This is a genomic window from Paenibacillus sp. JT31N7 (assembly GCF_059692095.1).
Genome location: NZ_JCAUAT010000008.1, coordinates 1 through 190,354, shown reverse-complemented (window position 1 = coordinate 190,354; position 190,354 = coordinate 1). Strand labels below are relative to the sequence as shown.

The window sequence follows — 190,354 nt, the reverse complement described above, 5'->3', positions numbered from 1 at the left end:
GTTAAGCCTTCCAGCGCCGATGGTACTTGGACCGAAGGGTCCTGGGAGAGTAGGACGTTGCCAAGCACAAATAAAACCTTTTCGAACCCCAATTCGAAAAGGTTTTTTGTTATAGAAAATAGACATGCTAGCAGAGAGCACCAAGATTGTCATGGTCTGCTTCTTGACATGAAAAAACGCCTTATGTATGATTGCAATAATATCTAAAGACAGAAGAGGAGGGCAAACCCTGTGTGGGATGCTAAATTCGCAAAAGAAGGATTGACGTTTGACGATGTACTTCTGGTGCCTCGTAAATCAAATGTGTTCGGTAAAGAGATTGATGTTTCCACCCAGCTTGCACCGAAGGTGAAATTAACTATTCCTTTTCTCAGTTCAGCGATGGATACGGTGACAGAGGCCGCTCTGGCAATTGCAATCGCCCGCGAAGGCGGAATCGGAATTGTTCATAAGAATATGTCCATTGAGCAGCAAGCCGGCGAGGTAGACCGGGTTAAACGTTCGGAGTCCGGTGTTATTACGAACCCGTTCCACCTTACACCGCAGCATCACGTATACGATGCCGAAGCACTCATGGCCAAGTTCAGAATCTCAGGTGTGCCGATCGTCGATGAGAATAAGAAGCTGGTTGGGATTTTGACCAACCGTGATTTGCGTTTTGTTCATGATTACTCCATTAAAATCGAGGAAGTCATGACAAAAGAAAATCTGGTGACGGCTCCCGTTGGGACAACCCTGGAGCAGGCGGAAGGGATTCTCCAGCAGCATAAGATTGAAAAGCTGCCGCTGGTGGATGATTCTTTTGTTCTGAAAGGACTTATCACGATTAAGGATATCGAAAAAGCTATTCAGTTCCCTAATGCGGGCAAAGACGAATTCGGTCGTCTGCTGTGCGGAGCTGCTGTAGGAGTAGCTAAAGATGTAATGGAACGCGCCGCGGCGCTTGTAGAAGCCGGAGTGGACGTACTGGTTGTTGACTCCGCTCATGGTCATCATATCAACATCCTGGAGACGGTCAGAAAGCTTCGTAACCAATATCCGGAGCTGCCACTTATCGCCGGTAACGTGGCTACTGGAGACGGAACACGTGATTTGATCGAAGCAGGCGCTTCTATCGTTAAAGTTGGAATTGGCCCTGGGTCAATTTGTACAACCCGTGTTATCGCCGGTATCGGTGTTCCTCAAATCACCGCTATCTACGATTGTGCATCCGTAGCACGTGAGTACAACGTACCGATTATTGCAGACGGCGGTATTAAGTATTCGGGTGACGTAGTAAAAGCGATCGCCGCTGGTGCAAGCGCCGTTATGCTGGGAAGCCTTTTTGCAGGTACGGAAGAAAGCCCTGGAGAGTCCGAGATCTATCAAGGCAGACGCTTTAAGGTTTACCGGGGTATGGGTTCGCTCGGTGCAATGAAAGAAGGCAGCAAGGATCGTTATTTCCAGGAAAACGAAACCAAGCTGGTGCCGGAAGGCATTGAAGGTCGCGTAGCTTACAAAGGGCCGTTGGCCGATACCATCTATCAACTGGTTGGAGGTCTTCGTTCCGGTATGGGGTACTGTGGTGCTCCCGATATTCACACTTTGATCAATGACACCTCGTTTGTCCGTATTTCGGGTGCAGGTCTTCGTGAAAGCCATCCGCATGATGTGCAGATTACGAAGGAAGCACCGAACTACTCGCTGTAAGTTATTCTGTTCCGCCATATAGGGGGCCCCGGTTTCAGGACCGGGGTCGCCTTTTTTTTATGCTCCGGGGATGTTACAATAAGACACATCATGAATTTACAAATAGGAGTGTGTGAGTTGAAAAAATTTGGTTTTTGGAAAAGAAAAGTATCTTTGGCCCTCGTTTTTGCAATGCTACAAGTATCCTTCCTTCACATATTTGCGGTTACCGCGTTGGCGGCTGACGGCGAACCCGAACTGGATGTTAGATCCGCGATCTTGATGGAAGCGAGCACAGGACAAATTTTATTCGAGAAAAATGCAGATGAAGTCTTGCCTCCGGCAAGTATGTCCAAAATGATGACAGAATACCTCGTTATGGAAGCGATTCACAATGGCAAGCTGAAGTGGGAAGATACCGCCACGGCAAGCAAGTACGCGGCCAGCGTAATCGGATCCGGCCAGCTAATCGCGGAAGGCGAAACACTGACCATCAAAGATTTGTTTTATGCGATGTCGATTTATTCTTCCAACGATGCTTCCATTGTTCTTGCGGAAAAGCTTGGCGGGTCGGAAGAAGGCTTTGCCAAGATGATGAACGACAAAGCAAAAGAGCTCGGCATGTCGGATAAAGCCCAATTTATAAATGCGACGGGTCTATCCAGAGCGGATATTAAGGAGAATGCCCCTAAAAGTATTCAAGGCGAGACGGTGATGTCAGCGAAGGATGTAGCCATACTTGCAAGACATCTGGTTACAGAACATAAAGAAGTACTGGATTATACAAAGGTTACTTCAAAAAAACTACGCGAATCGGATAAAAGTCCGATGATTAATTACAACTGGATGCTTGAAGGCAACAGCAACAATGTGAATTTCAAGAAATATGCCTATCAAGGTCTGGACGGTCTTAAAACGGGACACACCGATGAAGCTCTGTATTGCTTTACAGGTACTGCTGAACGCAACGGCATGCGCTTAATCAGCGTTGTGATGGGTGCGAAGACGGAGCCGGAACGTTTTAACCAGACACGCAAAGTGCTGGACTACGGATTTACCAACTTTGAATTCAAAACGTTGGCTAAAGCCGGAACTGCTCTCGACGCACAGAAAACCGTGCCGATTACAAAAGGCGTAGAACTGGAAGCGCCTGCTGTTCTGAAAAACGATGTAGCTTTTGCCATGAAGAAGGGAAGCGCGGATACGAAGCTGGAAACGAAGGTTGATCTGCTGGCAGCGGACAAACTGGTCGCGCCTCTCAAAAAGGGAGACAAGCTGGGTACCGCTACCTTGACCTTCGGTAAAAACTCCGAAACGGTTGATTTAGTGGCCGAGAACGATATGGAAAAAGCAAGCTGGTTCCGAATGATGATGCGGGCGATCAAAAATTTGTTCGCAGATCTGTTCAACGGGGTTAAAGGCTTATTCTAAGCGGGTTCTCTCAGGAAAAGTTATTGTTTTCACGAACAGGTTCATGTAAAATGTTAGCTTAGAAGTTCATGAACGAAAAATCTAGCTAGGGATATAAATTCCAGGAGGATTTAAGATGGAGACGGGTACTTCGCGCGTAAAAAGAGGCATGGCTGAAATGCAAAAAGGCGGCGTCATCATGGACGTCATGAATGCGGAACAAGCTAAGGTTGCAGAAGCTGCGGGTGCTTCCGCGGTTATGGCACTGGAACGGGTACCATCCGATATCCGTGCGGCAGGCGGCGTAGCCCGCATGGCGGATCCGACTGTTCTGGAAGAGGTTATGAAGGTTGTTTCCATTCCGGTAATGGCGAAAGCACGTATCGGTCATATTGTAGAAGCACGCGTGCTGGAAGCACTGGGTGCGGACTATATTGACGAGAGCGAAGTACTGACACCGGCAGACGAAGTGTTCCATATCGACAAGAAGGATTTCACGGTTCCGTTTGTATGTGGAGCAAAAGATATCGGCGAAGCTTTGCGTCGTATCAACGAAGGGGCTTCCATGCTTCGTACGAAAGGTGAACCGGGAACAGGCAACATTGTGGAAGCGGTTCGTCATATGCGTCTCATTCAATCTCAAATCCGGAAAATCCAAAGCCTGGCGAAGGACGAGCTGTATGCCGAAGCCAAAAACCTGGGTGCTCCATACGATCTGGTTCTATATATTCACGAGAACGGCAAACTGCCGGTCGTTAATTTCGCCGCTGGCGGTGTAGCGACTCCTTCCGATGCGGCTCTTATGATGGAGCTTGGCGCGGACGGTGTATTCGTAGGCTCCGGTATTTTCAAATCGGACAGCCCTGAGAAGTTCGCGCGTGCGATCGTAGAAGCTACTACGCATTACAAAGACTACAAGCTGATTGCGGAGGTTTCCAAAAACCTGGGAGCCCCGATGAAAGGCATCGAAATCTCCAAGCTGCATGCTTCCGAGCGGATGCAGGATCGCGGCTGGTAATCAGCCAAGGCAGGAAGCGGGGAAGAACGATGAAAGTTGGCGTATTGGCTCTGCAGGGAGCCGTAGCGGAGCATATCCGTCTGATCGGGGCGGCCGGCGGAGAAGGCGTTGTTGTAAAACATTCGGAACAGCTTGCCGAACTGGACGGTCTGATCATTCCCGGAGGCGAAAGCACCACGATTGGCAAATTGATGAGACGCTACGGTTTTATCGAGGCGATTCGAAATTTTTCCAATCAGGGAAAAGCGGTCTTCGGCACGTGTGCCGGACTGATTGTGATCGCGGATAAGATTGCGGGTCAGGAAGAAGCCCATCTGGGACTGATGGATATGACCGTGCAGCGCAATGCCTTTGGCCGGCAGCGTGAAAGTTTTGAAACCGATCTGCCCATTAAGGGCATTGACGAGCCTGTAAGGGCCGTGTTCATCCGTGCGCCGCTTATCGAGCATGTCGGAAACGGCGTAGACGTGTTAAGCGAATACAACGGCCAAATCGTGGCCGCCAGACAGGGTCATCTGCTTGCGGCTTCATTCCATCCCGAACTGACGGATGATTCAAGCATGCATGCTTATTTTCTGGATATGATCCGGGAAACCCGTTAATCGATCCAAAAGCAGAAGCACCTCTTTTGCTCCATATGAGAGAAGGGTGCTTTTGTTCCATTTTTACAACTTTAGAAGGAGGAGTCTCCTTGTTTGATATTAAACTAATCCGTACCGACATAGAAACGGTTCAAACCGCTATGAAAAACCGCGGAGGCAAGCAGCTCGACGAAGTTACGCGTATAGCGGAACTCGATGTGAAACGCAGAGAGCTGCTGCAGGAAGTGGAGCAGTTGAAGAACCGCCGGAACACGGTATCGCAGGAAGTGGCGATGCGTAAAAAGGCAAAAGAGGATGCAGAAGATCTAATCGCCGAAATGAAGGGCGTAGGTGACCGCATCAAAGAACTGGATGAGGAGCTCCGGACACTGGAAGTCGAGCTGAATCATCTGCTTCTTTCTATACCGAATGTTCCCCATGAAAGCGTTCCGGTGGGGGCCTCGGAAGAGGATAACATTGAAATCCGCCGCGATGGGGACGTACCGGAATTCGGATTCGAGGCGAAAGCTCACTGGGATCTGGCCACGGATTTGGGAATCCTGGACTTTGAAGCGGCCGGTAAAGTAACGGGTTCGCGTTTTGTGTTCTATAAGGGTCTGGGTGCCCGCCTGGAGCGCGCTCTGATGAACTTTATGATGGATCTGCACAGTACGGAACACGGATACGAAGAAATGCTTCCTCCGTATATCGTAAACCGGGACAGCCTTACGGGAACCGGACAGCTGCCGAAGTTCGAGGAAGACGTGTTCCATATCGAGAATTCGGAATATTTCCTGATTCCGACGGCGGAAGTGCCGGTGACCAATTACCACCGGGATGATATTCTTGCCGCGGAGCAGCTTCCACGTAAATTCGTCGCGTTCAGCGCATGCTTCCGTTCCGAAGCGGGAGCTGCCGGAAGAGATACCCGCGGCCTGATCCGCCAGCACCAGTTTAACAAAGTGGAGCTGGTCAAGCTGGTCAAGCCCGAGGAATCGTACGAGGAGCTCGAGAAGCTCACTCAGAACGCGGAGCGCGTGCTTCAGCTTCTGAAGCTGCCTTATCGCGTTCTGACGCTCTGTACGGGCGATCTCGGCTTTACCTCGGCTAAGACGTACGATCTTGAGGTATGGCTGCCAAGCTCGGAAGCCTACCGGGAGATCTCCTCGTGCAGCAACTTCGAGGATTTCCAGGCGCGCCGCGCCAATATCCGTTTCCGCAGAGATGCTAAAGCGAAGCCGGAATTCGTACATACGCTGAACGGCTCGGGACTTGCCATCGGACGGACGCTAGCGGCTATCCTTGAAAATTACCAGCAGGAAGACGGTTCGGTTACGGTTCCGGAAGTGCTGGTACCTTATATGAATGGCGTTACGGTACTGCGTAAAAATTAACACTTGTAAATAGAACTTTGATTGTGATAAAATTTCTCTGTTACAGTTACTGTCTTCTGTGATCGGAAGTCGGTAGCTTTCTGGAGAGGTGGTCGAGTGGTTTAAGGCAGCGGTCTTGAAAACCGCCGTGTCTGTGAGGGCACCGTGGGTTCGAATCCCACCCTCTCCGCCATTCAACTTTTATAAAATAAGATCTTACGAACTGCGGGCTCAAGCGCCGCAGTTTTTTGCGTTTATGGATTTTTTAAACGGATGAGCGCTTTGACTGCTATAAGGAGGCTGGAGGTTCAGCACGAAAATCACCCAGCTTTTGCTGCAAGGGAAGAAGAATAGGCGGCCTACGCCTTGACGCATGTTAACGGTAGGGGGTGGTGTAGGATGATCAAGACGGAAAAGCCGTCTGTGGAAAGAGAGCAGTTGGCCAAAGCTTGGATGGAGGAACTGCCCAATACGCTTCCCGAGTCCGATCATGCGCGCGTATGGCCCGATGAGGCCGATCCGCAGGCAATCCGGATTCATATCACGAACGCGGGCAGAACGCATTACACGTTCGATTTTAAATGTACTTACGTGGATTCGCGCGAAGTGAAAGTGGAACTGGTGGATGTGGAGCGTGACGACGTGCACGCGGACGAAACCAGTGAAATTATTCAGGGCTTGGTCAAGGACTATGTGCGGCATATTCACGAGTGTGCTCAAGTTTTACAAGAACTCACTCACGCGTAACTGCTTTTAGCCGAAATGGGGGTGGAACGATCATGACCCGACAAAGAACCCGGGATAAGAATCTGCAAAACGTGGCCAAGGATTTGAATAAATCGGCGGTAAACAGTCATGATGCCCAGCAAATTCAGCAGCAGACCAACGACCGCCGACATCAGGATGCCTTGAATCACGAAGAATAGAAGAGAAAGAATTCCGAAAACGGAGCGTAAGGGGTGAAAAAAGATGTCCAAGCCGAAGACGCAGCCCGTCGGGGACAGCGTGACGCAGGAGGAGCGGGAAAGATATAACACTCCTGCCAATGAGCCTCTGTCGGGATCGAAAAAAGTGAAGAATCGGAATCATTCCCGTCAGAATCAGGGAGAGGGAAGCTAAGAAGAGACGAAAAAAATTTTTCCCGCAAGTGCATAGCAGCTTTAAACCGGGACATACTAGGATTGTCGGTGAACACAGAGAGGTGTGGTTCCGTTGGAAAAGTCAGCAGAACAATCATCTGAAGGTCATTCGAGCTTGTAAAGCCAAACTGGAGGAGATGTGCCAAAGACACCGGGACGTGTTCTAAAAGCCGTTTCACTGTGAAGGTTTGTGAACAGCAAGATGAAGAAGATCATCTAAGTAATCACCGACAGGAAGGAACCCTTAGGGGTTCCTTTTTCATTTTGATATGCATGAAATTTCTTACAATTTGGTAACAACCGATTCTAACTTCGTCATAAGAGGTACTGATAAGGTATAGTTTATAGTCAAGGAGGGATGAATCATGGGATTTACGTTAGCGATTGGAGACCGGGCTAGGGATTTTCGTTTACAGGGTACGGACGGCAACATTTACACATTGGATAGTTTCCGGCATGCCAAGGCATTGGTTGTTTTCTTTGCGTGCAATCACTGTCCGTATGTCCTGGGTTCAGAGGAGATCACGCGGCGCACGGCGGAGCAATTTACCGAACAAGGCGTCGCTTTCGTTGCGATTAACAGCAACAGCTCCCAGACTAACCCGGAGGATTCTTTTGAGAAGATGGTCGAACGCATGGAGGAGAAGAAATTCCCCTGGGTGTATCTCCACGACAAGGCCCAGGAAGTTGCGCTTGCTTACGGCGCTCTCCGTACGCCTCATTTCTTTGTGTTTAACGACAAACGTAAGCTGGTCTACACAGGGCGTGGAGTCGATAACCCGAGGGAAACCGCTAACATCACCGTAAACAACCTTCAGGAGGCCCTAGAGGCGATTGCAGAGGGCAAACCTGTTCCTACCCCTGTCACCAATCCTATCGGCTGCAACGTCAAATGGGAGGGTCGTGACAAGCACTGGATGCCGGAGGAAGCCTGCGACTTGGTCTGAATATGGCTAACCGAGGAGATAAGTGCGCTTTTCCTGTCTAAATTCAAGAAAAAGAAAAATCCGCAGGGCAATATGCTCTGCGGAGTTTGGCGTTGGAATTTTTAAGATTTCCGGTTCGGGGAATTGAAGAGCAGGGTTAATCCGCCTCCGATCAGAACCAAGGCGACGATAAACGTCTGGAAGTACGAGGAGATCGAATATGGCCAGTGCCAATCCGGATAATATCTCCGCAATACGTCGAGCAGTACTTCATTCGTCAGATAGTACAGGCCGACCAGAATGATGAGAAAGCCGATCTTACGCTGATGGCGCTTGATTCCTTTAAAAATCGGCTTGTCTTCGACATATCCGAATTCTTGCCGGGAAATCAGCTGCAGGGCATCGAAAAAGCTGTAAAACCAGAAGATCGGAATAAGGAACAAAAAGAGCGAGAGGCGGAGGACATCCATAATATAGATGGAAAACAGGAAGCCTGCCATGATTTGAAGCCCTCTCATTTGAAGTCCGAGATACAAGTGGGCGGCGCCGGGAAATACGGCCAGAACGGTAGCGATCGTCTTGCTCCGTCTGCCTTCCTGACGGCTTTCGCTGAAGTCGTCGAAGAACGTCCGGTCCGTCAGCTCCATGCCGGCCTGTTTCTTTTCCAACTGCCGGATGGCATCAAAAAGAATATAGATCCAAAGCACGGGCAGCGCGAGCAGGAAGAAGAGAAATTCTGCCGTATGGGTGAGCGATGCCCCGAAGAAAATCACAATCGCTCCTCCGATAAATAATGTCATAGCGGAAAGCCCGCGGTACATCATGCCCAGCATATAATGGCCCAGGCCGGGAATGAAGGAAGCCAGGATAATCTTCCGGCGTTCCTCCCTGCGCTGCCATTCGTAGACGTCCGGATTGAATTCCGGAACGGAGCCGGGACCTGGACCGTGACCATGACCACGGCCTAGATCGTGGCCCGGGATTCCGTAGTCATGATAGCCGGGAGGCGGATACGAAGGCCTGCTGCCGAGTGTAATAAACATGTCGACCATGTTAACGACCCAACATGCGGCCGCAAAGAGCAGGAGGAGGACGGCAAAGTCTTTAGGGCCGTGCATCTCCACAACAATGAGAAAGGCCAAAGCGACCGGACCGAAGAAACCGGCTCCGTACAGGAAGGCCCTGAAAATGCGTTTTAAGTACAAATGCCCGAGTCCCGGTATAAACGAGAGCAGCAGCGCGACTGTGTTGGATCTAGGGTTCAAGGGGATGTCCTCCTTTTGGTTTCTGGGCATGCAGAGAATCGAAGAAAGCGAAGGTTTGTTCCATAAGCTTGTCGGACACCGGTGTAGCGAGCGGTTTCTTCTGTTCGGTACGGACCAGGGAGAACTGGTCCGTCATGCGTCCGAACACGCCGGTGGTCATAAGCAGGAACGTCGCCGCGGCTGCTATAGCGTAATGGGTCAGGGCCGTCCGTCTCGGGGAGCGGGCTTTACGGTGTTTTTTCGCTTCCGTCCGGTAAAGACTTCCTTCGGGTTCTTCCTGCTTCTGTGCAGCTATCGGAGCCGCTTCCTGTACAACCGGCAGGCTGCCGCTTCGGGCTAGAATTTGATCGATCATGCGTTCAGTATCGGCCTCGTCCGGAAGGGGAAGAGTCGGTGACAAGAATTCCAGGCATTCCGTATATAGCTCCAGGCAAAGATCACATTCATACAAGTGATCCTCCCAAAGGCCTCTCTGACGATCATCCGAAAGTTCTCCGGCCATGTAAAGCATCCATTCTTCCCGGCTTCTATGACTCATTCGAACTCTTCCTCCTTCCAGTGCTGCTTAATCCACTGTTTTGCCCGGTATAGTTTGGATTTGATGGTTTGCACGGTGACTTCCTGCTCGTCGGCAATTTGCTGGTACGATTTATCTTCGTAGTAGAAGGCAATAATGACATCTCTATAGTTTTCGGGAAGCTCCTCCAATTTGCGCATAACAAGCGCCTGAAGCTCTTTGCTTAACAGCGGATCTTCGGTATCGGACCCACTCAGGGAGGGAGGGGGCATTGCTTCTTCCATACCGTCGGTCGCTGTTTCCCGCTGGCGGTAGGCTTTGCGTTTGTAATCGATCGCTTTGTTGACGGCCACGCGGGAGATCCAAGCTTTCAAGCCTTTTACCTCGGTCTGGGGGAGGGAGGTATACATCTTGAGAAAGACTTCCTGCATGACGTCTTCCGCATCTTTAGGATGCCGGACGACCGAAAACACAATTTGGAACACATAATTCCGGTAAGTCTGGACAACCTCACGAAAGGCTTCCTCATCTCCGGCAAGCATGCCTTGGACAAGCAGTTCCTCTTGCTGCGTTATAATGTCTTTCTCCCTCCCCTCTCCATCACTATAGACGAAACGATTCCATTCGAGTTCTGCACTTTCGGTAAAAATATTTTTTCCAGGTACAAAAAAACCGCCATCCGGTCGAGCCAAGGGCGGAATTTTGTGTAAAATTTACAATAAGCGCCGGGAGCGGATAAAGTACGCGTCCTCGGTTGTCAGCGGGACTTGGACAAATCCCGGTGCGGGGCATTCCCGGCTGAACACCCGCCACTCGATATGGTCTCCAACCAGCTTGCGGATCATTACGCAAGCCTCGTCGAAGGGGCAGGCATCAGCACGGGGAAGAATCCCCTGCCAAACATCGAGAGGAACTTGCCTCCAGGCTCCCGGCGTTCCGTAAAATTCCGGCTTGCCGGCGTTCAGCCATAGGAGCTGGTCGGCTTCCTGCCACTCGTTCAGCTCATGGGCCGCGATAAGTACGACACTGCCGCGGGCATGCCGGTACAAGAGGCGGATAACCGTTTTGCGCTCAATGGAATCCAGGTAGTTGAGAGGTTCATCCAGCAGCAGATAACGGGGAGAGCCGAGTAGAGCCTGCCCGATTGCCAGCCGCTGCTTCATACCTTGGGAAAGAGACCCGATCCGCTTCCGTTTCACATCCTCCAGATGCAGCTCGCGCAGCAGCTGTTCTCCTTGAGAAGGATCGGCTCCTTTAAGAAGACACATGTAGTTCATCAGCCGGACGGGTGTCATGTCTTCATGAAGCTCCACATCGGTCGGCACATAACCGATCCGGCTCCGTATCTGGGGAAGCTGCTCCTTAACGGTTCCTTCCAGATAGCTGATTTCCCCTCCGTCGGGAAAATCAGCGGTAGCCAGCAGGCGGAGCAGAGTGGACTTGCCTGCTCCGTTCTTTCCGACGAGCAGAATCAGGCCGGGAGCTAGCGTCAGTTGATCTACATGCAGCCGGATATAGCCCTCGTAGAGACGGACGAGCTGATTAAGCCGGATCATGCCGACCGCCATCCCTGCACGCCTGTCAGCCGCAGACTTTTCCGATAGGCGGATAGAAGGAAAAGAACACCCGCCGCGATAAGCACCGCCTGAAGAATCAGTGCCCGGTTCCAGACCGGTCCGGTTAGTTCCCGGCGAAGCCACTCCTCCATGAACAGTTCTGCCCCCCAGCCTGTCAGAGCGGCCATTATAGCGGAAAGCATGCCGCGCCTCATCATAAAATAAGCGGTTAACCCCGTGACGAGCAGAAGCGGAGCAATCCAGTCGAACAGAAAAGGAAGCGTCATCCAGGACCTTGAATAGCTCATGGTTGCAAACGTGTAGAGAGAGCCGATAAGGCCGAGCACCGCATTCGTAACGAGCAGAACGATTAAGCGGCTGAACATGAGAAGCGCCGGGGGATAGGGCGTGACACTCTCGATCATGCGCATCCCTTCATTCCAGCTTCGGTACTGGTACAGAAAGCCGCAAACGAGCAGAAGCGGGAAAGCCAGTGAATAAGACGAGCGGCCCGGCAGAGAGCCGGCTATGGTGTAAGGCGAGTTCAGCAGCAGCAGCATGGCAAAGAGCAGCAGGCTAAGCAGCCAGAACCACTTGTTGTACATAAAAAGCTGGTGGCGGCAAAGCTTCCACAGGGACGGCCGCAGGTCCGCCGATTGTTCAGGCTGGGTTGTACCCGGATTGTTCTCGCGTATGGCATCGAAGTGGCTTTGAAGCCTGCCGAGCAGGTTCGCAGTATCTAGGCGGTCAGGCGTTTTAACCAGGTATCCGTTCAGCAGGACAGCCGTATTTTTCTCCAGTTGGTCCAGCTCTTTATCGTCAGGTTCATACATAAGGGGTCCCCTCCTTGGTCGGTTTGCCGCGATTTTCTTTCCGTCCGCCGCCGGTATCGGTTAAGCTCCCGGTTTTGGGGCCGAGGAGAGCTTTGAGTTTACGAAGGCCGCTGTAAAGGTGAGTCTTCGTCGTGCTTAGCGGGATTTGCAGAACTTCCGTAATTTCTTGAAGCTTCAGATCGTGAAAGAAACGGAGAATGACAATTTCCTTCTGAACTTCAGGAAGAGAACGGAGGGCTCCGATAATTTCTTTGCGTGCCTCCTGCCTCTCGTAGATTTCAACAACGGAAGGCTGGGTATCCTGCGCCTCGGGCGGTTCAGCCGTCAATTGCTGCTCGTTTCTGTAAGCTAGGCTCTTCCAGTAATCCCGGCATAGATTTAAGGCTACCCGGTACATCCAGGGTCGGATGTGATCGGGGATTTTCTGTTGCTGCAGCTGCTTGAGCAGACGCACAAATACTTCCTGGACCAGATCCTCCGCCTTGCGGGGATCGTGCAGGGTCCGCTCGAGATAATGCTGAAGCGGCACGTGGTAGCGGTGCACAAAGGCCTCGAAAGCGGCCTGATCGCCGCGGGCCATGGCTTGGACCAGCTCTTCATCCGTAAGCATTTGTCTTCTCCTTTCTCCGGCCCCGCTTATGAGGGCGGCTGTATTATTCTTCTTCGGAGACAATCCAGCGGCTGCGGACATGGACCGTATAGTTCAAGATCACGGTTAAAACGAGTACAGCAGACAGCAGAGCAAGCCGGTTCGGAAGAAAAAGATCCGGGATATCCTTAGACTGCTCCTGAATATGGACCGTATAAATGGTGAAGTAAGGAAGCCAGCTCCCGTGTGAAAGAATATCGAGCATCCAGAAGGCAAGCCCTGCGAAAAGCCCGGCATAGATTTTCTTGACCGCAAGCATGACTGTAATGGTAAGAACAGCGATAAACAGCAGAGCCGGCAGCATCTGCAGCAGAAGCGGCGTAATGCTGTGTAAGGTAAGCATAGAAGGTTGACCGGCAGGGCCGTAGGAATACACCAGCGTTGTTACGGCACCGAATTTCGCCTGATAGGCCGTAAACCAGGCAGCCTGATAGCCCGCGCAGACGGCAAGCAGGATCAGCCCTTTACGGGCCGCCATCCCTGTCAAGGACAGGGGAAAGGTCGCGTAAATTTCCAGGGGCCCTCCGAGCTCCCGATGAAACAGCGCGGCACATAGCATGACAACCAGCGGATAGAAGGCAAGCTCCCCGTAAAACAAAGCATTGCCCGGCTGCTCCGGATCGGAGCCCCAGATAGCACATCCGAGCATAAGCACATAAAGGAGCGGGAACAAGCCCCATAAGCTTTTAAATCCTCTGAGGTCCTGCAGCCAAAGGCTCACGATCCGAACACCTTTGTCCATTCCCGGTTCCAATCATCGAGAGTGACTACCGGATAGCGGAAAGGGGCGTCGGGAGCGCTAAGACCTTTTTTATAAAAAGAGGCCAGAACTTGTTTCACTTCTTCGGTTTTTCCCGCATCCAACGCCTCACGGACTTGAAGGAGAATATGGTTCTTGATCTGTTGGCCGAGACCCCGGTCGCCGGTCGTTCGATCCTTCGGAAGAAACTGGTCCGAGAACTGAACGCTCCTGATTTGCTCCTCCGTAAGCTGAAGTCCGTCCCGGTAATACAGATATAAAAACGCGGCACGGATTTCCATGAAAATGGAAGGCTTGACGGTCTCGTCCGTATTACCGTTCGCATCTCTGGAAACTTCAGCGTAGCTGCTCTGGTAGGAATCATCTCCGAACAGGAGAGCATAAGTGGTCCGAATACGCTGATAATCGTCCAGGTTGTGATTTTTGGACTCGTTGATATAGTAGCTGCTTCCCGCAACCGCAGATTGACGGCTGTCCGGAGAAATCATATTCCCGTAAGACAGGTACACGATGTTACGTACGGCGCTTAGATTTGTCTGCAGAAGAGCTTCATAATAAGCTTTCATCCTCAAGATATCTTTCCAGAAAAGGTCGGCTTCCAGCCGGTTGCCCGGAGTTGTTTGCAGTTTGATGCTGCCCTTGGCGTCACTGAACTGGATAAGGTTTCCCGCTATGAACGTCAGATGTTTCACACCCTTCTGCTCAAAGTGCTGGATGCCTGTAGCACCTTCCTTTTCCGTAATAGAACCATAAATGAGGTTGGAAAAACCTTTAAAGGTCACATCGAAATCGGCCGGCTGCGCCAAGAGAGGCGGTCCGCCGTAAAACAGCCCTTTTTTGCGCTCGTCGGTAAGGTAGAGCGGTCCGTTGTTAGGTAAAGGATACCACGCTGCCGAATTGGGCAGGTAAAGATAAGGGTCCATCGCGAAAGAAATGATTTGCTCACCCTGCTGCGGTCCGTATGTCCAGTTGATTCCTTTGCTTTCATAGTTGAAGGTAAGCGTCTGGCTGCTTTTGGAGGAGTCAAAACGACCACTTCCAACGGAAATCAAATTGCCGCGACGTGTGAACGATACAGGCTGATTATCGAGCAGCAATTGTTCCACGTGAAAATAATCGTGCAGGGTAAATGAAACGTCGCCTTGCGATAAATCCGCAGGCCGGAGCGATACTTCTACAGAGGCCTTGAGTCCATCCGAAGAAATAGGGATCAGCTCCATTTTGTAAGAAGAGACGGTAAACTGGGTAATCGTACGCTGATTATAGGCCGATTCTGTCGGTGCATTCCGGAGCTGTTCCCGGTACGCCGTAAAATGCGGAGTCCAGAATTCCATATAGGTGTAATAAGAGCCCGCGGACAAGACGGTAAAAAGAATCAGGGCGCCCGCCCATCGCGCGCGTGTTCCGCTCGGACGGACCCATTTCAGTATCGTAACGCAAACGGTAAGCAGGACCAGGGTGAAACTGAGTACAAACCATCTGGCGAGCCAAGTCTCCCGTTCTTTAATCCACGGTCCCCATGCTTCATTGGCGTAGAAGGAATCGAGCGTTATCCCGCTGAGATGGAAGGGTTTCAGTACCCGCAGCTCCGGAATGCCGAGACGTTCGATAATGAATTGATCGATAAAAAACGTGCCGAAGACCCATGCGCAAAAGCCGATCAGATACACGATCCGGTTGCGGATGGCGATGGCCAGAAGCATAGCCAGGGCCAGAGTAACCATATAAGACCATTCATACTGGAGCGCAAAAAAGGAAAGTTCCCGAAGCATGATAGGCCTGTCGATGCCATAGTGAAGAGCAAAGTACACATACACGACTGCCATGGCCGCCGTAAACAAGGAAAGATACAAAAGCCCGGCCGCATATTTCACGCTGAAAAGGACCGCAGGAGAGACGGGAAGGCCCGCCGTCCATTCGTAAGCCGTTTTGGCGGTATCCCTGCGGATAAGCAGAATGCCCAGCAGCATGGCCGCGCCCAAAGTCAGCGTGTGCTTAACTTTATGAAAGTCATACACATACAAATAAAGGTCCTGCGATACGGGAGGAGCGATGCCTGCGAGAGAGTAGACCATCCAGGCTCCGAACAGGACCGGGAGGACCAGAAGAACGGGATTGCCGCGCAGCAGCCGCAGTTCCAGCGAGAAAGCGCGCAGCCATCTATTCATGCCGGTTACCTCCGATCAGCGCGAGGTAGCCGTCCTCCAGCGTGGGCTTCACGGATGCGGCACTCCCCGCCGGGGGAGTCGCCGACACGATGCGGCAGAGCATGCCGTGATCGGTCCTGCGGGCGGTTACGACTTCATGCGGCTCATATGCCGCAAATTCCCGCTCGCTGAGCTCCGCTTCCCAGACGAGACCCTCGGCGCACTCCTGCAGGCCGGCGAGACTTCCCGCGAAGGCGACGCGTCCCCGGTGCAGCACCGCTACACGGCTGCAGCTGCTCTCGATGTCCGCGACGATATGCGTGGACAGCAGTACCGTCCGGCTCAGGCTGGAGCGGTTCAGGAGATTGCGGAAGCGGACCCTCTCCTCGGGATCCAGCCCCGCCGTGGGCTCATCGACGATGAGCACCCTGGGGTCCCCGAGGAGAGCCTGCGCAATCCCCAGACGCTGTTTCATGCCGCCGGAAAAGGTTTTGATCTTGGCGCCCGCCTTTTCGTTCAGATTGACCTGCTGCAGAATCTCGTCGATCTGGGATTTGCGCTCGCGGGCGCTTTTGATGCCTTTCATGACGGCCACATAGTCCAGAAATTCGTAGGCTGTGAGCTGCGGGTAGAGATGAAAATACTGAGGGAGGTAGCCCGTAATTTTGCGGATATGCTCGGCATCCGACAGCAGGTTCAAACCTCCCACGCGAACGGTTCCTTCCGAAGGCTCGAGCAGAGTGGACAAAATGCGCATGAGCGTCGTTTTGCCGGCTCCGTTCGGTCCGAGCAGGCCGAACATCTCTTGCCCGATCTCCAGGTTCACCCCGGCGAGAGCGGGGTGATTTTTATATTTTTTAGATAAATTGCGGATCTCGATCATGAGGATCTTCCTTTGTGAAGGTTTACTTTACGCGTATGTACTCTTTCAACGATAAGGGATGTAAAATAGTTTGGAAAGCTGGGTGATTGCTAGCTTTTTACGGAGCATTTTGCGGAAGAGAAGGATTGAACTGTTTTGACGCTGTGCTATACTATTTAGTATCGAATTGGACTATTTCCGAGTAATCGAGACGTGGCTCAGCTTGGTAGAGCGCTTGCTTCGGGTGCAAGAGGTCGCAGGTTCAAATCCTGTCGTCTCGACCATCATTTTTCCCCGCGAATAGGCTCGTTTTCTAATACATGTACATAACAGACCGCCGACAGGCGGTCTTTTTAGTATGCCGGGAAAGAGTATTCCGCCCCGCATGGCGAAGAAAAAACTTCTTCAATCCCCAAAATCTATCAAATTATCAATTTACCCCGTCCCCATCATTCGCTAGAATAGAAGAGCGGCATCATAATTCCGATCAAGGAGTGAGGGTATGAGAACTAGAACAGGCAAAATGTTGATCGGCGGTTTTTTAACGGCAGCTCTGCTGGCTTCAGGACTGGGCGGGAATGGCTATAAGGTCGCTGCGGCGTCCCAGACGTCCCCTTCCTATAAACCCGCGTTTAAGGATACCAAGGGCCACTGGGCTGAAGAAACGATCCGCTGGGCATATGAGCACAAGATGACGGACGGTTATGCCGACGGCACGTTCCGGCCGGATAAGGCCGTTACCGAACCGGAGTTTCTGGCACTGCTGCTGCGTGCCTATAACAAAGTGGGGTCCGGAACGACGGCAGGCTCCCAATGGTTCGATCCCTATTATACCAAAGCGGCTATCTATTCCTGGCCGGTGCTTAAAAATACAACCTCGCCTTATTTGCGGGGAGATGCAGCCAGACTGATTGCGGCTACGCAGGGCAATCTGCTTTCGACCAAGGAAGCGGTGCAGCGTTTGCTGGATCAAGGCTTGTCTCAAGGCAAAACGGACGGGAGCGAAAACGGGTTCCGCCCCGATGACGCATTAACCCGCGCGGAAGCGCTCAAGTTCCTGCAAAATCTGCTCGGCGTACAGAGTGATCTCGTCGCTGTCGCTTATTCGGAAGTTCCGAATAATTCCGGCAGCGCCGGCGGGGCCGCGCCCGGCGGAACGGTCGCAGTGCTGGACAATGCTGGCAGCGCAAAGACGGAAGGCCTGGAAACCCGGCATTTTGTAATAGAGGGTGCGGCCGTAGGCGATACGGAAGCGGACCTGATCAAGCGGCTGGGTCAACCCGTACGCAAAGATGCGGGAGGCAGCGGACTGACCTGGTACATTTACAACAATAAGGACTATCAGCATTACGTACAGGCGGGTATCAAGAACGGCCAAATCGCCGCGCTGTATACGGTCACGGGAAATTGGACGGAAGCGAACGGAGTTACGCCGGCTATGGACGAGGAGGCGGTCCGTCAGAAAATGGCGGGCGCCAAAGCCGTTAGCAGCACGGGCAAGGGCGCGGCTTCTTTCGAATCGGGCGGGTTGAACGTCAGCTTCTATTTCGACGCTAACGATAGCGGGAAGCTGATCGGACTGCTCGTCCAGGATACGTCCATGTCCGCCGCAAAAAGCAGCTCGGGCACCTTATCCACGCACAGTGCGGATCAGCGGATCGCCTACGAGAAGCAAACGTTCGATCTTACGAATGCGGTTCGTGTCCGTCACGGCAAGGCGCCGTTCGAATGGGACGAGCCCATTGCCTCGACGGCCCGCAAGCACAGCGAAGATATGGCCGTGAACGGATATTTCGAGCATACAAACAAGCAGGGACTCTCTCCTTTCGACCGGATGGAGAAGGATGGGCTGAAGTTCTGGAGTGCGGCTGAGAACATCGCGTCCGGTTATTCGGGACCGATTGAAGTGGTGAACGGCTGGATGAATTCCTCGGGACACCGCAAAAACATAATGGGCGATACAACCCGCTTGGGCGTCGGCGTTTACTTCGGCGGCTCCATGAACGTATATTACACACAAAACTTTTATACACCGAGATAAGGTAATGTGCATCTCATCTCCTGCGGGAAGACCCGTGGAGTGACGGGTTCCTGAGAAGGAACCCTTTTTTTTCGGTTTAGGAACGGAACGCGGCGGAAAGCCTCCCTGGGGGTTCGCTTGCGAACAGTCAAAATGAAACCTATCCCCGCCAAGCTTCGTCTAAATAAGAGATTTATCGACGGATTATTTACCAGGAAATAGAGGGGAACCTATTTCGCAGAAGGATGAGGTTGAAGATGACGCAAACGACGGATTCGAGAAAAAAAGAGAGCCAATCAAGCACTTATCCCCGTAAGGGAATGGGTTTAATAAGCGCCTTTGCTTTTCTGCTGCTGATCAGCTTAAGCTGGTGGGCCTGGTCGGCCTGGAAAGGGACGGATATGGCCAAGCCCGGTCAGTCCCAATCCGTCAAGAAAGTGGCCTCGATTAAAGCGCCGGACACCGAATACGACGTTATTGTCGCGGGTACGGACCCGGAAGGCATTGCCGCGGCCGTATCGGCGGCCCGTAACGGACAGAAGACGCTTCTCGTGGAGAACCGCGATCGGAATGTGCTGGGCGGCTTATTCACCGAGGGCTGGCTCAACAGCTTGGACAACAGCTTCGCGCCCAACGAAGAAGGGAAATCCGACGCCGGCAAGTTTCTGAATGAGGGGATTTTCCTGGAATGGCGCAAGGGGATCGAAGGCACTTCGTTTGACGTGACAACGGCAGCCAACGCGTTCTACGACCTGGTGCGGAAAGAGAAGAAAATCGACCTGCTGATGCATGCCAAAAGCTTTACGCCGCTGGCGAACGAATCGCAGACCGTAACCGGGCTGAACATCACGACGGCCGACGGCAAAGAACACAAAGTGAGCGCCGGGGCCGTCATCGACGCCACACAAGACGCAGACGTGGCTGCGGCCGCCGGCGTGCCTTTTACAATAGGACGTCAGGACCTTGGGGATGACAAATCGCTCATGGCCGTTACGCTTGTATTCCGTTTAAAAGGAATGACCGAAGAAATCTGGCAGCAGATGAAAAAGAACGGCGAGAACGATCCGCATCTGCTCAGAGGCATGGGCGCCGACGCCATGAGCGGCTGGGGGTACTCGGCCATGTGGGATTACAAATCGACGAACCCCGAGCGGGTTCGCATGCGCGGCTTGAATATCGGACGCCAGAACGACGGTTCGATTCTGATCAATGCGCTGCAAATCTTCGGTGTTAATCCGTTAGAACCGGCTTCCGTCAAGGAAGGAATGGAAATCGGCCGTGCCGAGCTTCCGCATGTTCTGGAGTATATGAAGAAAGAATTTCCGGAATTGGGGCCTCTCGAACTGGACGGCTCGGCTCCCGAGCTGTATGTCCGGGAAACGCGCCATATGATCGGCGAATACCGGTTAACCATGGTAGACGCGCTCGACAACCGCGACCAGTGGGACAAGATAGCCTACGGCTCCTACAACCTCGATATCCAGAGTACGGACGCCAAGTATCGCGGGGATATCGTTTTGAAGCCGAGTCAGTATGCCGTCCCGTTCCGGGCTTTGGTCCCGCAGAAAATAAACGGGCTGCTGGTGGTCGGACGTTCGGCGAGCTTTGATTCGCTGCCCCACGGGTCGGCGCGGACCGTTCCGGTCGGGATGGCCTCGGGCCAAGCGGCAGGTGCCGCGGCTGCGGTTGCGGCCAAAAACAAGGTCAGCTTCCGGGAGCTGTCCTTGTCGAAGCCGCTGGTTACCGAACTGCAGGAAACCTTGGTGAAGCAGGGCGTACGCCTGGAGCCTTATAAATTTGCTGCACCTCCGTATACCAAACATAAGGCTTACGAAGGTTTGAAGGCGGCTGCAAGTCTCGGTATCGCCGCGGGAGGCGAGAAGAACGAGTTTCAGCTGGACGAGCCCTCCAACCCGCGGCGGTTTGCCAACCATTTTAACACGATGAAGACGGTTCTCGGTCGGACCTACCCCAAAGCCGTAAGCGGCAGTTCGGATGCGGCGGTCAAAGGATTGACCAAACCCGGTGATATTGCACTGACGTGGGATCAGGCGGCCTGGACCATTTCTCAAGCGGTGGGAGCCAAAGTAAGACGGAGCGAATCGGCCGCTTATGTGCTGGAACAGAAACTGGTCGAACCGGCGACTTTCGAAGCGATCGAGAACAAATCGAAGCTGACCAACGGAGACACTTATATGCTGCTGCGCGATGTGCTTAAAGCCCAAGCCGGGGTCGTTTACCGGTAGTAGAAAGTACAGCGAAAACGAAATGAGCCTTATTCGGAACCGGTCGTCTTGTGCGGCCGGTTTTATTTCTTTTACAAAAATAAATTTATACTAAAACAAGAGAAATGTATCCCTTTAGGTTAGTAGATATCTGCTATAATGATAATAATTGGTAAATGTATGTAGGTTATAATTCCCTAAGAAAGTGAGCACTTGAATGAGGCAGCTGCGGTCTAGTCCCGTATATCGGCACATTATGCGAAATGGCAAGGCTTATTTATTAACGCTTCTCGTACTCACTATCGTGAACAATTTGTTCTCGGTCGGACAGGACCATATGATTAAAGTGTTTGTGTTCCTGACGACCATTTTATCTGCCGTATTCCTGAGAAAATCAGTTGTGCTGCAACATATCCTCGCTTCGATAGCCTATATTACCTTGTTTACTCTGCTTCACAACATCGATTATTTCAAACTTCCTTCCATCATGTACACACTTCTGCTGCTGTATGCTTTCCTGCTTCCCGGTTTGTGGGTGCCGACGATTGTCGGAGCGGGCTTTCTGCTTTTTCTGCTTACTTATTCAAGCACGGTTCAGTTCGATTATCTCCGGGCCAATCTTGTCGGCGTCGTTTTTAACACGGTCGTTTATGCCGCTTTAAGCTATTTCTTCAGGCAAATGATCATAGAACGCGACCGGCTTAAAGAAAGTGAGAACCGCTACCGGAGTCTGATCGAAATATGCCCGGAGCCGATTGTGGTCCAGCAGAAGGGCAAGCTCGTTTATGCCAATCCCGCTGCCGTTCAATCACTGGGTGCGGAAGACGTGAACAAGCTTTTGGGGCGTTCGGCCCTGAGGTTTCTCCATCCGGAATCCCGCAAGAATGCCCTGGAGCATGTGAACGAAGTTTTGGAAAAAGGGGCTTCCGCCCGCATGGAGCAAAGGTATGTCCGTTTGGACGGACAGGTAAGAAGCTGCGAACTGGTACTCGTTGCAACCAATTACGGGGGCAAGCCCGCGTGTATGAGTATCGGCAAGGACATTACGGAACGCAAGAAGGCCGAGGAAAAGATTAATCACATGGCTTACCATGACACCTTGACGGGGCTGCCTAACCGCAGTTACCTGAACGAGTGTCTATACATGGCTATCGAGAGAGCGGGGCAGACGGGATCTCAATTGGCGGTGCTTTTTCTGGATCTGGACCGGTTTAAAAATATTAACGATACCGTCGGCCATATATACGGCGATCTGCTGCTGAGACAGGTTGCCGAAAGGCTGCAGGCGTGTCTCGGTCCGTCCGATACCGTATTCAGGCACAGCGGGGACGAATTCGTCATTTTGCTGGAAGGGGTGACGGAAGACGGCGTCCGTGTCCAGGCCCAGACGGTACTGGATCAGTTCAAGCAGCCATTCCAGCTGCACGGGCACGAGGTCTATACGACGACAAGCATCGGCATCAGTATTTACCCGCAGGACGGCATGGACCGTGATGTATTAATCAAACATGCGGACATGGCCATGTATCTGTCCAAAGAAAACGGGAAAAACAATTACCAGTTTTACCGGGTACACAACAACCGGCTCGCCCGAAAGCTAAAGCTGGAGAACGGGCTGCGCAGAGCCCTGGAGAAGCAACTGTTTACTCTTCACTACCAGCCGCAAATTAACCTGGCCAGCGGAGAGATCGTAGGGATGGAAGCCCTGCTCCGCTGGATGGATCCGGAGCTCGGGGTTGTTACGCCTGGAGAGTTCATCCCGATCGCCGAAGAGACGGGACTTATCGTGCCTATCGGCAAATGGGTGCTTCACACGGCCTGTCACCAGTACAAACAGTGGAGGGAAGCGGGGCTGCCGGAAATCCGTCTTGCCGTCAATATCTCCGTAAGGCAATTCCAGGATAAGCAGCTCGTCTCAACCATTCAAAGCGTCCTCGACGAATTCGACATGAATCCGAGCCATCTGGAGCTTGAAATTACCGAGAGCATCATGCAGAATCTGGATCAGTCTCTTGTGATCTTGACCGCCTTGAAGAAGATCGGGGTTAAGATTTCGATCGATGATTTCGGAACCGGCTATTCCTCCCTTTTCTTGTTGGATAAACTGCCCATCGACCATATTAAAATCGACCGGACCTTCATTGAAGAAATTACGTTCAATGCCAACACGGAAGCCATCGTCCGTACCATCATCGATATGGGCCGGCATTTAAAATTCCAGCTTATCGGAGAAGGAATCGAGCATGAGAGGCAGATTCATTTTCTTCAGGAGCATCAATGCACGATCGGACAAGGCTTTTTCATCAGTCCTCCGCTATCCAGCGAGAAGGCTGGAGAGCTTTTAAGCAGGAAGCAGCCGTTCGTTCAAGTCTGAAGGCTTTTCGCTGACAGACAAATAAAATCCCCCGGCCAAGTAAGGCGCGGGGGATTTTGCTGTATTCGATCTTATCGGGATAAACGCCGAACGTTACGACGGTTTAAAGCATAACCTCTGCCTGCTTTACGATGTAAAGCGGCTTGGTGCTGACCTGGCGCTCAAGAAGCAGGCGGCGGTCGAACAGAGATCCCGGCTCGCCCGGCTCAACGACAACCGGCAGGTGCAGCTTTTCGGCGAGTATCGCCGCAAGTCGTGTGAGCGCCCCGGTGTCTTTGTCCGGCCATTCGAATGTAAAGTGAAGCCCGTCTTGCACGGGCGTTACTTTCCAGGCATCGGGCAGGGCCGGCAGCGAATACACGGCGTCATGAATGTCCGCCGGTTCCAAGATCCGGCCGGAAACCTCCAGCCTGTCATGCTGCCGTCCGTAATGGGTCAGCTTGCGTCCGCTTCTTCCGCACGGACAGCTGACTTCTTCGAGGGAGATCACGTCCCCGTTCAAATAACGGAGAAGGGGGGATCCCTCGTGGGTCAGCGTTGTCACCACGGCAAGCCCCTTGCCGCCGGACTCAACCGCCGCTGACAGGTCTTCTTGCAACACTTCGATGAAGAAATCTTCTTCGGCCACATGCAGTACGCCATGTTCGCACATCGCCGCCATGTTGGCCGTCTCCGTGGAGCCGTACAAGTTGTAAACCGGCACACCCCAAAGCTCTTCTATCTTCTTGCGGCGCGACTCGGCAAGAAGTTCTCCCGCGACGCCGATGGCCCGGAGATGAGGGAAGTCTTCCCGGCAGCCGAATCCATGCAGCCGTGCGGTTTCCGCCAGTATTTCCATCTCGCGGGGAAGGCCCGTCATCACCGTTACATTCAACTTGCGGAGCAGTTCAATGATGCGCGGATAAGGCGTCATCGTATTCCGGCTGCTGGCCGGAAGCACGCATGCGCCCGCCTGCCGCGCGGCCTGTTGAACCAGGTGAGCCGGCAGAGACAGCGCGTAAGGGAACCGGTTAAGCAGCCGGTCCCCGGGTTTAAGGCGCAGGCCGGAATCGCCGATCTGGCGGCCTCCCGCCTCCAGGTCCCGGACTGTGTACCAGGCCGAGGCGGGGAGGCCGGTCGTTCCGAATGTTTCGAAGTATTGGCAGACTTCCTCGGGCGGCACCGCCAGCAGATTCCAGGGACCCGCTTCACGGAGATGGTCTTTGGTCGTCAGCGGCAGTTCCCCGATTCGGGAAATATCTCTTATTTCCCGTTCCTTTGCCGAAAGGTGCTGCCTATAGAAAGGTGATTGTTCCAATCGCTCCATAAGGGCGGTAAATTTCTCGGACACAGGATGTTCCCCCTTAGATGGGTATGGGATCTTGCAGGTTCAAAGGGTCTGGATCTAGATGTAAAGAATGGCGTTACTGTTCGATAATCAGCTCGTCGACTTTCACACCGACATGCCTGCCGGGGTCCATCGTATAGCCCAGCACCCGATCACCCGGCTTTAATGTCGTAATGTTGATCGGCTGTCCCTCCGTGCCGAATACGCGCACGTGCCAGTCCTCCTGCATAATGACATTAAGAGTCGTCCCGTCCTCCGCCTGGGCTTCGATATAGAGCAGAGGACGCCGCTCGATTTTCACGCGTCCGACCGAGACGCGTCTCGCTTTGCCTGATGTGCTGACGACGAGTACTTCCATTCCCGATCTCAGGTCGGACAAGTACCAGGTCCGGTTATCCGGTGCCAGCACGTAGGTGTGCAGGCTGCCCGCATTGATGCGGAAAGGTCTCGTCGGCATATACGGAAGCGGATGTGTCTCGCTGCAGGCAAGAATGCCCCCACAGGAAAAGGAGCCGAGCAGCACGCCTTCGTCGAGGCCGAGATAGCTCGTCAGATCGATGCAGGCGCGGTCGCCCATGCCGACATGCTCCGTTCGTGTAATGGTCAGCTTCTGGAGCGGCTGACCGCCTTTTTGACCCGTTGAAGTGATGACTTCGCCGACCGCATACACTTGGCCGAGATCGCCCGACGCGATCAGCACGCCATCCGCCCCGCATTCGAGTACGCCGAAGACGACTTTCGCTTCGACATCATCGCGTACTTTCATGACCACTTCGGTGCCGGAATTTTGGGCGTCCGCCAGAACGATTTCAAGCGGAATTTTTGTATCGTCGCGGAATTCGACAATGAGCAGAGACACTTCGTGGGTCATGGCGACGGCGAGCTGCAGGGACTCTGGGTCCGTTACATTCACGCTCGTGCCGATTTTACAGGTAATGATTTCTCGGTTGCGTCTGAACCAGTTGCCGCTGATCACCGACGGTTCCAATATGAGAATGTCGTAGGCTTCGTTTAAAGCCGTCAGCTTATCTGGAGAAGGGGTGCCTTCGACATAGGCGATTTTGTCCAAATTCGGAGAAAGCTGCTTCACCTGCTGTTCGTTGGCTACGACGCCGGTAAATTTCTGGTGAGGGAGAGCTTGTACGATAGCGCCCCATTGCTCCAGCGCGGTCAAAGAACTGATGTCGAACCACGCGTATTTGCTGCGTACGGGCGCGATAGGTTTATTTTTAGCCTGATTGAGGCTGGAAATCTGACCCGCTGTGCCGCTAGTTTTCGCTTCGGCTGGTTTTTCGGTTTGCTGGATGGAATCATTAGATGCTTTCGGATTGATTTCAGGCGTTTCTTTCAGCGCTTTACTCATTTCGCAGATCTCCTCTTGTTATAGTCGAATAACCCGGCGGGCTTTTCCCGCGTCTCGCTCCACGTAATCCACGACTTGAACGTCGCAGGATTGCTGGATACTCGCTTCGATTTGCCACTTTATTTCCGTTAAAAGCTCCGCCCGGTCTACGCTTGGGTCGGAAGCTTCAACGAGTACGGATAGCTCCCCGTTTTGAACGATCAATTGGTACCAGTTGCCTGTTCCGCCGATTTGCAGGAGCTGCTGTTCAAGATACAGGGGAGAAAAGTTCCCGCTGTTCAGAGCAAGTTGATCGCCCATACGTCCTCTCAGCTGCAAACGGCGAAGACGGCAGCCGCAAGGGCAGGGATCTTCCTCGATATAGCCGAGATCTCCCGTTTTGTACCGGATTACAGGCATGCCGTCGCGCATCAGTGTGGTCAGAACGACTTCGCCGACGATACCGGGAGCTTGCAGCTCCCCCGTAACAGGATGAACGATTTCGGTATAGGTATGGCCTTCGGCCATATGGTAGCCTTGGTGCTCCAGGCATTCGATCCCGATCAGACCTACCTCGAGCGAACCGTACCAGGTTGTCACGGGTGTATTCCAGATCCGTTCGATGCGTTCGCGAAGAGCGGGTGAAGCGCCTTCGCCGGTCAGAAACAAATGCTGCATGTTGAAATCGCGATGAAGGTCCATCCCTAATCTCTGCGCATGTTCCGCCAGGGTAACGGCGTAGGAAGGGGCAATAATCAGGGTCTGCATATTCCAGGCCAGCATGCACTCAAGAGCCTTGTCGGGATGAGAATAAGCCCCCCCTTTGCCGACGGGCAGGACGCAGCAGTCCTGCATGTATTGGAACACCCGGTGGAACGAAAGCCCGGATGAACTCATTTCATAGGGGAGGGCGTTGCCGACTACGGTATTTCGCGTGTTCTGCATAAGGGATGGGTAGCGGGGAGCCGTATCCAGCCGGTACAGATCGTTTAAAGTAAGGCCGATAAAGATCGGCTTGCCTCCGGTTGTACCGGTCGAAGTATGGATATGAGCCAGATCAGGCGAGCAAATGATGCAGCGCGGATCATTGCGCAAGTCTTCCTTTGTCAGAAAAGGCAGCCGGGCAAATAAAGCCGGATTGGAGGCTTCTTCGGGAGTTAGACCGGCGATATCCATACGCTGTTTGTAAAACTCATTGGTTTCATACACAAATTGAAGCAAACTGCGTAAGGCCCTCCGGTGATAAGCATCCACTTCCGCCTGGCTCAGGTTTTCTACCGACATTCCGCGTTCGGTCAGGCTGTTAAGCCACCGGACGTGCGGCTCGAACCGGTCTGCCGCCTTTTGTCCAGACATCAATTCCATTTGGCTTCTGGCTGTTACGGCCACATGTTTTCCCTCCTTATACGTCGAATGTTATAGTCCAAGCAAGCGTGAAATCGTATGATGCAAAATTTTTTCCTTATCCGCATCGGAGATAGAGAGACGGTCGATTTTGACCTTCTCTACGAATGGGTCCGACAAGGGAAACTCTGAACCGAACATAAGCTTGTCCGGACCCGCCATTTTTACAGCCGTCTGAATCGCCAGCGGATTGCCCGTAGACGTTTCCAGGTAGACATTTTTCCTTCGGGCCGCTAATTCTATGGCGTCTATGTCGAGCGGGCCGAAACCCATGTGGCCGATAATGAAATTAGTACCGGGAAAAGCTTCGACGAGCGAACCCAGTGCAGCCGTGTTTGCGCTTGCTTGGATAACTAGGTGCGTATAGAAGGGAATCCCATAATCCCCGCACAGAGCAGCAAGCTCTTTAACGACATCTCCCATAAGAGAGATCTGGTGGACAAGAGGCGACATTTTGAGGCCCTTGAAGCCGCTTCGGTAAGCCTTCTCCAGGGAAGCCAGAGACGCCGGAGCCCCGTCGTTAGGATTAATGCAGCAGATTCCGTAAAATTTGTCTGGGTATTCACGAATAATATCCAGCACGGTATCGTTGGGCGGATCCGCCAGGATCGGCTTCTCTTCCCCGGTGACGTACCGGGTCATGCGTCTAACGTCAAGCATGCCGCCCGGCACCAGGACGGCTTTGTCTATACCAGCCGCCTTCATATCGTCCAGCAACCGTTCAGGGCTGCTGTAATCCTGTCTCGATATGTGGGCGTGGCCATCAATGATCATGCGTATTCCTCCCAGGGATCGAGTTGTGTGGCGGCGCTTCCGGGGTCTGCCTGTTTCGTGATAAGAGGCATTGGGGAGGAAGAGGCTAAATAAGTCTCGTAAGCTTCCTCCGCGCTGGAGTCCTTATGAACAAGATCTCTGAGAGCACGGCACATATCATCGGGACGGGAATCCTCGAAAAGATTCCGGCCTATGCACAGGCCTTTGCCGCCTGCATCGAGCATTTCCCGGATTCCCCGGAAAAAAGCGAGCTTGTCGCCGACCGAGCCTCCTCCGGCCATCAGCACGGGGATGTTAAAAGCGGCTACGGCTTCAGCAGCTCGCTGCGGAGTAACCGGCGTCTGGACTTTAACGAGATCCGCGCCCAATTCTCCGGCAATACGGACCGCGTGGGCTATTTTATTGGTCGCCGCCGCTCCACCCGAAAGGTCTTCTTCAGGAACGTTCATCATAGCCAGGACAGGAAGGCCCCAAGCGTAAGCCTCATCACAGATAAGACCGAGGTCGCGCAGCATCTCATGTTCCTGGGGGGCACCCAGGTTAATATGTACGGAAAGGCCGATAGCTCCGATTTGCAGACCGTGACGGACAGTCGATACGATCTGCTTGCGGGATACATCCGGTGACATTTGGGTGGAAGCCGAGAGATGGAGAATAAATTCAGTTCCCCATGGCGATTCACTGCTTTCAAGGGCACGGCGGATGGCCCCCTTATGAGCAACGATAGCCTGCAGACGGAACCGGTTGGCCATACGGAGCAAAGCCGGCATGGAGGAGATTCCGTTGAGAGGTCCGTAGGTGGTACCGTGATCTACCGGAAGCATGAAAGAGCGGCCGGATCTCGGATGAAAAATCTTTGAAAGACGCAATAATTTACTCATATTAGATCTCCTTTCCGTTGGAAATGCAAAATAAGAAAGAACCCCATTTTCAGAACTGCGCGAAAATAGAAGTGATACCGGACAGGCTAAAAGCGCAAAACTAAATCCGATTGCCGCTAAATATTATGGATGGTTCTCGAAGTGAGGAGCTCAAAAAATCGTTCTTTCATCCCAGTACGAATAATTCGGAAGATAGGGGCAAAAAGAGGAAATAGGCCAATAGTTTCGAAATGGATGAAATGTAAATAGATACCTTAACATCCATAACCATCTCTTCAACTATGATTTTACTTTTTTAGACAAAAAAAGTAAATTAAAATTTGGTTAAATTGCTCAAAAATCTTTAAATTAAGCTTTAGTATTTAATTTGGGTCGAGCTGTCTTTAAGTGGTGGAGAGAAATGAGGCAGATGATACATGAGTTCGGAAACCCTGATTGGAGTAAGGGAGGAAAGAGAGAAAAAACGCTAACCAAGGGTCAATTCCGCTAAATATGAAGCCGCAGGGTGCAAAACGGGAGGGCGATATATTTTTAATCTCGGTTAAAATTTGTAATTAATTGTAAAAATAATTTGTCGGGTGGAGGAAACGAAGAAAGGTCGTCTCTTCAAAAGAGAAAGGTAACCCCGAATTAACCCCAAAAAAAGTTTGATCGAAGCAGCGTTTGAGTTGTGCTTTAAAAAAAGAAAAAACCCTTACAGCAGAAGGGTTTTTGAGCCAATATAAAACGCACCCGAGAGGATTCGAACCTCCGACCTGCAGTTTAGGAAACTGTCGCTCTATCCTGCTGAGCTACGGGCGCACATATAAATTCCGTTATTCAGTATACCACAGAATAGTTTGAGGGCGGAAGAACCTGCGGGGTAAAACCTTGGAGGAAGTGAGGTTACTCCTCCGCCGGGAGTGTCTTCTTCGCTTCCTTAGCCCGGCGGCGCAGTTCCCGGAAGAAATCAGTCAACTGGGAAGCGCACTCGGATTGCAGCACCCCGCTGATCACGTCAACGCAGTGGTTGAAGCGCTCTTCCTGCAGCAGGTTCATCAGCGTTCCGGCACAGCCCGCTTTGGGATCCGGCGTGCCGTAAATCACCTGGGGAACGCGTGACTGGACAATGGCGCCCGCGCACATAGGACATGGCTCCAGCGTGACGTAGAGCCTGCAGTCCAGCAGCCGCCAGGCTCCCAGCTTCTCGCTGGCTTCGCGTATCGCGATGATCTCCGCATGAGCGGTAGGGTCGAGCGAAGTTTCGCGCAGATTGTGGCCGCGCCCGATGATCTCCCCGCCGCGGACAATAACGGCTCCGATGGGAACTTCCATCAGCGCTTTTGCTTTGTCTGCTTCGAGAATGGCTTCCCGCATCCATTTTTCGTGTTCAGCTTGTATAGGATCATGAGGATCATGATGAAATTGTACGGTTTCCATAAAGTTGTTTCTGCTCCTTGTTCGGCGTATTACACGAAGTTATCAGTTAAAAAACGAGGTTATGCCCCGAACGTTTATTCCTTTGTTAACATGTTGTGGATAAAATTGTGGACAACTTCATTTATTGTACCTGTGAATCGTACATTAGTCTATCCAAAATGAGCGACGCAAGCAAACAACGCGGATTCTAAAAAATAAAAATAAGCACGGCGTGCTTAAGAATAGCGGATAAAATAAGAGAAAAGTACGGAGCGTAAACCCGCATGAATACTGAGGAAAATTCAGTTTAGTCATAAAATTCAGAAAATTTAAACACAAAGAAAAACAACAAAGTTCTACTATTCGGTAAACTTGAAAATTCTCTAACGTTACCCACAAGTGGATAACGTTCTTCGATAAATCTTTGTTAACAACTTGTGGATAACGATGTTAACAAGTAATAAAACTGTGGATATTGTGTGATTAACTTATTGAATATACCATGGCGTGAACATGAAAAAAAGAACCCGTTCCCAGCTTAAGGGAACGGGTTTTACGGAATTATAACCGGTCTCCGGAAAAACGGGGAAGGACCGGCTCCTATTTTCAAATCTATCGGGACGAAGAATCCTCATTGGAGAGTTCTCCGATCAAGTGGTTGACGGATGCCACAGGCTTCCCTTTAAGCAGGTATACTCTCGGGACCCGTTTTCCGATCAGGCAAACGACTTCGTAATTGATGGTGTCCATGAGTTCCGCGATTTCATCCACATGAAGAAACGTGTCCCCGGATTTGCCGAAGATCGTCACCAGATCGCCTTCCTTGGTATTCTCCACGTCCGTGATATCCAGCATCGTCTGATCCATGCAGACTCTGCCGGCGATTCTGACGCGGCTTCCGTGCAGAAGCATATCTCCGCGGTTGGAGAGCAGCCTTGAGAGACCGTCCGCATATCCAACGGGGATAGTGCCGATGCGGGTCGGCCGCTTGGCAACGAAGGTGCTCCCGTAGCTGACCGGCGTTCCGATCTCGACATCCTTCACCTGAACGAGCCGGGTCTTGAACTGCATCGCCGGCCTCAGAGGGTGAGTGTCCCGCGCGGCGGCCGCGGAGGGCAGCAGACCGTACAAGCTGATCCCGACACGGACCATGTCCAGGTGCATGTCGGGATACTGCATCGCAGCGGCGCTGTTGCAGCAGTGGCGCTGCGGAATGTCGATGCCTGCATCGGACAGGTGGCCGACGATGTTCATAAACCGCCGGAACTGTTCGCGGGTGAATGTATCGTCTTCGCTGTCGGCGGTTGCGAAGTGAGTAAAGATCCCTTCAAGCGCTACATTTGGCGTCTCAATCGCTTGGCTGGCAAAGCTGAGGGCCTCCGCCGCTGTTCTGACGCCGATCCGGGTCATGCCGGTGTCTACTTTGAGATGGATGCGTGCCGGCGTCCGGGATGAAACCGCGGCGGCGGCTCCGACGGCCTCCAGCACGTCGCTCGTAAACACCGTGAGGGTCACGTCGGCACGAACGGCTTTCTTGACGGAACGGGGCGGCGTATAGCCCAGTACAAGCACCGGCTCCGTGATGCCGGCCGCGCGCAGCTCCAGAGCCTCGTCCAACAGAGCGACGGCGAGGTATTCCGCGCCTGCGCGGAGAGCGGCACGTGCTGTTTCGTACGCTCCGTGGCCGTAACCGTCGGCTTTGACGACAGCCATCAGCTTGCAGCCGCGCCGCAGATTTTTTTTGAACGTACGTGCATTGTGTTCGATCGCGTCTAGCGAAATTTCCGCCCAAGTATCGCGGTAACTGGCAGGATGCATGCAGAATTCACCTCCAAAAACGTTTTGACGACATCTAAATCCGAAAAGAGGTAAATCCCCCCGAAGCAGCTTCGAGGGGATGAAAGCCGCGGAAACCGCGGTATTATATCTTTAAATGGGATGGGTACGGTAGTTTTGCTTTAAGGAAAGGATCGGATTAGGAAGAAACCGAGATTTTATCCAATGCTTTGCCTACCGGCACGTATTCGTAACCAAGATCGCGGGCAACCGCTTCATACGTAACGGAGCCGCCGGCAACATTGACGCCAAGCTGAAGGGCAGCGTTGTCTTTCACGGCTTGCAGGACGCCTTTGCCTGCGATTTGCAGGGCATAAGGGAGTGTAACGTTGGTCAGCGCAAGGGTAGACGTGCGCGGAACCGCACCAGGCATGTTGGCCACCGCGTAGTGGACGACTCCGTGCTTCACGTAAGTCGGGTTGTCGTGCGTCGTGATTTTGTCGACGGTTTCGATGATACCGCCTTGGTCGACGGCCACGTCAACGACTACGGAACCCGGTTTCATGGAAGCGATCATCGCCTCGGAAACCAGTTTAGGCGCTTTGGCACCCGGAATGAGAACGGCACCGATAACCAGATCCGAAGCCGCAACCGCTTCCGCAATGTTCAGCGGGTTGGACATCAGTGTATTCACCTGGTTGCCGAACAGGTCGTCCAGTTGGCGAAGGCGTTCAGGGCTAAGATCGATGATCGTTACGTCTGCGCCCAGACCGACAGCAAGCTTCGCCGCGTTCGTACCTACGACACCGCCGCCGATAACGGTTACTTTGCCGCGCTGTACGCCGGGTACGCCTGCAAGAAGAATCCCTTTGCCGCCATGCGGTTTCTCCAGGAACTGAGCGCCGATTTGGGCGGACATGCGCCCGGCCACTTCGCTCATTGGAGTCAGCAGCGGAAGCGTACGGTTCACTTCGACCGTTTCGTAAGCGATAGCCGTTACGCCTTTTGCCGTGAGTGCTTTAGCCAGTTCGGGTTCAGCCGCAAGGTGAAGGTAGGTGAAGAGAATCAGACCTTCGCGGAAGTACTCATACTCGGAAGCGAGCGGTTCTTTAACCTTCATGATCATATCCGCTCCGGCCCATACATCTGCTGCCTGTTCGATCAGGGAAGCCCCGGCCGTTAAGTATTCTTCGTTCGTAAAGCCGCTTCCGATACCGGCATTCTTTTCCACGAGGACTTCATGACCTGCTTTTACAAAAGCCACAACGCCCGAAGGAGTTACGGCGACACGATTTTCGTTATTTTTAATTTCTTTAGGTACACCTATCCGCATAAGAACTGCCTCCTTAGATTAGGAAATCTAAGGCTAGTATAGTTATGAAAACGCTTTTTTGCTTCGTGTACTTTCGAGAAAAAAGCGCCCGCTTTTTGTGTAAATCCACAAAGCTTGCCACAGGATGCCGAATGGCGCTACAATTTTTCGCTTTTCAAATCGAGATATAGGCTGACTTTCTGGTCCATATCCTTCAGGTCGATATCCCCGATTTCGGAAATCCGTTTCAGCCGGTAATTAAGTGTGTTGGTGTGAACGTGAAGAGCATCGGCCGCGTCTTTGACGTTGCTGTCCTGCAGCAGGAATATTTCCAGTGTATGCAGAAGATTGCCGTTATGCTCGCGGTCGTACTGCCGCAGTTTAAGCAGGGACGGATTGGTGTGGGCGTGAATGCGGTTTTCCTCGGCCATAAGAGGAAGAAAACGATAGAAGCCCAGATCCCGGTAATGGACGAACCGTTTCGTCTCCTGGGGAAACTGCCGCTTTACCTGAAGAACGGAGAGCGCCTCCCGGTAGCTTTTTTCGACAAGGCCGTAATCTTCATAGATATTGCCGATAGCGGTTTGCCCGGGCGAGACGCCGAAACGGTCTTTCATCTGCTGGGCAAAGAGCCGCAGGAACTCCGAGGAATCCGCCGCAAACTGATTACGGGAAGAAGAGGTCCCGAGCAGTACGAGCTGGGTGCGGTCGACAATATGAAGGGCGATGCGGATCCGCTGAGTCGTACTGATCAGATACCGGATCTGCTGAGCCCTCTGCTCGCTGATGTCCGAATCGAATTCGACGACCATGACCTGGAAGCAGTCCATGAGAGGAATGCCGAGCTTGTCGGATTTTTGCCGGACGGCGTCGCCCGAGGAGATATGACCGGTCAGCAGCTGCCAGAAGAAATCCTCGAATCCTTCCTGCTCCTTGCGCTTCTGCTGCTGCAGTTGCAATAGCTTGGTTTTGGCCGCGCGGGAGGCGTGCTTAAGCTGAAGGAAATCCGCTTCTTCCAATTGCCGGGCGTCTTCCAGCACCCAAATGTACCCCAGCACCTCGCGGTTGTTGCGGATGGAAATGGCAATGCGGCGTCCGAGCTTCACATCGTCCAGCGCTTTGATCGGCACGGGGTCCTCGCTGTTCATCAGCCGTTGAATAAACCCCTCGCGCCAGAGGCTGGCGATAACCTTCTCGGGCACGCGGCGGCCGACTATCGTGGCGATCCGTACCGGGTCGGTATGAGCCTCATGCGTGCTGTAGGCGATCAGCCGATGGTTGGCGTCTTCTATGGTGATGGCGCAGCCGAGCACCTCGCTGATGGTATCCGCCAATGCTTCCAAACTTTCAAAACTTCGGTCGAACGGATTTAATTCGTTGCTCATGCGGGTCTTGACTCCATTTCCTTTGGCTTGCGAAGCGGTTTGTTTTATATAAGTAAGGTTCATTCATAGTCGGTACTTTTATTATAAAACGATTGTGCGAAAAGCCATAGACAGAACACGAGGGTTTGTATATTTGCACAAATCGCGGGGGAAACATTCTCATAATCACACAAAAACAGATGCTGCACAAATATGCTACACTTCTTTTTGTAAATGAAGCGCTTTCAATAAACATTAAACGAATGATACCGCTTACTTTTACAAAAATTAGCTACTTTTGGAGGAAAGACTTCAAGCCCTCGGGAGGGTATAATCAGAACACGTTTAAGACGAATTTTCAGGAGGTACCTATGTCCAAAAAAACTCAGCCCAATGAACTGCAAAGAGGATTGGAACAACGACATATCACTTTGATGTCTCTTGGTGCCGCCATTGGTGTAGGCCTGTTTCTCGGCTCCGCATCCGCGATCAAACTTGCCGGTCCCGGCATTCTGCTGGCTTACGCCCTCGGAGGCCTCATCATTTTCTTCATCATGAGAGCGCTCGGGGAAATGGCCATTGAAAATCCCGTAGCCGGTTCGTTCAGCCGGTATGCGAGAAATCATATTTCACCGCTTTTCGGATATTTGACCGGCTGGAACTATTGGTTCCTCTGGATTATCACCTGTATGGCCGAAATTACGGCAGTCGGCATTTATATGGAGTACTGGTTCCCGGGAACTCCGCGCTGGCTCTGGGCCTTGGGTGCGCTTCTACTTATGAGCGCCATTAACCTGATCGCCGTTAAAGCTTACGGGGAATTTGAATTCTGGTTCGCCTTGATTAAAATTGTAACGATTATAGGCATGATTGTTATCGGAGCCGGGATGATCTTCTTCGGACTCGGTAACGACGGCATCGCAGTCGGATTCAGTAACCTATGGAGCCACGGAGGATTCCTCCCTAACGGGGTAACAGGCCTCTTGCTTTCCTTTCAGATGGTTATGTTCGCTTACCTGGGCGTTGAGATGATCGGGGTAACGGCAGGCGAAGCCCAGAACCCTGAGAAAACCCTGGCAAAAGCCATCGATACCGTCTTCTGGCGCATTCTTATTTTCTATATCGGCGCACTTGTTGTCATCATGTCCATCTATCCGTGGGATGAAATCGGCAAGGCCGGCAGCCCGTTCGTAATGACGTTCGAGAAAATCGGAATTCCGGGAGCCGCGGGAATTATCAACTTCGTAGTTCTGACGGCAGCCCTGTCTTCCTGCAACTCCGGTATTTTCAGTACGGGCCGTATGCTCTTCAACCTGGCTCAGCAGGGCGAGGCACCGGATTCCTTCCGTAAGATTTCCAAAAGCGGCGTTCCGGGCAAAGCCATTGTCGTTTCGGCTATCGCTCTTCTTATCGGCGTTATTCTGAACTATATCGTTCCGGAAAAAGTGTTTGCCTGGGTAACAAGTATCGCCACTTTCGGAGCCGTATGGACATGGGCGATGATTCTTATTTCTCAAATGAGATATCGCAAGAAGTTAAGCTCGGAACAAGTTCGTAATCTTAAATACAAGATGCCGCTGGCGCCTTATACTTCCTATATCTCCTTGGCATTCCTAGTACTTGTCATTGTTCTTCTAGGTTTCTCCGAGGATACGCGCGTCGCGCTGATTGTCGGTCCGATCTGGCTGATCGCTCTCGTTGTCGTTTACTACAGCAAGGGATATCACCGGAAGAACGCGCTTCCTGAAAAAAACTCCGACAGCGCCGGAATCAGCATTAATCCTCAATCTGAACTGTAAGTCCGGTTCTTGAACGAACGAAACGTTTAAAAAGGTAAGGACGGATTCTGAAAAGGAGTCCGGACTTGCCTTTTTTTTATTTCCAGTAAAATTTATGAAAAACTCTTGTTTTTGGAAGCGTGATCTGGAACTTTTAGGGACTCCCGGTCGTTATAAAACTAAGAGCATTTTCAGGAGGGGGTCAGGTTGTCAGCCAACCGTGAAGCAATGGGACAAAAGCAATTCACCAAAGGTCATTTCCTGTTCATACTTGGAACTTGTCTGCTCAGCTTGCTGCTGGGTATTTTATATACCCCGATTTGGGGAGGAGGAACGGCTTTCTCCATTCAATTTATAGCTCACGAAATCGTGGCCGAACCCCGCGGGCTGAAGCTATGGGCTTATCTTTCCATCGGTCTGGGAGCCATCCTGCTGGCGGGTTTGGTCGGATTGATCCGGCCCGGAAAAGCTTGCGGACTCAGCTGTATCGTATTGGCCGGAGTAGCGGTCGCTCTGGTGCTGATCCAGCTTCCGCCCGTTTTTCTGTGGGGCATGGTGCTTCCGGTAGATGCCGCTGCCTGGCTCCCCATCTTACTGCACGGGACGGCTCTGTTTGTCGGGCTATGTGCGGCAGGGCTGCTCAAAAGCTTGAAGAGTAAATAACGGAATGTAATTCATACATAAATGATAACTTTAAAATTCCAAGGTCACCGACAATGGCCTTGATAGACTTACCCGACGGCATGCAACACCGCAACCATTGCTCCGAACTAGGCAATTAAGGAGGCCGCTCGTTGAATATTAAAAAAACATGGATAGTCGGTGTCTGCTCGGTAACCGCTCTTGTCATAGTCGGCTTGGGTTGGAACAGTTCTGGTCAGGCAGATGGTTTTGATAAGAAAGAGAGGCTGGAAACTTTAAAGAAGGAAGAACAACGATTAAGAGCTATACTCGATTCCAGACAGCCGGGGGCTTCCGAAACGACCGTAGAAAAATTACAACGTGAGCAAGATGAGAGATTGGTCAAAAAAATCGGAATCGAAGCGGGGACTTTGCAGGATGAGTTATACCCGCCTGACCCTAAGGCAATCCTTGAAGAAAATATAAGATCGCTAAAGAATATATTAGAGATTAACGGTTACTACGAGACTAAGAAGAATGACCCCGTAAATGGGAAGGCGTATGAAAAAGCGGCTCGGATTTTGAATGAAAAGAAAAAGACGCTCGCAGAAATTGAGCATCAATTAAAAGACGGGAGCAAGCCCATCGAGCAATTAACTAAGGAATTCGAGGATTTAAGAGCTGTCCGGGAACTAACTATAAATGAATAAAAAACTCATATTTCCATCGAGTGTTTGTCTGCTCGCCGGTTTAACCGTATGGTGGTTCGGATGGGGCAAAGCTGCCCTTTACCATCAGCCGATAACCACGGACCAATTAGAGAGGGTCCAGGTTTATCATAATGCGGATGTATTTCAACTAGAGACGGATCAATTCCAGCGGGCTGCGGAGCTTTTCAACCACGCGTATTTCGAAAAGGACAACGACGAGAGTCTAGGAACGACTTTAGACGCAGGCATTCTTTTTCTGTATAAAGACGGAAAAGGAGCAAAAGCCTCGGAATACGGCAAAGCTCTGACGATCACCCGGGATGATCGCGTCAATTGGCTCAACCGAAACCATTATGGTGGGAATGAGACTCAATACTTCGCAACCTCATCCAAATGGATTGATTTCATTTATAAGGAAGTTGAAAAACACAAGCAAGCCAATTGAACACCCTGCCCTTTTTTTCTGATGATGGGGTTAGGGTGTTCAGCCGTCTATCGGGCAGAATCCTCCATCGGTTATGCCGAATCCGTGCTCAATTCCGCCCAAACAAGCAAATTGTAACCCCTTGACGAATGGTTTATAATAGAATATGGTGCAATTTTTTAATTTGAGAATCAAGGAGTGTCACATACATGGCTTTGAAAGCAGGAATCGTCGGGTTGCCGAACGTAGGAAAATCGACGCTATTTAACGCGATTACACAAGCGGGTGCCGAATCCGCAAACTATCCTTTCTGCACGATTGATCCGAACGTCGGTGTAGTTGAGGTGCCTGACGAAAGATTGCAGAAACTGGCCGATATTGTGAATCCGAACCGGATCGTGCCGACTGCGTTTGAATTCGTGGATATTGCAGGTCTGGTTAAAGGCGCGAGCAAGGGCGAAGGCCTTGGCAATAAATTTTTGGCAAACATTCGCGAAGTGGATGCAATTGTGCATGTAGTCCGCTGTTTTGTGGACGAGAACATTACCCACGTGTCCGGCAAAGTCGATCCGATCTCCGATATCGAGACGATTAACCTGGAGCTGATTCTGGCGGATCTGGATTCCGTGGAGAAGCGCATTGACCGTTCGCGCAAAAATATGAAAGGCGGCAACAAGCAGTATGCCGCTGAAGTGGAATGCTTCGAGAAGATCAAGGAAGCTTTGTACAACGACCAGCCGGCCCGCAGCGTAGAGCTGACGGACGAGGAACGTCTGCTTGTGCGCGACCTTCATCTGCTGACGATGAAGCCTGTGCTTTATGCCGCCAACGTGAGCGAAGAGGAAGTGGCGGACGGCGACAACAACCCTTACGTGCAGAAGGTCCGCGAGTTTGCGGCTCTAGAAGGCGCGGAGGTTGTGGCCATCAGCGCGAAAGTTGAATCCGAGATCGCCGAGCTCGAAGGCGAAGACAAAGAAATGTTCCTGGAAGAACTCGGTCTGCAAGAGTCTGGTCTTGACCGTCTAATCAAAGCGGCCTACAAGCTGCTCGGTCTTTACACCTACTTCACGGCCGGTGTTCAAGAAGTAAGAGCTTGGACCATCCGCAAAGGAACGAAAGCCCCGCAGGCGGCTGCCGTCATTCATACGGACTTCGAACGCGGTTTTATCCGGGCGGAAGTTGTATCTTATGAAGATTTGACCGCAACCGGCTCGATGAACGCGGCCAAAGAGAAAGGCCAGCTTCGTCTGGAAGGCAAAGAATATATCGTGCAGGACGGCGACGTTATGCACTTCCGTTTCAACGTTTAGGGTGCGAGTATAGCTGCGTCCTTAGCTTGACACGGTGTTATATAGAAAGTAAGAACGTACAACGCTCGGCGGTATAAAGGCCTTTGAACGGTTAACCGGTCACCTACGTAAACTATCCTGACTGCTGCCGAGAGGTGCGTTTAGTGTTTAAGCTGTTTGCAAAAACAGTGCAAGGCTCTGATTATTTTGACATTATGGTAAGGAGTGGTCCAAATGCTGGATCGTTTGCAGGCTCTGGCGGATCGCTATGAGAAACTGAGCGAACTGCTCTGTGACCCGGATGTAACGAGCGACACGAAGAAGCTCCGGGAATTCTCAAAAGAACAATCCGACCTACAAGAAGCCTACGATGCTTATGTAGAATACAAAGACGTGCTGGAACAGCTGGATGCGGCGAAAGCCATGCAGGCTGAGAAGCTCGATGACGAAATGCGCGACCTCGTGAAAATGGAGATCGAGGAACTGTCCGGCCGCAAAGACGAACTGGAAGAGCGACTGACGGTGCTCATGCTGCCTAAAGATCCTAACGATGACAAGAATGTGATCGTGGAAATTCGCGGCGCGGCCGGCGGTGACGAGGCAGCTCTGTTTGCTGGTGACCTGTACCGCATGTACTCCAAGTACGCGGACGCCCAAGGTTGGAAAACCGAAGTGCTGGAAGCGAACGTGAACGATCTTGGCGGGTTTAAAGAGATTATTTTCATGATTAACGGCAAGGGCGCTTATAGCAAAATGAAATACGAAAGCGGCGCACACCGTGTTCAGCGGATTCCGGTAACGGAATCGGGCGGCCGTATTCATACGTCTACTTCCACGGTCGGCGTTATGCCGGAAATGGAAGAGATCGATATCGAGATCAAGGATAATGATATTCGGGTCGATACCTTCTGCTCCAGCGGAGCAGGCGGTCAGTCCGTTAATACAACGAAGTCCGCTGTCCGGGTTCTGCACGTGCCGACAGGCATTATGGCGACCTGCCAGGACGGCAAATCCCAGAACGATAACAAAGCGAAGGCGCTGCAGGTTCTGCGCGCGCGCATTTACGATGTAAAACGGCAGGAAGAAGAAGCGAAGTATGCCGGCGAGCGTAAGAGCAAGGTCGGTACGGGTGACCGCAGCGAGCGTATCCGTACCTACAACTTCCCGCAAAGCCGCGTAACGGACCACCGCATCGGTCTTACGCTTCACAAGCTGGATACCATCTTAAACGGAGATATGGGCGAAATCGTCAATGCTCTGACTATGACGGCGCAGGCCGAGCTTCTTGAAAAAGGGGAGCAATAAAATCATCATGAACAGGCTTATTTATCAAGCCGGCATGTCAATCCGAGAAGCCTATTCCCAGGCTTCTTCTTTTTTCAAAGAGCGGCAAATCCAGGACGCGGCTATCTGTGCGGAGATTCTGCTTCAGCACGTGCTGGGTCTGAGCCGGACGGAATTCTTCTTCCGGATGGAAGAGCCCTTTCCCGCTGCGCATGCGGAGCAGTGGGGCGAGGTCGTGGAGCGTAAGGCCGCGGGAGAGCCGGTACAGTACATTACCGGCGAGCAGGAGTTCTACGGCCTGACGCTCCGGGTCACGGACGCGGTCCTGATCCCGCGTCCCGAAACCGAGCTCCTCGTGGAGGAAATCCTCCGCGAGGGCTCGCGCTTGTTCCCGCAAGGCGCCCCGCTCCTTGCGGATATCGGCACCGGGAGCGGAGCTATCCCGGTAAGCTTGCTGCACGCGCGCCCCGAATGGCGCGCGGCGGCATGCGACCTCTCGCCGGAGGCGCTGGAGGTCGCCAAGGGCAACGCCGGACGATGCGGCGTCGGGGAGCGGATCGCCTTCTACGAAGGCGATCTGCTCCTGCCCTGCGTCGAACGGGAGCTGCCCGTCGACATCCTGGTTTCGAACCCGCCGTACATTCCGGCGGGGGATTCGCCGTCGCTGCAGCCGGAGGTGCGCGACTATGAGCCGCACCTCGCGCTGTTCGGAGGCGAGGACGGGCTGGATCTGTACCGGCGCCTGGCCGGCCAGATTCTCCTGCTGCCGAAGCAGCCGAGGCTGGTTGGGCTGGAAGTCGGCATCCATCAGGCAGAGGCCGTGGCGGAGCTGCTGCGCGCAGCGGGGAAATGGAGCGAGATCCGCTTCGTGAAAGACTTAGCCGGCATCGACCGCCATGTCATAGCGATAAACGAATGACCGCCGGAAGGCTGACTCTAACGAGTGGTTCAGAAAAAAGCGGAAATGACTGCACGGCTGAGGGGGCTGCCGCTTCGACCGGAAAGTACAAGCCCTTATAGCAAGCCGGGGGCCTACGGAGAGAGCTGCCGCCATATGGAAGCGGCTGCAAGTATCCTTTTTTCGAAGTCTACCGCATTCAGTACTTGCAAAGTGACTGTTAATCCCCCTGTTTAGCTTTCGTCGGAACTAAGGCGGATAAACTAACAGGCCGGAAAGGATAAGCGTTCTTTGCCGACTCCGGCAAAACGGGTTTTGCTATTACCCTTCCCTGAACAGGCAATCTATAAACCTCGTATCTAGCGAGGATCATATTTTTAAGACCTATCAGCATGCATGTTCAGCAGCCACGCCAACTTCGGAAAATCTGAGACTGCCATGGTTGCAGCTTTGTTGGACAGCCTTTTTCCAGTCGGTTTATATGTTCCACACACGAAAATTGTTCCACGTGAAAAAATCATAGATTGCTAGTTTAAAAGAATTGCCTTTTGACCATACTAACCGTTACAGAGGAAGAAACAGAGAACGGCTTCGAAGCTGGCGCTGTTTTTCCGGTAAACGGGAGGGAATCATTATGGTCATCCGCAAATCATACAAGCACTTGTTTTATACGTTTTTCGCTCTTGCCATCATGATGATGAGCTGGGAAAGTACACGATCGAACGCAGCTCTGGCGGAAGGGGCTATTCCGGACCAGTCGATCCGTCTTCGTATACTGGCCAACTCCGATAAGCCGGAGGATCAGGCCATCAAGCGGCAGGTGCGGGACGCCATTGTCGCTCAGATGAACGAGTGGGTTACCGGGCCGCACTCTATTGACGAAGCGAGGCAAATTGTGCAGCAGAACCTTCCGGTTCTGGAAAAAGTCGTCCACGATACGCTCGTTTCCCGCGGTCTTGGAAGTATTTCTTATACAGTGGAGCTCGGGCAGGTACCGTTCCCGACCAAAATGTACGGCAGCCGGGTTTACCCGGCCGGAAATTACGAAGCTCTTCGTGTATCTCTGGGCGAAGGGAAGGGCCAGAACTGGTGGTGCGTGCTTTTTCCTCCTCTTTGCTTTGTAGACGGCGTGTCTGGCGAAGCGGTGGCCCAGGCGGCTCCTGCTGAAGACGAAGGAAAATCCTCCGGTGAAGCTAAGACGGCTGGCGTGCAGAAAAAAACGGCCGACGCTCCCGTCGAAGGATCGGCTGCGGCTGCAGCCGCCAACGAGGATACGGAAGTGAAGTTTTTTCTGTGGGAACTGCTCCAAGGTATCATCGGATTCTTCCTGAATCTGTTCAGATAAATTTCGGAAACAGTAAGGGTGAACAGCTTTGACAACGACTAAACTATGGCAGATTCACGATGAAGCGGGAACGGGGAAGGGAACAGAAGCCGCGGACAAAGCGATTGCCGAAGCGGCTGGACTTCTCGTCCATGGAGAGACCGTAGCGTTTCCGACCGAAACGGTATACGGCTTAGGAGCGGATGCGACCAATTCCGCTGCGGTCGAAGGCATTTACAGAGCCAAGGGGCGCCCATCGGACAACCCGCTGATCGTCCACATCGCGGACCGCTCCCAAATGGACGCGTTCGCGGAGGGTGCGCCGCCCGAGCCCCTGCGCAGGCTCATGGATGCCTTTTGGCCCGGACCCCTGACGGTCATCGTGCCGGTCCGCGCGGGCGCGGTATCCCCGCTGGTCACGGCGGGGCTGTCAACCGTCGGGGTCCGCATCCCCGACCATCCGGTCGCCCTGGCGCTGCTGCGCACCGCAGGCTGCCCGGTTGCGGCCCCGAGCGCGAACAGCTCGGGGCGGCCCAGCCCGACGATGGCGGAACACGTCGCCGAGGATCTCGGCGGACGAATCGGCGGCATCGTCGACGGCGGTCCGACGGGCGTCGGCGTAGAGTCGACCGTCGTGGAGTGGGCGTCGGGGGCAGTCTATATCCTGCGCCCGGGCGGGGTGACGGCCGAGCAGCTGCGCGAGGCGCTGCCGGACGTGCCGGTGCGCGAGCCTGCGCGCACCGAAGAACCGGCCGGGACGCCGCGGGCTCCCGGCATGAAGTACGCGCATTATGCCCCGAAGGGGAGCATGCGCGTGGTCCTGGGCGACGATCCGCAGGCCGTCGCCGAGTGGATGCGGCGTGACCTTGACGCCGCCAAGGCCCGCGGTGAGCGCACGGGCGTGCTCACCTATGACGAGCGCCGCAGCCTGCATCACGCGGACGCCGTAGTCTCCTCCGGCCGTCTGGCCGAGCCGGAGACGATCGCGCGCGGGCTGTATGCCGCGCTCCGGCAGTTCGACCGCGAGGGAGCGACGTATATTCTCGCGGAAGGCTGCCCGGATACAGGCATAGGCCGTGCCATCATGAACCGGCTGCTTAAAGCCGCCGGTCAAGAGGTGATCCGTATTTAAGTGGAATAGGCAGCTGCCGTGCACGCAGAACGGTTTTATCCTATTTTGTTCATAATTAGTTCGTGAATGCGGTTAACCGCTTGGATGCCATGCGTTTGAGTCCCCACAACGTCTTTATGCTTTTCGTTCCGTAGAGTAAACGGATTGTGCCGTTTATGCTGCAGAGAGGTACAAGTCCATAGCATGTTTCCCGGTTTGTCCGCATATCTTGAGAGAGAAAAAGCGGACAGGGGGAAATACCAATGGCGGCACTGGCGGGCGTGTCACCTTTCGTATGGGGCCAACTGCTGACGATCTTCATCATGGCCATCGCGCTGGGTTTTGACGCGTTTTCTTTAGGGATTGGAATCGGAATGAGGGGTATACGCCTGCTGCATATTCTTAAAATCAGCATCGTCATCGGTCTCTTCCATATCCTCATGCCGCTGCTCGGCATGTATGCGGGCCATTATCTCGGCTCTTTACTCGGACAGGTTGCCGTGGCGGCCGGGGGCGGCCTGCTCATTTTGTTAGGATCCCATATGATTTACAGTTCTTTCCGGGGGGAAGATTCCCCTGCATTCGATCATCGTACCTTCTGGGGAATGATCCTGTTTGCGTTAAGCGTGAGCGTGGATTCTTTTTCTGTCGGCGTTTCGCTGGGCATTTTCGCAACGGATGTGGTTTTGACGGTTCTGCTTTTCGGATTGCTGGGCGGAGGCATGTCGATTCTGGGGCTTATGCTCGGACGTCACGTGGGAAGCTGGATCGGAGAATACGGAGAAGCGCTGGGCGGTGTGATTCTGCTGCTGTTCGGCCTGAAATTTCTGTTGTAAAGTGTTCCTGATTTCAAAAAAGCGGTACAATAATAGAGAGCGGAATCAACCCGTTCGAATACTCTGTAGGGGAGGTAGACGGAACGTGAAACAGATCCTTTTTGTCTGTACCGGAAATACATGCCGCAGCCCGCTGGCTGAAGGGATTCTGCGCCATATGGCCCAGCAGGAGAGCTTGGAAGTCCATATCCGTTCTGCAGGGGTTTTTGCTTCCGACGGCAGTCCGATTTCCCGGCAATCTTCCTCCGTTTTGCGTGAAAAAGGCTGTGAAGCTTCCATCAGCTCCAGTCTTCTCAGATCCGCAGACGTGGATTGGGCCGATCTCATCTTAACGATGACACAAGATCATAAACGCGCCGTTATTCAGCGGTTCCCGCAGGCGGCGGATATAACACATACATTGAGAGAATTTGTAGAAGACGACCCCGAGGTTGTGGCGGCTGCCGCGGAATGGGAGAAGCTGATCGCCGAATTGCAGGTCAAGCATGCCCTTTCCGAAGAAATTACGATAGAAGAGCGGACACGGCTCATACACTTGGAAAAAAAACTCCCGGATTACGATATTTCCGATCCATACGGCGGTTCGCTGGAGATTTACCGCCATACGGCGGAGGAGATCGAAGAGGCGCTCGTTAAACTGGTTCAGAAGATAAAGGAAGGCCGATGAATGGAAAAAACGGCCGTGGTATTTTCTCGCCGGGCTAACAAAATCTTCATTTTTTAGCGGCTTTACAGTTTTGCGGGAATAGGGTAAGATAGGGGCATAAAAGAAGACCCGGTGTAACTGGCGACGAGTGGGTGTAACCACAGTGGAGCATCGGGGTATACGGCCGGTCGCCTGGGCAAAAGAGCACTACATGCGTATTTCACACGCATGTCATGCTCTTTTTTTCATTGTCTTCTAACGATTGCACAGGTGCAGGTAAAGTCGGAATTTGCCGGTTTTTTTCTCCGGCTGATCGGTTTGGGTTATAATAGAGCCAAACGAAGTTTATTCCCACCCGAGGAGGGCTTTTTCAATGAAAATTGCAATTGGCGCCGATCACGCCGGATACCGGCTTAAAGATGTTATCGTTCCTTACCTGGAATCGTTAGGTCATGAAGTGAAGGATGTCGGCTGCAACTGTGAACAATCGGTCGACTACCCGGATTACGCCGTTCCGGTTTGCGATATGGTGCTTAACGGGCAGGCGGACAAAGGCATTCTGATTTGCGGTACAGGCATAGGCATGACCATTGCCGCCAACAAAATGCCAGGCATCCGCTGCGCGCTTGTGCACGATATGTTCTCCGCGAAAGCAACCCGGGAGCATAACGACACGAATGTGCTTGCTATGGGAGAACGAATAATCGGACCCGGCGTTGCGCAGGAAATCGTCAAGATCTGGATTGAGACGGAGTTTTCGCACGGCGAACGTCATGAGAACCGCCTGAACAAAGTGAAGCTTCTGGAAGAGAAGAATACGATTCATCCGTAAGGAGCTCTATTTTAAATGGAGGTGATCGTATGAATGACGGTGAGGAAGCTTGGCTGAACGGAATCGGACCTGCAGTTGAGGCCAATTTCCGGGCGCTGATCGAAGCCGGCGGCTTGAGACGCGGCCAGATCGTCGTGTTTGGTACCTCGACCAGCGAGGTCCGGGGCCAGAGAATCGGCACGTCCGGTACGCCGGAAGCGGCCGAACACATTTTCGCCGCCGCTGTCCGGGTGGCGGAAGAACACGGGCTGCGGCTCGCCTTCCAGTGCTGCGAGCATTTAAACCGCGCGCTTGTCGTCGAAGAAGCGCTGCTGGAGCAAGACCCCCGGCTGGAGCCGGTGAATGTGGTGCCGGTGCCCAATGCCGGCGGCTCGATGGCCGCCCATGCTTACCGGCACCTGGAGCGTGCATGCGTCGTGGAAGAGATCGCCGCGCATGCGGGCATCGACATCGGCGACACGCTGATCGGCATGCACCTCCGCCGGGTAGCCGTCCCTGTGCGCCCCCCCGTGAAACAGGTGGGCGAGGCGCACGTGACGATGGCATACACGCGTCCGAAGCTGATTGGCGGACAACGGGCCGTGTACGAAGCTGTCCCGGAAAGCCCGGGCATTCCCGTATTCGCCGGTGCCCAAGCGCCTGTCCGGACGAATCCGGGAGGTGCGGCAGACAGCGGCACCTGCGAATAATGCATCCGGAGCCGTGATAAGCGGGGAGCCTTTCTCCCTGTTTATCCGGCTCGTACAAAGCGAAACTGATTGTGATTTTAAATCTATGGGAGGTTGTTATAGATGGTAGAATTTTTGCGTAAACAGGACCCGAAAATCGTTGAGGCTATGAACCTGGAGCTTGGCCGTCAACGCGACAAAATCGAGCTGATCGCTTCCGAAAACTTCGTAAGCCAGGCGGTTCTTGAAGCTATGGGCACCGTGCTGACGAACAAATATGCGGAAGGCTATCCGTCCAAGCGTTATTACGGCGGCTGCGAATACGTGGATATCGTCGAGGATATCGCGCGTGACCGTGCGAAGGAACTTTTCGGGGCCGAGCATGCCAATGTACAGCCTCACTCCGGCGCTCAAGCGAATATGGCCGTTTATCTGGCCGCGCTGAAACCGGGCGACACCGTTCTGGGTATGAACCTGGCGCATGGCGGACACTTGACTCACGGCAGCCCCGTCAACGCGTCCGGCATCCTCTATAATTTCGTAGCTTACGGTGTAAGCGAACAGGATTCCCGCATCGATTACGACGATGTCCGCAAAGCCGCTTTTAAACACAGACCTCGAATGATCGTTGCAGGGGCAAGTGCTTACCCGCGCATCATCGATTTCGAGAAACTGAGCCAAATCGCGGACGAAGTCGGCGCCCTGTTTATGGTCGACATGGCTCACATCGCGGGTCTTGTTGCGGCAGGCCTGCATCCGAACCCGGTTCCGCATGCCCACTTTGTCACGACAACGACTCACAAAACGCTTCGCGGCCCACGCGGCGGTCTGATTCTGTGCCGGAAGCCTTGGGCTGCCGCGATCGACAAAGCCGTCTTCCCGGGCTCCCAGGGCGGACCGTTGATGCACATCATCGCCGCTAAAGCCGTTGCGCTGGGCGAAGCTCTGCAAGCCGATTTCAAAACATACGGAAAGAACGTTATCGATAATGCCAAAGCGCTGGCTGAAGGCTTGACGGCCGAAGGCATCAACCTCGTTTCCGGCGGTACGGACAATCACCTGATCTTGATCGACCTGCGCAACCTGAACATCACGGGTAAAGACGCCGAGCATCTTCTTGACGAAGTGGGCGTAACCGTCAATAAGAACGCGATTCCGTTCGATCCGACCAGTCCGTTCGTAACCAGCGGTATCCGTATCGGTACGCCTGCCGCGACTTCCCGTGGAATGGATACGGAAGCCATGAAGCAAATCGCCAAAATTATTGCCCTGACGCTTAAAAATCCGAGCGATTCCGCCGTTCACGAGCAAGCCCGCGGACTCGTTAAAGAAGTTACTTCCAAATTCCCGCTGTACACGGGATTGGAATATTAATTCTTCCATATAAAATAGCCTGCTTTCCAGCAGGTGGTTAGTGAATCCGGGAACCCGTAATGGGTTCCTTTTTTATGAAAAAAAAGAGGGCGGAGTGTTCATACAAAAGCAGTTTCTTGTCATAAGAGAGTGTGCTTTTTGGGGAGGATATATAAACAGACATATGATATAATGGACGAGGTTTGTGGAAAGTTGGAAAGACATCCAGATCAGCCAGATCGATATTCGGGAGGAATACTATGAGTAAGGTGTTCATTTGCGACCACCCCTTGATTCAGCACAAACTCACATACATAAGAGACGTAAATACGAAAACCAAGGATTTCCGCGAATTGGTGGATGAAGTCGCCACTTTGATGGCGTACGAGATTACGCGTAATATCCAGTTGGAGAACATCCAGGTCAAAACGCCTGTAGCGACTGCGGACTGCCGGATTATTTCCGGACGCATGCTCGGTATTATCCCGATTCTCCGCGCAGGACTCGGCATGGTGGACGGGATTCTGAATCTGATTCCGGCTGCAAAAGTGGGTCATATCGGACTGTACCGTGACCCCGAGACGCTTCAACCTGTCGAGTATTATGTGAAATTACCCACAGATGTACAGGAGAGAGAATTGATCGTCGTGGACCCTATGCTGGCGACGGGCGGTTCCGCTAATCTGGCTATCACCGCTTTGAAAAACCGCGGGTGCGTGCAAATCAAGCTGATGTGCCTGATTGCCGCTCCGGAAGGGATAGAAGCCGTCCAGAAAGAGCATCCGGACATCGACATCTATGTGGCCGCTATCGACGATTATTTGAACGACCACGGTTACATCATTCCCGGTCTGGGAGACGCGGGCGACCGTTTATTCGGTACGAAATAAGTATTTTGGGGGACGTACGTTCATGAAAAGGTTGAAAGTCATTACGATTTTCGGTACAAGACCGGAAGCCATCAAGATGGCTCCGCTTATTTTGGAGCTTCAGAAGCATCCGGAGCAGATTGAATCGCTCGTGGCCGTGACGGCCCAGCATCGCCAAATGCTGGATCAGGTGCTTGAGCTGTTCAATATCCAGCCAGATTTCGACCTCAACGTCATGAAGGACCGTCAAACACTCAACGAAGTCACCATCCGGGTTCTTCAGGGCCTGGAGCCTGTTTTCCGCGAAGCGAAGCCGGACCTGATTCTGGTGCACGGCGATACGCTGACGACTTTCCTTGCCAGCTATTCGGCCTTCCTGCAGCAGATCAAAGTCGGCCATGTGGAAGCGGGCCTGCGGACCTGGAACAAGATGTCGCCGTATCCGGAAGAGATGAACCGTCAGCTGACGGGCGTCCTCGCGGATTTGCACTTTGCTCCAACCCGGTTGTCGGCAGACAACCTGCGCAGAGAGAATAAATCGGAAGACACGATTTATGTGACCGGCAACACCGTAACGGACGTATTCCAGTACACCGTGAAGAAGGACTTCCACCATCCGGTTCTGGACTGGGCGGAAGGCAAGCGTCTCATCCTGATGACGGCCCACCGCAGGGAAGCGCAGGGCGAGCCGCACCGCCAGATCTTTAACGCGGTCAAGCGCATTGCGGACGAGTTCGAGGATGTCGCGATCGTGTATCCGGTTCATCCGAGCCCGGCCGTTAAGGAACCGGCTTATGAAATTCTGGGCAATCACCCGAGAATTAAACTGATCGACCCTCTCGACGTGTTCGAGTTCCATAATATTTATCCTCATACTTACATGATTTTAACAGACTCTGGCGGTATGCAGGAAGAAGCTCCGTCTTTCGGGATTCCAACCTTGGTTCTTCGTGACACGACGGAACGTCCGGAAGGCGTACAAACCGGAAATTTGGAGATGGTCGGTACAGACGGGCAAAAAGTTTACGAGCGCGCACGCGCTTTGCTCACCGATCCGCAAACGTATGATCGCATGAAAGACGCTGCTAACCCTTATGGGGACGGACAAGCTTCCCGCAGAATCGTGCAGGGAATCCTTCACCATTTCGGCTATAAAACGGAAAAACCGGACTCTTTTTAACGCGACTCATTCGACATTGTGACGATGCAATGACAAAGGTCACACTGTACAGTTCCACTGTTTGGTTTTAAATGCTGAAATCCCTTGATATACAAGGGGTTTTGGCAATGCTGTTCACGAAATGTTTGATTTTATACGAATTGACAAAGTAGACTTTGCTCCGATACAATATATGAGGATTGATAGGGGTCAAAGCCATGAAAAACAAAGGGAACCGCGATAATCCTTGGAGGGCGGCCGGCCTTGTAGGCGCTCTCGGGCTCGATATCGCTATCTGTACACTACTCGGCTACTTTGCCGCGAACTTCGCAGTCCAGCGTTTTGGCGGTCCGAGAAGCTGGATAGTAGCAGGCGTGATGCTCGGTCTCTTCGCGGGGATCGCTTCGGTTATCGTGCTGCTTAAGAAGTTTCTGGAGGAACCCGATGAATGACCTGCTCAAGAAAGCTATGCGTATCGCGCTTCTGCTTCTCGCCGTATGTTTACTGGTCTGGGCGCTTGTCCCTGCCGTACGCACGGTAGCTGCAGGACTATTAGTAGGTGTGATTGCAAGCGGCATCAATGCTTTGCTCCTTCAGCGCAGAGTCGATTTGATCGGCAAAACCGTTGCGGAGCGGGGCGCACAGCGTATGAGTCTCGGATTTTTAAGCCGTCTGGCAACCGTACTCCTTGCCGTTATGATTGCGCTTAAATTTCCACAACACTTTGATATCGCCTCAACCATTATTGGTTGCTTTTTGGTTCCATTTATACTTTTGCTAGTCGGCATTTTGAGTCGTCCACACAAACCGTAATGCATGGAAAGGGGTGAAATTGGAAAATGCATGAGTTTCCCGTGCTACACTTCGAAAATGGTATCGATATTGACATTTCAACCTTTTTGGCGATTATCGTGTCCTGCGTGGTTGTGTTAGTCTTAGCTCTTCTGTCCGTACGGAACCTGTCCGTCGACAAGCCTTCCAAATTGCAAAACTTTATGGAATGGGTCGTTGAGTTCGTTCATAACACGATTGCAAGTACGATGCCGCTCAGCAAGGCAAAGTCCTACATTTCGTTAGGATTGACATTAATTATGTTTATTTTTGTCTCCAACCTTCTCGGTCTTCCATTCGGTATCGTAACCGACCATCACCATGGATTTACGCTATTCGGTCAGCAGGTCTTGACGGATGCCCGTATTCATGAGTTGGAGGAAGCAGGCAAACATGCTTCTGTGGCTTGGTGGAAATCACCGACAGCCGACCTTTCCGTAACGTCCGCACTCGCCCTGATGGTGTTTGTTATGACGAATACACTCGGTTTGACACAGAACACGAAACATTATCTGAAGCATTACTTTGAGCCGTTCTGGTTCTTCCTGCCGCTGAACATCATAAAAGAGCTTTCCAAGCCGTTGACGCTTGCTCTTCGTTTGTTCGCGAACATCTTTGCGGGTGAGGTTCTGATCTCCACCATTATGATGCTGGGTGTTGTAGGGATACCGCTGCTCGCCGTTTGGCAGGGCTTCAGTATCTTCGTAGGTGCCATCCAGGCATTCTTGTTCACCATCCTTACCATGGTTTACATTTCCCAAGCTACCGTTCATCATGAAGATCACTAAATGATCGGCTCAGCTGCGTCTAGCAGCTCTGCGCGGCTTCCGCAAGGCGTGGGATCCATATACACATTACAGTACAAAACCTATTTTCTGAGGAGGAAATTTTTCATGGAATTCCTGGCAGCAGCATTAGCAATCGGTTTGGGCGCACTTGGCGCTGGTATTGGTAACGGTCTGATCGTAAGCAAGACAGTAGAAGGTATCGCTCGTCAACCTGAGCTTCGCGGTACTCTGCAAACAACTATGTTTATCGGTGTTGGTATCGTCGAGGTTGTTCCGATTATCGGTGTCGTTCTGGGCTTCCTGATTTTCTTCAAATAATTCGCATAGCCTCGGTTGGGCGGGGAAGGCCTGAGCCATCCGCGCCTTCGCTATGAATTAGGTTCTTGAAGAATCGCCCTAGCACACAGTTACGGAAAGGAGTGACTCGAATGTCTTGGAATTGGGAATCGTTCGTATTCGCGCTTGTCGCGTTCGGAATTCTATACTGGCTGCTCAGCAAATACGCCTTCGGTCCGTTGCTCGCAACGATGGAAGAGCGCAGAAAGCTGATTGCCGACCAGATGAACTCTGCTGACGCAAGTCGTGTTCAAGCCGAGCAAATGCTCGAAGAACAGAAGCAGGTAATTCAAGAGGCACGTAAAGAAGCTTACCAAATGATCGAGCAAGCTAAATTGACGAGCTCCAAGCAAGCCGAAGAAATCGTCGATAAAGCGAAAGGCGAAGCTGACCGTGTGAAAGAAGAAGCGGTTCGCGAGATCGAAAGCGAGAAAAACAAAGCGGTTGCAGCACTGCGCGGTCAAGTTAGCGCTATGTCCGTTATGATCGCTTCTAAAATTATTGAAAAGCAAGTTGACGAAAAGTCACAGGAAGAATTGGTGAACCATTACCTGAATGAGGTAGGGGGATCTAAATGAGTGAAATCGTGGTAGCGAAAAGATATGCGAAAGCACTTTTTGAAGCTGCGAAGGAGCAGAACACGGTCGCTCAAGTTGAAACTGAACTGACCGAGATTGTTCAGACGATCCAGGATCATGCGGAACTGCGCAGTGTTCTGGATCATCCGAATATCGACGTGCCTGCGAAACGTCAGCTTTTGTCGAACATCTTTGCGGATCGGATTTCTCCGCTCGTTATGAATACGATTAAACTCCTGATCGATAGAAGACGGCAATCCCTGCTTCCTATTGTACTGTCCGACTTTGTTCAGATTTCCAACGAGTCGCTTGGCCAGGCAGACGCAACGATTTACACTGCCCTGCCGCTGTCTGAAGTACAAGTCAAGGAAATCGCAGACAACTTTAGCCGTATGACCGGCAAACAAATTCGTGTACAGACGGTAGTCGACCCGAGCTTGCTTGGCGGCATTACTGTTCGGATCGGTGACCGTCTATACGACGGCAGTTTGGCTGGCAAACTCGAACGTTTGGAAAAATCGCTGAAACAAGCTCAAGCAATGTAGATAGGGGTGAGGTTCGTTGAGTATCAGACCTGATGAAATCAGCACGCTGATTAAGCAGCAAATCGAAAATTATACAGCAGATCTGCAAGTCGTTGAAGTCGGTACGGTTATCACTATCGGTGACGGTATCGCTCGTGTGCACGGCTTGGAGAACGTCATGGCCGGTGAGCTTCTCGAGTTCGCCAACGGCGTTGTGGGCATGGCGCAGAACCTGGAAGAAAACAATGTAGGTATCATCATTCTCGGACCGTATTCCGACATCCGCGAAGGTGACCAAGTTAAGCGTACAGGCCGCATTATGCAGGTGCCTGTAGGCGAAGCGCTGCTCGGACGCGTTGTTAACGCTCTGGGTATGCCGATTGACGGCAAAGGACCGATCGAAGCTTCCGGCTACCGTCCGGTCGAATCCGCGGCTCCTGGCGTTATGGCACGTAAGTCCGTACACGAGCCTATGCAGACCGGTATCAAGGCGATTGACGCGCTTGTACCGATCGGCCGCGGCCAGCGTGAGCTGATCATCGGTGACCGTCAAACCGGTAAAACGGCGATTGCCATCGATACGATCATCAACCAAAAAGGCAACGGCGTGAAATGTATCTACGTGGCCATCGGTCAAAAGCAGTCGACCGTTTCCAACGTAGTGGATACACTCCGCCGCAACGGCGCTCTCGACTACACGATCGTCGTAACCGCGAGCGCATCCGAACCGGCTCCATTGCTCTTCCTGGCTCCTTATTCCGGTTGCGCAATGGGCGAATACTTCATGTACAAAGGCGAGCATGTCCTGATCGTTTATGACGATCTGTCCAAACAAGCCGCTGCTTATCGCGAGCTTTCCCTGCTCCTCCGTCGTCCACCGGGCCGCGAGGCTTATCCGGGTGACGTATTCTATCTTCACTCCCGTTTGCTTGAGCGTGCAGCTAAGCTGAACGACGAACTGGGCGGAGGCTCCATCACGGCGCTTCCATTCATCGAAACTCAAGCGAGTGACGTATCGGCGTACATTCCGACCAACGTTATTTCCATTACCGATGGTCAAATCTTCCTGGAATCCGACCTGTTCTATTCCGGTCAGCGTCCGGCGATCAACGTGGGTATCTCCGTATCCCGTGTAGGTAGCTCCGCTCAAGTGAAAGCCATGAAGAAAGTCGCCGGTACCCTGAAGACTGACCTTGCCCAATATCGTGAATTGGCTGCTTTCTCGCAGTTTGGTTCCGACCTTGATAAAGCAACGGTTTCCCGTCTGAACCGCGGTGAGCGTACACTGGAAATCCTGAAGCAGGGCATTAACGAGCCGATGCCGTTCGAAAAACAGGTTATCAGCATCTATGCCGCTACCAAAGGCTTCTTGGACGAATTGCCGGTTAAAGACATTACCCGTTACGAAAAAGAATTCCTTGCCTACCTCGATGCCAACAAACCGGAAATCGCCAGCTCCATCCGTGACACGAAGGATCTTACTTCCGACACGGAAAAAGCGCTGGTTGCAGCTATCGAGACATTCCTCAAAGGATTCTCGGTATCCGAATAATTATGAGAATTTGCGATTCCATAATCAAGCTGCAGGGGGTGAAACAGTATGGCTAAGGGTATACGCGAGATTAAGCGTCAGATTAAGAGCAAACAGAACACAAGGCAGATCACTAAAGCGATGGAGATGGTCGCGGCTTCCAAGCTGAAGCGCGCTCAGAACAGTGCGGAGGCATCCCGTCCTTATGCGGATAAGATCCGCGAAGTGGTGTTTAGTGTGGCTGCAGGCTCGAAGGGCGTTCAGCATCCGATGCTCCAGGTTCGTGAAGTCAAACGCACGGGATATCTGGTTTTGACTTCAGACCGCGGACTCGCTGGCGGTTTTAACGCCAACGTGCTTCGGAAGGCGCTAAATGCTATTCGTGAGCGGCATAAATCTACGGATGAATATGCGGTTTTCGTTGTTGGCCGCAAAGGCAAGGATTTCTTCAAGCGGAGAAACATCCCGGTCTTTGACGAAGTCACAGGTCTCAGCGATTCTCCGACGTTCGCCGATATTAAGCAGCTCGCTTCGTCCGCTGTACAGAACTTCATCGACGGCAATTACGACGAGCTGTACGTTTATTACAACCAGTTCCAAAACGCAATTACGCAAACGCCGGTTGAGAAAAAGCTGCTGCCGCTCGAGCAGCCGAAGTCCGGCAGCAGCGCTGTCTCTTCTTACGAATATGAGCCCTCCGCCGAAGGCGTTCTGGAAGTACTGCTTCCGAAGTATGCGGAAACGGTCATTTTCAGCGCCGTGCTGGAAAGCAAAGCGAGCGAATTCGGCGCGCGTATGACTGCTATGGGTAGCGCGACGAAGAATGCGACGAAGATGATTGCAGAGCTTACACTTTCCTATAACCGTGCACGTCAGGCGGCAATTACCCAGGAAATCTCGGAGATTGTTGCCGGTGCCAACGCATTGAACTAATGCGCAGTGCGGAACTAAGCATTTGAGTACAGGAGGGAAATACAATGAGCAAAGGACGTGTTGTTCAGGTCTTGGGACCGGTTGTCGACATCGAGTTCGAACGTGGACATCTTCCCGAGATTCTGAATGCCATTAAAATTCAAAAAACTGCTCAATCCGCTGATCAAGAAAACAGCGAAGTGACAGTTGAAGTTGCCGTACACCTTGGCGACAACCAAGTACGCTGTGTAGCTATGTCTTCCACGGACGGTCTCGTACGCGGAATGGCAGCTATCGATAGCGGTGCCGCTATCTCCGTACCGGTCGGTCCTGCTACACTGGGTCGTGTATACAACGTACTGGGCGATCCGATCGACGGCAAAGGCCCTGCGGACCGGACCCTGACATCCCCGATTCACAAGCAAGCTCCTGAGTATGTCAACCTGACGACTCAAGCTGAGATGCTGGAAACGGGTATCAAGGTTATCGACCTTCTTGCTCCTTACATGAAGGGCGGAAAGATCGGTCTCTTCGGTGGTGCGGGCGTAGGTAAAACCGTAACCATGCAAGAGCTTATTCATAACATCGCGCAGGAGCATGGCGGTATCTCCGTATTTGCCGGCGTAGGTGAAAGAACACGTGAAGGTAATGACCTCTATCACGAGATGAGTGATTCCGGCGTTATCGCCAAGACCGCAATGGTGTTCGGTCAGATGAACGAACCTCCTGGCGCGCGTCTGCGTGTTGCTCTATCCGGCCTGACTATGGCCGAGTATTTCCGTGATGTGGAAGGTCGTGACGTACTTCTGTTCATCGACAACATCTTCCGTTTCACACAAGCGGGTTCCGAAGTTTCCGCCCTCCTCGGACGTATGCCGTCCGCGGTAGGTTACCAGCCTACGCTGGCAACCGAAATGGGTCAGCTTCAAGAACGTATTACTTCCACGACCAAAGGTTCCGTAACGTCGATTCAAGCGATCTACGTACCGGCGGATGACTACACTGACCCGGCTCCGGCAACTGCGTTTGCCCACTTGGACGCAACGACTAACCTCGAGCGTGCCATTGCCGCGAAAGGTATCTTCCCGGCCGTTGACCCGCTTGCTTCCTCTTCCCGTATCCTGACTCCTCAGGTAGTAGGCGAAGAGCACTATGAAGTGGCACAAGGCGTTAAGCGTCTGCTTCAGCGTTACAAAGAACTTCAAGATATTATCGCGATCCTCGGTATGGACGAGTTGAGCGAAGAAGACAGGATCGCCGTTAACCGCGCAAGACGCGTAGAACGCTTCCTGTCCCAACCGCTCCACGTTGCCGAAGCGTTTAACGGTATGCCAGGTCTCTACTGCCCGGTTAAAGAAACCGTGCGCAGCTTTAGAGAACTGCTTGACGGCAAGCATGACGATCTGCCGGAAGCAGCTTTCGTTAACGTGGGTTCGATTGATGAGGCCGTTGAAAAGGCAAGAACGATGGTATAAGCAATCGGGTCATGCGGGCGTTTGCCTGCTTTCCCGGGTTTGATCCGAGTCGGAAAGAGGGTCTCTCGCAGAGTCCTTCTCTCGGACAAGGTGAAAGCTTACGAAGCGAACGAACTTTCTAGCGAAAGTTCTGGGGAGGAATGAGCGTGAGTACTTTCCTTTTGGAAATCGTAACTCCGGAGCGCATCGTATATACCCAGAATGTTCACATGGTAAGTGTCGACGGCATCGAAGGCCAACTTGGCATTCTTCCGAACCACATTCCGTTTGTGACACCATTGAAAATCGCACCCGCCACGATCAAACTTGAGAATGGCAAACAAGAAACCGTCGCTTTGAACGGCGGCTTCATGGAAGTGCGCAAAGATAAGGTTGTCATTCTGGCGGAAAGTGCGGAACTGCCTGGCGACATTGACATCGAACGTGCGAAGTCTGCGAAGGAACGCGCCGAGAAACGTTTAACGGGTAAGAAGGACGAAGCTGATTTCCAGCGCGCCGAGCTTTCTCTTAAACGGGCGTTGAACCGGATCGGGGTTTACGAGCATAAATAAGCAAGAAGAACAGAGGACGTTCATGCGTCTTCTGTTTTTTTATTTTCACTGATAATTATGCGCTTACATCTAAAATCATTTTCATTAGACACATTTTTTGAGCGTATGCTATAATTGGAAAGTCATTACATTACCAAAATTTATGAGATGATTCAAGATTTCTTATGAAAATGGAGGCGGTTTCAAGCAGATGTACGCGGTAAAGTATGTGATCGTAGCCATTTTCGTCGCACTCGGCATTTTGCTTCCGGTTGCAGCTCTTACGATCGGCAGATGGCTTAGACCCAACAAGCCGAACGAAGACAAGGCGACCACTTACGAAAGCGGAAATGAGCCAGTAGGGGAAGGTCAGGTCAGGTTCAATATCCGGTATTATCTTTTCGCCTTGATGTTTGTCATTTTCGATGTTGAAACTGTATTTTTATATCCGTGGGCCGTGGCGTATAACAAGCTGGGGCTGTTTGCACTGGTGGAAATGTGTATTTTCGTCCTGCTTCTCGGTGTCGGGTTACTCTATGCTTGGAAGAAGAAGGTGCTGCAATGGACTTCAATTTAGAGTCGATCACTCCGGAGGATCGTGCTGAACTGGATCGCAACGTGTTTATGACTACCCTGGAGCAGGTCAAAGCTTGGGCAAGAAGCAATTCCTTGTGGCCGCTCACTTTCGGTCTTGCCTGCTGTGCCATAGAGATGATGGGTACGGGCGCATCGCATTATGATCTGGACCGCTTTGGCGTCATTTTCAGGACATCTCCCCGCCAATCCGATGTGATGATTGTAGCAGGTACGGTGACGAAAAAAATGGCTCCGCTGCTGCGTCGTCTGTACGATCAGATGCCGGAACCGAAGTGGGTCATTGCTATGGGGTCATGCGCTACTGCTGGCGGTCCGTACGTAAAATCTTATGCGGTTGTAAAAGGTGTCGATCAAGTTGTTCCGGTTGATGTGTATATTCCGGGCTGTCCACCGAATCCGGCGGCTTTGATTTATGGAATCAACAAGCTTCAGGAGAAAATCCGTTATGAAGCGAAAACCGGAAAGCAGGTGACAAACCTGTGAGCGATAAGGAAAAGGAAAACCCGCAGGAAACCGAAATTCCATCAAAATCGACAAATTCAGACGAAGATTTGGAAGCGAATACAATTGAATATAAGGAAAAAGAAGGGATTTTGTCGAAAGAAGAAAATAGTGAGTTACATACTGTACCAGTGAGCACAGGATCGGCGGAGAACAGCACAACGCCTCAGGCCGGTTCGCCCGAGCAGAGCGCCTCGGCGGCGGGCAACGGCGAATCGGCGCCGGAGACCCCGGCGTCGGGTGCCGCGCAGCGCCCGGACGCAAACCGTGCGGCAGCGCGAAGCGCCGCTGCCGCTGAAGCCGGCGGCGCCGCTCCGGCGGCAAACGGCGCTGCCCCGACTGAGGGGGCAGCGGCCGAGGACGGCGGCGACAAAGCAAAAGCCGCCGCTGAGGCTCGCGCAGCCCGTGCGGCTGCCCGCGCCGCCAAAACCGCGGCTCCGGCGGAAGATGCCCCGCCGAAGCCGCCGTCCCCGAACCAGCCGCTGCTGGACCGGCTGGTCGAGATCCTGAAGGGAGAGGTGGCCGGAAATGCCGTTGATGAAGCGTTCATCAACGAGATCGACAGCCACCGTCCCTTCGTGGTTATCCGCGGCGAGCACTGGGTGCGTGCCGCGGAGGTCTTCCTGCAGCACGAGGAGCTGCAGTGCAGCTACCTGCGCAGCGTGAGCGGCGTAGACCTCGGAAACCAGCTGGAAGTGGTTTACCATCTGCTCTCTATCCCGCTGCGCAAAGAATACGGAGTCCGCGTGCGCACAGAGCGGGAAGCTCCGTCGGTTCCCTCCGTAGCTTCCGTATGGCCGACTGCGGACTGGAACGAGCGGGAAATTTATGACCTGCTGGGCATTGATTTTCCCGGTCATCCCAACCTGACGCGCATCATGATGCCGGACGAGTGGGTCGGGCACCCGCTGCGCAAAGATTACGAAGCGTACGACCCGGAGGTGTAGCGTTTTGTTACGGACAGAAGAACTGCTGCTTAACGTAGGGCCCCAGCATCCGAGTACCCACGGGGTATTCCGGATTATCGTCAAGCTGGACGGGGAAATTATCCGCGAGGCGATCCCGGTAATGGGTTACCTCCACCGCGGAACCGAGAAGCTTGCGGAAAATCTCAATTACACTCAAATTATCCCTTATACGGACCGGATGGACTACGTATCGGCGATGACAAACAATTATGTGCTGGTCAATGCGGTCGAACGGATGCTGGGCCTGCAGATTCCGGAAAGGGCCGAATATTTACGCATTCTGGTCATGGAACTGCAGCGCATTGCCAGTCATCTGGTCTGGTGGGGAACTTATTTGCTCGATATCGGGGCTATGAGCCCGTTTCTTTATGCGTTCCGCGACCGGGAAATGATTATCGACTTTTTCAATGAGCTGTGCGGTGCAAGGCTTACCTATAATTACATGCGTGTCGGCGGCGTCAAATGGGATGCCCCGGAAGGCTGGCTGGACAAAATCCGGGCATTTATCCCTTACATGAAGAGTAAGCTGGAAGAGTACGACCGTCTTGTCAGCGGCAACGAAATATTCCTGGCGCGGATCAAAGGCGTAGGCCGTTACGATGCCGATACGGCCATCGCTTACGGATTAAGCGGGGCGAACCTGCGGTGTACCGGGGTGAAATGGGACTTGCGTAAGGATCAGCCTTACTGCATTTATGACCGCTTCGATTTTGACGTTCCGGTTGGGAGCAACGGCGACTGCTATGATCGTTATCTCATTAGGCTCGAAGAAATCGTTCAATCCCTGCGTATCATCGAGCAGGCGCTGGATCAGATTCCCGAAGGCGAAACGATGGGAAAAGCTCCCCGGGTCATCAAGCCGCCCGAAGGCGATATTTATGCGCCGATCGAATCACCGAGGGGGGAAATCGGCTGCTTTATCATGTCCAAAGGGCGGCCCGAACCGTTCCGGCTAAAGTTCCGCCGTCCCTCCTTCGTTAATCTTCAAATTTTACCGAAACTGCTGGTCGGGGAAACCATGACGAACCTGATTACTATTCTCGGCGGGATCGATATTGTTGTAGGGGAGGTGGACGGCTGATGCTGGACCTGGTCGGACAACCGCTGACATGGACGCATACGCTTATTTTTGCAGCCTACGGCGTCGTGCTGCTTCTGATCATCCTGGGATTTGTGACTTATGCCATCTACTTCGAGCGAAAAGTCATCGGTTGGATGCAGGGAAGACACGGTCCGAACCGTGTAGGCCCTCTGGGACTGCTACAAACGGTCGCTGACGTGTTCAAACTGCTCATCAAGGAAGATACCATTCCGCGCAAAGCAGACCGGGAGCTGTTCATTCTCGCGCCTGTGCTTACGTTTATTCCGGCGTTCGTCGTTGTGGCGACGATTCCGTTCACGGCGAATCTCATTCATGCCGATCTGGATGTCGGCCTCCTTTATTACATAGCTCTGTCCGGAATTTCCACACTGGGAATGATTCTGGGCGGGTGGGCGTCCAATAACAAATACGCTCTGCTCGGCGGCATGCGGTCAGCCGCTCAAATGATCAGCTACGAGGTTCCTCTCGTTATTTCCGTGATCGGGGTCATCATGATGACCGGCACCTTGAACCTTCATAAAATTGTGGAAGCCCAGGGCGATAACTTCTGGAACTGGAACTTCCTCCCCCAGATCGTCGGTTTTATCGTCTTCGTCATTGCGGGCGTGTCTGAGCTGAACCGCACCCCGTTTGACCTGCCCGAAGCCGAATCGGAGCTTGTAGCCGGCTATCATGTCGAATACAGCGGATTTCGTTTCGCTTTTTTCATGCTTGCGGAATATGTGTATGTATTTGCGATCGCTTCCTTGACTACCGTCCTTTTTTTGGGCGGGTGGCACGCTCCGTTGGCCTTTCTCACTTTCATACCCGGTATTGTCTGGTTTTTGCTTAAATTCTCGTTCATTGTCTTCTTCTTTTTCTGGATCAGGGCGACTCTGCCCCGAATCCGGATTGATCAGCTGATGGGACTCGGCTGGAAGGTCCTTTTGCCTCTGGCGCTGCTCAATATTTTTATAACGGCTCTCTACATGGGTCTTAACGGATAACACGGCAACTGCCGTTCTATGAAGTCGTAAAAGGAGGAGAGGGCCAGTGAAAGGTCTTATCAAAGGATTAGGCGTTACACTCAAAACGATGACACAGAAAAAAGTGACCTACGCTTATCCCGATGTACCCCTGCAAATGCCGGACCGGTTCCGGGGAATCCAGCATTTCGAACCGGACAAATGTATTGTCTGCAATATGTGCGCGAAAGTGTGTCCCACGGAGTGTATTACCCTGACGGGGAAGCCCAATCCCGATCCCGATAAAAAGGGCAAAATTATCGATACCTACGACATCAATTTTGAAATCTGCATCCTTTGTGATCTCTGCACGGAAGTTTGTCCTACCGAAGCGATTGTGATGACCAATCACTTTGAATTGAGCGCCTACAGCCGTGACGAGCTGTTTAAAGATATGAAGTGGCTCACGGACAACAACACGCTGGTGCGTAAAGAAAACAATTCCGCCCTTCCCAAAGGAGGCGCGAAGAAAGATGTTTAGCGGTTTGGGAAGCTTTTTGTCGCAAGGGGAGAATTGGTGGTTTCTTCTGTTTGCCATCTGTGCAATAGGAGGCGCCATCTATATGATCACTTTCACGAAGGTCGTTCATATGGTGCTGTCCGTTGCCTTTACGTTCGTGAGTCTGGCCGGATTGTATGTGCTGCTGGAAGCGGAGTTTGTCGGATTTGTCCAGATTCTGATCTATGCCGGGGCCATTTCGATCCTGATGATTTTCGGCATTATGATGACCAACCACCGGGCGGAGGAGAAGGCCAAGAGCGGTCGGGTCCAGAAGATTCTGCTCGGTATCGGGTCGCTGGGACTCTTCGGCATCCTTTTCTATGCGATTCAAAATACGACCTTTCCGTCGGCCCCGGGTTCCCTTCAGACCGGGCAGGACAACACGCTTGAGATCGGAAAACTGCTGTACAACGAATACGTCATCCCGTTCGAAATTATGTCCGTGCTGCTGACGGTCGCCTTTATCGGAGCGATTGTCGTCGCCAAAAGAGAGGAGGATTAACGTGACAAGTGTCGTGACTCCTTATCTGACTCTGGCGGCCATTTTGTTCTGTATCGGTTTATACGGGGCTTTGTCCAAGAGGAACGGCGTCATCGTTCTCCTCTCCATCGAACTGATGCTCAACGCCGTGAACCTGAACCTGGTCGCATTCGCTAAAATGGGCGCACAGCCTGCGCTGACCGGGCAAATTTTTTCTTTGTTCACCATCACGGTAGCTGCAGCGGAAGCGGCTGTAGGCGTCGCCATCCTGATCGCCCTCTACCGCAATAAGGGAACGGGCAACGTGGACGAAATGGACTCCATGAAGCATTAGCGGCGTACGGTGCGGCTCTTATCCTCATCTTTGATTGGCAGAGCTGTCTAACGTCATGGCCTTGAAGGAGGAAAGGAAAAATATGATTTCCGTTTATTCGCAATATGCCTGGCTCATCCCGCTGTTTCCGCTTCTGGCCTATGTTCTGATAACCGCTTCGGGCAGGCCGGCAAGAAGAATAGGTCCGTATCTGAGCACGGCCGCCGTATTCGTTTCGTTTGTTGTGGCCCTCCTCATCCTCATTGAAAGACTTGGAAAAGGCGTGCAGGATTACACCTGGAACGGTTTCCAGTGGCTGCAGGTCGGTGATTTTGCGGTGAGCCTGGGCTACGAGGTCAATAATTTAAACGCGATCATGCTCATTATTGTCACTGCCGTATCGTTGCTGGTTCATATTTATTCGATCGGATACATGAAGAAAGACGAACGGGTCCATGTGTTTTTCAGCTACATAGCGCTCTTTTCTTTTGCGATGCTAGGGCTGGTGATTTCAGTCAACCTGGTGGAATTTTATCTGTTTTGGGAGCTTGTCGGAGTCTGTTCGTTCCTGTTGATCGGATTCTGGTATACGAAACCGGAAGCGAAGGCTGCCGCAAAAAAAGCCTTTATTGTGACAAGAATAGGCGATTTCGGCCTGTTTGTAGGAATTCTTCTTCTATTTTGGAGCATGCCGGGACATGCGCTGGATTTTAATTCGGTACAAAATGCGTTTACAAGCGGTCAGGTAGAAAGCTCCGCCGCCACTTGGATCGCGCTTCTTTTCTTTATGGGAGCCATGGGCAAATCGGGGCAGTTCCCCCTGCATACCTGGCTGCCCGATGCGATGGAAGGCCCTACTCCGATCAGTGCGCTGATTCATGCGGCGACTATGGTGGCTGCCGGGGTATATCTGGTTGCCCGCACGTTCGATGTTTTCCTCGCGTCGGATACGGCCATGCAGGTCGTCGCTTATGTAGGCGGTTTTACGGCGATTTTCGCGGCGACGATCGGAACGGCGCAGAACGATATCAAACGGATTCTCGCGTATTCGACCGTATCCCAGCTCGGGTATATGATGATGGCGCTTGGAGTGAGCGCCACGTATACGGCGGGAATGTTCCATTTGTTTACGCACGCGTTCTTTAAAGCTCTCCTGTTTCTGGGTGCGGGCAGCGTCATTCATGCCGTACATACGCAGGATATTACCAAGATGGGCGGAGTCGGCGGAAGGATGAAGATTACGGCGTGGACTTTCGCCATCGGAACGCTGGCTTTGTCCGGAATCCCTCCGTTCTCCGGATTCTGGTCCAAGGACGCGATTCTGTCCCAAGCTTACGAGACCGATTCTCTTCTGTTCTGGGTCGGCATCGCCGGGGCCTTCTTTACGGCCTTGTATATGGCCCGGCTCTTTTTCCTGGTATTCTGGGGCAAATCGCGCAGCGGTCAAGAGGTTCACGAATCTCCGGCCTCTATGACGATCCCGCTCCTTCTGCTGGCAGTTCCCGCCGCTCTTGCAGGCTTTCTGTACACCCCGTGGAGCGGGTGGTTCGGCGACTGGCTGACAGGCAGGACCGAAGAATCCGCCGTTCATGCGGGCGTGATGCTTCTCTCTACGGCAGCGGGCGTTCTGGGCCTCGTTCTGGGCTACCTGCTGTACGCAAGAAAGCCGGAAACCTTTATTTTCTCCGAAAAGTTTCCATGGCTTTACAATCTCGTGCATCGTAAATATTACATCGACGAAATTTACCGGACTGTCCTTGTCCTCCCGCTGCGGGGAATCGGGTACCTTCTGCAGGCCGTGGACACGTTTATCGTGGACGGTGCCGTCAGGCTCGCGGCCGCTGCCGCTGTCGGACTGGGCCGTACGGGCTCCCGGCTGCAGAACGGCCAGATCCAGACCTATGGCCTGATCACCCTGCTTGGCCTGCTTGTTCTCATCCTTGCTATAGCCGGAAGGAGGTTTATCCATGTCGGCTAGCCTGCTTAGTCTGATCGTGTTTTCTCCGCTGCTCGGCGTACTCGTCCTCCTTTTTCTGCCGAAAGAGAACAGAAAAGCGCTCCAGGCCGTATGCATGGCCGCGACCGGAATCCCGCTTCTGCTCAGCGTGTGGCTGTATGCGGCCTATTCCAACGGAGCGGCGGGGATGCAGTTCAAAGAGCAGCTGGACTGGATTCGCATCCCCCTTAACAAAGAAGGGGTCGAAGGTCTCGCCAACTTCTACTGGACCGTTCAATACCATCTGGCCGTTGACGGTTTGTCGATGCCGCTCGTTTTCCTCACCGCGTTAGTGTTTACAATGGCCGCTCTGGCCTCGATCTACATCAAAAAAAGATGGAAGGCTTATTCGATCTGGCTGCTGCTGCTGGAAGTTGGCGTCTTCGGCGTGTTTACGTCTCAGGATCTATTCCTGTTCTTCCTCTTTTTCGAAGTCACTCTTGTTCCGGTGTTTTTCCTGATCGGAATCTGGGGCGGCGTGGACCGTGAAAAGGCAGCCAGCCGTTTCCTGATTTACAACGGGCTCGGCTCCGCCATCATGCTCGTGGCGTTCGTTATTCTCGTGACGACGGCGGGAATTTCCCAGCAGGTCGCGGGCAATCAGCTGACCGTATTCTACAGCGGCGATATCCAGACGATTGTACATAATCTGCTGCAGGACCCGGCCGCCCTGGTGAATCAGGCATCGCCTAATCCTCAAGCGGAAAACCCGTTCTTCCTGAGCGAGGGCATGAAAACGGCCCTGCTGATCATGCTGCTCATCGCTTTCGGCATCAAGCTGCCGATCTTTCCGTTTCACACCTGGATGCTCAAGGTGCATACGGAAGCTCCGCCTCCCGTAGTGATGATTCACTCGGGTATTTTGCTGAAAATGGGTGCTTACGGCCTCATCCGCTTCGGCATTCTGCTATTTCCGGCACAAGCGCAGGATTGGGCATGGGTGCTCGCCCTGCTGGGTGTCGTCAACATTTTGTACGGGGCCCTGCTGGCTTTTGTCCAAAACGAGTTCAGGCTTGTGCTCGCTTATTCCAGTATCAGTCACATGGGCATTGTACTGCTGGGCCTGGCGGCCTTTAATCCGATCGGCATGCAGGGAGCGATTTTCCAGCTCGTTTCTCACGGGTTGATCTCCGCTCTCATGTTCCTGCTCGTCGGAAGTATTTACGAACGGACCTCCACGACGGAACTCGGCAAGCTGGGCGGGCTGGCGAAATCCATGCCTTTTCTTAGCGCTATTCTGCTTGTGGGAGGGCTTGCTTCCCTCGGTCTGCCGGGACTCTCGGGTTTTGTAAGCGAGCTGCTGGCATTTATCGGTTTGTTCGGTACGTCCCGGATTCTGGCGATTATAGGTGCAGTCGGCATTATCCTGACGGCCGCTTATGTACTGCGGGGGGTCATGAAGATGACTTACGGACCTCTGCCGGAACGGTTCAAGGGACTGCCGGATGCCCGTTTTATAGAGGCGTTGCCGATGATTGCGCTGGTGGCTTTCATTCTTCTGCTTGGCGTATACCCGGGTATACTGAGCGAGCCTCTGCAGCAGACGGTAAACGGATTTCATCAGACGATTCACAGCATAGCCGGGAAGGTGGGGGGGTAGAACGTGGAACCGATACGAATTCATGTACAGGATTTAACGCATCTGCTCCCGGAAATGACGCTCGTTATCACGGCTATCCTGCTGTCGGTGCTCGATCTGTTCTTGCCGAAGGCGGTCAACCGGAAATGGATCGGCTGGCTTTCCCTCGCCGGTATTGCGGTCTCTATCGCCTTTGTCATTGCCCAGCTTAATCCTAGTCAAGCGATCGTGCTCCTTAACGAAAGTTACCGCATTGACGATTTCGGCAGCCTGCTGAAACTGGCGTTCCTCGGCGGAACCGCGCTGATTATTCTGATGAGTCTGGGAAGCGTGGAAGACAGGGAGATACCGCATGTCGGGGAATATTATTATTTCCTGCTGCCGGCTGTGCTGGGGGCCATGGTGATGGCTTCCTCCGCCGATCTCATCACGCTATTCGTGGGATTGGAGCTTCTGAGCATAACTTCTTACGTGCTTGTCGCCATGAAAAAGAAAAACGCCCGGTCCAACGAGGGCGCGTTCAAGTATGTCATATTGGGCGGAATATCGTCCGCCATTATTTTGTACGGCATGTCCTTCCTCTACGGGATTGCGGGAACAACGAATCTGGGGGCGATACAGGCGGCCATCGTTTCGGGCTACGAGAGCTACAAACCGCTCCTGTATGTATCTTTCTTCCTGCTCCTGGCCGGATTCGGTTTCAAAATAGCGGCCGCGCCTTTCCACTCGTGGGCACCGGATGTTTATCAGGGAGCGCCGACACCGGTCACCGCTTTTCTCGCCGTTATATCCAAAGGAGCGGCTTTTGCCATCTTGTTCCGGGTCTTTTACGTGCTGCTGGCTTTGGGACAGTTCGGGGACGAGGGACTTCAGAAGGACATCTTCCTGGCCCTGTCGGTGGTAGCGGCAACAGCCATGATCTGGGGCAACACAGTCGCGCTGCGGCAAAAAAACGCCAAACGGCTGCTGGCTTACTCCGGAATCGCCAATGCCGGCTATCTGCTCGTTCCTCTGGCCGTCCATATCAATCTGGTGCAGGTGGATAACTTCTCCAAATTTTTCTTCTATCTAATCGCCTACATTCTGATGAATATCGGCGCTTTCACGGTCCTTCTGATTATAGAAAAATCGACCGGAGACGAGGAGATTAAAGGGTTTGCCGGTCTTTATTACCGTGCTCCCTGGACGTCAGCGGCCGCTGTCGTTCTGCTTCTGTCGCTAGCCGGGATTCCGATATCTGCGGGATTTTTTGGAAAGCTGTATCTGCTGTTCGGCACGATGCAGGCGCATTTGTACTGGCTCGGTGCCGTTATGATGATTACGAGTGTCATTTCGTTTTATTATTACTTCGGCATTATCCGGCAAATGTTCATGCGCGCCGACCTTGAAGACCGGCCCGTACGCGTTCCGGTCCCTCTGGGAATCACGCTTTGGCTGTGTGCGGGTCTGACGTTATTGCTTGGACTTGTTCCCGGATATCTGCTCGCTTATATCGACCGGATATTCAGTTTGACTAGGGACCTCCTAATCCTGTCATAAATTTGATATAATATAAGCTTCTCCGCTGTTCGGGCAGTGGAGGGGCTTATTTTTATTGTTTTTATGTGCAGACAGACAGTGCGAAACTATCCGGACTTATTATTTTTTTAAAATGACCGAAAGAGGACTCTCTAAATGAACCGAAAAATTCGATATAAATGGATGTATGGATGGCTCGGGATTGCACTGCTCGTATGGACCGTCGGTATATCGAATGTACAGGCGTATCCGGTTTCCAGCGATCCTTTGCGGGTGAAACAAACCTATCTGGACGACATACATATGGATGAAGCCTGGGCACAGGCGGGCGATAGCGGTGAACCTGTCGTCGTGGCGGTCGTGGATACGGGCGTTGACCTGACGCATCCCGATCTGGAAGGCAGACTCGTCCCGGGAGCGAACCTGCTTAATCCGCAGGAGAAGCCCCAGGACGACAACGGTCACGGTACGAACGTGGCCGGGATTATCGCCGCCAGGATGAACAACGACAAAGGCATCGCCGGCATCGCGCCCAACGCGAAAATCATGCCGATCAAGGCATTGGAAGCGGACGGTACGGGCGGAGAGACCAAGCTTGGCGAAGGCATCCGTTATGCCGTCGATCACGGAGCCAAGATCGTCGTGCTCTCGCTGGGCTTGAATAAATATTCAAGCTTCATGGCCGGCACGGTCCGCTACGCCGAGGAGCGCGGCGTGCTTCTCGTCGCGGCCTCCGGCAACGAAGGCGGCAGCGTGAAGTATCCCGCCGCATACCCTACGGTACTCGGGGTAGGCGGCATGACCTCCGCGCGCCTCGCGGACGACCGGTCGAACTACGGACCGGATCTTGATCTCGTGGCGCCTTGGCAGGTGTATACTACCGCCAAAGGCGGAGGCTACGAGAGCAAGGAAGGCACGTCGATGGCCGCTCCGCAGGTGGCGGGCGCTGCGGCGCTGTTATGGGGCCGCGCCCCGTACATGGAGCCATGGCAGCTCAGGGAGCTCATCAAGCAGACGGCGGAGGATCTGGAGTCGCCCGGCTGGGATGCGACAACAGGCTTCGGGCTCCTGCGGGTAGACCGCCTGCTGAAAGAGCCGCTTCTGAGCGACCGTTTCGAGCCGAACGACGATTCGGGTCATGCGCCCATGCTGCCCGTACACACCCTCATCCATGCGGATTTCAGCTCCGGCAAGGATACCGATTGGTTTACATTGGATAGTCCGTACGACGGTTTTGTGAAGCTTGTCTTAAAAACAAGTGACGCTAGTCCTGTTTCTATTCGGTACTTTCGGGATAATAAAGAGGCAGAAGAGGTTTTTACCACGGACCCTCAGAATCCGGTTGTAACTCTGCCTGTTCAGAAGGGAAAGAGCAGAATCGCGGCAAGTCTTCTGGATCCCGGCAGAGCAGGGGCGGTTATGTATACTCTGCAGACGGATTTCCAGATTTATCAGGACGCTTTTGAAAATAACGACCATCAGTATAAAGCGACTTCCCTGCCTGCGAGAAGCCAGATTGTGAAGGGCACGTTTCATCAGGAGAACGATCCGGATTGGTTTGTGATTTCTTTTAAGAAATCCGGTACTCTCCGCTTGAAAACTTCCGTGGATACCGCTAGAATAGACCCGGTAGTATTGATTCAGAAAAAGGGAGAAAAATCGACAACTTTCGACCAGTTTGGAGAAGGAGCGACCGAGGCGACCCCTCTGATGAATGTCACGCCAGGCGATTATTATATCCGGATCAGCAATGTGAAGGACAATACGCAGCCGGTGATGGGGGAGTATACGCTGTCGGTTGATTATACACCTAAGCTGATTGACCCGAATGAACCCAATAATAAGCCCTACCAGGCTACGACACTGACACTGCAAGAAGATCATCCCGGCGTTATAGAGAGTGCTTCGGATTTGGATTGGTTTCAATTCCGGCTGGAGCAGGAAAGTCTGACGCAGCTGAAGTTCGGCTCTCTTCAGCGGGGATGCGATATGGCGTTCACGCTGTACGATCAAACCCTGAAGAAGCTCGATAGCAAGAGCAGCGAAGGGTCTGCCGAGAATCTCGTTCTTGACAGGCGCTTGCCCGCGGGCTTGTATTACATCAAGCTGCAGAGTGACAGGGCTGCAACTCAGCAGATGTATCAGCTGAATGCGGCCGCACAGCCTCTCGTTGCCGGATTTTCCGATATTCACGGACATTGGGCCGAGAAGGCTGTTGCAGACCTGGCCAGTAGGCATGTTATCGACGGAGACGGGAGCTACAAATTTTACCCTGACCTGCCGATCACCCGCGCACAGGCCGCTGTAATGCTGGCGAACGGATTCCGCCTGGATAAGAACAGGCCGGTCGATTATCCGGATCTCAGCAGCAGCCATTGGGCCTATGATTCCATTGCAAGGACAATAATGGCCGGTTACATGGACGGATATGAGGATGGGCATTTCCGGCCGGATCAGCCTTTGACCCGGATGGAAATGACGCAAGTGATTGCGAATACGATGCGAATGGCAGGCAAATACCGCGGACGTTCTCCTTTTCTGGACGTTAACGACCGGTATTGGGGCGTTGGTATTCTGAAGCAAATGTCCGGGGACGGCTGGATCCGGGGATTCCCGGATGGGACTTACCACCCTGACGACCAGGCGACCCGGGCCGAATTTGCAGCCCTTTTGTCCCGGTTTTCGAACGTTTTCGGGAGGAAGAGGTAGAAACATGTCGAATATGGAAGAACTGACAACTGTTGTTCCGCAAATGCCCCTGATCAATATTGTTGTATATTTAACCGCCGTGGGACTCTCGTGGTGGGCGCTGCAGCAGTTTCGCTTCGACGTGCTGCTCAAGCAGCCGCGCAGTCCCGCAGCCAAGATGCTGCAAGTATTTATGTCCATCGGACTCGGCTACCTAGTAGCCAGTTTTTTCTTAAAGTATCTGGAATGGTCTGTAGGATTAAACGGAATTTTTTGACAATTTGTCGAATAACATCGCTTAGACTTGTAAACAATGGTAGTACAACGGTGCCAAACCCGGACCCCATTCCGAACTGTATGAATGGTGTGTTCATGACGACATAGACCGACAGTCACGTTTTACCCGATTAGAACGATAAATTAAGACGCGGAGGGACCGAGATGAGCAAAATTATCGTCCGCGGTGGCCGTAAATTAGCCGGCAAGATTAAAGTTAACGGCGCCAAAAACGCTGTACTACCTATCATTGCGGCATCAATTTTGGCTGCGGAAGGAGAAAGTGTCATACATGACGCTCCTCCGCTTGACGATGTACTTGTAATTAACAAGGTACTTAGAAGCCTGGGCCTACAGCTCAGCTATCATAATCACAGCGTGAAAGTAAACGCTCAAGCGATCGAGACGTGCGAGGCTTCTTACGAGCTCGTTCGTAAAATGCGGGCTTCTTTTCTCGTGATGGGACCACTTTTGGCCCGCCTGGGCAAAGCCCGTATCTCCCTTCCGGGGGGATGTGCTATCGGCACGCGCCCGATCGACCAGCACCTGAAAGGTTTTGAAGCCATGGGAGCGGAGATCGAGCTGGGTCAGGGCTACATCGAAGCCAGGGTGGATAAACGTCTCAAAGGCGCGAAGATCTATCTCGACGTCGCCAGTGTAGGAGCGACCGAGAACATCATGATGGCCGCTACTCTGGCCGAGGGCACGACGATTATTGAAAACGCGGCGAAAGAGCCCGAGATCGTCGACCTGGCCAACTACTTGAATGCGATGGGCGCAGTTGTCCGGGGTGCCGGTACGGGTGTCATCCGCATTGAAGGCGTGGAAAAAATGAAGGGCGCGGTACATAGCGTCATACCGGACCGTATCGAAGCGGGTACTTATATGATCGCCGCTGCGATTACACGCAGTGAACTGTACGTGGAAGGGGCCATCGGCGATCACCTGCGCCCTGTGATTTCGAAGCTGCAGGAAATGGGTGTGCACGTGGAGGAGGACGAGAACGGGATTCTCGTCCGGGCCGACAAACCTTTGCGGGCGGCCGACATCAAGACACTGCCGTATCCCGGCTTCCCGACGGATATGCAGTCTCAGATGATGGCGCTCCAACTGGTTGCGGACGGCACGAGCCTGGTTACCGAGACGGTATTCGAGAACCGGTTCATGCATGTGGACGAATTTATGCTCATGAACGCTTCGATTAAAGTCGACGGCCGTACGGCTGTCGTGAGCGGCAGCAATAAGCTTAAAGGCGCCAAAGTGTGTGCGACTGACCTCCGCGCGGGTGCCGCTTTGATTCTGGCCGCTCTTGTAGCCGAAGGAGAGACCGAGATTACCGGACTTCATCACATTGACCGAGGATACGTGGATATTACCTCCGCGCTTCGTGCAGTGGGTGCCGATATTCAACGGGTTGTTCCGCAGGAAGAAGAGCAGGAGATACCGCAAGAAATCGGACTGTTCGCCGTTCAGCCCACATGGGCTTAAGCACCGTACTTTCGTGATCCGCTAGCGGATTCAATCAGATATAAGGAAAACCGGCTCTCCTATCGGGGGGCCGGTTTTTCGTTCTAATCTAGTAAATACCTTCATAAGATGAGAGTAATCCCGTTCCGCAGAGAGAGGACGATTGGAGCATCCGCTGACAGCCGATTCGGAGCAGCCATCCCTTAAGGGTCTTAAGGGCGGATCTCCATTGTCATTCTCGGCATAAAAACGGAACGGAATATTTACGGAGGCCATCTATGAAGTTTAAGAGACATTCCAAGCTCAAACAGCCGGCACTGTTTTGGACGGGCGTTGCGGTTTCGGGTTTGCTGCTGGTCACCGTTTTGCTTCCCGCCGTGGTCGTCAAACAGCAAACCGGTACTTTTGCGGATCCTCATGATACCGGAGCAGTCGCTTCATCCGCCGGCATGGTTATGGTTCCGGTCTATCTGTCCAAGCAGAAGCAGATTCAGACGGTGAGCCTGGAGCAGTATGTGAAAGGGGTAGTGGCGGCGGAGATGCCCGCGGAATTTTCGGAAGAGGCTCTTAAAGCTCAGGCGATTGCGGCGCGCACTTATATCGTACGCCGGATTTTAACGGGAGATTTCAGCAACGTCCCCGTCAAGGAAGCATGGGTTACGGACACGATTCAGCATCAGGCCTACCTGACCGATGATCAGCTTCAGAAACAATGGACAGGCACCGACTACGAGTCGAACAGCAAAAAGATCGACGCCGCCGTAAAAGCTACGGCCGATCTCATTCTTACCTATGAGGGCAAGCCGATTCAGGCCACATTTTTCTCCACTTCCAACGGGTATACGGAGGATGTCCGCAATGTTTGGGGGTCCGAAGTTCCTTATTTAAAGTCGGTCGGCAGCCCGTGGGATCAGAAGCTTTCACCTAAATTCAAACAAACTTTAACCCTTTCCTATAAAGACATTCTTCAAAAGATGGGGCTTCCGGCTTCATCGTCCTTGAATTCAGGCAGCATAAAAGTTCTGGAACGGACGGAGTCCAAGCGGGTCAAGTCTGCTAGGATAGCGGGCAAGACATTTACGGGAAAAGAAATAAGAGAGAAGCTGGGGCTCAACTCTACTGATTTTGAAGCGGCTTTGAGCGGAGCGGATTGGACATTCACGGTAAAAGGGTACGGGCATGGAGTCGGAATGAGCCAGTGGGGGGCGAACGGAATGGCCAAAGAAGGGAAGAAAGCCGAAGAGATCACGGCTTATTATTATCCCGGCGCGAAGCTGACCTCCGCTTCCACTCTACTGAACAAGAAAACTCAAAAATAAGACCTGCTAGAATTTCTTTGGGGCAAATGTATAAAACTCTCAAACATGTCAACAATGGTTGTTGAGGTGATAACCATATGAGAGATGGTAAACAAGAGTTTCAGAACAAGGAAGAAGCTCCCCAAACTGTAACGGGAGCAGCAAATGTCCCTAACTCCGCATGGAAGAGATTTTTGGCCAAAAAGTGGGTTTTCCCGGCAACTTATGTAGCGGCAGCGGCAATTATCTTAACCTTAATGTGGGTCTATCAGGATGCGGTTAAGAAACCGGTCGCAACGAATACGCCGGCTGATTCCGTTCAATCCGATAAACCTGCTGGCGAAACGGCTAACAAAGACAATGCCGTTCCCGTAGGTGCCAAAGCCGAAAGCATTCAATGGCCGGTAAAAGACCGCAGCCAAGTAACGATTTCGCTTCCGTCCTACGACAGTAAAGGCAGCAATGAAGCCAAGCAAGCGGCGATGATCGAATACGGAGATACGATTACCCCTCACGTGGGCGTCGATCTTGTTCGTGCAGACAAGCAGGCGTTTGATGTAAGCGCGGCCCTCAGTGGTAAAGTAACCGCGGTTGACAAAAATCCGGTTGTAGGCAATCTGGTCGAGATTACGCACGACAACGGGCTTGTAACGGTTTATCAAAGCCTTGGGGAAGTGAAAGTAGCCAAAGGAGCCGCCGTTAAACAAGGCGACGTTATCGCACAGGCCGGCCGCAACGAGCTGGAGAAGGACCAGGGCGTCCACCTTCACTTCGAAGTGCGCAAGGCGGAAGACGGCACGGCCGAACTGCCGGAGCAGCTGCTTCCGGAATTCAAACCGCAATAAATCTTTACCATATCGGCGGATGGGGGAAAACCCCATCCGTTTTTTTGTCTGCATAACGGAAAGCGTCCAGGGGACAAGCTTTCACCTTGTCCGTCAAAATAAATGGACGGAAATAGCTTGTCAGCGGCGGAAACAAAGAATATTAGCCCCTACCCCTCATATAATGTACCAAACTATCCGAGTAGGGAGGCGAGGGGAGTGCACGATTACATCAAAGAGCGAACCATTAAGATCGGAACTTGCATCGTTGAGACGAGAAATACGGTTCGCACCATAGCGAAGGAGTTTGGCGTTTCCAAAAGCACGGTGCACAAGGATTTGACGGAGAGACTTCCGGAAATCAACCCGGAGCTGGCCAATCAGGTCAAAACGATCCTCGAATACCACAAATCGATCCGCCATCTTAGGGGAGGGGAAGCGACCAAAATCAAATATCGCAAGACGAAACCTGCCAAATCCGCTGAACCGCTTGTTACGGTTAAATCCTGACTCCCAGGCCCGCCCTTCCTTCCGGAAAATTGTCGAAATTATCCCGAAAAAAGAGGAATTTCTGTTTTTTTCTGCGAAATTAGCTTATAATGAAAAATATGTATACTATTCGAAGCACCGCTTCAGTTTATGGGGATGGACGGTTAGTTTAGGGAGGATTATTTTTCATGTTAAGTAAGGATATCGGAATCGATTTGGGCACTGCGAACGTCTTGATTCATGTGAAAGGACGCGGCGTAGTGCTCGATGAGCCCTCGGTTGTGGCGATCGAAAGCGATACAAAACGCGTTCTCGCGGTCGGTGAGGAAGCCAGGAGAATGGTGGGGCGTACGCCCGGCAACATCGTGGCAATTCGTCCGCTCCGCGAAGGTGTAATCGCCGATTTTGAAATTACTGAAGCGATGTTGAAACATTTTATTTCCAAAGTTGGGGGCAAAAGCTGGTACTCACATCCTCGAATCCTCATCTGTGCGCCTACCAACATTACCTCTGTGGAACAAAAAGCAATTCGGGAAGCGGCTGAACGCAGCGGCGCACGCGAAGTGTTTATGGAAGAAGAACCGAAAGCCGCCGCAATCGGCGCCGGAATGGACATTTACCAGCCGAGCGGCAATATGGTCGTTGATATCGGTGGAGGGACGACGGACGTGGCCGTGTTATCCATGGGTGATGTCGTCACCTCTTCCTCCATTAAGATCGCCGGTGATAAATTTGATACGGCGATTACCAAGTACATCAAGGACAAATACAAATTACTGATCGGCGAACGTACCTCCGAAGACATCAAGGTCAAAATCGGTACGGTACAAGCCGACAGCGCTCCGAATGAAATGGATATCCGCGGCCGGGATATGGTATCGGGTCTTCCTTTGACGATCACGATTCGCTCCGGCGAAGTGCAGGAAGCATTGTGGGATCCGATTTCTTCTATCGTAACTGCCGCAAAAAGTGTATTGGAACGTACACCTCCGGAACTTTCTGCCGATATAATAGATAGAGGGGTTATTTTGACAGGTGGCGGTGCCATGCTTCACGGTCTGGATCAGCTTCTGGCGGACGAGCTTAAAGTTCCCGTTCTGATTGCGGAAGACCCGATGCACTGCGTCGTCAAAGGTACGGGCATTATGCTCGACAACCTGGACAAAGTGACCAAACGAAAATTCGTATAGAGGTGACTCATGCTTAGGGGATTATACACGGCGGCATCCGGCTTGACCATGCAGCAGCGTAAACACGATACCGTGACGAACAACATTGCCAATCTCAATACACCGGGCTTCAAACAGGAAACCACTTCGGCACGTTCCTTTCCGGAGGTTCTTATCTCGCGTATTCGCGGGGGAGTAGCGGGAGACGGAACGGTAGTAAATGTGGGCAGAATGAATACGGGCGTATTTGCCGAGGAAACCGCCAGACTCATGGCACAGGGTCCGCTTCAGCAAACGGGAAATCCGCTTGATTATGCGCTTGTTTCCGATATTCAGGTCAATGGCTTGAAGTTCGATAACGGCGGTAAGGCTGTAGGACCGGACGGTACGGTCGTTTACCAGCCGGAAGCGTTGTTTGTGGTCGAGAATCCGCAAGTAGCGGGGGAACGTCACTATACGCGCAACGGTAAATTCACGGTTGATGCGGAAGGCTTCGTTGCGAATGCGGACGGTTATCGTCTCGTGGCGGCTAATGGCCAGACGGTCCGTTACGATCCGGCCAATCCGCCCGTTCCGCTCGTGATGAAAGTCCAGAATCCGAATGTGCTCCTTCCGGAAGGCAACGGGCTTTTCACGGTCGGTGCGAATGACGAGGGACAAATTGCAGCGCTGGCGGCAGGAGACCAGGTCGAGGTCCGCACAGGTTACGTGGAACGGTCTAACGTGGATCCGACCCAAGCGATGGTCGACATGACGACAGCAGCCCGTGCGTATGAAGCCAACCAGAAGATGGTCCAATTTTATGACCGCAGTATGGACAAGCTTGTAAATGACGTGGGCCGAGTATAAGCAGTAGGCATGATAAAATCCCTCTCAGGGAATGCTTTCGAAGCGGCTTTCTCCGGAAAGCTTGGAGGAGATCACAATGAACAACTCGATTATTAACGCATCGGTCACGATGCAGGGCCTGCAGCAGAAGCTGGATGTATTGGCGAACAACATGGCGAACGTCAATACCGTCGGATACAAGAAGAAGGAAGCTAGCTTCGAGAATGTACTGACGAACACGCTGAATCAGCCGCAAGGTTTTATGAAAACCGGACGGATGACTTCTCTCGGGCTGCCTCAGGGCTGGGGCGCCAAGCTGGTCGGCCTGCAGAATATTATGACGCAGGGAAGCCTGAAACCGACGGATGAGCCGTACGATCTGGCTATCGAAGGAGACGGTCTGTTCGAGGTGACCATCCCCGGTTCCAACACACCCGCTTGGACCCGCGACGGGGCACTGAAGCTCAGTGTGTACAACAAAGTGGACCCGGCTACGGGCGCTTTGACCAAAGCCATGGGGCTGGCCACCAAAGACGGCTACTTCGTGAAGGACACGGCCAGCAATCAACCGATTGAGATCGCGATTGATCCGGCCGATCCGACTCTCCAGAACAGCCGCGTTCGCGTGGACGAGCAGGGACGGGTAGTCGTATACAACGAAGCCGATCCGGCGAGTACGGGCAGACAAGTCGGCCAGATTAAGCTGGTGAAAGTGATTAATCCGCAGCTGCTCGGCGAGGCCGACGGCAACTATTTCCGTCTTCCGGCGAACGTGGCTCAGAATAACGTTTTCGCGGCCAATACGGACGGTGTGACCGTCAAGCAGGGTTTCCTGGAGCAGTCCAATGTGGATTTGCAGCAGGAAATGTCCGAACTTGTTATGATTCAGCGTGCCTTCCAACTAAATTCCAGAGCAATCTCTTCGGCGGATACGATGATGGGGCTCGCTAACAACCTGCGCGGCTAATGCGTGAAGGAGGGGCGATTCTCTTGTCCATGGAAGAAGAGAGCAAGGAGACGGAAGCAGCATCATCTACGCAGGCTAAAGAATCGGACAAAGGTAAGTCGGAAAAGACTTCCGGATCCGCCGGGACGCTTCGCGTTCTGAAGAAACTGCGCATTCCGCTCATTTTTTTGGGAGCCTTGATTGTCGGGCTTTGGATCGGGTATTCAGGAATCGGCGGTCAGCCGACTTTAGACATATTCAGAATCAGCACCTGGAAACATCTCTTCGATTTGGTGTTTGCAGACTGAGCGTGGGCTCCCGCAAGGGAGTTTTCTTTTTGCCCGGAGAAACGGTATAATGGAAACCAATGAAAATGAGAGGAATCGCGCCTGTTCCAGCCTTAGCCGTAGAAAGGGAGAGACGATTGAATTTACCGAATCTGCTTACCATAAGCCGTTTTTTTCTAATTCCCGTCTATCTGTACATTTTCTATGCAGGCTATACGAAACTGGCTTTTCTCGTTGTCGTCCTAGCGGGCATAACTGATATTGCAGACGGATATATCGCCCGCAAGCGGAATCTGGTTACCCAGATGGGGATTATGCTCGATCCGCTTGCGGATAAACTGATGATGATTGCGGTCATCATCTCCCTGCTCAGCTCCGGGATGATTCCCTGGCTGGCCGCAGTGGCTTTTTTCATCCGGGATATCGGCATGATCGCGGGGGCGGCTTTTTTTCATTTCCGCGGCAAACAAACGCTTCCGGCCAATGCCATGGGCAAGCTGACGACGGTTCTGTATTACCTGGCCGTCCTGCTTATTCTTTTTCACATTCCTTATGCAACGGAATACCTGGCGGCCGTCATCTTGTTTTCTTTCGTCACCTCCATTATTTACGTGGCCCAGTTCTATGCGGCCAACCGGAAAACCAGGCGATTAAGCACGGAGGAGACAAGTCAGGTAAAAAAAGGGCCATAAAGACCTTGTTCGAACCTTGAAAAATTGTTTATAAAGGATAGGGAAGCAAAAAAAGAGCATATTCCACGACCATTTCGGTGGCCGCACAATACGCTCCCTTATATCAACCTTCACTTCTGCAGCGGTGAAGGGATAAGTTTAGTGTGAGCTGTTTCAAACCAAAATATACAAACGGAAAGCGTCGGAAGGAGCAAGATTGCAATGTTGGACAACAAGCAGATTCAGGAGATTATCCCGCACCGCTACCCCTTTTTGCTGGTAGACCGCATTTTGGAGGTGGAGGACGGCGTCCGTGCCGTGGGCCTCAAAAACGTAACGGCGAACGAACCCTTTTTCCAGGGACATTTTCCGGGTTATCCGGTTATGCCGGGCGTTCTTATCTTAGAGGCACTCGCGCAAGTCGGAGCGTTTGCGATTTTGAATGTGGAAGCCAACCGCGGAAAAATCGGTCTGCTGGCCGGTGTGGATGGTTTCAGATTCCGCAGACAGGTAACTCCTGGTGACACGCTGACGCTGGAAGTGAAAATTACCCGTTTGAAGGGTACCATAGGCAAAGGCCAGGCGACCGCTAAAGTAGGAGAAGAGCTGGTAGCCGAAGGTGAAATCATGTTTGCGCTGGCAAACGCCTAATCGGATAAACAAAGATCCTATCATTTTAATAAGGGGACGATGAACGATGACTCGTGTACAGAATCTTTATGAAAAATGGTTGCAGGACCCGTCTATTGATGAAGAAACGAAAAAAGAGCTTCAATCCATTGCAGGACAGGACAAAGAGATCGAAGACCGTTTCTACAAGGATCTTGAATTCGGAACCGGCGGTCTCCGCGGCGTAATCGGCGCGGGCACGAACCGGATGAACCTATATACGGTAGGAAAAGCTACGCAAGCTCTTGCGGAATTTGCTCTGAAAAACGGTGGGGCGCAGCCCTCCGTTGTCATTGCGTATGACTCGCGTCACCAGTCGCCGGAATTTGCCTTGGAGGCTGCGCTTGTCCTTGCGGGCAACGGAGTGAAAGCTTATGTGTTCGAGGCGCTGCGTCCGACACCCGAGCTTTCTTTTGCCGTACGTGAACTGAAAGCTTCCGCGGGAATCGTTGTAACGGCGAGCCACAACCCTCCGGAGTATAACGGGTATAAAGTATATGGGGCCGACGGAGGACAACTGGTGCCGCATGATGCCGAACAGGTGCTTGCGAACATCCAGAAGATCGAGGGCTTCGACAGCGTCCGCAAAGTCTCCCGCGCCGAAGCCGAGGAGAAAGGTCTATTGGAATGGCTGGGCGGAGAAATGGACGAGAAATACTATGCGGCCGTTACATCCGTAAGCCAGCATCCGGACGTTATCAAGCAAACTAGCGGAGATTTCCGCGTTGTGTACACCCCGCTGCACGGGACGGGCAACAAACCGGTTCGCGAAGCCTTGAAGCGCATCGGTTTCGAGCAGGTGCGCGTCGTGAAAGAACAGGAGCAGCCGGACAGCAATTTTTCCACGGTCAAATCGCCTAACCCGGAAGAGCGGGAAGCTTTTACGCTGGCTCTGAGAGACGCCAAAGAGTGGGATGCCGATATCATCGTGGGAACGGACCCGGATGCCGACCGGATGGGCGCAGTTGTGAAAGATGACAAAGGCGAATATTTCGTACTGACGGGAAACCAATCGGGCGCCATAATCGTCAATTATTTGTTGGGTTCTTTAAAAGAACGCGGAGAGCTGCCTGCTAACGGCGTCGTGATCAAAACCATCGTAACGAGCGAGATGGGAGCCGTTATCGCGGAAAGCTACGGGGCGAAAGTCCTGAACACCCTGACGGGATTCAAGTACATCGGGGAGAAAATGACCGAGTTCGAATCGACCGGGGAGCACCAGTTCCTGTTCGGGTATGAAGAGAGCTACGGCTACCTGGCGGGGACCTATGCCCGGGATAAAGACGCGGTCGTAGCGGCCATGCTGATTTGTGAAGCGGCAGCTTACTACAAGAGTCAGGGTAAGACGCTTTACGATGTTCTGCAGGAGCTTTACCGCCAGCATGGCTTCTTCCTGGAGAAGCTGGAGTCCAAAACGCTTAAGGGGAAAGACGGTGTAGAGCAGATCGGACGGATGATGGAAGACTGGAGAAACAATCCGCCGGCTTCCATTGAGGGCGTAGAGGTTGCGGAAGTGGAAGACTACAGCCGTGGCATTAACGGGCTGCCTAAAGAAAATGTATTGAAATTCAAACTCAAAGACGGTTCCTGGTTCTGTCTCCGCCCTTCCGGAACGGAACCGAAGATCAAATTCTACTTTGCGGTAAAAGGAACGACAGGCGACGAGGCGGCGAAGCGGCTGGAAGGTCTTGTGCGCTTCGTTCTGGGCAGAGTAGAGCATTAACGGTAACAGTAACAGCCGAACCTCTCCAAGGCCCCTGCATCCATACGGTGCCGGGGCCGAGGGGTTTTCGGGTACAAATGATGCATGATTCAAGAAACGGAGTTGAACAGATTGGTACACAGGTATACTGCGGCAAACCGGATGCTGCGTAAGCTTTTATGGTGGCTTGTCATTATTGGCCTTCTGGCTTCCCTGCCGCTTGCCTTCTTCCGCGAACAGACGGAGAAGTCCGCGAATCAAGTGGAGTTTGTGTTTGATTATCGCGACTTATTGGAGATGGCCGACATGCGGCCGAATCCGCAAGGATTTGTATCGGAACAGCTTCAGGCGATGAAAAAAGCCGGCATCGGATCGCTTGCCGTGTACGAATCGACGCTTTCCGAATTGAGATTGAGCCGCCGTATCGAAGTGTTCTCCTCCAAGGATGCGACTTCTCTTACGCAAAAGCCGATCTCACCGAACGAAAATTTTACTTATATCCTCTTCACCGACCCGGCATCGGAGTCCCAAATCAAACCGATGATCGAGACGGCTTTTAACAAGCTAGGCGTCAAGACAAGCCCGTGGAGCTTCAAAAACCAATCGGGTATGATTATCGAAATGAACATGGAAGAAGCCAATATGAAGCCGATGGACCCGGATCCTATTACACTTCAAACGATGAAGGATGAAGGCTTCCGTATCGTTGTCCGTCTCGGCAACAAACGTGAATTCGTCACGAATGAGATGGATGCGCTGCTCGCGAAATTATACAAAATGGGTGCCCGTCGCATCATCATTGACGGAGATTACGCCCCAGGGTACTCGGATGACCCGGAACAGGTGACCCTCCACAAGATGGGGATTCTGCTCAAAAAGTACGATATGGGCCTGGCCAATATCGAAATGTTGAAACAACCGCAAAAAGGGTTTGGCTCTCTGGCCAAGGATACCGACTACAACGTCGTCCGGCTGCACTCTTTTACGGAGAAAGACGGCGAGAAACTGACGGAGAATCTGACCAAAGAGGATCAGGAAGCCCGTATTCAACAAACGGCCGACCGGTTTGTGCTGGCGGTTAAAGACCGGAATATCCGGATGATCTTCCTTAACGGACGTGCCGTCAAAAATCTGGACAAGGCAGCGATTCTCACTCCGCTGGACGGCCTGTACGAGAGCTTGAGCGGCAAAGACGGGGCGATCAAACGGATCGAAGACGCCGGTTTCAAAGTGGAGCCTGCCAAGCAGTTCGACTACACCTATAACGCTTACCAGAATGTTGCGCGGTTCTTTACACTGATCGGCGGCGTCAGCCTGATTGTTCTGTTGATCGGCTACTTCGTTCCCGAAGCCGTACTGGCACTGTTTATCATCGGCCTGTTAGGAGCGGCGGGACTATATTTTAAATCGCCGGATCTGTATGCGCAGGGACTTGCGCTCGCTTGTGCGATTTCGGCGCCGAGCATCGCAGTAATCGAGGCGATCCGCTCCATTCAATCGGGCCGGGCGGCTAAGGCGAAATCGGCAGTCCTGTATGCTTTGGGCCTGCTGATTAAAACGACACTGACCTCTTTAATCGGAGTTGTTTACCTGGTCGCTTTGCTTAACCACATTTCGTACTTCCTGGTACTCCAGCAGTTCCGCGGTGTCAGCCTTCTGCACCTGCTGCCGATCGCCATTGTCGGTCTCTACCTGCTGTTCTTCCGGGAAACCTTAAACTATCGGGAACGCGGAGAGCGGGTAAAGAAGCTTCTGTCCGCTAACATTAGCGTGCTTTGGATAATTGCTGCAGCCGCGGCGGCCGGAGTGATCTACTACTACCTGTCGCGTACGGGCAATGAAGGTCAAACTTCAGCGATTGAGCGTTATCTCCGCTCCTTCTTGGAAAATACGCTGGGTGTTCGCCCGCGGAATAAAGAATTTATGTTGGCGCACCCGCTCTTCCTGCTTGGAGCGTATCTGTCGGTCAAATACCGGAACGCCGTTTATCTGCTGCTGATCGGTGTGGTCGGACAGCTGTCCATCGTGGATACATTCGCGCATTTGCACACCCCGCTTGAAATCTCGGGCATCCGGATTACGTACGGAATCGTATTCGGCGCCATGATCGGACTTGTGCTGATCGCCGTCTGGGAAATTGCATCAAGGAGTTGGAAAGCATGGGCCGCGAAATCGCGCACAAGAGCAAACGGTTAGTTGTTTCGGGCTATTACGGTTTTGACAACAGCGGGGACGAGGCCGTTCTGCAATCGATTCTTTTTGCGCTAAAAGAACAGGGGGAGGCGGCAAGTGTCCGCATCGAGCCTGTCGTTTTATCCGCGAATCCCCAGCGTACACGGGAGATGTACGGAGTCGAGGCCTGCCACCGGATGAAGGTGCCGGATCTGTTCCGGGCGATCAAATCGTCCGACGGACTGATCAGCGGCGGCGGAAGTCTGCTGCAGGATGCGACCAGTTCCCGCACCATTCCTTATTATCTGCTGGTCCTCAAACTGGCCCAGTGGATGCGCAAACCGACCTTTATTTATTCGCAGGGGATCGGTCCGGTGAACAATCCGCGCTTCTTTTCCTGGATCCGATCGACTTTCAAAAAGTGCGCCATGATCACGGTCCGCGACCAGGAGTCCGCGGATCTGATCGGACGCATGGGCGTACCGGCCTCTTCTGTCAGCGTGGTGCCGGACCCGGTCATGGGGCTCCCGCTGCGCGGTGAGGCAGCCTCCGGCAAAGCCGGAACCGCCGATGCACGCGGCGAAACCGACCGCGTTCCCGTCGTCGGCGTATCCGTCCGCTTCTGGAACGCGGACCGCTCCGAGCTGGGCGCGCTCGCCGAGGCGCTGCGCGCCGTGATGGACAGACGCCGCGTCCAGGTGCGGCTTCTGCCGTTTCACCTCCCTTCGGACGAGGAAGCTTCCGCCTATGTGGCGGAGCGTCTCTCTCCCGCGGGAGAGAGCGGCGACGTCCGCATCGTGCGCGGCGTCACGCATCCGCAGGACATGCTCGCCGAGGTGAGCGCCTGCGATGTGCTCGTCGGCATGAGACTGCATTCGCTGATCTATGCCGCCTCGCAGTTTGTGCCCATGGTCGGCGTGTCCTACGACCCGAAGATCGACCAATTCCTCGCGCGGCTCGGAATGAAGGCCGCGGCATCGACGCAGAGTTTCGACGCCGCGGCGGTAGCCGCCGAAATCGGGCGGCTGCTGGACGGCCGCCGCGAGTGGGCGGACGGCAAGGAAGCCGCCATCGACCGGCTTAAAAAAGAGGCGCAGCTGCCGGCGCAACAAATCATGCAATTTTACCGTTAAGAGGGATGAAGACCAATGACTGCTAATGCAAACGCAAGCGTGCCGATTGTCCGGATCTACGGCGTTCCCGTTTCGAAAATGAACATGAAGGATACCGTCGCCTATTTGACGGGGGCGATCGAGTCCCGTATTCCGCATCAGATCATAACCGCCAATCCGATTATGGTCATGTCGGCTCTCGAGGACCCGGCCTATATGGAGATGATGCGCAGTGCGGAGCTGATTGTCCCGGACGGTGCCGGGCTGGTTTGGGCCGCCGGCTATGTCGGACAGCCTGTCGCCGAACGCGTTCCGGGCATCGACCTCATCCATGAGCTGATGAGAACCGGAGAGCCTCGCAGATGGAAAGTTTACCTGCTGGGGACGACTCAGGATACGATCCAGACGGCTGCGGCTAAACTGGCCCGTGAATATCCTCTCATTGATATCGTCGGTTACAGGGACGGATATTTCGGAGAAGCGGAAGACCGGCAGGTTGTGGACGGCATACGGCAGCTGCAGCCGGACATCCTTCTCGTCGGCCGTTCTTCCTCGACGCAGGAGCCTTGGATTTCGAAATACAAGCGGGACCTGGACGTTCCTGTTATAATGGGCGTAGGCGGAAGCTTTGATGTTTTGGCCGGCAAGCTGAAGCGTGCACCCAAGATTTTTCAAAAGCTTAAACTGGAGTGGTTTTACCGTCTGCTTCAGGAGCCGTCCCGTTTCGGACGCATGCTGGCCCTGCCCAAATTTGCGTGGAAAGTGATTCGCGACAAAGAAAATGTGTTAAAAACCGATGAAAACCATTGAAAATTAGCGTTGTCCGTCTGTTTAGGTGTAAAATAGGACTGGTAATGTTTATAAAGTAGCAGTATAATTTTGTCGGCAGTACAAGTTACTCGCGACAAGAGGGGTTGAAAAAACCGATTATGTATGGATTATATGTGCTGGGCTTTGTTGTATCCTGCCTGTTTGCACTGTTGTTGACCCCGCTGGTCAAACGCTTTGCCTTCTGGGTAGGCGCCATTGATAAACCGAATCACCGCAAGGTACATACGAGAATCATGGCGCGTATGGGCGGAGTTGCGATTTTCTTGGCTTTTGTCGGAGCTTACTTTGTCATTTCACCGGCCCTGTCCGATGTTAACGGAAACGCGGCGCTGGCATTGGTGCTCGGAGGATTTGTTATTGTGATCACCGGCGCTCTGGATGACCGTTTCGAGCTTTCTCCCAAATGGAAGCTTCTCGGACAATTCATTGCGGCCTGTATTGTAGTGGCATGCGGACTCAAGATTAATGAATTCAACGTCCCGTTCGGAGGACATTTCTCCCTGCCTGATTATGTGAGCATGCCTCTGACCGTTCTCTGGATCGTCGGGGTTTCCAACGCCGTGAACCTGATCGACGGTTTGGATGGTTTGTCTGCCGGTGTATCCGGAATCGGTACGGGCACCATTTTGGTTCTTGCGCTGCTGACACCGTTCAGCGATGCTTTTACCGTCATCTTGCTGTGTACCATTCTTCTTGGAAGCATTTCCGGATTTCTGTTCTACAACTTTCATCCGGCCAAGATCTTTATGGGAGATTCGGGAGCCTTGTTCCTCGGTTTTGCCTTGGCTACACTCTCGATACTCGGATTCAAAGTATCCGTCGTACTCTCCTTGCTGACGCCTATCATGATTCTGGGTGTTCCGTTGTCCGATACATTCTTTGCGATCATGAGACGTTTTCTCAACAAGAAACCGATCTCGGAAGCGGATAAGAATCATCTGCATCACTGCCTGCTTCAACTGGGATTCAGCCATCGCACCACGGTGCTGATTATTTACGGAATTGCGGCCATGTTTGGCGCGGTAGCTATTATTCTGAATAACTACACGGACTCTGCCTGGTTAACGGTTTTGATTGTCGTCATTCTGCTCTTTGTACTTGTAGTGGGTGCCGAAGCGATCGGGATCATCAGCAGCAGTCAGAAGCCGGTTATCCGTTTTCTCCAGAAGCTGCGCTTTAAACCTTCCGTGAACAGCCGTTTACCCAAATAAAGGCACGTGTTCCGGCAGCAGTTTTATTGAACTTATAAAATAAATACCTGACCATTCCACCTTGGAATGGTTTTTTTGTGCCTTTTTTATTCCAGAAAATGAGAAATGGCTAAACATTTCGGCGATACGGGCCGATATTTAAAATACAACTGTTTAAAGGACACCATGATTAGCTTCGCCTAACATCGGAAGGGGGCCCGCAGGCAGCAAGATTGTACATTCCATTGTAGATTTCATTCATTTATATAAGGAGGAGTTTTGTTTTGAAAAAGCATACCCGTAAATGGTTCAGCGTTCTCGTGCTCTTTTCGATGCTGATTAGCCTGCTTCCGCCTCTTACGGCTTACGCGGCTTCCACCATTTCCATCACAAACATGTACAACCAGACCGTAAACTTCGGTACGGACAAGGAAGCTCCAGAGGATTACAACAACGTAACACGCGTAACACGCAATCCGTTCACTCTGAAGGCGAGCATTTCTAACATCAGCGATTCGCAGATCAACTCGATCTACTATGAGATCATGAACGTGAATACAAAGCAGGTTACGGTGGAGAAATCCCACAAACCTACACAAACGGGCGCGAACGAGATTACATTCTCGAATATCACGCTATCCGAGGGACTAAACCGCATTATCGTTAAAATGGGAGACACCAACACGTTGTCTTCCGCACCGGGCTGGATTTACTACACACCGACGACCAACCTGACCGATTTTACGGTAAATAACGCTGGTCTTGTTGACGGCAAAATTTATCCGGTTGACCGCGGAAACATCAAGCTGGGTGTTACGGCTGTCGACATTAAAGCCAAAGCTTCCAATGCTAACGAAGTGAAGGCTTACGAAACAGGCAGTACGGTTCCTAAAATCGGTATTTTGAACCGGACCGAGGGAATGGTATATTTCCGTGGCGGAGATGCCGCTGCAGGCTGCGGTTCCACGGGAGAAATTTGTCTGAAAGCCGGGGATAACCGGATTGTTTTCGATTCCAGCAACGATTCCAACTCCTATCAAACGGAAAAACGGTTCGTGTACGACAACGGCCAGCCGTTTGCTTTCGGGGTACAGATGGGCGTTACGAGCGCAGGTACTACACAGTCTCTGCTGGACAAGCCTAACTTCGATGTAAAAGAACTGACGCTTAAAACAAGCCTGAAAGTTGACTATGATTCAACCGGCGCACTGCGTCAGAATCGTGTTGACGTTCTGATCAACGGACAGCAGGTGGCTGCGGGCCTTGATTTGAATACGCCAAGCAGCTCCGTAGGCGGCGCAGTCAAGAAGTTTGTTCCAAACTCCACATTCACGCGTGCCAATGAATATGCGGCTTATGATCTTGTTCTTGATTTGAACGTTGCCGGTCTGACCGAATGGACAGCGGCGCGTAATCCGCAAACGATCCAGTTTATTTTCAAGGATGCAACGGGTTCGGCAGGACAAGGTGAATCTTCGTATACCTTTAACTACACCAACCCGAACGAAGCCGGCATTCTCGATGTTTCGATGGTAACGGGCAAAGACGCCGCTACGAACACGAACATCTACACTTCCTTGACCGAGTCGGCAACGACCGAGGTTAACGAACTGCCGGTAGAAATGAAGATTAAAGCTAATGGACATACAGCTAAGATTAAAGTTTTCCTGGACGGCAAAGAGATCGCAGAGGTTGCCAATCCGTCTAACAATGAATTCATCTACAAACTGGAGAACATCACGGACGGCCAGAAAAACCTCAAGTTTGTTCCGGTTGATGCTTCAGGCACACTGGTCGATAACGGAAGCCGTCAGTATACGATCCAAATTAACAACGCACCGTATATTATCGCGAATCAAATCGCTAGCCCGGGCAACACGGGCATCACGCTGCGTGACGTTAAACAACTGACTTGCGGATCCGATGTCGCTTGTCTTTCGGGTAAAGCAGTTAACTACCTGCCTACAGGCGCCGGTAACAAAGTCGAGCTTTATGTCAACGACAAAATGATCGAGCTTCAAGCGAGCGACTTTGACGCCAACCGTCAATTTAAGTTTGATCTGGCCAGACTGGGTACGAAATACGGCATTACGCCTGCCCAACTGTTCAGCGAAGGCGCTAACCAGATCAAGTTCTTTATGTATGTAAACAACTCGTTGATCAGCAAGGCGATTTATAACGTAAACCTGATTACGGCAGAGGCGCCGGAAATCGTTCTTTTCGTACCGAATGAAGATTCGGTCGGCAAGAGCAAGTTTCCGAGAGCTCAAAAGCCGGACATGTATGCCACGAATGAACGTACCGTTCAATTGAACGGAAAATTCTTTAACACAACTAACGCGGGCAACGTTACCGTTTCCCTGAACGTGTACTCCAAAGATAAAGACGGCAATCCGCGCGCCGACTATCACGTGTGGAACAGCGCTTCCGGCTCCAGCACGAACGTAAGCGGAGGATTCTTCACCGGTATGCCTAGCTCCGGCGTTGAATTCAGAACGAATGCCATTAAGCTTCCTGAAAAAGGCGAAATGACGTTCCAGTTCACCGTTACAAACCAGGCTAACATGAGTGTTTCCAAAACGGTTACCATTGCACGCGAACCGCTTCCGTATGTCGTGAAAAAGCCGGTACTTATCGAGAACGAAAAACATGAGTACCAAGCGAACATCAACAGCAACTTCTACACGATTGTGATCGATGCCGAGAAAGCGGACAGCGTTACTTTCGGTAAAGAGACGGCAAGCAAGCAAACCTTGAACGAAAATGGCCTCGATGTCGATCGTTTCTCTTATGAAGTGAGAGATCTCAAGGCGGGCAAAAACACGATCAAGTTCACGGTCAACCGTGGAACCTCGAAAACAAACGGTACTATCGTGCTGTACAACACAAATACGCCGGTTGTCGGAGCGGAATATCTGGACGGTATGACCAGCAACTTCAACGTATTTAACGGCGACGTTAAACTGAAGTTCGATAAAGACACCAAACTTATGCGCTTTAAACCGACTTTCGATAACAATCAGTACATTACTGCCGACCGTAAAGTATACTTCGGTATTGCAGATACCGTTGACGGCCGTGTAGACAAGATCAGCAATCCGTTCAGCAGCGACTATGCCAAGTCTTTACTTGCCAGAAAAGGCAAGGGCGATAACTTTAGTGCAGCGAGCAAATTGTTCTACATCGATTCGGGTACAATTCCCGAGAAAGCAAGCGGACAATCCACAGAAGATTATCTGCAAAACGCTCTCCGGGGAAGAGGGGTAGAACCGTTTGATCTTAAAAACAACTTCTATACCCGTTCCGTTGATCAAACTGTAGTTCCTACCAAACGCGGTACGCTGACTCTTAAGTTCGACCAAGCTATCCGTGACGACGCAGGTAAGTATATCTCTGTCTTCTTCTTTGATACGTATGAGCAGTACAATACATTAACAGGACGTGGTTGGGTTAATCTTGGCGGTGTTGTGGATGTGAAGAGCAACACAGTCACGGTTCCGTTCGAGAAATTCGGCTACTATCAAGTTATGTACATGGATAAAGGCTTCGATGATGTAACGGGCCACCCGTGGGCAAGAAATGAACTGGAAACTTTGTTCTCCAAAGGAATTATGAACAGCAAAACGAACTATTCGTTCAGCCCGAATGAACCGATTTCCCGTGGCGAGTTCGCTACCATGCTCGTTCGCATTTTCGATCTTCCTTTAAATTACAGCGGTACGCCGACCTTTATCGACGTATTTAAGGTTGAAAATCTGTACGGATTGTATGACTTCAAGTACATCGAGACAGCGGCCAGAGCAGGTATCGTCAGGGGTACTGCAGGCAACCGCTTCAGTCCGGACAGCTCGCTTACTCGTCAGGATGCGTCCGTAATGATTGCTCGTGCGGCAGATTTGAAGCTGGGTACGGATAACAAAAAGATTCTCGCAGGACTGCAAAAGAAGTTTACCGATGCGAATACAATTGATTATTATGCCCAGCCGGCCGTTGAGGCCGTTGCGAGTGCCAAATTGATTGAAGGTAAGCCTAACGTGCTTATTGAAGGACAGAAGAAAGAAACCGTCCGTTTCGATCCGCTGGAGACCTTCACGAGAGCCGAGGCGGCTATTGTTGCGATTCGCGTAATGAAGCAGCAAGGCAAACTGAAGTAAAAGGATAAAAAGAAAAGACACGGCAGCGAATGGCTGTCGTGTCTTCTCTGTAAATGAAGCTATCCGATTTCAAAGTCCTCAAAATTGGACATACATAATTATCCCAGGCTATAATACATAAGGGTAATAAAAAAAGTTACAAAAAGATTTCAAAAAAAAATAAAAAAAATCGCAGCAGCCGCAACTTTTTTCGAAACCGCTCGTTTAATACATTGGAAGAGCAAGAGAGCTCCAAAAACACAGGGTTTTCTGGAATCATTTCTCAAAATTCTTCTTTACGTAGCAATAACGCCCATGTATAATGTTTAAAGTGGTGTTAGATGTCTACATATCTATTAGTTTCGTTACTAGATTCTATGTGGTCTTTTAGGCTGCAGATGAATTAGTTATACATTTAGGCTCAACCACTCTGGAAAGGGGGTGAATCATTCAATGAGTAATATGAGCTCTAGAATTTCTAATCACTCTCAAAACCCGAAAGATATTCAAGGAGGAGACAAAAAGGTTATGAAAAAAAGTTTATCCGTAATTCTTTCCACAGCTATGGCATTGTCCGTATTTTCTTCCGTAGCATTCGCAGCTAAGGCTGATGATTTCTCTGATCTTAAAGATCTGGACGCGGCTACAAAAGCTAAGTTCGATTCCATGATTCAAGCAGGCATCTTTGATGGTGTTGAAGAAGGCCGCTTTGGTCTGAACGACAAAATGAACCGCGCTCAATTCGCTAAAGTAGCAGCTCTGATTTTCGAACTGAAATCTTCCGCTACTACTTCCAGCTTCGAAGACGTAAAATCCAGCGACCCTGCTAACGGTTACGCTCTTCCTTACATCGAAGCTCTCCGTGTTGCCGGCATTACTGACGGTAAAGCAGAAGGCAAATACGTTCCAGCTGGCGATGTAACTAAAGAAGAACTCGCTACATTCCTGATCCGTGGTCTTGGTAAAGAGTCCGAAGCACTTGCTAAACCAGGTGTTTCCGATAAAACAGTTTCCGACTGGGCTAAAGGTTATGTTCAACTGGCACAAGAACTGAAATTGTTCGAAGCTCCAGCTGGCCAACCTTTCAACGGTACTGCAGCTGCTACGCGCGACCTGCTCGTAACTTCCGCTTACCAAGCACAACAACTTAACAACGCTAGCAAGAAGCTTTCCGTTTCCGAAGCTAAAGCTACTGGCGTTAAAACTGTAACGGTTAAATTCAACCGTGAAGTTGATACTGCTAAAGCATCCCTTGCTCTGAAAAAAGGTACTGCTTCTGTAGCAACTGACGTTAAATGGGCAGACGATAAGAAATCTGCTGTACTTACACTGACTAACAGCAAACTGAGCGCTGGTGCTTACTCCGTAACACTGAGCGGTCTGGCTGCTGAAACAGTTGACAAAGCCGTAGCAGAATTCTCCGCTGAAGACGAGAAGCTGACTAAAATCGAGTTCTTGAACCCTAGCGACACTATCGCTTACAGCAAGAACGTAATGATTAAACTGGCTGCTACGAACCAATACGGTGAAGCTGCTTCCCTGTCTGCTGGTGCATACACTGTATATGCCGGCAACAACAACGATGTACTGAAAAGAATCACTAAAGCAGAAGACGGTACTCTTCGTTTGATTCTCGATACAGCTACAGGTGATAACTACAAGCAAGGCTACGGCATTGTTTCCGTTAACATCATTGAGAACGATTCCCGTGTTAGCGTAAATAAAACGTTTAAAATTGGTACGCAGCCAATCATCACGAAGAGTGAACTGGGCACAGTGAAATACTCCACTGGTGATGCTCTTTCCGGCAAAGGTCAACAAGCAACGGTTGAATTGCTTCGTTACGACCAATACGGCAACCTGGTAGCTGCCGATGATTCCGAAGATTATGACAAAACAATTACTCGTTTCTTCTCTGAATATGAGAAAAACCTGAAAACTGAAGTTGTAAAATCCGGAAACGACGGAATTCTGACCGTTAAGGTATCTTTGCTTGATAACGTAGCAAAATCCGGCACTTATACACTGAACGTTCAAACTCAAGCTTCCTTCTCTACTGTTAAAATCAATGTTAAATCTTCGAAAGTAGCTACGAAGGTTAAACTGGGCGATGTTAAAAAAGAAATCTCCGCAGGTGACGACGAAGCAATTATCGATCTAGCTGCATTTGACAGTGAAGGCAACCAACTGAGTGCTGATGACATCGTTAACAGCCTGAAAACAAACCAAGGCAACGATAACACTGTGAACCTTTCGACTTCGAACGGTAAGATTGAAATCGTTCAAAGCGGTGAAAACAAAGGTAAACTGCGTATCACTGAAATGACTGCAACAGACAAGAGCATCATCAGCGTAAGCATTGTGTTGACTTCCCCAGGCCTTAACTCGTTCGACACAAAAACTTATAACGTTAAAGGTGCACGTATTCCTAGCACACTTAAGCTGACTAACGATCCAGCTAAGAAAGCACTGCCAGGCGCAACAGCTGATATCGAGCTGAACGTACTTGACCAATTTGATTCCAAGCTTGACAAAGCAGTTACTGGTGATGTGTATGTTCAAGTATCCTTCGCTTCCAATAACAATAGTGTTAAGCTTTGGGAAGATGGCCAATCCACTGTTGTGGGTGCGAATGCTATCGATGGTACTAAAAAATACGAAGAGGCAGACCTTAAAACCTTCAATAAAGGGTTTGATGTTGTAGTTGGCTCTGACGTTGATAACTCTAAGAACAATGTTCTAGGAACATTCAAAGCTGAGCTTGTCAACTCTAAAGGTAATGTCCTTGCAAGCATCACTAAAGAAGTTAAAGTAATTGATAAAACTGCAGATCTTTCTTACACTGTAACACCAGTTTCCGATCTTTATGCAGCTGCTGATAAACTGACTGTTAAAGAACAAAAAGAAATCGGAACTAGTGCTCTGCGTAAAAAAGTTAAAATCACTGCGAAAGACAATGCAGGTGATGTTGTAGCGCTTCCTTCCAACGTAATTACTTCCATTGCAACTTACAATGGTTCCGTGGTTATTGCTGACCTTGTAGGTGGAACTCCTTACGTACTGGGTAATAAAGTTGGATCCACTACAGTAGCTGTTGGTTACAACACTGCTAAAGGCGAGCAAAAAACTGCTTCTATCTCTATCAACGTTAAAGACGAAGCCGTTCAAGTTGCTAAAGTTGTAGCTGAAAACGACAAGGAAGTATTCTCTAAAGCTGGTAATAAATCCGCTCAAACTCTCCTTGATCTGACTGTGACTGATAACTACGGTGTTGAGTATGGTCCTGGTGTAATTGCTGATAACAACAACATCCTGGGTGTTATCTACACTGCAACAGATGTACAAGGTAGCGGTACTGTAACAATCTCCAGCAAAGGTGTAATCACAGTTACTGGAGATGTAACAAGCTTCACACTGCAAGCTATTGCTAACGGAAAATCCGATTCTGCTGTAATCACAGTTACGCCTTAATCAAATTTCCAATAGTAAAATTAAGGAGACCCTATTGGGTCTCCTTTTTTATTAAAGAAGGGGGAGGTATTTGTATGAAAAGGGTTGTAGGTTTAGGATTGATTGTACTAACCGTTCTTGCTTCTCCTATTCACGCCGCAGCTCCCACACCCGGCTCTGCAGATGATCCGGTCGTAACCAAGAGCTATCTGGAACAATACGTTCAAGGCCTTGGCGGATCTGTTGGTACAGGTGGAGGAAGCAATGGCTTAACAGAGAGCAAAATTAAAGAAATCATTGCGCAAGAAATCGCTAAGCTGCCAACGAACAACGGTGGAGGCGGAACGCCAGCCATCGGTCAAGGCAAAGCTATGAAAGTTGTTACGCTTAAAGCCGGACAAACTATTTTGGCGGACGCAGGGTCTGAGCTGATTGTACGTAATGGTAAGACACTTGCTGTGAGCAACGACGATAATGGCATTCCGGATGTCACGGCTGGTAAAGACCTAGCTGCCGGTACAGTGGTACAAAACAATCACCTGCTAATTTTCCCGAGAGACGGCCGCGGTGTTAAGCCTGATCTTAAAGAAACAGCCGACGTGTACGTAATGGTTCGTGGTGGTTATGTGGTTCAGAACGCTGATGGTTCTAAGGTTCCCCAATGACAGGGAGATCATAAAGAAAATCATAAAAATGCACTTTATTAAATTCAAAATTGGCATGGATTCCAGCTATGGAGTCCATGTTATTTTTGTTTTTGTAAATGATCTTTTTATTTTATCTAAAATGATCTATGACGAACGCAAACTCCTCCATAAATTAACCAAGCTGACAACAACTTATACGGGTCGAATGAAGTCGAAAGGTGATACTAATCGCACAACCAGTGAAGGAGTGTGAAAAAGATGTCGAAGAACAACAATAAGGTGGTACCGGAGTCGCATAAAGCTTTAGACCTACTTAAATACGAAATCGCTGCAGAGATGGGACTGCCTGTTGGAAAACAAGCTTTGGGAAGCTTGGATTTAAGTACGGAGTTTGCATCGGAGCTTGGTTCTATACCCGCAACTTCGATAAAAGAGGACTACTGGGGACACATCAGTTCACGGGATAGCGGGGCGGTTGGCGGGGCTATCACAAGCCGGTTAATCCGTAAGGCAGAAGAGGTTCTCTTCACTTTATAATTCATACCTGTTTCGTTGACATTCATCGACAAATGAAGTAACATAACTTCAAGAAGGTCCTGAAGCAACCTTTTCCACCGAGGAAAAGGTTCATTTTTTGTGTAAGTTCGCACTTGTTTCTACATACTAAATCAAGTAGGAGGTCGATGACATTGGCACTAGAACGCGGCAGACGTTTGTTTACATCCGAGTCCGTGACAGAAGGTCATCCCGATAAAATTTGCGATCAGATTTCCGATGCGGTGTTAGACGCATTTTTGGAGAACGATCCGAACGCACGTGTAGCTTGTGAGGTATCTGTGGCTACCGGTTTGGTTCTGGTCATCGGCGAAATCACGTCCCGTTCCGAATATGTGGACATTCAAGCCATCGCCAGAAAAACAATTAAGGATATTGGTTACACACGCGCGAAGTATGGTTTCGACTACCAGACGTGTGCTGTCCTTACATCCCTGAACGAACAATCCCCTGACATTGCACAAGGGGTAGACCAGGCTCTCGAAGCCCGTGAAGGCCAAATGAGCGACGCTGAAATCGAAGCGATCGGTGCAGGCGACCAAGGTCTTATGTTCGGATACGCAACGAACGAAACACCGGAACTGATGCCGCTGCCGATTTCGATGGCGCACCAGCTTTCCCGCAGACTGACTGAAGTCCGCAAAAACGGTACCTTGGAGTACCTCCGTCCGGACGGTAAGACTCAAGTGACGGTTGAGTACGATGGGGACAAGCCTGTACGTGTCGACGCGATCGTAGTATCTACACAGCACAGTGAAGAAGTCACTTTGGAGCAAATCCAAAGAGACATCAAAGAGCACGTTATCAAGCCAATCGTTCCGGAGCAATTCCTGGATGAGAATACCAACTACTTCATCAACCCGACAGGCCGTTTCGTTATCGGCGGACCTCAAGGTGACGCAGGTTTGACTGGCCGTAAAATTATCGTAGATACCTACGGTGGTTACGCTCGTCACGGCGGCGGCGCGTTCTCCGGTAAGGATCCGACAAAAGTCGACCGTTCTGGCGCTTACGCGGCTCGTTATGTCGCTAAAAACCTCGTTGCTGCAGGACTTGCGGAAAAATGCGAAGTACAGCTTGCTTACGCCATCGGCGTTGCTAAGCCGGTTTCCATCAGCATCGATACGTTCGGCACAGGCAAAGTGAGCGAAGAGAAGCTTGTTGAGCTGATCCGCAAACATTTTGATCTTCGTCCTGCCGGTATCATCAAGCAGCTCGACCTGCGTCGTCCGATCTACAAGCAAACGGCTGCTTACGGTCATTTTGGCCGTAACGATCTGGATGTTCCTTGGGAGCGCACAGACAAAGCTGAACTGCTTAAAGCGGAAGCTCTGTAAGATTAAGATTCATTTTAATACAACTTGTCTGACAAGACGTGAAGAACACGACTTTATCCTATGGGATCGGGTCGTGTTTTTTGTTCGCTAAATATTTGCGGAAGAATGGTTTAAGTTTAAGCGGCTATAAAGCTAGGAACATGAAGTTAGCGATATTCGGGAGCATCGGTCACTTATGTGAAATAGAATATGTGAAAAAACAATCGCAACAGAACAACGATGTTACGATCTTTCTTTCCTTAATAGTCGATGGAACACTGCCTCCTTTAAGAGCTTCTAATCTTCTCATACCCTCTATAAAGCATAAAAAGACTGATTTTAGACCCGATTATTCCAGATTGGACCAAATTCCGAGGCTTTCGCTCTCTTTTCTCAATTACTCTAGGAAAAATCACATAAATTTCGTAACTTTTTAGCTAGTTTAAGAGTCTATACTATTGTGTGTCCTAGTTGATTTTACCTATTTAGGAGAGAGGAAAGTGAAAGAAGAATGAGGTTTACCAACAAGCTGTGGAGATCGACACTCGCATTCGTCGTAGCTTTTCAGGTAGTCGTATCCCTGCCTGTTCCCACATTTGCCGCTGACCCTACGGTTACTTTGAAGTCGGAAAGCATTTTAACTTCAGGTGCCGTTATGAAGAAGTACGTTTGGAACTTTACCAGAAATAATAAGAAGGTCTCCGCGACTGCCAACGTAGTAGAAGTAGACCTGACGAACCCGTATGTGAAACTGGATGTAATCGCGGGGAAAAATAATCAGTTTACCGACAAGCAGACGGTGGCTACGATGGCCAAAGCGGCCGGCGCAGTCGCGGCGGTTAACGGGGACTTTTTTAATACGCAAGCGGAGGGCGTGCCCTTGGGCCCGCAAATCACCAACGGTCAAATCATGTCGACCCCATCCAACAAAATGTCCGGGTTGTACGCTTTTGGGATAACAAAGGATAACAAGCCGGTGATTGACCTGTTTGCTTTCCAAGGTGCGGTAAAAGCCAAGGACGGCACTTCCTTCGAACTCGGAGGCATCAACAAAACGTACTATTGGTATGATGACGGTACTCACAGCCATACGGACGGGTTGTTCATGTATACCGATGCTTGGGGACAGGTGGACCGTTCCAATGACGGAAAATCCGTGCCGACCGAGGTCTTGGTACAAGACGGGGTTATCAAACAAATCGCACCGGACACGGTTATTAAAGTCGAGCCGCCTAAGAACGGGTACATTTTAAGAGCCGCGGGCAAATCCGCTCAATTCGTTAAGGAACATTTAAAAGTAGGGGATCCTCTTACGGCGGATTACGCTTTTACTAACCAACGTACAGGAACGGCTTATGCGAACGATGCTTTTAAAACGATGATCGGCGGCCATTCCATTCTTGTAGACGGGGCTAAAGCTACCTCGTTCTCCCGCGATGTTTCTTCCCTGGGGGGCTACCGTTCCCGTACCGGCGTAGGATACTCCCAGGATATGAAGAAGGCTTATCTGGTTACAGCCGATAAGAACGACAACAGCGCAGGAATGAGCCTGCAGGAATTTCAGCGTTTTCTGATTCAGATCGGTGCTTACAAAGCGATGAATCTGGACGGCGGCGGTTCCACGCAAATGGTCGAACGTCCTCTTGGCACGAATAATATCCAACTGGCCCATGTAACGGAATATGGCACGCAGAGGGCTGTTGTGAATGCCCTGGGAGTCTTCTCAACGGCACCGAAAGGCCAGCCGAAGGGCTTCACTATGAAAGGCGACACAGAGCTGTTCCTGAACGAGAAAGCGACGTTCACCTTCAGTGGTTATGACGAATATTACAACCCGATTGTTTCGGACAGCGTTCAGCCAACTTGGAGCGTCTCCAACAATCTTGGGAAATTCGACGGAAATGCCTTCATTCCTACGAGCTTCGGAAGCGGTAAAATTACGGCAACAACCGGTGCAGGATCATCGAACCTGGACGTAAAAGTAATACGCCGCGCGGATATCAGCTCTATGAAGGTTTCGAAAGCGAGCGGACAAGGGCTTGTTGCGGGCGGGAGCTACAATCTGAGCGTAACCGCGACGACGAAGAGCGGCAAAACCAAGGAAATTTCCCCGGCATCGCTTGACTGGGAAGTATTGGGCGTGAAGGGTGAAGTCAAGAACGGCGTCCTGAAAGTAGACAGCCTGGAGGGCAGCAAGAATGCCCAAGTTATCGCCCGCTACGACGGGTACAGCAGTATGTTGAACATCCCGCTCGGCAATGAATCCATGTGGTATAACCTCGACGACAAGTCGGTACTTACGACTACGGAGAGTTTCCCGGCTGAAGTCGATACGAAGCTGAGCATCGTGAAGAACGAGTCCGGCAACAACAGCCTGCAGCTCGCTTACGATTTTACAAAAGGCAGCGGAAACAAGGCGTCTTACGCCGTTTTTAACAATACCGGTGCCCAGTTGTACGGCTACCCGCAGACGATCAATCTTAAGGTAAAAGGTGACGAAAGCCAGAACTGGCTACGCGCCGAAGTGATCGATGCAGATGGTAAAAAAGAACTGGTTGAGCTTGCCAAAAACATCAACTGGCAGGGCTGGAAGTCCATCTCGGCCAACTTGTCCGGCCTTAACCTGAAATACCCGCTTACTTTGCGCAGCATTTATGTGGTTAATCCGGAGCAAGGTCAAGATGAGCGCGCGCTGCAAGGCAAGATCGAGCTTGACGATATTTCCTTCAGCTATCCGAATTATGAGACTCCGTCCGGCAGTCTGAACAAAGTAACCCTGCAAATCGGGAATCAGATGGCAACCGTCAACGGAAAATCGTACTGGCTGGAGCAAGCCCCGATTAACGATCGCGGAAATACGCTCGTCCCGACCCGCTTTGTTTCGGAAGCTCTGGGAGCGAAAGTGCTGTGGGATCAGGAGGCACTCCGGGCAACGGTTGTTAAAGACGGGAACATCGTCGATATGTGGAACAATGAGCTCGATTTAATCACCAACGGCAAGCGGGTTACCGCCGAAGTTCCGCCGCGTATCATGAACAATTTAACGATGGTTCCGCTGCGTCTGCTGACTGAAACTTTAGGCTGGAAAGTCACGTGGAATCAGGCCGAACAGATCGTTAACCTGCAATAAATAGTTCTATTAGTTTACTCTCAAACAGCACAAAGTATGGTACTATAGAAGGCAGACCAATTTGTTTTGAAAAGGGGTTTGGAGCGATTTGCAGGTGGATGCATTAGACCGTGTCATCAAGAACGCCATCGAAGTCATGGAGAGCAGCAAGTACCAGGTATTCGAAATTTGCGAAAGCGCCCGGGGCGAACGAGAGTCGCTTATTAGGGAATCAAGTCAAGTTAAGGATGAAGTTACCCAGACGATCGAGCTGGTGGACAACCTGGAACGTGACTACAAACGTGCGCGTATCCGTCTTACGGAAGTAAGCCGTGACTTTGCCAGATACCGGGAAAATGACATCAAAACCGCCTATGAGGCGGCTATATCGCTCCAACTGCAGCTTACGGTATCCAGAGAAAAAGAGAATCACCTGAAAGAAAGACGCAACGACATCCAACAAAGAATCAAAAATGTAGACAAACAGCTCGAGCGGGCGGAAATGATCGTCTCCCAGATGAATGTCGTTCTCGAATATTTATCGGGTGATCTTAATCAGGTCACCCGCATTCTGGAGTCGGCCAAAAACCGCCAACTGCTCGGGCTGAAAATAATTTTGGCCCAGGAAGACGAGCGCAAGCGCATGGCCCGTGAGATTCATGACGGGGTAGCGCAGACCATGGCGAACGTCGTACTTCGCACGGAAATTGCGGAGCGAATGGTGACCAAGCAGGAATATGCGGCGGCAAAGGAAGAACTCATAGATCTTAAGTCCCAGCTGCGGTGCGGGCTGGAGGAAGTTCGCAAAATGATCTTCAATCTCAGGCCGATGGCGCTGGACGATCTTGGCTTGATTCCGACCGTACGTAAATTCGTACAGGATTTTGAAGATAAGACCCAGGTACATACGAAGCTTGAAATTTCGGGCAAAGAAACAAGACTTCCATCCGGGATGGAGGTCGCTATTTTCCGCCTGATTCAGGAAACCTTCTCCAATATTCTCAAGCATGCCCACGCAACGTTCGTTACACTTGAGCTGTCTTTCCAGGAGGATCTGGTTAGTATCTCCATTAATGACAACGGGATCGGTTTCAATGTGGACTTGACGGAGCATAAGATTGCCAAGGGCAACAATTTTGGCATCATCGGGATGCGGGAACGGTTGAAGCTACTCGAAGGGGACATGGCCATCTACTCAGAAAAGGACGTGGGAACGAAGATTACGATGTTGATTCCCATTCGCGCAGAGAACAAGGAGGAAATTGGTAATGGACAACCAGGGGAGTCCCAAGCGTAACGTAAGACTCATTCTTGCGGACGATCATCAACTGTTTCGCGAAGGCCTCAAACGAATCATTAATATGGAAGACGATATGGAAGTCATCGGGGAATGCGGCGACGGTATTCAGGTTATTGAGCTCTGCAACGAAATGCAGCCGGATGTAGTCCTGATGGATATTAATATGCCGCTGGAAAACGGCGTTGTCGCTACTGAGCGGCTTAAGCTTATTTTTCCCGACGTTAAGGTGATTATCCTTTCGATTCACGACGATGAAAGTTATGTGTTTGAGACGCTTCGCAAAGGTGCTTCCGGATATCTGCTGAAGGATATGGAGGCGGAGGCGCTGATCAATGCGATTCGCTCCGTTGTAGCCGGACATGCCTATATACACCCGAAAGTAACCGGTAAATTGATCAATCAGCTGCGTCGTATGACATATCTGGATGATAACGGTGTTATGGGATCGGGCAACGGCGTTCAGGAATCGGGCCTAAAATATATTCATGTTCCGACAAGCCCGCTGACCAAGCGTGAAGCGGAAGTTTTGCGGTTGATGGCAGAAGGCAAGAGCAACAAGCTGATCGGAGAATTCCTTTATATCAGTGAGAAAACGGTAAAGAATCATGTGAGCAGCATTCTGCAAAAGATGGAAGTGGACGACCGTACACAGGCCGTTATTATCGCCATCAAAAACGGCTGGGTGACTCTCTAGGAACCAACCCTCCCGCCAAGGCATATAGTATGCTAAGGGAGGGAGCCGTCATGTGGACCGGATTGATGTTATTTGTAGGGAGCTACATCTTCTGTGTATGTATGCTCCATGCGTTAAAACGCCCCAATGAAGCGGTACGTTCGTACCATCTGCTTTTAGTGACCAAGGATAACCAAATGCATATCGAATGGTATATCCGTTCTTTGTTTTTTATTGCGAGGTTTAGTGGAAAATCGCTGTCCGTATCCGTAATTGACGAAGGTTCTACGGACGATACGCTGCGGATTGCCGAGAAGCTTTCACGTTCCTACGAGCTTGAGATTAGAACGGTTTTGCCCGAATCTTCCTGGGAAGACTGGGCTTCATCATCTGAGCGCGATAACCTGGTGGTTATGCATGTGAGCAACCAGAAACAGCTGGTTAAACTTCCGTTGTTTGAGTAAACACCTGGGATTCTTCTTTGGCATTCTTCCGTCCGTAGTTTACGTAATCGTTTACAACCGAATAAGCGTTGAAGTAGGTGAGTCATGAAAGTTCAGGTTTACGCTGCTGCCGACGAGAATGGTTGGCAATGGCACATTTCCCTTGCAATGGCCGTCGACTTCACGTACTGGTTCGAGCGGCTCGGACGTTCTGTCCGGATTGTGCTGCTGGAGCCTCCTGTCTCAGTAGGACAAGCTCTAGCCTTGATTGATATGTTAAGCTCTCCCTCTTGCAAGAAACGATTGTCTCATGTTATCCCCGAAATGCATCCGCCTATTTGCGCGCCTCCTTTGTTAAGGGTAGACCCTAATCGGCTGGAGAATAACAATTTGGCTATCCACTATTCTTACTCTATTGGTAAAAGAAGTATCTCCGGAACCAATTCCGATCTTTTCAACCCCTCTAATGCCATTCATCCTACACCTTCTTCACCAGAGTCGTTAAATGACTTTTTACAAACATCAACCCTAACCGATTCAACAGCTTTAAACCATTCTCCGCCGCCTGACGGTAGAAAAAGCACGCTTCCTTTCCTCCCAGAAGAACTAATGCGTATCTCCCCGCCGCTTCCTTCAGAAATCATTCAATCTCTCACCTTCCATTCGATAGACTATGACAGATGGCTTACTTACGGCCCATCTGTGTTTCCTGACAATTCCACCACCTATGATCGGCTTATTAAAGCGCTGCACGGCAGAAGTCTTTTGAGCGAAGAAGTCATCCGGTTGCTGGAGGCATCTGGAATGGCGGAACTATTGGAAAATGGAGCCTGGAAAGCTTACATTCAATTGGCTTATTTAAACGGGGATATCACCTTAACCAATGGATTACAGAGCAAGCAGATGAGAATGTTTCCGGCCCTTTGGCGCCGGCAGACCACCTATAGCTGCAAAAGATGCGGAAGCGGGAAACTTCATTTTACTTCCTGTTATCATTGCGGAACGGAATGCCCCTACTGTGAAGAATGTCTGACCATGGGACGAGTGCGTTCCTGTACTTTGCTCATTGAGGGAGTTAAGGAAAGCGGCGGGGACGAGGAGGAGGCCTTAGGAACGCCTGAAGATGTAAAAGAAAGTCCGAGAGGAATACTTTGTCATAAAGAGATCACACGGGAATCGGCAAGCGTTCCTGACTTGGAGGCTTATTTGAACCCGTGGGGTCTGAGTCCGGCTCAAACAGCAGCTTCGAAGGAAGCACTCACTTTTTTAAGCGGCACTTCGCCCGGCGGCAAGGGTGCAGAAGGAGGCGATGGGCTGCCGCGAAGCGGCGGAGACTCGGATGCGAGAGAGAAAAGCGGCAAAACAGCACCCAGCTTCCTGATCTGGGCGGTCACAGGAGCGGGAAAAACGGAAATGATCTTCCCGCTCCTCCAATACGAGCTTGCGCACGGCCGCAAGCTCGCGATTGCCACGCCGCGCCGGGACGTCGTACTCGAGCTGCAGCCGCGCCTGATGCGCGCGTTTGAGGGCTGCAGCATCGTAACGCTGTACGGCGGCGGCAGCCAGACCTGGGAAAGCGGCGATATCACGATCGCAACCACGCATCAGCTTATGCGCTTCGCGCATGCTTTTGATGCCGTGATTATCGACGAGATCGACGCTTTCCCGTACCTGAACAGCGCGGCGCTGGAATTCGCCGCGCGCAAAGCCCTTGCGCCGGGAGGACGCTACGTCCTCCTCTCGGCGACGCCCCCGCGGGCACTGCAGCGCGAGGCGGCGTCCGGACGCCTGCCCCACGTCACCGTGCCCGTGCGCTTTCATCGGCACCCGCTGCCCGTGCCCAAGCGGGTGCCGGTGCCTCCGCTGCGGCGTATCCTCCGCAGCGGTACCCTGCCCCAGACGCTGCGTGCGCGTCTGGAGGGCTCGCTCGAACGCGGCGCGCAGCTGTTCGTGTTCGTGCCGGAGATCAAGCTGGTGGACCCGCTTGTCGGGCTGCTCCAAGGCCTCTGGCCGGATAAGGTCATCGCCGGCACATCGTCCAAAGACCGCGAAAGGTCGGTGAAGGTAACCGACTTCCGCGGCAAGGTTACGGACATCCTCGTCACTACAACGATTTTGGAGCGCGGTGTGACCGTGCCTAAAACGGACGTGTTCATCCTCGATGCGGATTCCGGTTTGTTCAACGAAGCGGCTCTGGTTCAAATGGCCGGCCGCGCGGGAAGATCGAAGGATGACCCCCAAGGACTTGTCTTTTTTGCAGGGTTGGAAAATACAGTGTCTCAAACAGGGGCAATCCGGCAAATAAAAAAAATGAACAGGACAGCCCGGAGAAGGGGTTATTTATTGAAGTAAGTTAGTGGTAGTAAGTAAGTGAAAGTAAGTAAGTGAAAGTAAGTAAAAGTAAGTAAGTAAAAGTAAGTAAGTAAAAGTAAGTAAGTAAAAGTAAGTAATTGGAAGGGAGAACAAACGAATGATCGGTCTCTCCAACCCCAAGCCACCCGCAGAATGGTGGAGCAAGGTAAAACGATGGTTTCAGCTTTCTGAAGCCGAAGTTAACACCCGTGGCAGAGAGGGGACGAATTGCATCTGCTGCGGCGGGCGCAGAAGCTCTGCAAAAGAGAGTCTCGGGCTTTGCACGACCTGTTTTAACGCCATTCCCTGGATAATGGCTGTCCGCTGTCCGGTTTGCGGCCGACCGGATGATTGCCCGGACTGTGTCCGGCGAGCACAGCGTTTTTTCCTTTACAGCCGAAGTGCAGTCCGCTATGACTCCCTGATGAAAGAATGGCTGGCCTCCTACAAATACAGGGGCAATGAACGCCTGCTTCCTCTTTTCTCCGGAATGCTGGTACATGCCTATCATCAATTGGTCAAAGAACTGCCGAAAGCCGGGCAGGAGGGTTACGGCTTTCATTGCATCAGTTACGTGCCCATGAATGTCAGCCGCCTGGAGGAAAGAGGCTTCAATCAGGCCGAGGCCATGGCCGTAGATTTGGGAAGACGGCTCTCGCTGCCTGTGATGCCTCTGCTTAAGCGGACCAGGCATACGGCTAAGCAGAGCTTTAAGTCAAGAGGGGAGCGGATCAACGATCTGCAGGGAGCCTTCAAGCTTTTAGAGGGAGCCGCTGAGTCGATTGCCTGGCAGCAGGCAAAGCTTGCGAGTCAAGGAATGCCTGTACGGATCTTCCTGCTGGATGATGTCTACACAACAGGGAGTACTCTTAATCAATGTGCTCAAACCATAACTCGGCATTTACCGGTAGAGGTTTACGGACTGATGTGGGCGCGGTAGCTCTGCTAAGGTTAGGTGCACGGCATGGAAAGAAATAAACATATTTCCAACTCTTTCAGAAGGCCCCTTCTCAACGCAAGTCCAATACGTTACACTAGTCGTATACTATACTTGAAGTTTGATAAGGTGATCATAATGAGTATGAACGTTCAAAACTGTCCGCGCTGCGGAAAGCTGTTTGTGAAAGGATTTGCTGAAACATGCCCGGCCTGCGTAAAAGACATCGAGGCTCAGTATGTTGCTTGTGCGGACTATCTGCGGCAGAATCGTAAATGCGATCTCCAGGAGCTGCACGAAGAGACGGAAGTTCCCATGCGCCAGATTATCCGTTTTATCCGCGAGGGTCGCATTTCGATAGCGGATTCACCGAATCTGACCTATCCGTGCGAAGTTTGCGGCAACCCCATTCGTGAGCATACCATGTGTGACTCTTGCCGCCAGCGCCTTGTACGGGATGTGAATCAGATGATGGATGAGGGCAAAAACAGCGCAAACGCGGAAAAAGACGCTCATCATTTTCGCATTACGGACCGCTTAAAAGACCGGCACTAATCAGAAATGCTGTATTTAACTAAAAAGATCATATCCTTCTGCCGATAATAGTAATAACCATTATCGGTTTTTTTGTAGAATCGAGCCGTAAAGCGGCCTTGGAAAGTAGAGGATCCTCCATCAGATAACAAGAGGTGAATAACTATGAAAATTAATGATAGCCACCGTATCGGAAATGTAAATCCGTATGCCAAGCATAAAGAACAGTTTCAGACGGCTGCCGCTGATAAACGTAACCGTCCCAAAGACGAGGTTCAAATTTCTACGGAAGCCAAAGAACTGCTTGGAGCCGCAGGGGATGAGAATAGAATGCGCAGAATAGAAGAGTTGAAGCAGCAGGTCAAATCGGGAACTTACCATGTGGAAGCGGGCAAGATTGCCGAGAAGCTCCTTCCTTACCTCAAATAAGACCGGCAGAAACGGGGAAGAGCTGTGTCCGTATCCGAAATCGTCAACGTTTTGAATCGCATCATTGAATGCCACCAGGAACTCCGGGAAGTCGGGACAAGGAAGAGAGAAGCGATTCTTCAGAACTCCATAGAAGAACTGTCAGCTATTGTCCAGAAAGAATCCAAGGCCGTTAAAGAAATCCAGGAGCTGGATCAGCGCCGTGTAGTCAAGATCAATGAGTACATGGTAACACGCTGCTATAAAACGAACCCTTTTATAACCGTCGGGGAATTGGTTAAGCTGGTTTTCAAAGCGGAAGAAAAACAGCAGCTGATGGATTGCCAGGAGCGGCTTTTGAAAGAAATCAGACAGCTTAAAGAACTCAATGCCTTAAATCAGCAATTGGTGGAACAGTCACTCGGATTCATCGACCTTTCACTCGACCTCTTAACGGCAACACCCGAGCAGGACGCGATCTATGCGAACCCGACCCAGCAGGGACAGGCCAAACGCAAGAACGCTTACTTCGATACACGGGCTTAGCCCGGCACATATTCCGGCCGCTTAAGGCCCTACAGCAAAGGAAGTGAATTTATGCGTTCTACATTTCATGGACTGGAGCTCGGCAAGCGCGGTGTTATCGCACAGCAAGTCGCGCTGAATACAACGGGCCACAACATCACCAACGCCAACACTCCGGGATATTCCCGCCAGGTAGCTCAAATGGTTGCCGCCCGTCCGCTCGAATATCCTTCTGTGACCAACTCCACCTCTCCCGGCCAACTGGGTATGGGGGTTGAAGTCAATGCGATCCAGCGTATCCGGGATATTTATTTCGACGTGGAATACCGGAATCAGAACTCATTAATGAACGAATCGAAAGTGATTTCGGAAACGCTCAGCAACATCGAAGGCGTTGTGAACGAACCGTCAAACAACGGCCTGGCGAAGAATATCACGGAATTCTGGAAAGCCTGGCAGACGCTCAGCAAAAACCCGAGCACGGAAGACCTGGCCGCCCGTTCCGCAGTCGTTCAGCAGGCGATGGCGATGGCCGATTCTTTTAACAGCATGGCTAATCAGTTTGCGACGATGGGCAACAACATCACAGAAAGAATCAACGTCAAAGTATCCGAAGCGAACAGTTATGTGACGGAGATTTCTGACTTGACGAAGCAGATTAAGCACATTGAGTCGGGTGGAGATAATGCCAACGATCTCCGCGATAAACGTGACTACCTCGTCGATCAACTATCCAAGCTCGGCAACGTGAAAGTAACGGAAACATCGCAGACTTACCAGATCACGTTCGGAACGAAACAGGTTATCGACGATCTCAATTCGGATCCTATTGTGCAGGCCGATGTTGCGGGCGTCACTTCCGGTGAAATCTTCGGCTATACACAGTCCCGGGATACATTCATTGCCGAATATACCAAGCAAATCGATCTCATGGCCAATACGCTGGCTACCGGAAAAATCGAGGTTACCCTACCGGCGGGAAGCATTTTGCCTAATGGCATGACGCCTCCGGCAGGAGCCAAAATGGATCCGGCCAACCCGCGCAAACTGGCTGCCGATGCAAAGGTAACCGTCGATGGGTTGAACGGACTTCATAGACTCGGATATACGCTTGAAGATCCGGCTACCAACGGAAAGGACTTCTTCGTTACTTCCGACGGATCGGGTAAATTTACGGCACAGAACATACGGGTTAACCCGGATATCGCCAAAGATTTGAAGAAGATCGCGGCTTCCCTGCGCATCGAAACCGTCAGCAAACCGCCAGCGGCACCTACCGACAAAGTGGTACAAAGCAACGGCGACCTGGCGCTTCTTATCGGCGGCTTGGCTGAGAAGACGTTTGACTTCGGCGGTACAGCCTTGACAGCGTCCTCTACGTATGGCGGTTATTATGAAGCGGTAATGAGCCAACTGGGCGTTCAGACCGATCATGCCAAGAAAATGCTCGAGAACGGCGAACTGCTCACCGACCACGCGGACAGCCTGCGTCAATCGATCAGCGGCGTGTCGCCCGATGAGGAAACGGCCAACCTGATTAAATTCCAGCACGCTTACAATGCTTCGGCACGTGTTATCACCGTTGTGGATGAAATGCTCGACAAATTGATTAACGGAACCGGCGTTGTCGGAAGATAGGAGGGGTAGCTAAATGCGGATCACACAGAACATGATGAGCTCATCGATGATGAAAAATCTCCAAACGAACTATAACCGGTTGGATAAATATCAGGAACAGTTGTTAACTCAGCAGCGGATTAACCGTCCTTCCGACGATCCTGTAGGCATATCCAGTTCGCTTCGTTATAGAGGCGAGATCGATATGACGGATCAATTTGCTGAAAATGCCAAGGATGCGGACTCCTGGATGAATTTTTCGGATACGGTGATGAACGAGGCTGTAAAAATCCTACAAACGGTTTCCGAAAAAGCGGTACAAGGAGCAACAGAATCAAACAATCCTGAAGCCAGAAAGATTCTTGGACAGGAAATTGATGAGCTTTATAAACAAATGGTGGCTATCGGCAACTCCCAATTCAAGGGGAAATATATATTTAACGGGCAAACAACGGATCAGAAGCCTTTTTCGGACGATCCGGCAAATACCTCTTATAATCTTGACGAAGGCCTTATGCGCTATCAGATAGGTGCAGGAATTTATGTCGATGTAAACTCTCTGGGAAAGGACGTTTTCGGTCCTTTTCAAGACCCGACTGATCCTACCAAGGCAGCGAATGTTTTTAAAGTTCTAGATAACCTTAAAACTGCTTTAAGTGGCGATAACACAGCCGGCATCGAAAAGAGTATCAAAGAGATTCAAACGACTATGGATCAGGTGCTCTTCGCACAAGCGGATGTTGGTGCCCGCCAAAATCGCCTTCAATTTACAACCGACCGTTTAGAAGATCTAACTATAAACTATACCGATTTGCAATCTAAAATCGAAGATGTAAATGTACCCAAAACAATTACCGATTTAAAGACAGCGGAGAGCATATTTCAGGCTTCTCTTGATACGATGGGGCGGATTATTCGTCCGAGCTTGCTCGACTTCCTGAGATAAAAGGAGCCTTCTATGCAGATTCCGCGTGTTCAGATCAGCCAACAGTACACCAAAATCGGACTCTCTACCACAGAGGGGAAGTTATCTATTGAACAACCTAAAGCGGAGTTAAACCTTCAACAGGACAACACCAAAGTTAGCATGGAAACAGAAAAGTCAAACTTAGAGATTGACTCTACAAGGGCTTGGTCCGCTTTAGGTTCCTCCAAACTCATTGAAATGAGAGATTTTATCGCACAAAGCGCTTTTGATATTTCTATGCAAAATATCGCGGAAATTGCCCAGAATGGTGATCGGATGATGGAGATAACCAATCACTCCAATGCATTTGCGGATATCGCCCGTCAGAATGCTTTTAAAGACCGGCCCGTACAGGTAACAGCTGAGCCTTCTTATGATAATGTAGATATCCAATATGCGCCGAGTGTAATCCACACAACCGTCCAAGACGGTAAGATTACATTTGACCCCAAGCTGAACTCTCCGCGTATTCAGTATGAAGCCGGTAAAATAGAAGCCTATATTACGCAAAAAAATGCAATTTCTTTCTCCGTAGTCGGGGGAAATTGGGATGCATCTATTTAAAGCATATGAGACAATAGCTATAATTTTATAGCTATTCTTTCTTTTTATTAGGAGGAACATTTAATGATCGTACAATCTACAAGATTTGGTGAAATTGACGTTTCGGATGAACAGTTGATTACATTTGAAGCAGGTATCTTTGGTTTTGAGACTAACCGCCGTTATGCGTTATTGCAATTAGATAACGGTGATCCCACTTTCCACGTACTCCAGTCATTGAGTGATGCCGATTTGGCCTTTGTTATCGCGGAACCCTTTCTGTTTAAGCCTGCCTATGAGTTCGAGCTTCCCAAGGCTGTCGGTGAGCAGCTTGAAATAAAGAACGAAGGGGACACGCAAGTATTTGGTATTGTAAGTGTGCGAGCCCAGGATAACGTTACAATGAACTTGAAAGCGCCTATTATTTTAAACAAAAAAAGAAATAAAGCGGCCCAGATTATACTGGAAAGCACGGATTATCCGATCCGATATTCTCTAATCAAGGGGGGGGCCTGATATGCTGATTCTGTCCCGACTTAAAGGTGAGAAGATTATGATCGGGCAAGATATAGTCCTGACTATATTGGATGTGGCAGGCGATCAAGTGAGAATTGGTATAGATGCACCCAAAGATATCTCAATCTATCGTGAGGAAATATACAGAGCCATTCAAACTGAAAACAAAGCAGCTGTTCGTTTGGATGGAGAGGCTAAGTCACTGTTACAAAAGATTCTATCTAGCCAAGACGATCTAGGTCCAAACAACTAAATTTTTTTTCGAAAGTTTCAAAAAACCTCTAAACTAATCTCAAGATAATCCGATATATATATCATGGGAGAAAAGAAGGCATCTGGCGGCCGACAGAGCTTTCTTGATCCACTAATAGGTGAACGCAAGGATGCGATCACGACCTAATTCAAGGAGGAATTTTATTATGCGTATTAACCACAATATCTCTTCTTACAATGCACAACGTCAACTGTCGACTAACAACTCGGCACAAAGCAAATCTCTGGAGAAACTGTCTTCCGGTTTCCGTATCAACCGTGCTGCGGATGATGCTGCAGGTCTTGCAATCTCCGAGAAAATGCGTAACCAAATTCGTGGTCTGGAGCAAGCTTCCAAAAATGCTTTGGATGGTATCTCCTTGATTCAAACAGCTGAGGGTGCTTTGAATGAAACTCATGCAATGTTGCAACGTATGGGTGAATTGTTTACACAAGCAGCTAACGAAGTTTTAACTACAGCAGACACAGCAAAAATTAAAACAGAAGTAGACGCTCTGTCCGATCAAATTACTAGCATCGCGGACCAAACTCAATTTAACACCAAAAAATTGCTGAATGGTTCTACTACAACGTTAAACTTCCAAGTAGGTGCTAACGAAGGCGAGACTATTTCTCTGACTCTAGAGAAAATGGACGCAGGAACATTGAAAGTAGGCAAGGGTGATTTTGCAGCTCTTGATACTAACGCAAACGCAGGTAAGAACGTTACTGCTGTACAAGATGCTATCAACAAAGTATCCGAAACACGCTCTAACCTGGGTGCTGTTCAGAACCGTCTGGAGCACACGATTAACAACCTGGGCACAACTGCTGAAAACCTCCAAGCTGCTGAATCCCGTATTCGTGATGTAGACATGGCTAAAGAAATGAGCGAATTCACGAAGAATGGTATTCTTCAACAAGCTGCAACTGCAATGCTTGCTCAGGCTAACCAACAGCCGCAAGGCGTTCTGCAATTGCTTCGTTAAGACCAGCATAGAGCCGGCCGGGATTCCGGTCGGTTTTTTTTAATACTTACATTAGGAGAGTATTAAATGAAGGTTAATCAAAGCTCTACACCTGGTTCTCTTGCGCCGTTGTTAAACGTTATCTCTGCATCGACTGTCTCGGGCTTGATAGAAGCCAACTCAACTACAAATCCCAAGCTAGAAGAAAGCTTTACTTTGCCCCAGCTTGTTGAAAAGGTAAATACAGTTTTAGCAGACTCAGATACACACATAAAAGTGAAAGTTCATGATAAGACAAACACAATTATGGTTGTTGTGGTTAATGATGATACCGAAGAAGTTATAAGAGAAATTCCCTCGGAGAAAATGTTAGATATGATGTATAACATGTGTGTAAATGTGGGAGTTTTTTTAGATAGAAAAATTTGATGGAGGGGTATAATGGCGGGTATCAGCGGACCAACAAGGCTAACAGGGTTTAGTGGGCAACTGGATACAGATAGTTTAATCAAAAAATTAATGGATACTGAGAAAGTGCCACTAAATAATCTGGTAAAAAAGAAGCAGATGACATTATGGCAGAGAGAAGATTATCGTTCCATGAACGCATCTTTGCTTGCTCTGCGTAATACGATGAATGAGCTGAGGTTTGAGAATAAATTTGAAACAGTCAAATCAACATCATCTAATACAGCTGTACTGGATATTGCATCCAGTGGTACAAATCCTGGCGTAAGCAATGTTAAGGTAACTCAGTTGGCCAACTCTGCTTCTATAATTAGCGAAAAAGTAAATAAGCTGCCGACGGAGAAATTAAATCTTAGTGGTTCATTTACTATTGAGGGTTCAGATCCAGCTAAGTCAGTTGAAATTACAATTACTCCCGATTCTACTATTGATTCTGTTGTTAAGGATATTAACAATGCATCAGCGAATACAGGAATAAAGGCTAGTTTTGATCGGTCCAGTGGTATTTTGTATTTAAATTCTACAGGAACGGGCGCTGGCTCAAAAGTTAAAGTCACAGATACCAATGGTACATTTGCAAATGTATTCGGAGCAGGTACACCACTGAGTGCACAAGGTAAAGATTCGGCATATAGTGTCAACGGAACTGATATTACAGCGAATTCAAACAGTGTAACCATTAATGGAGTTCAGGTTACTCTTCGAGGTCAAGGTGAGGCTTCTATCGGAGCTATGGTGGATCGTTCATCTGTAGTAGATAAAGTCAAAAATTTTGTGAAACAGTACAATGAAATAGTTGATAAATTTTCCGAAGCAACCACGGCTAAGAAGAATCGCGCCTATCAACCGTTGACTAGCGAGGAAAAAGAGGGCATGACGGATTCCCAGATTACATTATGGGAGAAAAAGGCCCGTGAAGGGGATCTATATAACGACGGTTTACTCAAAGATACATTAGCTTCTATGCGATCTGCTCTCAACCTACCTTTAGAGGGGATTACTAATCCACCGGATCCCAAGAGTCAATTGAGACTCCTTTCACAAATTGGTATTAATGTGGTAAATGATTTCCGTGAGAATGGTAAGCTTGAGATTGATGAAAAGAAACTTCAAGAGGCGATTAATACTAGATTTGATGAAGTTAAGGTTTTGTTTACTAAGTCTTCTGATACGCCCAATGATACCCCTGAAAATATAAAAAAACGAAAAAGTGAATTAGGTTTTGCTGATCGTTTGTATGAGACTATAGGTGCACAGCTCACTAAATTTACTAAGAAGATTGGTTCAGGATCTATCGAAGCATTAGATGAGAGTGTGCTAGGAAAACAGCTAAAAGATTTTAGTAAAAGGGAAGCAGATCTAGAGCGCAAATTATTAGATATTGAAAATCGATACTATAAGAAATTTGGTGCTATGGAGAAGGCGCTTCAAAAATTAAACAGTCAGGGTTCATGGATTGCATCGCAGCTAGGCGGTTAATGATTGTTTACAAACTACAACTGATGAGAGAGGTTAACAAATGCAAAACGCTAAACAGCAGCAATATTTGAAAGTTCGTGTTGAGACGGCAAGCCCGGGAGAATTGACATTGCTGTTATATCAGGAAATGGTCAAATTATTGCTTCAAGCGAAGCAGTTGTATTCTCAAAGTCAGTACGAAGATATGAATCAGTCCTTGTATAAGGTTAAGACTATACTTGGGGAATTAATTGTAACCTTAGATATGAAGTATGATATATCTAAAAATTTAAGTAATTTGTATATGTTTTATAATCAATATATTGCTGAATTTATCATCAAAAAAGATGAGAATATGTTAAATGAGGTTCTTGATTTCGCTAGAGGAATGGTGGATACATGGAAGCAGGCTATGCTTTCACTAAAAACCAGCGGGAGCCAAATGAATGCGTAGTACTCGGCAGATACTTGATGAAATTTCAGCAAACTATACATGCATACTTAAATCACCATGTTTTGAAGTTTATGAAAAATATTCTGAAGTGATTAATAAATTATATGCTTCGCTAGAACAAAGGAGCGTCACGGACGAAGATAAGTTGAAGTTGAAAGAAATTAAAAATATGCATGATGAAATTACGCAAGCCTTAGAATTAGAAAAGAAAACTCTCGAAAAACAAATTGTGGCGATAGAAAAAAAGAAAAACGCTTCAAATGTTTATATCAAACAAGCATCTTACATCAATGATGCTTTTTTTGTGGATATTAAAAACTAAATCCGAGGGGGTTGCCCTATGAAAAAAACGATGGTAAGAACCATCAATTTATTTTTGTCTTTACTCTTAGTGTTTGCTATTTTGCCTAGTTATAGTGCAATGGCAAGTGCTGATGAGATTGTTAGAGTAACGAAGACACTTAACCCGACTCAAATCTTAGAGGGGGGAGAATCGACTGTTACTCTTAATATACAAGGATCAGACAGTGTTAACGTTGTTAAGCCCAATGATATCATATTGATTATTGATAGATCCGGTAGTATGGATCCTAAGAATAATAATGGCGAAGATAAAATGACAAACGCCAAAAATTCTGCTACTGGATTTATAGATTTACTGGATTTTACTAAACATCGCGTGGGTGTTGTAGACTTTGCGAGTGATGTGAAATTTAAAGGTCTATCCTCTAACCCGGCAGATGTTAAGAATTATATTAGTGGGATAAAGGCATCTGGCGGTACTAATACAAAGCTGGCAATTGAAAAGGCTCGTGAATTATTAAGTGGGCATAGAACCGAGGCACAACCGGTCATTTTATTACTTACAGACGGAGAAGCTACTGAACCGGCCCCAGTTGACAATGCACGGAGACTAGCTTTAGAACAAGCAAATGGGGCAAAAAGTGAAGGAATCGTTTTTTATACGATTGCCTTATTAAAACAGAACGAGAATCCCAATACCAGTGCGCCGAATTTGCTAATGAAAGACATGGCGACTACGGCTCAACATCATCACTTCGTACTCGGCTCAGTAGGATTAGCTGAGATTTATCGGGCTATTGTGGAAGAAATAGGGATGGCGAGTGCCTACGATGTTACGGTTAAGGATACAGTTGCTCCTGAATTCGAAATTGTTCCGGGATCCTATAAAGATAATATTCCACAACCAACTGTGGTTGGAAATACATTAACATGGACTTTTAACGAATTAAAAAAGGAAACCCTCACTTTTAATTACAAAATCAGACATAAGACTGGAGAGAGAGTTGGACATCTATCCGTCGGAAGTGCAGATATTGATGTTACTTTCAAAGACTATTTGGGTACTCCGCATCAAATTAAAGTGCCCAATCCTTCAGTAGACGTGATGTATCCAGCACCACAGATCACTTCTCTAGTAGAAGATAAAGGCCTGGTTCAAGGTGGAGAAACAGTAACCATACATGGAGCGAATTTTAGGGCTAATCCCAAGGTAACCTTCGGGAATACTGCAGTAAGCTCGGTACAATTTATTGATTCTACTAAGTTAATTGTGCTTGCTCCTCCAGGTCCACAGGGTATCGCAGAAGTTAAGGTGACTAACACAGATGGTCAGTTTGCTAGTTATTCCTATAATTACTATGCGAATCCTGAAATTATTTCAATAGTCCCTAAACAAGGTAAGCTTTCTGGCGGCAATGAAGTGGTAATTACAGGTAAATACTTCATGAAAGAGGCTCGTGTTAAGTTTGGTGAGCACGATGCAACTGTTAAAGCTGCAACTTATGAACAAATTAAAGTGACGGCACCAGCTGGAACTGCAGCAGGGTTTGTTGACGTTACAATTATTAATCCAGATGGGACAAGCGTAACCAGCACGAATGCCTATGAGTATCTTGAAGCACCCGTAGTGCTTGGTATCCAACCTGCTGCAGGGCTAACAACCGGTGGAGATACCGTGACAATTACGGGGGAACATTTTAAGCCAGGAGCTATCGTTAAATTTAATCAAAGTGTGGTACCGACTGAATTTGTGTCGGCAACTGAACTGAGGATCACTACGCCTTCTTGGGCTAAAGCAGAGAGCGTTGATGTAGTGGTTATTAATACAGATAAGCAGGAAGCAGTCCTTGGTAAAGGCTACACCTATAATTACCCTGCACCAATAATAACAAGCGTTACTCCTAATGCGGGTCCTGCTGCGGGAGGAGAATTTGTAACTATTACAGGGGAAAATTTCTTTGCCGATTCCAAAGTGCTATTTAAGGATAAAGTAGTTTCCTACACTTTTATAGACAAGCAGCATTTAAGAGTCAGGGCTCCACAATGGACGCAAGAAGAGAAAGTAGATATTACTGTTAAGAATCCAGATGGCCAATCGGCTACGGCTAAAGAAGCTTATTCTTATACCCTTCCTGAAGTATTTGAATTGCTTTCCGTTGTACCTAGTAGCGGATTACTCGCAGGAGGAAATACAATAAGCATCCAAGGTAAGAATTTTGATAATAACCTATCTGTTTATCTGGACGGTGCGAAAGTTACCTTTACTTTGATTTCATCAGAGAAAATTAATATCATTGCACCAAAAAGACTGGTAACAGGTAAAGTCGATGTCAAAATTGTGGATATGTATAAACGTGAGGCTACGTTAAAAGAAGCGTATGAATACCTTGCACCACCACCACCACCCGCGCCTGTTGTCACAAGTGTAGATCCAGCAGAGGTGGTAAGAACGAGCGGCGAGTTTATGCTTATAAACGGAGATAATTTTCAAGATGGAGCTGTTCTTTGGCTAAATGACAGAAAAATAACATCTATTTCCTTCGTCAATTCCAAACAATTACGTCTTAGAGCGCCTAGTTGGGATAAAGAAGAGTTTGTCGATGTTAAGGTAGTAAATCCGGATAATCAGTCGGGTACCTTGGCAGCGGGTCTTCATTTCATAAATCCGCCTGCTGACCCAGCTCCGGTTATTTCTTCGTTATCTCCAGATACAGGAGAAATGCCAGGCGGATACTTCGTTACGATTAATGGACAGTCTTTTAAGAATGGTGCAAAAGTGTTTTTTGGAAGTAAAGAAGTTCCTGTTAGTTTCCTAGGTGCCACTCAATTGCGTGTCAGAGCTCCGCAATGGGAAGTGGAAGCCACTATTAATCTTAAAGTTGTGAATCCGGACGGACAAGAAGTCAGCAGCCCATTTACTTATATTCGCCCGGCCTTAGGACCTGCTCCTGAAATTACTAGTGTAACACCAGAGCAAGTTTTAATAACTGGCGGTACTTTTGTAACAATCAACGGAGAATACTTTGCAGCTCAGTCAGTCGTTAAAGTCGGTAATCAGCAAGTTGTGACAACGTTTGTCTCAGATAAGCAACTTCGAATCCGAGTTCCTGTTTGGCCCAGAGCTGAAAGAGTCGACATCACAGTAACGAATGTTGATGGACAAATAGTAACGCGTACAGGCGGTCTGGAATATATTCTTCCACCACCACCTGTAATTTCGAGTTTAACACCGAACCACATGGTAATGGACGAAAATCAGTTTGTTGTTATTGACGGTGCAAACTTCCAAACGGGATCTAAGGTTCTCTTTGGTGATAAGGAAGTGGTAGCCACTTTTATAAGTGACAAACAACTTAGAATGAGGGCGCCAGTTTGGAGTAAAGCTGAGACTGTTTCGATCAAGGTAGTTAATCCTGATGGACAAGTGACATTATTAGAGGCTGGGTTTACTTTTGATCCTAAACCGATGAAACCAGCACCTACTATAACTACAATTAGCCCTAATAGCGGGCCAAAATCAGGTGGCGATTTCACTTATATTAACGGAAGTAATTTTGTCAACGGCGCTAAGGTTTCTTTCAATAATGGAGCTTCATTTGATGTTACTTTTTTAAGTGCTAATCAAATCCGCTTCAGAGCTCCTTCTTCTGCCAAATTAGGGCCTGTAGACGTTAAAGTAATCAATCCCGATGGCCAGACAGTTACGCTTACTGGTGGGTACACGTATCAGTAAGCCAGAACAGGTGCCTATGTCTTATAGGCACCTGTTTTTATTAGATCACAGGGGGAATCAACCTTGAGTCAACCTATATCCGCTTGCATAATGACTAAAAATGAACAAGATAACATTGGTGCCTGTATTGATTCGGTTAAACCTTATGTGAAAGAAGTAATAATAGTTGATACTGGCTCTGAAGATGACACAGTAAAGTTAGCCATTAGTAAAAATGTTCGAGTACATCAGATGGAATGGAAGAATGATTTTTCAATAATACGAAATGAAATGATTAAGATTGCTACACAACCTATTATTTTGATGATAGATGCAGATGAACGGGTTCTACCCAACCAAGAAGAGAGTTTTAGGAATACGTGTAATCTGCTATTTGATGATAGTGATAAAATTGGCAAGGTAATTATTTTAAATGAACAAGAAAATAAGGAAACGGTAAAATCAAGTATCTCTAGAATTTTTAAAAATTCTAGCTGCTTTTCCTATGCAGGTGCTATTCATGAGCAAATACAAAGTGAAAGCTCCAATACAACCTATTTTCAATCGGGTATTACTTTAGCGCACAAGGGATATCTCATCTCAAACTTAATAGCAAAAGACAAATATGAACGAAATCTATCTTTGTTGTTTAACGAATTGAAAAATGCCAGCAATGGTTCATATATTAATTTTCAAATTGGCCGAACTTATTATGTAATGGGGGAAAATAAAAAAGCTATTGATTATTTAAAAAAAGTCTATCATGAAGAGTTGTTAAATCAGCCTTATTACAGCACAGTTATTCAAATTTATGGATGGGCATTATTGAAAGAAAAAAAATATTCGGAATTATTTAATTTATTACAAAGAGGAATAGAACTTTATCCGGATTATACGGATTTGTATTATTTATTTGGATGTACACTCATTGAAATGAAATCAGCGGAATATGTGTATTTGATTCCAGAGACCTTTCAGACGTGTATTGAACTGGGCGAACCTGATTCAAATAAATATGAAACTGTAGAGGGTGTAGGTTCCTTTAAAGCTCGTTATAATTTGGGCTTATATTACGAGTTAACCCATCAGATAGATAAAGCTGTAGTTGAATATCGTCTTAGTGCAGCAGACAATTTCAAATTAGCTACTGCCCGCCTTGAAAAAATAATTTCGGCTTAAAATGGTCATCCTGGAGGTAATGAAGATGAAGCAAATAGCATTAATGCCAGAATACATGAAAAAATTTAAATGTATTGGTGGGGAATGTGAAGATACTTGTTGCGCAGGTTGGACAGTATCATTGGATAAAAAGACATTTAAGAGCTATCAAAGAATAAATGATCCCACATTGAGAAACAAAATAAAAGACGGAACGAAAAGAATTAAAAGTAAAGATAATTCAGACCCAGAGCAGTACTACGCAAGGTTTATTCTAAAAGATGATTTGTGCTGCCCCATGCTTACAGTTGATAAGTGGTGTATGATCCAAAAAGAAATAGGAGAGCAAGCCTTATCCAAAACATGTACGACCTATCCCCGAAACTTGAACAAACTGGATGGGATTTATGAATTATCTGGAAGAGTATCTTGTCCTGAAATTGCTAGATTAGTATTGTTTGAAGCCAAAGGAATCGAGTTTGAAGAAATGGAGATTGAAATAGAACAGCAGTGGTCACTTTTAAGAAGGAATAGCTCAGAAAGAGGGTTGGCACAATATTTTTGGCCGATAAGAATGCTATCTATTGAAATAGTTCAAAATCGTCAAATATCACTAGGTGACAGAATGGTGTTATTGGGGTTATTTATAAACGCCTTACAGAAAGATATTGACGAAAATAAAGGGCACTCTATTCCACATGTAATTAATTCGTATAAGGAGAAAATGCTAGATACGGACTATTTGAGGTCTATCGAGAAAATCGAAGTTAATTTAGAATTACAGCTACAGGTATTATTTGAATTGATTAAATCACGGATAGAAATGGGCATTTCGAGTGAAAGATATCAATTAACATTTAATGAAATGATGGAAGGCTTGAAAATAAATCAAGAAAAATACACACTAAACTCCTTTAAATTTAATTATGAAGAAAATTTTAAAAACTTTTATTCTCCATACATGAATACCAAGGAATATATTATGGAGAACTATATAGTTAACTATCTATTTAATATATTATTCCCTGTGTTGTCTGAGGAAAATGACTCATTGTTCCTTGGTTATGCAATCATTTCGACTATTTATGCTATGCTTAAAGTTCATCTTGTCGGAGTTTCCGGTAAACATCAAGGTCTAAATGATGATATTGTTTTAAGAACTATTCAATCTTTTGCTAAGATTATTGAACATAATACCACTTACATTACTTCAATAATAGAAGAGTTAAAAAGAAACAATTATTATTCCTTAGCTCATATTTCATTAATGGTTAAAGATTAAGATCTCTTAAGTTAGAGGGTATAGGGATGATTAAACAACTTCGCGCTAATGAATATCAAAATAGGATAAGAAATCTGAAATATGCTGTTCCAGAGATTCTGAGAGAAAAAGAACAAACTCCAAGTGACAATATTCATATTGTTTATGTGATGGCTCACGTTAGCGTGTGCGGCGGTACCAAGATTATTTTTGAACATGCAAATAACTTAAAAAGATGGGGAGCCCGGGTTACAATCGTTTCTCACTTTGTAAAACCGGAGTGGTTCCCAATTGAAGCCGATTATTTAAAAGTTCCATTCGGGATTGATGTTGCTCAAGGAATCCCTGATTGCGATGTTATTGTATCTACCTATTGGGATCATATTCAAGCCTGTATAGATACAGGAATTGCACCAGTAATTTATTTTGAGCAGGGGGATTTTCACTTATTTGATCATACACAAGTCGATGAAGATACGCTGGAGACTATACGAAAGTTATTTAAGCTTCCCACGTATATAACAACCGTTTCTGAAAGGAGCGCCGATTATATTAAGAACGTATATTCTCGGGACTCCTTTGTTTTTCACAACGCTTTGGATGACGAAATCTTCAATTTACAAGGAAATAGCTATAAAACGAATACTCCGTATTTGTTAATGATGGGGGGGGAGCAGCAGGAATTCAAGGGAATTAATGATATCATCGAAGCCTATAGTACATTAAAGGATGCTGGTTATGAATTAGATCTAATATGGATAACGCCCTATGAACCGGCTAAAAATTATCCGGAAGTCACCAGGATTTTCGTGAATCCTTCTCAAACTCAAATTGCTGAGCTTTACAGAGGAGCATTCATTTATGTGTCCGGATCTCATTATGAGTCTTTCTCTTTACCAGGTTTGGAGGCAATGGCCTGTGGTTGTCCTCTTGTAACTACTGAGAATGTGGGGGTTAAGGAGTACGCAATTGATCGTGTGAATGCATTATTTTCGAGAATTGGGGATTCAGACGATCAAACGCAGAAAATTAAGAGCCTTATAGACAATCCTGACTTGTATCAGCATTTAAAGTTAAACGGTTTGGAGACCGCGGGTAATTTCAGGTGGAATAGAATAATTCCAGAACTTTTATTGTTCTATAAGGATATAGCTAAACTAGAGCAGCACCCAAATAATGGATTTAATGACTGGGACATTTCATTTAGAGAAGAGCAATTTGCAGGTAGAGATGACTGGGAAAAATTTCGAAAGCTACTTTTAAATTCAACTGCAACTGAAATTTTAGTTCCAGTTTTGTATCCACTAATTGAAGGGCACGAAATTGCGAGGTGGGAAATAGCTGCTAAGCGTGTCAACCATGAGAATAATGATGTTTCTGGTTTGAAGCAAATGAAATGCTATACCAAGGTGCAGGGAAGAGATGTTCAACATCTTCCTTATTACAAAGCTTATATTTATTTTCTAGAAGAGCAATATGAGGCAGCTTTAAATCAGTTTATCCAATTCTATCATGAAGCTGATTCTATTAGAACACAAAGCGTTTATGTCAAATGGATTGTTCTATGCTTGATTGAACTTCAAAGAGATCCACAAGCATTAGATATTCTTAATGATATGTTTAAAAGAAGTATCGACAATAGTGATCTTTTGTATATGTATTATTTAATTAATGTGATGAGCGGAAAATCTAAAAAGGATTTAACTCAGATCCTAACAGCTATTTCTTTATTAGACGATGCTGTTGCATATCCTGAATTTTTCACTAATATAGAGCATCGAATTTTTGAAAGAAACAATATATAGGTAGATAATAATATTATTTTAGGAGCGATCATGAGATGCATGGAACATACATTGGAAATAATAGAATGATGGTTAAACTGGCTTACAACGCTGTAATAACTATTCCGTCTAATGACTTAAGCCTTATGCCTACACTAGTAACCACCGGAATGTTTGAAGTTCCGTTAACGAAATATTTTCTTACCCAGCTGAAGCCCGGATATACGGTCGTGGACGTGGGAGCCAATATCGGTTATTTTACGGTACTGGCCGCCAAAGTAGTCGGAAATACAGGAAAGGTTATCGGATATGAAGCGGACCCCAACACGGCTGCTGTCTTAAAGGATAACTTGGCTATGAACTGGCTGACGGAGAACGTAACCGTCATAAACAAAGCGGTTTATTCGGAAAATAAGACGCTGCAATTTCGGAGCTCGGAAAGATTTCATGGGTATTCCTCATGGAAGGAAAAGCCTAAGGACGACAATCTGATCGATCATTATACGATCCGGGATGTTGAAGCCGTATCCTTGGATAACGAACTGCAAGAGTTGGATGCTATTGATCTGGTTAAGATTGATATTGAAGGCGGAGAATATCATGCTTTTCTGGGAATGATGGAATTAATTCACGCTAAGAAAATTAAAAAGATCACTTTCGAATGGAATAAGGCGATGCTTGGATCGGATGAAGGCCCTTTCCTCGATCTGATCAGCGATCTAATTACAAATTCGGGGGCGCGTCTCACTCTGCTCGATAAAGAAGGCGAAGTTGTAGAAACAACGTTAAAGGATCTGGCGGGCTTTGAGTTTTATCCTTTCGTTCTGTTGGAATTCCGAAACTAGCGTTCAGTAACCCCCTGTGGACAATGTGTATAACTTTGTTGATAACTTTGTGAATAAGTGCTTAAATCCCGCTTTCGACAAGGGATCTAGGGCTTAAAGCCTATGCTGTCGAAAATGTGAATACCTAAATTTTCAAAATATTTAGGATTATCTTGTCATCAGATTGACACAATTATTTCTGTGGTGATATATTCAAAAGGTAAGCAAAGGCTTACATTTATTTGAAGACGAAGGGAATGTGTCCTATGCAAGGTAAAGTGAAATGGTTCAATGCGGAAAAAGGCTACGGTTTCATCGAGCGCGAGGACGGCGGAGACGTATTCGTACATTTCTCTGCAATCCAAACGGACGGTTTCAAAACACTAGAAGAAGGTCAGGCTGTCGAGTTTGACATCGTGGAAGGCGCTCGCGGACCACAAGCAGCTAACGTAAACAAGCTGTAATTATTCGGCCTTTTGGCCGGTTCATAAAACATGGCAAAGATGTTTGAACCAGCACCCTGGATTCCGGTCCGGGGTGTTTTTTTGCATGCGCCGGGAGTTCACAGTTTAGCCGCAGAACGGACACGGAACGTATATTAAGATTTTTTGAATATTCAAAATAGTTGGTGTATAATAGAGACAGAAGGGAGGAGTTTTATATGAAATTCACCGTTCGAGGAGATCATCTCGAGATAACAGCTGCCCTCAGGGAGTATGTGGAAAAAAAGCTGAGTAGGCTGGAGAAGTACTTTGAAGCCCCCCTCAACTCGGAAGGATTTGTGACACTTAGCGTAGTCAAAAACATCCACACGGTGGAAGTGACGATTCCGCTCCAGGGCGTCCTGCTCCGTGCCGAGAATAAAGATCAAGACATGTATGCGGCAATTGACCTGGTGGTCGACAAGCTGGAACGCCAAGTCCGCAAACACAAAACGAAAATGAATCGTAAAATCCGCCTGGAAGGCAACAAACGCGAGTTGAGCAAGCTGGAAAGCCCGGTTCTCACCATGGATGAGGAAGAGGAGGATTACGAACTGGTCCGCACGAAGCGGTTTACGCTGAAACCGATGGATATCGATGAAGCGATTCTGCAGATGAACATGGTTGGTCATGATTTCTTCGTTTTTTCCAACATGGACACGGAGCAAGTGAACGTGGTCTATAAAAGGGACGACGGCAGGTACGGTCTTATCGAACCGGCTATTTGACCTTAACCACCTTACTGATTGTGCAAATGCCAGACGAACTTCTAACTGAAAATATGAAACCGAAGCTTGATCCGACAGGGTCAAGCTTTTTAAATGTTTATAGCTTATATTTAAATCATAAGTATGTAAGATTCAGGCGAAATAGCTCGGATAAAACGTGGAAACTTCCGTCGTGTTTCTTCCTTATATAGTAGACAAGGCTCGCCCGATCGGAGATCAGTAACAAACCGGTTTTAAAGGCTCCTGTCTGTTCAACGGCCAACCGGTAAAATTTCACCAACTTTGGAAATGAAAAAATGCCTTTTCAGAGGCTTTGCCGACAAGACCTGCAACAAAGCGCGAGCTTTTACGTATGTAAAGGAGTAGGTTTGCTACAGAGAAGCACATCTGATAAACTGAAATGTTCCCGCTCTGAAGCCTTGTTTTGTTGCGGCTTGACGAGCAAACTGATACAATTTAAGGATACTGAGTGTAAGGGAAAGGGGTTCACCGATGCTAGGACTGGTCAAAAAAATGTTTGGTGATTCCAACGAACGTGAAATCAAGCGATATTGGAAAGCAGTCGATGCTATAAATGGGCTGGAGGCGGAAATTTCCGCTCTGTCCGACGAACAATTAAAAGGCAAGACCGTCGAGTTCCGCGAGCGTCTGGAAAAGGGCGAAGAGCTGGACGACCTGCTGCCGGAAGCATTTGCCGTTGTGCGTGAAGCTTCCAAGCGGGTGCTGGGCAAGCGTCACTATGACGTGCAGTTAATCGGCGGCATGGTTCTGCATGAAGGCAAAATCGCCGAGATGAGAACCGGTGAAGGTAAAACCCTCGTCGGTACGCTTCCCGTCTATCTGAATGCGCTAGCGGGCAAAGGCGTGCACGTGGTTACCGTCAACGACTATCTGGCGCAGCGTGACAGCGGCGAAATGGGCCAGATTTACGATTTCCTGGGGATGACCGTCGGGGTCAATCTTCATGATCTTTCGCATGAACAGAAGCAGGCTGCCTATGCTTGCGACGTAACCTACGGCACGAACAATGAATACGGATTCGACTATTTGCGCGATAATATGGTGCTTTACAAAGAGCAGATGGTTCAGCGTCCGCTTTATTTTGCCGTTATCGACGAAGTCGATTCCATTCTGGTCGATGAAGCGAGAACACCGCTGATTATTTCGGGACAGGCTGCCAAATCTACGGATATGTATTATGCGGCGGACCGTTTTGTGAGCAAGATGGAGGCGGAGAAGGATTACACCGTCGATATCAAGGTGCGTTCCGTATCTTTGACGGAGCAGGGCGTGGAGAAAGCGGAGAAGGCGTTCGGGATCGAGAACCTGTTCGATCATCAGAACGTGACCCTCAACCACCACGTTACCCAGGCTTTGAAAGCACGCGTCATTATGCGCCGCGACGTGGATTACGTCGTTCAGGACGATGAAGTTCTGATCGTCGACGAATTTACGGGCCGTCTGATGACCGGCCGCCGCTACAGCGAAGGCCTGCACCAGGCGATCGAAGCGAAAGAGCAGCTCCAGGTGCAGAACGAGAGCATGACGCTGGCGACGATCACGTTCCAGAACTATTTCCGTATGTACCGCAAGCTGGCCGGTATGACCGGTACGGCGAAGACGGAGGAAGAAGAGTTCAAGAAGATCTACGGTCTGGACGTTATTATTGTGCCGACTAACCGTCCGATGATCCGTAAAGATATGCCTGACGTTGTTTATAAGACAGAGATGGGCAAATTCAAAGCGGTCGTGGAAGAAATCGTCGAGCGCTATAAAAATAAGCAGCCGGTACTGGTAGGTACTGTTTCCATCGAGAATTCCGAGCTGCTATCCGAAATGCTGAAGAAAAAAGGCGTTCAGCACAAGGTGCTTAACGCGAAGTATCACGCCGAAGAGGCGGAAATCGTATCCCGCGCGGGACAAGCCGGTTCAGTAACGATCGCAACGAACATGGCGGGCCGCGGTACCGATATTATGCTGGGTGACCAAGTCCACGAAATCGGCGGGCTGCATATTATTGGTACGGAGCGCCATGAAAGCCGCCGGATCGATAATCAACTCCGCGGTCGTGCGGGCCGTCAGGGTGATCCGGGTTCCTCCCAGTTCTATCTGTCGCTTGGCGATGAACTGATGAAGCGCTTCGGTGCCGAGAACATCATGGCTATGATGGACCGTCTTGGCATGGAAGAGGATCAGCCGATCGAAAGCAAGCTTATCACGCGTGCGATCGAGTCCGCTCAGAAGCGTGTAGAGGGCAACAACTTCGACATGCGTAAAGTCGTCCTCCAATATGACGACGTTATGAACCAGCAGCGTGAAATTATTTATAAACAGCGCCGTGAGGTGCTTGAGTCCGAGAATATCCGTGAGATCGTGGAAACGATGCTTCGTTCCAGCATTGAGCGTATTGTGAACGCCCACTGCAGCGAATCTCAAATTCCGGAAGAGTGGGACCTTCAGGCGGTTGTCGATTACGTGAATAACAACTTCCTTTCCGAAGATGCGCTGAACAGCAAAGATATCTGGGGTAAAGAGATCGACGAAATCATTGAATTTATTGATGAGAAAGTCAAAGAAAAATACAACGAGCGCGAAGAACAAATCGGCGCTGAATTTATGCGCGAATTTGAGAAAGTCGTCGTTCTGCGTGCGGTCGATTCCAAATGGATGGATCACATCGATGCGATGGATCAGCTTCGCCAAGGGATTCACCTTCGTGCATACGGCGGTACGGATCCGCTTCGTGAGTACCAGTTCGAAGGCTTCGAAATGTTCCACGAAATGGTCGACAGCATCCAGGAAGAAGTGGCCACTTATATCATGAAGGCCCATGTCGAAAGCAATCTGGAGCGTCAAGCCGTGGCCGAAGGCCAAGCCGTGGACCCCAAAGTAGAATCCGCAGGCAAGCAGCCGATCGTAAAAGAAGAGCAAATCGGCCGCAACGATCCTTGCCCTTGCGGAAGCGGCAAGAAATATAAGCAGTGCCACGGAGCGTAATTCGTATCCGACTAGGATTTATAAGCTGTATCTTATGCAAGGCTATGCATTTTTCATGCATAGCCTTGCATATTCGCTTATATCCTGGCACCGCCCCGGTTATGATAAGCTTAGAGCAGCAGCCGGGACCCGCGAATTTTACAACCAAGTGTTACAACTAACTGCTAGAACAAATATGAGGACTCCGAGGTGTTGGTATGCTGGAACCGGAAGTAAAACAAGACCTGCGCGAAATTGCGAAGCGACTAACGGAATTAAGGGGGTCTCTTTGACTTAGATCATAAGCTCGAAGAGATCGGAGATTATGAAGTTAAAATGGCGGCGCCGGATTTCTGGGACGATAACGAGAAGGCCCAGAAAATCATCGGCGAACTCAACGCCATAAAGAGCGTTGTGGATCAGTTCCAGGCGATGAATAACGAATATGAAGACCTGGACGTCATGGCGCAGCTGGCTGACGAGGAGAACGATGAGGACATGGCGGCCGAACTGGCCGACGGCCTGAAAGGCGTTCTCCGCAAGCTGGAAGACTTCCAGCTGCAGCTGCTGCTCAATCAGCCGTACGACCGGCTGAATGCCATTCTCGAGCTGCATCCGGGCGCGGGCGGGACGGAGTCCCAGGACTGGGCGGAGATGCTGCTGCGGATGTACCGCCGATGGGCCGAGAAACGGGATTTCAAGGTCGAGGTGCTCGACTATCTTCCCGGAGACGAGGCCGGCGTGAAGAGCGTTACGCTCCTCATCAAGGGCTACAACGCCTACGGGTATCTTAAAGCGGAGAAGGGCGTACACCGTCTCGTGCGCATCTCGCCGTTCGACGCCTCGGGCCGGCGCCACACGTCATTCGTGTCGTGCGACGTGGTCCCGGAGATCGAAGACGACGTGGAGATCGATATCCGAACGGAGGACTTGAAGATCGACACGTACCGCGCGAGCGGAGCGGGCGGCCAGCACATCAACACGACGGATTCGGCCGTGCGGATTACGCACTTGCCGTCAGGCATTGTGGTGACGTGCCAGACGGAACGTTCCCAGATCAAGAACCGGGAACGGGCCATGAAGCACTTGAGATCGAAGCTCTACGAGAAGAAGATCGAGGAGCAGGAGAAGCATCTCGCGGAAATCCGCGGAGAGCAGTCTGACATTGCGTGGGGCAGCCAGATCCGTTCCTACGTCTTCCATCCTTACAGCATGGTCAAGGATCACCGGACTACGGAAGAGACAGGCAACGTGGGAGCGGTAATGGACGGCGATCTCGATCCGTTCATCGATGCTTATCTGCGCCTGCAGATCCAGAAGAAAGAAGAATAATGAGCGTGCGGGGAAGGAGGCCGAGTGCCTGCGGCCCCGCTTTTTTTATATGCCGGGGGTATGGTGTGTCCTCGGTAGTTGACGAAAAGCACCCTACGGAATCTTCGTGAACACCCAGCCCTGTGCTTATCCCGCTGACAGACAGGCAAGAAAAGGCCGGGCTGTGCATCCTCGGATTACGTGAACACTGCAAGGAGCCCATGCTGACTTGACTATCCGCGCCGCATGCGCGAGCTCCCGATGCGTCGGTAAGGCAGCGCTTGGTGATCGTTTGGGCGACCACCGTCATACGCCGCTACACGGGGCGGGCTGGGAGCTGCCCATGCGTTGTGGTCAATCACAAGCTGCTCACAGCGGACAAACCGGTGCGGGCAAGCCCGCGAAGGAATGAACTCTTTTCAGAACCGGAAGGACGCCCGGGCAGTGCTAACCAGACACAGGCCTCTACGTCGGTTCAAAATTATTTTGACCACCGGTTAATTATAGGTAGGCAAACGCTTCTTTTGATGCCATAATAATTCCAGTACCTTACGCATACAACAATAGACCTTCATTAGGCAAAACTAGAGATAACCGGCACGAACGGCCGGTAAAAGATAGGAGGAACGCCCATGGCTATGGCCAAAGGCAAACGGAGAAAAGCCCGCCTTGTCCTGAACAGTCCGCAGCAGAAAGTGTACGAATATGCGATGCTGCTGATCGGCTGTTTGATTATTTCCATCAGTTTTAACGTCTTTCTCAATCCCAATCAGGTTGCTTCCGGAGGGGTATCCGGCCTGTCGACTATTATCCAGCAAACCTTGGGCTGGCAGCCCGCTTTAACGCAGTGGGGCCTGAATATTCCTTTGTTTCTGCTCGGTCTGTGGCTCTTGGACCGTTCTTATAGCCTTAAGGCTGTCGTAGGTTCGATCGTTCTGCCGCTCTGCGTCATGCTGACCAGCCATCTGCCGACTCTGACTCATAACATTCTGCTTGCAACGATCTACGGCGGCATGGTGCTGGGACTCGGTATCGGGATCGTGTTCCGCGGCCGCGGTTCGACGGGAGGCTTCAGCATTTCCTCGCAAATTTTACATAAGTATTCCGGCTTGAGCTTGGGTGTATCGGTTGCCGTTTTTGACGGAATGGTCATTTTGCTGGCCGGTCTTATTTTCGGTCCTGAAAAAGCCCTTTACGCGCTTATCGGTCTCTTTGTGACCACGAAAACCATCGATATCGTCCAAGTCGGATTTAACACCTCGAAAGTGGCTTATATTATTTCAAATGACCCGGAGAAGCTTCGCGAAGCGATTCTTCATGATCTGGACCGTGGTCTGACCCAACTGACCGGAGCCGGGGGATACACGGGTGATGCGCGGCTTGTGCTTATGGTAGTCGTCAGCCAAAGCGAAGTCAGCAAGCTCAAAGCGCTGGTACAGTCGATCGACCCGAATGCGTTTATTATTTTAAGCAATGCGAACGAGGTGCTGGGCGAGGGTTTCAAACGGGCGGTATAACTTTGCATATATACAAAACATTCTGCATAAAAGTTAAAAGACGGGAAGACCGATCCTCCCCAATACAGCTCAATTCCGAACCTGTTTCCTTTAATAGAAAACGGCTGTCTCTATGGACAGCTGTTTTTTTGTGCGTCATTGACTAAAGTTGAAGAGGGGCTCTTCGACAGGTAAAAAAGTCGTTGAATTATTATACCTATGTCTGTATAATAATACATATCATTTTTGGGACGTTTGGGGGAAAAAGCAATGACGGAACACGTGAGAGCGGCTATTGTAGGTTCGACCGGTTACGGGGGAGTAGAGCTGATCAGGCTGCTGCTCGGACACCCGGGAGTAACAATCACTTCGGTAATTTCGTCTTCGAGTGCAGGCGCGCCTATTTCAGACGGATTTCCTCATTTGAACAGCATTATGCACGATTCGTTGGATGCTGTGGACGTACCGTTGATCGCCTCCAAAGCGGATGTCGTTTTTCTGGCGACACCGGCGGGGGTAGCTGCCAAGCTGGCTCCGCAGATGCTGGACGCGGGTCTCAAAGTGATCGATCTGTCCGGAGATTTCCGGTTGAAAACCCCGGAGATCTATACCCAGTGGTACAAACGCGAAGGCGCATCCCAGGAGGATCTTGATAAGGCGGTTTTCGGTTTGTGCGAAATCTATGGGGAGCAGGTACCGGGAAAAGAGTTTATTTCCAACCCGGGCTGTTACCCGACGGCTACACTTCTTGGTTTGGTTCCGGCAGTGAAAGCGGGCTGGATCGATCCGTCCACGATTATCGTGGATGCCAAATCCGGCATTTCCGGTGCGGGCAGAGGACTGGGCCTCGGCGTTCATTACGCGGAAGCCAACGAGAATCTTTCGGCATACAAACTTAACCGTCATCAGCATATTCCCGAAATCGAGCAGGTACTGAGCGATGCCGCGGGACGTGAAGTCATCATCACTTTCTCGACTCATCTTGTGCCGATGACGCGCGGAATTATGGCGACCTGTTATGCGCAGTTGAACGGAAAGCATGACACCCGCGAGTTCATTGAGATGTACCGTAATTTCTACGAAGGACGCCGTTTTGTACGGATCCGCGAAGAAGGCAAGTGGCCGGCGACCAAAGAAGTATGGGGTTCGAATTACTGCGATATCGGATTTGCCGTAGATGAGAGGACGAACCGGGTCACCGTCGTTTCGGTTATCGACAATGTGATGAAAGGCGCCGCCGGGCAGGCTGTCCAGAACTTGAATCTGATGCTCGGCTGGGATGAAACCGCGGGTCTTCAGGTTACGCCGGTTTATCCGTAATAGTTTCGGTCGTCTACATGATAGATTGCTAGGCATAACGGGAACGGACTCTATTGAGAGGGTCCGATATATTTTACCGGTACTGGGAATTTACTAGATACTAAGATATCTCAGGGATAATGGAAAAAAAAGGACAGGTGAGCATCCATGACGCTGCTAGGCCGTTTTACCGTCGTGCCGGATGGCACGGTGACTACACCCCAAGGCTTCCGCGCTGGCGGCCTGCATTGCGGTTTGAAGAAAACTGAGCGCAACGACCTCGGGGCGATCGTATGCGACGTCCCGGCGGCCGTTGCGGCCGTTTACACGCTTAACGCGTTCCAGGCCGCACCGCTTCGCGTGACGCAGGAAAGCATTGCCGCGGGCGGCAGGCTCCAGGCGATGCTCGTCAACAGCGGCAACGCCAACGCGTGCACGGGCGAGCAGGGACTCGCGGATGCTCGCGCTATGCGCGAGTCCATGGCACGCCGCCTCGGAATCGCCGAAGAACTGGTCGGCGTCACCTCGACAGGCGTCATCGGCGAACTGCTGCCGATGACGAAAGTGCTCGCCGGCATAGAAGCGCTGCCGGAGAAGGTCCACGCCGCAGGCGGAGAAGACTTTTCCCAGGCGATTCTAACGACGGATCTGGTGAAGAAAGTCATCTGCGTGCGTGTAAACATCGGCGGGCGCGAAGTGCATATCGCCGGAGCGGCCAAAGGTTCGGGGATGATTCATCCGAACATGGCGACGATGCTCGGTTTTGTCACCACCGACGCGAACATCGAGAGCAAGCACCTGCAGCAGCTGCTTGGCGAAGCGACCGATTCCACCTTCAACATGATCACGGTGGACGGCGATACCAGCACGAACGACATGGTCGTCGTGATGGCCAGCGGTCTGGCCGGCGGGGATAAGCTTCAGCCCGGCCATGCGGACTGGGATGACTTCGCGGCCGCTTTCCGCTACGTGTCGGAGCATCTGGCGAAAGCGATCGCCAGAGACGGCGAAGGAGCGACGAAGCTCATCGAAGTCAATGTGCACGGGGCCGCTTCGCAGGAGGCTGCACGCGCGATTGCCAAAACCGTCGTAGGCTCCAGTCTTGTTAAGACGGCGTGCTTCGGAGCGGATGCCAATTGGGGGCGTATCATTGCAGCCGTCGGACGCGCAGGCCGGCCGGTTAATACGGAAACGGTGGATGTAAGTCTTGGAGGCATCGCCGTACTTAAGCAGTCCAAACCGGTTGCGTTTGACGAGGACCGGGCGGAGGCTTACTTAAAGGGAGATATCGTGCAGATTGACGTGCACTTAAATATGGGGGAGGGCGGCGCGACCGCTTGGGGCTGCGATTTGACCTATGATTACGTCCGCATCAATGCGGCGTATCGGACTTAGGCCGCCAGGACCCGCTTGGTGAGACGAACGGAGGCAAGGGGAGACATGGACAGTTTTGTAATGAAGTGCGGCGGGAGTACGCTGGCTGCACTGCCGGATTCTTTTTTCACGGATTTAAAGCAGCTTCAGGACCGCGGCATTGTTCCCGTGATCGTGCATGGCGGCGGACCTGCCATTTCGGAGACACTGAATCAGCTCAGCATCGCGAGTGAGTTCGTGGGCGGTCTCCGCAAAACAAGCGAGGCTGTCCTCGACGTCGTCGAAATGGTGCTGGCCGGACGGATCAATAAAGAAATCGTGAGACGCATTCAGTTGTCGGGAGGCAATGCCCTGGGATTGTCCGGAGTAGACGGACGCCTGATTACGGCCCGGCCGGTGGAGAACACCTCCGAAGTAGGATTAGTCGGTGACGTAACCGATGTGAACGCGGAGCTGATTCAAGGCGTGGTCGGAATGGGCTATATGCCCGTTATTGCCCCGATCGGTCTCGGAGCCGACGGCAGCCAGCGGTACAACATCAATGCCGATACGGCAGCGGGTGCGGTCGCATCCCGGATCGGTACGGACCGGCTGATCGTCGTAACCGATGTGCCCGGCATTATGAAGATGGAGGACGGTGTGAAGCGGGTGCTTCCGACCGTCACCATTGCGGATATCGAGGCGATGATCGAGAGCGGAGATATTTACGGGGGCATGATCCCTAAAGTACGGGCGGCGATCCAGTGCATCCAAGGGGATGTGCGGGAAGTCGTGATCGTGGACGGTTCCGTCCCCGGTATTCTCAGCGGCGTTCTGGACGGAGCGCAGGCCGGGACCCGGATTATCCGCTAGCGGCAGCTATCTTTAACAATTAAACGATGGGAGTGAAGAACATGGTTCAGCAGGCAAGCAGTTTGTTTCCGACGTATGCCCGGTTTCCAATCACACTGGTAAAGGGAGAAGGCAGCCGATTGTGGGACGATCAGGGCAAGGAGTACATCGATCTGATGGCCGGTCTTGCCGTTACGAATTTGGGGCATGCCCCGGCGGTTGTCAAAGAGAAGCTTGTGGCGCAGCTTGACGAGCTTTGGCACGTGTCCAATCTGTTCCATATCCCGAATCAGGAAAAGCTGGCGAAGCTGCTGACCGATAACAGCTGCGCGGACGCCGTGTTCTTCTGCTCGACCGGTGCCGAAGCCAATGAGGCGGCTATCAAGCTTGCGCGCCGTTATTCGCAGAAGGTGCTGGGCGAGAACCGCTACGAGATCATTACGTTCCAACAGTCGTTTCACGGCCGTACGCTGGCTACCCTGACCGCAACCGGACAAGAGAAGGTGCAGGAAGGCTTCCATCCCCTTCCCGAAGGGTTTGTCTACGCCGACTATAACGACCTTGATTCTGTCGAAAAGCTGATCAGCGAGCGTACGTGCGCCGTTATGCTGGAAATGGTTCAAGCCGAAGGCGGCGTAATCCCGGCGGATCCCGCTTTCGTGAAGGCGCTGGCCGAACTATGCAAGGAGCGCGGACTGCTTCTCATCGTCGATGAAATTCAGACGGGTATGGGCCGCACCGGAAAGCTGTTCGCCTATGAGCACTACGGCATCGAGCCGGATATCTTTACTCTGGCCAAAGGCCTTGGCAGCGGTTTCCCGATCGGGGCCATGCTGGGTAACGCCAAAGTGGCGCCGGCTTTCTCCGCAGGCTCCCACGGCAGCACATTCGGGGGAACGCCGATCGCTACCGCGGCTGCTATCGCGACTGTTGAGTATATGCTGAGCGAAAAAATTCCTCAGCGTGCGGCGGAGCTGGGTGAATGGACAGTTAAGACGCTCCGTGAGAAGCTTGCGGGCAACCCGCTTGTCGAAGAAGTGCGCGGCGAAGGACTCTTGATCGGTATCGTATGCAAACTGCCCGCAGCGGAGCTGATAGCCGAGATTCATGAGGCGGGTGTTCTGGTCGTATCGGCCGGCCCGCAAGTAGTGCGTCTGCTGCCGAGCCTCGTTATTCCGAAAGAAGATTTGCAGAAGGGCCTGGACGTCGTTTGCGATGTGCTGGCAAGAAAAGCCTCTGCTTTAGTACAATAGACAAGAAGGTCGTCCGCAGCTCTGCGGACGCTCCGACATTTTGCAGGAAAGAAAGGACGGATTCCCATGTCCAGCACGGTACAGGAAGAATTGCAGCAGCAGCTTAAGGGAAGAGATTTTCTGGGGCTGGTCGATTACACACCCGCGGAGCTTAACCACCTGATCACGCTGGCCCGCGATCTGAAGGCCAAACAAAAGGCCGGCGAAGCCCATCAGCTTCTCAAAGGCAAGACGCTCGGCATGATTTTCGAGAAATCGTCCACGCGGACGCGTGTTTCTTTTGAAGTAGGGATGTTTCAGCTCGGGGGTCAAGCTTTGTTCCTTAGCAAAAACGACATCCAGCTCGGACGCGGAGAAACGGTTTCCGACACGGCGCAGACTTTGTCCCGCTATCTGGACGGCATCATGATCCGTACGTTTGCCCACCGCAACGTGGTCGATCTGGCGCGAGCCGCGACTATTCCGGTTATCAACGGGTTGACGGACTTTTCTCATCCGTGCCAGGCCCTGACGGATTATATGACGATTCAGGAGCATAAAGGCCGCTTGGAAGGGCTTAAAATCGCTTATGTCGGCGACGGCAACAATATGGTCCACTCCCTGCTTGTCGGAGCGGCCAAACTCGGCCTGAACATCACGGTCGCTTCTCCGGAAGGGTACACGCCGGATGAAGAGCTTGTCCGCAGCAGCAGGGAATTTGCCTCCCAATCGGGCGGCTCCGTGCTGGTTACCCAGGATCCGAAGGAAGCGGTGGCGGATGCGGACGTGATTTATACGGACGTGTGGGCGAGCATGGGCTTCGAAGCCGAGCAGCAAGAGCGCGAAAGTGCCTTCAGCGGCTACCAGGTGAACGAGGAGCTTGCCCGCTACGCGAAGAAGGATTACCTCTTCCTGCACTGCCTACCGGCACATAGGGGTGAAGAGGTCAGCGAAGGTGTGATCGACGGACCGAATTCGTTCGTATTCGATCAGGCGGAAAACCGCCTACACGCACAAAAAGCCGTTATGGCTTCGATTATGTAACTAAAATTATGGCAGCAAAGGTGAGGGAAAACATGGCTAAAGAAAAAATCGTGCTGGCCTACTCGGGCGGTTTGGATACGTCCGTTATTCTGGCTTGGCTTAAAGAAACCTATGATGCTGAAATTATCGCCTTTACAGCCGACATCGGACAGAAGGACGAACTTGACGGCCTGGAAGAAAAAGCGCTGGCAACCGGCGCCAGCAAGGTCTACATCGATGATCTCCGCGAAGAATTCGCGAGCGACTTCATCTATCCGATGTTCCAGTCCGGCGCGCTCTACGAAGGGCAATACCTGCTCGGCACGAGCATCGCGCGCCCGCTGATCGCCAAGCGCATGGTCGAGATCGCCCGCGCCGAAGGTGCTACGGCCATTGCGCACGGCGCTACCGGCAAAGGGAACGACCAGGTGCGCTTTGAGCTGACGGCCGCTGCGCTTGCGCCTGAAATCGGTGTAATCGCCCCATGGCGCCTGGAAGCGTTCCGGGAGCAGTTCCCGGGCCGCGCCGAAATGATCGCATATGCCGAGAAGCACGGCATCCAGGTGCAGGCAACCGCGTCGAAACCGTATTCGACGGACCGCAACCTGCTGCACATCTCTTTCGAGAGCGGCATGCTCGAAGATCCTTGGTTCGACGCAAGCGCCGATTCCAACCGCGACATGTACGTGCTCAGCGTATCTCCGGAAGACGCACCGGATCAGCCGGAATACATCGAGCTTGAATTTGAGCAGGGCAATGCAGTCGCTATCAACGGCGAGAAGCTGAACCCGCTGCAAATGATGGAAACGCTCAATGAGCTTGGCGGCAAGCACGGCATCGGCCGTATCGACATGGTCGAGAACCGCTTCGTGGGCATGAAGAGCCGCGGAGTATACGAGACGCCGGGCGGCACGATTCTGTTTGCGGCTCACCGCAACATCGAATCTCTGACCATGGACCGTGAAGTCATGCATCTGCGCGATTCTCTGATCTCCAAATACAGCACGCTCGTATATAACGGGTTCTGGTTTGCTCCAGAGCGTCTGGCTATTCAAGCGCTTGTAACCGAGAGCCAGAAAAACGTATCGGGCACGGTCCGCATGAAGCTGTACAAAGGCAACGTGATCGCGGCCGGCGTGAAAAGTCCGGTGAGCTTGTACAACCCGAATATCGCGACGATGGAAGCGGATCCGACCCAAGCTTACGACCAGGGCGATGCGGCCGGTTTCATCCGTCTTAACGCGCTGCGTCTGAAAGTAAGCTCCGGCGTAGAGCAGCAATCCGGGAAATAATCGGGAAATTAATCGGTTTTTTATATACCTGTGAAACAGGAAACGGGGAACGGGCCGGAATCGGCCCGTTGTTCCGTTGAAATCGAAGGAGGCAGCAGTCGTGTCGAAATTATGGGGCGGCCGGTTTACGAAGCAAACCGACCAATTAGTAGAAGAATACACAGCTTCCATCACGTTCGATAAAGAACTGGCGGAAGAAGACATCCAGGGCAGTCTTGCCCATGTGACTATGCTTGGCAAATGCGGCATCCTTCCTCAAGAAGATGTCGAAACGATCAAGGACGGGCTTGGGCGCGTACTGGGTATGATCCGCCGCGGCGAGCTGGAATACACGGTCGCCAACGAAGACATTCATATGAATATCGAAAAGACGCTGATCGATGAGATCGGGCCGGTAGGCGGCAAGCTGCACACGGGCCGCAGCCGTAACGATCAGGTGGCGACCGACATGCACCTGTATTTGCGCGGACGTGTGGTGGAATTCGTCAGCCTGCTCCAGAAGCTTCAGGAGGCTCTCCTGACGCAGGCCAAGGCTAACCTGGATACAATCGTGCCGGGCTACACGCATCTCCAGCGTGCGCAGCCGATTTTGTTCGCCCACCATCTGATGGCTTATGTGTCGATGTTCCAGCGTGATATCGAGCGTCTTCAGGACAGCTATAAGCGGATCAACGTTCTGCCGCTGGGCGCAGGCGCGCTTGCGGGAACCACGTTCCCGATCGACCGTCACTTCGTAGCGGAACAGCTTGGCTTCGAAGGAGTGTATGAGAACAGTCTGGACGCCGTCAGCGACCGTGACTTTATTCTGGAGTTCCTGGCCAATGCATCTTTCATCATGATGCACCTGTCCCGTTTCTGCGAGGAGCTGGTTATGTGGTCCAGCACCGAATTCAACTTCGTCGAACTGGACGATGCTTTCTGTACGGGCAGCTCTATCATGCCGCAGAAGAAAAACCCGGATGTGGCCGAGCTTGTCCGCGGCAAAACCGGCCGCGTGTACGGCAACCTGTTCGGCCTCATGACCGTACTCAAGGCGCTCCCGCTGGCCTATAACAAGGACATGCAGGAAGACAAAGAAGGCATGCTGGACACGGTCCGCACCCTTCAAGGCGCCCTGCAGCTTTTCGCGCCGATGATCTCCACGATGAAAGTGAACAAAGCCCGCATGCGCCAGGCGGTGAATCAGGATTTCTCCAACGCCACGGACATTGCGGACTATCTCGTTAACAAAGGTCTGCCGTTCCGCCAGGCTCACGAAGTGATCGGCAAGACGGTCCTCTACTGCATCCAAGAGGGTAAATTTCTGCTCGATCTGTCCATGGAAGAGTTCAACAAGTTCTCCGAACTGTTCGGCGACGACATTTACGAAGTGCTTCAGCCGGAGCAAGTGGTTAATGCCCGTAACGTGTACGGAGGCACGGCCAGCAGCCAGGTAGAGGGAGCCATTTCACGTGCGGAGAAGGCGCTGGAAGTAACTGTAAGTTGGGTTGACAGCAAGCTCGATAAAAGTAAATAATGGGGAAATAACCGAAAGGCTCATGAAATTCATGCGTTTGGCCGTTGTGCCGCGCACGGGTTATTCAGGGCCTTTCCTGTTTCGCCCTGTCCCTCTGTTGCCGGTTAGGCGGGTCCTTTTACAGGCACTAAGGTTTCTTGCCGTTCTGGGTGACTCCGTCTTCAATGACGTTCTTTTGCGGAGGACCGGATTCAACCGGTGGCTTGAGTACGCCTGTATTAGACGCGACGACTCTCGCTTGCGGAGCATAGCGGTCTCTGGAAATTTTTTCACGGGAGACTTCCTTGCCGTTCTGCATTTTTATCCGGTAGGTATCGACCACAAACCCTTGCTTGCCGGGACTCAGCTCCATTTGTTCACCGGCTCTCAACCCGGGGTTTTGCACGTATTTGACGGGCGGTTGAATCGTCTCAACGGTATTCGACACAATCTCATACGTCGTATCCGAGGGAATGCTCCCGAATAGTTTAATAGTCAGCGCCGTATCCGACATTTCCGTTCGGATAAGGAGGTGGGCTTTTGTGTCGTTTCGGAAGCGAAAATTGATGAAACCTGTCGAAAATGTGGCATCTTGCCCCAGAGGGGCGTAGCTGATCGGCAGCGAATGGTTTCTTCGTTCGACAATCTCCAGACCGGCGCGCAGAACCGCGTTGTAGAGCGTGGTGGAAACTTGGCAAATTCCGCCCCCTACTCCGGGAACGAGCTTGCCGTTAAGGATAACGGGAGCTTCCCGGAAGCCGAATTTATCGCCGGTCTGTTCAATAATAGGGGCGTAATCGAAAATTTCGCCCGGCTTTAGGATCACTTCATGAAGAGTCGCTGCGGTCGAGCGGACGTTATGTTTGCGTCCCGGCGACGATTGGTTAAGCGGGGTCGAAAACTGCGTAAGAAGCCGGTCCACATGCTGGTCGCGCAGCATTTTTTCCGTCACCTCGGGCTCCTGCAGCCGAAAAGGGACTTGTATGGAAAGCGGATTCTCCGCCCGTTTCGGATCTATCTGCCTGATCTGCCGCTCTATGTCCGCCTTTAAGCCGGAAGCATCAATGCGGAGGGCGGGTTGTCCCGCTTTAAACTGCACGCGGTCATCGGGCGTAACGATACGCCGGGCGGATACGGGTTGTATCGCATACATATCCGGCCATAGGCTCTGCAGCTTCTTTTCGAGCTGATCCGCTTCTACGGACAAGCCGATTTTCGCCTTGTAATGCCGGAGCTTCCACCGGTTGCGTGCACGATCCAGCAAATTTCCTTCCGTAAGATCATGAAGGAGTGTCTGAAGCTCGCGATCGTCCACACGCAATCCCAAATCCTGCAGCTTCTGCGAACGGGAAGGAACTTCCTTCCGGCTCGAGACAAGCTGTACGGGGACGGAATTCAGAAGCGCAACCTGGCGGCTTAACTGCTTGGGGAAATCGGCGTAAGCCATTCCGCCCACCTTCCACCCCGATACGGAGAATTGCTCCGGAAAAGCCGGGCGCGAGCCGTAAAAGGCAATGGAACCCAGCCCTACAACGGCCGCCACTGGCAGGACGATGGCAATTGTCGTTAGCACACGCTTAACTGGCTTCATAAGTAAACTCCTTCAAGGAATTTGGCGCACTGACACTTTGGACTCAAGTTGAACTTGAACATTCAGACGGATGCCTGTTCTACATGTCTATGGATTCATCGGACAAATATGCCTGAGTCGAAAATAGGGCAACCCCCAACAAAATTCGCGTCCGCTGCGAAAAGATGTTGAATATTCCCTTTTTTAAAAGGATTTTTAAGATGGCTGTCGAACTTGTATGAGCTAGGATCAATCCGCCGTTAACAGGAAGTGATGATTTTGATCGAAATGCAGGATGTCTGGAAAACGTATCCTAACGGAACTCATGCGCTGCGGGGGATCGATGTCAAGGTCGACCGCAACGAATTCGTTTATATTGTCGGCCCGTCCGGCGCCGGTAAATCTACTTTTATGAAGATGATCTATCGGGAGGAAAGACCTACAAAAGGGCAAATATTTGTGAACGGTTTTAACATCGAGAAACTTAAACAGCGGAAAATCCCGTATGTGCGCCGCAACATCGGCGTTATTTTTCAGGATTACCGGCTGCTGCCGAAGATGACCGTCTATGAAAATATTTCTTTTGCGATGGAAGTTATCGAGGCACCGAAGAAATTGATCAAAAAGCGCACGATGGAAGTACTCGATCTCGTGCACTTGAAGGATAAGGCGAATTCTTTGCCGGGACAGCTTTCGGGCGGTGAACAGCAGAGGATCGCAATTGCCCGGGCAATAGTGAACAACCCGGCGGTGATTGTCGCCGATGAACCGACAGGAAACCTGGACCCCGAAACCTCATGGGGAATCATGAAGCTTCTGGAAGAAATCAATTTCCGTGGAACGACGATCATGATGGCGACCCACAACAAAGAAATCGTCAACACGATGCGCAAGCGCGTTATCGCTATCGAGAACGGGATTATCGCCCGTGACGAGCTGCGAGGTGAGTACGGCTATGAAGAGTAGGACAATGGCCCGCCATCTGCGGGAAGGCTTTCGCAACATCATTCGCAACGGATGGATGACCTTCGCGTCGATCAGTTCCATCACCATTTCGCTTTTTATACTTGGCTTATTCCTGCTGCTGTCATTGAACGTGAATTACGTGGCAGATCAAATAGAGAAGCAAGTCGAAATCCGCGTTTACATGGATTTGAACATTGCGGAAGATCAGACCAACCAGCTGAAGCAGGAGCTGAATGCCCTGCCGGAAGTCCAGAAGGTTACTTTCGTCTCGAAGGAGCAAGGGCTTGAAGATCTCCGGAACCGGCTTGGGGAAGAAGGAAAAGGGTTCCTGGAAGGTTTCGAAGGCGACGAGAATCCGCTGCCGCCCGCTTTTAAAGTCGAGGTTAAAGACCCCCGGCAAGTGGCGGGTGTTGCAGATAAAATCAATAAGCTTAACGAAGGCAAGGAACCGAAGCCGATCGGCAGCGTCAAGTACGGCCAGGGCACGGTTGAGAACATGTTCAAAATTACGCAGATTGTCCGCAACGTCGGACTCATTCTTGTAGCCCTTCTCGCTTTTACATCGGTATTTTTAATTGCCAATACCATCAAGCTTACCATCGTCGCCAGACGCAGAGAGATCTCGATCATGAAGCTGGTGGGCGCAACGAACGCTTTTATCCGCTGGCCGTTCTTTATCGAAGGGGCTCTGCTGGGAATCGGCGGTTCCGCCATACCGGTGGCCGTGCTCCTGTACGGGTACAACAAGCTGGTGGAGTCCAGCAAATCGGACCTGAGTATGGTCTTTATCAAATTAAAGCCTTTTGCCGAAATCAGTTATGTCATTGCCGGACTGCTGTTATGCCTTGGTTTCCTTATCGGAATTTGGGGCAGCATCATCTCCGTGCGCAAGTTTCTCAAAGTGTAGACGTGAATGGGCGCATGCACAATGTGTAAGAGGAGGATCAACACTTGAAGAAAAGACTCATGCCTTTAGTGGTTGCACTCGGAATCTCGACAACATTGCTGCCGTATGCGGTGGCCAACGGGGCTTCCAACTCGGCCAAAATCGATCAGGAAATTTCGAATATGAAGAAAATGAAGTCCGCTGCCGAACAGAAGGCGAAGGACGTTCAAAATCAGCTTACACAGGTTCAACAGGAAAAACAGGAAACCGCCAAGGATATCGAAACCTTGATGGACCAGCTCGATAGCGCAACGGCCAAGCTTACCGGCTTGAACGTGCAGATCGAGAACACGACCGAAGACCTCGAAGACAATGCCAAGCAGCTGGACGAAGCGGAAAAGCGGGTTGAAACCCGGGACGAGCTTTTGAAGAAACGCATGCGCATTATGTATGAGAACGGTTCGGTGTCTTATCTGGAAGTCGTGCTGAATTCCACGAGCTTTTCGGACTTTATCGACCGGATGTCGGCGCTGAAGTCTATTGTGGGCCAGGATAAAGAGATTCTGGAAGCGAACAAGAAAGACCGTGCTCTGGTGGCCGAAAAGAAACAGCAGATTGAGAAACAGCTGGCTTATGTAAAAAATCTGTACGCACAGACGGAAGATCTTAAGCAGGATCTCCTCGTCAAGGAAAAAGCAAAAGAAGTGAAAATCGCATCCCTGTCCGCCGAGCAGCAGCATCTGGAAGAGATTAGCAGCGACCAGGAACAGGCGATTATGGAATATGCCAAGAAAGAATCTCAGCTTCAGGCCAAGAAAACAGCGGATGCAAAAGCCGCAGCGGCTGCTGCTGCTGCAGCAGCGAAGAGTTCTTCGTATTCCGGCGGCTCCAGCGGCGGAGGCCCGGCAGCGGGTTCCGGCGGCAGCATGGGCTATCCGCTTCCGAAGAGAGTTTCGCTGTCATCCGGTTACGGAGGCCGTGTAGATCCGATCAACGGCTCCTTCGCCGGTCATACGGGAATTGACATGCCCTCTCCGCAAGGCACCGATATTTATGCGGCGGAATCCGGCACTGTACTGGTCGCTTCCGAGTGGAGCGGCTACGGCAACTGTGTCATTATCGATCACGGGGGCGGCGTTTGGACCCTGTACGGACATATACGTAACGGAGGCATTAAGGTTTCTAAAGGCCAATCCGTGAAACGCGGGGAGAAAATCGCAGAGGTAGGTTCCACGGGAAGATCCACCGGTAATCACCTGCATTTTGAAGTCCGGATCAATTCGAAACCGGTCAATCCGTCCAGCTATATCGGTTATTAAGGTTTTCGGCGACTGGCACTCATAAATTGGAAGAGCTTGTCATACACTAGCAAGAGCAGCTCATAAGGGTGCAAGTACAAAGGTGGTGAACGGCAGTGCAATTCAAAGGGCGTACGGTGATCGCATTCGTCCTGCTGGGGATGTTCGCAAGCAGCATTCTGACGCTGACCTTTACGGGCAGAAATTTGCTGCCTCTCGGGAGCAAATCCGTCGGAGCTTCGGCAACCGCAGGAAGTTCGGGACTCAGCAGTCAGGACGTCGGCAAAATTGCAAAGACGTACCAACTGATCGAGAACAAGTATTTGAACAAGGTCGATCACGACAAAATCATGAACGGCGCCATCAACGGAATGCTGGAGTCGCTTGAAGATCCTTATACGGTGTATATGGACTCCAATGAAGCGAAGCAGTTCAGCGAGAGCATCAATTCGTCGTTCGAAGGAATCGGGGCCGAGGTTACGTCGGAAGACGGTAAAATCAAGGTCGTTTCCCCGATCAAGGGATCGCCGGCCGAGAAAGCCGGAATTATGGCTAACGATGTGATCGTATCCGTTAACGGCGAAAAGTTGGACGGGCTCACTGTTAATCAGGCGGTCGTCAAAATCCGCGGCCAGAAGGGCACTCAGGCCAAACTGGATATTTTGCGGCAGGGTTCGACGGAGCCGGTTCAAGTGATTGTAGTCCGTGACGAAATCGACATTGAGACGGTTTTTGGCGAAATGCTTGAGGGCGGCATCGGCAAAATCGAAATCCGCCAGTTTTCGGCAAATACGGCGGAGCACTTCCAAGAAGAGCTGAAAAAGCTGGAGACGCAGGGAATGAAAGGGCTTGTGATCGACGTCCGGAACGATCCCGGCGGACTTCTCAACGTTGTGATAGATATTGTCGAGCCGTTTGTGCCGAAGGGCAAACCGATCGTACAGATCGAAAACCGGGAAGGCAAACGGGAAGCGACGACATCCAAGGACGGCAGCAAGAAATATCCGGTTGTCGTGCTGACGAATAAGGGAAGCGCCAGCGCTTCCGAGATTCTGGCCGGTGCTTTTAAAGAGGCTGTCGGCAGCAAAACCGTCGGCGAGACTACGTTCGGCAAAGGCACCGTGCAGGAAACGTATGTGAAGGAAATGGGAGACGGCAGCAATATCAAAATGACCGTCTACAAGTGGCTGACCCCGGACGGCAACTGGATTCACAAGAAGGGGATCGAGCCGGATATCGCGGTCGAGCAGCCGGCGTTCTTCAAAGCATCGATTCTGTCGAAGAAAGATACTTTGAAGCCGGACAGCAACGGCGACGATGTGAAGAACCTGCAGCTGATGCTGACCGGTATAGGGTATGAACCCGGCCGGACTGACGGTTACTACAGCAGCAAAACGGCGGATGCCGTCAAAGCGTTCCAGAAGAGCAGCGGTCTGTCCGTAACCGGCAATGTGGATACGGCGACAGCCAAGAAGCTGGAAAGCGCCGTTCTGGAAGCCGTTAAGCTTCCGAAGAACGACAATCAGCTGAAAGCGGCCGTTAAAGAGCTGCAAACCCAGCTTTCGAAATAAAAGAGGGACGGTAGGACTTTGCGCGCTCCGGCGCGGGTCCGGCCGTCCCCTTCTTTTTGCCAATTGAGTGGGGACGGAAGGAAATAAAGAGGGCGGGTCGAATGTATATACTAAGCAGACCGTCGGATTTTTTACAAGAAAGAAGCATGGATTCGAGCCTCGAGGGAGTGAGTTATGGACATTATTGCGGATATTGCCGGACGTTTCTTGACGGCGTTCGGCCGGTTATGGCTGAACCCTTTTACGTATATCGGACTTCTTCTTGTCATTCTGCAGTACCGGAAACAAATTCAATTTGAGCGAAAATTGTTTGCCACCCGCCTTCATTCCCTTATTGGGGAGACCTGGCGGACTTATTTGTGGGGCTGGGTCGCAGGGCTCGGCGTATCGGTCGTCATGCTGTTCGTCGGCGTCTCCCTGCAAGCGGATACGATTCTGCTGCTATGGGGCCTGTCCGTCGTGATGATTCTCATCCGCATCCGGTTTCTGTGCCTGGCGTACTCGGTGGGACTTCTCGGTATTTTGCAAGTTGTGCTGACGGCACTACCGACTCCTGCCGGAGACGGTTTCTGGAGCAGCCTGGCTGCCGTGGTAAGGAACGCTGACGTTCCGTCTCTGCTGGCTCTGGTGGCCGTTCTCCACGCGGCGGAAGCCCTCCTGATCCGCTCGCAGGGATCACGGATGGCGAGCCCCATGTTCTACGAAGGCAAGCGGGGCAAGATCGTTGGAGGCTACCAGCTCCAGGGATTCTGGCCGGTGCCGCTTTTCCTAGCGGTTCCGGTTCAAGCGGGGACGGGAGCGGTTGATTTTCCCTGGTCGCCGCTGTTTACCGGCGATGCTCTGCTGGCTGGCTGGAGCTTGCTCGCCTTCCCCGCCATGATCGGTTTTACGGAGCTGACGATGACCCGGCTTCCGAAGGAGAAGGTGGAGCGGAGCTCCGCTATGCTGCTGGTCTATGCAGCGGTGCTCTTCCTCTCCGCGCTGCTTGCGCAGGTCTGGAGTCCGTTCACCGTTGTCGCTGCCGTGCTGGGAATTGTGCTGCACGAAGCGGTGATCTGGTACGGACGATGGGAAGAAGCGCAGCGCAGCCCGTGCTTTATCAACCAGCCCCGCGGGCTGAAGATTCTGGCGGTGGTGCCGGGCAGTCCCGCCGCCGAGCTGGGGCTGAAACCCGGAGAGCTTGTACACAAGGTAAACGGCGTCCGGGTTCACAGCAAAACCGAGCTGCACCAGGCGATCCAGGTGAGCTCGGCGTACTGCAAGCTGGAGATCGTCGACATGGAAGGCGAGATCCGTTTTCACAAGCGGGCGGTCTTCGCGGGCGAACATCATCAGCTTGGCATCGTCATCTGCCCGGATCAGGATGCCGTTTATTACGTCGAAATCCGGCAGCTGCCGCTTCTGACATATTTTACGAGAAAGCTGACCGGGCTGTTGACGAAATCTTCGGAAGAAACCTTCTAGGGAGCGAACGGAGCGATTTTCTGCGGGAGCTCTTTAAAGCAAATAAAAAACCCCGACATCACCTTATGGTGACCGTCGGGGTTTTTTAGCATTGCGGTGCAAGCGGGAGGGTTCTCCAGCCTTCAAGCTTGAGTTTAGTTAGTTATCGCGGGAGCCGCTTCCGCGACAGCTGCCGGCGGCGCTTCTTTTTGCTGCTGCGGCAGCTGCTCGTCATTTTGGAATTCCCTTAGCACGACGATTTCCACACGCCGGTTCTTGGCGCGGTTCTCTTCGCTTGTGTTAGGCATTTTAGGAACGGTATCCGCATAAGCCGTCGCCATCAGATGGTCATCGCTCAGTTTAGCCGTATTCGTAAAATAGCGGAGAACGGAAAGCGAACGCGCAAACGAGAGTCCCCAGTTATCTTTGTAGGCCGATCCGGATGAAATCGGAATATTATCGGTATGCCCTTCGATACTGACCCGGTTGCTCAGCGTAGGAAGAAGTGTAGCGAGCTTTTCAAGAACGGGATAAGCGGCCGGTTTGAGGTCGGCTTTACCCAGATCGAACAGGAACAGATCGTTCAGCGTAATGGCGATGCCCCTCGGTGTATCCGATGCGGAAACTTTAGCCTCCAGGTTGTTATCTTTGATGTACGCCTGGATCGCTTGAAGCATGTCCTTGAGCTGCTGCTCTTTCTTGGCTGCTTCTTCCGCGGAGGTATCCTTCTTAGGCTTGGTTCCGTCGCTCGCCGTAGGGATAATCGTTCCGGAAATTCCGCTGCCTTGAGGCAGAAGGGATTCATTTTTCATAAATTGCGAATTCAGGGCCTTGGCCATAGTCTCGTATTTGTTCGTATCGACTTTGCTCATCGCGTACATCACGATAAAAAACACCAGGAGCAGCGTAATCAAGTCGGAATAAGTAATCAGCCAGCGTTCATGGTTAACGTGTTCTTCTTGTTTCTTACCTCTCTTCCGCAAGAACGGCACCCGCCTCTCCGCTGCTTTGCTTATCGGCATTCTTCTCGTGAACGAAGGAGGCCAGCTTTTTGCGGATCAGCTGAGGATTCTCACCGGCCTGGAGAGCCAGAATGCCTTCCAGCATCAGTTCCATTTCGGAAATTTGCTCTTTGCCGCGCAGCTTGATCTTGTTGCCTATCGGCAGATAGACCACGTTGGCGAACATAACCCCGTACAAGGTGGCGGAGAAAGCGACCGCGATGGCGGGGCCGAGTGTGGATGGATCGGACAAGTTGCCGAGTACGTGAATAAGCCCGAGCACCGTTCCGATAATTCCCATAGTCGGAGAGTAGCCGCCTGCGGCTTCGAACATTTTGGTCATACCGTCGTTGCGGTGTTCGATGGAGTCCATTTCTAGCTCCAGAATCTGCCGGGTAAGCTCCGGATCGGTTCCGTCTACGACCATCATAAGACCGTCTCTCAGAAAAGGATTGGGATGCTCCTGGGCTCTTTGTTCCAAAGCCAGTACGCCTTCGCGACGGGCGATAGTAGCCATGTCGACGATTTCGTCGATGGTGGCTGTCGTGTCCCGCTGGGTTTGCTTGAATGCGATTCCGAGCGCTTTCGGAATTTTTTTGAGGGTTGCTACTGGGAAGCTCACCGCTACCGCACCGAAGGTTCCTCCGAAGACGATCAGCATGGCACTTGGAACGAGGAGCGAAGTCAGATGACCGCCGTCCCACATGTATCCCCCGATTAATGCCCCCAAGCCGAGTATAAGCCCTAACAATGTTGCCAAATCCACAATTGACCACCTCTAAAATCGAAATATGTTCATGATGCAGACCAGGCTGCCGCCTAAAATAAGGAAATAAAATCGAGTCTGAATATTTGCAACCGGATCATAAAAAGAGTATAATTATACGGGAACACATATTCTTATTTCCGGCAGCCCGAATATCTCCGTTGTAGGTAAGTATATAGGTTCTATATCGGAGCAAGACGGGTAAAAGTTTATAGGTATTAAGACAGGCATGCGGGGTGCAAGCCGCCGCGTGCTTTTAAATTTGACTACCTGACGGTGGGTGATAAATTTTGAGTGAAATAATCAAGAGCACGAACAAGTTTGAACTCGTATCGGATTTCTCTCCTCAGGGAGACCAGCCTGCTGCGATCCGGGAGCTCGTCAAGAGCATACAGAACGGGACGAGACACCAGACGCTTTTGGGCGCGACGGGTACGGGGAAGACGTTTACGGCGGCTCAGGTCATTGCCCAGCTAAACCGTCCGACCCTTATTATTGCGCACAATAAGACCTTGGCGGCTCAGCTTTGCAGCGAGTTCCAGGAATTTTTCCCGAACAACGCTGTGTCTTATTTCGTCAGCTACTACGATTACTATCAGCCGGAGGCTTATATAGCTTCTTCGGATACGTATATTGAGAAAGACTCCAGCATCAATGAAGAAATCGATAAGCTCCGCCATTCGGCGACGAGTTCTTTGTTTGAACGCAGAGACGTTATTATCATAGCGAGCGTGTCGTGTATTTACGGTCTCGGTTCGCCTGCGGAATACAGCTCGCTTCTGCTGTCGCTGCGCACCGGAATGGAGAAGTCCCGCAACGAGATTCTTCACCGGCTTGTGGACATCCAATATCAGCGCAACGATATGAACTTCGTGCGCGGCACGTTCCGTGTCCGTGGCGATGTTATTGAGATTTTCCCGGCATCCCGCAGTGAACAGGCCGTCCGTGTGGAACTGTTCGGGGACGAGATCGAGCGGATCACCGAAATCGACGTGCTAACGGGCGAGATTCTGGGCGAGCGCGACCATATCGCGATTTTCCCGGCGTCTCACTTCGTAACGAAAGAAGATACGATGAAGCGCGCGCTGGTGAACATCGAGCGAGAGCTGGAGGAGCGGCTGGAAGAGCTGCGCGGCCAGGGCAAGCTGCTCGAAGCGCAGAGACTGGAGCAGAGAACGCGGTATGATATCGAAATGATGGCGGAGATGGGCTTCTGCTCGGGGATCGAGAACTATTCGGGACCGCTGACTTTCCGCGAACGCGGAGCGACGCCGTACACGCTTCTCGATTATTTCCCTGACGATATGCTGGTGATGGTCGACGAGTCCCACGTGACGCTGCCCCAGATCCGGGCGATGTACAACGGGGACCGGGCGCGCAAGGAAGTTCTGGTCGATCACGGATTCCGTCTGCCGTCCGCACTGGATAACCGTCCTCTGCAGTTCGAGGAGTTCGAACGCAAAGTGAATCAGATTGTTTATATCTCGGCAACGCCGGGGCCATACGAGCTGGAACACTGTCCGGAGATGGTCCAGCAGATTATCCGCCCGACCGGATTGCTTGACCCGATCATTGAAGTGAGGCCGACCAAAGGTCAGATCGATGATCTCATCGGTGAGATTCATGACCGGATCGCTAAGGACGAGCGGGTTCTCGTGACGACCCTCACGAAGAAGATGTCCGAGGATCTAACGGATTACTTCAAGGAAATCGGCATCAAGGTACGTTATCTGCACTCCGATATCAAGACTTTGGAGAGGATGCAAATCCTCCGCGATCTGCGGCTCGGTACCTTCCACGTTCTTGTGGGAATCAACCTGCTCAGAGAGGGGCTTGATCTGCCGGAAGTTTCGCTCGTGGCTATTCTGGATGCCGACAAAGAAGGCTTCCTCCGCGCGGAACGTTCGCTGATCCAGACGATCGGCCGGGCGGCCCGGAATTCGGATGGACGCGTTATTATGTACGGCGATAAAATTACGGATTCCATGGATAAGGCGATTAAGGAAACCGAACGCCGCCGGACCATACAGGAAGCCCACAATATAAAGCACGGGATAACCCCGCAAACCATTGCCAAGAAGATTCGCGACGTAATCGAGGCGACGAAGGTCGCCGAGGAGAAGACCGAATATCTGGCAGAAGTGAAGACAGGCAAGATGTCCAAGAAAGATCGCGCTGCGGTAATCGAACGTCTTGAGGCAGAGATGAAAGATGCGGCGAAGAGTTTGCAGTTTGAAAGAGCTGCGGAATTGCGCGATGCTCTTCTTGAACTGAAAGCGGAAGGTTAGGATAGCAAGGCTGCAGCACAGACAGGCAGGAGAACAGAAATCGATCCTGCCTGTCTGTCTGCTTATATCCGGCCAAAGACGGGCATAACTGGTAATAAACGAGGCAAGTGTGGTAAATAGAGTACCTGTACCCTTATAATTGGGGATGACAGTTGCACGATTGATAGATTATCGTATATATTGACGTATATACGTTTTGGAATCATATTTAATGGGACCCGCGTCCAAGCGACAGCTGGACGAACGGGTTTTGTTCATAGATATCTTTTGGGTGTGAAGCTGGTCTGCTATATTCGAAGAGTCGGTCCGTAGAGTGCGGAACCGGCAGACGGGCAGGGTTTTGTAGCGTGTGGAGTACAAGAGATGAGATTAATAACAGGAAGCTCAACCTCAGATCCGGAGAGTGTTTCAGATGTTCCGGGGATAAGGACTGGGATGCCTGCGAATAGAGAGGGTGTACGTACAAAGTGGCCAGAGAAAACATAGTCATTAAAGGGGCACGGGCACACAACCTGAAAAACATTGATGTGACCATTCCGCGCGATAAGTTCGTCGTGCTTACGGGACTCAGCGGTTCCGGGAAATCGTCCCTGGCCTTCGATACCATTTATGCGGAAGGACAGCGCCGTTACGTTGAATCGCTGTCTGCTTATGCGCGGCAATTTTTAGGTCAAATGGACAAGCCGGACGTCGACTCCATCGAGGGACTTTCGCCGGCGATCTCGATCGATCAGAAGACGACCAGCCGGAATCCCCGTTCTACGGTTGGAACCGTTACGGAGATTTACGATTACTTGCGTCTTCTCTTTGCGCGCATCGGGAAACCGCACTGTCCCGTGCATGGCATCGAAATTACGTCCCAGACCGTCGAACAAATGGTCGACCGGGTGATGGAATATCCGGAACGGACGAAGCTTCAAATTTTGGCTCCGCTTGTTTCCGGTCGGAAAGGCGAGCACACCAAGCTGTTGGCCGATATTCAGAAGCAGGGTTTCGTCCGCGTGCGTGTTAACGGAGAAATCATGGATCTCTCCGATAAGATTACGCTGGAGAAGAACAAGAAGCACAGCATTGAAGTCGTTGTTGACCGTATCGTCGTTAAAGACGATATTCAAAGCCGGTTGGCAGATTCCTTGGAAACGGCGCTGAAGCTGTCCGAAGGCCGCATTATCGTCGATATTATCGACCAGGAAGAACTGCTCTTCAGCCAGAATCTTGCCTGTCCGGTGTGCGGGTTCAGCATTGATGAATTGTCTCCGCGTATGTTTTCCTTTAACAGTCCGTTCGGAGCCTGCCCGGAGTGTGACGGTCTCGGCAGCCAGATGATTGTTGATCCGGACCTTCTGGTGTCGGACCCGAACAAGGCGATCAACCAAGGTGCTTTTGAAGCTTGGGCGGGAAGCACATCCACATACTACCCACAATTCCTGGCGGCCGTTTGCAACCATTATCAGATTCCGATGGATGTTCCGGTGTCGGAACTGACCCAGGAGCAGTTCAAAATCATTCTGTACGGCACAGACGGGCAGCGTGTCCGCTTCCGTTATCAGAATGAGTTCGGAACCGTCAAGGACGCTTACGTGCCGTTTGAGGGCATTGTACGGAATTTGGAGCGCCGTTACCGCGACACTTTCTCGGATGGAATCCGGGAACACATTGAGGCGTACATGAGCTCCAAGCCATGTCCGAAATGTAAAGGCCAGCGTCTTAAACCGGAAACCCTTGCCGTAACGGTAGGGGGAACCAACATTTCCCATGCGACAGAGCTTTCCATCGGAGACGCTCAGAACTGGTTTGAGGATCTTGACGGAGGGCTGTCCGAGAAAGAGCGGACCATTGCCCACCTGATTCTTAAAGAAATCAAAGCGCGCCTAGGATTTCTTGTAAACGTAGGGCTGGATTACTTGACCCTGCACCGGGCAGCGGGAACGTTATCCGGGGGAGAGGCCCAGCGTATCCGGCTTGCTACCCAAATCGGTTCCTCGCTGATGGGAGTCCTCTACATTCTGGACGAGCCGAGTATCGGTCTCCACCAGCGTGACAATACGCGCCTCATTCAGACGCTGGAACATATGAGAAATCTGGGTAACACGCTGATCGTTGTGGAACATGACGAAGACACCATGATGGCATCCGATTATATTATCGATATCGGGCCGGGTGCGGGTATTCACGGCGGACAAATCATCGCTCAAGGTACGCCGGAAGAGATCATGAACAATGACAATTCCCTGACAGGCCAGTATTTGAGCGGTAAAAAATTCATTCCGATTCCGGCGGAGCGGCGCAAGCCGAACGGGAAATGGCTCGAGATTAAAGGAGCCAAGGAAAATAACCTGCGCAACGTAAGCGTGAAATTCCCGCTGGGTGTATTTACGTGCGTAACGGGCGTATCGGGTTCGGGTAAAAGTACCCTTATTAATGAGATCCTGTACAAGACACTGGCACGCGATCTTAACAAAGCCAAAGTTCGCCCGGGCGTGTACCGGGAAATGAAAGGTCTGGAGCACGTGGACAAGGTGATTGATATCGACCAATCGCCCATCGGCCGTACTCCCCGTTCCAACCCGGCAACCTATACAGGGGTCTTCGACGATGTCCGTGATCTCTTCGCTTCCACGACGGAAGCGAAGATCCGCGGCTATAAGAAGGGCCGTTTCAGTTTTAACGTGAAGGGCGGACGCTGCGAGGCATGCAGAGGCGACGGGATCATCAAGATCGAGATGCATTTCCTTCCGGACGTTTATGTACCGTGTGAAATCTGCAAAGGCAAACGGTACAATCGTGAAACGCTCGAAGTCAACTATAAGGGGAAAAGCATCTCCGATATCCTGGATATGACGATAGAAGATGCCTGCGAATTCTTTGAAAATATACCGCGGATTCACCGCAAGCTTTATACCCTACTGGATGTAGGCTTAGGTTACATGAAGCTCGGACAGCCCGGGACGACCTTGTCCGGCGGGGAAGCCCAGCGTGTGAAGCTGTCGGCAGAACTTTATCGCCGGAGTACAGGCAAGACGATCTATATCCTGGATGAGCCGACTACGGGTCTGCATATTCATGATATCGACCGTCTGCTGAAGGTGCTTCACCGTTTAGTTGAGAACGGTGATTCGGTTCTGGTTATTGAGCATAACCTCGATGTAATCAAGACAGCCGACTATTTGATCGACTTGGGCCCAGAGGGAGGCAGCCGCGGCGGCGAAATCGTCGCGGCCGGTACACCGGAAGCCGTCGTCAAGGTAGAAGGCTCCTATACCGGCCAGTATCTCAAGCCGATACTGGACCGCGACCGCAAGCGTTCGGACGACTATGCCGAGCGTGCGAAGGAATTGCTGGAGGATGCGGTAAGTTAAGGGAAGAACTATTTCTGTTCTGGCGAAACCAGAAATTTGCAGCAAAAAAGAAGCAGGAATTAAAGCGGGCATCGCTTTGTTCCTGCTTCTTTGAGTCCGGTTCGGTGAAAAAACGGGCGGGATCGCTTAAGGCAATCCCGCCCGGTTCTGTAGTTCCTTTAAGAATATATGTGGTTCATTCATGAAAGCCCTGTACGAGTCTATGGAATGAAGTGGTCGATAACTGCACCCGTAATCAGTTCATTCCTACCCTGTTGAATTAAGAAGCTACCGTAAGGATTTCCGTCAATTTCGCCTGGAATGCCGGCGCTCCTACACGAAGGAAAAACTGATGGAACGTTTCCTCGGGGCTGCGGTTTTCCTTGTAGAAACGGATAAGCTCGGCAAGGACCGGACCTACATCGTCCCCTTTGACACGGCCTTTCAGCCCGGTGTTAAACTGGGCGCCGGGACCGAGGATGCCGCCGACCGCGATATCGAACGCATCTACCGGGCCATCCGGTGTTTTAACGAGCGTGCCCTGCAAGCCGATGTCCGCGATTTGCTTCTGGCCGCAGGCGTTCGGGCAGCCGATGAAGTGGATGCGGACTTCTTCGTCCAAATCCACATTGGCGTCCAGGTACTCGGCAACGCGACGCGCGCGTTCCTTGGTTTCTACGATCGCCAGGTTGCAGAATTCGTTGCCTGTGCAGGATACCGTCCGGCTCATGAAACGTTTCGGGAACGGCGTCAGACGCTGCAGCACGGTTTCCTGGAGAACATCGTCCACCCGGTCATTCGGGATATCGGACAGAATGATGTTCTGGGACATGGTCGTGCGGATCGTGCCCTGGCCGTACTGGTCCGAGATGCGGGCCAGCTCGCGCAGCTCTTCCGCATTGAGACGGCCTACCGGCACGTTTAAGCCGATGTAGCTGTAGCCTTCCTGCTTTTGGGGGTGAACGCCGTCAAAATAAGCTGCTGTCCAGCCGGCGACCTTCTCCTCTCCGCGGGTTGGCATAGGTCCGACCAGCTCGATGAGCTTCTCCAGGAATTTCTCCGGGCCCCAATCGGCCACGAGAAACTTCAGGCGCGCATGATGGCGCTTCTCGCGATAGCCGAAGTCACGGAAAATAACCGTTACCGCGGTGGCGACTTTCAGCACTTCTTCCGGACGCACGAAGAGGTCAAGCTGCTTGGCGAGATGGGGCTTGGCGGAAAGACCGCCGCCGACCCAGGCGTGGAAGCCGAGCACTTCTTCTCCGTCAATAACTTTAACGGCCGGTGTAAAACCGAGGCAGTTAATTTCAGCATGAGCGGAGTTATTGACGTTGCTGGAAATCGACATTTTATATTTACGCGGCAGGTTGGAGAAATCTTTGTTCATCAGGAAGAAATCGTTTACTTCATTTACCAGGGCAGTCGTGTCCATAAGCTCATCGGGATCGATACCTGCCAGCGGATTGCCGACAATCGTACGCGGGCAGTCGCCGCAAGCTTCATAAGAATAAAGGCCGACTTCTTCCAGTCTTTTAAAGATGTCGGGGAGGTTCTCAACGGTCAACCAGTGGAACTGGATCGCCTGACGCGTGGTGACGTCGACCAGATTCCGTCCGTAATCTTCCGCAATGCCGGCGAGTGCACGAGCTTGAGCGCTGGTCAATACGCCGGAGTTGATGCGGACGCGCATCATAAAATGGCCGTCCTTGGGCTTTTGCTGATAAACACCGGCCCATTTGAATAAATTCATATCATCTTCAGGAATGGAATCGTATCCTTCCAGAGCATACTTTTCAATAATGGTACGAATCACATCGAGTCCGTCTTTTTGAAGCTTGACGAGTTCCATCTTGTTCAGCTTCGACGTGTCTTGAGTCCAGATCGGTTGATAAGCCATGCGTGGGACCTCCCTTTTTTATACGTAATTCCGATAGAAAAAGTGTGATATAGATAGGTTGATCGTATCATATTTAGGTCAGGGCGTAAATCCGTGCAGGGCAAAAGCGGGTATAAACAATTATTATGAAACGGAGAGGTTTTGTTTATAATTACCTCCCTATTCATAGAAATGAATAAATCGTGACAAACTTGTTAACATCAAGACTAGGGCCTTGCATCTTGACCCCGATAGAGCTAACATAGAGGGTAAAAGGCTATTTCGTTAAGTTACCTGGTTGGATAAATGAAGGAGGTCTCTCACAATGTTATTTGCAGAAGAGGCAGCACAAGCATCTAGTTTTTCCGGATTCGATCCATTTGTGATCATTTTTACGATCCTGATCGCAATCGGTTTGGTCCGTCTGTTCGCGGCCAAAAGAAAAAACGTTTTCGCGATCGCATTTGCGTTGGTTAGCTTGATTGTGTTCCTTTTCATGGATTTCGTCATGATCAAAGGCTGGTAACAAGCTGCCGCTTACAAATATGCAGCGCATGAAGAAAAGCCCCTTATCTCCCGATAAGAGGCTTTTCTTTTTGTTTTTAACTCAGTAGTTGTCTTCTACGAAATTCTTATACCCACCACATGTCGCCAAGCGGTTCTTTGATAAGAATCTGCTGCAGGTTCTCGACGGCTTTCGTGAAGCCTTCGTTGACCGACATCAGGCCGTCTTCGTGCTCGATGCTCACGACATAATCGTAACCGACCAGACGCAGAGCGCTGATGATATCCGCCCATGTCTTCATATCGTGGCCGTAGCCGACAGTACGGAACTGCCAAGCGCGATCCAGCATAAGCGAGTAAGACTGCATATCCGTGATACCGTGCTTGTTCACGTTGATCGGGTCGATCGAGGTATCCTTGGCATGGAAATGATGGATCGCATTTTCACGGCCGAGAATTTGCACAGCTTGAACCGGGTCGATCCCCTGCCACCACATGTGGCTCGGATCCAGGTTCGCACCAATCACCTCGCCGGCTGCTTCACGCAGACGGAGCAGGGTGCCCGGAGTATGAACGGAGAAACCGCCGTGCAGTTCAAGGGCAATTTTCACGCCGCGGTCCGAAGCGAATTTACCGGTTTCGGTCCAGTAAGGGATGACTTTATTCGTCCACTGCCAGTCGAGAATCTCCTGGAAATCGTTCGGCCAAGGAGCTACGGGCCAGTTCGGATATTTGGCATCCTCGTGATCGCCCGGGCAGCCGGAAAATCCGTTTACGACAGGGATTTCAAGCTTTTCAGCCAGTTCGAGCGTACGGATAAAATCATCGTGGAACTGTTTGGCTACCGCCTTTTGAGGATGAAGCGGGTTACCGTGACAGCTGAGTGCGGAAATCGTCAGGCCGCGGGAATCGAACGCATGTTTAAATGCCTTTAGCTTGCTTTCGTCGGCAAGCAGTTCTTCGGGCTTGCAGTGAGCGTTGCCCGGGTAACCGCCGGTACCGATTTCAACGGCTTCAAGGCCTTTTTCTGCAATGTAATCGAGTGCTTCTTCTAGAGGTTTTTGTCCGAAAAGGACGGCAAATACGCCTAGCTTCATTTTGTACACCTCCACGAATTTTAAAAAGAACGCGCGTACACTTATTATATCACCGCTTTGCCGGGAAATGAAGCGCACAGCCGTAACAAGTTCCAGTCAGGGAAAACCGGCTTGCTTTTCCGTAAAACAAAAAGGTCTTCCCACCTGCCTTCCGTTAGAAGGGGAGATGGAAAAGACCTTTGTAGACGCGCAAGACCACGTCGGGGTTATTCAAATTAATGATAATGGCAGCGACGACAAGAGCCTGGGTCAGGAGGCATCGCATATAGAAGTAAGGCTTGGAAACCTTTCTGCGGATGACGGTCGTCTTGCCGAGCAGATTCTCAATCGCGATAATGACCCCATGATAAACCCCGTAGATCAGAAACAGCCACGAGAAGCCGTGCCACAGTCCCATCAGCGTCATAATGAAAATCGACAGTCCGGCGGTCATGAGCTTGGATGGCGTTTTGCGGGAAAAGAAAATGAAAATATGATCGCGGAACCAATCCCCCAAGGTCGCATGCCAATTACGCCAGAACTGGGTGAGGGTGGGAGAGAGGAACGGTTTCTTGAAGTTTTCGGGAATCGTGAAGCCCATCAGACGGCCGAAGCCGACGGCAATATCCGAGTAGCCCGAGAAATCCATGTAAATCATCAGATAAAACCAGATCATCAAAAAGAGGCTCTGATGGGTATGAAGCTCCTGGTCCATCACTTTGTTGAACAGATCGGTCATCCAGACGACCACGACGACTTTTTTGAAGAGGCCCAATATAATCCGCTTCACACCCGCCTCAAACTGGGGCGCATCCACATTGTACGGCACTTTTACATCGGCCATGAAGTCCCGGAACTTTAAGATCGGCCCGGAGGTAAATGTGGGAACGAACAAAATGTAGTTCACATAGTCGATAGCCTTGGCTTGGCCATCCTTACCGAAGAAATAAGCGAAATACAGCGCATCGATGATTTTTAGCACGTTGAACATGATGCCGAGTGTCATCACGCCGTCTGCCAGGAGTGAAGTGGAGTCCTGCTTGCCCAGCATATGAAACAGGACGACGGCGCCTATATTGGCGAGAATAAACAGCGCGAACGCGAATTTCCGCCAGACGGGCGTACGGCACAGATAGACGAAGAAAATATAATTAAGCAGCGTATAGGCGATATAGAACGCAAACAGTTTGCCGCTCCACAGAAAAAGAAAGCCGAGATTGAACAGCAGCATCAGGATGCGTTTGTTCTGCGGCCATTTTCTCGTCGCCATCAGCACGAACACCATGCCGCACATGGCGAGCAGCGCGTTCATGTTCAAATAAAACATAACAGGACTCCTTCAACGGACGGAGAATGAGTGGGGCGATACATAAGCGGACAGGTTAAGCCCCAGGGGTGAGCAAGGGGCTAAAACCCTTCGTAAATAAACAAACCTTGTCCGGTAAAATAAACAAGTACCAGGTAAAGCATGGCTACATAAATCAGGACTTCGAAGGTTTTCTTAAAGAAAGAAGCCATTCGTCAACCTCCTTCGTAAACAAGGGAGCCCCTTCCTCCCGGTTAAGGTGGACGAGGTCGTGAAAGTACTTGGGCGCGTAACGGTCCATCAGATCAAGCACGGGAACGTCCGCGGCCTTAAGACGCGCATTCACTTCCTGCTTCATGGCAGCGGTGTAAGGAGGCTTCACGTGATCCTGACGGAACGGCATCCAAACGACGCGGAGCGGAATCCCTTTTTCCCGGCTGTAATCCAGTACCCACTGGAGCGCGTCCAGATTGTCCCCCATGTCCTTGAGCGTCATCCAGTTGTAATCCTTCTCGTACCGGGCCCAGCTCTTGGTCATCGCCTCTTCTGCAGCATACCCGTGATACAATTCCTTGTCGATCCAGCGGGGCTCATAAGCGAGACTTCCCTGAAAAGCCAGATTGCGGACCAGTTCTTTGCCCGCATCCAGGAAGTCGGCCCGGTACGCGTATACGTACGGCTTGTACCAAGGCTTGTTCCACGGGAACCGGTAGTCGGTTTCCATCTTGTCCAGCAGCGTATGCACATCGATGCCGATCACCAGTTCATCTTTTACGGTGTATAATCCGCGCTGAAGAATTTGCTGCAAATCCGTCAGCTTCCCGTAGGATAAGCCCATTTCAACCAGCTTGGCTGCCGACTTCTCCTCGATATACGCCCCTGTCACGGAGGAATTGCCGTAAAATACGGCTCCTGTGCGCGACCAGTCGTGATGATAGAGCGTCTTCGTAAAGTCGTCTTTGCCGAACCGGCGGCTTGTCTCCAGAGGGTTCCACCACATGACGAGAGCTTCAGCGACCACAAAAATAAGAAGCAGCCCCAAGACGAAGCTGTTCTTCTTGAAAAAAGCGAGTATGTTCACACGATCACTCTTTATAGGGATTTTTGTTGCCAAGCATGGTACTGCTCACGGAAAGACGCCGGCCAGTCGGCCTCATCCATGCCGTATTGAGCGAGGAATGCAAACGCCCAGCGCTCGATGCCGAATCCTACGCAGCCGGTAACGGCGGCACGTTTGCCTACTTTGATGTCGAAAGCGTTGCCGAAAGTGTTGCTGTGGAAGTTGACGGAACTGCAGGCGATGGACTTGTCCAGGTACGGAATCGTCAAACGCAGTTCATATTTCATCTCCTGATTGCGCTGGAAGGACGCCTTTACCTGAAAATCGTTGGTGAAAAACGGATCGTTCGCAATTTCAAGCAGGCTGTCGACTTCCCACTCTACGGCAAGCTCTTTAATATATTCGATGGATTTCAGACGGTTTTCCTTCACGAAATCCGGTTTTCCCACAAAAATAATTTCCCGCATCGAGAAATCGAGCAGACGGCCGAAATCGGTATGGTTCTTGGACTCGAAACGGTGACACTTCGCGACAGCCGTTACAACGATTCCGTCTCCTTCGAGAGTCTCTCCCTGCAGGCCTTCATAGCAGTGATAGCAGGTGGACGGGTTCATCGTAAATTTAGGCTTCGGCATGGTGGCGTTCAGATCAAGCGGAAGCTCGTCCTTCCAGCCGCCGGTAGCACGGATTGAGTCGGAGAAGGATTCGATCACGTCCAAATCTTCGCGCAGATGCGTGAGGAAGTGGATATGCTCCGGAAAAGAAGTGAAGTGATTCGTTTTGTTCAAGGTTTCCGAGTGAATCACGGCAGGGTAAGACTCTTCTTTCACCTGGAAGCGGTTCGCGATCTTCGTTACGAACGAATAGTCGAGAAAACGCATAAGAGAGGAGAACGGCTCGCGGAAAATAAACAGGCCCGGCTCCAGCACCTTAATGCTTTTGCTTTCCACGAGTTCGCGGATAATGTCGCCGCTGTATGGAACGGAAACCTCGTTGCGGAACAGGACGTTTTCTTTAAAACCGAAGTCGCCCTTGGAGAAGCGTTCGATAAGACGCTCTACGCGTTCGCGGATCGCTTCGTCGCCGTTCGGGGACGTATGGACAATCCGGAGATGTCCGTCTTCCAGGGAAATTTCCTGAATGTGCTCATCCACGAAAGCGGATGCGTATTTAACCTGTCCGTGCTGGCTTTCGGAAAGCCGTTCCAGCGATATTTTGCATTCCATGGTGTTACCTCCCGGTTTTCGTGGAAATGAATTGGGCGATCTCGCGAACGGTGTTCATCGGATACAGCATCAGATCCTGATTGGTCACTTGAATGCCGTACGTTTGCTCGATATGAGCGATCAGTGCCGTGGCACCCATCGAGTCGATAAAGCCGTAATCGAACAGATGAACGTCTACGCCGAAATCCTCGTCGTCTTCTTCAATCTCATAGCGGCTTCTGATGTGTTCTTCCAGCTGCTTAATGATTTCTTCCATTGTCAGTCGGGCCTCCCAGGTAGAATAGGTTTGTGTAAAGAAGGCGTACAGCCGGATGGGCCGTCGGGACGGCAGGCACCGGCTGCACACGGGATCGGGGGGCGTAACCCGGCCGATCCTTTTATTTGGTCAGAGACAGGTTGACGGTCGTCTTGTCTCCGTAACGTGTAAGTGTATACATGCCGGTCGCCGCATCCTGCTCAAGCTTGATATCGGCGGGATTTCCCGGGATCGTCAGCCCGCCCGGGCTGTAGATTTTGATCTGCTGCAGTCCGGCCGCCTGCAGATCGAGCTTCCAGGTGCCGCTCTCACGGGTATCCAGCTCGAAAGGCACATTGGCACGGACAATGTGAGCTTCCCCGGCAGGCTTGCCGATATGAAGCTGCGCATCGCGGGCAAGGCCGAGATACAGCTTGCCGCTGCGCTCCGTGTATACGTCGGACTTGGCGGCAAGGGAATAAGGCGCGTACTTCTCGCCTTTTTCCACGACGACGCCCGGCGTATTGGCGTATTCGGCCGCCTGTTTCGGCACGGCGGACGTATCCGCTTCTATCGTGAGAGACAGATGAAGGCCTTTGCCGGAAATCCGGTCTTTCACTTCGTCCATGATATAGTCGGCCCAGGTACGCTTCACGGTAACCTGCGTTTTAAGAGTTGTCAGGAAGGAACGGGCCATTTGGGTTTCCGTCATAAAGTTATAATCGTATTGATTCCGAATGTCATCGAGGAAGGAAGCAAAATCCTCCAATTCCCCCACACGGGCAGGGAAATGATACTCAATGTGTTCGAAGTAATCAATGGGCATATCGCGTTTAACATAAGAGTCGTAAATATCGACCGTAGAGCTTTCACCCGTTTTGCGAAGCACCGGAGCCGGCGAGTAAATCAGCATGGGCTGATCGCTGCCGGTCTTGTCTTTCGTCAACAGGAAAGGAAGCCCCCAGATGTAATCCGTACCGAGCCGGGGCTCCGTAGGCGTATGAGACGGCGTAAAGCCGAAGTTGAACCAAATTCCCTGCTCGTTCTCGTTGCGGAGCGTCTGGAGACGGTCCGGGAAGTTGATCCGCCAGGTGTGCTGGTTCGTCCCGGGCATTGTCCAGGGGAGACCGAGCTTCTCAAACGCCTGCTTGTGCAGGGCGATCTCCTGCTTCTCCTGGGCGTCGCTGACGAAGTTGTGCACGTAAATGTGCGGATACAATTCGAGGTGATTCTGCTTCGTATACTGCAGGAACTCCTGCAGTTCCGCCTTGTAAGGGAAAGCCGGCGAATCGACCGGAACCGGGGAGCCGAACTCCAGCTGTCCGACGATCAGGTCTACCACGCCGTCGTGATTCACGTCGTGCCATACCGGCACGGAGTTGTGCCCGCCGACCAGGGCGTTCGTGCCCATCTGATTCAGCGAGGCGCCGTTAACGCTTCCCTGGGGGGTGAAGGTTCCGCCGTTTTCCTGGCGGAACACGCGCAGATCTCCCTCGTTGCTGCCGACAACGAGGTCCGCCCGGCCGTCGCCGTCCATGTCACGGACGGACGGCGCGGCGTACTTGGCGCCGACGTCCGCGACTACGGCGCCGGCGGAGAGGCGCAGCGCGCCTGCCTGCGGCGCGCGGTACACCCGGACCTTGCCGTCGGCGTCTCCGACGACCAGGTCCGGAAAGCCTTGGCCGCCGAGGTCTCCTGCGGCGGCGAGAGCCGGTCCGGGCACCTTGATGGGCCCGGACGGGTCCTGCAGGGCGGTTAGCGGTGCGAACCGCCCGCCGCCTTGGCCGAGCGCGATCTGCACGGCCCCGGTGGCATCGCTGACGAGAAGATCAATCTTCCCGTCGGCGTTCCAGTCCACCGCATGCACGGAAGCATGCGGACCGGTCTTGAGCGGCTGGCCGTTTGCCAGCAGCAGCTTCTCGGGCTTGCCGTACACATCCGGCAAGTTGAGGCCGCCCGGCGCGGGATCGCGCTCGTAAGCCCCGGGCTTCGGCCCGAGGTTCGGATACACGTAGACGTATCCGTCGCTGCTGCCGGCGAGTAGGTCTTCCTTCCCGTCCCCGTTGATATCCGCAAACGCCGGTACGAGCCGGTGCGGACCTTCTACGGGGTCGGCCAGCGATTTGTAGTCCGGGTATTCCGCCAGGCGTACGGCGCCTTCCTCGGACTGCAGATGCATGCCGCTGCTGTAGTACGAAGCGGGCGATTCCCCGCTGAACTGCGGCTTCTCGTTCGATCCGCCGTTCAGGTGGACGGAGACGCTCTCTTTCCACTGACCCCAGTAGAAGGCGGAGCGGACCAGCGAGAAGGACGGGATCTGATTGTACTTCTTCGTCAGCTCCGCCCATTGGATCGCTTCCTTGTCCTTGAACGCCGGCATGGCCTCGAAATGGTTCTGGTAGGACATGGCCGGACGTCCGTAAGGCCCGAGTACTTTGGTCACGCTGTACCCGAAGGTTTCCTTGGACACGTAAGAGACAAATTCCGTGCGGAACTGGGCGTTGGCTGCCGAGAAAGCGAAGTGGAAGTAGGGCTCCAGCTTCAGGTCTTTCTTGTCGAAATAGGCGGTGCCCGGCTTCAGGCTCCGCTGCTGATCGTATTTGGCGGCCAGACTGCCGAACCCCTGCGCGGGGTCCATGCCGCTTTGAAGATCGTATCCTGTAATAAAGTACCGGTTAGGCAGGAAGGTGCTGCTCAGAAGAACCGTTCCTTTGCCGACTTTATTGACGGCGACGAGCGCTTGTCCGTTCAGCGTAACCAGCGGCTGCGCCGTTGAAGGGTCAAGGCCGTAGCCCCAATAGAAGCCCGGAAGATTGTCCATCGTCTCGCGTTTGAAGAAATTATCGCTGAAAAGTTTGATGACTTCCTGCATGCCTTGTGCGTTCACCGGGACGGCCGGATACTGAAACTGCGGTTTGGCCTGCGGCGGCGCTATAAGCTGCGTCTGATAGGCTCCCAGAAAATCGGCGGGAAACTTGCTTGCGAACGCATTGTCGAGAAGCAAATGCCCTCCGTTTTGCACATAGTCCTGGAGCTTCTGGATGTATCCGTTGTCGGGTATGTTTGCGAGCTCCGGGTCCGGCACGACCGCATCGTACGATTGCAGCTTGCGGGCCGACACTCCATCCATCGGTTTCCGTTCTAGCTCCAGATTCGCCGCCAGCGACTGCCGGAACTGTTCGAATGCCGCCGTATCATAGCGATCGCCGCCGGTAGCGTACAAGAGGCGGACCTGCTCCTTCTTCCCGGTGAGGAAGGCTGCCGCTCCGACTGCCAGAAGAAGGGCGGCCAGACAAAATACCGCTATGGCGGTTCGTTTTTTCGACAAATTCATCCCTCGATTTTTGTATATGATCCTTGCCATTATAGCACTTCTCCCTCCGTTTGTTAACTTTGGGGGCGGCTGCGCCGCGGTTCCGCGCATTCGTCGAATCCGAAAAATTTTTGCCGAAAAATAGGTTCATAATTAAAACCCCGGGCGCCGATATATACAAAAGGTGAATATTTACAATCCAAAATCATTCTGACAAATGGAGAGTTGCTATGAGTAACAAGTGGAGTGAGAAAGTAGCCGGAGGTTGGCAGAGCGCGGCCCGAAAGATAAAAAACCTTGCCCCGGCCAAGAATGCGGCGGGCAGCCCTTCCGGCCCGGGAGCAGGAGGGAATTCGGTTCCCGCGCTGAAAGCCGTAGGAACGAAGCTGTTCGTCATCTTTTTTCTCAGCATTCTGATCGCCGTTCTGATTGTGGGAACGCTGTCTTACTGGACATCCAGAAACGTAGTGGAAGAAGAGGTGTCGAAGGCGGCCCAGCAGACCGTAATCCAGACGGGGGAGAAGCTCGATTTTCTTTTCCGGACTTATGAGAAGATGTCGCTGGATATCATGATCGACAAAACGGTCGGAGCTTCGGTGGATCAGCTGGCACGTCCGAACATTTCCGACTCGGATATCGCCATCGCCCGGATGAATCTGGACAGCAACCTCAAGAAATACTCGCAAACGGACGAGAATCTGGCGGGTATTTACGTTATTCCGGTCACGGAAAAAGGGGTTCCTACCGGCTACGGTCAGGAAAAGCTGATTCAAGAGAATGCCGCCCTCATTAAGAACGTGAAGGACGGGGACGGCAAGGCCGTCTGGTTCGATTCGAAAATCAATGGCTACTTTACACAGCTTTCCTTCCCTACATTCGGTGTCGCGCGTGTAATGAAGAACGATTACGGACAAGGGAACTATATGGTTCTGCTGGAGATCAAAACGGACTATCTGTATAACCAGCTTTCCAGCATCCGCGTCGGCCAGACGGGCAGGATCGAAGCGATGAATACAAAGCAGCAGCTGATGGTGACCGAGAAAGCCGACCATATCGGCCAGGCGCCACAGATTAAACTGGAAGGCCAGCTGCAGGATCAGGGACGCACGAAGGCGGACGTCGACGGCGAAGAGAATCTGATCGTTTATACAAAAAGCAAACAGACGGGCTGGCTCATTTACGGCTTCGCACCGCTGGATGAAATCACGGAAAAAGCGAGCGACATTTTCGCGCTGACCGTCTTGGTGGCGTTTATTTCCGCCCTGCTTGCGGTCGTGGTCGGCTGGCTGATGAGCCGCATGATCGGCAAGCCGCTGGTCGAGCTGGGCCACCTGATGAACGAAGGGGAGAAGGGCAACCTGGCGGTGCGCACTCTTTTCACCCAGCGTCAGGATGAAATCGGTCAAGTGGGCAAGAGCTTTAACGGCATGATGAGCAAAATCACAGATCTCGTCAACCAGACGAACCGTTCGGCGGACAGCGTGCTCGAAACGGCGCGGGAACTTACGGACGCTTCCAAGAAAACCGCGCTTTCGGCGCGTGAAATCGCGACGGCTACGGAAGATATCGCCGGAGGGGCGACAAGCCTGGCGGTTGCGGCCGAGAACGGAAACGATCTGACTTCCAAAATTTCCGAGCAGATGAAATACGTGATCGAGAAAAACATCCGGATGTCTATCGCCACTTCGGAAGTGCAGCAGATGAGTGAGCGGGGCATCGAGCAGATGGATGAACTGACGCAGAAAACCCTGCAGAGCGAGCAGATGACCCACTCTCTCGTAGACCGGGTCGATACGCTCAAGCAGAGCACCAGCTCCATCCGCAAAATTCTGGATGTGCTTACGAAAATCACCGCGCAGACGAATATTTTGTCGTTGAACGCGAGTATTGAAGCGGCGCGCGCCGGAGCGGCGGGCAAGGGGTTCATGGTCGTTGCGGGAGAGATCCGCAACCTGGCGGACCAATCCAGAGAATCCATCGTCAACGTAGCCCAGATCACCGAAGAAATTCAGCGCGAGATGGACGCTACGGTAGAAGCGCTGTCGGCCGCTTACCCGCTGTTCCGCGAACAGACGGAATCGGTGAAAGAGGCTAACCAGATGTTCTCCTCCGTGAAAAACGAGATGGACAACCTGCTCATCCAGTTGGATGAGGTCTCGACTTCCATCAACGAGCTGAACGAGTCCCAGCTGACGCTTGCCGATGCGATGACCAACGTTAGCGCCGTTGCGGAACAGTCTTCCGCGACAAGCGAGGAAGTCGCTTCCCTCAGCAGCGAGCAGCAGAGCGTGAGCGAAGGGCTGGTACGCCTGTCTGGGCAGTTGGAAGACGTATCCAGCCATTTGAGCGATTCGCTGTCGAAGTTCAAGGTGTAGAACCGGATCGTTAACCGCATAGCAAAAAGCCCGGCCGACGCAGATTCCTGCGGTGACCGGGCTTTTCATGTAGTAAGCCCCTTGCGGGGCGGAGAGCAGCCTTTAGATTCCGGCTGTCCCGCTCCATAAGGGGCTTTTTAATCAGCTCATGCTGACTTAGAACTGAACTTTGCTTTCGATGAATGCCTTCAGCTCGCTGATCGGCATCCGGGTTTGTTCCATCGTGTCGCGGTCGCGCACGGTAACTTGGCCGTCCTGCTCGGACTCGAAGTCGTACGTGATACAGAACGGTGTGCCGATTTCATCGTGACGGCGGTAACGCTTGCCGATGGAGCCTGTGTCGTCGTAATCGACCATGAAGCTCTTGGCCAGGTCGGAGAAGATCGCCTGCGCGCCTTCGGACAGCTTCTTCGAAAGCGGGAAAATAGCCGCTTTGAAAGGAGCGAGCGCCGGGTGAAGGTGAAGCACGGTACGGCTGTCGTCGCCTTCCAGCTTCTGATCTTCGAAAGCGTCGATCAAGAAGGCAAGCGTGACGCGGTCGGCGCCGAGCGAAGGCTCGATGCAGTACGGCACATATTTCTCGTTGCCCGCTTCCTGATCCACGTAGTTGAAATCTTCGCCGGAATGTTCCATATGCTGCTTCAGGTCGTAATCGGTGCGGTCGGCGATACCCCATAGTTCGCCCCAGCCGAACGGGAAGCGGTATTCGATGTCCGTTGTGGCGTTGCTGTAGTGGGACAGCTCGTCATCGGAGTGGTCGCGGAGACGGATGCTGGCTTCTTTCACGCCGAGGTTCAAGAGCCAGTCGCGGCAGTATGCGCGCCAGTATTCGAACCATTTCATGTCCTCGCCCGGTTTGCAGAAAAATTCAAGCTCCATCTGTTCAAACTCGCGCGTACGGAAGGTGAAGTTGCCCGGCGTGATTTCGTTCCGGAAGCTTTTGCCGATCTGGCCGATACCGAACGGAAGCTTTTTGCGCATGGTGCGCTGTACGTTCTTGAAGTTAACGAAAATACCCTGCGCGGTTTCCGGACGCATGTAAACGACGTTGGAGCTGGACTCCGTTACGCCCTGGAACGTTTTGAACATCAGGTTGAACTGGCGAATGTCCGTGAAGTCGCGGCTGCCGCAATCCGGACAGGCGATTTCGTGCTCGTCCATCAGCGCTTTCATCTGGTCGAAGGACAGGCCGTCCACCACGAGCTCGATGCCTTTGGCATCCAGAGCGTTTTCGATGATTTTATCCGCGCGGTGGCGGGCTTTGCACTGCTTGCAGTCGATCATCGGGTCGTTGAAGTTGCCGACGTGGCCGGATGCGACCCAAGCTTGCGGGTTCATCAGGATAGCCGCGTCCAAACCGACGTTGTACGGAGACTCCTGGACGAATTTTTTCCACCAGGCTCGTTTCACGTTGTTTTTCAGTTCTACGCCGAGAGGGCCGTAATCCCACGTGTTGGCCAGGCCGCCGTAAATTTCGGAACCCGGGAAAATAAAACCTCTGTGCTTGGCCAGAGCTACGATCTGATCCATGTTGACACTCATTTTTTTTCGCTCCTTTGCGTATTTCGGGAATGGGATAAAACATGATGCAAGCCAAATCGCCTGATCGCTGCCCGGGTTATGGGAATTTCCGGCTGGGCAGACTCCACAGATCCGTACGGAGCCTTCCGCCGCCCAATCGAAAAAGCCCCCAATCCCACAGGCATCCGATATGCCTAGGGACGAGAGCTTGAGCACCCGCGGTTCCACCCTAGTTGATGCTCGCCCGGATATCCGCCGTTCCCCGTCATTCCGTGTCCATCCGACATGCTGCTCATCGGACAAAAAATCGGATTGCGGTGAATGGCGCCTGGCTGGCGCATCCCCTTTCTTTCCGCACGCGGCTCCGGACTGCCGTTTCGCTGGTTCCTTGCCCGGGCTTCCACCATTCCCGGATCGCTGATTCGAAGGAAATTCAGGTACTATTGGTCCTTCACGGCCGCATCGTATGCAGTTGGGAATAGTTTACCTAAGTTGTGCAAAAAAATCAATGCGGCAGATGCGCAGCCGTGACGCAAAATATTTTTATGGAAAAGGAAGGAAAAAAATATTGAGAGTCGAACTGTTTAGGTATTAAGAGAACTGCGGCTATAAAAATGACCCGGACGCATGCATCCGCAGATGCACATTTTGCAGCCTGTAAAGTTAAAGCCATTTAACTTTTGCAGAGACTCGGAGGAGGAGATAAACGAAAGAACGACGCTGACGAGCAAGATACGAAAGACAGTCAAGGAAACGGCTGTGCCCGGACGGGTTAAACGGGTTGTCCCGGAAAGTTTCCTCATTATGAAGGGAGAGAATTAACGGATGAATGGAAAAGCAAAAAGAGGATTAGCGTTCGCTCTGGTCGTCCTGCTTCTGCTCGTATCCTTGCCGCTGACCGCTTTGGGCGCGTCGGAATGGGCACCGGGAACGGCTTACAAGAAGGGTGAGATCGTCAGTTACAGCGGAACGCTCTACGAATGTGTGCAGCCGCACACGGCACTGCAGGGCTGGGAGCCGCCGAACGTACCGGCGCTTTGGAAGAAATCGACAGCTGTTCCGGACACTCAGGCACCAACAGCGCCTACGGCTTTGAAGGCCGGAACCGTAACGGGGAATTCCGCCGCACTCAGTTGGACGGCTTCTACCGATAACATTGGTGTAAGCGGTTACGAAGTATATAACGGTACGGCTCTGGCCGGAACCTCGACGACGACAGCTTATACGGTAACCGGCCTTCAGCCGAATACGTCCTACACGTTTACCGTAAAGGCTAAAGACGCCGCCGGTAATGTATCTGCGGCCAGCGCGGCGGTAACCGTTACGACGGCAGCCCCGGACACGCAGGCGCCGACTGCGCCGACTAATTTAAAGGCTGCAAATATAACCGCTAACAGTGTAGCGCTAAGCTGGACAGCGGCTACCGACAACGTCGGTGTGACGAGCTACGACGTGTACAACGGTTCCGCGCTTGCCGGCTCCACGTCTTCGGCTAGCTACACGGTGACGGGCCTGCAGGCGAACACGGCGTACACATTCACCGTGAAAGCCAAAGATGCGGCGGGCAATGTGTCCCCCGCGAGCGCGGCTGTAACGGCCACGACGACGACTCAGCCGGTCGGAAGCAACGAGATTATCGGTTACTTCCCGAGCTGGACTTCGTACAATACGCCTTCTTTCACACCGGCTAACGTAGATGCAACGAAATTATCCGCCATCAACTACGCGTTCCTGGATATTTGCTGGAACGGCAGGCATGGCAACCCTTCCAATGACCCCGAAAATCCGAATGCCCAAACTTGGCCGTGCCAAGACGGCAATGGAGCCGCGAACAACGCACCGAACGGTTCCATCGTACTGGGCGATCCTTATGTCGATGATGTCGGCGAAGGCGGCGGCTACGAGAACCTGAAGAAGCTGGCTCAGCTGAAAACGAAAAATCCGAAGCTGAAACTGTTCTTCTCCATCGGCGGATGGACTTGGTCCAACCAGTTCTCCAACACGGCTGCGGATGCGACAGCCCGTCAAAACTTTGCGACTTCGGCGGTTTCTCTGCTCCGCCAGTACAATTTTGACGGCATCGATATCGATTGGGAATATCCGAACGCTATCGGCGTACCGTGCGCTTCCGGTCAAACCTGCCAGCGCTCGGCGGATAAAGCCAACTATATCTTGCTGCTGCAGACTCTGCGCCAGCAACTGGATACGGCCGGTCAGAAGGACGGCAAGCAGTACTATATCACGATCGCTTCCGGAGCTAACTCCACTTTCGTGGCGGATGCGGGCGGCACATCCAACTGGATCACCCAATTGGCGAACTATCTGGACTGGATCAACATCATGACGTACGATTTCCACGGTCCTTGGGATACTTCCAGCAATCACGTAGCACCGCTTTACAACGACCCGAGCGATCCGTCCGGCACTCCGCAGTTTAATGTGGATTCCGCCGTCAAAATCTATCTGAACAAAGGCGTGCCGGCCAGCAAAATTACGGTGGGCGAACCTTTCTACGGCTACGGTTGGAACGGCTGTAACGCGGGAGCCAAAGGCGACGGTCTGTATCAAAGCTGCACCGGCTCCGCCAACACGGGCTCGGACGGTTCCACTTTCAACTTCTCGTACCTGCAGAACAAAGGCTACCTGACGAAAGACGCAAGCGGCAAATATACGGTGGGCGGCCTGGGCTTCACGCGTTACTGGAACGACGTGACCAAGACACCTTACCTGTACAACCCGACGAGCAAAATCTTTATCACTTACGAGGACGAAGCTTCGATCCACGCGAAGAACGAATATGCGAAGTCCAAAGGACTGCGCGGCGTGATGTTCTGGGAGCTGGAAGCGGACAGCAACAAAACTCTGCAAACGGTCGTCTCCAACGATCTGCCTCACTAAGCACTTATTCTTTTTACGATCTTAATAGGAAGAGAAAAGGGCGCTGTCTAACGACGGCGTTCTTTTTTTGCGGAATGGGAGGTAACGTGCTCTGAATAAGCCGTGTGCTGCGGAGAACGGTTTCGTTAAAGACCGGAACTGCCAGCCGCCTGCGGACGAATTTGTCCGGGAGGCTTATTTTTTCAACCGTATGACAAAAAAAGGAGGCCGCGGAGGCTTTTGCGGGTTGCGGGCGAAGATGCACAAAGGTACACTAGTTATGTTACCTGATTTGCACAATGAAAGGATATGAATCATGCGCTCTTTACGCAGAGAAGATATAGAGCTTCTGGCTCCTGCCGGCGATTGGGATTGCCTGCGGGCGGCCGTAGCGAACGGCGCCAACGCGATTTTTTTCGGGGTTGAAAAATTCAACGCCCGCGCACGTGCGCACAATTTCAAAATGGATGAACTGTCCGACATTATGTCGTTTCTACATTTATATGGCGTCAAAGGCTTTCTGACGTTCAACATTCTCGTGTTTGAGGACGAGCTCCGCGATGCGAAGGAGCTTATCGAGGCATGCGTGGATGCGGGTGTGGACGCGGTAATCGTACAGGATCTGGGTCTTGTCAAAATGATCCGCGACATCTCCCCGGATTTCCCGATCCACGGGTCGACGCAGATGACCATTACTTCGCCGGAAGCGGTGGAGTTTACAAAACCGTTCGAGATCGAGCGTGTCGTGCTCGGACGCGAAAACAATTTGAAGCAGATCAAAACGATCGGCGACCAGGCGAAGCTTCCGATGGAAGTTTTCGTGCATGGTGCGCTGTGCGTCTCTTATTCCGGTCAATGCCTGACGTCCGAAATGTGGGGAGGGCGCTCCGCCAACCGCGGCGAGTGCGCCCAGGCCTGCCGTCTGCCGTATGATTTGATCGTCGACGGAGAGCCTAAGCCGTTGGGGGACGTAGCTTACCTGCTGTCCCCCAAGGATTTGGCCGCTATCGAGCTGGTGCCGCAGCTTATCGAAGCGGGCGTGACCTCGTTCAAGATCGAAGGACGCCTGAAAAGTCCGGAGTATGTCGCCAACGTCGTGAGCAAGTACCGCCGGGCTATCGACGCTTATTTCGACGGCAAGGATGCAAAGCCGTCGAAGGAAGAAATCCGCGAGCTCCAGCAGAGCTTCTCCCGGGGATTCACGAGCGGGTTCCTGGAAGGAACGAACAACAAGAAGCTTGTGGACGGCACGTTCCCGAAGAGCCGCGGCGTATTCCTCGGCCGTGTGAAGCAGGTTCTGCGCGATGCGGTCATTTGCGAGATTGAGGCGCCGCTCAAACGCGGAGACGGGATTGTGTTCGATGCGGGCGACCCGACGAAGAAGGAAGAGGGCGGCCGCGTATACGACTTGCGCCGTAAAGGCGTCAAAATGGAAGGCGAAGCCGAGGGCGGTCTGATCGAGATCGTGCCGGGCCGCAACGATGTGGATCTCGGACGTGTCCGCGTCGGAGACCGGATCTGGAAGACGAGCGATCCGGCGCTCGACAAGCGTCTGCGTCAAACGTACGAAACGGAGAAGCCGTACCGTACGTTTCCGGTTCACCTTCGCGTCACAGGAGCGGCAGGCCAGCCGCTGAAGACCTGGTGGAGCGATCCTTCCTCGAACCACAGTGTGTTCGTGGAAAGCGAAGCGCTGCTGGAAGCGGCCCTGAAGCGCCCTCTCGGCGAAGAGGTGCTGGCGGAGCAGCTGGGACGTCTCGGCGGCACGATCTTCGAGCTGGCCGGACTGGACGTCCAGCTCAGCGGCGACGTGATCGTCCCGATGCGCGAGCTGAACGCCCTGCGCCGCCGCGCCGTGGAGCTGCTCGAAGCCGAGCGCCAGAAGCCGCGCCGCTACCTGAAGCGCGAGGTCGACGCTTACGCGGATGAGCAGCTGCTCCAGGTGCCGGTGAGCGTCGAAGAGCGCCGGGCAAGCGGCCGCGCGGATGCGGCCGCACAGCAGGTGCCTGCGGAAGCTGCACCGGCACCGGCACCGCCGACAGGCCCTGACGCGGCAGGCAGCAAGGCCGCAGATGGCATCGGAGCCGCTCCTTCCGCCGGCGTCATGGCACAGCCTTACGGCGTGCGCCTGACCGCGCTCTGCCGCGGTATCGAGCAGGTGCTTGCGGCCGTCGAAACCGACGTCGATATGATCTACGCCGATTTCGAGTTCATCAAGCAGTTTCCGGCCGCTGTGGAGGCCGCTCATGCCGCGGGCAAGAAGATTGCGCTGGCGACTCCGCGCATTCATATGCCGGGCGAGACCGGCTACTTCCGCAATATTTTGAAATTGCGGCCGGATGCGGTACTTATCCGGAACACTGGTGCAATGTACTTCTTCATGAAGTACCGTGCGGAGAACCCGGAGGAGTACCAGCCGGAACTGATCGGCGATTTCTCGCTGAACATCGCCAACCACAAGACGGCTTCGCTCTTCGTAGATGCCGGATGCTCCATGGTCACTCCGTCGTACGATCTGAATATCCAGCAGATGGTGGATATGCTGTCGCGCACGGATACGTCGAAGATGGAGATGGTGATCCAGCAGCACATGCCGATGTTCCATACGGAGCACTGCGTGTACTGCACGTTTATGAGCGAAGGCACCGACTTCACGAACTGCGGGCGTCCTTGCGAAGATCACCGCGCCTCCCTGCAGGACCGGATCGGTATGTCTCATCCGGTTCGAGTGGATGAAGGCTGCCGCAACACAGTCTACAACGCCATTGAGCAGTCCGGCGCCGAATATTTGAACCACTTCCTTGAGCTGGGCGTACGCTCGTACCGTGTCGAGTTCCTGGAGGAATCGCCGGAGAAGGTCAAGGAAGTGCTGGACTTGTACCGCCGGGCGATCCGCGGCAACATGACAGGCACGCAGGTCTGGAAGACGCTCAAAGCGACCAACCAGCTGGGCGTTACCCGCGGTCAGCTTGTTAAATGGGGCCGCGTGGATACGATGGAATAAGCAACGAATCGGAACAAGAATAAGGCCTGCCGGCAAACCGGCGGGCCTTTTTTTCATTACAAAAAGCCGTTATTTGATTCGAATGCGGTACGGTTCTCTGAGGGCATTCGGCCATTCTTGCAAGGTTGTGGTCAGCACGCCGCCGTAATCTTTTTTGGGAATCGTGAAAGACTCGACGGATGCGTTTGATTCGGGATCCTCTCCTAAAGTTCTGCTTGAAGTATGGTTCGACACTTCGACAGTGTTCCCGTGCGCATCTCTCCAGGTGCCCGATCCCGCCATATAACCCATGTTGTCCCAGGAGGAATCGAGCCCGCTTAGTTTAAGGGAAACAGCGTAGCTGTCGCCCCTGTCGGTCAGCTTCAGAAGCTGAAGCCGGTTGCCCGGAGATACAATCTGTTTGTTCGCCAAATCCAGCTTCACGGTTAATTGATCTTTGTCCAGAGCCGTCACCAGGCTGCCTTCCACATACAGTTCCTTCGGTTGGGTAAAGTAGGAACTTTCGAAGGCGAGTCTCTTTTTGTTCTCGCTATCGTTGGATGCACCCCGACTCGGAAGATGTTCCCCTTTTTGGGTGACCAAATGAACGTCGCGCAGCCCGAAAAGCTGCTTCGTGTTGCTTTCCTCATACGAAACGTCCAGCAGAACACGGGTCGGGTAGAGCTTGGCTTCATTAAACGTGACCGTTTGACCTTGGATAACGACGCTTTTGCCGATCGGAATCGTCTCCACCCGGTTCATGAAAAGTCCCCGGTCGAGCTCGAAAGGTATTTTCCAAACCGGGCCGTCATCGTCCGCTAGTCTGGCTTCTAAAATGAAATTTTCCGGCATCGGCACGTCCTCTGCCAGCATCGCATCCAAATAGTCGCTGCCCGAAGATACAGGTTCGGCAGGGACGGGCGAATGCTGAAAACCAATAACAGCCGGCATATGGCTTCCGTCGGCAGGAAACAGCTTTACCTCGGGTCCTCGTTTCGAGGCTGAGCGGGCGTTGCTCCAGGAATAGAAGACCACGATCCGCGATTCATCGGCAATGACGCCGTTAAGCGTGACGGTTTCTCCGTTTTCCGTGTGGGATACGTTGAGCGGCTGAAAAAACTCGTTATCGAATGCCCGCGCCAACCCTTTATCCTGTGTGCTCAGCATCCGGACGAAAATCTCCATACCCGGAATTTGACGGATCGCAGAGGCAAAAGCCGGAGACACGTGGATTAAGGCCGCAAATACAGTAACCAGAAGGAGAAAGGAAGCCGCGGCGGTTAAAGCCGTCCGGTTCCGCCGCCTTAATGCTTTCGCTCTCTGAATACCTCGCGCTATGGCAAGATCGGCCGCGGCAGGTATTTCGCCGTCTGCCGTTCCGCGCAGTTCTTTTTGCAGCCAATCGTGCTCATCCACAAGCTTCATCCTCCCTTCCGAGAATCGATTTTAGCTGATCGAGCGCCTTGCGCGCCCTGGTTTTAATTGTGCTTTCCGGCATTTGCAGCAAGGCTGCGATCTGAGGGTATGTCCAGTCCTCCATATATTTGAGGATGATGAGCTGTTTTTCGGAAGGCTGCAAGCGGTCCAAGGCCATATATAAATCCAGGTTGTCGGGCTGGGGACCGGAGACTTCTTTTGGAGTCGCGTAATCCGTTGGAACGGTACGTTTCCGGCGCTTTCGTTCGTCGGCGCAATAATTCAGCAGAATACGTGTAATCCAAGTGGAAAACAGCGCGTGATCATGCAGTTTGCGAATACTGCGGAAGGCCCGGAAAGCCGTTTCCTGCAGGGCATCCAGCGCGTCCGGTCGGCTGTGAAGGTAGGCGTAGGCAATCCGGTACAGCCTTGCTTTTTCCTCTTCCATAAGCCGGGTAAAAGCCTGATCGTCTCCGTTCCGTGCCGCCCGGACAAGCATTTCGGTGTCCAGAAAAAGGTCCCTCCTTCCAGGTTCTATTTTATTAGACGGAGCAAGAGAGAGAATCGTCGGCAATTCGGTGAAAATATTTCTTTCACAATTCGGACACATTTTTTTAATCCAAAATTCAGTTTTGTTTAAGCTTGTTTTATTGTGCCCTGGATATATTGAGTACGGCTTCTACAAAAGAACGTTGTCTATACATCCCAGAATATGTGGCTGGTGAACACCCTATTTTACAGTTAAAGGAGGGGGCAGGATTGCTGGAAGTGAACGGTGTCAGCAAGCTCTACGAAAACTCGCGGGGAGTTAAGGATATCAATTTTTCTATGCAGCGAGGAGAAATTGTGGGCTTTTTGGGCCCCAACGGAGCAGGTAAGACGACGACCATGAGGATGATTACGGGGTACTTGAATCCGACGGGCGGGAGCATTCTGGTGGACGGCTTGTCCATGGCCGACCATCCCCGCAAGGCAAGGCGCAAGATCGGATATCTGCCTGAAACGCCGCCGCTTTATCCGGAAATGACCGTACGTTCGTACCTTAAATTTGTGGCCGATCTCAGAGACGTACCTGTCCGGGCGCAAAAAGGCAGGGTTAACGAAATTATCGACAAGCTGGGGCTTAACGGACGCGAAAACCAGATTATCCGCAGCTTGTCCAAAGGTTACAAGCAGCGTCTGGGACTTGCGCAGGCAATCGTCCACAAGCCCGATCTGCTTGTGCTGGACGAGCCCACTTCGGGTCTGGACCCGAAGCAGATCATTGAAATCCGCAGCCTGATCCGCGAGCTGGGAGAGAATCATACGGTGCTGCTCAGCACGCACATTCTGCCCGAAGTGAACACCCTGTGCAACCGGGTGCTCATTATCAACCAGGGGCAGATTGTGCTCGACGAGAAGCCGGAGATGCTCGGCGCGACGATGGGCGACACATTCGAGGTGTCGCTGGAAGTGAAGGGCCCGCGCGAGGAAGTCATCTCGCTGCTGGGCTCTACCGCCGGCATTGCCGCCGTCCGGGAGCTGGCGGATTCTTCCGGCAGCGCATACGCGGGGACGCTTGGCCTGCCCGTGGCCCAGGCAGGTGCGTCTAACTCAGCCGGAACTACGGGCGCGGAAGCGCAGGGAGCGGCGTCTGGCGGCGCAGGAGATCCGGCGGGCGAGGCCGGAGCGCCGGCTAAGGACGCTGCGACCGCCGCGGCAGATGCGCCGACTGAAGCCGATACGCCGCAGCCGGCTGATCCGGCAGGCACCGGAGCCGACGCCTCGATTCTACCGCAGGCGGATATGCAGCTGAGCGCTGATCCGGCAGGCGCGCCGGATACGCCGCCGGAAGCGCCGGACTCTATCGGCTCCGTCGATGACCCGGCTGCGGCCGGATCCTCCGCGACGCAGGTCTCCCGCCCGGCGGATGCTTCTCCCGCTGGCGGTGCGCCGGATACACCCGGCACGGTCAAGCTGCTCGTTTCGTCAGCCGACAGCACGGACATCCGCGAGCCGCTTTTCTTCCGTCTTGCGGAAGCGGGCTATCCTATCTTGGAGATGAAGCGGGAGAGCCTCAGCCTCGAAGATATTTTCCTTAAGCTGACGACCGACGAGAGTTTGTCCGCCGCTGCCGAAGGTGATAGGGAAAGCAGTCCGGGACAGCCGTCCAAGCTGGACCGTGTCAGCAGATGGCTGCCGCTGAAGGACAAATCCGGAAGTACGGCGGCAGGCCAATCGAAGGGAGGCGGCGAAGATGCGTAGAACGTGGGCGATCTGCTCGAAAGAACTGCAACTATTTTTCTATTCGCCGACCTCTTATGTCGCATTCGCTTTTTATGTGCTGGTCTCGGGCATTATGTTTTACTTGAATTTCGTCATGGTGCAGCCCAGCCTGATCGATATCCGGTATGTGGTCGGAAATATTACGTTCATTTACCTGTTCATCATCCCGCTGCTTACGATGCGTCTGGTGGCGGATGAATTCCGCCATGGCACGGATGAGCTTCTGCTTACTTCACCCGCCGGAATCGGCGAAATTGTGCTGGGCAAGTACATGGCTGCGCTTATCGTCCAGTTTCTGCTTACCTTGTGCAGTCTGGTCTACCCGCTGATCATGTTGGCCTTCGGCACGCTGGATCAACCGATTCTGTGGCTGTCGTACCTCAGTATGTTCCTGCTGGGAGCCGCCATGATGGCAATCGGCCTGTTTGCCTCCACGTTATCCAACAATCAGATGGTGGCCGGGATTGCAGGTTTTGCTTTTCTTCTGTTTTTTTGGCTGATCGACTGGATAGCCGACGGATTCGGCGGCAAGTTCCGGGAATGGGTGATCCAGTTCTCGATGAGCGGACGGATGGCTAATATGCAGAAGGGGATTCTTCAAGGAGCGGATATCCTTTTCTTCGTGACGCTTGCGGCTTTGTTCCTTATTCTCAGCATGCAGACCCTTGAAAGAAAACGGTGGAGGTGACAGCGATGAAGAAATGGCTGCGCGGTACAAATACGGCGGTAATTTCAATCGCCGTCATCGGAATTTTTATTCTACTGACCTTCTTTCTTCATTCGTTGAAAGATTTTCAGCTCGACTTGTCCAAAAATAAAATGTACACACTCTCGGATCAAACGCTTGGAACCCTGAAAGGTCTGGACAAGGACATTCATATCACGGCATTTACGAATCCTCAGGAGGATCCGGACGGCGTGTTGACCCGCGAAGTGACGGATATGGTTCAGGAATTCAGCAAGCGCACGGGAAAGATTACATATGACCAGTACGACATGCTGAAAGAACCCTCCAAAGTTCAGCAGTACGGCGTTCAGCAGAGCAGTCTTGTTTTCGAAAGCGGAAGCCAGAAAAAAGTGATCACCTTCCGGGAGATGTTCACGGCCGGCCAAGGCTCCGGCTCTTATCAGTTTGCCGGGGAAGAGAAGATGACCCAGGCCGTCAAAAGCCTGACCAGCACCGAAAAGCATACAGTCTATTTCTTATCGGGGCACCAGGAAATAACGCTCCAGGAGATGACCGTTCTGAAATCGAGTCTGGAAGGCGAAAATTACACGGTTAAAGATCTTAATCTTTACCGGGAAGGCAAAATTCCGGATGATGCCGACATGCTGTTCCTGATCGGTCCCCAAACCGACTTGAACGACAAAGAGGCGGAACTGATCAAGCAGTACCTGAGCGGGAAAGGCAAGCTGTACGTCTCTCTCGGCTTCAGCCATGAAATGGCGTCCAAATGGAAAAACATCGATGCCCTTATGAATACGTACGGCGTCAAGGACCAGCATGCGGTCGCCATCGAAGCGAAACAGAGCACCCTGTACGATCCGCTTACGATTATTCCGGAGTACGGGGATCATGACATCACGACAAAGCTGAAAAACTACAATCTCCTGACGATGATGTCGCTGGCAGTTGCCCTGAACGCCCAGGAAGAGGGAGATTTTAAAAGCACGCCGATCTTGAAGACGTCGGCTCAAGCATACGGCGAAACGGATATCGCCGGTTTGATGAAATCCCAGACGAATCAGGACGACAAAGATGTGAAAGGTCCGCTCAACCTGGGCTATGCGGTAGAAGATAAAGACAGCAAGCCTAAGGCTGTCATACTCGGCGGTTCCACGTTCCTGATGGATCAAGAGATCAATGTGCAGGGCAACCGCGATTTTGCGATGAACAGCATCGGGTGGCTTCAGGAGAAAAAAGATCAGGTGACGATCCGGCCCAGACAGAACGAAGCCTATCAAACCGCCGCATTGACGCCGGGGCAGGCCAAAACCATCTTCTTCGTGGCGATTGTCTTTATGCCGCTGATCTTCCTGCTGCTCGGTGGATTTATCTGGTGGAGGAGGAGAAAAGGGTGAAAAAATTCGCGCCCGCGCTGCTTTTGATTCTCGTGTTTCTTGGCGGTCTCTGGTATGCCTGGAGCCAGGATTTTTTCAAGGAAAAACAAGTGGAAACATCCAAGCCTCTTGTCCACGTAAATGTTGCGGATGTCCAAAGCTTTTCTATCGTAAGCGGAGGCCAGCAGACGGAACTGGTCCGCAAGGGCGGCGAATGGACGATGACCAAGCCCTCGGCCGCTCCGCTTAACCCTAACTTGACCGAAGGGTGGATGGATTCTTTCAATTTGCTGACACAGGAGAGAGTCGTGGAAGAGAAGGCGTCCGATTTGGCCAAGTACGGTCTCGACAAACCTTCTGCCGTCTATAAGGTGAATCTTTCGGACGGCACTACCCAAGAATTGAAGGCGGGATCTCCTACACCGGTGGAAGGATACGTCTACGTACAGTTGGGAAGCTCTCCTGCCGTCTATCAGGTGGGAGAATCCTCGCTATCCGCCTTGAACAAGTCGCCGCTGGATTTCGTGGAAACGAGTCCGGTGAAATTCGATTACGATCAGGTTAAAAGCGTCACGTTCTCCTGGAAGGATCACAAATGGGCCCTGACGAAAAACGAGGCCGATAAACCGGCGGCTCAGTCCAAATGGAAGCTGCCGGACCGCGAGACCGAGGGAACGGAGGCGACCCAGGTTCTGGACAAGGTGCTTTTCATGAAAACGGAGGAAATGCCGAAACAGACCGCCGATGCGGCGATCAAGCCGGGGGAATGGACGCTTGAAATCGTCCGTACCGTTGACGGCAAAGAGGTGAAAGATACGTATAGCGGCCGCGCAGACGGCAAATCCGTATGGGTTGCCAAGGAGGGCGGAGACTGGGCCTATGCCATTCCGCAAGCGGCCATGGAAGAAGTAGCGGCTTCTAACGTAAAAAAGGAGTAGCGGCTTTAGGTGTCCCGGCAGGAGGCTATAGCCTTGAAGAAAAAAAACAGAGCAACGTCTGCTCCTCTCCGATATCAAACGGAAGGAAGGAATTCCGAAGAATAAAAGCGCCTGGCGCTTTTATTCTTTTTTTTACCCGGATGCGGCCGGTGCTAAAGTGAAGGAGGAGAGCATTACATAGGATGGGTAAAAATGGGCATGCTAATAAAACATCAGATCAGGGGGTTGAGGGAAATGGCAATCAGTCATGCCGGAGAGCACCGTGTCGTTTACAAAGAAGAACATTTGGAGAGAGTCACTCTTCCCGAGCTTCAGTCGTTAGGAGACCTGATCCGTTTTGAACATACGCTGGCCAAACGCTGTGCCGAAGAAGCGGAATCCTCAACGGATGTTGAGCTTAAGGAAGTGCTGGGGCAATTGGCGGTGCTCCGGCTCAGCTGTGCCCGGCAGCTTTTGGCTGCGCTGAGAAGCACGGAACTATGATCCCTTACCTTAGATCTCCGGCTCTTAAGCCGCGGAGGATCTCTATGAGCAGACGTATGGACTAAATGGAGGTGGCAGCAGATGAAACAGGAACTTCAAACGGAACAAGCCGTGGACAAACAGTGGGAGGATGCCGAACGGACGATGGCCGATTTTAAACGGCTTGCGTCCAGATACGCATCGGCCGCATGGGATGCCCGGCAGCCTGGCATTCGCGCTCTTTACCGCCAGCTTCTCCAGCAGACGCTGGATGATCAGGATAAGCTGTACAGGCTCCTGGCGGCCCGCGGGGACAAGAAGAAGGTCCAGAACGCCAGCGGGGAAGACGTACTGCAGGAGATTGCCAGCCATGACCGTGCGCTTTCCGAGCTGGAAGCCGCTATCCGGAAAGATTTTGCCGGAATGGAAGAGACAGAAGCTGATTCGGGGGCGTCGCCGGAAGCGTCTTTTCAAGCTCTTGAGGAGAATGAAACCATAATAAAGCCTCTTACATACGAAGAGAAGGAACTTGAAATATTCGGAGAACGTCCCGATTATTATTCTTCTCTTTCCGCGTCTTCCGTCTATGATTCTTCCTACGGAGGAGTAGACGCTTATCATTCCGAGCCGTCAGATCCGGATGAGGAAGAGTCCGTTTCCGCGGAAGCTGCGAAAATGACCGCAGGTGGTCCCGTTCCCGCTGCGCCCGAGCAGCCGGCTCCCGCGTCGGTGGACAGCTCCGCCTCCGCGAACGGAGCACCCTCGCGCTTCGGAGGGCCGCCCGCTCCCGCTGCGCCTGAGCAGCCGGCTCCCGCGTCGGCGGACAGCCCCGCCTTCGCGTACGGAGCTCCGCGCTCCACGTACGGCCGTCCCGCCGTCGGACCTGCCACAGGCGGAGCGGCGCCTTACGGTACGCCTGCAGCGTCAGTGCTGCCCGGGGCCTACGGGCAGCCCGCGTCTCCTTCCGGCGTACCGGCTGCGCCGTCCTACGGCGGCTTCCGCAGTCCGGCCCCGGGCCCGGTCCGTGCGCCTTACGGCCAGTCCCGACCGCAGCAGGGTCAGCCCGCGGCAGGCACTTACTCGGCCGGACAGCCCCAGCGGTACGGACAGCCGTACGCCCGCCAGCCGCAGCAGCAGGGTAACCCGGCTCCAATCACGGCGCCGTCTGCGCAGCCGCCTTACAACTCCCCGTATAGGGGAGAGAGCGGCGGCAGGCCGCCTGCACATCGTCCGCAGGGTTAACGGCTCTGGCCCCGGTCTTTAGAATCCTGTCGGCAGCCTGGCACAATACAAGCTGCCGTCCTAAAAAAACGCCTCCTCGAAAGGCGTTTTTTTATTGCCTTAATTCCCGAGGCTTACGGATTCGCGGAAGAGTTGTCGATGGCTGTTTGCGGATCCACTTGAGGAAAGCCTTCATCCGTTCATCGCCCCGCAGCGCATCAAGCGTATGCAGCCCGCGTTCCAGCTGTTCGTTCGTAAAGAGGGCGTGAATCTGCTTATGGCAGGGAATGCAAAGCATAGCCGTCGGCAGAAAAGTTCCCCCTTTCTCCTTCGGGGTCAAGTGATGCTCGGTCCGCTTCACTTCGTGACGTCCGCATAATTCACAGGTGCCCGGCTCTTTCTTTTTGACCATAACCGCCTCTCCTCTCCGGTCCGTTCCGCCGTTTACATTATACCCTTCCCAAAGATGCTGGCATGTTTCCTCATTACGCCACATATACAAGTTACAGGGATGTCCCTCTCAGCCATTTAACTAACTAAAGGAGTGTCCAAATCATGCGTAAAATAAGCGGTAAACGATCTTTTGTGCTCATGTTTCTCCTCATCTTTGCCTGCAGCGGCGCCTTAACGGCATGCGGCTTCCAGAACAAATCGGATCAGGTAGGCAGCAAGGCCGTTTCGGGAGCGGCCCCGACTATCGACGCAACCTTGACGCAGGAAGGCACATCCGCCGTTATTTCCTACAAGGTCAGCAATTTGACGATCGCCGGTGACAGCATGGGTGCAGCGCCCAAACAGGGAGAAGGCCACCTCCACATTTACGTGGACGGCGTTCAGAAAGCGATGCTGAAGACAGATGCCCCGGTTCGTCTGGAAAACATTCCTCCGGGCAAACATACGATCAAGCTGTCCCTCCAGCAGAACGACCATGTTCCTTTAAATGTGGAAAAGGTATTCGATGTAACGGTTAAAAAGTAATCCCGATCTTTCAAGGCCTACATAAACGGGTATCCCGAAAAACCGAAACCGGACGAACCTCGTGTTCGGACGGTTTCTTTTTCTTTTTTCCTAGCTCCAAGCGCGAACTTCCTTTCACTCCCACCTCTCAAAATGGAAGTTCCTCTTTCGCGAACGTACATTCTTGTTTTATAATAAAAAGAGGTCTGTCTCCTTATTTGACACACCCGGACGCGTAGCATAGACTGAGGGTATTGAAGTGCAGACAGGCGGCTTATTCGCCTATGCTTGAGCGGAGGGAAGAAACGTTTTGATCGTAGACAGCTCAACCTGGAAACATGTTTTTAAGCTCGATCCCGACCGGGAAATATCCGAAGAGGCTCTGGAGCGTATCTGCCTGTCCGGCACCGATGCCATTCTGGTCGGCGGATCGTCCGGTGTAACGTTTGACAATACCGTGGATCTGCTTGCGCGGATACGCGGGTTTGAAGTGCCCTGCATACTGGAAGTATCCGATTCGGAAGCGATTGTGCCGGGCTTTGACCTGTTTTTTATCCCTATGGTGCTTAATGCCGGAGATCCCCAGTGGATTCTCGGACGCCATCATGAGGCGCTCAAAGAATACGGGGCTATCATGGACTGGAACGAGATTCTCGTCGAAGGATATGTCATTCTGAACGGGGAATCTACCGCCGCGAAGGTGACGGCAGCCCGTACGGACCTGACCGAGCGTGACGTTGTGGCTTATGCCCGCATGGCGGAGCATCTGCTGCGGCTCCCTATTTTTTATGTGGAATACAGCGGGACGTTCGGCGATATGGAGCTCGTCAGAAGGACGAGACGTGTCCTGGAAGGCACCCGGTTATTCTACGGCGGAGGCATTGACGGTCCCGAGAAAGCGAAGCTGGCGGCCGAAGCCGCCGATACGATTGTGGTCGGCAACCTTGTATACGAAGATTTGGACCGTGCACTGGAAACGGTGCGGGCGTTGATATAACAAGCGGGGACCGGTTGCGGCCGGTCAGCCGTGGAAGGAGTTAATCTCATGATTGATATACAGCAAGCCGTTCAGAAGCTCAACCCTCAGCAGCGTAAAGCCGTGGAAGCGACCGAAGGGCCTCTTCTCATTATGGCGGGAGCGGGCAGCGGCAAGACCCGAGTTCTGACCCACAGAATCGCTTATTTGATCGGTGCGAAGCGGGTGGCCCCTTGGAGCATTCTGGCCATCACGTTTACGAACAAAGCCGCACGCGAAATGCGTGAACGGGTCGAACAGCTTGTGGGCCCGTCCGCGGGCGACATCTGGGTATCCACGTTCCACTCCATGTGTGTGCGGATTCTGCGCCGCGATATCGACCGGATCGGGTTTACTTCGAATTTTTCCATCCTGGACTCCGGCGATCAATTATCCGTTATTAAAACCTGCATGAAAGAGCTCAACATCGATACAAAAAAATTCGAGCCCAAAGCCGTTCAGGCCGCACTCAGCACAGCCAAGAACGAACTGGTCACCCCTCAGCGTTTCGAGCAGAAGATCGGGGATTATTTTGACGGTCTGGTGGCCAAAGTCTATACCCTGTACCAGAAAAAACTCAAAAGCAACAACTCCCTGGATTTCGACGATCTGATTATGGCGACGATCCAGCTTTTTACCGATGTGCCGGAAGTGCTGGAATTTTATCAAAATAAATTCCGCTTCATTCACGTGGATGAGTATCAGGATACGAACCGCGCCCAGTATATGCTGTGCCAGATGCTGGCGGACAAATCCAAGAATCTCTGTGTCGTAGGTGACTCCGACCAATCCATTTACCGCTGGCGGGGAGCGGATATCACGAACATCCTCAACTTCGAGGAAGATTATCCGAACGCCACGACCATTTTGCTGGAACAGAATTACCGCTCCACTTCGACCATCCTGCAGGCAGCCAATAAGGTGATCGGCAACAACACGGGCCGCAAAGCCAAGAATCTCTGGACGGACAAAGGAGAAGGCAATAAAATCCGTGTCTACCAGGCGGATTCCGAGCATGACGAGGGGTATTTTATCGCCGGTGAAATCAATAAGAACGTCGGTTCCGCGCAAAAATACGGGGATCACGCGATCCTGTACCGGACCAATGCCCAATCCCGGGTCATCGAGGAAATTTTAATTAAATCCGACATTCCTTATCAAATCGTGGGAGGCGTCAAGTTCTACGACCGCAAAGAGATCAAGGATATTCTGGCTTACTTAAGACTTATCTCCAATCCGGACGATGATATCAGCTTGGCGCGGGTCGTAAATGTTCCGAAGCGGGGAATTGGGGATACTACTCTCGATAAACTTGCCGATTTCGCGGGCAGACGGGGTATCTCCATGTTCGCCATGCTCGATGAAGTGGAATCGCTGGAAATTTCGGCGAGAACGCGCAACGCGCTTGCGGACTTCCGCGACATGATCCATAACCTTCACCGGATGGTGGACTACTTGTCCGTTACGGAATTAACCGAGAAGGTCCTGGAACTGAGCCAGTACCGGGTGGAGCTGCAGCGTGAGAATACGCTGGAATCCAAATCACGGCTGGAGAACATCGACGAGTTCTTGTCGGTTACCAGCGAGTTTGAAACCCGTAACGAAGACAAGTCCCTTGTCGCGTTCCTGACGGATCTGGCGCTTATTGCCGATATAGATACGATGGACAAAGATGCGGGACCTCAGGACGCGGTCGTCTTAATGACTATGCATAGCGCCAAAGGCCTGGAGTTCCCCGTCGTCTTTATCATAGGCATGGAGGAAGGCGTCTTCCCTCACAGCCGTGTTGCCACGGACAACGAGGAACTGGAAGAAGAGCGGCGCCTGGCTTATGTAGGCATCACGCGTGCCGAAGAAAACCTGTTCCTTTCCTGCGCCCGGATGCGGATGCTTTTCGGCCGGACAAGCGCCAACCCGCCGTCCCGGTTCCTCAAAGAGATTCCACAGGAACTTATGGAGATCGTCTCTTCCGGCGGAGGGGGCAGCACATTCTCCGGCTGGTCCCGCAGCGGCGGTACAAGCTTCGGGGGACGCACATCCTCCGGCTTCGGCAGCTCGGGTTCCACGAGCTTCGGACAATCTGCCGCGGGCGGCTCCTCTTGGGGAAGCCAGACTTCCTCATTCGGCAAGTCTTCCCCGGCAGCCTCGACGGTTCGCAGTACCCCGCGTACGGCTCCCGCTGCGGCAGGAAATCAGCCGGCAGACTTCAAGATGGGGGACAAGGTATCCCACGGCAAATGGGGAACAGGTGTCATCGTGGCGGTTAAAGGCAAAGGGGACGATACCGAGCTCCAGATCGCTTTCCCGGCGCCCGTAGGCGTCAAACGGCTTTTAGCCAAGTTTGCGCCGATTACGAAGCAATAAAACACGAATTAAGGAATAGATGAGACGAGAGGAAGAAGATTGATGGCCGACTTCACTGCGGAGATGAAGACACTCATCGAAGCTATCGAGCAGCACAATTACAATTATTACACGCTGGACCGCCCGGTAGTTACCGATGCCGAATATGACAAGCTGTATGACCGGCTGGTGGAGTTGGAGCGGGAGTCGGGAGTGACGCTTCCGAATTCTCCCACAAGGCGTGTCGGCGGCGAGCTGCTGAAAGGGTTCGAACCCCACCGTCATCTCTCCCGGCTGTGGAGTCTGGACAAGACGCGCGACAAAGACGGCCTTAACGCGTGGCTGACGCGCGTATTAAAGCTCGTTGGCGAGCACAACAAACAGAATCCGGACAATCCTTTGCCGCATCCGACCTTCGTCGTCGAGCTTAAATTTGACGGGCTCACGCTCAATTTGACGTACGACAAGGGGGCGCTTGTCCAAGCTTCCACCCGCGGCAACGGAACGGTAGGGGAGGGAATATTGGAGCAGGTGAAAACCATCCGTTCCGTCCCTCTGGAGATTCCCTATAAAGACGGGGTCATTGAAGTGCAGGGCGAAGGCCTGATGTTCCTGTCCGTTTTGGATCAATACAATCAGAAGGCGGCCGAACCGTTCAAAAATGCGCGCAATGCGGCCGCAGGTGCTCTTCGCAACCTGAATCCGCAAGTAACGGCCAAACGCAAACTGAGTGCCTTCTTCTATAATGTAGGTTATTCCGATAATCTCCGGTTCACCAACCATCAGGAAATGGTGGAGTTCCTTAAAGAGAACCGGTTTAAGGTTAATCCGGAAATCAAATTTTTTGACTCCATCGACGATGTCATGGAAGAACTGGAGCGTATCGGAAGCAATCGCCTGAGCTATGACTTCCTTATCGACGGTGCCGTAGTCAAAGTGGCGGATATGCGTACGCGGGAAGTGCTCGGGTATACCGAGAAATTTCCGCGCTGGGCCATCGCCTTCAAATTTGAGGCGGAAGAGGTTACGACCGTTCTGGAATCCGTATCCTGGGAAGTGGGACGCACGGGTAAAATAACGCCGGTAGCGCGTGTGGAACCGGTCGATCTGGCAGGTGTGACCGTACAAAACTGCACGCTGAACAATATCGGCGATATCGAACGCAAAAACTTGAAGCATGCTCTGGGTAGTCTTGTTTATATCCGCCGCTCGAACGACGTGATCCCGGAAATACTCGGTAAGGCCACGGAAGAGACCGACGGAGAAGAGATCGTTTACCCGGAAAATTGCCCGGCCTGCGGAACTCCGCTTGAACAGCGGGGGGCCCATTTATTCTGTCCGAACCGCCTGGGCTGCAGACCTCAGATGATCGGCAGAATTACTCATTTCGCTTCCCGCGACGCGATGGACATCGATACGTTCAGCGTCATGACGGCGGAACAGCTCTATCAGGAGGTGGGCGTACGCGATCCTGCGGACCTGTACAGGCTCAATTATGACGATCTGATCAAGCTGGAACGTTTCGGGGAGAAAAAAGCCAACAAGCTGCTTGCCGCGTTCGAGAAAAGCAAGGAGTGCGACCTGTCGTCCTTCCTGTTTGCTTTAGGCATCCCGAATACGGGCAAAACCACGACCAAAGTGCTGGCTGAGCACCTCGGCAGCCTGGACAAGGTCATGGAGGCGTCGATCGAAGAACTGATCGCGCTGCCGGATGTCGGCGGTATCGTCGCCGACAGCATCTACAGCTTCTTCCACGACCCGCTCATGCAGGACAGCATTTCCCGCATGCTTGCTGCGGGCGTCACGCCTCGCGCGGAAGAAAAGCCGGTCGCCGCGGCGGACGAGAGCCATCCCCTCTTCGGCAAAACCATCGTGCTGACAGGTACGCTCAGCGCGATGAGCCGGGACGAAGCGGCGGATAAGCTCGAAGCCCTCGGAGCCAAAGTAACCGGCAGCGTCTCCAAGAAGACGGACATCGTTATCGCCGGGGAAAGCGCCGGCAGCAAGCTTGCCAAGGCCCAGTCACTTGGCATCCGGATTATAGATAACGAGCAGGAACTTCTGGAGCTGCTCGGAGAACGATAAGCCCGGCTGGGATACAAGAGACAAGGCTTGTTCGTTCGGGCCTTGTCTTTACTCTTGTATATAGAAGAAGTCCGCCGGAGAACTCCGGCACGGATTGGTTCATTCTGCGGTTTCTCCTACGGCCGCAATACATTGATCTGCCGCAATAGATGCCAAGTACCGTACGCTATTATGAACAAAGTTAGCGATCACTTATAGGCACTTAAAGGGGAGAAAATGTCTAAACCCCGGGCTTGTACCCATTTTTCAACCTCCTTAAACACCTGGAAGAAAATTCATTTAAAATAGGGGTTGCAAATAGTTAAAAAGCCTGATAATATTAGTTCTTGTCACCGCAAGTGACGCAAACATTAAGTAAGCTCCTTGAAAACTGAACAGAACTTATTTACAACCAGCATAGATTTAAATTTGAGCTTAATCAGCTTGAGATAAACCGCTGGCCGTAAGGTCGGCACAACTTTATCGGAGAGTTTGATCCTGGCTCAGGACGAACGCTGGCGGCGTGCCTAATACATGCA

160 protein-coding genes, 3 tRNA genes, 1 rRNA gene, 1 pseudogene and 1 riboswitch are annotated in these 190,354 nt (G+C 51.6%); of the genes and pseudogenes, 131 read left to right on the top strand and 34 right to left on the bottom strand.

The features are described 5' to 3' along the window. The first annotated feature begins 231 nt into the window (after nucleotides 1–231). The 10 genes from guaB (at nucleotide 232) to AC58P5_RS25295 (ending at nucleotide 8,136) form a co-directional block, all read left to right on the top strand. A complete protein-coding gene (gene guaB, locus AC58P5_RS25340) occupies nucleotides 232–1,689 on the top strand; it encodes an IMP dehydrogenase (RefSeq protein ID WP_497391589.1) in 1,458 nt (485 codons plus the stop codon). A gap of 117 nt (nucleotides 1,690–1,806) precedes the next feature. Then, entirely contained in the window at nucleotides 1,807–3,099 is a 1,293-nt protein-coding gene (locus tag AC58P5_RS25335; protein WP_497391587.1) for a D-alanyl-D-alanine carboxypeptidase family protein, read from the top strand. A gap of 115 nt (nucleotides 3,100–3,214) precedes the next feature. Beyond that, nucleotides 3,215–4,096 (top strand): pyridoxal 5'-phosphate synthase lyase subunit PdxS, encoded by an 882-nt coding sequence (gene pdxS, locus AC58P5_RS25330; protein WP_009677085.1) that lies wholly within the window; start codon nucleotides 3,215–3,217, stop codon nucleotides 4,094–4,096. Between the two features lie 29 nt (nucleotides 4,097–4,125). Next, entirely contained in the window at nucleotides 4,126–4,698 is a 573-nt protein-coding gene (pdxT, locus tag AC58P5_RS25325; RefSeq protein WP_497391585.1) for a pyridoxal 5'-phosphate synthase glutaminase subunit PdxT, read from the top strand. An 89-nt stretch (nucleotides 4,699–4,787) separates the two neighbouring features. Continuing rightward, nucleotides 4,788–6,071, top strand: a complete 1,284-nt coding sequence (gene serS / locus AC58P5_RS25320; RefSeq protein ID WP_497391583.1) for a serine--tRNA ligase — start codon at nucleotides 4,788–4,790, stop codon at nucleotides 6,069–6,071. Between the two features lie 82 nt (nucleotides 6,072–6,153). Then, nucleotides 6,154–6,243: transfer RNA gene (locus AC58P5_RS25315), tRNA-Ser, on the top strand. A 206-nt stretch (nucleotides 6,244–6,449) separates the two neighbouring features. Next, entirely contained in the window at nucleotides 6,450–6,797 is a 348-nt protein-coding gene (locus AC58P5_RS25310; protein WP_497391581.1) for a hypothetical protein, read from the top strand. A 32-nt stretch (nucleotides 6,798–6,829) separates the two neighbouring features. Continuing rightward, nucleotides 6,830–6,976, top strand: a complete 147-nt coding sequence (locus AC58P5_RS25305) for a hypothetical protein (protein ID WP_016423741.1) — start codon at nucleotides 6,830–6,832, stop codon at nucleotides 6,974–6,976. Between the two features lie 43 nt (nucleotides 6,977–7,019). After that, nucleotides 7,020–7,169, top strand: coding sequence for a small acid-soluble spore protein P (locus AC58P5_RS25300; protein ID WP_497391579.1), 150 nt, complete (start codon nucleotides 7,020–7,022; stop codon nucleotides 7,167–7,169). 385 nt (nucleotides 7,170–7,554) lie between these two features. Then, the gene (locus AC58P5_RS25295) at nucleotides 7,555–8,136 is read left to right on the top strand and encodes a thioredoxin family protein (RefSeq protein WP_497391577.1); all 582 of its coding nucleotides are present in this window, start codon (nucleotides 7,555–7,557) and stop codon (nucleotides 8,134–8,136) included. A gap of 101 nt (nucleotides 8,137–8,237) precedes the next feature. Here the strand turns inward: AC58P5_RS25295 and AC58P5_RS25290 are convergent, their stop codons facing one another. The 9 genes from AC58P5_RS25290 to AC58P5_RS25250 form a co-directional block, all read right to left on the bottom strand. After that, complete coding sequence (locus tag AC58P5_RS25290) at nucleotides 8,238–9,380, bottom strand: hypothetical protein (protein ID WP_497391575.1); 1,143 nt, start codon at nucleotides 9,378–9,380, stop codon at nucleotides 8,238–8,240. Next, on the bottom strand, nucleotides 9,370–9,918 hold the full coding sequence (locus AC58P5_RS25285; RefSeq protein WP_497391573.1) for an anti-sigma factor: 549 nt from the start codon (nucleotides 9,916–9,918) through the stop codon (nucleotides 9,370–9,372). Before AC58P5_RS25285 ends, AC58P5_RS25290 begins: the two co-directional genes overlap by 11 nt. After that, a complete protein-coding gene (locus tag AC58P5_RS25280) occupies nucleotides 9,915–10,439 on the bottom strand; it encodes an RNA polymerase sigma factor (protein WP_497391571.1) in 525 nt (174 codons plus the stop codon). The genes AC58P5_RS25285 and AC58P5_RS25280 overlap by 4 nt, the downstream gene beginning before the upstream one ends. 171 nt (nucleotides 10,440–10,610) lie before the next feature. After that, nucleotides 10,611–11,453, bottom strand: a complete 843-nt coding sequence (locus tag AC58P5_RS25275) for an ATP-binding cassette domain-containing protein (protein ID WP_497391569.1) — start codon at nucleotides 11,451–11,453, stop codon at nucleotides 10,611–10,613. Beyond that, nucleotides 11,450–12,286 (bottom strand): hypothetical protein, encoded by an 837-nt coding sequence (locus AC58P5_RS25270; RefSeq protein ID WP_497391567.1) that lies wholly within the window; start codon nucleotides 12,284–12,286, stop codon nucleotides 11,450–11,452. Before AC58P5_RS25270 ends, AC58P5_RS25275 begins: the two co-directional genes overlap by 4 nt. Then, nucleotides 12,279–12,896, bottom strand: coding sequence for an RNA polymerase sigma factor (locus tag AC58P5_RS25265; protein WP_497391565.1), 618 nt, complete (start codon nucleotides 12,894–12,896; stop codon nucleotides 12,279–12,281). Before AC58P5_RS25265 ends, AC58P5_RS25270 begins: the two co-directional genes overlap by 8 nt. Before the next feature lie 43 nt (nucleotides 12,897–12,939). After that, nucleotides 12,940–13,656: a hypothetical protein gene (locus tag AC58P5_RS25260; RefSeq protein ID WP_497391563.1), complete on the bottom strand. Its 717-nt coding sequence runs from the start codon at nucleotides 13,654–13,656 to the stop codon at nucleotides 12,940–12,942. After that, on the bottom strand, nucleotides 13,653–15,863 hold the full coding sequence (locus AC58P5_RS25255; protein WP_497391561.1) for an ABC transporter permease: 2,211 nt from the start codon (nucleotides 15,861–15,863) through the stop codon (nucleotides 13,653–13,655). The genes AC58P5_RS25260 and AC58P5_RS25255 overlap by 4 nt, the downstream gene beginning before the upstream one ends. After that, nucleotides 15,856–16,725 (bottom strand): ABC transporter ATP-binding protein, encoded by an 870-nt coding sequence (locus AC58P5_RS25250; protein WP_497391559.1) that lies wholly within the window; start codon nucleotides 16,723–16,725, stop codon nucleotides 15,856–15,858. The genes AC58P5_RS25255 and AC58P5_RS25250 overlap by 8 nt, the downstream gene beginning before the upstream one ends. A gap of 186 nt (nucleotides 16,726–16,911) precedes the next feature. On the opposite strand from AC58P5_RS25250, the gene AC58P5_RS25245 reads away from it, so the two are divergent. From AC58P5_RS25245 to AC58P5_RS25230, 4 genes are all read left to right on the top strand, one after another. Then, nucleotides 16,912–16,988, top strand: a tRNA-Pro gene (locus AC58P5_RS25245). A gap of 218 nt (nucleotides 16,989–17,206) precedes the next feature. Beyond that, a complete protein-coding gene (locus tag AC58P5_RS25240; protein ID WP_497391557.1) occupies nucleotides 17,207–18,745 on the top strand; it encodes a CAP domain-containing protein in 1,539 nt (512 codons plus the stop codon). Nucleotides 18,746–18,981: 236 nt separating this feature from the next. Beyond that, nucleotides 18,982–20,970 (top strand): FAD-dependent oxidoreductase, encoded by a 1,989-nt coding sequence (locus AC58P5_RS25235; RefSeq protein WP_497391555.1) that lies wholly within the window; start codon nucleotides 18,982–18,984, stop codon nucleotides 20,968–20,970. Nucleotides 20,971–21,166: 196 nt separating this feature from the next. Further along, nucleotides 21,167–23,323, top strand: coding sequence for a sensor domain-containing protein (locus AC58P5_RS25230; protein ID WP_497391553.1), 2,157 nt, complete (start codon nucleotides 21,167–21,169; stop codon nucleotides 23,321–23,323). A gap of 103 nt (nucleotides 23,324–23,426) precedes the next feature. Here AC58P5_RS25230 and AC58P5_RS25225 read toward each other — a convergent pair whose 3' ends face one another. From AC58P5_RS25225 to AC58P5_RS25180, 10 genes are all read right to left on the bottom strand, one after another. After that, entirely contained in the window at nucleotides 23,427–24,653 is a 1,227-nt protein-coding gene (locus AC58P5_RS25225; RefSeq protein WP_497391551.1) for a phenylacetate--CoA ligase family protein, read from the bottom strand. Between the two features lie 73 nt (nucleotides 24,654–24,726). Beyond that, nucleotides 24,727–26,013, bottom strand: coding sequence for a 3-dehydroquinate synthase II family protein (locus AC58P5_RS25220; RefSeq protein WP_497391549.1), 1,287 nt, complete (start codon nucleotides 26,011–26,013; stop codon nucleotides 24,727–24,729). Between the two features lie 18 nt (nucleotides 26,014–26,031). Next, nucleotides 26,032–27,381 (bottom strand): phenylacetate--CoA ligase family protein, encoded by a 1,350-nt coding sequence (locus AC58P5_RS25215; RefSeq protein ID WP_497391547.1) that lies wholly within the window; start codon nucleotides 27,379–27,381, stop codon nucleotides 26,032–26,034. A gap of 27 nt (nucleotides 27,382–27,408) precedes the next feature. After that, on the bottom strand, nucleotides 27,409–28,170 hold the full coding sequence (locus AC58P5_RS25210; protein WP_497391545.1) for an amidohydrolase family protein: 762 nt from the start codon (nucleotides 28,168–28,170) through the stop codon (nucleotides 27,409–27,411). Then, nucleotides 28,167–29,051, bottom strand: a complete 885-nt coding sequence (locus AC58P5_RS25205) for a class I fructose-bisphosphate aldolase (RefSeq protein WP_497391543.1) — start codon at nucleotides 29,049–29,051, stop codon at nucleotides 28,167–28,169. The genes AC58P5_RS25210 and AC58P5_RS25205 overlap by 4 nt, the downstream gene beginning before the upstream one ends. Before the next feature lie 727 nt (nucleotides 29,052–29,778). Continuing rightward, a tRNA-Arg gene (locus tag AC58P5_RS25200) sits at nucleotides 29,779–29,852 on the bottom strand. A gap of 84 nt (nucleotides 29,853–29,936) precedes the next feature. Then, complete coding sequence (tadA, locus tag AC58P5_RS25195) at nucleotides 29,937–30,470, bottom strand: tRNA adenosine(34) deaminase TadA (protein WP_497391541.1); 534 nt, start codon at nucleotides 30,468–30,470, stop codon at nucleotides 29,937–29,939. Nucleotides 30,471–31,061: 591 nt separating this feature from the next. Next, nucleotides 31,062–32,267, bottom strand: coding sequence for an alanine racemase (alr, locus tag AC58P5_RS25190; RefSeq protein WP_497391539.1), 1,206 nt, complete (start codon nucleotides 32,265–32,267; stop codon nucleotides 31,062–31,064). 157 nt (nucleotides 32,268–32,424) lie between these two features. Further along, complete coding sequence (gene ald, locus AC58P5_RS25185; protein WP_497391537.1) at nucleotides 32,425–33,558, bottom strand: alanine dehydrogenase; 1,134 nt, start codon at nucleotides 33,556–33,558, stop codon at nucleotides 32,425–32,427. Between the two features lie 137 nt (nucleotides 33,559–33,695). Continuing rightward, on the bottom strand, nucleotides 33,696–34,922 hold the full coding sequence (locus tag AC58P5_RS25180; protein WP_497391535.1) for a PucR family transcriptional regulator: 1,227 nt from the start codon (nucleotides 34,920–34,922) through the stop codon (nucleotides 33,696–33,698). A gap of 350 nt (nucleotides 34,923–35,272) precedes the next feature. Here AC58P5_RS25180 and AC58P5_RS25175 point away from each other — a divergent pair, with 350 nt between their 5' ends. The 63 genes from AC58P5_RS25175 to AC58P5_RS24865 all read left to right on the top strand — a co-directional run bounded on the left by AC58P5_RS25175 (nucleotide 35,273) and on the right by AC58P5_RS24865 (nucleotide 103,035). Further along, the gene (locus AC58P5_RS25175) at nucleotides 35,273–36,700 is read left to right on the top strand and encodes an amino acid permease (RefSeq protein WP_497391533.1); all 1,428 of its coding nucleotides are present in this window, start codon (nucleotides 35,273–35,275) and stop codon (nucleotides 36,698–36,700) included. Between the two features lie 186 nt (nucleotides 36,701–36,886). Continuing rightward, on the top strand, nucleotides 36,887–37,342 hold the full coding sequence (locus AC58P5_RS25170) for a hypothetical protein (protein WP_497391531.1): 456 nt from the start codon (nucleotides 36,887–36,889) through the stop codon (nucleotides 37,340–37,342). Nucleotides 37,343–37,473: 131 nt separating this feature from the next. Beyond that, a complete protein-coding gene (locus AC58P5_RS25165; RefSeq protein WP_497391529.1) occupies nucleotides 37,474–38,010 on the top strand; it encodes a hypothetical protein in 537 nt (178 codons plus the stop codon). Next, nucleotides 38,003–38,455, top strand: a complete 453-nt coding sequence (locus AC58P5_RS25160) for a hypothetical protein (protein WP_497391527.1) — start codon at nucleotides 38,003–38,005, stop codon at nucleotides 38,453–38,455. The genes AC58P5_RS25165 and AC58P5_RS25160 overlap by 8 nt, the downstream gene beginning before the upstream one ends. Nucleotides 38,456–38,643: 188 nt before the next feature. After that, the gene (gene ychF / locus AC58P5_RS25155) at nucleotides 38,644–39,744 is read left to right on the top strand and encodes a redox-regulated ATPase YchF (protein ID WP_497391525.1); all 1,101 of its coding nucleotides are present in this window, start codon (nucleotides 38,644–38,646) and stop codon (nucleotides 39,742–39,744) included. Between the two features lie 213 nt (nucleotides 39,745–39,957). Then, entirely contained in the window at nucleotides 39,958–41,028 is a 1,071-nt protein-coding gene (prfA, locus tag AC58P5_RS25150; protein ID WP_497391523.1) for a peptide chain release factor 1, read from the top strand. Nucleotides 41,029–41,035: 7 nt separating this feature from the next. Continuing rightward, nucleotides 41,036–41,926 carry a peptide chain release factor N(5)-glutamine methyltransferase gene (gene prmC / locus AC58P5_RS25145; RefSeq protein ID WP_497391521.1) on the top strand — a complete coding sequence of 297 codons (891 nt, stop codon included), beginning with the start codon at nucleotides 41,036–41,038 and terminating at the stop codon, nucleotides 41,924–41,926. Between the two features lie 613 nt (nucleotides 41,927–42,539). Continuing rightward, nucleotides 42,540–43,250, top strand: coding sequence for a stage II sporulation protein R (gene spoIIR, locus AC58P5_RS25140; RefSeq protein WP_497391519.1), 711 nt, complete (start codon nucleotides 42,540–42,542; stop codon nucleotides 43,248–43,250). Between the two features lie 28 nt (nucleotides 43,251–43,278). Then, a complete protein-coding gene (locus AC58P5_RS25135; protein ID WP_497391517.1) occupies nucleotides 43,279–44,361 on the top strand; it encodes an L-threonylcarbamoyladenylate synthase in 1,083 nt (360 codons plus the stop codon). Nucleotides 44,362–44,603: 242 nt separating this feature from the next. Continuing rightward, nucleotides 44,604–45,176, top strand: coding sequence for a manganese efflux pump MntP (locus AC58P5_RS25130; protein WP_497391515.1), 573 nt, complete (start codon nucleotides 44,604–44,606; stop codon nucleotides 45,174–45,176). An 85-nt stretch (nucleotides 45,177–45,261) separates the two neighbouring features. Continuing rightward, entirely contained in the window at nucleotides 45,262–45,843 is a 582-nt protein-coding gene (locus AC58P5_RS25125; protein WP_497391513.1) for a low molecular weight protein arginine phosphatase, read from the top strand. A gap of 103 nt (nucleotides 45,844–45,946) precedes the next feature. Next, nucleotides 45,947–46,027: riboswitch (ZMP/ZTP riboswitch) on the top strand. A gap of 168 nt (nucleotides 46,028–46,195) precedes the next feature. Then, nucleotides 46,196–46,654 carry a ribose 5-phosphate isomerase B gene (gene rpiB / locus AC58P5_RS25120; RefSeq protein ID WP_497391511.1) on the top strand — a complete coding sequence of 153 codons (459 nt, stop codon included), beginning with the start codon at nucleotides 46,196–46,198 and terminating at the stop codon, nucleotides 46,652–46,654. Between the two features lie 29 nt (nucleotides 46,655–46,683). Continuing rightward, nucleotides 46,684–47,343 (top strand): TIGR01440 family protein, encoded by a 660-nt coding sequence (locus tag AC58P5_RS25115; protein ID WP_497391509.1) that lies wholly within the window; start codon nucleotides 46,684–46,686, stop codon nucleotides 47,341–47,343. Nucleotides 47,344–47,445: 102 nt separating this feature from the next. Next, nucleotides 47,446–48,696, top strand: coding sequence for a serine hydroxymethyltransferase (gene glyA, locus AC58P5_RS25110; protein WP_497391507.1), 1,251 nt, complete (start codon nucleotides 47,446–47,448; stop codon nucleotides 48,694–48,696). A gap of 239 nt (nucleotides 48,697–48,935) precedes the next feature. Further along, nucleotides 48,936–49,565: a uracil phosphoribosyltransferase gene (gene upp, locus AC58P5_RS25105; protein WP_009676968.1), complete on the top strand. Its 630-nt coding sequence runs from the start codon at nucleotides 48,936–48,938 to the stop codon at nucleotides 49,563–49,565. 22 nt (nucleotides 49,566–49,587) lie between these two features. After that, nucleotides 49,588–50,724: a non-hydrolyzing UDP-N-acetylglucosamine 2-epimerase gene (wecB, locus tag AC58P5_RS25100; protein WP_497391505.1), complete on the top strand. Its 1,137-nt coding sequence runs from the start codon at nucleotides 49,588–49,590 to the stop codon at nucleotides 50,722–50,724. A 197-nt stretch (nucleotides 50,725–50,921) separates the two neighbouring features. Further along, complete coding sequence (locus AC58P5_RS25095) at nucleotides 50,922–51,155, top strand: AtpZ/AtpI family protein (protein WP_497391503.1); 234 nt, start codon at nucleotides 50,922–50,924, stop codon at nucleotides 51,153–51,155. After that, nucleotides 51,148–51,516 carry an ATP synthase subunit I gene (locus tag AC58P5_RS25090; protein ID WP_497391501.1) on the top strand — a complete coding sequence of 123 codons (369 nt, stop codon included), beginning with the start codon at nucleotides 51,148–51,150 and terminating at the stop codon, nucleotides 51,514–51,516. The genes AC58P5_RS25095 and AC58P5_RS25090 overlap by 8 nt, the downstream gene beginning before the upstream one ends. Before the next feature lie 26 nt (nucleotides 51,517–51,542). Continuing rightward, nucleotides 51,543–52,322 (top strand): F0F1 ATP synthase subunit A, encoded by a 780-nt coding sequence (gene atpB, locus AC58P5_RS25085; protein ID WP_103996921.1) that lies wholly within the window; start codon nucleotides 51,543–51,545, stop codon nucleotides 52,320–52,322. Between the two features lie 105 nt (nucleotides 52,323–52,427). Then, entirely contained in the window at nucleotides 52,428–52,640 is a 213-nt protein-coding gene (gene atpE / locus AC58P5_RS25080; RefSeq protein ID WP_009677035.1) for a F0F1 ATP synthase subunit C, read from the top strand. A gap of 110 nt (nucleotides 52,641–52,750) precedes the next feature. Further along, entirely contained in the window at nucleotides 52,751–53,236 is a 486-nt protein-coding gene (gene atpF / locus AC58P5_RS25075) for a F0F1 ATP synthase subunit B (RefSeq protein WP_497391498.1), read from the top strand. Next, nucleotides 53,233–53,781, top strand: coding sequence for a F0F1 ATP synthase subunit delta (locus AC58P5_RS25070; RefSeq protein WP_497391496.1), 549 nt, complete (start codon nucleotides 53,233–53,235; stop codon nucleotides 53,779–53,781). Before atpF ends, AC58P5_RS25070 begins: the two co-directional genes overlap by 4 nt. A gap of 16 nt (nucleotides 53,782–53,797) precedes the next feature. After that, nucleotides 53,798–55,312 carry a F0F1 ATP synthase subunit alpha gene (gene atpA / locus AC58P5_RS25065; protein WP_009677068.1) on the top strand — a complete coding sequence of 505 codons (1,515 nt, stop codon included), beginning with the start codon at nucleotides 53,798–53,800 and terminating at the stop codon, nucleotides 55,310–55,312. Nucleotides 55,313–55,360: 48 nt separating this feature from the next. Then, complete coding sequence (gene atpG / locus AC58P5_RS25060) at nucleotides 55,361–56,224, top strand: ATP synthase F1 subunit gamma (RefSeq protein WP_497391494.1); 864 nt, start codon at nucleotides 55,361–55,363, stop codon at nucleotides 56,222–56,224. A gap of 44 nt (nucleotides 56,225–56,268) precedes the next feature. After that, complete coding sequence (gene atpD / locus AC58P5_RS25055) at nucleotides 56,269–57,678, top strand: F0F1 ATP synthase subunit beta (protein WP_497391492.1); 1,410 nt, start codon at nucleotides 56,269–56,271, stop codon at nucleotides 57,676–57,678. A gap of 146 nt (nucleotides 57,679–57,824) precedes the next feature. After that, nucleotides 57,825–58,229, top strand: coding sequence for a F0F1 ATP synthase subunit epsilon (locus AC58P5_RS25050; RefSeq protein ID WP_326055306.1), 405 nt, complete (start codon nucleotides 57,825–57,827; stop codon nucleotides 58,227–58,229). Between the two features lie 190 nt (nucleotides 58,230–58,419). After that, nucleotides 58,420–58,785, top strand: a complete 366-nt coding sequence (locus AC58P5_RS25045) for an NADH-quinone oxidoreductase subunit A (RefSeq protein WP_009677054.1) — start codon at nucleotides 58,420–58,422, stop codon at nucleotides 58,783–58,785. After that, on the top strand, nucleotides 58,770–59,288 hold the full coding sequence (locus AC58P5_RS25040) for a NuoB/complex I 20 kDa subunit family protein (protein WP_009676983.1): 519 nt from the start codon (nucleotides 58,770–58,772) through the stop codon (nucleotides 59,286–59,288). Before AC58P5_RS25045 ends, AC58P5_RS25040 begins: the two co-directional genes overlap by 16 nt. Next, nucleotides 59,285–60,253, top strand: coding sequence for an NADH-quinone oxidoreductase subunit C (locus AC58P5_RS25035; RefSeq protein ID WP_497391489.1), 969 nt, complete (start codon nucleotides 59,285–59,287; stop codon nucleotides 60,251–60,253). Before AC58P5_RS25040 ends, AC58P5_RS25035 begins: the two co-directional genes overlap by 4 nt. Before the next feature lie 4 nt (nucleotides 60,254–60,257). After that, nucleotides 60,258–61,355: an NADH-quinone oxidoreductase subunit D gene (locus tag AC58P5_RS25030; RefSeq protein WP_497391487.1), complete on the top strand. Its 1,098-nt coding sequence runs from the start codon at nucleotides 60,258–60,260 to the stop codon at nucleotides 61,353–61,355. Next, nucleotides 61,355–62,362 carry an NADH-quinone oxidoreductase subunit NuoH gene (gene nuoH / locus AC58P5_RS25025; RefSeq protein ID WP_497391485.1) on the top strand — a complete coding sequence of 336 codons (1,008 nt, stop codon included), beginning with the start codon at nucleotides 61,355–61,357 and terminating at the stop codon, nucleotides 62,360–62,362. The genes AC58P5_RS25030 and nuoH overlap by 1 nt, the downstream gene beginning before the upstream one ends. A gap of 46 nt (nucleotides 62,363–62,408) precedes the next feature. Further along, nucleotides 62,409–62,861: an NADH-quinone oxidoreductase subunit NuoI gene (nuoI, locus tag AC58P5_RS25020; RefSeq protein ID WP_042233867.1), complete on the top strand. Its 453-nt coding sequence runs from the start codon at nucleotides 62,409–62,411 to the stop codon at nucleotides 62,859–62,861. Beyond that, nucleotides 62,854–63,384: an NADH-quinone oxidoreductase subunit J gene (locus tag AC58P5_RS25015; RefSeq protein WP_497391483.1), complete on the top strand. Its 531-nt coding sequence runs from the start codon at nucleotides 62,854–62,856 to the stop codon at nucleotides 63,382–63,384. The genes nuoI and AC58P5_RS25015 overlap by 8 nt, the downstream gene beginning before the upstream one ends. 1 nt (nucleotide 63,385) lies before the next feature. Beyond that, entirely contained in the window at nucleotides 63,386–63,697 is a 312-nt protein-coding gene (gene nuoK / locus AC58P5_RS25010) for an NADH-quinone oxidoreductase subunit NuoK (protein WP_497391481.1), read from the top strand. Between the two features lie 82 nt (nucleotides 63,698–63,779). Next, nucleotides 63,780–65,654, top strand: coding sequence for an NADH-quinone oxidoreductase subunit L (gene nuoL, locus AC58P5_RS25005; RefSeq protein ID WP_497391479.1), 1,875 nt, complete (start codon nucleotides 63,780–63,782; stop codon nucleotides 65,652–65,654). Beyond that, nucleotides 65,644–67,272 (top strand): complex I subunit 4 family protein, encoded by a 1,629-nt coding sequence (locus tag AC58P5_RS25000; protein WP_497391477.1) that lies wholly within the window; start codon nucleotides 65,644–65,646, stop codon nucleotides 67,270–67,272. Before nuoL ends, AC58P5_RS25000 begins: the two co-directional genes overlap by 11 nt. A gap of 3 nt (nucleotides 67,273–67,275) precedes the next feature. After that, on the top strand, nucleotides 67,276–68,790 hold the full coding sequence (locus AC58P5_RS24995) for an NADH-quinone oxidoreductase subunit N (protein WP_497391475.1): 1,515 nt from the start codon (nucleotides 67,276–67,278) through the stop codon (nucleotides 68,788–68,790). A 135-nt stretch (nucleotides 68,791–68,925) separates the two neighbouring features. Continuing rightward, nucleotides 68,926–71,478 carry a S8 family serine peptidase gene (locus tag AC58P5_RS24990; RefSeq protein ID WP_497391473.1) on the top strand — a complete coding sequence of 851 codons (2,553 nt, stop codon included), beginning with the start codon at nucleotides 68,926–68,928 and terminating at the stop codon, nucleotides 71,476–71,478. A gap of 4 nt (nucleotides 71,479–71,482) precedes the next feature. Continuing rightward, the gene (locus AC58P5_RS24985; RefSeq protein WP_497391471.1) at nucleotides 71,483–71,734 is read left to right on the top strand and encodes a DUF1146 family protein; all 252 of its coding nucleotides are present in this window, start codon (nucleotides 71,483–71,485) and stop codon (nucleotides 71,732–71,734) included. A 164-nt stretch (nucleotides 71,735–71,898) separates the two neighbouring features. Beyond that, a complete protein-coding gene (gene murA / locus AC58P5_RS24980; RefSeq protein ID WP_497391469.1) occupies nucleotides 71,899–73,221 on the top strand; it encodes a UDP-N-acetylglucosamine 1-carboxyvinyltransferase in 1,323 nt (440 codons plus the stop codon). A 257-nt stretch (nucleotides 73,222–73,478) separates the two neighbouring features. Next, on the top strand, nucleotides 73,479–74,519 hold the full coding sequence (spoIID, locus tag AC58P5_RS24975; protein WP_497391467.1) for a stage II sporulation protein D: 1,041 nt from the start codon (nucleotides 73,479–73,481) through the stop codon (nucleotides 74,517–74,519). A gap of 77 nt (nucleotides 74,520–74,596) precedes the next feature. Beyond that, on the top strand, nucleotides 74,597–75,343 hold the full coding sequence (locus AC58P5_RS24970) for a peptidoglycan DD-metalloendopeptidase family protein (protein WP_497391465.1): 747 nt from the start codon (nucleotides 74,597–74,599) through the stop codon (nucleotides 75,341–75,343). A gap of 198 nt (nucleotides 75,344–75,541) precedes the next feature. Continuing rightward, the gene (spoIIID, locus tag AC58P5_RS24965) at nucleotides 75,542–75,832 is read left to right on the top strand and encodes a sporulation transcriptional regulator SpoIIID (RefSeq protein WP_317956724.1); all 291 of its coding nucleotides are present in this window, start codon (nucleotides 75,542–75,544) and stop codon (nucleotides 75,830–75,832) included. A 167-nt stretch (nucleotides 75,833–75,999) separates the two neighbouring features. Next, nucleotides 76,000–77,001: a rod shape-determining protein gene (locus AC58P5_RS24960; protein ID WP_497391463.1), complete on the top strand. Its 1,002-nt coding sequence runs from the start codon at nucleotides 76,000–76,002 to the stop codon at nucleotides 76,999–77,001. A gap of 9 nt (nucleotides 77,002–77,010) precedes the next feature. Next, complete coding sequence (locus AC58P5_RS24955; RefSeq protein ID WP_497391461.1) at nucleotides 77,011–77,829, top strand: flagellar hook-basal body protein; 819 nt, start codon at nucleotides 77,011–77,013, stop codon at nucleotides 77,827–77,829. Between the two features lie 76 nt (nucleotides 77,830–77,905). Beyond that, nucleotides 77,906–78,775: a flagellar hook-basal body protein gene (locus AC58P5_RS24950; RefSeq protein WP_497391459.1), complete on the top strand. Its 870-nt coding sequence runs from the start codon at nucleotides 77,906–77,908 to the stop codon at nucleotides 78,773–78,775. Nucleotides 78,776–78,804: 29 nt separating this feature from the next. Beyond that, nucleotides 78,805–79,062, top strand: a complete 258-nt coding sequence (locus AC58P5_RS24945; RefSeq protein WP_497391591.1) for a DNA-directed RNA polymerase subunit beta — start codon at nucleotides 78,805–78,807, stop codon at nucleotides 79,060–79,062. A gap of 116 nt (nucleotides 79,063–79,178) precedes the next feature. Then, on the top strand, nucleotides 79,179–79,733 hold the full coding sequence (locus tag AC58P5_RS24940) for a CDP-alcohol phosphatidyltransferase family protein (protein WP_497391457.1): 555 nt from the start codon (nucleotides 79,179–79,181) through the stop codon (nucleotides 79,731–79,733). Between the two features lie 201 nt (nucleotides 79,734–79,934). Further along, nucleotides 79,935–80,363 carry a 3-hydroxyacyl-ACP dehydratase FabZ gene (gene fabZ / locus AC58P5_RS24935; protein WP_009677001.1) on the top strand — a complete coding sequence of 143 codons (429 nt, stop codon included), beginning with the start codon at nucleotides 79,935–79,937 and terminating at the stop codon, nucleotides 80,361–80,363. A 46-nt stretch (nucleotides 80,364–80,409) separates the two neighbouring features. After that, a complete protein-coding gene (locus AC58P5_RS24930; RefSeq protein WP_497391455.1) occupies nucleotides 80,410–82,104 on the top strand; it encodes a phospho-sugar mutase in 1,695 nt (564 codons plus the stop codon). Between the two features lie 111 nt (nucleotides 82,105–82,215). Beyond that, nucleotides 82,216–84,279: a DUF5693 family protein gene (locus AC58P5_RS24925; RefSeq protein WP_497391453.1), complete on the top strand. Its 2,064-nt coding sequence runs from the start codon at nucleotides 82,216–82,218 to the stop codon at nucleotides 84,277–84,279. Then, the gene (csaB, locus tag AC58P5_RS24920; protein ID WP_497391451.1) at nucleotides 84,243–85,388 is read left to right on the top strand and encodes a polysaccharide pyruvyl transferase CsaB; all 1,146 of its coding nucleotides are present in this window, start codon (nucleotides 84,243–84,245) and stop codon (nucleotides 85,386–85,388) included. Before AC58P5_RS24925 ends, csaB begins: the two co-directional genes overlap by 37 nt. A 15-nt stretch (nucleotides 85,389–85,403) precedes the next feature. Further along, on the top strand, nucleotides 85,404–86,177 hold the full coding sequence (locus tag AC58P5_RS24915; protein WP_497391449.1) for a WecB/TagA/CpsF family glycosyltransferase: 774 nt from the start codon (nucleotides 85,404–85,406) through the stop codon (nucleotides 86,175–86,177). Nucleotides 86,178–86,296: 119 nt separating this feature from the next. Then, nucleotides 86,297–87,409: a glycosyltransferase family 4 protein gene (locus tag AC58P5_RS24910; RefSeq protein ID WP_497391447.1), complete on the top strand. Its 1,113-nt coding sequence runs from the start codon at nucleotides 86,297–86,299 to the stop codon at nucleotides 87,407–87,409. Between the two features lie 263 nt (nucleotides 87,410–87,672). Further along, nucleotides 87,673–91,542, top strand: coding sequence for an S-layer homology domain-containing protein (locus AC58P5_RS24905; RefSeq protein WP_497391445.1), 3,870 nt, complete (start codon nucleotides 87,673–87,675; stop codon nucleotides 91,540–91,542). A gap of 432 nt (nucleotides 91,543–91,974) precedes the next feature. Continuing rightward, nucleotides 91,975–94,992, top strand: a complete 3,018-nt coding sequence (locus tag AC58P5_RS24900; protein ID WP_497391443.1) for an S-layer homology domain-containing protein — start codon at nucleotides 91,975–91,977, stop codon at nucleotides 94,990–94,992. A 74-nt stretch (nucleotides 94,993–95,066) separates the two neighbouring features. Next, a complete protein-coding gene (locus tag AC58P5_RS24895) occupies nucleotides 95,067–95,636 on the top strand; it encodes a hypothetical protein (RefSeq protein ID WP_497391441.1) in 570 nt (189 codons plus the stop codon). A 240-nt stretch (nucleotides 95,637–95,876) separates the two neighbouring features. Then, on the top strand, nucleotides 95,877–96,155 hold the full coding sequence (locus AC58P5_RS24890; protein WP_009677087.1) for an alpha/beta-type small acid-soluble spore protein: 279 nt from the start codon (nucleotides 95,877–95,879) through the stop codon (nucleotides 96,153–96,155). 146 nt (nucleotides 96,156–96,301) lie between these two features. Continuing rightward, complete coding sequence (metK, locus tag AC58P5_RS24885; RefSeq protein WP_497391439.1) at nucleotides 96,302–97,510, top strand: methionine adenosyltransferase; 1,209 nt, start codon at nucleotides 96,302–96,304, stop codon at nucleotides 97,508–97,510. 490 nt (nucleotides 97,511–98,000) lie between these two features. Beyond that, on the top strand, nucleotides 98,001–100,619 hold the full coding sequence (locus tag AC58P5_RS24880) for a stalk domain-containing protein (RefSeq protein WP_497391437.1): 2,619 nt from the start codon (nucleotides 98,001–98,003) through the stop codon (nucleotides 100,617–100,619). 88 nt (nucleotides 100,620–100,707) lie between these two features. Then, complete coding sequence (locus tag AC58P5_RS24875; RefSeq protein ID WP_497391435.1) at nucleotides 100,708–101,895, top strand: sensor histidine kinase; 1,188 nt, start codon at nucleotides 100,708–100,710, stop codon at nucleotides 101,893–101,895. Further along, the gene (locus AC58P5_RS24870; RefSeq protein WP_009677083.1) at nucleotides 101,867–102,592 is read left to right on the top strand and encodes a response regulator; all 726 of its coding nucleotides are present in this window, start codon (nucleotides 101,867–101,869) and stop codon (nucleotides 102,590–102,592) included. Before AC58P5_RS24875 ends, AC58P5_RS24870 begins: the two co-directional genes overlap by 29 nt. Before the next feature lie 50 nt (nucleotides 102,593–102,642). Further along, nucleotides 102,643–103,035, top strand: coding sequence for a hypothetical protein (locus AC58P5_RS24865; RefSeq protein WP_497391432.1), 393 nt, complete (start codon nucleotides 102,643–102,645; stop codon nucleotides 103,033–103,035). A 452-nt stretch (nucleotides 103,036–103,487) separates the two neighbouring features. Here the strand turns inward: AC58P5_RS24865 and AC58P5_RS24860 are convergent, their stop codons facing one another. Then, on the bottom strand, nucleotides 103,488–103,658 hold the full coding sequence (locus AC58P5_RS24860) for a hypothetical protein (protein WP_497391430.1): 171 nt from the start codon (nucleotides 103,656–103,658) through the stop codon (nucleotides 103,488–103,490). A 160-nt stretch (nucleotides 103,659–103,818) separates the two neighbouring features. Here AC58P5_RS24860 and AC58P5_RS24855 point away from each other — a divergent pair, with 160 nt between their 5' ends. From AC58P5_RS24855 to argH, 32 genes are all read left to right on the top strand, one after another. Continuing rightward, on the top strand, nucleotides 103,819–105,366 hold the full coding sequence (locus tag AC58P5_RS24855) for a helicase-related protein (RefSeq protein WP_497391428.1): 1,548 nt from the start codon (nucleotides 103,819–103,821) through the stop codon (nucleotides 105,364–105,366). A 424-nt stretch (nucleotides 105,367–105,790) separates the two neighbouring features. Then, nucleotides 105,791–106,306 carry a ComF family protein gene (locus AC58P5_RS24850; protein ID WP_497391426.1) on the top strand — a complete coding sequence of 172 codons (516 nt, stop codon included), beginning with the start codon at nucleotides 105,791–105,793 and terminating at the stop codon, nucleotides 106,304–106,306. Nucleotides 106,307–106,441: 135 nt separating this feature from the next. Further along, nucleotides 106,442–106,858, top strand: coding sequence for a flagellar protein (locus AC58P5_RS24845; protein WP_009676992.1), 417 nt, complete (start codon nucleotides 106,442–106,444; stop codon nucleotides 106,856–106,858). A gap of 144 nt (nucleotides 106,859–107,002) precedes the next feature. Continuing rightward, nucleotides 107,003–107,266, top strand: coding sequence for a flagellar biosynthesis anti-sigma factor FlgM (gene flgM, locus AC58P5_RS24840; protein ID WP_326050656.1), 264 nt, complete (start codon nucleotides 107,003–107,005; stop codon nucleotides 107,264–107,266). A 24-nt stretch (nucleotides 107,267–107,290) separates the two neighbouring features. Next, entirely contained in the window at nucleotides 107,291–107,791 is a 501-nt protein-coding gene (locus tag AC58P5_RS24835) for a flagellar protein FlgN (RefSeq protein WP_497391423.1), read from the top strand. 51 nt (nucleotides 107,792–107,842) lie between these two features. After that, the gene (flgK, locus tag AC58P5_RS24830) at nucleotides 107,843–109,408 is read left to right on the top strand and encodes a flagellar hook-associated protein FlgK (RefSeq protein ID WP_497391421.1); all 1,566 of its coding nucleotides are present in this window, start codon (nucleotides 107,843–107,845) and stop codon (nucleotides 109,406–109,408) included. 13 nt (nucleotides 109,409–109,421) lie between these two features. Beyond that, a complete protein-coding gene (gene flgL / locus AC58P5_RS24825) occupies nucleotides 109,422–110,333 on the top strand; it encodes a flagellar hook-associated protein FlgL (RefSeq protein WP_497391419.1) in 912 nt (303 codons plus the stop codon). A 12-nt stretch (nucleotides 110,334–110,345) separates the two neighbouring features. Next, nucleotides 110,346–110,918, top strand: coding sequence for a DUF6470 family protein (locus AC58P5_RS24820; RefSeq protein WP_497391417.1), 573 nt, complete (start codon nucleotides 110,346–110,348; stop codon nucleotides 110,916–110,918). A gap of 63 nt (nucleotides 110,919–110,981) precedes the next feature. Next, entirely contained in the window at nucleotides 110,982–111,413 is a 432-nt protein-coding gene (gene fliW / locus AC58P5_RS24815) for a flagellar assembly protein FliW (RefSeq protein WP_497391416.1), read from the top strand. Between the two features lies 1 nt (nucleotide 111,414). Then, nucleotides 111,415–111,666, top strand: a complete 252-nt coding sequence (gene csrA / locus AC58P5_RS24810; protein WP_497391415.1) for a carbon storage regulator CsrA — start codon at nucleotides 111,415–111,417, stop codon at nucleotides 111,664–111,666. A gap of 166 nt (nucleotides 111,667–111,832) precedes the next feature. Then, nucleotides 111,833–112,654: a flagellin N-terminal helical domain-containing protein gene (locus tag AC58P5_RS24805; RefSeq protein WP_009677020.1), complete on the top strand. Its 822-nt coding sequence runs from the start codon at nucleotides 111,833–111,835 to the stop codon at nucleotides 112,652–112,654. Nucleotides 112,655–112,720: 66 nt separating this feature from the next. Further along, nucleotides 112,721–113,062: a flagellar protein FlaG gene (locus AC58P5_RS24800; protein WP_497391413.1), complete on the top strand. Its 342-nt coding sequence runs from the start codon at nucleotides 112,721–112,723 to the stop codon at nucleotides 113,060–113,062. A 12-nt stretch (nucleotides 113,063–113,074) separates the two neighbouring features. Beyond that, a complete protein-coding gene (fliD, locus tag AC58P5_RS24795) occupies nucleotides 113,075–114,580 on the top strand; it encodes a flagellar filament capping protein FliD (RefSeq protein ID WP_497391411.1) in 1,506 nt (501 codons plus the stop codon). 40 nt (nucleotides 114,581–114,620) lie between these two features. After that, nucleotides 114,621–115,013: a flagellar export chaperone FliS gene (gene fliS, locus AC58P5_RS24790; RefSeq protein ID WP_497391409.1), complete on the top strand. Its 393-nt coding sequence runs from the start codon at nucleotides 114,621–114,623 to the stop codon at nucleotides 115,011–115,013. Further along, nucleotides 115,006–115,335 carry a hypothetical protein gene (locus AC58P5_RS24785; protein WP_497391407.1) on the top strand — a complete coding sequence of 110 codons (330 nt, stop codon included), beginning with the start codon at nucleotides 115,006–115,008 and terminating at the stop codon, nucleotides 115,333–115,335. Before fliS ends, AC58P5_RS24785 begins: the two co-directional genes overlap by 8 nt. 18 nt (nucleotides 115,336–115,353) lie before the next feature. Then, complete coding sequence (locus AC58P5_RS24780; RefSeq protein ID WP_497391405.1) at nucleotides 115,354–119,049, top strand: IPT/TIG domain-containing protein; 3,696 nt, start codon at nucleotides 115,354–115,356, stop codon at nucleotides 119,047–119,049. Nucleotides 119,050–119,112: 63 nt separating this feature from the next. Beyond that, complete coding sequence (locus AC58P5_RS24775) at nucleotides 119,113–120,207, top strand: glycosyltransferase (RefSeq protein WP_497391403.1); 1,095 nt, start codon at nucleotides 119,113–119,115, stop codon at nucleotides 120,205–120,207. A gap of 25 nt (nucleotides 120,208–120,232) precedes the next feature. Next, nucleotides 120,233–121,468: a flagellin lysine-N-methylase gene (gene fliB / locus AC58P5_RS24770; RefSeq protein ID WP_497391402.1), complete on the top strand. Its 1,236-nt coding sequence runs from the start codon at nucleotides 120,233–120,235 to the stop codon at nucleotides 121,466–121,468. A 26-nt stretch (nucleotides 121,469–121,494) separates the two neighbouring features. Beyond that, entirely contained in the window at nucleotides 121,495–123,252 is a 1,758-nt protein-coding gene (locus AC58P5_RS24765; protein ID WP_497391400.1) for a glycosyltransferase family 4 protein, read from the top strand. A 65-nt stretch (nucleotides 123,253–123,317) separates the two neighbouring features. Beyond that, on the top strand, nucleotides 123,318–124,076 hold the full coding sequence (locus AC58P5_RS24760) for an FkbM family methyltransferase (RefSeq protein ID WP_497391398.1): 759 nt from the start codon (nucleotides 123,318–123,320) through the stop codon (nucleotides 124,074–124,076). 245 nt (nucleotides 124,077–124,321) lie between these two features. Further along, a complete protein-coding gene (locus AC58P5_RS24755) occupies nucleotides 124,322–124,519 on the top strand; it encodes a cold shock domain-containing protein (RefSeq protein WP_009677088.1) in 198 nt (65 codons plus the stop codon). 197 nt (nucleotides 124,520–124,716) lie between these two features. Next, nucleotides 124,717–125,265 (top strand): ribosome hibernation-promoting factor, HPF/YfiA family, encoded by a 549-nt coding sequence (gene hpf, locus AC58P5_RS24750; RefSeq protein ID WP_218231312.1) that lies wholly within the window; start codon nucleotides 124,717–124,719, stop codon nucleotides 125,263–125,265. A 492-nt stretch (nucleotides 125,266–125,757) separates the two neighbouring features. After that, entirely contained in the window at nucleotides 125,758–128,262 is a 2,505-nt protein-coding gene (gene secA, locus AC58P5_RS24745; protein ID WP_497391395.1) for a preprotein translocase subunit SecA, read from the top strand. 197 nt (nucleotides 128,263–128,459) lie between these two features. Then, nucleotides 128,460–129,573, top strand: a protein-coding gene (gene prfB / locus AC58P5_RS24740; RefSeq protein WP_497391393.1) for a peptide chain release factor 2 whose coding sequence is annotated in 2 segments (ribosomal slippage) — nucleotides 128,460–128,531 and nucleotides 128,533–129,573 — 1,113 coding nt in all. Because the reading frame shifts where the segments join, the coding sequence is not laid out codon by codon here. Between the two features lie 611 nt (nucleotides 129,574–130,184). Then, nucleotides 130,185–131,069 (top strand): YitT family protein, encoded by an 885-nt coding sequence (locus tag AC58P5_RS24735; RefSeq protein WP_497391391.1) that lies wholly within the window; start codon nucleotides 130,185–130,187, stop codon nucleotides 131,067–131,069. A gap of 249 nt (nucleotides 131,070–131,318) precedes the next feature. Next, a complete protein-coding gene (gene argC, locus AC58P5_RS24730) occupies nucleotides 131,319–132,368 on the top strand; it encodes an N-acetyl-gamma-glutamyl-phosphate reductase (RefSeq protein WP_497391389.1) in 1,050 nt (349 codons plus the stop codon). 147 nt (nucleotides 132,369–132,515) lie between these two features. Continuing rightward, complete coding sequence (gene argJ / locus AC58P5_RS24725; protein WP_497391387.1) at nucleotides 132,516–133,742, top strand: bifunctional glutamate N-acetyltransferase/amino-acid acetyltransferase ArgJ; 1,227 nt, start codon at nucleotides 132,516–132,518, stop codon at nucleotides 133,740–133,742. 45 nt (nucleotides 133,743–133,787) lie between these two features. Next, entirely contained in the window at nucleotides 133,788–134,573 is a 786-nt protein-coding gene (gene argB / locus AC58P5_RS24720; protein ID WP_497391385.1) for an acetylglutamate kinase, read from the top strand. Nucleotides 134,574–134,614: 41 nt separating this feature from the next. Continuing rightward, nucleotides 134,615–135,805, top strand: coding sequence for an acetylornithine transaminase (argD, locus tag AC58P5_RS24715; protein ID WP_497391383.1), 1,191 nt, complete (start codon nucleotides 134,615–134,617; stop codon nucleotides 135,803–135,805). Nucleotides 135,806–135,871: 66 nt separating this feature from the next. After that, on the top strand, nucleotides 135,872–136,828 hold the full coding sequence (argF, locus tag AC58P5_RS24710) for an ornithine carbamoyltransferase (RefSeq protein ID WP_497391381.1): 957 nt from the start codon (nucleotides 135,872–135,874) through the stop codon (nucleotides 136,826–136,828). 32 nt (nucleotides 136,829–136,860) lie between these two features. After that, the gene (locus AC58P5_RS24705; protein ID WP_497391379.1) at nucleotides 136,861–138,099 is read left to right on the top strand and encodes an argininosuccinate synthase; all 1,239 of its coding nucleotides are present in this window, start codon (nucleotides 136,861–136,863) and stop codon (nucleotides 138,097–138,099) included. 100 nt (nucleotides 138,100–138,199) lie between these two features. Beyond that, on the top strand, nucleotides 138,200–139,615 hold the full coding sequence (argH, locus tag AC58P5_RS24700) for an argininosuccinate lyase (RefSeq protein ID WP_497391377.1): 1,416 nt from the start codon (nucleotides 138,200–138,202) through the stop codon (nucleotides 139,613–139,615). A 127-nt stretch (nucleotides 139,616–139,742) separates the two neighbouring features. Here argH and AC58P5_RS24695 read toward each other — a convergent pair whose 3' ends face one another. Then, nucleotides 139,743–141,185 (bottom strand): VanW family protein, encoded by a 1,443-nt coding sequence (locus AC58P5_RS24695; RefSeq protein WP_497391375.1) that lies wholly within the window; start codon nucleotides 141,183–141,185, stop codon nucleotides 139,743–139,745. Between the two features lie 258 nt (nucleotides 141,186–141,443). On the opposite strand from AC58P5_RS24695, the gene ftsE reads away from it, so the two are divergent. The 5 genes from ftsE to AC58P5_RS24670 all read left to right on the top strand — a co-directional run bounded on the left by ftsE (nucleotide 141,444) and on the right by AC58P5_RS24670 (nucleotide 147,349). Next, entirely contained in the window at nucleotides 141,444–142,130 is a 687-nt protein-coding gene (gene ftsE / locus AC58P5_RS24690) for a cell division ATP-binding protein FtsE (protein ID WP_413000172.1), read from the top strand. Next, nucleotides 142,120–143,037: a permease-like cell division protein FtsX gene (gene ftsX / locus AC58P5_RS24685; RefSeq protein WP_497391373.1), complete on the top strand. Its 918-nt coding sequence runs from the start codon at nucleotides 142,120–142,122 to the stop codon at nucleotides 143,035–143,037. Before ftsE ends, ftsX begins: the two co-directional genes overlap by 11 nt. A 44-nt stretch (nucleotides 143,038–143,081) precedes the next feature. Next, the gene (locus AC58P5_RS24680) at nucleotides 143,082–144,335 is read left to right on the top strand and encodes a murein hydrolase activator EnvC family protein (protein WP_497391371.1); all 1,254 of its coding nucleotides are present in this window, start codon (nucleotides 143,082–143,084) and stop codon (nucleotides 144,333–144,335) included. A 95-nt stretch (nucleotides 144,336–144,430) separates the two neighbouring features. Further along, a complete protein-coding gene (locus tag AC58P5_RS24675; RefSeq protein WP_497391369.1) occupies nucleotides 144,431–145,885 on the top strand; it encodes a S41 family peptidase in 1,455 nt (484 codons plus the stop codon). A gap of 174 nt (nucleotides 145,886–146,059) precedes the next feature. Then, a complete protein-coding gene (locus AC58P5_RS24670; protein ID WP_497391367.1) occupies nucleotides 146,060–147,349 on the top strand; it encodes a PDZ domain-containing protein in 1,290 nt (429 codons plus the stop codon). A 134-nt stretch (nucleotides 147,350–147,483) separates the two neighbouring features. Here AC58P5_RS24670 and AC58P5_RS24665 read toward each other — a convergent pair whose 3' ends face one another. Together AC58P5_RS24665 and AC58P5_RS24660 are read right to left on the bottom strand one after the other, a co-directional pair. Continuing rightward, nucleotides 147,484–148,311 (bottom strand): flagellar motor protein MotB, encoded by an 828-nt coding sequence (locus AC58P5_RS24665; RefSeq protein WP_497391365.1) that lies wholly within the window; start codon nucleotides 148,309–148,311, stop codon nucleotides 147,484–147,486. Then, nucleotides 148,295–149,095, bottom strand: a complete 801-nt coding sequence (locus AC58P5_RS24660) for a flagellar motor protein (protein WP_497391363.1) — start codon at nucleotides 149,093–149,095, stop codon at nucleotides 148,295–148,297. The genes AC58P5_RS24665 and AC58P5_RS24660 overlap by 17 nt, the downstream gene beginning before the upstream one ends. 290 nt (nucleotides 149,096–149,385) lie before the next feature. Between AC58P5_RS24660 and uvrB the strand changes: the two genes are divergently transcribed. Next, nucleotides 149,386–151,383, top strand: coding sequence for an excinuclease ABC subunit UvrB (gene uvrB / locus AC58P5_RS24655; RefSeq protein WP_497391361.1), 1,998 nt, complete (start codon nucleotides 149,386–149,388; stop codon nucleotides 151,381–151,383). A gap of 467 nt (nucleotides 151,384–151,850) precedes the next feature. After that, complete coding sequence (uvrA, locus tag AC58P5_RS24650) at nucleotides 151,851–154,742, top strand: excinuclease ABC subunit UvrA (RefSeq protein WP_497391359.1); 2,892 nt, start codon at nucleotides 151,851–151,853, stop codon at nucleotides 154,740–154,742. 259 nt (nucleotides 154,743–155,001) lie between these two features. On the opposite strand, the gene AC58P5_RS24645 is transcribed toward uvrA, so the two are convergent. After that, nucleotides 155,002–156,618 carry a nitrite/sulfite reductase gene (locus tag AC58P5_RS24645; RefSeq protein ID WP_497391357.1) on the bottom strand — a complete coding sequence of 539 codons (1,617 nt, stop codon included), beginning with the start codon at nucleotides 156,616–156,618 and terminating at the stop codon, nucleotides 155,002–155,004. A gap of 304 nt (nucleotides 156,619–156,922) precedes the next feature. On the opposite strand from AC58P5_RS24645, the gene AC58P5_RS24640 reads away from it, so the two are divergent. Beyond that, entirely contained in the window at nucleotides 156,923–157,123 is a 201-nt protein-coding gene (locus AC58P5_RS24640) for a DUF2759 family protein (RefSeq protein WP_497391355.1), read from the top strand. A 106-nt stretch (nucleotides 157,124–157,229) separates the two neighbouring features. Here AC58P5_RS24640 and AC58P5_RS24635 read toward each other — a convergent pair whose 3' ends face one another. From AC58P5_RS24635 to AC58P5_RS24610, 6 genes are all read right to left on the bottom strand, one after another. Further along, nucleotides 157,230–158,198, bottom strand: a complete 969-nt coding sequence (locus AC58P5_RS24635) for a sugar phosphate isomerase/epimerase family protein (RefSeq protein ID WP_497391353.1) — start codon at nucleotides 158,196–158,198, stop codon at nucleotides 157,230–157,232. A gap of 154 nt (nucleotides 158,199–158,352) precedes the next feature. Next, nucleotides 158,353–159,504, bottom strand: coding sequence for an MBOAT family O-acyltransferase (locus tag AC58P5_RS24630; RefSeq protein WP_497391351.1), 1,152 nt, complete (start codon nucleotides 159,502–159,504; stop codon nucleotides 158,353–158,355). Nucleotides 159,505–159,658: 154 nt separating this feature from the next. Beyond that, nucleotides 159,659–160,564 carry a hypothetical protein gene (locus tag AC58P5_RS24625; RefSeq protein WP_497391349.1) on the bottom strand — a complete coding sequence of 302 codons (906 nt, stop codon included), beginning with the start codon at nucleotides 160,562–160,564 and terminating at the stop codon, nucleotides 159,659–159,661. An 11-nt stretch (nucleotides 160,565–160,575) separates the two neighbouring features. After that, the gene (locus AC58P5_RS24620) at nucleotides 160,576–161,769 is read right to left on the bottom strand and encodes a class-II aminoacyl-tRNA synthetase family protein (protein WP_454234674.1); all 1,194 of its coding nucleotides are present in this window, start codon (nucleotides 161,767–161,769) and stop codon (nucleotides 160,576–160,578) included. Between the two features lie 4 nt (nucleotides 161,770–161,773). Beyond that, on the bottom strand, nucleotides 161,774–162,025 hold the full coding sequence (locus AC58P5_RS24615) for an acyl carrier protein (protein ID WP_497391347.1): 252 nt from the start codon (nucleotides 162,023–162,025) through the stop codon (nucleotides 161,774–161,776). A 121-nt stretch (nucleotides 162,026–162,146) separates the two neighbouring features. Continuing rightward, nucleotides 162,147–165,368: an FG-GAP-like repeat-containing protein gene (locus tag AC58P5_RS24610; RefSeq protein WP_497391345.1), complete on the bottom strand. Its 3,222-nt coding sequence runs from the start codon at nucleotides 165,366–165,368 to the stop codon at nucleotides 162,147–162,149. Between the two features lie 179 nt (nucleotides 165,369–165,547). Between AC58P5_RS24610 and AC58P5_RS24605 the strand changes: the two genes are divergently transcribed. After that, a complete protein-coding gene (locus tag AC58P5_RS24605; RefSeq protein ID WP_497391343.1) occupies nucleotides 165,548–167,692 on the top strand; it encodes a methyl-accepting chemotaxis protein in 2,145 nt (714 codons plus the stop codon). 156 nt (nucleotides 167,693–167,848) lie between these two features. On the opposite strand, the gene AC58P5_RS24600 is transcribed toward AC58P5_RS24605, so the two are convergent. Then, on the bottom strand, nucleotides 167,849–169,234 hold the full coding sequence (locus tag AC58P5_RS24600) for a glycine--tRNA ligase (protein WP_497391341.1): 1,386 nt from the start codon (nucleotides 169,232–169,234) through the stop codon (nucleotides 167,849–167,851). An 804-nt stretch (nucleotides 169,235–170,038) separates the two neighbouring features. On the opposite strand from AC58P5_RS24600, the gene AC58P5_RS24595 reads away from it, so the two are divergent. Further along, nucleotides 170,039–172,111 (top strand): glycosyl hydrolase family 18 protein, encoded by a 2,073-nt coding sequence (locus AC58P5_RS24595; protein WP_497391339.1) that lies wholly within the window; start codon nucleotides 170,039–170,041, stop codon nucleotides 172,109–172,111. Nucleotides 172,112–172,406: 295 nt separating this feature from the next. Further along, nucleotides 172,407–175,094: a U32 family peptidase gene (locus AC58P5_RS24590; protein ID WP_497391337.1), complete on the top strand. Its 2,688-nt coding sequence runs from the start codon at nucleotides 172,407–172,409 to the stop codon at nucleotides 175,092–175,094. Between the two features lie 69 nt (nucleotides 175,095–175,163). On the opposite strand, the gene AC58P5_RS24585 is transcribed toward AC58P5_RS24590, so the two are convergent. Continuing rightward, a complete protein-coding gene (locus tag AC58P5_RS24585; RefSeq protein ID WP_497391335.1) occupies nucleotides 175,164–176,489 on the bottom strand; it encodes a DUF4179 domain-containing protein in 1,326 nt (441 codons plus the stop codon). After that, on the bottom strand, nucleotides 176,482–176,988 hold the full coding sequence (locus tag AC58P5_RS24580) for a sigma-70 family RNA polymerase sigma factor (protein ID WP_497391333.1): 507 nt from the start codon (nucleotides 176,986–176,988) through the stop codon (nucleotides 176,482–176,484). The genes AC58P5_RS24585 and AC58P5_RS24580 overlap by 8 nt, the downstream gene beginning before the upstream one ends. Nucleotides 176,989–177,248: 260 nt before the next feature. On the opposite strand from AC58P5_RS24580, the pseudogene AC58P5_RS24575 reads away from it, so the two are divergent. The 6 genes and pseudogenes from AC58P5_RS24575 to AC58P5_RS24550 all read left to right on the top strand — a co-directional run. Next, nucleotides 177,249–178,013, top strand: a pseudogene (locus AC58P5_RS24575) (ABC transporter ATP-binding protein); the annotation flags it as partial. Nucleotides 178,014–178,725: 712 nt separating this feature from the next. Further along, a complete protein-coding gene (locus tag AC58P5_RS24570) occupies nucleotides 178,726–179,442 on the top strand; it encodes an ABC transporter permease subunit (RefSeq protein WP_497391331.1) in 717 nt (238 codons plus the stop codon). 5 nt (nucleotides 179,443–179,447) lie between these two features. Further along, nucleotides 179,448–180,836, top strand: coding sequence for a GldG family protein (locus tag AC58P5_RS24565; RefSeq protein WP_497391329.1), 1,389 nt, complete (start codon nucleotides 179,448–179,450; stop codon nucleotides 180,834–180,836). Further along, on the top strand, nucleotides 180,833–181,753 hold the full coding sequence (locus tag AC58P5_RS24560; protein WP_497391327.1) for a DUF4340 domain-containing protein: 921 nt from the start codon (nucleotides 180,833–180,835) through the stop codon (nucleotides 181,751–181,753). Before AC58P5_RS24565 ends, AC58P5_RS24560 begins: the two co-directional genes overlap by 4 nt. A 234-nt stretch (nucleotides 181,754–181,987) precedes the next feature. Continuing rightward, nucleotides 181,988–182,236: a hypothetical protein gene (locus tag AC58P5_RS24555; RefSeq protein WP_497391325.1), complete on the top strand. Its 249-nt coding sequence runs from the start codon at nucleotides 181,988–181,990 to the stop codon at nucleotides 182,234–182,236. A gap of 81 nt (nucleotides 182,237–182,317) precedes the next feature. Continuing rightward, complete coding sequence (locus AC58P5_RS24550; protein WP_497391323.1) at nucleotides 182,318–183,457, top strand: spore coat protein; 1,140 nt, start codon at nucleotides 182,318–182,320, stop codon at nucleotides 183,455–183,457. Nucleotides 183,458–183,548: 91 nt separating this feature from the next. Here the strand turns inward: AC58P5_RS24550 and hlpB are convergent, their stop codons facing one another. Next, the gene (gene hlpB, locus AC58P5_RS24545; RefSeq protein ID WP_497391321.1) at nucleotides 183,549–183,848 is read right to left on the bottom strand and encodes an HNH nuclease-like protein HlpB; all 300 of its coding nucleotides are present in this window, start codon (nucleotides 183,846–183,848) and stop codon (nucleotides 183,549–183,551) included. Nucleotides 183,849–183,991: 143 nt separating this feature from the next. Here hlpB and AC58P5_RS24540 point away from each other — a divergent pair, with 143 nt between their 5' ends. The 5 genes from AC58P5_RS24540 to AC58P5_RS24520 all read left to right on the top strand — a co-directional run. Next, the gene (locus AC58P5_RS24540) at nucleotides 183,992–184,414 is read left to right on the top strand and encodes a hypothetical protein (RefSeq protein WP_497391319.1); all 423 of its coding nucleotides are present in this window, start codon (nucleotides 183,992–183,994) and stop codon (nucleotides 184,412–184,414) included. Nucleotides 184,415–184,703: 289 nt separating this feature from the next. Then, nucleotides 184,704–185,390: a heptaprenylglyceryl phosphate synthase gene (pcrB, locus tag AC58P5_RS24535; protein ID WP_497391317.1), complete on the top strand. Its 687-nt coding sequence runs from the start codon at nucleotides 184,704–184,706 to the stop codon at nucleotides 185,388–185,390. A 48-nt stretch (nucleotides 185,391–185,438) separates the two neighbouring features. After that, nucleotides 185,439–187,772 carry a DNA helicase PcrA gene (gene pcrA / locus AC58P5_RS24530; protein ID WP_497391315.1) on the top strand — a complete coding sequence of 778 codons (2,334 nt, stop codon included), beginning with the start codon at nucleotides 185,439–185,441 and terminating at the stop codon, nucleotides 187,770–187,772. A 42-nt stretch (nucleotides 187,773–187,814) separates the two neighbouring features. Then, nucleotides 187,815–189,836, top strand: a complete 2,022-nt coding sequence (gene ligA / locus AC58P5_RS24525) for an NAD-dependent DNA ligase LigA (protein ID WP_497391313.1) — start codon at nucleotides 187,815–187,817, stop codon at nucleotides 189,834–189,836. Between the two features lie 459 nt (nucleotides 189,837–190,295). Then, nucleotides 190,296–190,354 (top strand): 16S ribosomal RNA (locus tag AC58P5_RS24520); the annotation flags it as partial.

Excerpts from the sequence above, each read along its gene's own strand:
- AC58P5_RS24615 (WP_497391347.1), bottom strand. The coding sequence starts at position 162,025 with ATGGAAGAAATCATTAAGCAGCTGGAAGAACACATCAGAAGCCGCTAT.
- AC58P5_RS24960 (WP_497391463.1), top strand. The coding sequence starts at position 76,000 with ATGTTAAGTAAGGATATCGGAATCGATTTGGGCACTGCGAACGTCTTG.
- AC58P5_RS24645 (WP_497391357.1), bottom strand. The coding sequence starts at position 156,618 with ATGGCTTATCAACCGATCTGGACTCAAGACACGTCGAAGCTGAACAAG.
- AC58P5_RS24910 (WP_497391447.1), top strand. The coding sequence starts at position 86,297 with ATGTATGGATTATATGTGCTGGGCTTTGTTGTATCCTGCCTGTTTGCA.
- prfA (WP_497391523.1), top strand. The coding sequence starts at position 39,958 with ATGCTGGATCGTTTGCAGGCTCTGGCGGATCGCTATGAGAAACTGAGC.
- AC58P5_RS25255 (WP_497391561.1), bottom strand. The coding sequence starts at position 15,863 with ATGAATAGATGGCTGCGCGCTTTCTCGCTGGAACTGCGGCTGCTGCGC.
- AC58P5_RS24800 (WP_497391413.1), top strand. The coding sequence starts at position 112,721 with ATGAAGGTTAATCAAAGCTCTACACCTGGTTCTCTTGCGCCGTTGTTA.
- nuoH (WP_497391485.1), top strand. The coding sequence starts at position 61,355 with ATGCTGGACCTGGTCGGACAACCGCTGACATGGACGCATACGCTTATT.
- AC58P5_RS25240 (WP_497391557.1), top strand. The coding sequence starts at position 17,207 with ATGAGAACTAGAACAGGCAAAATGTTGATCGGCGGTTTTTTAACGGCA.
- AC58P5_RS24540 (WP_497391319.1), top strand. The coding sequence starts at position 183,992 with ATGCGTAAAATAAGCGGTAAACGATCTTTTGTGCTCATGTTTCTCCTC.
- atpD (WP_497391492.1), top strand. The coding sequence starts at position 56,269 with ATGAGCAAAGGACGTGTTGTTCAGGTCTTGGGACCGGTTGTCGACATC.
- fliW (WP_497391416.1), top strand. The coding sequence starts at position 110,982 with ATGATCGTACAATCTACAAGATTTGGTGAAATTGACGTTTCGGATGAA.
- AC58P5_RS24900 (WP_497391443.1), top strand. The coding sequence starts at position 91,975 with ATGAGTAATATGAGCTCTAGAATTTCTAATCACTCTCAAAACCCGAAA.
- flgL (WP_497391419.1), top strand. The coding sequence starts at position 109,422 with ATGCGGATCACACAGAACATGATGAGCTCATCGATGATGAAAAATCTC.
- AC58P5_RS25310 (WP_497391581.1), top strand. The coding sequence starts at position 6,450 with ATGATCAAGACGGAAAAGCCGTCTGTGGAAAGAGAGCAGTTGGCCAAA.
- murA (WP_497391469.1), top strand. The coding sequence starts at position 71,899 with ATGAGCAAAATTATCGTCCGCGGTGGCCGTAAATTAGCCGGCAAGATT.
- AC58P5_RS24915 (WP_497391449.1), top strand. The coding sequence starts at position 85,404 with ATGACTGCTAATGCAAACGCAAGCGTGCCGATTGTCCGGATCTACGGC.
- argF (WP_497391381.1), top strand. The coding sequence starts at position 135,872 with ATGTCCAGCACGGTACAGGAAGAATTGCAGCAGCAGCTTAAGGGAAGA.
- AC58P5_RS24955 (WP_497391461.1), top strand. The coding sequence starts at position 77,011 with ATGCTTAGGGGATTATACACGGCGGCATCCGGCTTGACCATGCAGCAG.
- AC58P5_RS24950 (WP_497391459.1), top strand. The coding sequence starts at position 77,906 with ATGAACAACTCGATTATTAACGCATCGGTCACGATGCAGGGCCTGCAG.
- pdxS (WP_009677085.1), top strand. The coding sequence starts at position 3,215 with ATGGAGACGGGTACTTCGCGCGTAAAAAGAGGCATGGCTGAAATGCAA.
- rpiB (WP_497391511.1), top strand. The coding sequence starts at position 46,196 with ATGAAAATTGCAATTGGCGCCGATCACGCCGGATACCGGCTTAAAGAT.
- AC58P5_RS25130 (WP_497391515.1), top strand. The coding sequence starts at position 44,604 with ATGGCGGCACTGGCGGGCGTGTCACCTTTCGTATGGGGCCAACTGCTG.
- atpG (WP_497391494.1), top strand. The coding sequence starts at position 55,361 with ATGGCTAAGGGTATACGCGAGATTAAGCGTCAGATTAAGAGCAAACAG.
- AC58P5_RS25285 (WP_497391573.1), bottom strand. The coding sequence starts at position 9,918 with ATGAGTCATAGAAGCCGGGAAGAATGGATGCTTTACATGGCCGGAGAA.
- fliD (WP_497391411.1), top strand. The coding sequence starts at position 113,075 with ATGGCGGGTATCAGCGGACCAACAAGGCTAACAGGGTTTAGTGGGCAA.
- AC58P5_RS24570 (WP_497391331.1), top strand. The coding sequence starts at position 178,726 with ATGCGTAGAACGTGGGCGATCTGCTCGAAAGAACTGCAACTATTTTTC.
- argC (WP_497391389.1), top strand. The coding sequence starts at position 131,319 with ATGACGGAACACGTGAGAGCGGCTATTGTAGGTTCGACCGGTTACGGG.
- AC58P5_RS24600 (WP_497391341.1), bottom strand. The coding sequence starts at position 169,234 with ATGAGTGTCAACATGGATCAGATCGTAGCTCTGGCCAAGCACAGAGGT.
- AC58P5_RS25000 (WP_497391477.1), top strand. The coding sequence starts at position 65,644 with ATGTCGGCTAGCCTGCTTAGTCTGATCGTGTTTTCTCCGCTGCTCGGC.
- spoIIR (WP_497391519.1), top strand. The coding sequence starts at position 42,540 with ATGGTCATCCGCAAATCATACAAGCACTTGTTTTATACGTTTTTCGCT.
- AC58P5_RS24780 (WP_497391405.1), top strand. The coding sequence starts at position 115,354 with ATGAAAAAAACGATGGTAAGAACCATCAATTTATTTTTGTCTTTACTC.
- glyA (WP_497391507.1), top strand. The coding sequence starts at position 47,446 with ATGGTAGAATTTTTGCGTAAACAGGACCCGAAAATCGTTGAGGCTATG.
- AC58P5_RS24630 (WP_497391351.1), bottom strand. The coding sequence starts at position 159,504 with ATGTTTTATTTGAACATGAACGCGCTGCTCGCCATGTGCGGCATGGTG.
- AC58P5_RS24755 (WP_009677088.1), top strand. The coding sequence starts at position 124,322 with ATGCAAGGTAAAGTGAAATGGTTCAATGCGGAAAAAGGCTACGGTTTC.
- flgK (WP_497391421.1), top strand. The coding sequence starts at position 107,843 with ATGCGTTCTACATTTCATGGACTGGAGCTCGGCAAGCGCGGTGTTATC.
- wecB (WP_497391505.1), top strand. The coding sequence starts at position 49,588 with ATGAAAAGGTTGAAAGTCATTACGATTTTCGGTACAAGACCGGAAGCC.
- argD (WP_497391383.1), top strand. The coding sequence starts at position 134,615 with ATGGTTCAGCAGGCAAGCAGTTTGTTTCCGACGTATGCCCGGTTTCCA.
- AC58P5_RS24555 (WP_497391325.1), top strand. The coding sequence starts at position 181,988 with ATGGCAATCAGTCATGCCGGAGAGCACCGTGTCGTTTACAAAGAAGAA.
- AC58P5_RS24930 (WP_497391455.1), top strand. The coding sequence starts at position 80,410 with ATGACTCGTGTACAGAATCTTTATGAAAAATGGTTGCAGGACCCGTCT.
- AC58P5_RS25270 (WP_497391567.1), bottom strand. The coding sequence starts at position 12,286 with ATGTATGAACCTGACGATAAAGAGCTGGACCAACTGGAGAAAAATACG.
- AC58P5_RS24705 (WP_497391379.1), top strand. The coding sequence starts at position 136,861 with ATGGCTAAAGAAAAAATCGTGCTGGCCTACTCGGGCGGTTTGGATACG.
- atpF (WP_497391498.1), top strand. The coding sequence starts at position 52,751 with ATGTCTTGGAATTGGGAATCGTTCGTATTCGCGCTTGTCGCGTTCGGA.
- fliS (WP_497391409.1), top strand. The coding sequence starts at position 114,621 with ATGCAAAACGCTAAACAGCAGCAATATTTGAAAGTTCGTGTTGAGACG.
- AC58P5_RS25235 (WP_497391555.1), top strand. The coding sequence starts at position 18,982 with ATGACGCAAACGACGGATTCGAGAAAAAAAGAGAGCCAATCAAGCACT.
- AC58P5_RS25045 (WP_009677054.1), top strand. The coding sequence starts at position 58,420 with ATGTACGCGGTAAAGTATGTGATCGTAGCCATTTTCGTCGCACTCGGC.
- AC58P5_RS24860 (WP_497391430.1), bottom strand. The coding sequence starts at position 103,658 with ATGATTTCTGAAGGAAGCGGCGGGGAGATACGCATTAGTTCTTCTGGG.
- secA (WP_497391395.1), top strand. The coding sequence starts at position 125,758 with ATGCTAGGACTGGTCAAAAAAATGTTTGGTGATTCCAACGAACGTGAA.
- argJ (WP_497391387.1), top strand. The coding sequence starts at position 132,516 with ATGACGCTGCTAGGCCGTTTTACCGTCGTGCCGGATGGCACGGTGACT.
- upp (WP_009676968.1), top strand. The coding sequence starts at position 48,936 with ATGAGTAAGGTGTTCATTTGCGACCACCCCTTGATTCAGCACAAACTC.
- AC58P5_RS25090 (WP_497391501.1), top strand. The coding sequence starts at position 51,148 with ATGAATGACCTGCTCAAGAAAGCTATGCGTATCGCGCTTCTGCTTCTC.
- AC58P5_RS24820 (WP_497391417.1), top strand. The coding sequence starts at position 110,346 with ATGCAGATTCCGCGTGTTCAGATCAGCCAACAGTACACCAAAATCGGA.
- AC58P5_RS24850 (WP_497391426.1), top strand. The coding sequence starts at position 105,791 with ATGAAAGAATGGCTGGCCTCCTACAAATACAGGGGCAATGAACGCCTG.
- AC58P5_RS24880 (WP_497391437.1), top strand. The coding sequence starts at position 98,001 with ATGAGGTTTACCAACAAGCTGTGGAGATCGACACTCGCATTCGTCGTA.
- AC58P5_RS24760 (WP_497391398.1), top strand. The coding sequence starts at position 123,318 with ATGATGGTTAAACTGGCTTACAACGCTGTAATAACTATTCCGTCTAAT.
- alr (WP_497391539.1), bottom strand. The coding sequence starts at position 32,267 with ATGCATCCTGCCAGTTACCGCGATACTTGGGCGGAAATTTCGCTAGAC.
- AC58P5_RS24610 (WP_497391345.1), bottom strand. The coding sequence starts at position 165,368 with ATGGCAAGGATCATATACAAAAATCGAGGGATGAATTTGTCGAAAAAA.
- AC58P5_RS24765 (WP_497391400.1), top strand. The coding sequence starts at position 121,495 with ATGATTAAACAACTTCGCGCTAATGAATATCAAAATAGGATAAGAAAT.
- AC58P5_RS25095 (WP_497391503.1), top strand. The coding sequence starts at position 50,922 with ATGAAAAACAAAGGGAACCGCGATAATCCTTGGAGGGCGGCCGGCCTT.
- csaB (WP_497391451.1), top strand. The coding sequence starts at position 84,243 with ATGGGCCGCGAAATCGCGCACAAGAGCAAACGGTTAGTTGTTTCGGGC.
- AC58P5_RS24945 (WP_497391591.1), top strand. The coding sequence starts at position 78,805 with ATGGAAGAAGAGAGCAAGGAGACGGAAGCAGCATCATCTACGCAGGCT.
- AC58P5_RS24735 (WP_497391391.1), top strand. The coding sequence starts at position 130,185 with ATGGCTATGGCCAAAGGCAAACGGAGAAAAGCCCGCCTTGTCCTGAAC.
- AC58P5_RS25205 (WP_497391543.1), bottom strand. The coding sequence starts at position 29,051 with ATGAGTAAATTATTGCGTCTTTCAAAGATTTTTCATCCGAGATCCGGC.
- csrA (WP_497391415.1), top strand. The coding sequence starts at position 111,415 with ATGCTGATTCTGTCCCGACTTAAAGGTGAGAAGATTATGATCGGGCAA.
- AC58P5_RS25175 (WP_497391533.1), top strand. The coding sequence starts at position 35,273 with ATGTCCAAAAAAACTCAGCCCAATGAACTGCAAAGAGGATTGGAACAA.
- AC58P5_RS24990 (WP_497391473.1), top strand. The coding sequence starts at position 68,926 with ATGAACCGAAAAATTCGATATAAATGGATGTATGGATGGCTCGGGATT.
- AC58P5_RS25015 (WP_497391483.1), top strand. The coding sequence starts at position 62,854 with ATGTTTAGCGGTTTGGGAAGCTTTTTGTCGCAAGGGGAGAATTGGTGG.
- atpE (WP_009677035.1), top strand. The coding sequence starts at position 52,428 with ATGGAATTCCTGGCAGCAGCATTAGCAATCGGTTTGGGCGCACTTGGC.
- AC58P5_RS25070 (WP_497391496.1), top strand. The coding sequence starts at position 53,233 with ATGAGTGAAATCGTGGTAGCGAAAAGATATGCGAAAGCACTTTTTGAA.
- AC58P5_RS24970 (WP_497391465.1), top strand. The coding sequence starts at position 74,597 with ATGAGAGATGGTAAACAAGAGTTTCAGAACAAGGAAGAAGCTCCCCAA.
- AC58P5_RS24865 (WP_497391432.1), top strand. The coding sequence starts at position 102,643 with ATGTGGACCGGATTGATGTTATTTGTAGGGAGCTACATCTTCTGTGTA.
- AC58P5_RS24565 (WP_497391329.1), top strand. The coding sequence starts at position 179,448 with ATGAAGAAATGGCTGCGCGGTACAAATACGGCGGTAATTTCAATCGCC.
- AC58P5_RS24635 (WP_497391353.1), bottom strand. The coding sequence starts at position 158,198 with ATGAAGCTAGGCGTATTTGCCGTCCTTTTCGGACAAAAACCTCTAGAA.
- fabZ (WP_009677001.1), top strand. The coding sequence starts at position 79,935 with ATGTTGGACAACAAGCAGATTCAGGAGATTATCCCGCACCGCTACCCC.
- AC58P5_RS25300 (WP_497391579.1), top strand. The coding sequence starts at position 7,020 with ATGTCCAAGCCGAAGACGCAGCCCGTCGGGGACAGCGTGACGCAGGAG.
- AC58P5_RS25250 (WP_497391559.1), bottom strand. The coding sequence starts at position 16,725 with ATGATCGAGATCCGCAATTTATCTAAAAAATATAAAAATCACCCCGCT.
- AC58P5_RS24605 (WP_497391343.1), top strand. The coding sequence starts at position 165,548 with ATGAGTAACAAGTGGAGTGAGAAAGTAGCCGGAGGTTGGCAGAGCGCG.
- AC58P5_RS24845 (WP_009676992.1), top strand. The coding sequence starts at position 106,442 with ATGAGTATGAACGTTCAAAACTGTCCGCGCTGCGGAAAGCTGTTTGTG.
- AC58P5_RS25180 (WP_497391535.1), bottom strand. The coding sequence starts at position 34,922 with ATGAGCAACGAATTAAATCCGTTCGACCGAAGTTTTGAAAGTTTGGAA.
- prmC (WP_497391521.1), top strand. The coding sequence starts at position 41,036 with ATGAACAGGCTTATTTATCAAGCCGGCATGTCAATCCGAGAAGCCTAT.
- AC58P5_RS25230 (WP_497391553.1), top strand. The coding sequence starts at position 21,167 with ATGAGGCAGCTGCGGTCTAGTCCCGTATATCGGCACATTATGCGAAAT.
- ligA (WP_497391313.1), top strand. The coding sequence starts at position 187,815 with ATGGCCGACTTCACTGCGGAGATGAAGACACTCATCGAAGCTATCGAG.
- AC58P5_RS24855 (WP_497391428.1), top strand. The coding sequence starts at position 103,819 with ATGGCGGAACTATTGGAAAATGGAGCCTGGAAAGCTTACATTCAATTG.
- AC58P5_RS24785 (WP_497391407.1), top strand. The coding sequence starts at position 115,006 with ATGCGTAGTACTCGGCAGATACTTGATGAAATTTCAGCAAACTATACA.
- ald (WP_497391537.1), bottom strand. The coding sequence starts at position 33,558 with ATGCGGATAGGTGTACCTAAAGAAATTAAAAATAACGAAAATCGTGTC.
- AC58P5_RS25210 (WP_497391545.1), bottom strand. The coding sequence starts at position 28,170 with ATGATCATTGATGGCCACGCCCACATATCGAGACAGGATTACAGCAGC.
- AC58P5_RS24695 (WP_497391375.1), bottom strand. The coding sequence starts at position 141,185 with ATGAAGCCAGTTAAGCGTGTGCTAACGACAATTGCCATCGTCCTGCCA.
- hpf (WP_218231312.1), top strand. The coding sequence starts at position 124,717 with ATGAAATTCACCGTTCGAGGAGATCATCTCGAGATAACAGCTGCCCTC.
- AC58P5_RS24670 (WP_497391367.1), top strand. The coding sequence starts at position 146,060 with ATGGACATTATTGCGGATATTGCCGGACGTTTCTTGACGGCGTTCGGC.
- pcrA (WP_497391315.1), top strand. The coding sequence starts at position 185,439 with ATGATTGATATACAGCAAGCCGTTCAGAAGCTCAACCCTCAGCAGCGT.
- hlpB (WP_497391321.1), bottom strand. The coding sequence starts at position 183,848 with ATGGTCAAAAAGAAAGAGCCGGGCACCTGTGAATTATGCGGACGTCAC.
- AC58P5_RS25160 (WP_497391527.1), top strand. The coding sequence starts at position 38,003 with ATGAATAAAAAACTCATATTTCCATCGAGTGTTTGTCTGCTCGCCGGT.
- argB (WP_497391385.1), top strand. The coding sequence starts at position 133,788 with ATGGACAGTTTTGTAATGAAGTGCGGCGGGAGTACGCTGGCTGCACTG.
- AC58P5_RS24870 (WP_009677083.1), top strand. The coding sequence starts at position 101,867 with ATGGACAACCAGGGGAGTCCCAAGCGTAACGTAAGACTCATTCTTGCG.
- AC58P5_RS25275 (WP_497391569.1), bottom strand. The coding sequence starts at position 11,453 with ATGATCCGGCTTAATCAGCTCGTCCGTCTCTACGAGGGCTATATCCGG.
- AC58P5_RS24890 (WP_009677087.1), top strand. The coding sequence starts at position 95,877 with ATGTCGAAGAACAACAATAAGGTGGTACCGGAGTCGCATAAAGCTTTA.
- pdxT (WP_497391585.1), top strand. The coding sequence starts at position 4,126 with ATGAAAGTTGGCGTATTGGCTCTGCAGGGAGCCGTAGCGGAGCATATC.
- AC58P5_RS24640 (WP_497391355.1), top strand. The coding sequence starts at position 156,923 with ATGTTATTTGCAGAAGAGGCAGCACAAGCATCTAGTTTTTCCGGATTC.
- AC58P5_RS24895 (WP_497391441.1), top strand. The coding sequence starts at position 95,067 with ATGAAAAGGGTTGTAGGTTTAGGATTGATTGTACTAACCGTTCTTGCT.
- AC58P5_RS25115 (WP_497391509.1), top strand. The coding sequence starts at position 46,684 with ATGAATGACGGTGAGGAAGCTTGGCTGAACGGAATCGGACCTGCAGTT.
- ychF (WP_497391525.1), top strand. The coding sequence starts at position 38,644 with ATGGCTTTGAAAGCAGGAATCGTCGGGTTGCCGAACGTAGGAAAATCG.
- AC58P5_RS24595 (WP_497391339.1), top strand. The coding sequence starts at position 170,039 with ATGAATGGAAAAGCAAAAAGAGGATTAGCGTTCGCTCTGGTCGTCCTG.
- AC58P5_RS25040 (WP_009676983.1), top strand. The coding sequence starts at position 58,770 with ATGGACTTCAATTTAGAGTCGATCACTCCGGAGGATCGTGCTGAACTG.
- AC58P5_RS25280 (WP_497391571.1), bottom strand. The coding sequence starts at position 10,439 with ATGCTTGCCGGAGATGAGGAAGCCTTTCGTGAGGTTGTCCAGACTTAC.
- metK (WP_497391439.1), top strand. The coding sequence starts at position 96,302 with ATGACATTGGCACTAGAACGCGGCAGACGTTTGTTTACATCCGAGTCC.
- spoIID (WP_497391467.1), top strand. The coding sequence starts at position 73,479 with ATGAAGTTTAAGAGACATTCCAAGCTCAAACAGCCGGCACTGTTTTGG.
- AC58P5_RS25220 (WP_497391549.1), bottom strand. The coding sequence starts at position 26,013 with ATGAGTAAAGCGCTGAAAGAAACGCCTGAAATCAATCCGAAAGCATCT.
- AC58P5_RS24805 (WP_009677020.1), top strand. The coding sequence starts at position 111,833 with ATGCGTATTAACCACAATATCTCTTCTTACAATGCACAACGTCAACTG.
- nuoL (WP_497391479.1), top strand. The coding sequence starts at position 63,780 with ATGATTTCCGTTTATTCGCAATATGCCTGGCTCATCCCGCTGTTTCCG.
- AC58P5_RS25265 (WP_497391565.1), bottom strand. The coding sequence starts at position 12,896 with ATGCTTACGGATGAAGAGCTGGTCCAAGCCATGGCCCGCGGCGATCAG.
- atpB (WP_103996921.1), top strand. The coding sequence starts at position 51,543 with ATGCATGAGTTTCCCGTGCTACACTTCGAAAATGGTATCGATATTGAC.
- AC58P5_RS24590 (WP_497391337.1), top strand. The coding sequence starts at position 172,407 with ATGCGCTCTTTACGCAGAGAAGATATAGAGCTTCTGGCTCCTGCCGGC.
- fliB (WP_497391402.1), top strand. The coding sequence starts at position 120,233 with ATGAAGCAAATAGCATTAATGCCAGAATACATGAAAAAATTTAAATGT.
- AC58P5_RS25305 (WP_016423741.1), top strand. The coding sequence starts at position 6,830 with ATGACCCGACAAAGAACCCGGGATAAGAATCTGCAAAACGTGGCCAAG.
- tadA (WP_497391541.1), bottom strand. The coding sequence starts at position 30,470 with ATGGAAACCGTACAATTTCATCATGATCCTCATGATCCTATACAAGCT.
- AC58P5_RS25295 (WP_497391577.1), top strand. The coding sequence starts at position 7,555 with ATGGGATTTACGTTAGCGATTGGAGACCGGGCTAGGGATTTTCGTTTA.
- AC58P5_RS24580 (WP_497391333.1), bottom strand. The coding sequence starts at position 176,988 with ATGCTTGTCCGGGCGGCACGGAACGGAGACGATCAGGCTTTTACCCGG.
- AC58P5_RS24620 (WP_454234674.1), bottom strand. The coding sequence starts at position 161,769 with ATGGAATGCAAAATATCGCTGGAACGGCTTTCCGAAAGCCAGCACGGA.
- ftsX (WP_497391373.1), top strand. The coding sequence starts at position 142,120 with ATGAAGAGTAGGACAATGGCCCGCCATCTGCGGGAAGGCTTTCGCAAC.
- AC58P5_RS24550 (WP_497391323.1), top strand. The coding sequence starts at position 182,318 with ATGAAACAGGAACTTCAAACGGAACAAGCCGTGGACAAACAGTGGGAG.
- AC58P5_RS24985 (WP_497391471.1), top strand. The coding sequence starts at position 71,483 with ATGTCGAATATGGAAGAACTGACAACTGTTGTTCCGCAAATGCCCCTG.
- flgM (WP_326050656.1), top strand. The coding sequence starts at position 107,003 with ATGAAAATTAATGATAGCCACCGTATCGGAAATGTAAATCCGTATGCC.